This window comes from Burkholderia sp. THE68 (genome assembly GCF_009938265.1).
In the GTDB taxonomy this organism is placed as follows: Bacteria; Pseudomonadota; Gammaproteobacteria; order Burkholderiales; family Burkholderiaceae; genus Caballeronia.
The window spans coordinates 454,703-684,006 of sequence record NZ_AP022316.1 but is presented as its reverse complement, the minus strand read 5'-3'; the positions used below and the strand labels follow the sequence as shown (position 1 = coordinate 684,006).

General features: G+C 64.7%; 209 protein-coding genes and 1 pseudogene (2 of these 210 running past the window's edge). 103 read left to right on the top strand and 107 right to left on the bottom strand.

Going from position 1 to position 229,304, the window contains the following annotated elements:
* The 5 genes from BTHE68_RS16685 to BTHE68_RS16665 all read right to left on the bottom strand — a co-directional run.
* On the bottom strand, positions 1-681 hold the 5' portion of the coding sequence (locus BTHE68_RS16685; protein ID WP_162067421.1) for an anti-sigma factor family protein. 111 nt of this gene lie to the left of the window's left edge; only the first 681 of its 792 coding nucleotides appear in the window; the start codon lies at positions 679-681; the stop codon falls past the left edge of the window.
* A complete protein-coding gene (locus BTHE68_RS16680) occupies positions 678-1,202 on the bottom strand; it encodes an RNA polymerase sigma factor (RefSeq protein ID WP_162068229.1) in 525 nt (174 codons plus the stop codon). Before BTHE68_RS16680 ends, BTHE68_RS16685 begins: the two co-directional genes overlap by 4 nt.
* Positions 1,203-1,248: 46 nt before the next feature.
* The gene (locus BTHE68_RS16675) at positions 1,249-1,395 is read right to left on the bottom strand and encodes a hypothetical protein (RefSeq protein ID WP_162067420.1); all 147 of its coding nucleotides are present in this window, start codon (positions 1,393-1,395) and stop codon (positions 1,249-1,251) included.
* 96 nt (positions 1,396-1,491) lie between these two features.
* Positions 1,492-1,872 carry a COG4315 family predicted lipoprotein gene (locus BTHE68_RS16670; RefSeq protein WP_162067419.1) on the bottom strand — a complete coding sequence of 127 codons (381 nt, stop codon included), beginning with the start codon at positions 1,870-1,872 and terminating at the stop codon, positions 1,492-1,494.
* Between the two features lie 166 nt (positions 1,873-2,038).
* Positions 2,039-3,037, bottom strand: coding sequence for an AraC family transcriptional regulator (locus BTHE68_RS16665; RefSeq protein WP_174258057.1), 999 nt, complete (start codon positions 3,035-3,037; stop codon positions 2,039-2,041).
* Between the two features lie 219 nt (positions 3,038-3,256).
* Here BTHE68_RS16665 and BTHE68_RS16660 point away from each other — a divergent pair, with 219 nt between their 5' ends.
* Positions 3,257-4,309, top strand: coding sequence for an aldo/keto reductase (locus BTHE68_RS16660; protein ID WP_162068227.1), 1,053 nt, complete (start codon positions 3,257-3,259; stop codon positions 4,307-4,309).
* A 186-nt stretch (positions 4,310-4,495) separates the two neighbouring features.
* Complete coding sequence (locus tag BTHE68_RS16655) at positions 4,496-5,677, top strand: 4-hydroxybenzoate 3-monooxygenase (protein WP_162067418.1); 1,182 nt, start codon at positions 4,496-4,498, stop codon at positions 5,675-5,677.
* A gap of 48 nt (positions 5,678-5,725) precedes the next feature.
* On the opposite strand, the gene BTHE68_RS16650 is transcribed toward BTHE68_RS16655, so the two are convergent.
* Positions 5,726-7,939 carry an amylo-alpha-1,6-glucosidase gene (locus tag BTHE68_RS16650; protein WP_232078036.1) on the bottom strand — a complete coding sequence of 738 codons (2,214 nt, stop codon included), beginning with the start codon at positions 7,937-7,939 and terminating at the stop codon, positions 5,726-5,728.
* Positions 7,940-8,148: 209 nt separating this feature from the next.
* On the opposite strand from BTHE68_RS16650, the gene BTHE68_RS16645 reads away from it, so the two are divergent.
* Both BTHE68_RS16645 and BTHE68_RS16640 read left to right on the top strand, forming a co-directional pair.
* Positions 8,149-8,943, top strand: coding sequence for a sulfite exporter TauE/SafE family protein (locus BTHE68_RS16645; protein WP_162067416.1), 795 nt, complete (start codon positions 8,149-8,151; stop codon positions 8,941-8,943).
* A 255-nt stretch (positions 8,944-9,198) separates the two neighbouring features.
* Entirely contained in the window at positions 9,199-10,881 is a 1,683-nt protein-coding gene (locus BTHE68_RS16640; protein WP_162067415.1) for an acid phosphatase, read from the top strand.
* Positions 10,882-10,884: 3 nt separating this feature from the next.
* Here BTHE68_RS16640 and BTHE68_RS16635 read toward each other — a convergent pair whose 3' ends face one another.
* The gene (locus BTHE68_RS16635) at positions 10,885-11,277 is read right to left on the bottom strand and encodes a RidA family protein (RefSeq protein ID WP_162067414.1); all 393 of its coding nucleotides are present in this window, start codon (positions 11,275-11,277) and stop codon (positions 10,885-10,887) included.
* Positions 11,278-11,418: 141 nt separating this feature from the next.
* On the opposite strand from BTHE68_RS16635, the gene BTHE68_RS16630 reads away from it, so the two are divergent.
* Positions 11,419-12,315, top strand: coding sequence for an NAD-dependent epimerase/dehydratase family protein (locus tag BTHE68_RS16630; RefSeq protein WP_162067413.1), 897 nt, complete (start codon positions 11,419-11,421; stop codon positions 12,313-12,315).
* A gap of 56 nt (positions 12,316-12,371) precedes the next feature.
* Here the strand turns inward: BTHE68_RS16630 and BTHE68_RS16625 are convergent, their stop codons facing one another.
* The 3 genes from BTHE68_RS16625 to BTHE68_RS16615 form a co-directional block, all read right to left on the bottom strand.
* The gene (locus BTHE68_RS16625) at positions 12,372-13,481 is read right to left on the bottom strand and encodes a malate/lactate/ureidoglycolate dehydrogenase (protein WP_162067412.1); all 1,110 of its coding nucleotides are present in this window, start codon (positions 13,479-13,481) and stop codon (positions 12,372-12,374) included.
* Positions 13,482-13,652: 171 nt separating this feature from the next.
* Positions 13,653-15,122 (bottom strand): M20 family metallopeptidase, encoded by a 1,470-nt coding sequence (locus BTHE68_RS16620; RefSeq protein ID WP_162067411.1) that lies wholly within the window; start codon positions 15,120-15,122, stop codon positions 13,653-13,655.
* 98 nt (positions 15,123-15,220) lie between these two features.
* Positions 15,221-17,689 carry a penicillin acylase family protein gene (locus tag BTHE68_RS16615; protein ID WP_162067410.1) on the bottom strand — a complete coding sequence of 823 codons (2,469 nt, stop codon included), beginning with the start codon at positions 17,687-17,689 and terminating at the stop codon, positions 15,221-15,223.
* A 157-nt stretch (positions 17,690-17,846) separates the two neighbouring features.
* Here BTHE68_RS16615 and BTHE68_RS16610 point away from each other — a divergent pair, with 157 nt between their 5' ends.
* Complete coding sequence (locus BTHE68_RS16610) at positions 17,847-18,032, top strand: oxidoreductase-like domain-containing protein (protein WP_162067409.1); 186 nt, start codon at positions 17,847-17,849, stop codon at positions 18,030-18,032.
* Between the two features lie 82 nt (positions 18,033-18,114).
* Positions 18,115-18,624, top strand: a complete 510-nt coding sequence (locus tag BTHE68_RS16605; protein WP_162067408.1) for a DUF1993 domain-containing protein — start codon at positions 18,115-18,117, stop codon at positions 18,622-18,624.
* A gap of 75 nt (positions 18,625-18,699) precedes the next feature.
* Here the strand turns inward: BTHE68_RS16605 and BTHE68_RS16600 are convergent, their stop codons facing one another.
* Entirely contained in the window at positions 18,700-19,992 is a 1,293-nt protein-coding gene (locus BTHE68_RS16600) for a virulence factor family protein (RefSeq protein ID WP_162067407.1), read from the bottom strand.
* A complete protein-coding gene (gene mprF / locus BTHE68_RS16595) occupies positions 19,989-22,583 on the bottom strand; it encodes a bifunctional lysylphosphatidylglycerol flippase/synthetase MprF (RefSeq protein WP_162067406.1) in 2,595 nt (864 codons plus the stop codon). The genes BTHE68_RS16600 and mprF overlap by 4 nt, the downstream gene beginning before the upstream one ends.
* A gap of 393 nt (positions 22,584-22,976) precedes the next feature.
* Here mprF and BTHE68_RS16590 point away from each other — a divergent pair, with 393 nt between their 5' ends.
* Positions 22,977-23,333 carry a hypothetical protein gene (locus BTHE68_RS16590; protein ID WP_162067405.1) on the top strand — a complete coding sequence of 119 codons (357 nt, stop codon included), beginning with the start codon at positions 22,977-22,979 and terminating at the stop codon, positions 23,331-23,333.
* On the opposite strand, the gene BTHE68_RS16585 is transcribed toward BTHE68_RS16590, so the two are convergent.
* Together BTHE68_RS16585 and BTHE68_RS16580 are read right to left on the bottom strand one after the other, a co-directional pair.
* Positions 23,330-23,842 (bottom strand): hypothetical protein, encoded by a 513-nt coding sequence (locus tag BTHE68_RS16585; protein ID WP_232078011.1) that lies wholly within the window; start codon positions 23,840-23,842, stop codon positions 23,330-23,332. The genes BTHE68_RS16590 and BTHE68_RS16585 overlap by 4 nt on opposite strands.
* A 173-nt stretch (positions 23,843-24,015) precedes the next feature.
* Positions 24,016-24,711 carry a response regulator transcription factor gene (locus tag BTHE68_RS16580; RefSeq protein ID WP_061174737.1) on the bottom strand — a complete coding sequence of 232 codons (696 nt, stop codon included), beginning with the start codon at positions 24,709-24,711 and terminating at the stop codon, positions 24,016-24,018.
* 196 nt (positions 24,712-24,907) lie between these two features.
* On the opposite strand from BTHE68_RS16580, the gene BTHE68_RS16575 reads away from it, so the two are divergent.
* Positions 24,908-25,360, top strand: coding sequence for a response regulator (locus BTHE68_RS16575; RefSeq protein WP_061174736.1), 453 nt, complete (start codon positions 24,908-24,910; stop codon positions 25,358-25,360).
* Positions 25,361-25,477: 117 nt separating this feature from the next.
* Here the strand turns inward: BTHE68_RS16575 and BTHE68_RS16570 are convergent, their stop codons facing one another.
* The 8 genes from BTHE68_RS16570 to BTHE68_RS37245 form a co-directional block, all read right to left on the bottom strand.
* Positions 25,478-26,413: an aldose epimerase family protein gene (locus BTHE68_RS16570; protein WP_162067403.1), complete on the bottom strand. Its 936-nt coding sequence runs from the start codon at positions 26,411-26,413 to the stop codon at positions 25,478-25,480.
* 50 nt (positions 26,414-26,463) lie between these two features.
* Positions 26,464-27,372, bottom strand: a complete 909-nt coding sequence (locus tag BTHE68_RS16565; RefSeq protein ID WP_162067402.1) for an ABC transporter permease — start codon at positions 27,370-27,372, stop codon at positions 26,464-26,466.
* Complete coding sequence (locus BTHE68_RS16560; RefSeq protein ID WP_162067401.1) at positions 27,372-28,235, bottom strand: ABC transporter permease; 864 nt, start codon at positions 28,233-28,235, stop codon at positions 27,372-27,374. Before BTHE68_RS16560 ends, BTHE68_RS16565 begins: the two co-directional genes overlap by 1 nt.
* Positions 28,232-29,308, bottom strand: coding sequence for an ABC transporter ATP-binding protein (locus BTHE68_RS16555; RefSeq protein WP_162067400.1), 1,077 nt, complete (start codon positions 29,306-29,308; stop codon positions 28,232-28,234). The genes BTHE68_RS16560 and BTHE68_RS16555 overlap by 4 nt, the downstream gene beginning before the upstream one ends.
* A gap of 82 nt (positions 29,309-29,390) precedes the next feature.
* A complete protein-coding gene (locus BTHE68_RS16550; RefSeq protein WP_162067399.1) occupies positions 29,391-30,563 on the bottom strand; it encodes an ABC transporter substrate-binding protein in 1,173 nt (390 codons plus the stop codon).
* Between the two features lie 478 nt (positions 30,564-31,041).
* Positions 31,042-31,734 (bottom strand): FadR/GntR family transcriptional regulator, encoded by a 693-nt coding sequence (locus tag BTHE68_RS16545; RefSeq protein WP_162067398.1) that lies wholly within the window; start codon positions 31,732-31,734, stop codon positions 31,042-31,044.
* A gap of 155 nt (positions 31,735-31,889) precedes the next feature.
* Positions 31,890-32,048: a YadA C-terminal domain-containing protein gene (locus BTHE68_RS37250; RefSeq protein ID WP_162067397.1), complete on the bottom strand. Its 159-nt coding sequence runs from the start codon at positions 32,046-32,048 to the stop codon at positions 31,890-31,892.
* Positions 32,003-32,251, bottom strand: coding sequence for a hypothetical protein (locus BTHE68_RS37245; protein ID WP_353622657.1), 249 nt, complete (start codon positions 32,249-32,251; stop codon positions 32,003-32,005). Before BTHE68_RS37245 ends, BTHE68_RS37250 begins: the two co-directional genes overlap by 46 nt.
* Between BTHE68_RS37245 and BTHE68_RS36845 the strand changes: the two genes are divergently transcribed.
* Positions 32,138-32,686, top strand: coding sequence for a hypothetical protein (locus BTHE68_RS36845; protein ID WP_232078009.1), 549 nt, complete (start codon positions 32,138-32,140; stop codon positions 32,684-32,686). The genes BTHE68_RS37245 and BTHE68_RS36845 overlap by 114 nt on opposite strands.
* 452 nt (positions 32,687-33,138) lie before the next feature.
* On the opposite strand, the gene BTHE68_RS16530 is transcribed toward BTHE68_RS36845, so the two are convergent.
* The 3 genes from BTHE68_RS16530 to BTHE68_RS16520 form a co-directional block, all read right to left on the bottom strand.
* Positions 33,139-33,975, bottom strand: a complete 837-nt coding sequence (locus tag BTHE68_RS16530; RefSeq protein WP_162067396.1) for a 3-oxoadipate:acetyl-CoA acetyltransferase — start codon at positions 33,973-33,975, stop codon at positions 33,139-33,141.
* Positions 33,976-34,140: 165 nt separating this feature from the next.
* On the bottom strand, positions 34,141-34,422 hold the full coding sequence (locus BTHE68_RS16525) for a DUF3303 domain-containing protein (RefSeq protein WP_162067395.1): 282 nt from the start codon (positions 34,420-34,422) through the stop codon (positions 34,141-34,143).
* Between the two features lie 169 nt (positions 34,423-34,591).
* The gene (locus BTHE68_RS16520; protein WP_232078008.1) at positions 34,592-34,942 is read right to left on the bottom strand and encodes a hypothetical protein; all 351 of its coding nucleotides are present in this window, start codon (positions 34,940-34,942) and stop codon (positions 34,592-34,594) included.
* Positions 34,943-35,198: 256 nt separating this feature from the next.
* Between BTHE68_RS16520 and BTHE68_RS16515 the strand changes: the two genes are divergently transcribed.
* From BTHE68_RS16515 to BTHE68_RS16500, 4 genes are all read left to right on the top strand, one after another.
* Positions 35,199-35,501 carry an EF-hand domain-containing protein gene (locus tag BTHE68_RS16515; protein WP_162067393.1) on the top strand — a complete coding sequence of 101 codons (303 nt, stop codon included), beginning with the start codon at positions 35,199-35,201 and terminating at the stop codon, positions 35,499-35,501.
* A gap of 12 nt (positions 35,502-35,513) precedes the next feature.
* Complete coding sequence (locus BTHE68_RS16510; RefSeq protein WP_162067392.1) at positions 35,514-36,227, top strand: response regulator; 714 nt, start codon at positions 35,514-35,516, stop codon at positions 36,225-36,227.
* A complete protein-coding gene (locus BTHE68_RS16505) occupies positions 36,224-37,555 on the top strand; it encodes an ATP-binding protein (protein WP_162067391.1) in 1,332 nt (443 codons plus the stop codon). Before BTHE68_RS16510 ends, BTHE68_RS16505 begins: the two co-directional genes overlap by 4 nt.
* A gap of 82 nt (positions 37,556-37,637) precedes the next feature.
* On the top strand, positions 37,638-38,357 hold the full coding sequence (locus BTHE68_RS16500; protein ID WP_162067390.1) for a Crp/Fnr family transcriptional regulator: 720 nt from the start codon (positions 37,638-37,640) through the stop codon (positions 38,355-38,357).
* On the opposite strand, the gene BTHE68_RS16495 is transcribed toward BTHE68_RS16500, so the two are convergent.
* A complete protein-coding gene (locus BTHE68_RS16495; RefSeq protein ID WP_162067389.1) occupies positions 38,351-39,361 on the bottom strand; it encodes a zinc-dependent alcohol dehydrogenase family protein in 1,011 nt (336 codons plus the stop codon). The two genes, BTHE68_RS16500 and BTHE68_RS16495, sit on opposite strands and share 7 nt — an antisense overlap.
* A gap of 550 nt (positions 39,362-39,911) precedes the next feature.
* Here BTHE68_RS16495 and BTHE68_RS16490 point away from each other — a divergent pair.
* On the top strand, positions 39,912-40,286 hold the full coding sequence (locus BTHE68_RS16490) for a DUF3564 family protein (RefSeq protein WP_225936323.1): 375 nt from the start codon (positions 39,912-39,914) through the stop codon (positions 40,284-40,286).
* Between the two features lie 16 nt (positions 40,287-40,302).
* Here the strand turns inward: BTHE68_RS16490 and BTHE68_RS16485 are convergent, their stop codons facing one another.
* Positions 40,303-40,494, bottom strand: a complete 192-nt coding sequence (locus tag BTHE68_RS16485; RefSeq protein WP_061174955.1) for a DUF2964 family protein — start codon at positions 40,492-40,494, stop codon at positions 40,303-40,305.
* 190 nt (positions 40,495-40,684) lie between these two features.
* Here BTHE68_RS16485 and BTHE68_RS16480 point away from each other — a divergent pair, with 190 nt between their 5' ends.
* Together BTHE68_RS16480 and BTHE68_RS16475 are read left to right on the top strand one after the other, a co-directional pair.
* Positions 40,685-41,185, top strand: coding sequence for a phasin family protein (locus BTHE68_RS16480; protein WP_232078007.1), 501 nt, complete (start codon positions 40,685-40,687; stop codon positions 41,183-41,185).
* 74 nt (positions 41,186-41,259) lie between these two features.
* Positions 41,260-42,072, top strand: coding sequence for a class I SAM-dependent methyltransferase (locus tag BTHE68_RS16475; RefSeq protein ID WP_162067387.1), 813 nt, complete (start codon positions 41,260-41,262; stop codon positions 42,070-42,072).
* 6 nt (positions 42,073-42,078) lie between these two features.
* Here BTHE68_RS16475 and BTHE68_RS16470 read toward each other — a convergent pair whose 3' ends face one another.
* Positions 42,079-44,226, bottom strand: a complete 2,148-nt coding sequence (locus tag BTHE68_RS16470; protein ID WP_162067386.1) for a serine/threonine-protein kinase — start codon at positions 44,224-44,226, stop codon at positions 42,079-42,081.
* Positions 44,227-44,631: 405 nt separating this feature from the next.
* Between BTHE68_RS16470 and BTHE68_RS16465 the strand changes: the two genes are divergently transcribed.
* Positions 44,632-44,847 carry a hypothetical protein gene (locus tag BTHE68_RS16465; RefSeq protein ID WP_162067385.1) on the top strand — a complete coding sequence of 72 codons (216 nt, stop codon included), beginning with the start codon at positions 44,632-44,634 and terminating at the stop codon, positions 44,845-44,847.
* A gap of 11 nt (positions 44,848-44,858) precedes the next feature.
* Here BTHE68_RS16465 and BTHE68_RS16460 read toward each other — a convergent pair whose 3' ends face one another.
* Complete coding sequence (locus BTHE68_RS16460) at positions 44,859-49,229, bottom strand: Lhr family helicase (protein ID WP_162067384.1); 4,371 nt, start codon at positions 49,227-49,229, stop codon at positions 44,859-44,861.
* Positions 49,230-49,400: 171 nt separating this feature from the next.
* Between BTHE68_RS16460 and BTHE68_RS16455 the strand changes: the two genes are divergently transcribed.
* A complete protein-coding gene (locus BTHE68_RS16455) occupies positions 49,401-50,690 on the top strand; it encodes a glycosyltransferase family protein (RefSeq protein ID WP_162067383.1) in 1,290 nt (429 codons plus the stop codon).
* Positions 50,691-50,892: 202 nt separating this feature from the next.
* On the top strand, positions 50,893-53,256 hold the full coding sequence (locus tag BTHE68_RS16450) for a phosphoketolase family protein (protein ID WP_162068224.1): 2,364 nt from the start codon (positions 50,893-50,895) through the stop codon (positions 53,254-53,256).
* Between the two features lie 77 nt (positions 53,257-53,333).
* Here the strand turns inward: BTHE68_RS16450 and BTHE68_RS16445 are convergent, their stop codons facing one another.
* From BTHE68_RS16445 to amaB, 8 genes are all read right to left on the bottom strand, one after another.
* On the bottom strand, positions 53,334-54,671 hold the full coding sequence (locus BTHE68_RS16445) for an MFS transporter (protein WP_162067382.1): 1,338 nt from the start codon (positions 54,669-54,671) through the stop codon (positions 53,334-53,336).
* A gap of 33 nt (positions 54,672-54,704) precedes the next feature.
* On the bottom strand, positions 54,705-55,652 hold the full coding sequence (locus tag BTHE68_RS16440) for a hydroxymethylglutaryl-CoA lyase (protein ID WP_162067381.1): 948 nt from the start codon (positions 55,650-55,652) through the stop codon (positions 54,705-54,707).
* Positions 55,649-56,842: a CaiB/BaiF CoA transferase family protein gene (locus BTHE68_RS16435; protein WP_162067380.1), complete on the bottom strand. Its 1,194-nt coding sequence runs from the start codon at positions 56,840-56,842 to the stop codon at positions 55,649-55,651. Before BTHE68_RS16435 ends, BTHE68_RS16440 begins: the two co-directional genes overlap by 4 nt.
* A gap of 120 nt (positions 56,843-56,962) precedes the next feature.
* The gene (locus tag BTHE68_RS16430) at positions 56,963-57,880 is read right to left on the bottom strand and encodes a LysR family transcriptional regulator (protein ID WP_162067379.1); all 918 of its coding nucleotides are present in this window, start codon (positions 57,878-57,880) and stop codon (positions 56,963-56,965) included.
* Positions 57,881-57,897: 17 nt separating this feature from the next.
* Positions 57,898-58,284: a PaaI family thioesterase gene (locus tag BTHE68_RS16425; RefSeq protein ID WP_162067378.1), complete on the bottom strand. Its 387-nt coding sequence runs from the start codon at positions 58,282-58,284 to the stop codon at positions 57,898-57,900.
* A gap of 309 nt (positions 58,285-58,593) precedes the next feature.
* Positions 58,594-58,785: a hypothetical protein gene (locus BTHE68_RS16420; protein WP_061174709.1), complete on the bottom strand. Its 192-nt coding sequence runs from the start codon at positions 58,783-58,785 to the stop codon at positions 58,594-58,596.
* 259 nt (positions 58,786-59,044) lie between these two features.
* Entirely contained in the window at positions 59,045-60,217 is a 1,173-nt protein-coding gene (locus BTHE68_RS16415) for an NAD(P)/FAD-dependent oxidoreductase (protein WP_162067377.1), read from the bottom strand.
* Between the two features lie 7 nt (positions 60,218-60,224).
* Entirely contained in the window at positions 60,225-61,724 is a 1,500-nt protein-coding gene (amaB, locus tag BTHE68_RS16410; RefSeq protein WP_162067376.1) for an L-piperidine-6-carboxylate dehydrogenase, read from the bottom strand.
* A 246-nt stretch (positions 61,725-61,970) separates the two neighbouring features.
* Between amaB and BTHE68_RS16405 the strand changes: the two genes are divergently transcribed.
* Positions 61,971-62,579: a helix-turn-helix domain-containing protein gene (locus tag BTHE68_RS16405; RefSeq protein WP_162067375.1), complete on the top strand. Its 609-nt coding sequence runs from the start codon at positions 61,971-61,973 to the stop codon at positions 62,577-62,579.
* Positions 62,580-62,585: 6 nt separating this feature from the next.
* On the opposite strand, the gene BTHE68_RS16400 is transcribed toward BTHE68_RS16405, so the two are convergent.
* The 8 genes from BTHE68_RS16400 to BTHE68_RS16365 all read right to left on the bottom strand — a co-directional run bounded on the left by BTHE68_RS16400 (position 62,586) and on the right by BTHE68_RS16365 (position 70,543).
* Complete coding sequence (locus BTHE68_RS16400) at positions 62,586-64,049, bottom strand: cytochrome P450 (RefSeq protein ID WP_162067374.1); 1,464 nt, start codon at positions 64,047-64,049, stop codon at positions 62,586-62,588.
* An 83-nt stretch (positions 64,050-64,132) separates the two neighbouring features.
* Complete coding sequence (locus BTHE68_RS16395) at positions 64,133-64,417, bottom strand: type II toxin-antitoxin system RelE/ParE family toxin (protein WP_162067373.1); 285 nt, start codon at positions 64,415-64,417, stop codon at positions 64,133-64,135.
* Positions 64,414-64,611 (bottom strand): type II toxin-antitoxin system RelB family antitoxin, encoded by a 198-nt coding sequence (relB, locus tag BTHE68_RS16390; protein WP_162067372.1) that lies wholly within the window; start codon positions 64,609-64,611, stop codon positions 64,414-64,416. The genes BTHE68_RS16395 and relB overlap by 4 nt, the downstream gene beginning before the upstream one ends.
* Before the next feature lie 98 nt (positions 64,612-64,709).
* Complete coding sequence (locus BTHE68_RS16385) at positions 64,710-65,519, bottom strand: IclR family transcriptional regulator (RefSeq protein ID WP_162067371.1); 810 nt, start codon at positions 65,517-65,519, stop codon at positions 64,710-64,712.
* Between the two features lie 68 nt (positions 65,520-65,587).
* A complete protein-coding gene (locus tag BTHE68_RS16380; RefSeq protein WP_162067370.1) occupies positions 65,588-66,412 on the bottom strand; it encodes a sugar phosphate isomerase/epimerase family protein in 825 nt (274 codons plus the stop codon).
* A gap of 14 nt (positions 66,413-66,426) precedes the next feature.
* A complete protein-coding gene (locus tag BTHE68_RS16375; RefSeq protein ID WP_162067369.1) occupies positions 66,427-67,038 on the bottom strand; it encodes an NIPSNAP family protein in 612 nt (203 codons plus the stop codon).
* Complete coding sequence (locus tag BTHE68_RS16370; protein WP_162067368.1) at positions 67,035-68,774, bottom strand: FAD-dependent oxidoreductase; 1,740 nt, start codon at positions 68,772-68,774, stop codon at positions 67,035-67,037. Before BTHE68_RS16370 ends, BTHE68_RS16375 begins: the two co-directional genes overlap by 4 nt.
* Positions 68,771-70,543 carry an FAD-dependent oxidoreductase gene (locus BTHE68_RS16365; RefSeq protein ID WP_162067367.1) on the bottom strand — a complete coding sequence of 591 codons (1,773 nt, stop codon included), beginning with the start codon at positions 70,541-70,543 and terminating at the stop codon, positions 68,771-68,773. Before BTHE68_RS16365 ends, BTHE68_RS16370 begins: the two co-directional genes overlap by 4 nt.
* A gap of 153 nt (positions 70,544-70,696) precedes the next feature.
* Here BTHE68_RS16365 and BTHE68_RS16360 point away from each other — a divergent pair, with 153 nt between their 5' ends.
* The 4 genes from BTHE68_RS16360 to BTHE68_RS16345 all read left to right on the top strand — a co-directional run bounded on the left by BTHE68_RS16360 (position 70,697) and on the right by BTHE68_RS16345 (position 75,069).
* Positions 70,697-71,584, top strand: a complete 888-nt coding sequence (locus BTHE68_RS16360; RefSeq protein ID WP_162067366.1) for an NAD-dependent epimerase/dehydratase family protein — start codon at positions 70,697-70,699, stop codon at positions 71,582-71,584.
* Between the two features lie 41 nt (positions 71,585-71,625).
* A complete protein-coding gene (locus tag BTHE68_RS16355) occupies positions 71,626-73,344 on the top strand; it encodes a SulP family inorganic anion transporter (protein ID WP_162067365.1) in 1,719 nt (572 codons plus the stop codon).
* 163 nt (positions 73,345-73,507) lie between these two features.
* Positions 73,508-74,335, top strand: a complete 828-nt coding sequence (locus tag BTHE68_RS16350; RefSeq protein ID WP_162067364.1) for a shikimate dehydrogenase family protein — start codon at positions 73,508-73,510, stop codon at positions 74,333-74,335.
* A gap of 269 nt (positions 74,336-74,604) precedes the next feature.
* Positions 74,605-75,069: a hypothetical protein gene (locus tag BTHE68_RS16345; protein ID WP_162067363.1), complete on the top strand. Its 465-nt coding sequence runs from the start codon at positions 74,605-74,607 to the stop codon at positions 75,067-75,069.
* Here BTHE68_RS16345 and BTHE68_RS16340 read toward each other — a convergent pair.
* A complete protein-coding gene (locus tag BTHE68_RS16340; RefSeq protein WP_232078006.1) occupies positions 75,036-75,575 on the bottom strand; it encodes a hypothetical protein in 540 nt (179 codons plus the stop codon). The two genes, BTHE68_RS16345 and BTHE68_RS16340, sit on opposite strands and share 34 nt — an antisense overlap.
* A gap of 486 nt (positions 75,576-76,061) precedes the next feature.
* On the opposite strand from BTHE68_RS16340, the gene BTHE68_RS16335 reads away from it, so the two are divergent.
* Positions 76,062-76,346: a hypothetical protein gene (locus tag BTHE68_RS16335; RefSeq protein WP_162067362.1), complete on the top strand. Its 285-nt coding sequence runs from the start codon at positions 76,062-76,064 to the stop codon at positions 76,344-76,346.
* Here the strand turns inward: BTHE68_RS16335 and BTHE68_RS16330 are convergent.
* Positions 76,343-77,119 carry a class I SAM-dependent methyltransferase gene (locus tag BTHE68_RS16330; RefSeq protein WP_162067361.1) on the bottom strand — a complete coding sequence of 259 codons (777 nt, stop codon included), beginning with the start codon at positions 77,117-77,119 and terminating at the stop codon, positions 76,343-76,345. The two genes, BTHE68_RS16335 and BTHE68_RS16330, sit on opposite strands and share 4 nt — an antisense overlap.
* 471 nt (positions 77,120-77,590) lie before the next feature.
* Between BTHE68_RS16330 and BTHE68_RS16325 the strand changes: the two genes are divergently transcribed.
* Both BTHE68_RS16325 and BTHE68_RS16320 read left to right on the top strand, forming a co-directional pair.
* Positions 77,591-78,460: an alpha/beta fold hydrolase gene (locus BTHE68_RS16325; protein WP_162067360.1), complete on the top strand. Its 870-nt coding sequence runs from the start codon at positions 77,591-77,593 to the stop codon at positions 78,458-78,460.
* Between the two features lie 152 nt (positions 78,461-78,612).
* A complete protein-coding gene (locus BTHE68_RS16320) occupies positions 78,613-79,098 on the top strand; it encodes a hypothetical protein (protein WP_162067359.1) in 486 nt (161 codons plus the stop codon).
* Here BTHE68_RS16320 and BTHE68_RS16315 read toward each other — a convergent pair.
* Positions 79,092-80,441 carry an MFS transporter gene (locus BTHE68_RS16315; protein ID WP_162067358.1) on the bottom strand — a complete coding sequence of 450 codons (1,350 nt, stop codon included), beginning with the start codon at positions 80,439-80,441 and terminating at the stop codon, positions 79,092-79,094. The genes BTHE68_RS16320 and BTHE68_RS16315 overlap by 7 nt on opposite strands.
* Before the next feature lie 105 nt (positions 80,442-80,546).
* Positions 80,547-81,506, bottom strand: coding sequence for an MBL fold metallo-hydrolase (locus tag BTHE68_RS16310; protein WP_162067357.1), 960 nt, complete (start codon positions 81,504-81,506; stop codon positions 80,547-80,549).
* A gap of 122 nt (positions 81,507-81,628) precedes the next feature.
* Between BTHE68_RS16310 and BTHE68_RS16305 the strand changes: the two are divergent.
* Positions 81,629-83,250, top strand: a pseudogene (locus BTHE68_RS16305) (IclR family transcriptional regulator).
* On the opposite strand, the gene pdxY reads toward BTHE68_RS16305, so the two are convergent.
* Positions 83,247-84,128, bottom strand: coding sequence for a pyridoxal kinase PdxY (pdxY, locus tag BTHE68_RS16300; protein ID WP_162067356.1), 882 nt, complete (start codon positions 84,126-84,128; stop codon positions 83,247-83,249). The pseudogene BTHE68_RS16305 and the gene pdxY overlap by 4 nt on opposite strands.
* Before the next feature lie 476 nt (positions 84,129-84,604).
* Between pdxY and glgC the strand changes: the two genes are divergently transcribed.
* The 3 genes from glgC to BTHE68_RS16285 are packed head-to-tail and all read left to right on the top strand — an operon-like array spanning position 84,605 to position 88,824.
* Positions 84,605-85,876 (top strand): glucose-1-phosphate adenylyltransferase, encoded by a 1,272-nt coding sequence (glgC, locus tag BTHE68_RS16295; RefSeq protein WP_061174348.1) that lies wholly within the window; start codon positions 84,605-84,607, stop codon positions 85,874-85,876.
* A gap of 38 nt (positions 85,877-85,914) precedes the next feature.
* Positions 85,915-87,378: a glycogen synthase GlgA gene (gene glgA, locus BTHE68_RS16290; RefSeq protein WP_162067355.1), complete on the top strand. Its 1,464-nt coding sequence runs from the start codon at positions 85,915-85,917 to the stop codon at positions 87,376-87,378.
* A gap of 9 nt (positions 87,379-87,387) precedes the next feature.
* A complete protein-coding gene (locus BTHE68_RS16285) occupies positions 87,388-88,824 on the top strand; it encodes a dihydrolipoyl dehydrogenase (protein WP_162067354.1) in 1,437 nt (478 codons plus the stop codon).
* A 68-nt stretch (positions 88,825-88,892) separates the two neighbouring features.
* On the opposite strand, the gene BTHE68_RS16280 is transcribed toward BTHE68_RS16285, so the two are convergent.
* From BTHE68_RS16280 to BTHE68_RS16270, 3 genes are all read right to left on the bottom strand, one after another.
* Positions 88,893-89,249, bottom strand: coding sequence for a hypothetical protein (locus tag BTHE68_RS16280; protein WP_061174351.1), 357 nt, complete (start codon positions 89,247-89,249; stop codon positions 88,893-88,895).
* A gap of 266 nt (positions 89,250-89,515) precedes the next feature.
* Positions 89,516-90,412, bottom strand: coding sequence for a 3-hydroxyisobutyrate dehydrogenase (gene mmsB, locus BTHE68_RS16275; RefSeq protein WP_162067353.1), 897 nt, complete (start codon positions 90,410-90,412; stop codon positions 89,516-89,518).
* A gap of 16 nt (positions 90,413-90,428) precedes the next feature.
* Positions 90,429-91,961 carry a CoA-acylating methylmalonate-semialdehyde dehydrogenase gene (locus BTHE68_RS16270; RefSeq protein ID WP_162067352.1) on the bottom strand — a complete coding sequence of 511 codons (1,533 nt, stop codon included), beginning with the start codon at positions 91,959-91,961 and terminating at the stop codon, positions 90,429-90,431.
* A gap of 216 nt (positions 91,962-92,177) precedes the next feature.
* On the opposite strand from BTHE68_RS16270, the gene BTHE68_RS16265 reads away from it, so the two are divergent.
* The 6 genes from BTHE68_RS16265 to infA all read left to right on the top strand — a co-directional run bounded on the left by BTHE68_RS16265 (position 92,178) and on the right by infA (position 97,076).
* Positions 92,178-93,137, top strand: coding sequence for a LysR family transcriptional regulator (locus tag BTHE68_RS16265; RefSeq protein ID WP_162067351.1), 960 nt, complete (start codon positions 92,178-92,180; stop codon positions 93,135-93,137).
* Between the two features lie 286 nt (positions 93,138-93,423).
* Positions 93,424-94,374, top strand: coding sequence for a M23 family metallopeptidase (locus tag BTHE68_RS16260; RefSeq protein WP_162067350.1), 951 nt, complete (start codon positions 93,424-93,426; stop codon positions 94,372-94,374).
* Positions 94,361-94,726: a hypothetical protein gene (locus tag BTHE68_RS16255; RefSeq protein ID WP_162067349.1), complete on the top strand. Its 366-nt coding sequence runs from the start codon at positions 94,361-94,363 to the stop codon at positions 94,724-94,726. Before BTHE68_RS16260 ends, BTHE68_RS16255 begins: the two co-directional genes overlap by 14 nt.
* Before the next feature lie 46 nt (positions 94,727-94,772).
* Positions 94,773-95,210 (top strand): bactofilin family protein, encoded by a 438-nt coding sequence (locus BTHE68_RS16250; RefSeq protein WP_162067348.1) that lies wholly within the window; start codon positions 94,773-94,775, stop codon positions 95,208-95,210.
* Positions 95,211-95,377: 167 nt separating this feature from the next.
* Positions 95,378-96,355: a magnesium/cobalt transporter CorA gene (gene corA / locus BTHE68_RS16245; protein WP_162067347.1), complete on the top strand. Its 978-nt coding sequence runs from the start codon at positions 95,378-95,380 to the stop codon at positions 96,353-96,355.
* A gap of 454 nt (positions 96,356-96,809) precedes the next feature.
* A complete protein-coding gene (gene infA / locus BTHE68_RS16240) occupies positions 96,810-97,076 on the top strand; it encodes a translation initiation factor IF-1 (protein WP_061174359.1) in 267 nt (88 codons plus the stop codon).
* A 151-nt stretch (positions 97,077-97,227) separates the two neighbouring features.
* Here the strand turns inward: infA and BTHE68_RS16235 are convergent, their stop codons facing one another.
* Genes BTHE68_RS16235 through zwf form a run of 3 tightly spaced genes read right to left on the bottom strand, consistent with a single transcriptional unit; the run spans position 97,228 to position 100,523 of the window.
* Positions 97,228-98,112 carry an HAD family hydrolase gene (locus BTHE68_RS16235; RefSeq protein ID WP_162067346.1) on the bottom strand — a complete coding sequence of 295 codons (885 nt, stop codon included), beginning with the start codon at positions 98,110-98,112 and terminating at the stop codon, positions 97,228-97,230.
* Positions 98,112-98,933: an ROK family protein gene (locus BTHE68_RS16230; protein WP_502710590.1), complete on the bottom strand. Its 822-nt coding sequence runs from the start codon at positions 98,931-98,933 to the stop codon at positions 98,112-98,114. Before BTHE68_RS16230 ends, BTHE68_RS16235 begins: the two co-directional genes overlap by 1 nt.
* Before the next feature lie 24 nt (positions 98,934-98,957).
* Positions 98,958-100,523 (bottom strand): glucose-6-phosphate dehydrogenase, encoded by a 1,566-nt coding sequence (gene zwf / locus BTHE68_RS16225; protein WP_162067345.1) that lies wholly within the window; start codon positions 100,521-100,523, stop codon positions 98,958-98,960.
* A 207-nt stretch (positions 100,524-100,730) separates the two neighbouring features.
* On the opposite strand from zwf, the gene BTHE68_RS16220 reads away from it, so the two are divergent.
* The 6 genes from BTHE68_RS16220 to BTHE68_RS16195 all read left to right on the top strand — a co-directional run bounded on the left by BTHE68_RS16220 (position 100,731) and on the right by BTHE68_RS16195 (position 105,171).
* Positions 100,731-101,570, top strand: coding sequence for an arylamine N-acetyltransferase family protein (locus tag BTHE68_RS16220; RefSeq protein WP_162067344.1), 840 nt, complete (start codon positions 100,731-100,733; stop codon positions 101,568-101,570).
* 27 nt (positions 101,571-101,597) lie between these two features.
* Positions 101,598-103,301, top strand: coding sequence for a peptidoglycan D,D-transpeptidase FtsI family protein (locus tag BTHE68_RS16215; RefSeq protein WP_162067343.1), 1,704 nt, complete (start codon positions 101,598-101,600; stop codon positions 103,299-103,301).
* Positions 103,302-103,407: 106 nt separating this feature from the next.
* A complete protein-coding gene (locus BTHE68_RS16210; RefSeq protein WP_162067342.1) occupies positions 103,408-103,773 on the top strand; it encodes a hypothetical protein in 366 nt (121 codons plus the stop codon).
* A 22-nt stretch (positions 103,774-103,795) separates the two neighbouring features.
* Positions 103,796-104,095, top strand: a complete 300-nt coding sequence (locus BTHE68_RS16205; RefSeq protein ID WP_162067341.1) for a hypothetical protein — start codon at positions 103,796-103,798, stop codon at positions 104,093-104,095.
* A gap of 285 nt (positions 104,096-104,380) precedes the next feature.
* Entirely contained in the window at positions 104,381-104,689 is a 309-nt protein-coding gene (locus tag BTHE68_RS16200; protein WP_061174367.1) for a hypothetical protein, read from the top strand.
* Between the two features lie 149 nt (positions 104,690-104,838).
* The gene (locus tag BTHE68_RS16195) at positions 104,839-105,171 is read left to right on the top strand and encodes a beta-xylosidase (protein WP_162067340.1); all 333 of its coding nucleotides are present in this window, start codon (positions 104,839-104,841) and stop codon (positions 105,169-105,171) included.
* Positions 105,172-105,174: 3 nt separating this feature from the next.
* On the opposite strand, the gene BTHE68_RS16190 is transcribed toward BTHE68_RS16195, so the two are convergent.
* Together BTHE68_RS16190 and BTHE68_RS16185 are read right to left on the bottom strand one after the other, a co-directional pair.
* Complete coding sequence (locus tag BTHE68_RS16190; RefSeq protein ID WP_162067339.1) at positions 105,175-106,059, bottom strand: formate/nitrite transporter family protein; 885 nt, start codon at positions 106,057-106,059, stop codon at positions 105,175-105,177.
* A gap of 84 nt (positions 106,060-106,143) precedes the next feature.
* Positions 106,144-107,211: a HoxN/HupN/NixA family nickel/cobalt transporter gene (locus BTHE68_RS16185; RefSeq protein WP_162067338.1), complete on the bottom strand. Its 1,068-nt coding sequence runs from the start codon at positions 107,209-107,211 to the stop codon at positions 106,144-106,146.
* 174 nt (positions 107,212-107,385) lie between these two features.
* Between BTHE68_RS16185 and BTHE68_RS16180 the strand changes: the two genes are divergently transcribed.
* The 7 genes from BTHE68_RS16180 (at position 107,386) to BTHE68_RS16150 (ending at position 113,073) form a co-directional block, all read left to right on the top strand.
* Positions 107,386-108,396, top strand: coding sequence for a fatty acid desaturase (locus tag BTHE68_RS16180; RefSeq protein ID WP_162067337.1), 1,011 nt, complete (start codon positions 107,386-107,388; stop codon positions 108,394-108,396).
* 47 nt (positions 108,397-108,443) lie between these two features.
* Positions 108,444-109,256: a phosphate/phosphite/phosphonate ABC transporter substrate-binding protein gene (locus tag BTHE68_RS16175; RefSeq protein ID WP_162067336.1), complete on the top strand. Its 813-nt coding sequence runs from the start codon at positions 108,444-108,446 to the stop codon at positions 109,254-109,256.
* Between the two features lie 118 nt (positions 109,257-109,374).
* Positions 109,375-110,370, top strand: a complete 996-nt coding sequence (locus tag BTHE68_RS16170; RefSeq protein ID WP_162067335.1) for an LLM class flavin-dependent oxidoreductase — start codon at positions 109,375-109,377, stop codon at positions 110,368-110,370.
* A 197-nt stretch (positions 110,371-110,567) separates the two neighbouring features.
* A complete protein-coding gene (locus tag BTHE68_RS16165; protein WP_035969404.1) occupies positions 110,568-110,813 on the top strand; it encodes a hypothetical protein in 246 nt (81 codons plus the stop codon).
* A gap of 365 nt (positions 110,814-111,178) precedes the next feature.
* On the top strand, positions 111,179-111,511 hold the full coding sequence (locus BTHE68_RS16160; protein ID WP_061174374.1) for an H-NS family nucleoid-associated regulatory protein: 333 nt from the start codon (positions 111,179-111,181) through the stop codon (positions 111,509-111,511).
* A 516-nt stretch (positions 111,512-112,027) separates the two neighbouring features.
* Complete coding sequence (locus tag BTHE68_RS16155; RefSeq protein ID WP_174258056.1) at positions 112,028-112,432, top strand: helix-turn-helix domain-containing protein; 405 nt, start codon at positions 112,028-112,030, stop codon at positions 112,430-112,432.
* 35 nt (positions 112,433-112,467) lie between these two features.
* Positions 112,468-113,073, top strand: coding sequence for a copper-binding protein (locus BTHE68_RS16150; protein WP_162067334.1), 606 nt, complete (start codon positions 112,468-112,470; stop codon positions 113,071-113,073).
* 99 nt (positions 113,074-113,172) lie between these two features.
* On the opposite strand, the gene rhaS is transcribed toward BTHE68_RS16150, so the two are convergent.
* The 6 genes from rhaS to BTHE68_RS16120 form a co-directional block, all read right to left on the bottom strand.
* Complete coding sequence (rhaS, locus tag BTHE68_RS16145) at positions 113,173-114,186, bottom strand: rhamnose ABC transporter substrate-binding protein (RefSeq protein ID WP_162067333.1); 1,014 nt, start codon at positions 114,184-114,186, stop codon at positions 113,173-113,175.
* A gap of 88 nt (positions 114,187-114,274) precedes the next feature.
* Positions 114,275-115,279 carry an ABC transporter permease gene (locus BTHE68_RS16140; protein WP_162067332.1) on the bottom strand — a complete coding sequence of 335 codons (1,005 nt, stop codon included), beginning with the start codon at positions 115,277-115,279 and terminating at the stop codon, positions 114,275-114,277.
* The gene (locus BTHE68_RS16135; RefSeq protein WP_162068221.1) at positions 115,272-116,312 is read right to left on the bottom strand and encodes an ABC transporter permease; all 1,041 of its coding nucleotides are present in this window, start codon (positions 116,310-116,312) and stop codon (positions 115,272-115,274) included. Before BTHE68_RS16135 ends, BTHE68_RS16140 begins: the two co-directional genes overlap by 8 nt.
* Positions 116,312-117,823: a sugar ABC transporter ATP-binding protein gene (locus BTHE68_RS16130; protein WP_162067331.1), complete on the bottom strand. Its 1,512-nt coding sequence runs from the start codon at positions 117,821-117,823 to the stop codon at positions 116,312-116,314. Before BTHE68_RS16130 ends, BTHE68_RS16135 begins: the two co-directional genes overlap by 1 nt.
* Before the next feature lie 8 nt (positions 117,824-117,831).
* A complete protein-coding gene (locus BTHE68_RS16125) occupies positions 117,832-118,716 on the bottom strand; it encodes an amidohydrolase family protein (RefSeq protein WP_162067330.1) in 885 nt (294 codons plus the stop codon).
* Positions 118,717-118,746: 30 nt separating this feature from the next.
* Positions 118,747-119,070 carry an L-rhamnose mutarotase gene (locus BTHE68_RS16120; RefSeq protein ID WP_162067329.1) on the bottom strand — a complete coding sequence of 108 codons (324 nt, stop codon included), beginning with the start codon at positions 119,068-119,070 and terminating at the stop codon, positions 118,747-118,749.
* Positions 119,071-119,233: 163 nt separating this feature from the next.
* On the opposite strand from BTHE68_RS16120, the gene BTHE68_RS16115 reads away from it, so the two are divergent.
* The gene (locus BTHE68_RS16115; protein WP_162067328.1) at positions 119,234-120,202 is read left to right on the top strand and encodes a LysR family transcriptional regulator; all 969 of its coding nucleotides are present in this window, start codon (positions 119,234-119,236) and stop codon (positions 120,200-120,202) included.
* Position 120,203: 1 nt separating this feature from the next.
* On the opposite strand, the gene lra1 is transcribed toward BTHE68_RS16115, so the two are convergent.
* The 4 genes from lra1 to BTHE68_RS16095 all read right to left on the bottom strand — a co-directional run bounded on the left by lra1 (position 120,204) and on the right by BTHE68_RS16095 (position 124,417).
* A complete protein-coding gene (gene lra1 / locus BTHE68_RS16110) occupies positions 120,204-120,986 on the bottom strand; it encodes an L-rhamnose 1-dehydrogenase Lra1 (RefSeq protein ID WP_162067327.1) in 783 nt (260 codons plus the stop codon).
* 115 nt (positions 120,987-121,101) lie between these two features.
* Positions 121,102-122,280, bottom strand: coding sequence for an L-rhamnonate dehydratase (gene rhmD / locus BTHE68_RS16105; protein ID WP_162067326.1), 1,179 nt, complete (start codon positions 122,278-122,280; stop codon positions 121,102-121,104).
* A 30-nt stretch (positions 122,281-122,310) separates the two neighbouring features.
* Complete coding sequence (locus tag BTHE68_RS16100; RefSeq protein ID WP_162067325.1) at positions 122,311-123,633, bottom strand: MFS transporter; 1,323 nt, start codon at positions 123,631-123,633, stop codon at positions 122,311-122,313.
* 22 nt (positions 123,634-123,655) lie between these two features.
* Entirely contained in the window at positions 123,656-124,417 is a 762-nt protein-coding gene (locus BTHE68_RS16095; protein WP_162067324.1) for an SDR family NAD(P)-dependent oxidoreductase, read from the bottom strand.
* 219 nt (positions 124,418-124,636) lie between these two features.
* Between BTHE68_RS16095 and BTHE68_RS16090 the strand changes: the two genes are divergently transcribed.
* A complete protein-coding gene (locus BTHE68_RS16090; RefSeq protein ID WP_162067323.1) occupies positions 124,637-126,118 on the top strand; it encodes a Fic family protein in 1,482 nt (493 codons plus the stop codon).
* Between the two features lie 181 nt (positions 126,119-126,299).
* On the top strand, positions 126,300-126,476 hold the full coding sequence (locus BTHE68_RS16085) for a hypothetical protein (RefSeq protein WP_162067322.1): 177 nt from the start codon (positions 126,300-126,302) through the stop codon (positions 126,474-126,476).
* 34 nt (positions 126,477-126,510) lie between these two features.
* Here the strand turns inward: BTHE68_RS16085 and BTHE68_RS16080 are convergent, their stop codons facing one another.
* Complete coding sequence (locus BTHE68_RS16080) at positions 126,511-127,029, bottom strand: DUF6622 family protein (RefSeq protein ID WP_162067321.1); 519 nt, start codon at positions 127,027-127,029, stop codon at positions 126,511-126,513.
* A gap of 116 nt (positions 127,030-127,145) precedes the next feature.
* On the opposite strand from BTHE68_RS16080, the gene BTHE68_RS16075 reads away from it, so the two are divergent.
* On the top strand, positions 127,146-127,814 hold the full coding sequence (locus tag BTHE68_RS16075) for a TetR/AcrR family transcriptional regulator (protein WP_174258055.1): 669 nt from the start codon (positions 127,146-127,148) through the stop codon (positions 127,812-127,814).
* 195 nt (positions 127,815-128,009) lie between these two features.
* Complete coding sequence (locus BTHE68_RS16070) at positions 128,010-128,864, top strand: helix-turn-helix domain-containing protein (protein ID WP_162067319.1); 855 nt, start codon at positions 128,010-128,012, stop codon at positions 128,862-128,864.
* Between the two features lie 10 nt (positions 128,865-128,874).
* Here BTHE68_RS16070 and BTHE68_RS16065 read toward each other — a convergent pair whose 3' ends face one another.
* The 3 genes from BTHE68_RS16065 to BTHE68_RS16055 all read right to left on the bottom strand — a co-directional run bounded on the left by BTHE68_RS16065 (position 128,875) and on the right by BTHE68_RS16055 (position 133,107).
* Complete coding sequence (locus BTHE68_RS16065; protein WP_162067318.1) at positions 128,875-130,716, bottom strand: ATP-binding response regulator; 1,842 nt, start codon at positions 130,714-130,716, stop codon at positions 128,875-128,877.
* 3 nt (positions 130,717-130,719) lie between these two features.
* Positions 130,720-132,357 carry an ATP-binding domain-containing protein gene (locus BTHE68_RS16060; RefSeq protein ID WP_162067317.1) on the bottom strand — a complete coding sequence of 546 codons (1,638 nt, stop codon included), beginning with the start codon at positions 132,355-132,357 and terminating at the stop codon, positions 130,720-130,722.
* 78 nt (positions 132,358-132,435) lie between these two features.
* The gene (locus BTHE68_RS16055; protein ID WP_162067316.1) at positions 132,436-133,107 is read right to left on the bottom strand and encodes a glutathione S-transferase; all 672 of its coding nucleotides are present in this window, start codon (positions 133,105-133,107) and stop codon (positions 132,436-132,438) included.
* On the opposite strand from BTHE68_RS16055, the gene BTHE68_RS16050 reads away from it, so the two are divergent.
* Positions 133,090-133,479 carry a hypothetical protein gene (locus tag BTHE68_RS16050; RefSeq protein WP_162066890.1) on the top strand — a complete coding sequence of 130 codons (390 nt, stop codon included), beginning with the start codon at positions 133,090-133,092 and terminating at the stop codon, positions 133,477-133,479. The two genes, BTHE68_RS16055 and BTHE68_RS16050, sit on opposite strands and share 18 nt — an antisense overlap.
* A gap of 144 nt (positions 133,480-133,623) precedes the next feature.
* Here BTHE68_RS16050 and BTHE68_RS16045 read toward each other — a convergent pair whose 3' ends face one another.
* A complete protein-coding gene (locus tag BTHE68_RS16045; RefSeq protein WP_162067315.1) occupies positions 133,624-134,724 on the bottom strand; it encodes a class I SAM-dependent methyltransferase in 1,101 nt (366 codons plus the stop codon).
* A gap of 181 nt (positions 134,725-134,905) precedes the next feature.
* On the opposite strand from BTHE68_RS16045, the gene BTHE68_RS36620 reads away from it, so the two are divergent.
* The gene (locus BTHE68_RS36620) at positions 134,906-135,076 is read left to right on the top strand and encodes a hypothetical protein (protein WP_174258054.1); all 171 of its coding nucleotides are present in this window, start codon (positions 134,906-134,908) and stop codon (positions 135,074-135,076) included.
* A gap of 49 nt (positions 135,077-135,125) precedes the next feature.
* Here BTHE68_RS36620 and BTHE68_RS16040 read toward each other — a convergent pair whose 3' ends face one another.
* From BTHE68_RS16040 to BTHE68_RS16015, 6 genes are all read right to left on the bottom strand, one after another.
* Positions 135,126-135,536 carry a response regulator gene (locus BTHE68_RS16040; protein WP_225936321.1) on the bottom strand — a complete coding sequence of 137 codons (411 nt, stop codon included), beginning with the start codon at positions 135,534-135,536 and terminating at the stop codon, positions 135,126-135,128.
* A gap of 348 nt (positions 135,537-135,884) precedes the next feature.
* Positions 135,885-136,691 carry an AraC family transcriptional regulator gene (locus tag BTHE68_RS16035; RefSeq protein ID WP_162067314.1) on the bottom strand — a complete coding sequence of 269 codons (807 nt, stop codon included), beginning with the start codon at positions 136,689-136,691 and terminating at the stop codon, positions 135,885-135,887.
* Positions 136,692-136,753: 62 nt separating this feature from the next.
* Complete coding sequence (locus BTHE68_RS16030; RefSeq protein ID WP_162067313.1) at positions 136,754-138,025, bottom strand: NAD(P)/FAD-dependent oxidoreductase; 1,272 nt, start codon at positions 138,023-138,025, stop codon at positions 136,754-136,756.
* Positions 138,022-138,276: a 2Fe-2S iron-sulfur cluster-binding protein gene (locus BTHE68_RS16025; protein WP_162067312.1), complete on the bottom strand. Its 255-nt coding sequence runs from the start codon at positions 138,274-138,276 to the stop codon at positions 138,022-138,024. Before BTHE68_RS16025 ends, BTHE68_RS16030 begins: the two co-directional genes overlap by 4 nt.
* Positions 138,269-139,408, bottom strand: a complete 1,140-nt coding sequence (locus BTHE68_RS16020; RefSeq protein WP_162067311.1) for an NAD(P)/FAD-dependent oxidoreductase — start codon at positions 139,406-139,408, stop codon at positions 138,269-138,271. The genes BTHE68_RS16025 and BTHE68_RS16020 overlap by 8 nt, the downstream gene beginning before the upstream one ends.
* Positions 139,405-140,364 (bottom strand): 4-hydroxyproline epimerase, encoded by a 960-nt coding sequence (locus BTHE68_RS16015; protein ID WP_162068219.1) that lies wholly within the window; start codon positions 140,362-140,364, stop codon positions 139,405-139,407. Before BTHE68_RS16015 ends, BTHE68_RS16020 begins: the two co-directional genes overlap by 4 nt.
* Between BTHE68_RS16015 and BTHE68_RS16010 the strand changes: the two genes are divergently transcribed.
* A complete protein-coding gene (locus tag BTHE68_RS16010; protein ID WP_162066889.1) occupies positions 140,336-140,584 on the top strand; it encodes a hypothetical protein in 249 nt (82 codons plus the stop codon). The genes BTHE68_RS16015 and BTHE68_RS16010 overlap by 29 nt on opposite strands.
* Complete coding sequence (locus BTHE68_RS16005; RefSeq protein ID WP_162067310.1) at positions 140,581-141,486, top strand: dihydrodipicolinate synthase family protein; 906 nt, start codon at positions 140,581-140,583, stop codon at positions 141,484-141,486. Before BTHE68_RS16010 ends, BTHE68_RS16005 begins: the two co-directional genes overlap by 4 nt.
* A 57-nt stretch (positions 141,487-141,543) precedes the next feature.
* Here BTHE68_RS16005 and BTHE68_RS16000 read toward each other — a convergent pair whose 3' ends face one another.
* The gene (locus BTHE68_RS16000) at positions 141,544-142,287 is read right to left on the bottom strand and encodes a response regulator transcription factor (protein ID WP_162067309.1); all 744 of its coding nucleotides are present in this window, start codon (positions 142,285-142,287) and stop codon (positions 141,544-141,546) included.
* A gap of 495 nt (positions 142,288-142,782) precedes the next feature.
* On the opposite strand from BTHE68_RS16000, the gene BTHE68_RS15995 reads away from it, so the two are divergent.
* The 3 genes from BTHE68_RS15995 to BTHE68_RS15985 all read left to right on the top strand — a co-directional run bounded on the left by BTHE68_RS15995 (position 142,783) and on the right by BTHE68_RS15985 (position 145,881).
* Positions 142,783-144,075, top strand: coding sequence for an MFS transporter (locus tag BTHE68_RS15995; RefSeq protein WP_162067308.1), 1,293 nt, complete (start codon positions 142,783-142,785; stop codon positions 144,073-144,075).
* Positions 144,076-144,178: 103 nt separating this feature from the next.
* Positions 144,179-145,642 (top strand): MFS transporter, encoded by a 1,464-nt coding sequence (locus tag BTHE68_RS15990; RefSeq protein ID WP_162067307.1) that lies wholly within the window; start codon positions 144,179-144,181, stop codon positions 145,640-145,642.
* Between the two features lie 71 nt (positions 145,643-145,713).
* Positions 145,714-145,881, top strand: coding sequence for a hypothetical protein (locus BTHE68_RS15985; RefSeq protein ID WP_162067306.1), 168 nt, complete (start codon positions 145,714-145,716; stop codon positions 145,879-145,881).
* 86 nt (positions 145,882-145,967) lie between these two features.
* Here the strand turns inward: BTHE68_RS15985 and BTHE68_RS15980 are convergent, their stop codons facing one another.
* Positions 145,968-146,240, bottom strand: coding sequence for a hypothetical protein (locus BTHE68_RS15980; protein ID WP_162067305.1), 273 nt, complete (start codon positions 146,238-146,240; stop codon positions 145,968-145,970).
* A gap of 131 nt (positions 146,241-146,371) precedes the next feature.
* Entirely contained in the window at positions 146,372-147,190 is an 819-nt protein-coding gene (locus BTHE68_RS15975) for a helix-turn-helix domain-containing protein (RefSeq protein WP_162067304.1), read from the bottom strand.
* Positions 147,191-147,447: 257 nt separating this feature from the next.
* On the opposite strand from BTHE68_RS15975, the gene motA reads away from it, so the two are divergent.
* Together motA and motB are read left to right on the top strand one after the other, a co-directional pair.
* Positions 147,448-148,320, top strand: a complete 873-nt coding sequence (gene motA / locus BTHE68_RS15970) for a flagellar motor stator protein MotA (protein ID WP_061174405.1) — start codon at positions 147,448-147,450, stop codon at positions 148,318-148,320.
* Between the two features lie 18 nt (positions 148,321-148,338).
* Positions 148,339-149,319, top strand: coding sequence for a flagellar motor protein MotB (gene motB / locus BTHE68_RS15965; RefSeq protein WP_162067303.1), 981 nt, complete (start codon positions 148,339-148,341; stop codon positions 149,317-149,319).
* Positions 149,320-149,970: 651 nt separating this feature from the next.
* On the opposite strand, the gene BTHE68_RS15960 is transcribed toward motB, so the two are convergent.
* Positions 149,971-151,302 (bottom strand): Nramp family divalent metal transporter, encoded by a 1,332-nt coding sequence (locus BTHE68_RS15960; protein WP_162067302.1) that lies wholly within the window; start codon positions 151,300-151,302, stop codon positions 149,971-149,973.
* 267 nt (positions 151,303-151,569) lie between these two features.
* Between BTHE68_RS15960 and BTHE68_RS15955 the strand changes: the two genes are divergently transcribed.
* From BTHE68_RS15955 to BTHE68_RS15930, 6 genes are all read left to right on the top strand, one after another.
* Positions 151,570-151,836: a DUF4148 domain-containing protein gene (locus BTHE68_RS15955; protein ID WP_061174408.1), complete on the top strand. Its 267-nt coding sequence runs from the start codon at positions 151,570-151,572 to the stop codon at positions 151,834-151,836.
* 378 nt (positions 151,837-152,214) lie between these two features.
* Positions 152,215-155,400, top strand: a complete 3,186-nt coding sequence (locus BTHE68_RS15950) for an efflux RND transporter permease subunit (RefSeq protein ID WP_162067301.1) — start codon at positions 152,215-152,217, stop codon at positions 155,398-155,400.
* A gap of 21 nt (positions 155,401-155,421) precedes the next feature.
* Complete coding sequence (locus tag BTHE68_RS15945; protein ID WP_162067300.1) at positions 155,422-156,660, top strand: efflux RND transporter periplasmic adaptor subunit; 1,239 nt, start codon at positions 155,422-155,424, stop codon at positions 156,658-156,660.
* On the top strand, positions 156,657-158,165 hold the full coding sequence (locus tag BTHE68_RS15940) for an efflux transporter outer membrane subunit (protein ID WP_232078005.1): 1,509 nt from the start codon (positions 156,657-156,659) through the stop codon (positions 158,163-158,165). The genes BTHE68_RS15945 and BTHE68_RS15940 overlap by 4 nt, the downstream gene beginning before the upstream one ends.
* 30 nt (positions 158,166-158,195) lie before the next feature.
* Positions 158,196-158,909: a heavy metal response regulator transcription factor gene (locus BTHE68_RS15935; protein ID WP_061144901.1), complete on the top strand. Its 714-nt coding sequence runs from the start codon at positions 158,196-158,198 to the stop codon at positions 158,907-158,909.
* A complete protein-coding gene (locus BTHE68_RS15930; protein WP_162067299.1) occupies positions 158,906-160,396 on the top strand; it encodes a heavy metal sensor histidine kinase in 1,491 nt (496 codons plus the stop codon). The genes BTHE68_RS15935 and BTHE68_RS15930 overlap by 4 nt, the downstream gene beginning before the upstream one ends.
* A gap of 10 nt (positions 160,397-160,406) precedes the next feature.
* Here BTHE68_RS15930 and BTHE68_RS15925 read toward each other — a convergent pair whose 3' ends face one another.
* The 10 genes from BTHE68_RS15925 to BTHE68_RS15880 all read right to left on the bottom strand — a co-directional run bounded on the left by BTHE68_RS15925 (position 160,407) and on the right by BTHE68_RS15880 (position 171,984).
* On the bottom strand, positions 160,407-161,033 hold the full coding sequence (locus BTHE68_RS15925; protein WP_162067298.1) for a hypothetical protein: 627 nt from the start codon (positions 161,031-161,033) through the stop codon (positions 160,407-160,409).
* A 143-nt stretch (positions 161,034-161,176) separates the two neighbouring features.
* A complete protein-coding gene (locus BTHE68_RS15920; RefSeq protein ID WP_162067297.1) occupies positions 161,177-162,145 on the bottom strand; it encodes a hypothetical protein in 969 nt (322 codons plus the stop codon).
* Positions 162,146-162,291: 146 nt separating this feature from the next.
* Complete coding sequence (locus BTHE68_RS15915) at positions 162,292-162,639, bottom strand: hypothetical protein (protein WP_174258053.1); 348 nt, start codon at positions 162,637-162,639, stop codon at positions 162,292-162,294.
* 122 nt (positions 162,640-162,761) lie between these two features.
* A complete protein-coding gene (locus BTHE68_RS15910; protein WP_162067295.1) occupies positions 162,762-163,112 on the bottom strand; it encodes a hypothetical protein in 351 nt (116 codons plus the stop codon).
* Between the two features lie 174 nt (positions 163,113-163,286).
* Positions 163,287-163,433 carry a hypothetical protein gene (locus tag BTHE68_RS15905; protein WP_162067294.1) on the bottom strand — a complete coding sequence of 49 codons (147 nt, stop codon included), beginning with the start codon at positions 163,431-163,433 and terminating at the stop codon, positions 163,287-163,289.
* A gap of 294 nt (positions 163,434-163,727) precedes the next feature.
* Positions 163,728-166,457 (bottom strand): nitrate reductase, encoded by a 2,730-nt coding sequence (locus BTHE68_RS15900; protein WP_174258088.1) that lies wholly within the window; start codon positions 166,455-166,457, stop codon positions 163,728-163,730.
* A 28-nt stretch (positions 166,458-166,485) separates the two neighbouring features.
* Positions 166,486-167,745 (bottom strand): NAD(P)/FAD-dependent oxidoreductase, encoded by a 1,260-nt coding sequence (locus BTHE68_RS15895; protein WP_162067292.1) that lies wholly within the window; start codon positions 167,743-167,745, stop codon positions 166,486-166,488.
* On the bottom strand, positions 167,742-168,086 hold the full coding sequence (gene nirD, locus BTHE68_RS15890) for a nitrite reductase small subunit NirD (protein WP_061174417.1): 345 nt from the start codon (positions 168,084-168,086) through the stop codon (positions 167,742-167,744). The genes BTHE68_RS15895 and nirD overlap by 4 nt, the downstream gene beginning before the upstream one ends.
* Before the next feature lie 18 nt (positions 168,087-168,104).
* Positions 168,105-170,645, bottom strand: a complete 2,541-nt coding sequence (gene nirB, locus BTHE68_RS15885; RefSeq protein WP_162067291.1) for a nitrite reductase large subunit NirB — start codon at positions 170,643-170,645, stop codon at positions 168,105-168,107.
* A gap of 13 nt (positions 170,646-170,658) precedes the next feature.
* Positions 170,659-171,984 carry an MFS transporter gene (locus BTHE68_RS15880; protein WP_162067290.1) on the bottom strand — a complete coding sequence of 442 codons (1,326 nt, stop codon included), beginning with the start codon at positions 171,982-171,984 and terminating at the stop codon, positions 170,659-170,661.
* A gap of 642 nt (positions 171,985-172,626) precedes the next feature.
* Here BTHE68_RS15880 and cobA point away from each other — a divergent pair.
* From cobA to BTHE68_RS15835, 9 genes are all read left to right on the top strand, one after another.
* The gene (cobA, locus tag BTHE68_RS15875; protein WP_162067289.1) at positions 172,627-173,394 is read left to right on the top strand and encodes a uroporphyrinogen-III C-methyltransferase; all 768 of its coding nucleotides are present in this window, start codon (positions 172,627-172,629) and stop codon (positions 173,392-173,394) included.
* Between the two features lie 93 nt (positions 173,395-173,487).
* Positions 173,488-174,060, top strand: coding sequence for an ANTAR domain-containing response regulator (locus tag BTHE68_RS15870; RefSeq protein ID WP_162067288.1), 573 nt, complete (start codon positions 173,488-173,490; stop codon positions 174,058-174,060).
* A 13-nt stretch (positions 174,061-174,073) separates the two neighbouring features.
* Positions 174,074-175,204 carry a CmpA/NrtA family ABC transporter substrate-binding protein gene (locus tag BTHE68_RS15865; protein ID WP_162067287.1) on the top strand — a complete coding sequence of 377 codons (1,131 nt, stop codon included), beginning with the start codon at positions 174,074-174,076 and terminating at the stop codon, positions 175,202-175,204.
* A 45-nt stretch (positions 175,205-175,249) separates the two neighbouring features.
* Entirely contained in the window at positions 175,250-175,735 is a 486-nt protein-coding gene (locus BTHE68_RS15860) for an adenosine-specific kinase (RefSeq protein ID WP_162067286.1), read from the top strand.
* 296 nt (positions 175,736-176,031) lie between these two features.
* Complete coding sequence (locus BTHE68_RS15855; protein WP_162067285.1) at positions 176,032-176,634, top strand: DUF2760 domain-containing protein; 603 nt, start codon at positions 176,032-176,034, stop codon at positions 176,632-176,634.
* A complete protein-coding gene (locus BTHE68_RS15850) occupies positions 176,631-178,517 on the top strand; it encodes an Hsp70 family protein (RefSeq protein WP_174258052.1) in 1,887 nt (628 codons plus the stop codon). Before BTHE68_RS15855 ends, BTHE68_RS15850 begins: the two co-directional genes overlap by 4 nt.
* On the top strand, positions 178,518-181,304 hold the full coding sequence (locus BTHE68_RS15845; RefSeq protein ID WP_162067284.1) for an Hsp70 family protein: 2,787 nt from the start codon (positions 178,518-178,520) through the stop codon (positions 181,302-181,304).
* Between the two features lie 165 nt (positions 181,305-181,469).
* The gene (locus BTHE68_RS15840) at positions 181,470-181,628 is read left to right on the top strand and encodes a hypothetical protein (protein ID WP_157695757.1); all 159 of its coding nucleotides are present in this window, start codon (positions 181,470-181,472) and stop codon (positions 181,626-181,628) included.
* A 276-nt stretch (positions 181,629-181,904) separates the two neighbouring features.
* A complete protein-coding gene (locus BTHE68_RS15835) occupies positions 181,905-183,920 on the top strand; it encodes a hybrid sensor histidine kinase/response regulator (RefSeq protein WP_162067283.1) in 2,016 nt (671 codons plus the stop codon).
* A 43-nt stretch (positions 183,921-183,963) separates the two neighbouring features.
* On the opposite strand, the gene BTHE68_RS15830 is transcribed toward BTHE68_RS15835, so the two are convergent.
* Both BTHE68_RS15830 and BTHE68_RS15825 read right to left on the bottom strand, forming a co-directional pair.
* Positions 183,964-184,638, bottom strand: a complete 675-nt coding sequence (locus BTHE68_RS15830) for an alpha/beta hydrolase (protein WP_162067282.1) — start codon at positions 184,636-184,638, stop codon at positions 183,964-183,966.
* A gap of 18 nt (positions 184,639-184,656) precedes the next feature.
* Positions 184,657-185,046 (bottom strand): MAPEG family protein, encoded by a 390-nt coding sequence (locus BTHE68_RS15825; RefSeq protein WP_162067281.1) that lies wholly within the window; start codon positions 185,044-185,046, stop codon positions 184,657-184,659.
* Between the two features lie 80 nt (positions 185,047-185,126).
* On the opposite strand from BTHE68_RS15825, the gene BTHE68_RS15820 reads away from it, so the two are divergent.
* The gene (locus BTHE68_RS15820; protein ID WP_162067280.1) at positions 185,127-185,522 is read left to right on the top strand and encodes a PPC domain-containing DNA-binding protein; all 396 of its coding nucleotides are present in this window, start codon (positions 185,127-185,129) and stop codon (positions 185,520-185,522) included.
* Here the strand turns inward: BTHE68_RS15820 and BTHE68_RS15815 are convergent.
* From BTHE68_RS15815 to BTHE68_RS15805, 3 genes are all read right to left on the bottom strand, one after another.
* A complete protein-coding gene (locus BTHE68_RS15815; RefSeq protein ID WP_162067279.1) occupies positions 185,506-186,351 on the bottom strand; it encodes a metallophosphoesterase family protein in 846 nt (281 codons plus the stop codon). The genes BTHE68_RS15820 and BTHE68_RS15815 overlap by 17 nt on opposite strands.
* Positions 186,348-187,343 carry a diacylglycerol/lipid kinase family protein gene (locus BTHE68_RS15810; RefSeq protein WP_162067278.1) on the bottom strand — a complete coding sequence of 332 codons (996 nt, stop codon included), beginning with the start codon at positions 187,341-187,343 and terminating at the stop codon, positions 186,348-186,350. The genes BTHE68_RS15815 and BTHE68_RS15810 overlap by 4 nt, the downstream gene beginning before the upstream one ends.
* A 106-nt stretch (positions 187,344-187,449) precedes the next feature.
* Positions 187,450-187,890 carry a CBS domain-containing protein gene (locus tag BTHE68_RS15805; protein WP_162067277.1) on the bottom strand — a complete coding sequence of 147 codons (441 nt, stop codon included), beginning with the start codon at positions 187,888-187,890 and terminating at the stop codon, positions 187,450-187,452.
* A gap of 284 nt (positions 187,891-188,174) precedes the next feature.
* On the opposite strand from BTHE68_RS15805, the gene BTHE68_RS15800 reads away from it, so the two are divergent.
* Positions 188,175-189,134, top strand: coding sequence for a chemotaxis protein (locus tag BTHE68_RS15800; protein WP_061174648.1), 960 nt, complete (start codon positions 188,175-188,177; stop codon positions 189,132-189,134).
* Positions 189,135-189,242: 108 nt separating this feature from the next.
* Here BTHE68_RS15800 and BTHE68_RS15795 read toward each other — a convergent pair whose 3' ends face one another.
* The 3 genes from BTHE68_RS15795 to BTHE68_RS15785 form a co-directional block, all read right to left on the bottom strand.
* Positions 189,243-189,521 carry a hypothetical protein gene (locus BTHE68_RS15795; protein WP_162067276.1) on the bottom strand — a complete coding sequence of 93 codons (279 nt, stop codon included), beginning with the start codon at positions 189,519-189,521 and terminating at the stop codon, positions 189,243-189,245.
* 286 nt (positions 189,522-189,807) lie between these two features.
* Positions 189,808-190,239: a response regulator gene (locus tag BTHE68_RS15790; RefSeq protein ID WP_162067275.1), complete on the bottom strand. Its 432-nt coding sequence runs from the start codon at positions 190,237-190,239 to the stop codon at positions 189,808-189,810.
* Between the two features lie 64 nt (positions 190,240-190,303).
* A complete protein-coding gene (locus tag BTHE68_RS15785) occupies positions 190,304-190,660 on the bottom strand; it encodes a hypothetical protein (RefSeq protein ID WP_162067274.1) in 357 nt (118 codons plus the stop codon).
* Between the two features lie 258 nt (positions 190,661-190,918).
* Between BTHE68_RS15785 and BTHE68_RS15780 the strand changes: the two genes are divergently transcribed.
* Positions 190,919-191,941 carry a transporter gene (locus BTHE68_RS15780; RefSeq protein WP_162067273.1) on the top strand — a complete coding sequence of 341 codons (1,023 nt, stop codon included), beginning with the start codon at positions 190,919-190,921 and terminating at the stop codon, positions 191,939-191,941.
* Positions 191,942-191,963: 22 nt separating this feature from the next.
* Here the strand turns inward: BTHE68_RS15780 and BTHE68_RS15775 are convergent, their stop codons facing one another.
* A complete protein-coding gene (locus BTHE68_RS15775; protein WP_162067272.1) occupies positions 191,964-192,431 on the bottom strand; it encodes a nuclear transport factor 2 family protein in 468 nt (155 codons plus the stop codon).
* A 100-nt stretch (positions 192,432-192,531) separates the two neighbouring features.
* Here BTHE68_RS15775 and BTHE68_RS15770 point away from each other — a divergent pair, with 100 nt between their 5' ends.
* Entirely contained in the window at positions 192,532-193,116 is a 585-nt protein-coding gene (locus tag BTHE68_RS15770) for a TetR/AcrR family transcriptional regulator (protein ID WP_162067271.1), read from the top strand.
* A gap of 149 nt (positions 193,117-193,265) precedes the next feature.
* Here BTHE68_RS15770 and pdxR read toward each other — a convergent pair whose 3' ends face one another.
* Positions 193,266-194,762, bottom strand: coding sequence for a MocR-like pyridoxine biosynthesis transcription factor PdxR (gene pdxR, locus BTHE68_RS15765; RefSeq protein ID WP_162067270.1), 1,497 nt, complete (start codon positions 194,760-194,762; stop codon positions 193,266-193,268).
* Between the two features lie 183 nt (positions 194,763-194,945).
* Between pdxR and BTHE68_RS15760 the strand changes: the two genes are divergently transcribed.
* From BTHE68_RS15760 to BTHE68_RS15740, 5 genes are all read left to right on the top strand, one after another.
* Positions 194,946-196,046, top strand: coding sequence for an ABC transporter ATP-binding protein (locus tag BTHE68_RS15760; protein ID WP_162067269.1), 1,101 nt, complete (start codon positions 194,946-194,948; stop codon positions 196,044-196,046).
* 72 nt (positions 196,047-196,118) lie between these two features.
* On the top strand, positions 196,119-197,153 hold the full coding sequence (locus BTHE68_RS15755; protein WP_162067268.1) for an ABC transporter substrate-binding protein: 1,035 nt from the start codon (positions 196,119-196,121) through the stop codon (positions 197,151-197,153).
* A gap of 66 nt (positions 197,154-197,219) precedes the next feature.
* A complete protein-coding gene (locus BTHE68_RS15750) occupies positions 197,220-198,491 on the top strand; it encodes an ABC transporter permease (RefSeq protein ID WP_174258051.1) in 1,272 nt (423 codons plus the stop codon).
* A gap of 6 nt (positions 198,492-198,497) precedes the next feature.
* Positions 198,498-199,334 carry an ABC transporter permease gene (locus BTHE68_RS15745; protein WP_162067267.1) on the top strand — a complete coding sequence of 279 codons (837 nt, stop codon included), beginning with the start codon at positions 198,498-198,500 and terminating at the stop codon, positions 199,332-199,334.
* 432 nt (positions 199,335-199,766) lie between these two features.
* A complete protein-coding gene (locus BTHE68_RS15740; protein WP_225936319.1) occupies positions 199,767-200,234 on the top strand; it encodes a DUF3331 domain-containing protein in 468 nt (155 codons plus the stop codon).
* Between the two features lie 67 nt (positions 200,235-200,301).
* Here BTHE68_RS15740 and BTHE68_RS15735 read toward each other — a convergent pair whose 3' ends face one another.
* A complete protein-coding gene (locus BTHE68_RS15735) occupies positions 200,302-200,916 on the bottom strand; it encodes an NAD(P)-dependent oxidoreductase (RefSeq protein ID WP_162067266.1) in 615 nt (204 codons plus the stop codon).
* A gap of 442 nt (positions 200,917-201,358) precedes the next feature.
* Between BTHE68_RS15735 and BTHE68_RS15730 the strand changes: the two genes are divergently transcribed.
* The 11 genes from BTHE68_RS15730 (at position 201,359) to BTHE68_RS15680 (ending at position 219,115) form a co-directional block, all read left to right on the top strand.
* The gene (locus BTHE68_RS15730) at positions 201,359-201,556 is read left to right on the top strand and encodes a hypothetical protein (protein WP_162067265.1); all 198 of its coding nucleotides are present in this window, start codon (positions 201,359-201,361) and stop codon (positions 201,554-201,556) included.
* A gap of 557 nt (positions 201,557-202,113) precedes the next feature.
* Positions 202,114-202,569, top strand: coding sequence for a cellulose biosynthesis protein BcsD (gene bcsD, locus BTHE68_RS15725; RefSeq protein WP_162067264.1), 456 nt, complete (start codon positions 202,114-202,116; stop codon positions 202,567-202,569).
* Positions 202,570-202,690: 121 nt separating this feature from the next.
* Entirely contained in the window at positions 202,691-203,440 is a 750-nt protein-coding gene (bcsP, locus tag BTHE68_RS15720; RefSeq protein ID WP_162067263.1) for a cellulose biosynthesis protein BcsP, read from the top strand.
* The gene (gene bcsQ / locus BTHE68_RS15715; RefSeq protein ID WP_162067262.1) at positions 203,437-204,225 is read left to right on the top strand and encodes a cellulose biosynthesis protein BcsQ; all 789 of its coding nucleotides are present in this window, start codon (positions 203,437-203,439) and stop codon (positions 204,223-204,225) included. The genes bcsP and bcsQ overlap by 4 nt, the downstream gene beginning before the upstream one ends.
* Positions 204,222-206,435, top strand: coding sequence for a UDP-forming cellulose synthase catalytic subunit (bcsA, locus tag BTHE68_RS15710; protein WP_162067261.1), 2,214 nt, complete (start codon positions 204,222-204,224; stop codon positions 206,433-206,435). The genes bcsQ and bcsA overlap by 4 nt, the downstream gene beginning before the upstream one ends.
* Positions 206,435-208,939, top strand: a complete 2,505-nt coding sequence (gene bcsB / locus BTHE68_RS15705; RefSeq protein ID WP_162067260.1) for a cellulose biosynthesis cyclic di-GMP-binding regulatory protein BcsB — start codon at positions 206,435-206,437, stop codon at positions 208,937-208,939. Before bcsA ends, bcsB begins: the two co-directional genes overlap by 1 nt.
* A 1-nt stretch (position 208,940) precedes the next feature.
* The gene (bcsZ, locus tag BTHE68_RS15700; RefSeq protein WP_162067259.1) at positions 208,941-210,083 is read left to right on the top strand and encodes a cellulose synthase complex periplasmic endoglucanase BcsZ; all 1,143 of its coding nucleotides are present in this window, start codon (positions 208,941-208,943) and stop codon (positions 210,081-210,083) included.
* Positions 210,077-214,666, top strand: coding sequence for a cellulose synthase subunit BcsC-related outer membrane protein (locus BTHE68_RS15695; RefSeq protein ID WP_162067258.1), 4,590 nt, complete (start codon positions 210,077-210,079; stop codon positions 214,664-214,666). Before bcsZ ends, BTHE68_RS15695 begins: the two co-directional genes overlap by 7 nt.
* Before the next feature lie 74 nt (positions 214,667-214,740).
* Complete coding sequence (locus BTHE68_RS15690; RefSeq protein ID WP_162067257.1) at positions 214,741-215,694, top strand: LysR family transcriptional regulator; 954 nt, start codon at positions 214,741-214,743, stop codon at positions 215,692-215,694.
* A gap of 445 nt (positions 215,695-216,139) precedes the next feature.
* Positions 216,140-218,380 carry a TonB-dependent receptor gene (locus BTHE68_RS15685; protein ID WP_162067256.1) on the top strand — a complete coding sequence of 747 codons (2,241 nt, stop codon included), beginning with the start codon at positions 216,140-216,142 and terminating at the stop codon, positions 218,378-218,380.
* A gap of 51 nt (positions 218,381-218,431) precedes the next feature.
* Entirely contained in the window at positions 218,432-219,115 is a 684-nt protein-coding gene (locus tag BTHE68_RS15680) for a Fe2+-dependent dioxygenase (protein ID WP_162067255.1), read from the top strand.
* 1 nt (position 219,116) lies between these two features.
* Here BTHE68_RS15680 and BTHE68_RS15675 read toward each other — a convergent pair whose 3' ends face one another.
* Positions 219,117-220,076: a LysR family transcriptional regulator gene (locus BTHE68_RS15675; RefSeq protein ID WP_162067254.1), complete on the bottom strand. Its 960-nt coding sequence runs from the start codon at positions 220,074-220,076 to the stop codon at positions 219,117-219,119.
* A gap of 160 nt (positions 220,077-220,236) precedes the next feature.
* Here BTHE68_RS15675 and BTHE68_RS15670 point away from each other — a divergent pair, with 160 nt between their 5' ends.
* From BTHE68_RS15670 to BTHE68_RS15660, 3 genes are all read left to right on the top strand, one after another.
* Positions 220,237-222,351 carry an FUSC family protein gene (locus BTHE68_RS15670; RefSeq protein ID WP_174258050.1) on the top strand — a complete coding sequence of 705 codons (2,115 nt, stop codon included), beginning with the start codon at positions 220,237-220,239 and terminating at the stop codon, positions 222,349-222,351.
* Between the two features lie 141 nt (positions 222,352-222,492).
* Positions 222,493-223,989, top strand: a complete 1,497-nt coding sequence (gene scpC, locus BTHE68_RS15665) for a succinyl-CoA:acetate CoA-transferase ScpC (protein ID WP_162067252.1) — start codon at positions 222,493-222,495, stop codon at positions 223,987-223,989.
* A 123-nt stretch (positions 223,990-224,112) separates the two neighbouring features.
* Entirely contained in the window at positions 224,113-224,469 is a 357-nt protein-coding gene (locus tag BTHE68_RS15660) for a host attachment protein (protein ID WP_162067251.1), read from the top strand.
* A 51-nt stretch (positions 224,470-224,520) separates the two neighbouring features.
* Here BTHE68_RS15660 and BTHE68_RS15655 read toward each other — a convergent pair whose 3' ends face one another.
* Both BTHE68_RS15655 and BTHE68_RS15650 read right to left on the bottom strand, forming a co-directional pair.
* Positions 224,521-225,909, bottom strand: a complete 1,389-nt coding sequence (locus BTHE68_RS15655) for an FAD-binding oxidoreductase (RefSeq protein ID WP_162067250.1) — start codon at positions 225,907-225,909, stop codon at positions 224,521-224,523.
* A gap of 434 nt (positions 225,910-226,343) precedes the next feature.
* Positions 226,344-229,304 carry the 3' portion of an NAD-glutamate dehydrogenase gene (locus tag BTHE68_RS15650; RefSeq protein WP_162067249.1) on the bottom strand. It continues 1,905 nt past the right edge of the window, so only the last 2,961 of its 4,866 coding nucleotides appear in the window; the start codon falls outside the window, past its right edge; the stop codon is at positions 226,344-226,346.

Sequence of the window (229,304 nt, the reverse complement as noted above, 5' to 3'; positions counted from 1 at the left end):
CCAATAGAACGTCGTGCGCTGGCCGTCCTTGAGCGTTCGGATCTTGCTGTCGTTGCGTCTGATCGTGGCCGTCGTCATGTAAAGCGTGAGCCGTTCGCCGGCCGCGTTCTGATACATGAACTGCGCCGCGGGTCCCTCTTCATCCGGCAACAGACGCCCGCCGACGAGCTGAAAGCCGTACTCCGCCAGCGACGGAATCGTCACCGCGCGGTTCAGCCGCTTCGACAGCCAAGTCACGAGATGGTCCTGCTGCGACGCCGCCACTTCCACCGCATGCCGCTGCTCCGGCGCATACACCGCGTAGGCGATATCCGCGCGCTCGGCGAAGCGCGGCTTGTCGCCAAGCGCCGGCACGAGCATGTGCAGCAGGAATCCGCACGCAACACCCACGACCATAAAGCACGCCGCGATCAGATAACGCTCGCGGTTGCTCGGCCGCAGGCGTACGACCTGCGGCTCGCTCTGATCGGCGAACATCGCGCGCAACGCATTGTCCTGCGCGCGATACGCGGCGATGGTCGCCTCGCTGGCCGGATCGCTGGCGATGCGCTCGGCCACGGCGTCGCGCTCGTCGCCATGCAGTTCGTCGTCGATGAAAGCGGACAGCGCCTGCAGATCGCGATCGGGTTTGGGCGGCCCCATACGGTCGCCGCCTTCGGATGGACGGTCTTGATTGGTCATGAGCGGCTCACCACTTTCAGCGACGACGGCGACGACTTGCGGCCCGATTCCTCACCGAGCAGAACGCGCATATGCTCCCGCGCCCTCGACAGGCGCGACATCACGGTTCCGGTCGGCACGTTCAACACCACGGATGCCTCCTGATAACTCATTTCCTCGACGCACACGAGCAGCATCACCTCACGCTGCTCGACCGGCAGACAGTAAAGCGCGCGCTGCACGTCGCGCAGCACGAGGCCGTCGACTTCCCCGCGCGGCGCGGCCATCTGACGCCAGGGCGCGGTTTCGTCGTCGACGGCGATATCGCGGCGCCCGCGCAACTGGTCGATATACAAATTGCGCATGATCGTGAACAGCCACGCTCTCAGGTTCGTGCCCGCCTGGAACGACTTCGCGCGGTTGAGCGCACGCTCGGTCGCGTCCTGCACGAGATCGTCGGCCCACGCGCGATCGCCCGTCAGCGCGCGCGCATAGCGGCGCAACTGCGGCAGATGCGCGAGCAGATCGCTCTCGAAGCTCAAGGCCATGCCCTCGCTTGCCCGCACGAAGCGTCGGTGGCGCGCGCCATCAGTAGCTGCCTCCGCCGGCCGGCCCGCTCGGCGCACCCGATGAATTCGGTGCACTTTGCGTGCCACTCGCGCAACCGGTCGTGCCGAGGGCCAGCCCGAACGCCAGCGCGATCAGGAGCATCGTCACTCCGATCGATCGTTTCATGATCGTTACCTGTTTCATTGATTGACCGGCGCGCGCGCCGTTTTATTCCGCGCGCGCGCCGAACCGCGGGTTTTCCGTTCCCTTGCGCGTGAACGCTCAGGGCTTCACGACGTGCCAGACGTCGCGGAAATTGTCCCCGTTCTTGTCGCCGGCCTTGGTGTCCTTGGCGAAGCGATAAACGCGCTTGCCGTCGTAGGCCCATTGCTTGCCGCCATCGGCCGCTTCCATGGTCCATTTGCCGGACGGCTTGTCGGAGTCGCTCGCCATCGCGGCGGGCCAGGCCTGCGCGCAGCCGCCGGTGCAGGCGCTCGCACCGCCCTTCGTATCTTTGTCGAAGGTATAGAGCGTCATGCCGTTTTCATCGACGAACATGCCGTTCGCTTCTTTCGGCGCCGCAGCATAGGCGGACGAAGCGAGCGACGCGAAAGCGGTTGCGAGCGTTGCGGCAGCGGCGAACATCTGGATGCGCTTCTTCATTTCATCTTTCCTTTTTTGTAGAAGTATCCGTAGAACGTTCGGTAGCGCTGCACTATTCCGCGGACGATGAAATAAATCGATGCGGCAGCGCCGTCGCATCGCCAGTCGGCAATCCATTCAAGACCATTCGCGCGCTCGTGAATAGTGGTTCATCGAAATTTCTTCGTCAGACGCCGGCTGCGGCTGCGGTCGCATCGCGCCAGCGACGCGTGTCGCGCAGCGGCGGCGCGCCGAACAGGCGGCTGTACTCGCGACTGAATTGCGACGCGCTCTCATAACCCACGCGATGCGCGGCCGTGGCGGCATCGACGATATCGAGCATCATCAGGCGGCGCGCCTCCTGAAGCCGCAACTGCTTCTGATACTGCAGCGGACTCATCGCCGTGACGGCCTTGAAATGATGATGCAGCGACGACACGCTCATGTGCACGTCGCGCGCGATATCCTCCACGCGCAGCGGCTGATCGAAGTGCTGACGCAGCAACTGGATCGCTTTCGCGATGCGCTGTGTCTGGCTGTCCTGCAGCGCGATCTGCCGCAGCCGCGCGCCGGAGCCGTTCATCAGCAGGCGGTAGAGAATCTCGCGCTTCACGAGCGGCGCGAGGATCGGCACGTCCTCGGGCGCGTCGACGAGGCGCAGGAGGCGCAGCACGGCATCGAGCATCGAGTTGCCGAGGCGGTTCACGTACAGGCCGCGCGAGGCGTCGGCCTGGGTCGCGGGCGGCAGGTGTTCGTCCTGGATCAGCGAGGTGATTTCCTCGACGTCGAGCTCGAGCCGCATGCCGAGATACGGCTCCGACTCGCTCGCCACCGACACCTGCCCGCAAACGGGCAGATCGACCGACGACACCAGATAGTGCATCGGATCGTAGATATAGACCTCGTCGCCGACCATCAGGCGTTTGCTGCCCTGCGCGATCAGCGCAAGCGCGGGCGTCTGGATGCCGTGCTTCGGCCCGCCCGGATTCATGATGCGATGCAGGGCCAGTCCCGGCACCGGCGTTTCGACCGAGCCCTCGCAGCCGGCGGTGAAACGATCGAGCAGCGCGACGAGATCGAGACGCGCCTGATCGAGCGCGAGATCAGGCGTGGCGTCGTGGCGCATTTCCTTCGGCGAGTCGTGACTGTCTTTTGCGGCGAGACCGGGCGTGTCGTTCAAAGCCATGATTTCCGGACCATTTTCAAGATGAGATGGATTCGACAAGCTTACTCGCGCGGGCGCGAGATTGCTCGCGGCCGCCCCCAGCGTTTGCAGGAACAGGCAAGGATTGAACAGGATCAGGCTATGAGCCGGCCGCGCGCCGGGACGATACTGCATTGCCGGCGCTGATCAGCTCGTGCAGTTCGGGCGATGCCGCGCCTTTCCAGTCAATCGGGAGCAATGATGCGCTACAGGAAATTCGGCAATACCGGCCTTTTCGTCTCTGAACTGTGCCTGGGCACGATGACGTTCGGCGGCGGCACGGGCGGAATCTGGGACAACATCGGCCAGTTGCAGCAGGCCGATGCGGACAAGCTGATCGGCCGCTCGCTCGACGCGGGCATCAATTTCATCGACACCGCCGATGTCTACGCCGACGGTCAATCGGAAGTCATCACCGGGCAGGCGCTGAAGAATCTGAAGGTGCCGCGCGAGAACGTGGTCGTCGCGACGAAAATTCTCGGCGAGACCGGCACCAAGGGCGCGAATTCGCGCGGCGCGTCGCGCTATCACATCATCGACGGCGTGAAGGCGAGCCTCAAGCGCCTGCAACTCGATCACGTCGATCTGTACCAGATTCACGGCTTCGATCCGGCGACGCCGATCGAGGAAACGCTGCGCGCGCTCGACAATCTCGTGCAGCACGGGCATGTGCGCTATATCGGCGTGTCGAACTGGGCGGCGTGGCAGATCATGAAGGCGCTCGGCATTTCCGAGCGGCTCGGGCTCGCGCGCTTCGAGTCGCTGCAGGCGTACTACACGATCGCGGGCCGCGATCTGGAGCGCGAAATCGTGCCGCTGCTGCAAAGCGAGAGCGTGGGCCTGATGGTGTGGAGCCCGCTCGCGGGCGGCTTGCTGTCGGGCAAATTCACGCGCGATGGCGCAAAAGAGGAAGGCAGCCGCCGCACCAAGTTCGATTTTCCGCCCGTCAACGTCGAGCGCGCGTACGACTGCGTCGACGTGATGCGGCGCATGGCCGAGACCAAGGGCGTATCGGTGGCGCAGATCGCGCTTGCCTGGCTGCTGCATCAGAAGGTCGTGTCGAGCGTGATCATCGGGGCTAAGCGGATCGAGCAACTCGACGACAACATCGCCGCGACGAAAGTGCGCCTGAACGAAGACGAACTCGCCGCGCTCGATGAAGTGAGCCAGTTGCCCGCGGAATATCCCGGCTGGATGCTCACGCGCCAGGGGGAATACCGGCGAAATCAGTTGAAGGAAAAAGCAGGGGAATAAGGCCATGCGGCCCGGGCGAAGCGCCCGCGCCGTCTAGGGATTTACCCGTAAATCAGGCATTTTCAGGCCATTTTCGGCCCTTTATCTCAAAAACAGATAGACCTTATCCTTCGTATCGCGTTGCGGCATAAGGCCGCTCTGCCGACACTGTACGCACAACATCACCACTGCCTCACGGAGACAAACATGCGTACTCAGGTCGGCATCATCGGCGCGGGCCCCGCCGGGCTTCTGCTCTCTCATCTGCTTCATCTGCGCGGTATCGAATCCGTCGTGCTCGAAGCCCGCAGCCAGAACGACATCGAATCGACGATTCGCGCAGGCGTGCTCGAACAAGGCACGATGGACACGCTCAATCAGGCCGGAATCGGCGCGCGCATGCAGGCCGAAGGCGCGCTGCATCACGGCTTCGAGCTCGCGTTCGAAGGCCAGCGCCGGCGCATCGCGCTGACCGAACTGACCGGGCATTCGATCACGGTGTACGCGCAGCATGAAGTCATCAAGGATCTGGTCGCGGCGCGTCTCGCGGCAAACGGCGCGTTGAAGTTCAACGTGTCGAACGTGTCGCTGCACGACTTCCAGGAAGGCAGCGATCGCAAACCGCGCATCAAGTATCAGCACGAAGGCCGCGACGAAGAGCTGGAATGCGACTTCATCATCGGCTGTGACGGCTCGCAGGGCGTTGCGCGCCAGTCGATTCCCGAGGCGGTCAGGCAGGATTATCAGCGCATCTATCCGTTCGGCTGGTTCGGCATTCTGGTCGAAGCGCCGCCCTCCTCCGACGAACTCATCTACGCGCGTCACGACCGCGGCTTCGCGCTCATCAGCACGCGCTCGCCGGGCGTGCAGCGGATGTACTTCCAGTGCGACCCGAAAGATACGGTCGATGCCTGGTCCGACGACCGCATCTGGGCCGAATTGCACGCACGCGTCGATACCGCCGACGGCTGGCAGATCACCGAAGGCAAGATCTTCCAGAAGAACATCGTCGGCATGCGCAGCTTCGTGTCCACGCCGATGCAGTCGGGCAAGCTGTTCCTCGCGGGCGACGCCGCGCACATCGTGCCGCCGACCGGCGCGAAGGGCCTCAACCTCGCGGTGTCGGACGTGCGTGTGCTGAATGCCGCGCTCGTCGACTTCTACAAGGAAGGTGGCACGGAGCAACTCGCGCGCTATACCGCGACGGCGCTCAAGCGCGTCTGGCGCGCCGAGCATTTCTCGTGGTGGATGACGCGCATGCTGCACAAGCTCGACGACACGTCGCCCTTCGAGCAGCGACTGCAAGTGGCGGAACTGGAGCACGTGACGACGTCGCGTGCGGCCGCTACCGCGCTCGCCGAGAACTACGTCGGCAGCGTGGCGGTTTAAGCGCGTGGCACACGCACAGCGCCTTTGCGGCGCTGTGCGCCTGCCGCATCAAAGCACGGCGACCACCCGTACGTCCCCTTCCACCGACGGAACCACCTGCCCGCCGACGCGCCGGAAAGTGATCGTCGCGGTCTTGTCGCCGAGGCGCAGATCGCCGATTTCCAGCCAGTCGATGCCCTCCGGCAGCTCCGGCCGGTCGATGCGGACTTCATCGTTGACGGCATCGACGGTCACGCCGAGACACGCTTCCAGCACCATGAAAGGCGCGCCCGCCGCCCACGCCTGCGGCAGACACGCGACCGGATAGGCAATCGGCCGCTCGCCGCGCTGGCGCGTGAATCCGCAGAACAGCTCCGGCAGGCGCATATCGAAGGTGACCGCCGCTTCGAACAACGACTGCAACAGGCCGACGGCCGCGCCGCGATCGCCGTAACGCGCGAGACCGCGCGCGCACAGTGCCGTATCGTGCGGCCATACCGAGCCGTTGTGATACGACATCGGATTGAAGCGCGGCTGTCCTGCCGCCAGCGTGCGGACGCCCCAGCCCGTGTGAAAGAGCGTCGATTCGAGCTGACGCGCGACGGCTTCGCCGCGCTTGCGCTCGACGAGATCGAACGCGAGCAGATGCCCCGCATTCGACGACAGCACGCGGCACAGATCGCCCTTGCCGTCGAGCGCGATGCCGTAGAACTCCGCCTCCGGCATCCAGTACATCGCCTCGACGCGTTCGCGAATGTGACGCGCGCGCCGTTCGTACTCGTGCGCGTGCTCGTCTTCGCCGCGCTCGCGGGCGAGACGCGCCATCGTCGAAAACGCGGTCGACGCGTACGCCTGCACTTCGACGAGCGCGATCGGGCCGATCGGGAAGCGCCCGTCCGCGTGGAACACGGAGTCCTGGCTGTCCTTCCAGCCCTGATTCGCTAGACCATGCTCGGATGCGCGCTGATAGTCGAGCAGACCGTGCGGATTCTTGTCGCAATGACGCGCGACCCACTGCGCCGCGAGTTGCAGCGCGGGCCAGATTTCATCGAGCAGCGCGTGATCGCCGGTGCGCTCGGCGTAGGCGCCCGCCAGCACGATGAAGAGCGGCGTGCTGTCCACCCCGCCGTAATACAGCGCGAACGGCACCTCGCCGGTCGCGGCCATCTCGCTCTTGCGCGTCTCGTGCATGATCTTGCCGATTTCCGCATCGCGGAACGCCGAGTCCTCGCGCGCCTGATGTGCGGCTAGAAAGCGCAGCACGCCGCGCGCAAGCGTTGGATGCAGCCAGAGCATTTGCAGCGATGTGATGATCGCGTCGCGCCCGAACGCCGTCGAGAACCACGGGATGCCCGCATACGGATACGGCCCAGTTTCGAGATCGGTCGTGAGCAAACCGAGATCGGCAAGCGAACGGTCGATCCATTCGCTGAAGAGCGGATTGCTCGACCGCACGCGCGCGCTCGCCTTACGTCTGTCGCGCATGCGCCGATGCGCCTCGACGAGCGCCTCGCGGATTGCCGGACGACCCGATTCGGGCGCGCACTCGGCCGCTTCGGCTGCATTGCGCTTGCTTTCCTCGCTGGCGTCGCTCAGGGCGTGCGTGACCGCCGTCACCGACAGATACACGGAAATTGCAGTTTCCGACTGAATATGCAGCGCATAGTCGGCGCGCGTGGGCGAGAGGACATCCGGCGCGGGCGTGAACTGGATGCGCGCCGTGCGCTCCACTTCGTCCAGACCGACGTAGCGCAACACGACCTCGCCGTTTTCGACCACCGGGGGCCGCAAGGTGCCGCGTTTGCCGCGTTTGGCGCCGCGCACCTCGAACATATCGAGAAAATCCGCAGCGAAGGAAATGGAGAGCGGGACGGTGGACGGTTCGGTGCCGTAGTTCGTGAGCACGATGCTCTCGTGCAGCACATGCCCCGACAGCACGCGCTTGCGTTCGACGTGAATCACGCCCTCAGGCGTGCGCGCCCCGCCAATGGGCGGCAGGGGCCGATTCGTCAGGTGCGCGGTGAACACGGCGTTGTCGCTCGATACGCTGCCGGAGAGCAGCGACGGCGCGCGCCCGCCGAAGGTCAGCACGAGTTCCGAGAGCACGCGCGTATCGTTGACGAAGAGACCGTCGTCGCCGCCGCGAATGTCGCCGTTGGCATCGTAGACGGCGAAGGTGTTGCCGGACTTCAGCACGAATTGCCGTTCGCTCGGCATGTTGGAGCGCTCGGTCGGAATGAACGCCTCGTCCACGCTCGCGGGCGACGGCTGCGCCTGCTGCATCTGTTGTTGCTGTTGTTGCTGCGTCTGTCCTTGCGTCTTTTCCTGTGTGTCCATCTCGCCTTCCTGAAAGTAATCTGAAGGGTATTCGTGAATCACCCGTCACGCGTTCGAGGTGCCGACAGCGTTGCTCTGATGCAGCAACCGAGCGGCTTACCCGCTATCATCGACGGTTTTTCGACCCAACCACGCCTGACGGGTTCTCCGCGCGCATGTCATTTCCGCATATCGACTTACTTTATTCTGCCTCAGGGCTCGCGGTGGGCTTCCTGGTCGGCCTGACGGGCGTGGGCGGCGGTTCGCTGATGACGCCCTTGCTGGTGCTGTTGTTCGGCATCCATCCCGCGACCGCCGTGGGCACCGACCTGTTATACGCCGCCGCGACCAAGACTGCCGGCACGCTCGTGCACGGCATCAAGGGCTCGGTCGATTGGCGCATCACCGGCCGCCTCGCGGCGGGCAGCGTGCCAGCGGCGGCCGTCACGCTGTATTTCCTGCATACGCACGGCATCTCGGCGCCCGGCACCGCGCGGCTGATCCAGGTGATTCTCGGCACCGCGCTTCTCATTACAGCCGTTTCCCTGATCTTCCGGCCGCAACTCGCGCGTTTCGCTTACAAAAAGGGCCACGGCCGGCCTGAACACCCCGTACGCACGGCGGCCTGGACGGTACTCACCGGCGCGATTCTCGGCGTGCTCGTTTCGATCACCTCCGTGGGCGCGGGCGCGATCGGCGTGACCGTGTTGCTCCTGCTCTATCCGCGCCTCGCGACCGTGCGCATCGTGGGCTCGGACGTAGCTCACGCGGTGCCGCTCACGCTGATTGCCGGCGCGGGCCACTGGATGCTCGGCTCGGTCGACTGGTCGCTGCTCGCCTCGCTCCTCGTGGGCTCGATTCCGGGCATTGCCGTGGGCAGCATGCTGTCCTCGAAGGCGCCCGAAGCACTGCTGCGCCAGGTGCTCGCCGCCACGCTGGTTCTCGTCGGAGCAAAGCTGTTGTTCAGTTGATGTTAGTCACGCGGCATCGCGGATTCCAGTCGGCCGAAAGATATAAGCCGAATTACGCAACGTTTGGTTTTTTTGCCTATGCCGTTTGGCCGGGTTTCCCGCGGCCCGACGATGCGGCATCATTGCCGCTCAGTTGATCCGCCAGTCGCAGGGCGGTCAAGTCGGGGCGCCGCATGAGGGGCGTGTGATCTTTCGGCGTCGATAAAGCGGGCGCGCGCCATCGGGTGCGTGCCGCACGTCACGAGGAGTCAGGCGATGAACGAGAACGACCATCCGAAGCACGAACTTCCCTCCAGCAACGACACACCAGCGGACCCCTCGCGGCGGCGGCTGCTTGCGGCTGGCGTGGGTCTCGCGGGCCTGTCGCTCGGCGGGTGCAACCTGTTCGAACAAAAGCCGTCCACCCCGAAGACCGCCGCCGATCTCGAACTCGACCGCACGCTGGCGGCGAAGGTGCAGCAGATCGTCGTGATCTATGCGGAGAACCGCAGCTTCACCAATCTCTACGGCAACTATCCGGGCGTGCAGTATCCGCTCACGGCCGTGCCGGCGTCGCACTATACGCAGCTCGACCGCGACGGCGTGACGCCCATGCCGACGCTGCCGAAAATCTGGGGCGGGCTGGTGCCACAGGCGCAGGAAGTGGGCGGCAAGCGCTTTGCCATCAGCGAGCAGCAGATCGTCGATCTGCGCAACGCGCCGTTCCAGATCATGGACGCGCAAGGTGCGCCGCTGCCCAATTCCGTCATCACGCGTGATCTCGTGCATCGTTTCTATCAGAACCAGATGCAGATCAACGCCGGGCGCAACAATCAGTTCGCGGCGTGGGGCGACTCCGGCGGCCTCGTGATGGGTCACTACCAGAACTCGCCCGAAACGCTGAAGCTCTGGGGACTCGCGCAGCAATACACGCTCTGCGACAACTTCTTCATGTCGGCGTTCGGCGGTTCGTGGATGAACCATATCTTCCTGATCTCCGCGCAGGCGCCCTTCTATCCCGACGCGAAGAACGGTCCCGCGGCCAAGCTGCTCGCGGTCGTCGAAGGCGACGATCCCACCGGCTCGCGACTGAAGCTCGCGCCCGATTCACCCAAATCGGCGCTCGAAGGGCCGCCGAAGTTCGTCCGCGACGGCGCGCTCACCGCCGACGGCTACGCGGTCAATACCATGTTCCCGCCGTATCAGCCGAGCAATGTGCCGCCGCCGAAAGACGGCGATCCGCGTTACGCGGACCGTGCCAATGCGCTCGTGCTGCCACCGCAGAGCTACGCGACCATCGGCGACCGGCTGTCGGACAAGAACATCGACTGGGCCTGGTATAGCGGCGCGTGGCAATACGCGCTGGAGCACCGCGATACCGGCGCGGTGCCGGATTTTCAGTACCACCATCAGCCGTTCAACTACTTCGCGAACTATGCGCCGGGCACGGCGGCGCGCGCTCGGCATCTGCGGGACGCGGGTCTCGGCGACGATCCATCGACGAACAAGCTGCTCGCGGACATCGACGCGGGCCGTCTGCCGGCCGTCACGTTCTACAAGCCGCAGGGCAATCTCAACATGCACGCGGGTTACGCCGATGTCGCCTCGGGCGACCGGCATATCACGAACGTGATCGAGCACATCCGGCGCGGGCCGCAGTGGCAGAACACGGTCGTGATCGTGACCGTCGACGAAAACGGCGGCTGGTGGGACCACGTCGCTCCGCCGAAGGGCGACCGCTGGGGGCCGGGCTCGCGCATTCCCGCGCTCGTGATCTCGCCGTTCGCGAAAAAGGGCTATGTCGATCACACCGTGTACGACACCAACTCGATCCTGCGTTTCATCTCGCGCGTGCACGATCTGGCGCCGCTCGACGGCGTGGCGAACCGGGATCGCGCGTTCGCCGCGAACGGCCAGCCGCCGCTCGGCGATCTGACGAAATCGCTGGATCTGGCGTAGCGGCTACGCGCGCTCGACCCACGCGCGCGCGGCAATTTCGAGCAGATAGCCGTAGTGCAACGCGCCGACAGGTACGACGGCGCGCGCCGGCTTCCAGTCGCCGAAGTGGCGCGCGTAGATCTCGTTGAACGTCTTCCAGTGCTCCACGCCAACGAGATACACCGTCACTTCGATGCAATCCGTCAGGCGCGCGCCCGCCGCTTCGAGCACGGTGCGCAGATTGGCGAGCGTCTGTTCGGCCTGCGCTTCGAACGGCAGGTCGCCGGTATGCGTGCCGTCGGGGCGGATCGGCAACTGGCCGGACACGCAGACGAGATTGCCCGCGCGTGTCGCGTGGCTGTAGTGGCCGGCGGGAATCGGCAGGCCGGGTGCATTGATGGTTTCGATCGGTGGCATCGTCGGTTCGGGTTGGGTGCAGCTCAGTTGCGGATTGTTGATTCTGAGTCAAGTTTCATTTGAGACTATCACCGTTTTTGCGAAAGTCGAAGCGGCTCATACTGTGCCCATCGTAGTTTGAACATTCAATGGAGCACAAACATGAACATCTTCATTACGGGCGCGGGCGGTTTCATCGGCGGATCGATTGCGGCGGGACTCGCGCGCGACGGACATCGCGTGCGCGGGCTGATCCGGCGCGCGGAGCAGGCCGACGATCTGAAGCGCCTGAACATCGAACCGGTGATCGGCAGTCTGGACGACACGGCGCTGCTCGTCGCCGAAGCCCGCGCCGCCGACGCGGTCATCAACGCGGCGAGCAGCGATCATCGCGGCGCGGTCGAGGCGCTGATCGGCGCGCTGGAAGGGTCGAACAAGCCGTTTCTGCATACGAGCGGTTCGAGTATCGTCGGCGACGCGTCGGGCGGCGAGGCGTCGGACAACATCTACACCGAGGACGACCTGCCGGAGCCTACGCCCGACAAGGCGCCGCGCGTGGCGATCGACAATCTCGTGCTCGCGGCGGCCCGGCGCGGCGTGCGCTCGGCCGTGCTCTGCAACACGCTGATCTACGGCCACGGCGCGGTGCCGGACACGGCGAGCGTGCAGTTGCCGCGTCTGGAACGGCAGGCGAAGAAGAGCGGCATCGTGCGCCACGTGGGACGCGGTCTGAATATCTGGTCGAACGTGCATATCGACGATGTCGTCGCGATCTATCGACTCGCGCTGGAGAAATCCCCGGCGGGGACGTTCTATTTCGTCGAAAGCGGCGAGGCGCAATTTCGCGACATGACCGCCGCGATGGCGAAGGCGCTGAACCTGCGCGGGCCCGAGGACTGGCCGCTCGAAGACGCGATCGAGGAATGGGGCTATGAAATGGCCTCGTACGGGCTCGGCTCGAACAGCCGCGTGCGCAGCAAGCGCACGCGCGAGATGCTCGGCTGGCAGCCGAAGCGCACGTCCGTCGTCGAGTGGATCGAGAAGGATATGGTCGGCTGATCGCGATCGGCGCGGCAAACTGGCTTGACCAATTTGCCGCGCACGCCGTCGGCGAATTACTTCAGCGCGGCTGCGAACTGTTCGATTTGCGCTTCCGGCATGCCCGACGTCGCAGCCGAATCGCGAATCTGCTTCCAGGTCGTCGGATCGATGGCGATACCGTTCGCCGTGCGGTCCGCGCGACGCGCCTCTTCCGGCTCGCCCGGCGCGTAGATCGCATCGACGCCTTCCGCGCGCGGCGACGCCTTCATCCATTCGAGGAACGCTTCGGCTTCCGCTTGCGCGGCGGGTGCGTCGAACGCGTTCGGATCGAGAATCACCGAGGTCATGCAGTTGATGATCGCGCTCGACTGCTCGAGCGTGCTGTCGTGCGTCGTGTAGCCGCCCGACAGCGCCCCGCCGAAAATCTCGCACAGCGCGGCGAGCCCCGACCCCTTGTGCAGGCCGAACGCGGTGAGCGAGCCGAACGGCTCTTCGTGCATCACCTTCGGCTCGACGGTCGGCTTGCCTTCGTGATCGAGCAGCATGCCCGGCGCGACTTTCACGCCCTTGTTGTAGGCGACGCGCGTCTTGCCGTACGCGATGCCGGCCGTCGCGAAATCGAGCACGAGCGGGCTCTTGCCGTCGCGCGGATACGCGGCGCAGAACGGATTCGTGCCGAAACGCCGGTCGATGCCGCCGAACGGAGCGACGAGCGGATCGCCCGCCACGTTGACGAAGTGGAACGACACGAGCCCCGCCTTCGCGCACTGCTCCGCCCAATGGCCGATGCGCCCGATGTGATGCGCGTTGCGCAACCCGACCGCGCACACGCCGAGCTTCTTCGCGCGCTCGATGCCGTGTTCCATCGCCTCGAAGGCAACGACCTGCCCGAAGCCCTTGCGGCCATCGACGGTCAGCACGGCGCCCGCGTCGCGCACGATCTCGGCGTGCGTATTGAGCTTCAACTGGCCCTCGCCGAGCGAGGCGACATAGCGCGGGATCATGCCGACGCCATGTGAATCGTGGCCCGACAGATTCGACATCACGAGGTGATCCGCGACCAGTTCCGCTTCGCGCGGCGCGCTGCCGGCGGATTCGAAGATCGCGCGGACATAGGCGTGCAGCGTGTCGGCGGCAATGCGCTGTTCGGTGGCGGAAGTCATGGACGTGGGGGATGCATTCATTGCGGCACTCGTCTCCTTGGTTGATCGCTCGCGCGCGCGTCCTTTGTTGAAGCGCGCGCGGGCTTATCACTTTACAGACGATCAACTGGCCTTACCAGTTTGTTTTACAGAATCGCTGAAAAAAAGCCCGGACACGCCGGGCTTTCCATGCAGTCGATCGAGATGAAACCCTTAAGGCGCCGCCGCGATCACCTCCGCGACCGAGGCCGTCAGCTTCTTCGCGTATGGAATGTGCAGGAATTCGTTCGGGCCGTGCGCGTTCGACTTCGGACCGAGCACGCCGCACACCATGAACTGCGAGCGCGGGAAACCTTCCTTGAGCGTGTTCATCAGTGGAATCGTGCCGCCCTGCCCGATATACGCGACATTCGCGCCGAAGTGCCGCTTCGACGCCTCATTGAGCGACGTCGCGAGCCAGGGCGCGAGATCGGGCGCGTTCCAGCCGGTCGCCGCGCCCGCTTCGGGCTTGAATGTCACCTTGGCGTTGTACGGCGGGTCCATTTCGAGCAGGCGTTGCAGTTGCACGACCGCCTTGGCCGCGTCGACGAGCGGAGGCAGGCGCAGCGACAGCTTGAACGCGGTGCGCGGCGCGAGCACGTTGCCCGCATCCGCGAGCGGCGGCAGACCTGACGCGCCCGTGACCGTCAACGAAGGACGCCAGGTCGAATTGAGCAACGCTTCGCGCGGATCGGTGGTGGTCGGCAGAACGCTGCTGCCATCCGCACCGCAGGCCCACGGGAGCTTCTTCCAGACATCGTCACCGAGGATGCGCGCGGTCACCTCGGTTTCGCGGCGGCGCAGCATCGGAACCGGACAGTGAAAGCTTTCGGGCAGCAGATTGCCCGTGCCCGCATCTTCGAGACGCTCGAACAATTGCCGCATGATGCGGAACGTCGATGGCGCGATGCCGCCGTAGCCGCCCGAGTGAATGCCTTCGTCCAGCACCTGCACTTCCAGATCGCCGGCCACGAGACCGCGCAGCGAGGTCGTGAGCCAGAGCTGATCGTAGTTGCCCGCGCCGGAGTCGAGGCAGATCACGAGGCCGACGTCGCCGAGGCGGTCGCGCAAGGCGTCGATGTAAGGCAACAGATCGTAGCTGCCGGATTCCTCGCAGGTCTCGATGATGCCCACGCAGCGCGGCCGCTCGACGCCCTGCGCGTCCAGCGCCGCGAGCGCGGTGATGCTGGCGTAGGTGGCGTAGCCGTCATCGGCGCCGCCGCGGCCGTAGAGCTTGCCGTCCTCGAGTTTCGGCGTCCACGGACCGAGATCGCTGCGCCATCCTTCGAATTCCGGCTGCTTGTCCAGATGGCCATAAAGCACGACCGTTTCCGTGCTGCCGGAGCGCGTTGCAGGCGCTTCGAAAAAGATGACGGGCGTGCGCTCGGGCAAGCGCACGATCTCGACCTTGAGTCCCTTCACTGGCTGCGTCTTGACCCAATCGACCGCGTCCGTGACCACGCGTTCGATGAAGCCGTGGCGCGCCCAGTCGCTATCGAACATCGGGCTTTTCGCGGGCACTGCGATGTAATCGGTCAGTGCGGGCACGATCTCGTCGTTCCATTTGCGATCCACGAAACCCTGCAGCGCGGCCGGGTCGAGCCGGACTGCTTCGTCGTGTTGCGTGCTGTCGCCGATAGTCATGACCGTGTTTCCATTCGAGGCAAACTTCAATGATAGACGGGATTTACGCTCGACTCGACCAGTGGCGGGCCGCGCCCGTGCCTTTTGCGTGATTTTTTTCAGCGTCCCGGCGCGCCCGTTCCTTCGTCGGGCGCGCCCGAAACGACCACGCGCGTCACCGCCGGATCGGCAACGATCGCCTGTTCGGTGAACGGAAAGCGCGACCAGCGTTTCGCCGCGAACGCGCGCGTCGCGTCGCCCGAGTGCGGCGAAGCCGGGTCGTCGGATTCGGCGTGCGAAAGCATGGTGTCGGCTTCCACGCCGTTCTCGCCGAAGGTGACGACCTGCACGTAGCTGTCGCCCTGGCCGCTGATGTCCATCGGATAGCCCTTCGGATCGAGCGGACGCCGCGCGCAGACGATCGTGAAGTAGCCGGCCTCGTCGCAGCCGCCGTAGAGCGGCACGCGCGCGCCGTTGCGTTCGGTGTAGAGAATGTCGCCGCGTCGCGAATCGAGCGCGAAGCCGTTCAGTTTCAATGCGAGCGCCGCGCCGCCGAGCGCCTGGCGCAGATCCTGGAGCACGGCGGGATTGTCGACGTTGAAGCCGCCCGGCGTCGCGAGCGGCTTGTTCGGATCGAAACCCGCTTCGTACAGGCGTTCCGGCGCGATGCGCGTCGCGCGCGACCAGAACTCGTCCCACAGATTCGCGCCGCGTGCGTCGATGTCCGCCGTGCCGTTCCAGTTGCGCAGAACCTCGCAGGCTTCGTGCAGCGGGCCGACCGCTTCGTTCACCGTGCAGACCGCGTCCAGCAACGGCTTGCGAAAGAGGCGCTCGGACATCGAATGGGTCTCCAGCACGGCCGATTCGAGCGCCTCGCGCGTGATGCCGCCACGTTCGCGTTGCAGACGCGCGGCGAGCAGATGGCCGTAACGCGTGCGCAGCGACTGCTCGACGCGCGCCGCGCCCGCGATGCGCGGATACCCCGACAGTGGCGCGTTCGCGTTGGTGAGCCAGTAGCTGTCGTTGAAATTGCCGACGTAATCGCCGCGCACGGTGCTCGGCAACTGCTCGACGGACAGCGCGCCGGGCTGCACGCTAGTCGAATCGACGCGCCACGCGCACGCGCTCTTCGATCCGTCGAGGAACGGCACACCCGGCACGCGCCCCGCGAACGCGCGCCCGGCGGGCGTCGTGCACGATTCCGCGAGCGCGTCGGGCACGTTCGGGATCGGGCCGATGTCGGCGAACCAGACACGCTCGTCGCCGCGCCCGATCGCGAAGGTGTTCGCCCACGGCATCGCGGCGTAGCGCTTCTGGATCGCCATGAAATCGTTGAGCGAGCGCGCCTGATTCCACGCGAAAAAGTTCTGGAACGCGCGCGCGTTGTCGATGTTGACGTCGGCGAGCGCGTAGGCGCGCTGCGTGCTCCAGCCGAGGCCCTGTGCTATCGGCGAGAGATCGACGACCGGCCCGAAACGCGTGCGGTAAAGCGTGCGCGACACTGATTCGTAAGCGCCATCGGCGCGGCGCGAGCGCACCGTGAGCGCGACGGGCGTCATCGCCTCGCTGCGGCCATCGACGAGATAGCGCGTCGGATCGGCGGGATCGAGCGTCAACTGGAAGATGCCGAAACGGCGCGCGCTCGACACCGTATGCGTCCACGCGATGTTTTCGTTGAAGCCGAGCACGATCAGCGGCACGCCGAGAAACGACACGCCCGCGACGTTCACCTGACCCGGAATCGTCAGTTGCGCCTGATAGAACCGGTCGGGCCCGCGCCAGAACCAGTGCGGATTGCCGAACAGGATGCTGCGTTTGTCGCGCGTGACCGGCGCGCCGAAGGCCAGCGCGTTGCTGCCGATGCCCGGATGCTCGCCGATGGAAAAACGTAATGATTCAAGCGCGCCTGGCGATCCCGCCGACGCCGCGGGAGACGCGCTGTCGGCGCGTTTCGGCGGATGCGCGATTGCAATCGGCGTCAGAAAGCGGACCGAGCCGACCGCGAGATTCGCCGCGATGAGACGCAGATAAATATCGTCGGCGCCGATCTTGCCCACCCACGGCTTGCCCCGGCACGCCGCGTGCGCGTTCGGAAAGGCGCCCGCGTTCAGATCGGTGAGATAGCGGTTGTAGCCGTTCGCGAAACCGTCGATCAGATTGCGAAGCTCGGCCGGTTGTGCGGCGCGGTAACGGTCCACCGCCGCTTGTTCGCCCATGAGCCGAAAGAAGAAATCGGCGTCGATATTGCGTGGCTGGCCGAAGGTCGCGCTCGCCGGCGGCCGCGCCTCCGGACCGAAATAGGCCGAGCGCTCGCCGCGGTATGTGACGAAGGCATCGGCGAGCGTGCACAGGTTGTCCTGCGCCTGCGCATAACCGAAGCCGAAGCCGAGGCTGCCCCAGTCGGCCGCGCGGATATGCGGAATGCCGTCCTTCGTGCGGCGAATCTCGGCGCTCCAGGCGGTTTGCGCGCCCGCACTGGACTGAAAATCCTGGCCGGGTCCGCCCGACGCGTCCGGCTGCATGGCGCAGCCGCTCAACAACGCGCCCGCGAGCGCGGCGGAGATCGCAAGGCTGACGATCTGGTTCATCGCGTGAGTCCCTCGGTCCGATCGACGTGATGGCGGGCGGATGATTGCTCCGCGCAGTATCGCATTGCGCGCGGCGCGATCCGCCGCCAAAGTTTAGCCACTCGCGCGCGCGCCGCGAAGCCCACGCACGATGAACCGATTACGCCCTGCTCATCGCATGACCAACCGCCACGACCCCGCCGACGATCCGCTCCCGACGCCGCCCGAGCGTCCGTTGCCGGAGGATTGCTGCCAGAGCGGCTGCAATCCGTGCGTCTTCGATCTGTATGAGGAAGCGCTCGAACGGTATGAGGCGGCGTTGCGCGCGTGGGAAGCGCGGCGTGCGGCGCCGTCCGAACCGTGAGATTCAAGCAGGCTCACGCAGCGGGCGCTATGCTTGGGGCCCCTGTCGTCATCGAAAACAGAACCTCAAGGAGCACCAGCCCATGTCTCTCACGATGTATCGCGCATCGATTCCGGTTTTCATTCGCGGGCTCGAAGTCTGCGCGGACCTGCTCAAGAAAGGCGCCGCCTTCGCCGATGAAAAAGGCCTCGCCCACGACGATGTGCTCAACGCGCGCCTCGCGCCCGACATGTTGCCGCTCGTCGCGCAAATCCAGCGCGCAAGCGACACGGCGAAGCTGTCGGCGGCGCGTCTCGCGGACATCGAGGCGCCGCGCTTCGAGGACAACGAGGACAGTTTTGCGTCGCTGCACGCGCGCATCGAGAAGACGATCGCGTTTCTGAAGAGCATCGACAAGGCATCGCTCGCTGGCAGCGAAACGCGCACGGTCACGCTGAAGTTTCCGGATTTTTCGCCGTCGTTCTCGGGCGACGATTATCTGTTCGGCTTCGGGTTGCCGAACTTCTACTTCCACGTCGCCACGACGCACGACATCCTTCGCCATCTCGGCGCGCCGATCGGGAAACGGGATTATCTCGGACCGCTCAAATGAGTTCGGGGATTTCGATCAGATAAAAAAAGCGAGGCGCGAATCACGGGTTGATCCGCGCCTCGCCATATCAGCGGATCAACCCTGCCGCGCCGCGATCTGCTTGCGCCAGCCCGCGAGAATGCGCCGCGCGAGCGCATCGTAGTCGCCGCCGAAGTGATGATCGCCAGGGAGCTTCACCACTTCGATGCCCGTCTTCACAAGCTGCGGACACAACGTGTCCTCTTCCTTCTCGCCGTAGATGCATTGCACCATCGACGGCGGCAGCTTGTTCAGCTCGGGCCGCACGTTGAGCGCCTTCTCGCTCGCCGGCATGCCGAGCCAGCCCGTGACGCGGATCTGAAAATCCGCCGCCGGCGAAAAACCCATCAGCGAGATATACGAGACCTGCTCGCGCACCGCGTCCGGGAGACGGTTGTACGCGAACGGCATCACGTCCGCGCCGAACGAATAGCCGAGCAGCGCAACATGCTTCGTATGCCAGCGCGCGTTGTATGCGCGGATCACGCGCGCAAGATCGCTGGCCGTCTGCTGCGGCGTCTTTTCACTCCAGAAGTAGCGCAGCGAATCGATGCCGATCACCGACACGCCATCGCGTTGCAGCGCGAGCGCCATCGTTTTGTCGAGATCGCGCCAGCCGCCGTCGCCGGAGATGACGATCGCGAGCAGATCGGTCGGTTGCGCCGCGCGCAGTTCGATCAGCGGGAGGTCGGAGACATCGCTGTCGGCAACCGGCTCGGCCTTTTTCAGATGCGGCGAGGTCATCGCGACGAGGGCGTCGGTCTTCGAGCGCGTCGGCTGCAGCGCGCCGCGCTCCAGGAAGCCCGGCAAGCCCTTCGCGTGGATGATGGTCGGGTCCGGCGGGCACGGATTGAAACGCGCGTCGAGCTGGGCGTCCGCCGCGAGCGACACCGCGCCCGCGACGGTGTTGTCGGGCGCCTGACCGAGCGAGCGCTCCGCGAGGATCGCGCCCTGCCCCGTGCCGACGAGAATCGGCGAGAAATAATGGTTCGACTGAACGGTGCGTTCGAGCTGATGGCTCATGTTCTCCGCATCGCCGACGAGGTTGTGACAGGACGTCTCGGTCTTGTCGGCGGCCACACGCGCGGCGTAGCGCGGTGTGTCGACGCCGATGACCATCGCGCCTTTGGCGGCAAGCGCGTCGGCGGCTTGCTGGTCGGACGGGGTCCAGCCGCTTTTCTCAGAGAACAGCACGACGAAGCCGGTCATCTCGCCGGTTGGCTTCGTGAGCGTGACCTGGCCGTAACGGCCGCCGGAAATCGACTCCGCCGCGTGCGCAAAACCGGACAGAGCCACACCACAGACAACGGCCGCTACGAGCGCCGTCGCTTTCTTGCAAAGGAATTTCATGAACGCCAACCGCCCGCGAGGAGCGAAAGATCCGCCAAAGTGAAAAATACGCCGACCGAGCCGGACGCCGCCAGATAGCGCGGCTCCCAGCGCGGCTGGAACTTGCTCTTGAATCCGCGCAGCCCGCGGAAGTTGTAGAACCGCCCGCCGAAGCGCCACACGAGCCCCGCAAGCCGATGCCAGTGCGACGCGAGCGGCGTCGGCTCCATGCCCGACAACGGCGCGATGCCGAGCGACAACGACTTGAATCCCGCTTCCTTCAGATGCAGCGCGAGCTTGGTGAAGAGGTATTCCATCGCGTACGGCGACGCCGCGGCGACGTGGCGCATCACGCCGACGGTCGCTTCGGTGTTCATGTCGGTCGTCATGAAGGTGACGAACGCGACCGGCGCGCCCTGCTGGCGCACGAGCAGCACCGACTGCGCCGAGAGATAGTCCTCATTGAACGCGGCCACCGAGAAGCTCTTTTCGCGCGCGGAGCGGCTTTCGAGCCAGTCGTCGGAAATCGCGCGCAGCATCGGCAGGCTGGCGGCGATCTGTTGCGGCGCGATCACTTCCGTGTCGAAGCCATCGCGTTCGCCGCGCTTGAGCGCATAGCGCAAATGCGAGCGGTGCGAACCCTTCAGATCGAATTCCGACAGCGCGACGTGCGCTTCCTCGCCGAGTTTCATCAGCGTGAGGCCGGCGTCGAGATAGAGCGGCAGCGCGTCGGCGCGGACCTGATAGAACGCCGCGCGGCCATTGTGGGCGTGCGCCAGCTCGACGAACTTGCGGATCAGTTCCGCCCATTCGCGTCGCGGACCGACCGGATCGTGCAGCGCCGCCCACGTGCGGCCGTGCTTCGCGTACATCAGGAAGGCTTCGCGCGACTCGGAGAAGATGAAGCTCTTGTCGCCCATCATCGCGAGGCCGGCGTCGCTGCGTTCCTGCGCGCGGAAAATGCGCGCGGCATCGGCGAGATCCTGCGGTACCGGTTTCACGAAACGGCCAGCGGCCGGGCGCAACAGTTGCCACACCCCGAACGCCGACGCGAACACCGCCGCCGCGAGCGTCGCGCGCAGCGCACGCGGGGCGCGCTCGTCGAAGGCGAATTGCCACCAGAGATCGCGGCTGTACGGCACATCGCGGAAGGCGAAGAACATGATCCACACGGCGAGCGCCATCACGACGCCGATAGAAATCAGCCACGTCGCGGTGAAGCGCTCGGCGAAGAGCGACGAACGGCGGTTGAAGCGCTCCCGCGTCGCGACGAGCAGCACGACGAGGAAAGCCAGCACGCCCACTTCGACGAACGCGAGACCCTTCGCCAGCGACAGCGCGAGGTTCGTCACGGCAAGGATGAGCGCGAGCCACCAGGCCGCGTCCAGCCTGCGCATCAGGCCGCGCGCGACGAAAAGCAGCAGCACGCCGAGCACGGAGCCGAGCAGTTGGGAGCTTTCCAGCACCCACAGCGGGAGGATCGTCTGCAACAGCGCGATACGCATCTTGAACGCGGGCGTCGCGCCCGAGATCACGAGCATCGAGCCGGCGGCGAACGTGACGATCGACAGGAACACCGGCGCGAGCTGCGAGACGTTGCGCGGGCTGAGGAAACCGAAGCGGCCCTTGAGCGCGCGGCCTTCGAACGCCGCCATCACGCCCGCCGAGAGGATCAACGGCAGGCCGAAGTAGATCGCGCGATACGCGAGCAGCGCGGCCAGCACGTCCGGCGTGTGGGCGCTCCCGCCGAGCGCGAACACCATCGCCGCCTCGAACACGCCGACGCCGCCGGGCGTATGGCCGATCATGCCAAGCAACATGGCCGCGGAGAACACCGTCATGAAGTCGCCGAAACCCACTTGCGCGTTCGGCAGAAGCGCCCAGAGCGCGAGACCGGCGCCGAGGACGTCGACGACCGCGAGCGCGGCCTGCGCGACGAAGTCGCGGCGCGCCGGCACGGTGAACGCGAGCCACTTCCAGCGCGAGCGCAACGTGCGCGGCTCGCGGCCGCACACGATGACCATCGCCGCAAACACGGCGAGAAGCAAGCCGCCGCTCACGCGCAGCGCGGACGGCGAAAGATGCATCATGCCGGAGAGCGTGCCCGCGCCGAACAGCATGCCGGCGGCGGCCATGAACGCGAGGGAGAGCGCGAGCGTGACGCTCGTGAAAATCGTCAGCCGGCCGACCTGCGCCGGGGTCACATCGGCCGCGCCGTATACGCGGCAGCGCACGGCGCCGCCCGTCAGCGCGCCGAAGCCCGTCACGTTGCCGAGCGCCGAACCGACCGTCGCGCCGACCCACAGCAGAGAACGCGGCATCGTCACGCCGATATGACGCAGCCCGACCGCGTCGCGCCCGACCAGCGCCGCGAAGGAGAGCGCGGTCGCGAACAGCGCGGCGACCCAGGCCTGCGGCGTCATCACGCGCAGCGAGTGGATCACCGACTTGTAGTCGACCGAGCGGGAAAGGTGCTGGAAGACCACCAGCAGCAGCACGCAGATCACGATGGTGAGCGCGGGCGCGGCGAGCCGCTGAAGATCGAAGCCACCGGACGGGCGTCCGACGGGGGAAATGGCGCGAAGCCGGGCAAGCAACTTTGTGCGAGACATGCGTTCTATCAAACTGGCTCACGCTGCAAACCGGCCGCGAACGGTCGATGGCAACGCAACATCACGGTTATCGGGGACCCGCGCACCACACGCGGTCGGAGAGCGCCACTTCGGCTCCCGCCGCCCGCGCTCGCGCCATACAAACGGCTTCTAAGCGTGAAACGCCTATATAACGGCGCCGGTTGACCCGACTTGACTAATATTGGGAAAACTACGGATCGAAAGCTTGCAATCAGCTCTGGCGCGGCTTTCCGGGGCGCTCGTTCGGCACGAACGAACGGTCGCGTTCGCCTTACGGTTTGTCAGCGGAAGGGTTACGATCGACGATCTGTGGCGTCGACGAGGACACAGGGCGCAAGCTTAAGCGGATACTGCAAAAAAAGGATAGGAACCATGAGAAAAAACAACGCAATCTTGTTCGCTGCCATCGGCGCATGCCTTTTGAGCGCCTGCGCCGCGACGGACGACGCGCTGCTCAGGACCGTGCCCGTCGGGTCGGGCACGTCGCAGTTCAAGCCGTACGATTTCGTGCGGTGCGTGAAGGAAAAATGGACCCCGATCGCCGGGCGCGTGCGCGAATACTCGCCGAGTACCGATACGCAGGCCGTTTCCGTGCCGAGCGGCGGATATACGAGTCAATCGGTGGTTTTGGTGATCGCGCAGGCATCCGCGAGCGGGACGGGCTACACGATTTACGGCGATGTCGCGGTCGCGAACCGCTATGTCACCGCGACCCACGCCTGCGACTAGGAAGGCTTGCCGTTTTTCATGTCGGCGCCGGCCAGATGCGTCCCGATGACGCGCCCGATGAGATAGCCGTCCGACGCGCACGCATTCACGCGTTCCTTGCCGTCCCACTGGATCTTGTACTGATCGTCTTGGGAATGGACCGTGGATGCATCGAACTTGCGCTTCGGCTTGCCGCCATTGCGCACTTCTTCGCCGACGAGACGATTCCAGGTCAGCGCGTAACCGTAGCGCACGCCATCGGCGAAGGCGTCGCTGTCGCAGACTTGCGACGGCGGCGTCGTCTTGACCATCAGATGGTAGCCATTCGCGGTGCCGACCATGATGCGCCGCTCACCTTGCTGCGCGGGCGGCACGGGCGGTTTGGGCGCGGCCTGCGCCACCTGCGGGGCCGACGCGGCCGACGCCCCGGCGGCGGCATCCGTGCCGTTCTGCTGCGGAAGCGGCGCGCACGCGCCGAGAAGCAACGCCGCTGTCACCGTGAATGCCGTGCCGGCGCCTTGCATTTTCATGAACGTCATCCTGCGAATCACCTACGCTGACCCCATCTCGAATATAGTCCGGGCTATACCTTACCATCCCGCAGCGTATTCCTCGGAACGATAAGAAAAAGGTCGCGCGCACGCGACGACGCGGGCGCCCTTCCGGTTGCGCCCGCGTCGAAAAAAGAGAGTGGAACGGCTGCTCAGGACGCCGACGAGGTATTGCTCATCGGCATTTCGATCCCGCGCCGCGCCATTTCGACGATCAGGAACGTTCGGCGTGTGACGTGAAAGCGCGCCAGCAGATCGCTCGAATATTCCTTGGCGGTGTTTTCGCTGATATTCATCTTGCGCGCGATCGCCTTGTTCGAGAGTCCCTGCAACAAGTAACGCAGCGTTTCGGTGAGCCGTGGCGGCAGATCGAGCGATTCGACCGTCACGCCCGCGTGCGGCGAAACCGGCTTCGGGCTATGACCGCCCTTGCCCAGCACGGTGTTCGGCAGGTAGACGCGCCCGTTGAGGATCGTCTTCAGCGCCTCCCGAAACACGCCCGCGCCCTGCTCGCTGCCCTTGGAGATGAACCCGCACGCGCCGTTCTTGATGCAGTCGAGCACCGTATCGCGGTCGTCCTGCGCGGACAGCATGATCGTCTGGATCTCGCGTTCTTCCTCGCGGATCCAGTTGAGCAGGTCCATGCCGGTGGCCTGGCCGCGCAAGTGGTAGTCGAGAAACATCAGATCGTAGGTATTGGCGGAAAGCTTCGCTTTCGCCTGCTCGAATCCATCGGCTTCGTCGATTTCGAGCAAAGGCTCGTTCGCCAGGATGAGGCTTTTCATGGCGCTCCTGGTGAGCCCTTCGTCCTCTACTAGCAACACGGTTTTGAAATAGCCATTTTCCATTGCGACGCTCCGAGAACGGTTCCGATATTACGCGCGCCTTGCCCGACTACTACCCCCCTTTCGCAGGGATACATTCGGCAGTCTCCCAAAATCCTCCGTAGCCCCCTCCCGTGCCGGGTTCAGCGATAAGCACATTCGGTCGAAACTGGTCGCAGTCGAATCAACCACGTAACCCAATACGAGCACGGAGGATGAGATGTCAAGCCGTCTGGCCGACAACGAAAGCGAATTCGCCTTGTGGCGCATCAAGCGGGCACGCGCCGGGGACGCATCGCGCCGTGTGCTGATCGCGCACAAGGACAAGTCGATCGGCGATTCGCTCGCCGTGCAACTCCGGCTCAAAGGCTTGCAGGTCATCCATTCGCAGGAACTGAGATCCGTGCGCGCGCTGGTGCATAGCTGGCAGCCGCACGCGCTTTTACTCGATACGAGCCTCGACAACGAATCCGGCTACGTCTTTCTGCGCACGCTGCGCATGGACGCCGACGTCACCGGGCGGCTGCTCGTCGCGATGAGCAACGTCTGGCCCGCCGATCCGGTGCAGACGCTGAAGGAAGCCGGCTTCGACGCCCATTGCCGCCGGCCTTGCGCGACCTGGCGCATCGTCGATCTGGTCGAGTCGTTTTTTTCCATGCCGCTCACGCGCTGATACACGAACCGGGAGATGCCGCCATGAACACGGATACTTGCCTCGTCGGAGGTGTGTTGCCGGCGAACGCATCGCGGCTTCCCGCGGCCCGCGAACGCGCCTGCGTGGAAGCGCGCGTCAGGCGGCGTCGCCGTCGCGCGGGGCCGGGTTCGCGCCGGCTGCCATCGCGAGCGACACCTGTATTTCACTACCTGGCTCGATGACGGCGACACCCGTGCCGGCCAGCCCGCGTGCTGCGAGATTGAAGCCGTCGCTCACGTGCGAAACCGGCTCGACGCACAAATACGCCGCTCCGGCCGGACAATGCACGACGACGTGGCTCAGTGCGCCGTCGGCGTGCAGTTCGAGCGTGCGGCCGTCGGCGTAATGCAACGTCGCGCGGCGGTCCCAGCCGCTCAGATAGCGCGTGTAACCCTCCTCTTCCCGCACATGCCGATACACCGGCCGCTCGACAGTCGGCTCGATCGCGATTTCCGCTTCGTGACGCCAGTGCGTCGTCGTGTGCAATTCGGCTTCCTGCGCGCCGAAATAGGGATGAAAGCCGAGGCCGACCGGCATCGGGCGTGACGAGCGGTTCGCGACGCGCATCGACAGCCGCACGCCATCCGTGTTCGCCTCGATCAGTTGCACGGCCTCGAACGCCCATGGCCAGCCGTGCTCGCCCTCGCCGTGCAGATACCGCAGCACGACGCAATCCGCCTCCTGCAATTCGACGCTCCACGCCGCAAACTGGCCGAAGCCGTGCAGCGCGTGCGCCATGCCGGGAAACGTCGCGAGCTCGACGATCGCGCCGTCCGGTGCGGGAAAGCGCGCATCGCGCACGCGATTGGAAAACGGCACCAGCGGATAGCTGCCGCCCTTGGGCCACGCATCGCACGGCCAGCTCGACGCGCTCACGGGCGCGAGCCATTCGTGCCATCCGCGCTCGCCCTCGGTGGCAAAGCGCGTGATGCGCCCGCCCGCCGCCGGTGCGATCTCGACGAGATGCGGCCCGCTCGAAATGCTCAGGCGCGGCCCGGCGTCCAGTTCTACGACTTCACGAAATTTGGTCACGACACGACTTCGGTATGAAAAGCGCCCGCGCGCGGCCGCGCGGGCAAACGTCACTGCTTCTGTTCCTTCACGCGCGACACGAGCTGCGTCGGGCTGACGAACTGCAGCGCGATCAGCACCCAGATCATCGTGATGGCCATGTAGATCATCGCCATCGCGTCGATGGATTGCGGCGCGCGCACCCCTGTGGAGAACACCGCGTAGTACAGCGCGACGACGAGCGTCTGGGTCGTCGGCCCGGCGGTGAAGAACGTCAGCTCGAACATGCCGATGGTTCGCACCAGCACGAGCAGGCCCGCCGCGAGCATCCCCGGCACGAGCAGCGGCAGCAGCACGTAGCGGAAATAGCGGAACGTGTTCGCCCCAAAAATGCGTGCGGCCGATTCCAGATTCGGATCGATCTGCTCGATAAACGGCGTCATCACGAGAATGACGAACGGCAGCGCAGGCACCAGATTCGCGAGAATCACGCCGGTCAGCGTGCCCGCGAGGTGGAACTTGTACATGACCGTCGCCATCGGGATGCCGTAGGTCACGGGCGGCACCATCAGCGGCAGCAGGAACACGAGCATCGCGAAACGCTTGCCGGGAAACTGCACGCGGGCGAGCGCATACGCCGCCGGCACGCCGAGCACGATGGACAGCAGCACTACCGCGCCCACCACTTCGAGCGTCACGAGCAGCACGCTGGAGAGCTGGAAATCGCTCCACGCCTGCGCATACCAGTGCAGCGTGAAGCCTTGCGGCAAGAGCGTGCCGAACCAGCGCGTCGCCACCGAGTTCACGGCGACGGTCGCGATCAGCAGCAATACGTTGACGAGAAAGAAGCCCATCGTCGTCCAGACGAAAAACTTCCACAGTCTGTCGCGCAAGCTCGCTTGCTGTTTCATCTGTTTGCCGGTGCGTTGATTGAGCGTGCCGGCCTGCCAGCCGGACGCCGCGCGGTTATCGGTCGTCATTATCCCTTGCCTCCCGTCACCGGACCCGTGTAGAAGAAACGGCGCGCGCCGAGCATCCCGCCCACCACCAGCAACTGCACGAAGCCCATCACGATCGCAATGGTCGATGCAAGCGCGTAGTCGTAGCTCTCGAACGCGGCTTCCGATGCGGCGATCGAAATCACACGCGTCGGACCGGCCGGCGCGCCGAGCAGCACCGCCGACGGAAACACCGAGAACGCCTGCACGAACGATAGGCACGCGGTCATCGTGAGACCGGGCAACAGCAGCGGCAGATAAATCTGGCGGAACTGCTGCCACGGGCTCGCGCCGAGCGTCGCGGCGGCGCGCGCGAGCGTCGGATCGATGCCGGTGACGTACGACAGCGTCAGCAAGAATGCGAACGGAAAGCCCGACACGATCAGCGAAATCAGCACGCCCCAGTAGTTGTGCGTGAGGCGCACTTCATCGCCGTAGAGATGCAGCGCCTGCAATGCCTGCGGAAACCAGCCGTTCGGGCTGAAGTACGTGAGCATGCCGTCGGCGATCAGCACGGTGCCGAGCGTGACCGGCACGACGAGCAGCGTCGTCACGAACTTCTGCCACGGCGACGTGCGGCGCAGCGCGAACGCGACCGGCACCGACACGCCCACGTTGATGACGGTCGCGGGCACGGCGAGCTTCAGCGTGACGATGATCGTCGGCCACATCGACGAGTCGGTGAAGAACGTGATGTAGTTCGCCCAGATGCCGCCGCCGTTCATCGGATTGAACGACAGCATCAGCCCGTACGCGAACGGATAGATGAACAGCGCGAGAATGAAGATGAGCGCAGGAGCGACGAGCCAGCCCTTCGGATCGCGCTGCGCGGGAAGCGCGATCATTTGTCTTCTCCGTAGACCAGCGTCTTCGAAGGCGCGACGCGCAGCGTGATGCGCTCGCCCTCGCTGCATTCGCCCGCGATGCGCGCCCACAGTTTGCCGAACGCCGTGTTGACGATGATGAGCGAATCGCGGCCGCCGTACTCCACGACTTCGACATGCGCGTCGAACGCATTCTCCGCGCCGGGCGACGCGCGTTCCATGTCTTCCGGACGCAGCGCGACGCTGACATTCTTGCTGTCGAAGCCTTCCATCGGCGTGCCGACGAGGCGCACGCCATTGGCATTCACCGCGACGGCTTCACCCTGCGTACCTTCGAGGGTCGCCTGCACGACGTTGCGAAAGCCCATGAATCGCGCGACGTGCAGGTTCTTCGGCCGCGAATAGACTTCCTTCGGCGCCGCCACCTGTTGCACGACGCCCTCCCTCATCACGACGATGCGATCGGCCATTGACAGCGCTTCGTCCTGATCGTGCGTGACATAGATGGTCGCGCGCTCCAGCTTGCCGTGGATGCGGCGGATTTCGGCGCGCATCTCGATGCGCAGCTTGGTGTCGAGGTTCGAAAGCGGCTCGTCCATCAGAACGAGCGGCGGCTCGATGACGATCGCGCGCGCAATGGCGACACGCTGCTGCTGGCCGCCCGAAAGCTGGCCCGGAAGCTTGGCGTCGTGGCCGATCAACTGGACGAGTTGCAAGGCGGCCTTCGCGCGCTTCATCGCTTCGGCTTTCGGCGTGCCGCGCATCTTCAGACCGAAGCCGACGTTGTCCAGCACCGACATGTGCGGAAACAGCGCGTAGTTCTGAAAGACCATGCCGAAGCCGCGCTTTTCGGGCGGCAGCACGTCGATGCGCTTGTCGTCGAGCCAGATGCCGCCGCCCGTCAGGGGCTGCAATCCGGCGATGCAGTTCAGCGCGGTCGACTTGCCGCAGCCCGACGGCCCGAGCAGCGCGATGAACTCGCCGCGCTGAATATTCAGATCGAGTCCCTTCAACGCCGCGAGCTGCTGCCCTTCGGCGTTGGTGAAGCTGCGCGAGACCGAGTCGAGGCGCAACTGTTCAAAAGTGTGCTTCATGACGATTTCCTGCGCTTATCTTATGCAAGCGGCGACGTCCCTCGCAGGGAACGTCGCCGTCTGATGACAGAGATCTGTCGCCTTACTTGGTCTTGGCCGCGCCGATTTCGCGGTCCCACTTCTGGAACGCGGCGACCATCGCCTGTGCATTGAGCGGCAGCACGTGCGGACGATCGGCGAGCAGCTTCGCGTATTCGGGCCGGCCGAACTTCTGGATGACTTCCTGGCTCTTCGCGGGCGCCATCGAGAGCGGCACGTCCTTCACCGCAGGGCCCGGATAGAAGTAACCATCGTCATAGGTCAGCGCCTGCTGCGCCGGCTCGAGCATGAAGTTCATCAGCTTGTAGAGCACGTCGAGCTTTTCCTTCGGCACGCCCTTCGGAATCACCATGTAGTGCGCGTCGTTGACCCACGTCATGTTGTCGAACGCGGCGACCTTGAATTCCGCCGGCACGATGCCCAGCGCGCGCGGGTTGATGTCCCAGCCCGTCACCGTGACGGTCATGTCGCGCGTGCCCTCACCCAGTTCCTTCATCACGGCGGAGGTGCCGCCCGGGTAGTAAGGGATGCAGTCGTTGAGCTGCTTGAGGAACGCCCAGGTCTTGTCCCAGCCGTTGATCGGGTCCATCGGGTCCTTGTCGCCGAGCACGTACGGCAGGCCCATCAGGAACGTGCGGCCGGGGCCAGAGTTGGCCGGACGCGCGTAGATCAGCTTGTTCGGATGCGCCTTGCACCACGCGAGCAGTTGATCCGGCGTCTTAGGGACATCGGTGACCTTGGCCGGGTTGTATTCGAGCAGCGGACCCGCGGGCATGTACGTCACTTCGAGACCGTAGCCTTGCGCGATGTCCTGCATCTTGCGCGGGCCGGGCGCGTATTTGTCGAGCACGCCGGGGAAGGCCTTTGCGTTCTCGGGCAGCAGCTTTTCCCACAGGCCTTGCTGGATGCCGGCCGCGAGCGCATCGGTGCCGGTCACGACGAGGTCGATGTCCGAGCGGCCCGCCGCCTGCATCGCCTTGATCTTGCCCGGCAGTTGCGGCGCGGGCGCGTTCGTGAAGGTGATGCTGGAAACGAGATCGGGATACTTGGCCTTGAACGCCTCGAAGCCCTTTTGCGTCAGTTGCAGATTGCCTGCGACGTCGACGATGTTGATCGATACGGGATCGGCCGCGTGTGCCGCACTGATGCCGAATACCGCGCTGACAGCGACGCAAACCGCCGCCAGTTTCACTGACAGTCCTGCCTTGAAAGCCATTTTGTCTCCTCACTTCTCTCGCAACCACGGGTCGGGAAGAGGTCCGGTCGCATCGTCGATACTGTCGATTGTGTCGATCGCCGGCCTGTTTCTGCTGATTCTGATTCTCGCCTGTCTTTGTGCGCGTGCGCCCTCGTTGCGACTGGATGCTGAAAAATAGCTAACGAGGTTATAGGATGTCAAGCAAATTGGTCGCGGCGCATGCTGTTACCGAAGCCGTTCAAGGCACTTTTTCCTCTGGCGACAGCGCTTTGCAAGCTTGCCTCGGGAGATACCCCGAGGGTCTGTTACCTTGCGGTTTTACCTGGTTTTAACCAGTGTTTCCTATAGATTTCCCGCGAGTTTCCTTGACTGCTTGCGCAGCGCTTCATCGCATGGAAAAGCAAGTCTCCGCAAAGTTGTCAAACAACTTTGCGACGATTCGACAGTTTTGGCGTGCTTCCGTCGAGGTTGTGTGACAACTGTCGTACTGGTCGGTTTAGCTACCGAACATGCGGTCCACCGCGTTTTCCAGATGCGCTCGCATCGCCCGTCCGGCGCGGACGGGATCGTGTGCGCGGATAGCTTCGATCACATCGAGATGTTCGCGCTGTACGAGGCGTTGCCTTTCGAGCGTCTTCACGAACGACAGATTGCGCGACAGGTTCATGCTGAATGCGATCTGTTCCTCGATGAACGACAGCACCGTGATGAAGAACTGATTCTTCGACGCCCGCGCGATCGCGAGATGAAACGCGTAGTCATCTTTTGCGCCGATGCCCTGCTGCGATTCGACGACGCGTTCGAGGCGATGCCAGGCGTCCTGAATCGCGCGGATATCGTCGTCATCGGCCTTGATGGCGGCGAGTTCCGCTGCGCCGGATTCCGTCACGATGCGAAATTCGTAGCAACGGCGAATGTCCGACAGCGTTTCGAGCGGCGCGAAACGGCGCACGTCCGGATCGGGGCGGCGTCCGATGGTCGTTCCCGAACCGCGCCGCGTCACGATGATGCCGTCGGCGCGCAAGCGCGCGAGTGCCTCGCGCACGGTCGGACGTGAGGTCGCGAAGCGTTCGGCGAGCGCGTGTTCGGTAAGGAGTCGGTCGCCCTCCTTGAACTCGCCTTCCATGATGCTGTTGAGGATGTCGTTGTAGATCCGGTCAGCGAGTCCGGATGACTTACGCTCGTTCATGTTCGCGCGCGACGTGCTTGTCAGGGTAGAGAACGATTGTAAGGCAGATTTTTTGGAGGAGGATGAGCGGATCTAGTGAACGCGCGCCTAAAAAAATCGGTCGACGCCGTGATCGCGTCGACCGATTTCGATCGCCCAGATACTACGTCAGGCGCTTACCACTGATGACCCGCGCCGATGGTGAACCCGACATTACCGGAACTGCTGGTGTTGCCTGACGCCTTCACGACCCACCGCTCGTCCTGCGTAACGTGCGAGACACCGATGGCTACACCAAAGGCGCTTGCGTACCGCGCACCGGCGACGGACACCATGGTCTTCCCGGAGCGGTCGGCAACCCCGCAGCGGCCATTGCGGCCGCGATACCGCCGTAGGCCGTGCTCGCTACGTTGTTGATCTGGCCTTGCACGCCCGCGATGCGCGAATCGGTATAGCTTTGCGACTGCGCGGCCGACAGATTCGACTGACTAACATTAACTGCGTCGGTGTCCTGCGTGCCGTTGGCGACGTTGGTGATCTGACGCTCGTTGCCTGCCGAACCGACCGACACCGTATTCGCCCGATCCGCGATCGAATCGCGCCCAGCGCCACCGAGTGCGTCGACAGCGAATCAACAGTCGACGTCACGGTACTCAAGCCCGTCGAGGCAGCTGCCGACAGCGAATCAACGCTCGACGTCACCGTGCTCCAAAACGTCGAGGAGGACGTCGACAGCAAATCGATGCTCGACGTCACTCTGCTCAAACCCGTCGAGAGCGAGTTCACGCCCGAAGTCACGGTGCTCAGGCTTGTCGAAGTCGATGTCGACAGCGAACCGATCGCGGCATCAGTTTCGACGAACGCGCCCTCGACGGTATTGACCTGCACTCCGTTGATGGTACAGGTCGCGGGAGCGATGGTTCCATCTGAGTTCGGTGCTGCGCCTCCACCCAGAATCGCCGCCGTATCGTAAAGCCGCGAGCCATTGATTGCGTCCAGGCTACCGGAATTCACCAAATCCCGGAGCCATGTTCACGATCTTGTTCGTCGTGTTTATGGAAGTCGAGGTGCTTGCATCCATCCTGCCTGCTCGCAGCGAAACCTGACGATCACCAGGCGAATCTCCATATATCAATCCGATTGGCAATTAAATCGCATTGCTAACTATAAGAATTATTGCCAAGGACGCTCATCAATCCTTTGCCGCATGACGCTTCTTATCGGAGAGAACAGCGCGGGATTGATCAGCAATTATCTTATTTATGTTGCGCATCCAAACAACGAATGCCAAAAGTCATTAATTCGCTGCCGAGTGGCGAAACCGCGGATGCGGTCTCACAAGCGAAGCATCGCAATACAAACGAAAAAGCGCGCCGCGGTTTCCCATCGGCGCGCTCCACAACCACAACCCACAACCCACAACCCTCAAATCGACAACAACTTCCTCGCCTCCTGCGCCGTCGCGACCGGCCTTCCATACTCCGCACACAAAGCCGCCACCCGACTCACCAACTGCGCATTACTCTTCGCGAGCGTGTCTTTATCCCATCGCACATTGTCTTCAAGTCCCGTACGACAATGCCCGCCCAGTTGCAACGTCCAGTGATTCACCTCCAGCTGATGCCGTCCGATACCCGCCGCAGTCCAAGTCGCATCCGGCAGATGCTTCTTCAACTGCTCGACCTCGAACTCGAGAATCTCGCGTCGCGCCGGCAGCGCATTCTTCACGCCGAGCACGAACTGCACGTGCACGGGCGACTTCAGCAAGCCCTGGCCCACCAGATCGACGGTGCTGTAAAGCATCGCCAGATCGAAGATCTCGATCTCGGGCTTCACATTGTGATCGAGCATCATCTGCGCGAGCGAGCGCACGAAGTCGGGCGGATTCTCGTACACGATCGTCGGAAAATTGACCGATCCCGTCGCGAGCGACGCCATGTCGGGCTTCAGGTCGAGCATCGCGCCGCGCTGCTCGAACGAGCGCCCGCGCCCGCCCGTCGAGAACTGGATGATGATGTCCGGGCAATGCTTGCGGATGCCCTCCTGCAATTCCGCGAAGCGATGTCGATCCGAACTCGAGCGTTCATCTTCGTCGCGCACGTGCAGATGCACAAGCGTCGCGCCCGCTTCGTACGCCTCGTGCGTGCTCTCGATCTGCTCCGCGATCGTGATCGGCACAGCGGGATTGTCCTTCTTCTTCGGCACCGATCCGGTGATCGCAACAGCTATGACGCAGGGTTCTTTCGTAGGGGATTGGGTCACGCTTCGCTCCTTGACGGCGCCATCCGTCCGGAAACACTGTGAGGATCGGGAATGGCGCTCAAATTTGAACTAACTAGTACGTTTGTCATGATGAGACATTGTCCGGCCCGCTGCAAGCCACACAAACCCTAATCGTGTTGGTACGACGAATCGGCGCTTCTCCGGCTACTGGCGCTCCGCGTATTCAGCCAGCATTTTTCCGACCTGTTCGTCGGTGATCGCGGGCTTGATGTCGAACATGAACAAGTCGGCCCACTCGTGCGCCCAGCGCGCGAGCGGCTCGAGGCTGTCGCATTCGCACACGGCGATGCCCCAGATCGAGCCGATCGCATGCCAGCGGCCCAGCAGATGGATGCCGTCGGGCGGCGCGCCCCGGGTTTGCAGAAATCGCTCGGCCGCCTGCCGTTCGACATCGGGCTGCGCAGTCCAGTTGACGATGAATAGCATGGCTCGATCCTCCTGTTGGAACGCCATGAACCGGCGCGCGGCGCCGGGCTCGCCGCCGCAGCGGCACGCACGCGCGGCCGATACGGTTCATCCAGTATAGAAGGCGGCCGCGCATTGCATCGCTGCGTCATGCAGTACGCATTCGATGCGTCCGGAATGCACTATGCTCTCAACGCACCACGACGATGGGCGCCGCCAGCACCGGTTGCGCATAGGTCACCCTGACGGCCGGCGCGACCGCATATGGCGACACGACCACGGTCGGTCTCGGCATCGGAGGCGGTGGCACCATGACCGCCACGGGCGGCGCGACCGCCGCGACGACCACCGTGCGTACGGGCATGGAGTAATAGATCGGCGTCGGCGGCGGCGCGTAGTAGTACACGGGACGCGGCGGCGGCGCATAGACGACGGCAGGCGCCACGTAGGAAACCTGCACGCTCGTTCCAGCCGACGCGGTCTCCGTGCAGGTCAGGCTGATGGCGGCAACGGCGGAAACGCTTAACAAACGGAAGTTCATGATCGAGTCCTCATGCATCGCAAGACATTGAATTCGGCAGCGCGAACAAGCGGCAGCCGGCGATGAGAACGATAGCGAAGCGCCGCGTACAGCACGAGGCATAACTTGTGTCACGGAATGTCGGCGAATGCGCCGGGCATCGCGCATGAAATACGGCGACACGAATCGAAGCGTTGGCGAGATTGCGTTCGCCGCGCGGCTCAATAGAATGGCATCACCGTTCACGTTCAAATCGCATCCGAACCAGGAGACCGCCATGCGAAAGATCCTCGTCATCCTCGCCGCATGCGCGGCGTGCGCCACTTCGGGCGTGGCGTTCGCCCAGACCGCCACGCAGCCGATGGGCGCGAGCCCGCGCGTCGAACGCGCGCTCGGCCAGTTGCAGACCCGCTTCTCGGCCGCCAACACCACGCATGACGGCAAGCTCACCCGCGAGCAGGCATCCACCGGCATGCCGATGGTGGCGAAACACTTCGACGAAATCGACACGCACAAAAACGGCTACGTGACCCTGCCGCAGATCGAAGCCTTCATGCGCGAGCACGCCACGCAACGCTGATCCGGAGCATCCATGGAAACCCTGCCGAAGATCATCGTGCTCGACGACGAAGCCGAGCTGCGCAACATGCTGCAGCGCTTCCTGAGTTCTCAGGGTTTCGACGTGCGCGTCGTCGAGAACGGCAAGCGGCTCGACCGTTACCTGCAGCGCGAGCCGTACGACCTGCTCGTGCTCGACTGGATGATGGAGCCCGAGGACGGCCTTTCGGTTTGCAGGCGCCTGCGCGCCGAAGGCCAGACGCTGCCCATCCTGATGCTGACCGCGAAAGGCGATCCGGTCGACAAGGTGGTCGGTCTGGAAACCGGCGCCGACGACTACCTCGCCAAGCCCTTTCTGCCGCAGGAACTCGTCGCTCGCGTGCGCGCGCTGCTGCGCCGTCAGAAGATCGCGGCCGGGGACCCGACGCTCACTCAGCAGATCATCCGCTTCGGCGATTTCCGCCTCGATCTCGGCAAGCAGAAGCTCTATCGCAACGGCGAGCCGTTCGACATCCACTCCGCGCAGATGCAGTTGCTCAATGCGCTCGGCTCGTCGCCGAATCGCGCGGTGAGCCGCGACAATCTCATCGCCCGCACGCGCGGCCGCGAGCACGACGCGCTCGACCGCAGCATCGACGTGCAAGTGTTGCGCTTGCGCCAGATCATCGAGGAAGACCCGGGCAAGCCGCGCTTCATCAAAACCGTCTGGGGCGTCGGCTACATGCTGCTCGCCGAGCTGGAATCGTGACGCTCGTGCCGCGCTCGCTCTTCGCGCGCAACATCCTGCTGCTCGTCGCGCTGGTCGCGGTGAGTCAGGTGTGCGCGTTCGCCGTGCTGCTGCATTTCATCCAGACGCCGCGCATCGAGCGCGCGGCAGCCACGTTCGCGAGCTATATCGTCACGCTCGACACCCTTCTGAAGACGCCGCCGCCCGACGCCGCGCGTCTCGACCTTCGCGCGGAATTGCCAGCCGGCGCGCGCGACACCGCGCCCGCGTCGCGCCTGCGCTTCTATCAAACCTATCAGCGGCAGACCTTCGTCGAAAGCCTGCGGCGGCATCTTCCCGCGGACATGCTGGTGCGCTGGCAAGGCGTCGACAGCACCGACGACGGTCAGCAGCGATTGTGGATCCGCGTGCATCCGTCGGGCGAGCCGCGCTGGCTCGCGCTGCCCGTGCCGGAAGCCGCCCACGACGACGGCCTGACGACCGCGCTCCTGCTTTCGCTCGGACTCGGCGCGCTCGCGTTTGCGACGGCCTATCTGATCCAGCGGCATCTGAATCGCCCGCTCGCGCATCTCGCCGATGCCGCGCGGCAACTGTCGGCGGGCGGCGAACCCGGCGTCCTGCCGACCGACGGCCCGACCGAAATCGCGCAGGTCAGCGGCGCCTTCAACCGCATGACGGCCGCGCTGAAGGAAGCCGACGCCACGCGCGCGCTGATGCTCGCGGGCATCTCGCACGACATCCGCACGCCGATGACCAAGCTGCGCCTCGCCATGGCGATGTCGTCGGTGCCGTCGACGGACGCGGCCTTCGCGGCATCGGCGGAAGGGTATCTCGACACCATTGACACGATTCTTCAGCAGTTCATGGATTACGCGGGCAGCGGCGCGAAGGAGACGCCCGTCGTCGGCGATCTCAACGCGCTGATCGCGAACCTCGCCGCCGATTTCGCCGGGCTCGGACACGAGTTCGCGCTCGATCTCGCCGACATCGAGCCCTTTGCGTTTCGGCCGATCAGCATGATGCGTTTGCTGATGAACCTGATGCAGAACGCGGTGCTGTACGGCGTCGTCGGCCTGGAAGTCCGCACCTGGACCGACCGGCAGGCAAACGCGGCGTGCGTGGTGATCGCGGATCGCGGCAAGGGACTCGGCGATCAGGACCCGGAAGCGCTCAAGCAGCCGTTCAAACGCGGCGGCGGCGAAGGCCAGCCGAAGGGCACGGGGCTGGGACTCGCGATCGTCGAGCGCATCGCGCGGCTGCATGGCGGCACGCTGGCGTTGCGCGCGCGCGAAGGCGGCGGCGCGCAATGCTGTATCGTGCTGCCGCTTTCGGGCGACGCGACGCGCTAGCGGCATCGCGTCGAAGCGCACACGCGACGAATTTTCCTTTCCTCCATCCGTGAACCATACTGGTCTGTAGGAGGAAACCGTCATGGAACCGTCGATTGACCCGGGAGCATCGCTTAAACGGACAGCGCACGGCGTCGCGCCCAGTCTGCACGTGCGCCTCTCGGACGCCGACGCCATCCCGTTTCCGACCCGCACCGTCGAGCGCGGCGACGCGCTCTATTGCGCGGGTGAGCCGCTGCGCAGTCTCTACACGGTGCAAAGCGGCTGCTTCAAAACCGTCTCGACCTACCCCGGTTCGGACGACGACACCGCCCTGCACACGCAGGTCACCGGTTTTCACTTCGCGAACGAAACGCTCGGTCTCGACGGCGTGTGCACGGGCCGCCACGAAAGCGACGCCGTCGCACTCGAGCCGAGCATCGTGCGGATCATGCCCGTCGGCATACTGGAGCCGTTGTGCCGCGAATATGCGGCGATGCAGCACGCGCTTCTCGCGATCATGAGCGCGGAGATCGTGCGCGCGTCGCGTCTCGCGCTGATGCTCGGAACCATGCCCGCCCGCGAGCGCGTGGCCGCTTTCCTGCTCGATCTCTCGGAACGACTCGACGCGAGCGCGGCGCCTTCCGGCGAACACGCAGCGGAATTGTCGCTGCCGATGACGCGCGCGGATATCGGCAGCTATCTCGGGCTCGAACTGGAAACCGTGAGCCGCATGCTTTCGAAGTTGCAGCGTGAAGGCGCGATCGGGCTCAACGGGCGGCAGGTGCGTATCGTCGATCGGACGATGCTCGCGCATCACTGACGAACGTTCTGCGCGCATGCACGGATCGTCAGTACCGCCGCGCCCGTGAGCCTGCCTTCACGCAGATCGGCGAGCGCGCGATTCGCTTCGTCGAGCGGATACGGCGTCGTATGCAGATCCAGATGAAACTGCCCGGCGATACGCATGAACGCGCGTCCGTCCTCTCGCGTGAGATTCGCAACCGATACGACGCGCCGCTCGCCCCAAAGCAGATCATAGGGAAACGAAGGAATATCGCTCATGTGGATGCCGCCGCACACCACCACGCCGCCCTTCGCGACCGCCTTCAGCGCCGCGGGCACGAGCGCGCCCGCCGGCGCGAAGATGAGCGCGGCATCGAGTGCGTCGGGCGGCGTCTCGTCGCTGCCGCCGGCCCAGTGCGCCTTCAGTCCGAGCGCGAAACGCTGCGCGGCGATATCGCCGGGACGCGTGAACGCATAGACCGCGCGCCCCTGATGCCGCGCCACCTGCGCAACGATATGCGCCGCCGCGCCGAAGCCATAAATGCCGATGCGCTTCGCATCGCCCGCCATCGCGAGCGTGCGATAGCCGATGAGTCCCGCGCAGAGCAGCGGCGCCGCTTCCACGTCCGAATAACGCGGCGGCAGATGCAGGCAGTAGCGCGCATCCGCGACCACGCGCTCCGCGTAGCCGCCATCGATCGTGTAGCCCGTGAAGCCGGGCGTATCGCAGAGATTCTCACGGCCCGCCGCGCAGAAGCGGCAGTGTCCGCATGTATGCCCGAGCCAAGGCACGCCCACGCGATCGCCGGGCGCGAAGTCCGTCACGCCCGCGCCGAGCTGCGCGACGGTTCCGACGATCTCGTGCCCCGGAATCACCGGCCGTTTCGGATGCGCCAGCTCGCCGTCGACGACATGGAGATCGGTACGGCACACGCCGCACGAATGCACGTCGATGAGCAGTTCGCCCGCGCGCGGCAGCGGATCGGGCAAGTCGTGTGGCTGCAGCCGGGGCGTAGTGCCGTCGAAGACCATTGCGCGCATCGAGATGTCTCTCCGGTTCGATGTTGCAGTGCGGCGCGGACTGTCGGCGGGATCGCGCGCGTTGGCGACGTCGTGGGGCGGCGACGCCCGGGGTGGTGCACGTGTGCACGCGCGACGGGCGTGCGCGCTACGTGGCATCGCCCGATGATGCGCCGCATCCGTCGAACATGCGCCACCCGTCCGTGCGGCGATATGCCTCCGACGCTTGTCGCTGAACAGTCAGATTGTCGTACTAAACTTGAGTCATGCAATCACGAGGCAAACATGTATTGCGGATGCATTTCGGCATCGGTCTTGCTTATGTGATTCGAACGTCATCGCTGTTGCGTTGCGGCAAGTCTCACAACGCGTCGTCGATGGAACCCATTACATATGGTGCGATTAAACTTATCTGTCGCACACTGTTCGAATCTCTGATCGCGGTCTTCACGGGCCGCGCCGTAACGCCTTAACAATACGCGTGGCGAAAGCCGCCATTCATCGAGAACGCTCATGGCCGGTGCGAAAGTGCTGAGCGTCTCGTCCATCGAATCGTTTCATGGAGGATGACATGCGTATCACAGTCAAGCTGGATGGCTTCGAAGACGCTCAGTCGGCGGCCTACGCCATCCTGTGGCTCGACAAGGAAACCCGCCGCTGGTCGCGCGAGGGCCACCAGGCCGTCGAAGTGCCGGACTGGGGCGGCCTGCGCTCAGGATCGAACGGAACGATGATCTGCGGCCAGCACGTCGAAGATCCGATCTGCGTGCTGGAACGCCTCGATTTCGACGCGCCGGACGGCCCGTGCGAAGGTCTCGCGGGACGCGTGCTCTGGTATGCGGACGGGGCGGGTCTGAAGAGCACCGGACGCTGGCACGTGCAGTGCATTGACCGCGAACAGACCAAGGCGGAGCACAGCGTCTTCGCCGGAGAGACGGACAGTTGATCGCCCCGAGGAATCGTCAGGGCTCGTCGCTCGGCAGTGGTGTGAGCATCACGACGAACGACGCAGCCCCGATGAGAATCGCGAGCACGCCGTAGTACATCACCGCCGTCTCGTCGAAGAGCAGGCCGCGCAGCGCCGCATGAATGCCGCCCAGCGAGACGAACACGGCGCCCAAGGCCGCGACGATGCGCCCTTCACCCCTGATCATGATGCCCTCCCGCACGCGCGCCGATAGTGCGCCGCCATGATTCATGGTCGCCCGCGTGGCGGAGTCCGACTTGACCTGCATCAACCAGAACGAGCGCGCGTTCTGGTGTTTTCCCTTGCCCCATCTCCACGGCTTATATTGGTAGTATCAGGTGCCGGCCGCGCGTTGGCATGATTGCGCGCGACGGTACATGCTGCCCGGGCCATTCCTCGCCTTTTGCCCGCAAGAGTGGCTCTTATTCGACCGCAAGAACCCCTGGGGAGGCACGATGAATCAAAATTTCAGCGATCCGTTCAGCCAGTTCGCCGCCATGTTCCAGCAGTACCAGCTTCCGGGGTTCGACGTCACGTCCATCATGGAATCGCGGCGCAAGGATGTCGAAGCGCTCGCGGCGACCAATCGCGTCGCGTTCGGCGGCATGGAAGCGTTGCGCGACAAACAAGTCGAAATCCTGCGCCGGACCTTGAGCGACCTCGAATCCATCGCCAAACAATTCGCCACCACGTCCACTCAGCCTCCGTTCAACGCCAATGAAGTCGTGCAACGCGCGCTGCACAACGCTCTCACCGACATGCAGGACATCGCGCGCACGACCCAGCAAACTCAGGCCGAAGCCTATGCGCTCGTCAGCAAGCGCATGGAAGACGCCTTGAGAGAGCTGAAAGCTTCCATCGAGAAGCCCAAGACCTAGTCTCGCGCGTCTTTCGCGAGACCCGGCCTCCGGCTTTGGCCCAAGCCGCGCGAAGCGGCGAGCGGAGGTACGTCATGCAATTCGACGAATTCGCGGCGTTCGAGAAGAACGGCTGGGAGCATGCTGCCCAGTTCTACGAGGATTATTTCGGAAGGCTTACTGTCCAGTCGCATCCGGCGTTGCTGGATGCGCTCGGCATCGGTCCCGGCACGCGCATGCTCGATGTCGCGGCCGGGCCCGGCAATCTCGCCGCGGCGGCGATCGAGCGCGGCGCGACCGCGACGGCCGTCGATTTCTCCACGTCGATGATCGCGCATGCGCGCCAGCTCCATCCCGAGATCGAGTTTCAGATCGCGAGCGCCGATCGTTTGCCCTTCGACGCCGAAAGTTTCGATGCCGTCGGGATCAGTTTCGGCATGCTGCATTTTCCCGATCCGGAACGGGCGCTCGAAGAAGCGGCGCGCGTGCTGCGCCAGGGCGGACGCATCGCGTTCACCGCGTGGGCGCGGCCCGAGCGTGCGGTCGGCTTCGGCATGGTGCTCGACGCGATCCAGCTGCACGGCAAGCCCGATGTCGGTCTGCCGCCCTCGCCGCCCTTCTTCCGCTTCAGCGATCTGGAAGAATGCGTGCGCGTGCTGACGGAAGCGGGCTTCGCCGCCGCGCGCGCCGATGAAGTCGAGCAGATCTGGCATCTCGTATTGCCGGAAACGCCGCTCGACGGGCTGATGCATGGCGGCGTGCGGATGGCGGCGCTACTGCGCGCGCAATCGAGAAGCGCGCTCGCGTTGATCGAGCAGGAAGTGAAAACGCGCGTGAAGGCTTATTCGCAACATGGCGAGTTGCTCGTGCCGATGCCATGCGTGCTCGCCTGCGGCGTCAAGCCTTGAGCGCCCTTACTTCTTGCCCTGCGTGGTGATCTGGAAGATATCGACGGCCACGTGGTCGCGGCCGTATTTGCCCGCGAGCGCCGCAAGGCGCTTCTCGACGGCGCGCAGATATTCCGGCTTGGCCTCGCTGTCCGGACGCGGCGCATCGAAGAGCGGCGCGGGCGCGACCGTCAGCACGATCATCTCCGAGCCGAACGGCTTGCCGACGACCCAATCGCCCATCGTCCCGATGGTCGCCGTGTAGTTCGCCGGCGCCTGGTTGTCGCGCGAGCGCGCATTGGGCACGAGATGCACCACGCTGCCGTCGAGCATGTAGTAATCGACGTAGACGTACGACTCGAACGCGGGCGTCATCAGATCGACGATCAGCGGATCGCCGTCCGTGAGGTGCGTCGCGCGCGAACGCGTGTGCACCGATGCAGGCCTGCCCGACTGCCGGTTGGCCGTCCAGAACGGGCCGAACACCTTGAGCAGATCGCATTTGTCATCGGCGACCTGCTGCACGCCGAAGTTCGTCGTTTTCACGCCGGGCACGCGGCCGAGCGCATCCTTCAGCCGCGCGAGACCATATTTCTGCGATACGAAACCCTGCACGTCGACGGTCTGATCATGCACCGACGCGACGAGCGCCGAGCACGGCACGCTCGCGAGCACGGGCGTGACGGCGGCGGTCGTGAGTTCGGGAACAGGCGTGGCGGGCACCGCGGGCGTAACGGCCACCGTGGAAACGGGTGCCGCAGGGGCGCCGGGCGTATGCGGCGTGACCGCGCCCGTGGCGCTTCCTTCAGACGGCCGGGGCGGCGCCTCGCGCGCGGTTTCCTCGCCGCCTTTCGACTGGTCGTAGAAGTAGTAGCCGCCGCCCGCGATCAGTAGCGCCGCGATCACCGCTGCACCGATCGCGATCTTCGGCCCGGCGCTCTTCTTCGCCTTGCGGCCCGCCGGCGACGCGGCGTTCTCCTCGCTGATCTCGTCGAGAAATTGCGCGACGGCCGGCGTGCGCGCCTCGCGCTCGAACGCGAGCGCCGCCTTCAGCGCTTTCCACTGCTTGCTGCCGAGATGTTCCGGGCGCTGCGGCTTCATGCCCGCGGCTTTCGCCTGCAGTGCGGGCACGCGGTCGAACGGGTGTTTGCCCGTCAGCAGTTCATAAGTGATGCAGGCGAGCGCGTAGATGTCGTCGCGCGGATCGGGCTCGCGATGCTCCATCATCTCCGGGCTTGCGTAGGCGGGCGTCATCGCGCCGAGGCTGCCGGGATCGAACACGGTCGCCTCGGATTCTTCCTCGGGACGCTGAATCACGCGCGAAATGCCGAAATCGATCACCTTCACTTCCGACGTGTCGGTCAGAAACACGTTGGCGGGCTTGAAATCGCAGTGTACGAAGCCGCGCTCGTGCGCGTAGGCGAGCGCGTTGGCCATGCCCTTGAAGATCGGGAAGACTTCCGGGAACGGCATGCCCTTGAAATTCGGGTTCCGAAGCAATCGCGAGAGCGGCTGTCCGGACAAATATTCCATCGTCAGATAGACGACCTGACCGTCGCGATCGAAATCGTAGACAGTGACGATGTTCCGGTGCGCGAGCTGCTGCGCCTTGCGCGCCTCGCGCTGCAACGCGATCAGCGAGTTCGGATTGCCGCGGAACTGAAGATTGAGCACCTTGATGGCAACATACGGACGCCGGTCCGATGCTTCCAGCTTGCGCAGATCGAGCGCCTTGTACACGGTGCCCATGCCGCCGATGCCGAGACACTCTTCCAGCACGAAGCGGCTGTTGAGCGTGTCGCCGACGCCCTTCATCTTCTGATTGTGATCGACGATCACCTGCGTCGCCTGGCTGCCGGTGCCGCTGCTCGGATCGCGCGAAGCCGGCGGCGAGAAGCCCGGCGAGGTTTGCAGGCGCGTTTCGTCGAGGTTCACGGGGCCGGTGGCTGAATCGGCTTCGGAACGCATGCGCGCCCCATGCTCGATGCGGCGGCGCACGGCCGCATAGATGTCTGGCGGCAATGGTCGCGCCGCGTGCTCCTCTTCGAGGATCTCCATGAGTCGCTTGGCCGGAGTCTGCTCGGTCGCCAATGCGCCGTCCACTCCCGCAAAGAACTCGTCGCGCGACCCGCCGTCGCCCCTATATGTACGAATCGCTTGCGCAAAACTTGTCATCTGTGCGACGCGACGCGGCTCCAAATCGATCGACAACTCACTTGTCGTAACAAAACCCCGGTGCTCGTTCGATACTAGCCTCCGCATGAAGCTTTCGCAAATGGCGTTTTCGATCATGAGCGGTATCGCGCACATGTCGTTCGGAGACCGACACATCGATTCGATGTGTTGGCGAAACAACGGCGCAGTGATTCGCCGACGCGCGCTCGCGATCGGATAAAACCCAGACAAATCATCGCGTTACCGCGCTTCTTCAAATGCGCGCGGCGGCTGGCACGCGTTTCGCATTATCAGACGCGAACGTCCTTGCGGCAGAAGGCATGCGCCTTTTGCCGCCATTGGCGTTTTCCGACCGTTGCACGGGTCTATACTCAACCGCGACTCCCCACTCTGGAGGAAGCACTCATGGCCGTCATCAAGATCAGGGACCTCGCCGACAGCGTCGAACTCGACCGGCAGGCGATGCATACGATAATCGGCGGCGCGCGCGATGGCTTGCGTGCCAGGTTTCGCATCCGTCCGGCTTCGGCCCCGAACCGTGTCGTCGACTATCCCGGCGTGCCGGTGAAGGACGTGCCGGCCGCACCGACCGGACCGTTCACCACCAAAATCGTGAAATAACGCTCGCAGTTTCAATGGCGCGCCGGCACGCCGGCGCCCGTCATCCCGCCTGCCACCGAACTCCCGAGCGAACGCGCCGAGCGCTTGACGAGCGCGAGACGCACTCGCTCGCGCCCTTCCCCTTCGACATCGCCGAAATAACGCGTCTTGCCCGCGATCACCGCGCCAACCGCCACGCCATCGAGATACAGCACGCGATTGCCCGCGAGCGCCGGCACCTTTTCACCCGGCAGCAGCGTGCCGACGAGATTGAGCGGATCGACCGCCGAGAGCGCGACGAGCACGCCGTCCTTCGGCCGCTTGCGCATGTCGCGCAATAGCGGCACCGCGTCGGGCAGCGCGAACTGCTCGCCGGCCAGCCCGGCGACGAAGCGCCCGCCGCGAATCTCGCCGCGCGCTTCCAGCCGGTGATACACGCGCAGCAGGTCGCGCCACGGCGGCAGCCATTGCGCCTCGCGCTCCAGCAGACGCCAGAACACGACGCCATAGCGCCGCAGCAACGTCAGCGCGACATGCTCGATGTCGCTTTCCCCGCGCGCGTCGTCGTGCTTCGCGCGGCGCAGAAGCGCCCAGCGTCCCGCGTCGTCCATTCCTCCGATGAAGAGGCCGCCGCGCCGTGGACGGCGCGCGAAGGCGTTGCGTTTCGCCGCCGGCGCGAGCAGCGCGCGCAGGCCCGCGAAACTATCCGCATTGACGAGTCCGAGCGATACCAGCTCGCCGAGCGCATCTTCGAGTTCCGTGCGCAGCAGACGCGCATCGGCGAGGAGTTCGTCGAAGAACATCGCGCCGTGGGTGTTCAGCGCGTCGAAGACACGCTCGGCGCGCGATGAGAGACGTGGCGCTTCATCGGCGGACATCAGCGCGTTCCACGCATCGAGATGACGGCGCGGCAGCAGCACGATCGGCGTGCCGCGCACCGGACCGCCCGCCGCGCGTGAACGTCCCGCGGGGCGCGTCCATACGAGCTTGCCCGCGCGGCAGAGCTCGTCGAGCCAGCTCCCCGAATAGTCGGCGATGCGCGCCGGCAGAATCTCGTCTTCCCACGCGACGGCCGGCGCCTCGAAGCCTTCGAGCTGTTCGAGCACGGCGCCGAGCGCATCGCGGCCTTCGCCGTGCGCGTCGGGCGCGACGCGCTGCCATTCGAGCAGGAAGCGCATGAAATCCTGCCGCTCGACCGGTTCGATCTCGCGACGCAGCCGCCGCACCGTATAGCGATGAATCCGCGCGAGCAAATGCCGCTCGCACCATTGCTCGACCTGCGCGCCCGGCGTGAACCGTCCGCGCATCACATAGCCCTGCGTTTCGAGCCGCGTCAACGCGAGCGCGATCGCCGATGCCGGCAGCGCGAGCGGCCGCGCGATCTCCGGCACCGTCAGCGGCCCGAAGCCCGATAGCCGCGCGCGCACGACTTCGACGAGCGCGTCATCGGGCGCCCAGGCTTCGTCGAAGCCGGGCGGCGGGTGCAGCGGCGGATGCATCGGCGCGTGCTCGTAGACGGCGCGCGCGCAGGCGAGCCGCTCGACGGGCGTCCACAGCGCGTCGTGCTCCGCAATCTGCAACCGGGCTGCGCGGCCCGATTGCGCCAGGGCGTCGAGCCACGCCATCCATTGCGGGCTGCGCTGCGCTTCTGCTTCGGAGATGCAGGCGAGCGTCGTCAGCGCCTCGTGCATTTCATCGGCGCTCGTGACTTCGGGCCACGCTTCCTCGCGCACGCTCGCGATCGCTTCGAGATCGAGCGCGCCGAGATCGTCCGCCGATTGCGGATCGCTCCAGCGGCGCGCGAGCACGGCCTGCGTGCGGCGCTCTTCGAGCGGCGCATCGTCGAGGAATGCGTACGGCTTCGCCGACAGGATTTCGGCGGCGAGCGGCGACGGCGCGGGCAATTCGCGCGTGACGAGCCGCACCTCGCCCGCTTCGATGCGTCGCAGCAGTGCGAGCCAGCCGTCGCTGTCCATCGCGTCGTGCAGGCAATCGTCGATGGTCTGCTCGACGAGCGGATGCGCCGGCACGTCGCGCTCGCCCGCGAGATTCTCGGCGCATGCGACCTGATCCGGAAACACCGCCGCGAGCAGATCCTCGCTTTTCATGCGCTGCAGTTGCGGCGCGACCCTGCGCCCGCCCGTGTAGCGCGGCAGCGCGAGCGCATTGGTCGCGTTCCAGCGCCAGCGCACGCCGAACAACGGCGCGTCGAGCAAGGCCTGAATCAGCATATGTTCCGCCGTCGCCGATTTCAGATAACGCCACACCTCGTCGAGCGCGAAGCTGTGGCTGCCCGTCAGCGACAGCACGATCGCGTCCTCGGTGGCGGCCGCCTGCAACTCGAAATTGAACGTGCGGCAAAAGCGCTTGCGCAGCGCGAGACCCCACGCGCGGTTCACGCGACTGCCGAACGGCGCGTGGATGACGAGTTGCGTGCCGCCGGATTCGTCGAAGAAGCGCTCCATGACGAGCGTGTCCTGTGTCGGCAGCACCGTCAGCGCAGCGCGTGAACGCGCCAGATAATCGACGATCTGCCGCGCCGCCTCCACGCCGATGCCGCACGCCTGCGCGAGCCACGCGATGGTTTCGTCGACGCTGCCTTGCGCGAGCCGCGCGTCCATCTCGCCGCGCAGCCGCGCGATCGCGTGAGAAAGCTCATCGCTGCGGCCCGGCGCTTCGCCGAGCCAGAACGGGATATTCGGCGGCTGGCCGTTGGCGTTCTCGACGCGCACGCGCCCGCCTTCCACGCGCATGATCCGGTACGACGTATTGCCGAGCTGGAAGATATCGCCCGCGAGGCTCTCGACGGCGAAATCCTCGTTCACCGTTCCGATCTGCAAGCCCTGCGGTTCGAGGATCACGGCGAAGTCGGCGTTGTCGGGGATTGCGCCGCCCGAGGTCACCGCCGTCAGCTTGCCGCCGCGCCGGCCGCGCAGCGTGCGCGAGACGGCATCGCGATGCACATACGCGGCGCGCACGCCCTGACGTCCCGTGTAGCCTTCCGCGAGCGTGCGCAGCACGGCGTCGTAATGGGCGCGGTCGAGCGTCGCGTACGGAAATGCGCGCGTGACGCGCTCGAATAGTTCGTCCTCGCCCCACTCGCGGCACGCGACTTCGGCGGTGATCTGCTGCGCGAGCACGTCGAGCGGCGCGCGCGGGATCGTCAGTGCGTCGAGTTCGCCGCGCCGCACGCAGTCGAGCAGCGCCGCGCATTCGATCAGATCGTCGCGCGAGGTCGGAAAAAGCCGCCCTTTCGGCACGCCACCGACCTGATGCCCCGAGCGCCCGACGCGCTGCAAAAACCCGCCGATCGAGCCGGGCGAACCGATCTGGCAGACGAGATCGACATCGCCGATATCGATGCCCAGTTCCAGCGAAGCGGTGGCGATCAGCACCCGCAATTCGCCGCGCTTCAGGCGTTGCTCCGCCTCCAGCCGATGTTCGCGCGCGAGGCTGCCGTGATGCGCCGCGACCGCTTCCTTGCCGAGGCGCTCGGTCAGATGCCGCGCCGCGCGCTCGGCCATGCGCCGCGTGTTGACGAAGACGAGCGTCGTGCGATGCTGCGCGGACAGTTCGGCGAGCCGGTCGTAGACGCGCTCCCACATGTCGTTCGACATGATCGCTTCGAGCGGCATCGGCGGGATTTCGAGCGCGAGATCGCGCGCGCGGACATGGCCGACATCGACGATTTCGCACGATTCATGGTCGCCGACGAGAAACTTCGCGACGAGTTCGACAGGCTTTTGCGTCGCCGACAGTCCGACGCGCACCGGACGCCGCCCGCCCGCGTCCTCGCACAGCGCGTCGAGCCGCGCGAGCGACAGGCTCAGGTGCGAGCCGCGCTTGCTGCCCGCGACGGCGTGAATTTCGTCGACGATCACGGTGCGCGTGGTCGAAAGCATCGCGCGGCCCGAATCGGAGCAAAGCAGCACGTAGAGCGATTCCGGTGTCGTCACGAGAATGTGCGGCGGCCGCTTTTTGACCGCATTGCGTTCCTGCTGCGTCGTGTCGCCGGTACGCACGGCCGCGCGAATCTCGGGCGCGGCCACGCCGGCATCCCGCAGCGTCTGCGCGATGCCCGCGAGCGGCGCCTCCAGATTCACATGAATGTCGTTCGACAGCGCCTTCAGCGGCGACACATACACCACGCGCGTCTCGTCCGGCAGCGCCCCGCCGAGCGCGATGCCGTCGCGCACGAGTTCGTCAATGGCCGCGAGAAACGCGGTGAGCGTCTTGCCCGAGCCCGTCGGCGCGGCAACGAGTGTCGAGCGGCGCGCGTGGACGAGCGGCCACGCGCGCGCCTGCGCGGCGGTCGGCGCGGCAAAGCGTGCACGGAACCAGCCGGCGACAGCGGGATGGAAGCCCTGCAGGGCGTCAGTCGCGGAAGCGGATTTTCGGGTCATTCGACATTCTATGAGCGCTTGAGAAACAGCGTATTGCATGCGGTTTTAGGACAGTTCCCATCTGAACAATGCGTTGTTCCGGCGATGCTTGGAGGTTCGCCTGTCTGGACGTGCCTCCGCGCGTCGACGCGGCATCCGCCGAAGCGCAATTTCCATTCACCCGCAGATTTCATGATCGTCATCAGCCTTCTGTTCGACCGCGCGCCCGCCGCGCTCATCAACCATCGCCACTACGCGCGCGAGCACGCTTACCGGCACGTCGAGATCGACCTTTCGGATCTGTCCGGCAGCAGCAACGAAATCCGCTGGGTCTACAAGTACGAAACGCTCCTGCGCCAACTCGAACAGGCCCAATCCAATGAAATCGTGATGCTGCTGAGCGAGAACGCAGCCATTCTGCGGTCGATGCCCTTGCCCGACCTCATGGCTGGCCGCGACTGGCTCCTCGCTTGCAGCGATTCCGATTTGCCGCAAACCGACGTCCTCATGTTCCGCAACACGCAGACGGTCCGTGAGAAGGTCGCGGATCTCGTCAGCCGTTGCCGTTTCGGGGTCGTGCTGCCCGAACGCGAGGGGGAACTACTGCATGCTTTCGACGCATGCCCGCAACAGCATCGCATCGGCGATGTGTGCGTCGTCATTCCGGCCGCGACCAACCTCGAAAGCGTCTGGGCATCGTGGCAGGTGTTCTCCATCAGCATTCGCGACGAAAAACAGCATCGGCGGTTTCGTACGGCGCTCGTCGAGCACATCAACGAATGCCACGTGCGCCGCCTGCCCTATCTCACGCTGACCGACACCGGCGTGCGCGAAACTGAAACGCACAACGTCTACCAGCCGCACCGGCCGATCGCGATCGTCACGCTTTATACGCCGAACATCACGCGTTACGGACGTATCGCGGAGGCGAACTTGAGGCGCTACTGCGAGCGTCAGGGCTACACGCTTTACGTTCATCGCGACATTCCGGCGCGTCTGAACGACGGCAAGACCGCCGGCAACTGGTTCAAGGCCGCGCTGCTGCGCGAATATCTGCCGAATCATCAATGGGTGTTCTGGCTCGACGCAGATGTGCTCATCAACGACATGAACCAGCGGCTCGAACCATTCACGCACGGGCGCGAAACCGTCCTCGCGCGCGACATGGGAACGTGGGACTTCAACTCCGGCATCATGGGCTTTCAGTGCAATCAGCAAAACTATGACGCGTTTGCCCGCGTGATCGATGAGTGCGCGAAGCTGGAAGACAAGTCGAATGTCTACGCGAGCCGTGGCGATCAACACTACTTCATCCGCGCGTTCGAGGAACGGCCGGACCTGACAGTGTCGTCATTCATCGACATCAACACGCCGTGGATCTACCGCCGTCCGGACAGCTTCATGGTCCACTATGTCGGCATGTGGCAGGACAACCGCGCGCTGCTGATGGATTACGACCTCCGCCAAAGCGCGATGGAGTGACGCACCCGGCTCATTCATCGCAGGATCGCCGATAAGATATTCCGCTGCGCGTCGCGCGCGCGCCCTGCAACCAAAACGCCACAAACACCTCCGATCATTGACACACGCGCGGGATTCGATCCCGCGCACGACGCTCGACCAATCCTCTCACTCGAAGGAGAAGCAATTGAACGACGACGTCACCGCCACGACCGCCCCGCCGATGCCTCTCGACCCCGATCTGCTCGCCAGGATCGATGCGTACTGGCGTGCCTGCAACTATCTCTCGGTCGGCATGATCTACCTGCGCGCGAATCCGCTGCTGCGCGAGCCGCTCCAGCCCGGGCACATCAAGCGGCGTCTGCTCGGCCATTGGGGTTCGGACCCGGGCCAGTCGTTCGTGTGGGTGCATCTGAACCGCCTGATCCGGCGCGACGATCTCAACGTGCTGTTCGTTTCCGGTCCGGGCCACGGCGCGCCCGCGACGCTCGCCAACTCCTGGCTCGAAGGCCACTATTCGGAAATCTATCCCGACCGCAGCGCCGACGAGCGCGGCATGCTCAGGCTCTTTCGCGCGTTTTCGTCGCCGGGCGGCATCGGCTCGCATTGCACGCCGGAGACGCCGGGATCGATTCATGAAGGCGGCGAGCTCGGCTATAGCCTCTCGCATGCGTTCGGCGCGGCGTTCGACAATCCTGATCTGATCGTCGCGACGGTCGTCGGCGACGGCGAGGCGGAAACCGGCCCGCTCGCCACGTCGTGGCATTCGAACAAGTTCCTCAATCCCGCGACCGACGGCGCGGTGGTGCCGATCCTCCATCTGAACGGCTACAAGATCGCCAATCCGACGATCCTCGCGCGCATTCCGCACGACGAGCTCGAAGCGCTCTTCAAGGGCTACGGCTACGCGCCGCATTTCGTCGAAGGCGACGAGCCCGAAGCGATGCACCAGCGCATGGCCGCGACGCTCGAACGCTGCATCGCCGATATCCGCGCGATTCAGGCGAACGCGCGCGCGCATCCGGACAACGTGACGCGCCCGCGCTGGCCCATGATCGTCCTGCGCACGCCGAAAGGCTGGACCGGCCCGAAGGAAGTCGATGGTCACAAGGTCGAGGATTTCTGGCGTTCACATCAGGTGCCGATCGCCGATCCCGCCAGCAACCATCGCAACCTCGCGTTGCTGGAAAAGTGGCTGCGCAGCTACCAGCCCGAAGCCCTGTTCGATGAAGACGGCCGCCTGATCGAATCGTTGCGCGCGCTCGCGCCCGAGGGCACGCGGCGCATCAGCGCGAATCCGCACGCGAACGGCGGCCTGTTGCGGCAATCGCTCGACATGCCGGACATCCGCGATTACGCGTTCGAGTTCAAGCGCGTCGCGAACGTCTATCAATCGCCGACCGCCGTGCTCGCCATCTTCCTGCGCGAGGTGATCCGCCGCAACATGACGAGCTTCCGTCTCTTCGGCCCGGACGAGACCGCGAGCAACAAGCTCGATGGCGTGTACGAAGCGTCGGGCAAACGCTGGCTCGCGCAGACGCTGCCCGAAGACGCGGACGGCGGCGCGTTGTCCATCGATGGCCGCGTGATGGAGATGCTCTCCGAACACACGCTCGAAGGCTGGTTCGAAGGTTACGTGCTGACGGGCCGCCACGGCCTCTTCGCGACCTACGAAGCCTTCGTGCACGTGATCGACTCGATGTTCAACCAGCACGCGAAATGGCTCGAAAAGGCCAAGACCGAGCTGGACTGGCGCAAGCCGGTGCCGTCGATCAACCTGCTCATCACGTCGCTCGTGTGGCGGCAGGATCACAACGGCTTCACGCATCAGGACCCCGGTTTTCTCGATGTCGTCACGAACAAGAGTCCGGGCGTCGTACGCATCTATCTGCCGCCGGATGCGAACTGCCTGCTGAGCGTGGCGGACCATTGCCTGCGTTCGCGTGATTACGTCAACGTGATCGTCGCGGACAAGCAGCCGCATTTGCAGTATCTGAGCATGCGCGACGCCATCGTGCATTGCGCGAAGGGCATCGGCATCTGGGACTGGGCGTCGACCGATCAGGGCCAGGAGCCGGACGTCGTGATCGCGTGCGCGGGCGATATCGCCACGATGGAAGCGCTCGCCGCCGTCGAAATCCTCAAGGCGAACTGCGCCGATCTGAAGATCCGTTTCGTCAACGTGGTCGACCTGTTCAGGCTATTGCCGGACACCGAACATCCGCATGGGCTTTCGCATCGCGATTTCGATTCGATCTTCACGCGCGACAAGCCGGTGATCTTCAACTTCCATTCGTATGCGTCGCTCGTGCACAAGCTCACCTACAACCGCACGAATCACGCGAACATGCACGTGCACGGCTATCGCGAGCGCGGCAACATCAACACGCCGTTCGAACTCGCGATCATCAATGGCGTGGACCGCTATACGCTCGCGATCGACGTGATCGACCGGGTGCCGCGCATCGCGGGCAGCAGCGCGCATACGAAGGAATGGCTCAAGAATCAGATTATCGAGAGCGTGCGGTACGCGCATGAGGAAGGCATCGACCGCGACGAGATTCGTGAGTGGACGTGGAAGGGTTGAAGCGCGACGCATGATGTAAAAAGCGCACGGCGGAAGAAATTCCGCCGTGCGCTTTTACATTCGAAGCAGCCGTCGCGTCAGGCCTGATGCTCCGAATGATCGCGCTGCCTGAGCGATTGCGGCAACCCGAACAGCAATAACAGCGCACACAGCACGCTCATCGCGCCGATCGCATACAGCGCGGGCGTCGTGCTGCCCATCGTGTCGCGAATCCGGCCCACCATCACCGGACTGACGATGCCGCCCAATTGCCCCAGCGTGTTGATCAACGCGATGCCGCCCGCCGCGCCCGCGCCGGTCAAAAGCTTCGGCGGCAGCGCCCAGAACGCCGGGATCGATGCGATCACGCCCGCGCCCATCACGCCGAGCGCGGCGATGAGCAGCGTCGTCTGCTTGTCGAAGATGCCCGCCGCGAAGAAGCCGACCGCGGCCATCACGAGCAGCGTCGCGACGAACTTGCGACGCTCGCCCGATCGGTCCGACATGCGGCCGACCACCACCATGCAGATCGCGCCGCAGATGTACGGCACCGCCGTCAGCAGACCGATGATCGTCGGATTCTGCGTGCCCGCCGCGCGGATCAGATGCGGTGCCCAGAAGTTCAGCCCGTACGACGCGATCTGAATCAGGAAGTAGATCAGGCCGAGCATCAGAAAGCCGGGCGTCTTGATCGCGCCGAACAGCGAATGGCCCGTGTCCGTGTGCTGGCTTTGCGTCGAAATCTGGCTCTTCAGGTACGTCTTCTCCGCGCCCGTGAGCCACGTGGCGTCATCGATGCGGTCCTTCAGCACCTTCAGCACCAGCACGCCGAGCAGTATGCACGGCAGGCCGCCGAGCAGGAACAGCCAGTGCCAGCCTGCAATGCCGAACACGCCGTCCATATGGCCGAGCACGAGCCCGGAAAGCGGCGCGCCCACGAGTCCCGAGAACGCCGACGCGAGAAACAGCAGCGACGTGATGCGTCCGCGATAGCTCGCCGGAAACCACAGCGTCAGGTAGTACAGCACGCCCGGCGCGAAGCCCGCTTCCATCGCGCCGATGATGAAGCGCAGCCCGTAGAACTGCCATTCCGTCTGCACGAAGACCATCAGCGCGGTCGCGATGCCCCACGAAATCATGATGCGCGCGATCCAGCGGCGCGCGCCCACCTTGTACAGCAGCATGTTGCTCGGCACTTCGAAGATCACATAGCCGATCACGAAAAGGCTCGCGCCGAGGCCGTAGGCCGTGTCGGAAAAGCCGAGCGAGCTTTGTAGCTGAAATTTCGCGAAGCTGATGTTGATGCGGTCGAAGAACGCGAAGAGATAGCACAGCATGATGAGCGGCATCAGCCGCCACGCCACCTTGCGAATGATGTCCGCGGTGTTCTGGAAAGCCTGCGGCTTGTCTGCCGTGCCTACGCTTAGATCGCTCATGGTTGTCTCCAATAATTGTTCTGGTGTCGTGGTTCAGATGGCCCGCGCGTACTCGGGCACCGGATGCAGATCGCAATTGCGTCCCGCCTTCGCGACTTGTCCTGACACTTCATGCCCGACGAGCGCAGGCAACGTGCGCGACAGCGCGATCAGCTTCTGCAGATCGACGCCCGTCGGAATGCCCATCTCGTCGCACAGGTTCACGAGGTCTTCGGTGCAGATGTTTCCCGATGCACCCGGCGCGAACGGACAGCCGCCGAGACCGCCGAGCGCGGCGTCGAAACGGCGTGCGCCCGCGTCGTAGGCGGCGAGCACATTGGCGAGACCGAGGCCGCGCGTGTTGTGGAAATGCAGCGTCAGGTCAGCGGACGGCACGTATTCGAGCACGCGCGCGACGAGCCTCGCGACCTGACGCGGATTCGCCATGCCGGTCGTATCGGCGAGCGTGATGCCGGCGATGCCCATCTCGCGATAGGTCCGCGCGATCGACACCACACGATCCTCGTCGATGCGCCCTTCGAACGGACAGCCGAACGCCGTGGCGACGGTTGCGTTCAGCGAAACCCGATAGGGCGCGTCCTGAACGAGCCGCACGATATCGCCGAAACCGGCCAGCGACGACTCGCAGCTCATCCGCATGTTGGCGCGGTTGTGCGTCTGGCTCGCGGACATCACGAGGTTCAGTTCGTCGGCGCTGGCGGCGAGCGCGCGTTCGGCGCCCTTCACGTTCGGCACGAGCGCAACATAGATCACGCCCTGGCCGCGCCGGATGCCGTTGAACACCGCATCGCCGTCGCGCAGCGCGGGAATCGCCTTGGGCGATACGAACGAGCCCGCCTCGATGCGCGAGAATCCGCACGCCGAGAGGCCGTCGATCAGCGCGATCTTGTCTTCCGTCTCGACCCATTGCTTTTCGATCTGCAAGCCGTCGCGCGGCGCGACTTCCTGAACGATCAGCGCTTCGCTGTATGCGTCGCTCATTGCACGGCTCCTTCGGCACGCAGCCGTTGCACCTCATCGGCGCCAAAGCCGAGGGATTCCAGCACCGCTTGCGTGTGCTCGCCGAGCGCCGGACCTTGCCAGCGCACTTCGCCGGGCGTATCGGAGAGTTTCGGCACGATGCCCGGCATCTTTACCGAAGCGCCGCCCGGCAAATCCGCCCGCAGCAGCATGTCGCGCGCTTGATAGTGCGCATCGTCGACGATGTCCGCGACCGAGTAGATGCGCCCCGCCGGCACTTCCTCGCGCTCGAGAATCGCGAGCACGTCGTCCATCGCGTGATGCGAGGTCCACGCGGTGATCGCTTCGTCGAGCATCGCGCTCTGCTTCACGCGGCCGTCGTTGTGAGCGAGCGCGGGATCGTCGGCGAGATCGGCGCGGCCGATCAGGTTCATCAGGCGTTTGTAGATCGGGTCGCTATTGCCCGCGATCACGACGAAACCGCCGTCTTCCGTGCGATACGTGTTCGATGGCGCGATGCCCGGCAGCGCTCCGCCGCTGCGCTCGCGCACGTGACCGAGCAGGTCGTATTCGGGCACGAGGCTTTCCATCAGATTGAAGACGCTTTCGACGAGCGACACGTCGACCACCTGGCCATCGCCCTGTCCGGTCTTCACGCGCAGCACCGACATCAGCGCACCGATCACGCCATGCAGCGACGCCAGCGAATCGCCGAGACTCACGCCGACGCGCGCGGGCAGCCCTTCGGCGTCGCCGGTCGTGTAGCGGATGCCGCCCATCGCCTCGCCGATCGCGCCGAAGCCCGGACGGTCGCGGTACGGGCCGGTCTGACCGTAACCGGAGATGCGGACCATCGTGAGCTTCGGATTGATCGCGTGCAGCACGTCCCAGCCGAGGCCGAGCTTTTCGAGCGCGCCGGGGCGCATGTTTTCGATGACGATGTCGGCGTCCGCGGCGAGACGCTTGATGACATCCGCGCCTTCGGGGGACTTGAGGTTCACGCAGACCGACTTCTTGTTGCGCGATTGCAGATACCACCAGAGCGAGGTGCCCTCGTGGAGCTTGCGCCATTTGCGCAACGGGTCGCCGCCGTTGGGCGTTTCGATCTTGATGACTTCCGCGCCGAACTCGGCCAGCATGCGCGCGGCGAAAGGCGCGGCGATGAGGGTGCCGATTTCGATTACGCGAATGCCCTGGAGGGGTCCGCTCATGTTGCTTGTCTCCGTCTGAATATCGTGGAAACAAGCTTATTGGCGAACGCTGGGGTGCGTCCAACCGCATTTCGGCAAGGATCGTTCGTGAAACGCGAACGCTCGTCGCACTGCTGAAAGCTAGGTGCGCGCTTCGATGGTCCGCAGATGATCGAACAACAGCCGGCTCACGGGCGAAAGCGCGCCCGAATCGCGCACCACGATCACGAGACTGCGCGCGGCCCATTCCTCATCGAGCGGCACGGCGGCAAGGCCCAACTGACGCCCCATCGCCTCGAACACCTGCTGCGGCAGCACTCCGACCCCCATCCCCGCCTGCACCATCCGGCAAACGGCATCGAAGCCCGGCACATGGATGCGCAGCCGCAGCGCCCGCCCCGCCTGCCGCGCCGCGAGATGTGTACGCATGTTGATCGAACTCGCCGAATGCAGACCGATATGATCGAATTCGAGCGTGTCCGCGAACGCCACACTGTCGCGATGCGCGAGCGGATGATTCCCCGGCGTCACGATGCAAAGCCGGTCGTGCCGATAGTGCGCAGTTTCGAGACCGCGCGTATCGGCATCGCCGGAGCAGATGCCGAGATCGACGAGACTGTCGGCCACGCCCTCCACGATGCCGCCGCTCGGCCGCTCCTCCAGATCGATCTTGATCAGATCGTGCACGGAGAGAAACGCGCGCAGGTCTTCCGGCAGGAATTCGACGATCGCCGACAGGTTCGCCATCATTCGCACATAGCCGCGCACGCCGCTCGCATGCTCCGCCAGTTCGATGCCGATGTTCTCGACATCGCGCAACACGCGCCGCGCGTGATGCAGCAGCGTTTCGCCGGCCGGCGTCAAGGCCATGCCGCGCGCCTTGCGCTCGAACAGCACCGCGCCCACCGCCTGCTCCAGTTCGAGCAGCCGCTTGCTCGCCGCCGATACCGCGATCGCTTCGCGTTCCGCCGCGCGCGTCAGCGTGCCTTCCTCGAACACGGCGAGAAAGAGCTGCAGCGTCGTGAGATCGAGCCGTCTGAGAAGATTTCGCGTAGCCATCGTCGGGCGTGCCGCGCTCAGCGCGCGTACTTGAAGGTGCCCTGCGCGCTCGCGATCATCACGCGATCGTCGACCCACGCCTCGCCGCGCGCGAAGTACACGGAGCGTCCCTGCCGCTCCAGAAACCCTTTCGCGACGACCTTGTCGCCGATGCCGCGATCGAGATAATTCACGGTGAGCGAGAGCGTGAAGCCGTGCACGGGCGTCGCGCCCGTCGTGAAAAGGCCCGCGTAGCCGCAGGCCGCGTCCAGCAGCGTGGCGATCGCGCCGCCTTGCAGGATGCGCTGGCGGTTGAGGTGCCCCGCGTGGATGGGCATCAGGAATTCGGCATAGCCCGCGCGCCATTCCGTGAAGGTCGCGCCGAGCGCTTCGAGAAACGGATTGTCCAGATCCAGATTCGCCACCTTTGCTCCTGATTTGCCTGCGTCAGCGAGCGATTGTGCCATCGGCGGGCGCGCGCCGCCGAGACGAGCAAAGACTGCTAAGCGCGCCACGCATGAAAAAACCCGCGCAGGGCGGGCTTGTTCTGCCGAATGCCGATTAACAACGCATTTCCGTTTGATAACGCACACAACATTTACAATGCCGATTCAAATCAACCGGCATTACGCGTTTCATGAAGTCTCGTCATGAATCGCGTAATGCGTATCCTGGTACGCGTTTTAAGTGTGCCGCGACAAACCGTGTCACGCGCGCAACACTGTGTTAGTACGTCAGTTATATCCGCGAATTACACAGGAGTTTTTTTCCTCCTCGGTTTTTCCAAAACGCCCGCAAATCTCGGCGACATATTCCGGCGCGGCGGATACCTGGCTGGAACGGTGCGATACATGCACGCTCGTGTCCGGCGGGATTTCGCCGTCGTCGATCCAGGCGTAAAAGTGCGCGCTCGTACTGGCTTCCATGTTCGTCTCCTATCGGTTGAAGCGCGAAAAGCGTCTGATGGTTCCAGAATGCGCCTCTTAAGGGCGGCTGGCCCTAGTGGATTTCATTGATGGACGCAGCCCGATTGCATGACGATGATGATAAGAATGCCCGTTCGAAACGCAAACCGGACCGGTATCAATCCGCTCATCTGTTTAGTAGCCAAAAAAATGCCCGGTACGGAACCGGGCTGACTTAAATGATCGATTATGGACTTGCTTTATGCGAGTCTTCTAACAGTTATACGACATTCTTTTCGATGATCGGCCGCCCTTCCAATACGCGCGTCCAGTCGAGCGGCGATAAATCCAGCGTTTCGTAACGTCCACGCAAAATCAATTCGCTCACGCCGCGCCCCGTCGCCGGACCTTGTTGCAGGCCGTGACCGCTGAATCCATTCGCGAAAATGCAATTGTCGATGTCGGGATGACAGCCGATGATCGCGTTCTGGTCGAGCACGTTGTACTCGTAATAACCTGACCAGCAGCGCTCGACCCGCAGCGCCTCGAACGCCGACACGCGATGCGCGAGCGTCGGCCAGATCACGTCGTCGAAGAGCGCATGGTCGACTTCGTCGAGCGGCAGGTCGTCGGGATCGTGATCCGCCGATGGCGACGTGCCGCATAGATACGTGCGCCCCTCGGGCCGGAAATAGACGCCGCTCGGATCGATCAGCAACGGCGCGCGCTCGAGCTTCGCCGGCGACGACACGTTGAAGATGCTGCGCCGCCGCGCATACACCGGGATGTCGATGCCGAGCATCGCCGCGACGCTGCGCGACCATGCGCCCGCCGCGTTCACGACGACATCGCACGAATAGGTTTCGCCGTTGGCCGCGCGCACGGCCGTCGCGCGATGCGCATCGCGCTCGATGCCGACCACTTCCGTCGGCACATAGCGCGCTCCGAGCGACTGCGCCTTGCGGCGCAACGCCTGCACGAGACCGTAGCCATCGAACCAGCCTTCGCCGCTTTCGCCGAACGCGCCCGCTGCGAGGTCTTCCGTGTTGAGCCACGCAAAGCGCGCGCGCAGTTGAGCGGAATCGAGCAGGCTGATGTCCGCGCCGAGTTCGCGTTGCAGCGCGTGGTTGTCGCGCAGCGTGTCCGCGCCCGCCGCGGTTGCGAGGAACAGATAGCCGCCTTCATGCAGATCGATCGACGGCCGTTCGCCGTTCACTTCGAGCCGCTCGCCGATCGAACGAAGAAAGTCGATGCCGAACAGCGACATACGCACGGAAAGCGGCGTGGAGAACTGCTGCCGGATCGACGCCGCCGACAGCGCCGACGACGAGCGCGCATAAGTCGGATCGCGCTCGATCACCGTCACCTGCACTGTCGGATCCGACGCGCGCAGAAAATACGCGACCGAACTGCCGATCACCCCGCCACCGACGATGACAACGCTGGATGTCACGTCACCCTCAGCTCAGATTGAAGTCGATGCCCTGCGCCAGCGGCAATTCCGACGAATAGTTGATCGTGTTTGTCGCGCGGCGCATATAGGCCTTCCACGCATCCGAGCCCGATTCGCGGCCGCCGCCCGTTTCCTTCTCGCCGCCGAACGCGCCGCCGATTTCCGCCCCGCTCGGCCCGATATTCACGTTGGCGATGCCGCAGTCGCTGCCCGACGCGGACAGGAACCGCTCCGCTTCGCGCAGGTCGGTCGTGAACGCGCACGACGACAGGCCGTGCGCGCTGGCGTTGTTCGCGGCGATGGCTTCATCGAAATCGGCGTATCGCATCACGTAGAGGATCGGCGCGAAGGTCTCCTTCAGCACCACTTCCGTTTGCGACGGCATTTCGACCAGCGCCGGGCGCACGTAGTAGCCGTTTTCATGGCCCTTCACGGCAACGCGCTCGCCGCCGGACACCTTGCCGCCCTCGCCCTTCGCCTGCTCCAGCGCGTCCTGCATGCGCGCAAAGGCCTGCACGTCGATGAGCGGGCCCATCAGCACGCCCTGCTCCAGCGGATTGCCGACGGGCACTTTCGCGTAAAGATCTTTCAGGCGCGCGACGGTTTCGTCGTAGATGCTTTCGTGCACGAACAGACGCCGCAGCGACGTGCAGCGCTGCCCCGCCGTGCCGACCGCCGAGAACAGAATGCCGCGCAGCGCGAGATCGCGATTGGCCGTCTGCGAGACGATGCCCGCGTTGTTGCCGCCGAGTTCGAGAATCGAGCGGCCGAACCGCTGCGCGACCGCGACGCCGACCTTGCGGCCCATTTCCGTGCTGCCCGTCGCGCTGACGATATCGGAGCGCTTGTCGGCGACGAGCGCCGCGCCGACATCGCGCCCGCCGATGATCACCGACGCGAGGCCCGCCGGCGCGGAACCGAATTCATCGATGACGTCGCGCAGAATGCGATCGACCGCGAGCGCGGTGAGCGGCGTTTTCTCGGAAGGCTTCCACACCACCGCATTGCCGCAGACAAGCGCGAGTGCCGCGTTCCACGACCACACCGCGACCGGGAAATTGAACGCCGAGATGATCGTGCATACGCCGTACGGATGCCACGTTTCCGCCATGCGATGGCCCGGGCGTTCGGACGCGATCGTCAGACCATACAACTGACGCGAGAGGCCGACGGCGAAATCGCAGATATCGATCATTTCCTGCACTTCGCCGAGACCTTCCTGAAGAATCTTGCCTGCTTCGAGCGACACCAGGCGGCCGAGCGCCTCCTTCTTCTCGCGCAGCCGATTGCCGAGCAGACGCACGAGTTCGCCACGGCGCGGCGCGGGCACGTTGCGCCACGTGGCGAACGCGGTGCGCGCGGCGCCGAGCGCGGCGTCGACATCTTCGGTGGTGTTTTGCTTCACCCGGCCGATGACTTCGCCGGTGATCGGGGATGTGACGGCCATGTCGCCGTCGGACACGAGGCTCGCGATGCCGAGGTCGGTAAGAATCGATTGTGCGTTCACGGTGATGTCCTTCGAAACGGGTTCGTTCTACGGATCGAAGTTTCTTATAAGAAACTTTCGTAAGTCTGGAGACTATACGCGCAGCCGTCGCCGGCCACAACAGTGGACGATATCGGGGTTGTCACCAATGCGTTCGTCCTTTTCCGGCGGTAGATTCGCCTTGTTTTGAGCCTGTTTTGCGATGCCGGTCCTCGGTTCGCGCGATGTTATGATCGGAAACAAAAAAGCTTCCTCCGACACTTTCCTATGTCCAGTCTCAGCACGAAACAGCCGCCCGATCAGTCCGCCGCCGATCTCGGCCGCCGGGTGAAACGCGCGCGCCTCGCGCACGATCTGACACTCGAAACCGCGAGCCGCATGTGCGGCGTGTCGCGCTCGGCCTTGTCGAAGATCGAGAACGGGTTGATGTCGCCGACCTTCGACGTGCTGCAGAAAATCGTCCGCGGCTTGCAGATCGATCTGGCCGAGCTGTTCGGCACCGCGCCCGCGCCCAGCGCGAGCGGACGGCGCGCGCTCACGCGCCGCGACGAGGGTCAGCGGCACGCCTATCGCGGCTATCAGATGGAACTGCTCGCCACTGAACTCGCGCACAAGGCGATGCTGCCTTTTCGCATCCGCATCTCCGCGCACACGCTCGACGCGTTCGATGACTGGGGCCGCCACGAAGGCGAAGAATTTCTCTACGTGATCAGCGGCAGTGTGTGCCTTTATTCGGAACTCTACGCGCCGACCCATCTGAACGCCGGCGACAGCATCTACTTCGACAGCCGCACGGGTCACGCGGCCATCTCGACGAGCGTGGAAGACGCCGAAGTGCTGTGGATGGCGACGGGCGGCGACGTGCCGGCGGCCTGAACGCGGCTATCGCAAGGCCAGGCGCATCGGCATTTCGCTCGGCACGGCGGTGAACGTGCAGATTTCGTGGATATCGGCAGGGTTCGTCGCGAGTTGCGCGGTGAAGTTGGCCGTGAGCATCGACACGACGAGCCGCATTTCGACCGCCGCCAGATGCCGCCCCGGACACACGCGCGGACCCGCGCCGAATTGCAGATAGGCGCGCGGCTCGTGCGCGCCACGCTGCGCCGTGCCTTCGGGCAGCGCAGCCTGCGCTTGTCGATGCTCGTGCAGCCATCGATCCGGATCGTAGCGTTGCGGATCGGCGTAGTTGTTCGGGTCCATCATCGCGGGCCGGTTCAGCATGAACATCTTCGTGCCGGCGGGCAAACGCACGTTCTGAAGCCGTACTTCCTCGAGCGGCTCGAACGACAGATACGGCGCGACAGGATGCAGACGGCTCGCTTCGGTGCAGACCGCTTCGCACAGGTCCAGTTCGCGCATTGCGGCGTAGTTCGGGCACACGGCCGAAGCGCCGAGCACGCGCCGCGCATCGGCTGCGACGCGCGTCTGCAATGCGTCGTCGGTGCCGAGAAAGAGCAGCGCCCATGCGATGCTCGTCGCCGTCGTCTCCTCGCCCGCGACGAGCATCGTCAGTACGTTGGCTGCGACTTCGTCGTCGGTGATGCCGGAGCCGGGGGCATCGCGCAGGGCGAGCATCGCTTCGAGCAGGTTGCGCGGCGGCGTTTCGCAGGCTTCGATCGCGGCTTCCTCACGCATCCGTGCACGGGCGCGCGACATCAACTCGCGGATGTGACGATGCACATCGGTCATCGCCTCGTCGAACTTACGGTCGCGCGGAAACTTCACGTAATGCCAGTACGCGAACGGCGCGTTCACGCGCGTCATCAGCATCGGCAGAAGCATGGCCAGTTGCTCCTGGATCAGCACGCGCTCGTTTTCCAGCGTGTTCGGATCTTCGCCGAAGGCGAGCGCGCTCGTCACGTCGACGGTGAAGCGCTTCAGATCATCGGTCATGTCGACGACGCGCCCGTTGCGCGCCGCGCGTTCCCAGCGCATGCGCAGGCGTTCGGTGATCGCAGCGAGCGTCGGATAGAACGCCTTGATATGAGGAATCGAAAGCGCCTGCATCACGAGACGGCGCTGCGGCTCCCACGCGGGCCCTTCGATCGAGAAGAGTCCATTGCAACCGAATTCCTTCAGGATGTTTTCGATGGGCGCATAGCGGCGATAGCGATACGGCCGCTCGCGCATCACCGCGTGCGACAGCTCGATGTCGCCCCAGACCGTGACGGGCGTCGTCGCGAAGCGGAAAACGTAGGGCGTGCCGAGCTCGGCGGCCCAGCGTTCGAGCGTCAGATGGTGCGTGGCGGGCGGCAACTGATGCAGATTGCCGAGCAAAGGCAGACCGCGCGGCGACGGTAGGTCACCGACTTCGCGCAAAGCTGCGCCGACGGACGCTGCGTTCATGATCGGCCTCGTGAAGGCTTGATCTGTGAGAGTTACACGTCAAGCGTAGCAGCCCCCAGCGTGAGTGCAATCCGCCCCGTTGGTCACACGAACGGATAGCACTGTCGCGCATGCAGCACGTTGAGCACTTCGATGCGGTCCGTCTCGACCGCGTAGATGACAACATAATTGGGATGAACGACGATTTCGCGCGTTCCGGGAATACGACCGTGGCGGTAAAGATACGGGGCGATTGCGGCGGATTGCGGCGCTGCCTGAATCGCGTTCTTGATCGTGCGCGCGGCACTGGGACTGCGTTCAGCGATGTATCGGATGATCTCCAGAAAGTCGAGGCGCGCGGTTTGAGTCCAGACAACTTGCAGCGTCAAGCGGCCCTCGACTTGTGACGTTTCTCGGCATCCGTGATGATCGCTTCCGCCTCGGCCATCACCTGGTCATGCGGAACGCGCGGCCGCGTATCCGCCATCGAACGGCGTACTTTCTCGCGAAACCACTTGTCATAAGCTTCCGCTTCTTCGACAGTGGCGAACTCGGACACGATGGGATCGAGCGGTGTAGGCATGTCAATGTCTCGTTTCATGATGAAAACGATGATAACGCAGGCGTTTCCACCGCGTCATCTCGGCCATTCGGCCAACTCCGTGCAGCGCTAAACGGCCTTTACGTCGCTTCCGCCACCTTCACCACCGACCGCTTGAAATAAGGCGAACTCAACGTCGCCGCCCCCATATCCGACGCCGCTTCGAGCAGCGCCGGCGCAAGCGCCTCCAGCCGCGCCTCGGGCAAGCGGCTCGTCGGTCCGGCGAGACTCACCACGCCCACGACGACACCCGTCACCGGATGATGAATCGGCGCGGCCATCGACGTCATACCGGCCTCATAAGTCTCGCTCGCGATTCCGTAGCCACGCTTGCGCGCCGCCTGCAGATCCGCGAGAAACTGCTGGATCGTCTTCGGCGCCTTCGGGCCGCCCGCGCCGGGCTTGCCGAGACCGCCTTGCTTCGACACGAGTTCGAGCGCTTCCTCGTCCGTCAGCGACGACAACCACGCCTGCCCGCTCGCCGTGCAATGCAAAGGCGGCTGACTGCCCATGTCCGGGTCGTAGCGCAACCCCGATTTCGCGCCCTGCGCCTTGCCGACGAACGTAATGTGATCGTCCTCGACGACGCCGAGCCGCGCCAGCTCGCCCGACTGCGCCGCGAGCCGGTCGAGGACCGGCTGCGACACGTCGAGCACGCCGCCCGTCGACAAATAGATGAGCGCGAGCGACACGAGTTTCAGCGCGAGCATGTACTCGCCGTGATCCTCGTCCTGACGGACATAGCCCTCGTCGATCAGCATCGCGAGCAGGCGGTGCGTGCCGCTGCGCGGAATGTTGAGCGTGTCGGCGATGGCGGCGAGCTGCATGCGCCCGCCGTTTTTCGCCAGCAGCTCGATGATCGACAACGCGCGCTCAAGATTTCCTGCCATCTTTCACTCTCTGGAAGTTCCGATTCGGAATGAGAACACGATTCCACCTCGGAATTCAACTGCCTGCGTCAATGTTCGGCGTACGTCTCCCGAACGACCGCGAGCGTCGCCTCGCGCAGGCGCTTCGCGCGCGTCAGCGCGCTGGAAGTCCTGGTCCATTCGTTCATCGGCACTTCGATCGACAACGGCAGATCGTCCGGCAACGCGCGCAGAATGCCCGCGAGATCGAGCCCGCCCTCGCCCGGAATCATGCGTTCGGCGCGCGCCTGATAAAGCAGCGTATCGAGATCGGCGGGACGCGCGGCGGGCGCATCGCAGAACTGCACGTAGCCGAACCATTCGCGCGGCAACGCGCGCAGCGTGTCCGTCGACGAACCCGCGCGGTCGAAATGAATCGGATCGACGATCAGGCCCGTGTTCGCGCGCCCCGCCGCCGTCACGATGCGCGCGCCCTGCACGATGTCCTTCGCATCGGTCCACGGCATCGGTTCGAGCGACGGCGACAGGCCATACGGCTGCGCGAGATCGCAGAGCGCCGCGAGCCGCTCCGCGGTGCGCGATTCATCAGGATCGTTGCCCGCGACGAGCACATAGCGCGCGCCCAGTTCGGCGGCGGTTTCGAGCATCGGCTCGTAATCGGCCACGTTCGTGTCGGGCTTCAGGCGCAGGATTTCGGCATCGAGCACGCCGATGCCGGTGTCCTTCAGCGCTGCGAGCGTCTCGCGCTTCAGTGACGTCGCGCCGACGATCTCGTGGCGCACTTCCGTGTCGGTCGCGGGCAACAGCCTCAGGCCGACGAAATCGTAGCCCGCCTGCGCCGCGCACTCGACCATCTGCGGCGGGGTCAGTTCGAGGACCGTCAGCGCGGACAGGGACAGCTTGCGTCGTGACATCGATTGGTCTCCGGTTAGCGCAGCGGCGAGAACGGCGCGGGCATGTAGATGGTCGATTCCATCGTCGTCAGATGGGCCGGTCCGCCCTTCGGCGGCCAGATGCCGTCCTTCACGGCTTCCGCGCGAATGCGCGAGCGTTCGTCGACGCTCTGGTACGGCCAGATGTTGAGAAAGCGCGGCACGGTGCCGTCGAGCGCGTACATCGCGCCGATGAGCGGCGAGCGCTTCGTGCGCTCCGGCACGGCGTTCTGCCACGCGTCGATCGTATGTTGCAGGCTCGCGAGCTTCGTGCCGTACACGCGCATCTCGTAGATGCCGCCGTGCACGGCCGGTTCGATCGGCGGCAGGAACGGGAAAAGTGCGTAGCTGTTCACTTCGACATCGGTGATGAATTCGCCGCAGCCGAACGGATTGCCTTCCAGCAGCAGACGCCGGCGCTCGCCGATCAGCGCCGCTTCCGATTCGAAGCCGCGCAGCACCATCACGCGGCCGAGCGCGCCGATGTCCGAATACCAGCAGCCGAGCAGCTTCGAGCCGGCCGCGTCGCCGCTCGCCTTGATGTTCTCGAAGACCTGCGCGTTCGCGCCGATCTTCACCGTCAACGTGACTGTGTCGTACAGAGTCATTGCAGAGTCCTTGCCTGTTTGAAGTTGGAGAGATTCGTGATGCTGCTTTCGCGCGGCGGTTCAGCCAGTTCGAGGCCCGCGAGATAGCCGAAGGTCATCGCGGGGCCGAGCGTGATGCCGCCGGCGGGGTAATGTCCGCCCATCATGCTCGCGCCGTCGTTGCCGACCGCGAAGAGGCCGGGAATCGGCTCGCGCGATGCGTCGAGCACGCGGGCGCGCGCATCCGTCGACAAACCGGCGAACGTGCCGAGGCTGCCGGGCACGACCTTCACCGCGTGAAACGGACCGTCGGCGATCGGCGCGAGGCACGGATTCGGCCCGTGCGATGCATCGCCCTGCACGCGGTTGTAGGGCGTCGAGCCTTTGTGGAATTGCGGATCGAAGCCGTCTTTCGCATAGGTGTTGTATGCGGCGACGGTATCGGCGAGGCCGCGCGCATCGATGCCGCATTGCTGCGCCAGCGCTTCGAGCGTCGGCGCGGATTTCAGATAGCCGGAGCGTTCATAGGGACCGAGCGGAAACGGAAACGGCTTCGCGAAGCCGAGGCCGTAGCGCCGCTGAAACCGGTGATCACAGACGAGCCACGCGCACGCTTCCTCGCCCTTCGCCGTCGTGCCGATCAGCGCGGAGATGAAGTCGTAATACGACGACGCCTCGTTGGTGAAGCGCCGGCCCGCGCGCGTCACGGCGATCACGCCCGGCTTCGCGCGCTCGATCAGATGCGGAAACGCGACCGGCGCGCCGTCGCCCTTCGGCACGAGCGATACCGGCGCCCACGCGGCGGGCGCTTCGAGCGCGGCATCGAAATGCGCGCCGGCCGCTTCGCCGAGGCGAATGCCATCGCCGGTATTGCTTTTCGGCGCTGCCGACCAGTGCGGCGTGTAGGGAAAGGTTTCAGCCTGACGCGCCGCATCGTGCGGATAGCCGCCGCACGCGAGCACCACGCCGCGCCGCGCGCGCACCGCATGCATCACGCCGTCGATCTCGACGCGCGCGCCCGTCACGCGATCCGCCTCGCGCGTGAGCGACACCGCGCGCGCGCCGGTACGCAGATCGACGCCACGATCCGCCGCCGACTTGAGCAAACGCGCGACGAGCGCGTTGCCGTTCACGAGATGCATCGAGCGTCGATAACGCAGCAGATGCCACGCGAACGCGGCGAAGCGCTTCGTCACATGCCACGCCGATTTCGCGCTGCGCGTCGCGTTCAGAAAGTGCGCGAGGTCCTGTCCCGACGCGATCGCCATGCCCTTGACGGTCACTTCGGCCAGCGGCGGGCGCAATTTGCCGATGAGCGGACCGAGCGCGCGCCCGTCGAACGGCATCGCGCAAACGGAACGGCCGCCTGTCGCCGCGCCTTGCGTCGTGTGGAAATCGGGAACGCGGTTGCCGTCGATGAAGCGCATCGACGTATTGCGCTCGAAGAATTCGATCATGCGCGGACCCTGCTCGATGAGCGCATCGGCCTTCGCGGCGTCGAAGTGCGCGCCGAGTTCGCTCTTCAGATACGTGCGCGGCACGCTTTCCTCTTCGACGATGCCCGCGCGCGTCGCGAGCGGATTGCGCGGAATCCACATCCAGCCGCCCGACCACGCGGTCGTGCCGCCGAACACGTCTTCCTTCTCGCAGACGAGCACGGACAAGCCCTGCGTCGCGGCCGTCACGGCCGTCGACAGACCGCCCGCGCCGGAACCCAGCACGAGGACATCGCATTCGAGAATCGGTTCGTGCTTCATCGGGCGTGCTCGGGCGTATGAAGATCGACGGGCAGCGTGAACGCTTCGTGAGATGTCTGGCCACGCGCCACCGCATGGCGCGCTGCCAGATAGCCGAACGCGAGACCCGGACCCAGCGTGATGCCCGGACCCGGATAAACGCCGCCCATCACCGATTGCATGTCGTTGCCGCAGGCGTAGAGACCGGCGATCGGCTGATCGTCGCGATCGAGCACGCGTGCATCGGTGTCGGTGACGAGGCCGGTCGCCGCGCCGATATCGCCCGGATAGAGTCGCACCGCGTAAAACGGCGCCTGGCCGATCGGACCGAGGCACTTGTTCGGGCCGGTCCAGTTGGCGTCGCCGTTGGCATTCTGATAGTCGGTCGTGCCGCGCTGAAAATCCGCATCGACGCCAGTTTGCGCATAACGATTGATGCGCGCGACGCTATCGGCGAGACCGGTCTTGTCGATGCCGAGCCTGGCCGCCAGTTCGTCGAGCGTGCGGCCTTCGACGAGATAGCCATCGGCGAGGAACGGCGCGAGGCCACGGCCGCCCGGCCGCACCATGCCGAGGCCGTACTTGCGCAATCCTTCGGCATCCGTAACGAGATATGCGGGCACCGAAGGCGTCGATTCGTTCGCCCGCTGCATCGCGATGCCGAACAGGTGATATGAGGTGTTCTCGTTCAGAAAGCGCTTGCCCGTCTTATCGACGGTGATCATGCCCGGCTTGCCGCGATCCATGATGAAGTGCGGAAATACGGCAGTGGTGCCGTCGGCGCGCTTGCGCACCGAGACCGGCGCCCAGAATGCGTTCGACAGCGCGCCCTCGCCGAAGCGCGCGCCCACACCCAGCGCGAGATCCTGCGCGCTGCCGGTGTGGCCGGGCGCGCCGGGGCACCAGGCCGGATCGGCGCCGGGCAACATCGCCGCGCGACGCTGCGGATGCCGATTGAAGCCGCCGCTCGCGAGAATCACGCCGCCGTTCACGCCGATGCGCCGTCGCGTGTTGACGTGGCTGAGCGTCACGGCTTCGATTCCGTTCGCGCCACGATGCAGCGCTTCGACCTTCGTGCCCGTCAGAATCGTGACGCCGCGCTGCAGCAGCGAGTACAGCAACCGTCCGATCAGCGCGTTTCCCATCACGAGCCGGGTGCCGCGCGGCGAATTCATGCGGTCGCGCGCGTGACGCGCGAGCAGTTTCATCGCGTGAGCGAACGACCCGAACGACTTCGTCATGTTGAGCAGGTGCCCGACGTCGTCGCGGTCCACCATCATGCCGCCGAGCACGGTGAATTCGGGAAGCGGCGGACGGATCAGCGCGAATTCGCGGCCGAGCTTGCGGCCGTCGAACGGCAGCGGCTCCAGCGCGCGGCCACGCAACGTAGAGCCTTCGACTTCCGACAAATAATCCGGATGAAACGGCCGCGCGCGGTATTTCACATCGGAATTCGCTTCGATAAGCGCGACCGCTTTCGGACCCGCATCGAGGAACGCGCGGCGCATCGCGGCGCTGCTGCGCTCGCCGACCGCGCGATTCAGAAACCCTTCGGCGTTCGCGGCGGTATCGTCGCGATTGACGCTCGCCGCGTGCATCGATCCGGGAATCCATGTCGTGCCCGCCGAAAACGCCGTCGTGCCGCCGACGTATTCGGTGGCTTCGACCAGCAGCACGCGCGCGCCGTCGATCGCCGCGACGAGCGCCGCCGACATGCCCGCGCCGCCCGCGCCGACCACCACGACATCGAAAATTTCGTTCTGCCCTAGATTGTCCAGTGTCTCCACCATTCGTCCGCTCCGTGCCGCTTCGTTCCGTCTCGCTCCGCCGTTCCTCCGACGATTCGAAACCCGTGTTTGCTGTAGAACTCGCTTTGATATTGGAATAGTATTCCAGAAATGCAGCGTGGATCAACTATTTTCGAGACGAACGGAGGAAAGGACATGCGAGTGCTGGTGACAGGGGGAAGCGGTTTTCTGGCGGCGTGGGTGATGCGGCGTCTGCTCGCACGCGGCATGCAGATACGCGCGTTCGATGTGCGCGAGGACGTGCGGCTCCTGCGCGCGCTCGCGCCCGAGCATGCCGATAACGTGCAATGGCGCATCGGCGATATCGGAGAAGCGCACGATGTCGCGAGCGCGCTCGATGGCTGCGACGCCGTCATCCATCTCGCCGGGATTCTCACGCCCGCCTGCGCCGCCGATCCGGTGCGCGGCGCGCGCATCAACCTGATGGGCACGCTGAATGTGTTCGATGCGGCCATCGCGTGCGGTTTGCGCTCGGTGCTGTATGCGAGCAGCGCCGGCGTCTTCGGCCCCGACGATGGCGCGACGCCTCATCCCGTGACGCACTACGGCGCGTTCAAGCTGGCGTGCGAGGGGTCGGCGCGCGCGTACTGGCACGATCACGGGATCGCGAGCATCGGCTATCGGCCGCTCGTCGTGTATGGCGCGGGGCGCGAAACCGGTTCGAGCGCGGGGCCGAGCCTTGCATGCCGCGCGGCCGCGCGCGGCGAGCCGTATACGATTCCGTTCACCGGCGCGACCGGCCTCGTCTACGCCGATGACGTCGCCGCGGCCTACGAACTCGCGCTCGCACGCGATTTCGACGGCGCGCACGCGTTCACGCTCGCGGGCGACATCACGCCGATGCAAAGCGTCATCGACACGCTGAAGACGATCGCGCCCGACGCGCGCATCGACGCGGCGGGCGCGCCCTTGCCCATCGCGACATCCTTCCCCGACGATCCCGCGCTCGCCCGCATGCTTCCGGATCTGCCGAGGACGCCGCTCATCGACGGATTGCGGCAAACCGTGGCGTTCTATCGATAGATAGGGCACGATGCGCTTTGTCCAGGGACACGGCGCCACGCATGCAAGACTCGACTCGAAGCCCGTCGGCGAGCACACGATTTCTCAAAGGCATCCTGCCGATCAACCGGCGAGCGGCCCTGCGCGATGCGCTCGCCGGCATCTCGCTCGCGTCGATGGATATTCCGCAAGTGCTCGGCTATGCGCGCATCGCCGGCATGCCCGCGGTCACGGGGCTGTACACCGCGTTCCTGCCGCTCCTCGCGTTCGCGCTGTTCGGCGCGTCGCGGCATCTCGTCGTCGCCGCCGATTCCGCGACGGCGACCATCTTCGCGAGCAAGGTCTCGTCGATGGCCGCGATGGGCAGCCCCGAGTACGTCGCGCTCGCGGGCATGGTCGCGCTGCAGACCGCCGCGCTCCTGCTGCTCGCGCGCCTTTTCAAGCTCGGTTTTCTGGCCGATTTTCTGTCGCGCACGGTGCTGACGGGTTTTCTCGCGGGCGTCGGCGTGCAGGTGTCGATCGCGATGCTCGGCGATCTGTTCGGCATGACCGTGCCCTATCCGTCGTCGCGCAGCGTCGCCCAGTTCGTGTATGTGATCGGGCACGTGACGCGCGCGCATGGGCTGACGCTCGGGCTCGCGTTGCTCGTGATCGTCGCCATTCTGGCCTGCAAGCGCTTCGCGCCGCGCCTGCCGATGCCGCTCGTCGCTGTCATCGGCAGCATCGCCGCGAGCAAGGCTTTCGATTTCGCCGCGCACGGCATTTCGGTGCTGGGTCCAATCGATGGCGGTCTGCCGGCAATCCGCTTCCCCGATGTCACCTGGCAGCAGTGTCTCGATCTCATGCCGGTGGCGGCGTCGTGCTTCGTGATGATCATCGCGCAAAGCGCGGCGGCGGCGCGCGTGTTCGCGCAGCAGTATCACGAGGATGTGGACACCAACAGCGACATTCTCGGCCTCGCGGCGGCGAATGCGGCGTCTGCGGTAAGCGGCACGTTCGTCGTCAACGGCAGCCCGACGCAGACCGCGATGGCCGAACGCGCCGGTACGCGCAGCCAGTTCGGACAGCTCGTTTTCGCGGTGGTCGTCGCGATCGTGCTGTTGTTTCTGAGCGGCTATCTGCGCTATCTGCCGCATTGCGTGCTGGCGGCCATCGTGTTCACGATCGCGATCGGCCTCGTCAATGTGCAAAGCCTGAAGGACATTCGCGCCGAAAGCCCGGGCGAGTTCACGCTCGCGCTCGTCACGGCCGGCGCGGTCGTGCTGATGGGCGTGGAGCACGGCATTCTGCTCGCGGTCGCGCTGTCGCTGCTGCGGCACGTGCGCCACAGCTATCATCCGCACACGATGGTGCTCACGCCCGTCGCGCCCGGCAAACCCTGGCGCTTCATGCCGACGCAGCCAGGCGCGATGACCGCACCGGACCTGATCGTCTACCGCTTCGGCGCGGATCTGTTCTATGCGAACGACCATCTGTTCGTCGCGGAAGTGCAGCAACTCGTCGATACGGCTTCTGATGGACTGCGCCATGTCGTCGTCGATGCGGGCGCGATCACCGATCTGGATTACTCCGCCGCGCGTACGATCGGCGAGCTGATCGAGTCACTGCGCGGGCGCGGCGTCGCGGTGCTGTTCGGTCGCGTCAATCGTTTTCTGCGCAGCGATATGGACCGGCACGGGCTGACCCGCGTGCTCGGTGCGCAAAACGTGTTCGACACGCTCCACGAAGCGCTCGCGGCGGCGGGCGTGAATCCGGCCGCGCACGAATCTGAACCGTTGTGAGGCCTGGAGGCGCTCCTTGCTGACGCTTTTTTCGGTTTTGCTGTTGTGTACGCTAAATAAATCGACGGTTAGTTGCCTCTCAAGCGAAGAAGTAATTTTCTTGAATGCTATTCCATTTTCAATTAGCATTCATTAAATCGACATTCACGGAGGCAATCGAAGCATGGCGCAGGACACTTCCTTTTCCGCATCGCTGGATGCGGGCTTGAGCGGCGCAACCCGCGTGTACTTCATCGTCGGCGATCCGATCGCGCAGGTGCGCTCGCCAGCCGGCGTCACGGCGGCGCTGCGCGCGGCGGGCCGCGACGCGATCGTGATTCCGGCGCACGTCGCGCCCGGCAATCTGGATGCGTTCTTCGCGGGCATCGCGCCCCTGCAGAACTGCGACGGCGTCATCATCACCGTGCCGCACAAATTCAGCGCGACTGCGCACTGCAAGTCGCTGACCGACGAAGGCGCGTTTCTCGGCGCGGTCAACATGCTCAAGCGCAATGCCGACGGCACGTGGCACGGCGGCGCATCGGACGGCATCGGCATGGTCGCGGCGTTGCGCGACGCGGGCTGCGAGCCGAAGGGCAAGCGAGCACTGCTGATCGGCGCGGGCGGCGCGGGATCGGCGATCGGTCACGCGCTCGTCGATGCGGGCGTCGCGTCGCTCGCGATTGCCGACTTCGATGCCGCGCGCACCGGCGCCCTCGCCTCGCGTCTGGCTGCGCTCGGCCGCGGCACGGTGAGCGTCGCCGACGATGCGCCTGCGGAAAGCTACGACCTCATCGTGAATGCGTCGCCGGCGGGCATGCGTTCCGGCGATCCGTTGCCGATCGACGTCTCGCGCCTGCCCGCGACGACTTTCGTCGGCGACGTGGTGACCAAGCCGCCGCTCACGCCGTTCATCGAAGCGGCCCGCGCGCGCGGCTGTACGACGGTCACCGGCACGCAGATGTTCGGCCGCGTGTGCGACGCGATCGTCGCGTATCTGCTGAAGGACTGACGGCGCTGGGCCATATGTCGCGGAATGAATCAGACCAATCTGGTTCAATCCCGATGCGCATTCGTTCATGATTCCGGCCGCGCATTTGCATCCCTCGTGAAGCGCGCCGGACCGCAGGTTTCAAAGCGTATCGCCGACAAGCGCCGTCCTTTTCAGGGCGGCGTTTTTTCGCCACGGTGGCGACCGCGCCGGCGTGAGCGCGCTCGATGATCGTCGCGCTCGCTTAGAGGGCCCATGAAACGCGTGCAGGCGCACGCAAGAGGCCTGGAATGAAATCGGATCAAAAAACAATTCAACGCGCGGCGCGAGCAGGCGTCGCCGCCATCGCACTGGCCATGCTCGCGGCATGCGCGACCGGACCGGGCGCACCGGCGCCATTGCCGGCGGACGGCACGCTCGCGTCCGGGCGCATCGTCGGCAAGCAATATCTGACAACGGTGTCGACCCCGGCGGCGGCGTCTTCCGGACCGACGCTCGGCGTGGGCGGCGGCGGGATCGGCGGCAATGGCTGGAATGGCGGCGGCGCCGGCGTGGGCCTCGGCTTCGATCTGACGAGCCTGTTCCAGAAGAGTCCGGAGCAGATGACGAAGATCTACCGCTACAGCGTGCAGATGAAAGACGGCTCGAAGCGCGACATCGACAGTCCGCTCGATCTGAACGACGGCGCGTGCGTGACGACGATCGATTCGAGCCAGCCCGGTTATCCGCGACTGACGGGCTCGGACGCCTGCTGATCTTCCCGCGCGGCGCGTCCGACGAGCCACCCGGACAGCGCCGCGCCGACGCGGTCCACCACCGGCGCCCAGTCGCCCGGCGCGCGCTGGCGCACGAGCCGCACCGAGTCGTACCACGGCTGCGTTTCGTCCCAGAGCGGCGCGAGTGCATCGATGGGAATGCTGCGCTGTGAATCGCGACGATGCGTCGGGCTGCCCGCCCACACGAAGCCGACGCGCAGCACATTCCCGCCATCCGACGCCAGCTTGCGCCGCCACATGTCGACGCGCTCCGGCGCGGCGTCGGGATACGCGCAGCCCTCCACCTGCTGCGGCAACAGCCCGATCCACCGCGGCATGCTCATCATGCCCACGGTGTAATCGACCGTGCCGAAATCATGCCCTTCGAGCGCGACACAATCCGGCGCAAAACGCCGGATCAGCGGATACAGATCCGCGCGCACCGCCAGCCGCGCCTCGCCGCCGTTTCTCCGCACGCTTTCTGCGAACTGCGGAAAGTAGCGCACGAACTGGATATCGTCGCCGAGGCCAAGATATATGAAGTGTTCGCTGAGTTTATAGCAATAAGGCGCAGAGGAGACTCGAGCAACCGTGAAACCTGTCCGAAAAGCGAATCACTCCGGCGGAAATTAATTGTTGAGAATATCCGCTTATTTCGCATTCCGTATGACTTACCAAAACCCTTTGCTCAGATGAACCAAATTGAATCCGAGATTGCATAGGGCACAGGTCTTTGCCATACTAAATCCGCAACCTTGCTTATTCAGCGCCGCTCAACTGCCGAGCCCTCACGCGGATGCGCTCTCGCCGCCTGGTCGAGACGGCGATTTTTACGTTCGCCTGTCGTTTTGGGCTGAGCGTCCTATTTCCTGATTTTTTCCCAGAACATTAAGCTTCCACGATTAAATCAATATTACCAATACCGAAACGTCACATCATTAAATCAACATATATTAGTTTCATAATAAAAGATGCACTCGATTTCCCACAAAATGGCCATTCCAATTCGAACGCTGCACGCATTACTAGCGAAAGCGGCTCTGCTGCGGGGTCGGCATCGCCAGCTGCAGTCCGCCGAGGAATACCCGGCAAAGGTGTTGTGCACCGCTCGGGAGCGCAGCGAAGAAATCGTCACTGCCCCGAACAGGAAGCCAATGACCGCCGAGGAACTCAAACGGCTCAATGACTGGCTTGAACTGGATTTTTTGCCGCAATTTTCGACCATCGAGCCAGAAAGCGCCCGCGTTCCCGCGAGCGGCCACGATCGACGTGACTAAGACGGCTTGCGCATCACAAAATGAAGGTTGTGACGCGTGAAAGCGCGGTGCGCAGGCACGTTGTAGCGCTCGAAGGCGAGCCGAAGGAGCGCATCATCTGTCCGATCGGGAAAACGCGTGAGGATTACCTGCTCATACCCGTCAAGCACGATGTGTTCGTGGCAATCCCGGCCGATAGCAAGCTCGAAGTCGTGATACGAAACACCAAACCCCCAGCGCGCGAGTGTCTCGGCAACATCCGCGGGCGCGGCAGCCGAAATTGAGTTCCTGAAGTCCGCGCGCGGCGAAAACTGCGCGTAGTCGCGCTGGATCTCGAGCGGCAGAGCCGAATAGAAATGCATCTGGCTCGTGTGATCCTCAAGCACGTTGAAGCGATTCGGCGTGTCCGCCACGACCAGCAAGCCGCCAGGTGCGAGTGCCTGCCACGACGCCCGGAGTGCCTCAATGCGCTCCGCATACGTCATGTGCTCGAGCACCGCGCACAGGACAACGAGATCGACTCGACCGGCGAGCGCCTCTGCTTTCCCCTCCGTCAGCTTCTCATTGAAAAATTCTACGTTGTCGTATCCGAAGAATCCGAGTCGTTCCACAGCCGCAGCGCTTGCTTTCGAATCGATCTCGAAGCTGATGAGGCTCTTGACGCGGCTGGCGAACGCGAGCGTGGAGCAGCCCGTCCCGGATCCGATTTCGATCGCGGTCATCTCGCCCATGTCCGGCGCGACTTGCGCAAGCCAGGTGCAGATCCAGTATTCGAAATCGCGGAAGCGATGCACGACGTGAGCATCGACATCCCGCTCGAAGACTTCTTCGTTCGTGATATCGATCATCGGATTGTCCTTGTAGAACGTGCGAAGCAATACGTCCCTGAAGAATGGCCTGAAGTCCGGCGGAATCGGCAAAGGCGAGAGCGCGGGCGCATCGGAACGAGCCGGGGAGACGGGCGTAGCCAATGCACCGAATCTTTGCGCGTCCGCGATCAGCCTTGCGTGCTCCTGCTCGAGGCTCTGACAGCGCGCGAGTGCCTCTTCGAGTTCAACATCACCTGGACGATCGACCGGGTCCACGACAGGAACACGGTTGCCGCGGAGCGCCTGAAAGAGCTTCATCCTTTCACCTTATCGTTTGCCGGGAAAGTCGATCTTATCAGCGCCGTTCGGCAACCCCTCCTTACCTCCGACGTAATTGTCCCGCTCACATCCTCCTGCGACGATGCAGTCACACTGTTCATCGACAAGGAGACGGACATGCCCGTGAATCGACAACGCCCCAACGCAGAGATCGCCCGCCCGGGTTTCATCGCAACCACCGACGGCGTCGAGCTGTTTTATCGCGACTGGCAACCGGCAGGAGCAACCGGCAATGGCAACACCATCGTGTTCGTCCCCAGCTATTCGCTGCCGGGCGACATGTGGGCGTATCAAATGCTGCCGCTCACGCGCGCGGGCTTTCGTTGCATCGCGTACGACCGGCGCGGCCACGGCCGGTCGAGCGATCCGGGCGGCGGCTACGACTACGACACCCTCGCCGGCGATCTCGCCGCCCTCATCGACGCGCTCGATCTGTCCGACATCACGCTGGTCGGCTATTCGATGGGCGGCGCCGAAGCCGTGCGCTATCTGACGCGTCACGGCAGCACGCGCGTCGCGCGCCTCGTGCTGGTCGCGTCGACCTTGCCGATGCTCGCGAAGACGCCGGACAATCCCGATGGCATCGACCGCGTCTATGCCGACTCCTTTCAACAGGATTTGCTGACGGACTATCCGCAATGGCTCGCCGAGAATGCGCGGCCGTTTGCCGGGCCGGGTGCCTCGCAGGCGATGATCGACTGGATCCGGGAAATGGCCTTACGCACGTCGCATCAGGCGTTATTCGCATGCAACGAAACGGTGAACCATGGCGATTTCCGAAATGAATTGCGCGATATCGACGTGCCGACGCTCATCGTGCAAGGCGACCGCGATGTGTCCAATCCGCTGGAACTGACCTCGCAACGCACCGCGCGCCTGATTCCGAACGCCCGGCTGCTCGTCTACGAAGGCGCGCCGCACGGCATCTTTCTGAGCGATGCGACGCGGCTGACGGCGGATATCGGCGCGTTCGCGTCGGCGCGCTGAGTCGGAGCCGTCGAGGTTTGTCGGATTAGCGCTGACTCCTGACGCGTTTGAAAACACTCATATCAATACACTCTGGAAGAATCCGGGCACACAATAGCACTGCGAATCGACATCGACGCACCGCCCTCCCACGTCCACCGGAGCATACAGCGATGATCTTCCACGCCTCCATCCCCGCCAACGATCCGAAGCACGTCGCGCATGTGCTGGCCGAACTGTGGGACGGCTTCGCCGCGCCCTTCTCGCCGTTCCCCGACGCGTGGATGGCCGTCGCGGGCGACGATCGCGGCAGCATCATCGAGGTCTATCCGAGCGACCAGGTGATCACGCCGGGCGGCGGTCACGAAGACAGCGTGAGCTACGGCGCGGACACCTTCAAGCGCCCGCAGTACAGCGCGTTCCACATGGCCATCGCGACGAAGCTGAGCAGCGAGGAAGTCATCGCGATCGGCGAACGCGAGGGCTGGCGCGCGGTGCACTGCACGCGCGGCGCCAACTTCTTTCACGTGATCGAGTTCTGGATCGAAAACTCGACCATGCTCGAATTCCTCGCACCCGAAATGCAGGCCGAGTATCTCGCCTTCGCGACACCCGAAAACTTCAAGGCGATGGCGGCCGCCGCCGCCGTGCCTCAGTGAGCGCTTGCCGTTGACGAAGGATCGCCGCGCAGCCCGAGCATCAGCGCGGCGCCGCTCGCGAAGAGCAGCAACGAAAGCAGGTGTACGGCGAGATCCATGCTGCCCGTCGCGGTGCGAATCTGGCCGATCACCCAAGGACTCACGATGCCGCTCGTGATCCCGATACTGCTGATGAACGCGATGCCCGCCGCCGCCGTGTTGCCCGACAAGTGGCTCGCGGGCACGGCCCAGAAAATTGGCAGCGCGGCGAAAATCAGCGTCGCGGCAAGCGAGAGAATCGCGAGCATCAGCGGAAAGCTCGGGAAATGCAGCGTGAGCGCCGCGAGCGCGATTCCGCCGCCGAACGTGCAGCACGCGAAGTGCTTGCGCCGCTCGGCGACGCGATCCGAATGGCGCGCGATCAGAATCAGCCCGACCGCGCCGATCGCGTTCGGCACGACGGTATAGAGGCTGACGGACATCACGTCGGTGATGCCGAAGTCGCGGATCATCAGCGGCATCCAGAAGCTCAGCGTCAGCGATGCGCAAGTCAGCGAAAAATAGATGAACGCGAAGAGATAGACGCGCGGGTTGCGCAGTGCGTCGAGCAGGCCGCGGCGATCGTGCGAACTGGCGTTATCGCCCGTTTGCACGCACAGCGCGACGAGCCGGTCCTGCTCGGCTTGCGTGAGCCAGCGGGCGTCGCGCGGCGCATCGACTAGCAGGCGCAACGCGTTCAGGCCAAGCAGCACAGCCGGCGCGCCTTCGATCGCGAACATCCACTGCCAGCCGAACAGGCCCATGACACCCGCCATGTCGCGCATGATCCAGCCGGACACCAGTCCGCCGAACACGCCCGCCACGGCCACGCCCGCGAAGAACACCGACATCACCCCTGCGCGCCGTTGCGCCGGAAACCAGTAGGTCAGATACAGCACGATGCCGGGAAAGAACCCCGCCTCGAACACGCCGAGCAGAAAGCGCAACAGATAGAAATGCCCCGGCGTCGACACGAACATCATGCCCACCGACGCCGCGCCCCACAACAGCATGATGCGCGTGAACGTGCGGCGCGCGCCGAACTTCGCCAGCAGCAGATTGCTCGGCACCTCGAACAGCACGTAGCCGACATAGAACACGGCGGCGCCCAGACCGTACATGGCGTCGGAAAAGCCGAGATCGTGCTTCATCTGCAATTGCGCGAAGCCGATATTGATCCGGTCGAGAAACGACACCACGTAACACAGGAACAGAAACGGAATGATGCGCCACGCGACTTTGCGCAGCAGCGCATCGTCGGACAAGGCGTGCGCTTCCCCGGCGGCGCTCGGGCTGAGCGCCGCCGTGCTGATCGACTTCGACATGTCTCGCTCCAGATGGGCGTGAGAAGGCCGGCGTCTTGAGCGCGCCTTTTTGCCTGAAGATATGAAGGAGCGGCGCGTTTCAGCACGCGCCGCGAGGGATCAACGTCAGTCCTGCAATGCGGCCCACATTTCCTTGTCGCGCTCGGCCGTCCAGATGCGCGGATGGCTGATGCCGCTCGCCTCGTCGTAGGCGCGCGACACGTCGAACGGCAGGCAGTGCTCGTAGATGAAGACGTGGCCGAACTTCGGGTCCATCGACTTGCGCGTGAGGGCCATCGAGCCCTTCAGATCGAGCTTTTCGGCGACGGCGTCCTTGCCCGCCTGAAGCAGCGTCGTGACGAAGTCCTTCGTGTAGTCGAGACCCTTGTCCACTTCCTCAGGCGAAAGCAGCGCGGGGCCGCGGCCCGGCACGAGCTTGTCGGCCTTCAGCGCGCGCAGCGCTTCGAGCGTCGCGGGCCATTGCGCGAGTTGCGCATCGCCGCAGTAGCAGGCGGCGTCGTATTCGACGAGATCGCCCGAGAACAGCACCTTCTGCGACGGCAGCCACACGACCGTGTCGCCCTTCGTGTGACCCGCACCGAGGTGCGCGATCTTCACTTCGAGCTTGCCGAGAAAGAGCGTGATTTCCTCTTCGAAGACGAGCGTCGGCCACGTGAGGCCCGGCACCGTCTCGACGCCGGCGAACAGGCGCGGGAACCGTTCGATCTCCGATTTCATGTCCTGCTCGCCGCGCTCGACGATCATTTCATACGTGCCGCGGCTCGCGATGACCTGCTGCGCGCCTTCCGCGAAATACGCCGACGCGCCGAGCACGCGCACCGCGTGGTAATGCGACAGCACGACGTATTTGATCGGCTTGTCGGTGACGCTGCGGATTTTCGCGATGAGATCCTGCGCCATCGCGGGCGTGGCGGTCGTATCGACGATCAGCACGCCGTCGTCGCCGATGATCACGCCGGAGTTCGGGTCACCCTCCGCCGTGTACGCGTAGGCGTTCTCGGAGAGTTGCGTGAAGGTGATCTTCTTCTCTTCCAGATCGGCCTGCGATGCAAATGCCTTTGCCATGGTCGTGTCTCGCTTCCATTCTCGTGGGGATGGGTGGATGATCGGCTTGAGGCTGATTTTTGTCAATAGCAAGCTAGCTTGCTATTTGCAAAACACGGGTAAATACCGAATCGCTTCGTCCGATGATTCCTGCTCGGCTAACATTCACTTTTTTCGTTCGCGGAGTCCTCTTGGCTCGTCCCGTTCCTGCCACGCCAGAAGAGAAAAAGCAGCGCGGCATTCAGAGCGTCGAAGTCGGCGCGCGGCTGCTCGATGCGCTCGCCGCGCGCCGCGAGCCGCTCGCGTTGAGCGCGCTCGCCGATGCGGCCAGCCTGTCGACGGCGCAGGCGCATACCTATCTCGTGAGCCTCACGCGTCTCGGGCTCGTCAAGCGCGACGCGCTCACCGGCAATTACGAACCGGGTCCGCTTTCGCTCAGGCTCGGTCTATTGAATCTAGAACATCAGCCCGCGTATCGTGCGGCCGCGCCGCGTGTTTCGGCGCTGGCGCTCGCGACGGGCATGAGCGTCGCGGTCAGCGTCGCGGGGCCGCAGGGGCCGACCATCGTGCGCTACGAGCGCGGCGGGCATCCGCTGCATGTGAATCTGCACGTGGGCACGGTGATGTCGCTCTCCGCGACCTCGACGGGACGCGTGTTCCGCGCGTTCGACGATGCATCGCACGTCGCCGCGATGCTCGCGCATCAGCAGGAAGCCGACGCGCCCGGCATCGCCGCGCGCATCGACGAGATCCGTGCGCGCGGCATCGAACGCAGCGTCGATGCGCCGAGCCCCGGCGTCAGCAGCATGAGCGTGCCGGTCTTCGATGGCGCGCGGCGCATGCAGCTCGCGCTGACCGCCATCGGCCCGAGCGGCCTGTGCGCCGTCGACTGGGACGGCCCGCTCGCCCGGGCGTTGCAAGACGCCGCGCGCGATATCACCGGACTGCTTTTATGACGATGTTCGAGGAAGACGCCAAGCCGCAGCGCGGCATCAATGCGCTCGACGCGACCGGTGATCTGTTGCGCGCGCTGGTCGCGGCGGGCGAGCCGCTCACGCTGCGCGATCTCGCGGCCGCGGCCGGCATGCCGCCGGCGAAAGCGTTCGCGCATCTGGTGAGTCTCGTGAAGGTCGGGCTGCTCGCGCGCGACGACGCAGGCCTGTTCCACGCAGGCCCGCTGAGCCGCGAGCTCGGGCTCATCGCACTGCAACGCCTTTCGCCGATTCGCGACGCCGAAGCGGAAATCGTCGCGCTGGCTGCGAGCACGTCGATGACGGTCGCCGCGGCCGCGCTCGGACCACTCGGCCCGACCGTGATCCGGCTGGAGGAATCGGCGCGGCCGCAACACGTGAGCTTGCGCATCGGCACGGCGATGTCGCTCGTCAATACCGCCATCGGGCGTGTGTACGCCGCGTATCTTCCCGCCGACATGCTGGCGAGCCTGATGGCGCAGGACGGCATCCGTCTCGCGGGCGCGCAGCCGGACGCGGCAGCCGACACCGTGTTCCGCGCACGGCTCGATGAAATCAGGGCGCACGGTCTCGATACGGCGCTGGGCGCGCCGGTGCCCGGCATCCACACGCTAGCCGCGCCGGTGTTCGATCACACCGGCAGCGTGTGCCTCGTAATCGCGCTGATCGGTTCGGCGGGCGGCTTCGACAGCGCCGCCGATGGCCCGCTGGCCCGCGCGCTGCTCGCGGCGACGCGGCGTCTGTCCTGGCGTTTCGGCCTGATGGAGGCGGACGAGCAGACGGATGCGCCCTAGCCGCCCCTGACGATCTCCGTGCCGGTCACGCGGATCGCGGGGAAACGGTCGGTCGGCTTCGCGATCTCGTCCTGCGACGCGACGATTTCCAGCTCGTAGCGTCCGGCGTCATAAGTCGCCTTGACGACGGCATTGACCGCCGCGAGCGTATGCTCGAGAGCGTTGCGCATCGAGTCGCCCAACAGCGTGCGCGCGACGAACACGGCGCTCGTCAGGTCGCCGACGCCCACCGGCTGCCGCGCGAACGGATACAGCGGACGTTGCGCGAACCACGCCTCATTGGGCGACACGGCGAGCATGTTGAAGGTGTCGGCGCGGCTGTTGCGATCGAGCAGATGCTTCACGAGCACCGTGCGTGGGCCGCGCCCGATCACTTCGCGGCACGCATCGACGGCTTCCTCCACCGTTTCGATCGGGCGTCCGACAAGCTTTTCCAGTTCGACGTGATTGGGCATCAATGCGTCGGCGACTTCGGGCATCGTCGTGACGAGGAAATCCTCGATGCCGGACGCGACCGTGCAGCCGCCCGTCTGACCCATGACCGGATCGCAGAAAAACAGCGCGCGCGGGTTCACGGCCTTCACCATCTTCACGATCTCGACGACCGCGCGGCCCTGCTCGGGCGCACCGAGATAACCCGAAAGCACCGCATTGCAGCGCCCGAGCACACCGATCGCGCCGATGCCCTCGATCACGTTCTGCAACTCGTCGGCATCGAACGCGCTGCCGGTCCAGCGGCCGTACTGCGTGTGATTGGAGAACTGCACCGTGTTGAGCGGCCAGACATTGACGCCGAGACGCCGCATCGGAAAAACCGCTGCGCTGTTGCCCGCATGGCCGAACACCACATGCGACTGAATGCTCAGGACGTTGTTCATCTTCTGATTCCCGATTGATCGTGTCCGGTCAGGTGAAACGTTTGTCGCGCGCTTGTCGTGCGAGAAGGTCGTGCAGCGCAGCGCGACGGCCGCCCGGCGAAGAACGCCGGTGGACGCCGCGCGCGGGCGCGCTGGTGCTGCGCCTGCCTCGTATTGTGCCGTGCCTCGACGCACTGCGGCATGGCCCGTTCGATATAAATTGCGGGAACGCGCTGAATCGCACCGCGAGATCGACAGAAGTCCGAAAAGGTCGCGCGAGCGCAACACCCGCGATGCCATCACACCGTGTGCGCAGCACGCTCGTGCGCGATCGGCACGCGGCTTGCTCACGTTGTCATCCACAAAAAAACGGCCGACTTCAGCACACGGATTCGAATACGCGCCGGATAATGCTCCAGTCACGCATACATGGAAGGCATACGAGGACGAATACACGGCAAGACATCAATAGTCGCAGGTCAAATCAGGAGGCTGACATGGAGACGCTTAAGAATCGCACCGATTTGCAAAAGTCGACCCTCGCAATCGTTCTCGCCGGCGGGCGCGGCACCCGTCTCGGCCCGCTCACCGACAAGCGCGTGAAGCCCGCCGTCCACTTCGGCGGCAAGTACCGCATCATCGATTTCGCGCTGTCCAACTGCCTCAATTCCGGCATCCGCCGCATCGCCGTCGTCACGCAATACAAGGCGCACTCGCTCATCCGCCATCTGCAGCGCGGCTGGGGCTTCCTGCGCGGCGAGTTCAACGAGTTCATCGATATCTGGCCGGCGCAGCAGCGCGTCGATTCGAGCTGGTATCGCGGCACCGCCGACGCCGTGTATCAGAACCTCGACATCGTCCGCTCGATCGGCGCGGAGTTCGTCGTCGTGCTGGCGGGCGATCACATCTACAAGATGGACTACACGCGCATGGTGCTCGACCACGTCGAGAGCGGCGCGGACTGCACGGTCGGCTGCATCGAGGTGCCGCGCATGGATGCGGTGGCGTTCGGCGTCATGCACGTCGATGAAAACCGCCGCGTGACCGACTTCCTCGAAAAGCCCGCCGATCCGCCCGCGATGCCGGGCAAGCCGGACGTGGCGCTCGCGAGCATGGGCATCTACGTGTTCAGCGCGAAGTATCTCTACGAGATGCTGCAGGAGAACATCGAGACGTCGAACACGGATCACGACTTCGGCAAGGACATCATTCCGCGCGTCGTCACGACGGGCAAGGCCATCGCGCATCCGTTCGGCATGTCGTGCGTGACCTCGAGCAGCGATCCGGACGCGCCCGCGTACTGGCGCGACGTCGGCACCGTCGACGCGTACTGGTCCGCGAATCTCGATCTGGCCTCGACGATTCCGGAACTCGATCTCTACGACCGCAAATGGCCGATCTGGACGAATCAGGAGCAGTTGCCGCCCGGCAAGTTCGTGCGCGACCTGAACGGCCAGCAAGGTGCGATCACCAATCTGCTGGTCTGCGGCGGCTGCGTGATTTCGGGATCGCAGGTGTCGAAGTCGGTGTTTTCGTCGGCGGTGCGGGTGCACTCGTTCTGTAACATCAATGAGGCAGTCTTGTTGCCTCAGGTGACCGTCGGGCCGAGTTGCCGCCTGCAACGCGTCGTGATCGACCGGGGCTGCACGGTGCCCGAAGGGCTCGTGGTGGGCGAGGACCCGGACGACGACGCCGCGCGCTTCTTCCGCACGGAGTCAGGCGTGACGCTCATCACGCGCGACGCCCTGGCGCGTCTGTCCCAGCGTTAGACGCGCCGGCCCCACAAAACCAGTCGACGGGAGCGCCGATGACCGTATGCGTGCTGCATGCCGCAGCAGAAATGTTTCCGCTGTTGAAAACCGGCGGCCTCGCCGATGTAGTCGGCGCGCTGCCGCCCGCGCAATCGCAACTGGGCACGGACGCGCGCGTCGTGCTGCCGGGCTTTCCCGCCGTGCTGGCGGGGCTCACGGACCTCGAACCCGTCGCCGATCTGGGCGGCGCGTTCGGCGCGGGGACCGTGAGACTCGAACGCGGTGTGTTGCAGCCGCACGGCGTGGTGGTCTACGTGGTGCGCGCGGACGTGTTCTACGACCGTCCCGGCAATCCCTATCTCGATGCCGCGCATCGCCCCTATGCCGATAACGACCGCCGCTTCGCGCTGCTCGGGTGGGCCGCGGCGCGCATCGCCACGGGCGCCGATCCGGCGTGGAAGCCGCATATCGTGCACGCGCACGACTGGCACGCGGGACTCGCGCCCGCGTATCTGCGCGCGTTCGAGCGCGGCGGCGCGCCGCGCACCGCCAGTGTGATGACCGTGCATAACCTCGCGTATCAGGGCACCTTCGCGGCGTCGGAGTTCGGTGCGCTGCAATTGCCGGGCGACTTCTACGCGGTCGAAGGCGTGGAGTTCTACGGTCATGTGTCGTTCCTCAAGGCGGGCCTCTACTACGCCGACCGCATCACGACGGTGAGTCCGACCTACGCGCGCGAGATCCAGACGCAGGCGCACGGCGCGGGGCTGCATGGCCTGCTGCAGACTCGCACCCACGAAATCACCGGCATTCTGAACGGCGTCGATTATTCGATCTGGAGCCCGTCGGTCGATGAATCCATCCCCGCGACCTACACCGCGTCGAAAGTCGCGGGCAAGTCGAAGTGCAAGGCCGCGCTGCAGGAGCGCATGGGACTCGCGCGCGACGACGACGCCCTGCTCTTCGGCGTCGTCAGCCGGCTGACCGAACAGAAAGGGCTCGATCTGCTGCTGTCGGTCGTGCCCGATATCGTCCAGCGCGGCGGACAGCTCGTCGTGCTCGGCACCGGTGATCCGGCGCTCGAAACCGGCATGAAGAACGCGGCGGCGGCGCATCCGGGCGCGGTCGCGGTCGAACTCGGGTTTGACGAGACGCTGTCGCATTCGATCATCGCCGGCAGCGATATCGTGATGGTGCCGTCGCGCTTCGAGCCATGCGGGCTCACGCAGCTCTACGCGCTCGCGTATGGCGCACCGCCGCTCGTGCATCGCGTGGGCGGGCTCGCCGATACCGTCGTCGACAGCTCGCTCGAAAACCTCGCCGACGAACTCGCGACCGGCTTCGTGTTCGACACCTTCGACCGCGCGGGCATCGTCGGCGCGATCCGGCGCGCGTTCGCCCTGAAGGCGCGCCGGACCGACTGGAAGGCCGTCGTCAAACGCGCGATGAATCAGCGCTTCAGCTGGGAAGCCGCGGCCCTCAGATACGCGGAGGTGTATCAAGGGCTGACGGGCCGCTGAGGCGATCGAATGAACGAACTCAAGGTGGACGTTGCCGTGATCGGCGCGGGCACGGCCGGCATGGCCGCGTTTCGCGCGGCGCGGCTCGCGGGCGCGAATGCGGTGCTGATCGAGGGCGGCGAACTGGGCACGACCTGCGCGCGCGTCGGCTGCATGCCGTCGAAGTTGCTGCTCGCGGCAGCCAATGGCTTGCACGATGCCCACGCGCTCGGGCCGCGCGGCATCGAAGGCACGCATGCGCTCGAAGCGAATTACGCGCATGTGCTCGACTACGTGCGGCGCGAACGCGATCACTTCGTCAAGGGCGTGCTCGAAGAAGTCGAAGCGCTTCCCGCCGGCTTGATTCTGCGCGGACAGGCGCGCTTCGAAGCGCCGACGCGGCTCGTCGTCGGCGAGGATACGCGCATCGAAGCGAAGCGCGTCGTGATCGCGACGGGCGCGGCGCCGGCCGTGCCCGATCAACTGAAAGTGTTCGGCGACAGGCTCATCACGAGCGACGAACTGTTCGAGCTGCGCACGCTGCCCAGACGAATCGCCGTGTTCGGCGCGGGGCCGATCGCGCTGGAACTCGGACAAGCGCTCGCGCGCCTCGATGTCGAGATCTTCATGTTCGGCAAAGGCGGCCATGTCGCGTCGCTCACCGACAAACCCGTGCGCGATGCGCTCGCCGCCGCGCTGGCCGACGAGTTCTATTTCGATCCCGACGCGAAGTTCGACGAAATGTCGCTCGAAGACGGCCAGCCAACGCTGCGCTTCACGTCGCCGGATGGCAGGAAGCATGTCGAACGCGTCGATCTCGTGCTCGCCGCGACGGGCCGCGCGCCGAATCTGAAGCCGCTCGCGCTCGACAAGGCCGGCATCGAACTGAACGAAAAGGGTGTGCCGCTCTTCGACGAAACCACGATGCAATGCGGCCATAGCGCGGTTTTCATCGCCGGCGATTGCGACGGCACGCGGCCCTGGCTGCACGACGCCGCCGACGAAGGCAAGCTCGCCGGCGACAACGCCGCGCGCTTTCCCGACGTGCAGGCGGTCAAGCGCAAGGTGCCCTTCGCGATCGTGTTCAGCGAGCCGCAGGTGGTGATGGTCGGCGCGTCCTACGACGATCTCGACAAGCAGATGACGGTGACGGGCGAAGCATCATTCGAGAATCAGGGGCGCAGCCGCGTGATGCGGCAGAATCGCGGGCTGTTGCATGTCTATGCGGACGCGAAAACCGGCAAGCTGCGCGGTGCGCAAGGTTGCGGCCCGGCGATGGAGCATATCGGCCATCTGCTCGCCTGGGCGGTGCAACTCGAACTCACGCTGGACGAAACGCTCAAGCTGCCTTTCTATCATCCGGTGGTGGAAGAAGGCTTGCGCAGCGCATTGAAGGACGCGGACAGAAAATGCTACGAAGAACGGTCCGAGACGCCGCCGGCTCTGGCGAATGCGGCGGGTTGCTAGAAAAAAGAAAACGCCGGTTTCGCAACCGGCGTTTCATCTTTCGAATCAGATAAGCAAACCGTTACTGATCAGCTTCCGCTCAATCCATATTGCAGTGCAAGGTCGAAACCCAGCACCACCATCGAACAGAACAGACCCAGCGACAGATTCGCCAGCCGGTGGCCGACGTCCTTGTGCTTCGTCAGCACAGCGCCTGCGAGGAATGCGATTTCCACGATGATCTGCATGCAGAACACGGCGATCATCAATGCGAACTCATAACCCATCGCATTGAAGTTCATGAAGTTGAAGCCGTTCACCGCAACCCATGACCCCACTCGCCAGACTTCGTATGCCAATAGTAGCAACGGGAAGAAATAGCTGGCGATATAAGTCGGCACCGTGGCGTGCCGCAGTTCCATATTTAAGTGACGTGTTACTTGCATCGCGTACTCCTCATCTGATTGCCCGAAGACGACGGGCGTTCTACCAGCACGGTGGCGCAACCGGGAGCGTTCTTTTTTTGAACGGCAGACGGGCGTCGTGCTTTCAGAATAGGACAATTTTCGGGAAAGCGAATCATCGTATTCCCGATGATCACGCCCATTAAGGATTGCCGCGACGCGTTGTGCAGTGCAACTGAATAACGCAGTTATTACGGCCCTCAATTCGGCACGCGCGTGCGTGCCGAATGATTATGTCGTTGGATTCCTTATTGGCCGGATTGTTGCTTTGCGTACAGCTTGATAATGCCAGAAAAATCGAGTCCGCCGAGGCCCTGCTGACTCATCGACTGATACAACTGCTGTGCCAGCGCGCCCATGAAAACCGGCTGTTTCGCGCCGCGCGCGGCATCGACGGCGAGACCCAGATCCTTCAACATCAAGTCCGCGCCGAAGCCGCCCGAATAACCACGTGACGCAGGGGCGGTTTCGACAATACCCGGATAGGGATTACACGTATCCGAACTCCAGCAACGTCCAGTGGAGGTATTGACGATGCTCGCGAGTTTCGTCGGATCGATGCCGAGCGTTTCGCCGAGTTTCATCGCTTCGGCGACGCCGATCATGGAAATCCCCAATAACAGGTTATTGCAGATCTTCGCGATCTGGCCCGTGCCGGTTTCGCCGCATCGCACCATATTCTTGCCCATGCCGGACAGCACCGGGCGCAACGTTTCGAACAGCGCGTCGTCCGCGCCGACCATGAAGGTCAGCGTGCCCGCCTGCGCGCCGACGACGCCGCCCGAGACCGGCGCATCCGCGAACGGATTGCCCTGCTTTCCCGCCGCTTCGCCGATGAGCCTCGCCGTGGCGGGATCGATCGTGCTGCTGTCGACGAGCGGAACGCCCTTCGCGACGCCCGCGAGCACGCCGTCATCGTTCAGATAAACCGCCTTCACGTGTTGCGCCGCGGGCAGCATCGTGATGACGACTTCCGCGCCCTCCGCCGCCGCGCGCGGCGACGCGGCGAGCGTCGCGCCCGCCGCCTTCGCCGCGTCGAGCGCGGCGGGCACGAGATCGAACGCCGTGACCGCGTGCCCCGCCTTCAGCAGATTGGCGGCCATCGGACCGCCCATGTGACCCAGGCCGACAAAACCTATTTTCATCGCCGTCTCCTTGTTCTTATCTCAGCGAGATGGTCGTGTTCACGCCGTCATTCACGGTGGCGTCGTCGAACCAGCGCGCGGTGACTGTTTTCGTCTGCGTGTAGAACTGCACGACCTGCTTGCCGTACGGCCCGAGATCGCCGAGCTTCGAGCCGCGCGAACCCGTGAAGCTGAACGCGGGCACCGGCACCGGAATCGGAATGTTGATGCCCACCTGACCGATATCGATTTCGCTCTGGAACTTGCGCGCCGCCGCGCCGCTCTGCGTGAAGAGGCCGACGCCGTTGCCCATCGGATTGCGGTTGACGAGCGCGATGGCGTCGTCGAGCGTGTCGGCTTCGACCACGCACAGCACCGGGCCGAAGATCTCCGTTTTGTAGACCGACATGTCGGTATTCACGTTCGTGAAGATCGTCGGGCCGATGAAGTTGCCGCTTTCGTAGCCCTTTACGTCGATATCGCGGCCATCGAGCGCGAGCGTCGCGCCCTCTTCCACGCCCCGGCCGATCATGCCGAGAATCCGCTCCTTCGCCACTTTCGATACGACCGGGCCGACATCCGTATTCGGTTCGACGCCCGCGTTGACCTTGAGCGTCTTCGCGCGTTCGACGAGTTCCGGCACCCAGTCCTTCGACGCTCCCACGAACACCGCCACCGAGGTCGCCATGCAGCGCTGTCCCGCCGCGCCGAAACCCGCGCCCGCGAGCGCGTTGAGCGTCTGCTCCTTGTTCGCGTCGGGCAGCACGACGGCGTGATTCTTCGCGCCCATCATCGACTGCACGCGCTTGCCGTGCTGGCTCGCGAGGTTGTAGACATGCGTGCCGACGGCCGTCGAGCCGACGAACGAGATCGCCTTGATATCGGGATGCGTGCAGATCGCATCGACGACTTCCTTGCCGCCGTGCACGACGTTCAGCACGCCCGGCGGCACGCCCGCTTCGAGCGCGAGTTCCACGAGTTCCATGGTCGAAAGCGGGTCCTGCTCGGACGGCTTCAGCACGAAGGTGTTGCCGCAGACGATCGCCATCGGGAACATCCACAGCGGGATCATCGCGGGGAAGTTGAAGGGCGTGATTCCCGCGCAGACGCCGATCGGCTGACGCAGCGTGTAGGTATCGACGCCGCCCGCGACGTTTTCGGAGAATTCGCCTTGCTGCAAGGTGCTGATCGAGCACGCATGCTCGACGACTTCGAGGCCGCGAAAGATGTCTCCTTCGGCATCGGCGAGCGTCTTGCCCTGCTCGGCGGTCAGCGTCTGCGCGATGCGCTTCTGGTTCTGGCGCACCAGATCCTGAAACTTGAGCATCAGCCGCATGCGCGCGCCGAGCGGCGTCGTGCGCCAGGTCTGAAACGCCTTGTGCGCGGAGGCGACTGCGGCGTTCACTTCGTCCGCCGTCGCGAACGGCACGCGGCCGACCACTTCCTGCGTCGCGGGATTGACGATGTCGCGCCATTCGGTCGTCTTCGAATCGACGAACTGGCCGTCGATGAGCAGTTTGGCCGTACGGACGGACGCACTCTGCGCCGGATGTTCAGCAGCGATATTCACGAGTCACTCCTTGGGTGGAAAGTTGCAACGTCAAGATCGGGATGAAAGGCGAAGACGCGCAGACGGGACGCCGCTTCGGCGCCGTGGGGAAAGGGCATGTCGTCTCCGTTTATAGAAATCGGCCTGCATTGCTGCACGCTCGTTCCCTTGAGTATAGTTATGCAAAAGTCCATCATGGCACTATAAAAACACCCGATCGATATGCAAAAAAAGGCCATGCAAACCGGCAAGTTCGACCTCTCCCGGCTCAACTGGGACGATCTGCGCTTCTTCCTCGAAGTCGCCCGCACGCAGCGCGCGAGCGGCGCGGCCAAGCGCCTGGGCGTCGATTACACGACGGTCGCGCGGCGCGTGCGCGCGCTCGAGGACGCGCTCGGCACGCTTCTGTTCGACAAGTCGCGCAGCGGCGGATTCATTCTGACCGCCGAAGGCCAGCGGCTGCTCGGCTTCGTCGATTCGATCGAGACCACGGTGCAGTCCGCGACCGAACAGATCGCCAATACGGGACACGCGCTGTCCGGGCATGTGCGCGTCGGTTCGACGGAAGGTTTCGGCTGCTTCTTTCTCGCGCCGCAGCTCGCGCGCTTTCAGGACGCGCACCCGAACATTTCCATCGACCTGTTGCCGGTGCCGCATTTCGTGAGCCTCTCCAAGCGCGAGGCGGATATCGCGGTGACGCTCGAGCGGCCCGAGCAAGGCCAGTATGTCTATACGAAGCTGTGCGAATACCGGCTCAAGCTCTACGCGACCACCGAATATCTCGACGCGCACGAACCGATCCGCACGAGCGACGATCTGCGGCATCATCGCTTCGCGAGTTATATCGACGATCTCGCGTTCAGCTACGAACTGCTGTATCTCGAACGCGCGGTGCCGGGCGCGGTGTCGCGCTGGCGCAGCACGAGCGCGATCGCGCAATACTTCGCGGCGCTGCAGGGCCGCGCGCTCGCGATCCTGCCGTGCTTCATGACGTCGCCCGATCCGCGCTTCGTGGCGGTGTTGCCGGAAGAGATCGTCGTGACGCGCGCCTTTTATCTCTCCTGCCGCGAGGATCTGCGCAAGCTGAAGCGCATCACGGCTGTATGGGACTATCTGCGCGCGGCGGCCGAAGCGAACCGCGCCTTTCTGATGGGCGACGATACACATATGGCGTGGGTCGACGTAAAGTCATCCTGATTAACAGGCAATTTTTGACACTGACGATGACGCGAACGTGTTAAGCGCGAACGCGCATTCGCGCGACACAAAATTTGACCCGAATAATTCGTGGAATTTTGCTTCGATGTCCTCGTGAAACATCAAAAGCGCGCCAAGCATCCGGCATAATCGCCGGCCAGTTTCATTGCTTTGCCGTGGAGAGCGCGGCGCACTCCATCCCCGTGATTTTTCTTATTCTTTTTTCCGTCGGCCTGACACGCCGCCGCGCGCGCTGATGGCTTTCGTCATCTGGTCACGGCGGACCATGTCCCGCCAGCGCATCCGTTTCGTCGAAGCGCGCACCGCGCGTGCGATCGCCATCATCGGCGCCATCACCCTGCTGGTGGCGGCGCTCGCGCTCGGCATCGCGATCGGCACGATGTTCGCACGCAGCCATCTCGGCGAGGAACAGGCGCTGATTTCGCGCCGCTCGTACGAGATCGAAGAGCTCGGGCGTCTCCAGGCCGCGCTGATCGAGCTGACGCCGCGTGTCGAAGGGCTGTCCGCGCAGGTGAACGAGCTGCACAATTTCGACGACCGTCTGAAGGCCGCTCGCGGCACGGGGGGCACCCCGGGCGTGCACGACGTGCCGCCGCTGCCCGACACCGAGGAGCCGGCGGCGTCGCTCGACGGCGCGGGCGGTCCGGCACTGCCGCCCCGGCTATGCGATATCGAGCGTGCTGGCCACGGCACGCCTCGCCAGCGTCTGAAGGGCACGCAACGGATCATCGACTGCCTGAACGACGAAGTGTCCCAACTTCAGACGCAGACGCTTGCGCACTATGCCGCGTATATGGCGTTTCCCGGCCGCAATCCCGCGCCCGGCGCGCGCAGCGGCTCGCCCTACGGCAACCGTCTCGATCCGTTCACCGGGCATCTCAGCTTTCATCCCGGCCTCGATCTCGTCGCGCCGACCGGCACGCCGATTCTCGCCAGCGCGGGTGGACGCGTCATTCAGGCTGGCGAGCGCAACGGCTACGGCTTCGCGGTGGATGTTCGTCACAGCAACGGCATGGTGACGCGCTACGGGCATGCATCGCGCATCCTCGTGAAGGCCGGCGATTACGTGATGCCCGGACAGGAGATCGCGGAAGTCGGTTCGACCGGGCGCTCCACGGGCCCGCATCTGCATTTCGAAGTGATCGTCGACGGCGCGCAGATCAATCCATCGTCCTATCTCGCGCTCTTCAAGCGCAAGCCCAATGCGCAAAGTTGACTCGAAGCGGCTGTCGCTGCAACTCACTCGCCAGTCCTATTCGCTCACACCCAAGCGCGGCGCAAGCGTCTGGCTCGGTTTGATCGGCGCCGCATGCGCCGTCGCCGCGCTCGGCGCGGCGGGTTTCGCGCTCAAGCGCTCGCATGAGGATGTGCGCAAGTTCGACGCGCTCTGCGCGCCGCCCGCCTCGGAACAGACGCTGCGCGACCAGCTCGCGCACGCGCAACTCGCGCTCGAACAGGAAGCGGCGAGCCGCGCATCGCTCGAACAGCGCGTGGCGGACAGCACCGCCGAGATCCAGCGCCTGAAGACCGATCTCGCCTTCCTCACGAAACAGCACAAACCCGATTGAGCGCACGCTCTTCGCGCAACCCTCTACCGCATCGCAAGGACTCGACATGTTTTCATCGAAGAAAGGCACATCCAACGGCATCAAGATGGCCAAGCTCGCGACGCTCGTCGCGCATAACGTCCATATTTCGGGCGATCTCGAGTTCAGCGAGGGCCTGCGCATGGACGGACAGGTCACGGGCAATGTCTCCGGACGCCCCGGCGAAGAGACACTGCTCGTCGTCAGCGATCAGGGCGCGATTCGCGGTAATGTGAACGCGTACAACGTCATCATCAACGGCTGCGTGACCGGCGACGTCACCGTCTCGCATTTCGTCGAACTTCAGTCCAACGCGCGCGTGCTGGGCAACATCTACTACCAGCAGTTGCGCATGGATATCGGTGCGACGGTCGAAGGCAAGCTCACCCGGATCGATACGCAGTCCACGCATATCCCGACGCTGCCCGCGCCGCCCGAATACGGCGTCGATCTCGCCGCGAGCTGAGCATAAGCAGCGAGCAACGGGTGATCGACGCTCGTTGGCAACACCGCGCATGTCCAGCTAAGATTCGATAGATGGAGGCCACGCGCTCGCACCCCGAGCGAATCGCGACTTCGAGCGCCCATCGACGCGTGGCCGGTGACATCGAAATACATAACAAGGGCGCCCCCATGCTGGTCAATTGCGCGGCTTATCAGAACGGCCGAAAGCTCGCGGACGTGCATATCGACGAGATCAACGCGTATCGCGACATGCCCGACTCTTTCATTTGGGTTGCATTGAAGGAGCCTGGTCCCGGCGAACTCGCGCACATGACGCAGCAGTTCGGTCTGCACGAGCTGGCCGTCGAGGATGCGCAGCACGGTCATCAGCGGCCGAAGATCGAGGAATATGGCGATTCGCTGTTCGCGGTCTTTCACACCGTGGAGTTCGATGAAGAAGGCGAAGTGCTCGTCGGCGAGGTGAACGTGTTCGTCGGCCGAAACTATGTGCTCTCGGTGCGCAACCGCACGACACAAGGCTTTCAGGAAGTGCGCAAGCGCTGCGAGCGCGAACCGCATCTGCTCAAGCACGGGCCGGCGTTCGTGATGTATGCACTGCTCGATGCCGTCGTCGACCGATACTTTCCCGTGCTGGAGACCCTCGGCGCGGAAGTGGACGAAGTGGAAGAGCGCATCTTCGAGCAGAAGGGCTCGGTGGAGTCGCGCGAGATCATCGAGGATCTGTATTCGCTCAAGCGCCGCATGACGATTCTGCAACACCATACGGCGCCGCTGCTCGAAGCCGTCAGCAAACTGTATGGCGGACGCTCGCCCGGCGTGTGCTCGGGCATGCAGGAATACTTCCGCGACGTGTATGACCATTTGCTGCGGATCGTGAAGACCATCGAGGGACGGCGTGAAATGATCGTCACGGCGATTCAGGTGAATCTCGGCCTGATCGCGCTGGCGGAAAGCGAAGTGACCAAGCGCCTCGGCTCGTTCGCCGCCCTGTTCGCCGTGCCGACGATGATCGCCGGCATCTACGGGATGAACTTCAAATCGATTCCGGAGCTCGACTGGGTATATGGCTATCCGACCTGTCTAGCGGTGATGGTTGTCGTCGATCTGGTGCTTTACTGGCGCTTCAGGAAGGCGGGATGGCTGTAGCGCTGCCCGCATTTACGGAACCTTAGGGCGAAATTAGTTGTCTAATCAATCGATTTGCGCGAGAATAGCGCTTTGGCCTTGCAAAATCGGCCATCGACCGCACATGACGTTAGCACGCCAGGCGCGCTAACTTCCGCAGCTTCAACGCAGAACACGTTTCAACCCGCACGTCGGCTTTGCTGCTCGCCGATGTCGCCGTCCCGGACATGCCGGCCACGGCGCGCCGCAATTGCGGTTCGCCCTGTCTTTCCGGCCTATGCCGTCAAGCTCACAGTGAGCCTGAAAGAGAGACGCGGCGCGCTCGCATCACGTTCAGTCGTGCAGGGCGCGTCAGGCCACGCGTTACATCGCCTCTCGTGCCGCGCAGCGACGATGCCTTCGTGCAACGCTGCGCGGCTCCTCTTTGGTGCGAATGCGCGGCGGGACCTATTATCAATCACAACAGGAGCTCCATATGGCGAAAGAAGAACTGATCGAACTCGACGGTATCGTTGACGAAGTGCTTCCCGACAGCCGCTATCGCGTCACGCTGGACAACGGCGTCGTCGTGGGCGCGTACGCCTCGGGCCGCATGCGCAAGAATCACATCCGCATTCTCGCTGGCGATCGCGTCACGCTGGAACTGTCAGTGTATGACCTGACCAAAGGCCGTATCAATTTCCGTCACAAGGACGAGCGTGCAAGCGGTGGTGGCCCGCGCCCGCCGATGCGCCGCCGTTAAGCGCCGCGCAACACTCTGACGTCCTGACCGCAGCAACGAGCGTGAGCCCGATCCGCAGCACGCGCTTCTGAATTCACTCGCGGATCATCCTGCACTTCGACGCGGCCGCCTGGCCATCTGGCTGTGCCACGCGTCGATGTCCCCTCTCTCCTCAAGCCGCGCCGCGCGCCGCCAGCAGCGCGTTGATACCGATCGCGAAGCCGTCTTCGTCGTTGCTCTTCGAGACGAGGCTCGCGTGACGCTGCACGGTGTCCGATGCCTGTCCCATCGCGATCGACACGCCCGCGATCTCGAACATCGCCATGTCGTTGCCCATGTCGCCGAGCACGGCCACGCGTTCGAGCGGCACGTTCGCGATCCGCGCGAGTTCGCGCACCGCCGTGCCCTTGTTGGCTTCGAGACTCGTGACATCGAGATAATAGGTCTGCGAGCGCGCCGCGTGACCGCGCCCTTCCAGTTGCTTCTGCAAGCCGCTTTCGACGCGCGCGAGCAGCACCGTATCGGCCGTCGAGCCGACGATCTTGTCGACCGCAGCGAGATCGATGTCATCGAAGCGCGCGACGCGTACCCCCTCGTAGCCGACCGTGCGCGTCTCCAGGGGCACGTAGGTCGCGTCGGGATTGGTCAGATACCACGCATCGTCGATGAACACCCAAGCGTCCACCTTCGCGGCGGCGAGCGCTTCGAGCGACGTCTGCACGACATCGCGCGGCAGCTTGTGCGATGACAGCACTTCCCACGTGCCCGGCCGAACCAGACTGCCGCCGTTGTACGACGCGTAAGGCATATCGACCGAAAGCGCCTCGACGATATGCCGCATGCCCTTGCCCGGCCGGCTGCTCGCCACCGTGAAGCGCACGCCCGCCTCCTGAAGACGCCGCACGGCGTCCTTCGCGGGCTCGCCGAGCGCCTTGTCGGTGTAGAGCAGCGTGCCGTCGCAGTCGGTTACGACGAGTTCCACTTTGGCGAGCGCCTCGAAGGCCGCCGCGCCGTCGCCGGTCGCGCTGTGCAGGCCGTACTTGCCTTGCGCGTTCATCAGTTCGTCTCCTCACGGCGATTGAAGTGCGGCAACTGGCGCGTCTCGCGCACCGAGCGCGGATGCCACAGCCGCGCGCCGCCTTCGATGCCCGCCGCGTTCGACACGATCGCCACATTGTCCGGCAGCTTGAACTTGATGTGCGCCGCGTTGCCGCCGCCGATCCACAGACGGTCATAGTTCACGAGCGTCGCCAGAATGCCGATGATCTTTTCCACGCGACGGCTCCAGCGCTTCTTGCCCGCCTTTTCGCGCGCCGCGTTGCCGATGTATTCGTCGTAGGTCTTGTCCTTCGCGACCGGATGATGCGCGAGTTCGAGATGCGGCATCAGTTCGCCATCGCGAAAGAGCGCCGTGCCCGCGCCGGTGCCGAGCGTCAACACCATCTCGATGCCTCGCCCTTCGATCGCCGCGAGTCCTTGCATTTCCGCATCGTTGATCATGCGCGCGGGCATGCCGCCAAGACGCGCGGAGATCAGTTGCGCGAGCGGCACGCCGCGCCAGGCCGGCGTGCCGAGATTCGGCGCGGTCAGCACGACGTTGTCGCGCACGACGCCCGGAAAGCCGATGGAAATATGCGTCGGCGGTTCGGTGACGATCGGCGTCACCAGCTCGATCAGCGTTTCGACGACCACATCCGGCTTCGCCGGATGCGGCGTCGCCACGCGCACACGATCGCTCTTCATCTGGCCGTCCTCGGAAATGACGGCCGCTTTCAGCCCCGTCCCGCCGATATCGATCGCGAGAATGCGCTCGGCCTTGATCGCGAGTTTGTCCGCCGTGACGTGCGTTTTCTGCTTGGTTCTGGATTCTGTGCTCACGCTCGTTGTCCTTGTTGGATGAGTTCAGTCCTGCTTGCGCGTATCGGTCAGTGCGCGCCACTTGCGGCCGTCCTGCGCCAGCAGTTCATCGGCCTCTTCCGGTCCCGCGCTGCCCGCCGCATAGCCGTGGACGGCGAGCGGGCTGTCCGGATGCAGCACGCGATCCACCGCGGCCCACGCCGTCTCGATGCTGTCCGCGCGCTGAAACAGCGTTGCGTCGCCGAGCATGCAGTCGTACAGCAGCGTCTCATAGCCGACGTTCGCGCGCTCCGCGAAGAAGTCGGCGTAGTTGAAGGTCGAACGCACCTTGCCGATCTGCATCACCGGGCCGGGCACCTTCACGTTGAAGTCGAAACTTGTGCCGTGCGCGGGATCGATGCGCAGCGTGAACACGTTCGGCGTGAGCGCATCGACGGGCGTGTCGCGGAACAGCAGGAACGGCACGGCCTTCAGTTGCACCGAAATTTCCGTGCGCCGTTCGGTCAGGCGCTTGCCCGTGCGCAGATAGAACGGCACGCCCGCCCAGCGCCAGTTCTCGACGTACACGCGCGCCGCCGCGTAGGTTTCGGTGCGGCTGTCCTTCGCCACACCCTCTTCTTCCCGATAGCCCGGCCCCGCCGGTCCGGCTTCGTACTGGCCGAGCACGACATCGTTCGCCGTGAGCGGGCGGATCGCATCGAAGACTTCGGCCTTGCGGTCGCGCACGGATTCGGCATCGAACGAATTGGGCGGCTCCATCGCCACCATGCCGAGCAACTGGAACAGATGGTTCGGCAGCATGTCGCGAAACGCACCGGTCTGCTCGTAGAACTTGCCGCGCCCTTCCACGCCGATCGTCTCCGCCGCCGTGATCTGCACGTTGTCGATGTACTCGCGCCGCCAGACAGGTTCGAACATCGCATTGGCGAAGCGCACGGCGAGAATGCTCTGCACCGTGTCCTTGCCGAGAAAATGGTCGATCCGATACACCTGCGACTCGTCCGCGTACTTGAGAATGCAGCCGTTGAGTTCCCGCGCGGACGCGAGATCGGTCCCGAACGGCTTCTCGATGACGAGCCGCCGGAAATTGCCGTCCTTCTCTTCCAGCATGCCCGCCGCGCCGAGATGCTCGATGATCGGCTGGAAAAAGCGCGCGCCCACCGCGAGGTAGAACATGACGTTGCCGGATTTCGCCTTCGCGAGCCGCGCCTTGAGCCGCGCGAAGGTCTCGTCTTCCTCGAACTCGCCCGGAAAGTATTCCAGCCTGCCGACGACCCAGTTCCACGCATCTTCGTTCAGTTGCGACAAGTGGAAAGTCGCGGCCTTGTCCGCGGCGAACTTGCGCAGCGACTGCGTGAGCTCGTCGCGCCATTCGGAGGTTTCGCGCTCGCCGTGATTGACGCCGATGATTTCCATGCCGTCGTCGAGCAGCTTGTCGGCCGACAGGTTGTAGAGCGACGGCATCAGCAGCCGCTTGGTGAGATCGCCGCCCGCGCCGAAGATCACGAGTGTGCACGGCGGCGCGGGATGTCTGCCGGCGCACGTTGCGCTCGCCGGCTTCGCTTCATTCGATTGGTTCGTTTCGTTCGCTTCGTTCGCTTCTTTCGGCATGGCGTATCGCCCCTTGTCAGTTGCGCGTGAATCTGGAAAGACCTTCATCGATGCGGCACAGTTCGTTCGGACGATGCGTCACAGGCACTTGCATCGAAAAACGTATACGTTTTGTAATTTTTAACCTTTCGTGTCGTAAAATATGCGCGCTTGCGTCTGCGCTCGCGCACCCTGCGACATCGAACGAATCAAAGGCCGACACTCCGCATGAACGCACCCGACACTTCCATCGACCTTACCGCGTACTTCGAACGCATCGGCTTCGGCGGACCCGCGCGGCCCGCGCCGACGCTCGACACCTTGCGGGCGCTGCATCTGCTGCATCCCCAGGCGATTCCTTTCGAAAACCTCGACGTGCTGCTCGGCCAGCCAGTCAGGCTCGATCTGGCGTCGATCCAGCAAAAGCTCGTCGCGAACCGGCGCGGCGGCTATTGCTACGAACACAACCTGCTGTTTCGCAGCGTACTGCAGACGCTGGGTTTTCGCGTGCGCAGCTTCGCGGGCCGCGTCCTGTGGGGCCGCGACGCAGCGGCGGACATGCCGGCGCGCACGCACATGCTGCTGCTCGCTGATCTCGACGAAGGCACCTTCCTCACTGATGTCGGCTTCGGCGGCATGACGCTCTCGGCGCCGCTGCCGCTTCAGACGGGCATCGAGCAGATCACGCCGCACGGCGCGTTCCGTCTGGACGATGCCGGTAACGAGCCGCCCGCCTTCATCCTGCAGGCGCTCGTGAACGGCGCGTGGACGCCCGTCTATCGCTTCGACCTCGACGCGCAGTATGACGCCGACTACGAAATGGCGAACCATTTCGTGTCCACCTACCCGCAGTCGGTTTTCGTGCACAACCTGCTTGCCGCGCGTCTTGCGCCGGGCAAACGTTTCGGCCTGTTCAACCGGCGCTTTTCCGCGCACGACGAACACGCTGGCAGCGAGCATCGCGAACTGGAGAGCGTGGCCGAGTTGCGCCGCGTGCTCGAAAGCGAAATCGGCATTCGTCTGCCCGCTAGCGACGGTCTCGATGCCGCGCTCGCACGGCTGCCCTGACCCACCAAGCTTAATCACTCAACGACGATGTTCAAGAAGAAGACGCGCGGCGGCAGCGATTTCCAGACGCATCACCGCAGCACGGTGCTCGTGAACCGGCTGCCCGCATGGCGCTCGCGCCTCGTCGTCATCGGCGTGACGGCGGCCTTTCTGACGCTCGCCGGGCGCGCGCTGTGGGTGCAGGTGATCGACCATAAGTTCTACATCGGCGAAGGACAGAAGCGCTATCAGCGCACGCTGGCGCTTTCGGCGACGCGCGGACGCATCGTCGACCGCAACGGCGCGATGCTCGCCGTGAGCCTCGCCACCTACGAAGTGTGGGCGACGCCGAAGCTCTTCGACGGCGACCACGGCAACGAGATCGCCCGCCTGCTCGACATGCCGCCGAAAGACCTGCAGCGGCGCATCGACGGGAACCGCGCGTTCGTATTGCTCAAGCGTCAGGTGGAAGCGGAAACGGCCGAGCGCATCGCGCAGATCGGCCGCGCGGGCATCACGCTCGCGCCGGATACGAAGCGCTTTTATCCCGAAGGCGAATCGGCGGCGCACGTGGTCGGCTTCACCAATAACGAGGATCACGGGCAGGAAGGCGTCGAACTCGCCGCCGACGCGCGCCTGACGGGCGAAGCCGGCCAGCGCGAAGTGATCCGCGACCGGCTCGGACGCGTGATCTCGCAGATCGGCGAGCCGGCTCTGCCGCAGAACGGCGAGACCATTCAACTGACGATCGACCGGCGCATCCAGCAACTCGCGCATACGCAACTGAAGGCGGCGATCGTGAAGCACAAGGCACGCGCGGGCAGCGTCGTCGTGCTCGATGCGAAGAACGGCGAAGTGCTCGCGCTCGCGAACTATCCGAGCTTCGATCCGAACGATCGCGCGCGGCTCACCGGCGAGCAGTTGCGCAACCGCGCGCTCACCGATACCTTCGAACCCGGCTCGACGATCAAGCCGCTCGTCGCCGCGCTGTCGATCGACCTCGGCAAGGTCCGCCCGGACACGCGCATCGACACGGGGCCGGGCACCTTCAAGCTCGGCCCGAACGTGATTCACGACACCTCGAATCACGGCGTCATCACCGTGGCCGAAGCGGTGCAGATGTCCAGCAACGTCGCGCTGACGAAGCTCGCGCTGCAGCTTCCCGCGCAGACGATCTGGGACAAGTACCGCGAATACGGCATCGGCCGCGCGCCCGAATTGACCTTCCCGGGCGCCGCAACTGGCCGTCTGCGCTCGCCCGAGCGCTGGAAGCCGATCGAGCAGGCGACCATGGCCTACGGTTACGGCCTGTCGCTCTCGCTCGTGCAGATCGCGCAGATCTACACCGCCTATGCCGGCGACGGACGCTTTCACCCGGCCACGCTGATCCAGGGCGAAACGCGCCGCGACTCGCCGCAGGTGACCAAGCCCGCGACCGCGAAGGCCGTGCGCAGCATGCTCGAACTGGCGACGGGCGACCACGGCACGGGTCGCGCGGCGGCGGTCGAGGGCTATCGCGTGGGCGGCAAGACTGGCACGGCGCGCAAGCAGGTCGGGCGCTCATATGCGGCGAACAAATACCGCGCGTCCTTCGTCGGCATCGCGCCGATGAGCGATCCGCGCGTGATCGTCGCCGTCATGATCGACGAGCCGACGGGCGGCACCTACTACGGCGGGACGGTCGCCGGACCGGTGTTCTCGGGCATCGTCGGGGCGGCGCTGCCGCTGCTCGGCGTGCCGCCCGACGCATGATCGCGGGCAGACGGGCGCGGCCCTTGCTGCATCGAACCTGACCGGACCGTAAAGAGCCTGTGCTCTAATATCGTGTTCGGCACCAAGCGATCAAACGGGATAGACCATGAAAAAACTCGCCGCGGCGCTCGCGCTGCCAGTGCTCTTCGCCGCCTGCGCCCAGTTTCACAACGAAGATGCGGGACAGCCCGAAGTCGAAAAGTCGTCGACCGAGAACAAGGTGAACGGCATCGTGCAGTGCATCGCCGGCGAAGCGAAGAAGCACGACGCCAAGTATCAGCAGACCGCGATTCCGCAAGGCGTGATGCTCGAATTCGGCGATTCGAACGTGATCAAGGTCCGCTACGATAACGGCGAGACCACGTATCGCTTTTATCCGGGCCAGCGCCATCCGTCGAATCTGTGGATCGAGGGCGCGGGCAAGAAATGCGCGCCGGCCGATCCGACGAGCCAGGACGCCCCGCAGAAATAACCCACGCACATCGATAGCAATCATGCGCTCGACCAAAGCCATCAGCGCCGTCGAACGGCTCAAGACGCGCACCGGCAACGCCAGCTACGCGGCCATCTCGATGCCCGGCGGCTACTTCTATCTCGTCGAACGCTCGGCCGAAGGCGCGAAAAAGCTCTCCGAACCGATGCCGATGGACGATTTCGTCGCGTTCGTCAACGCGCGCGAGCCGGGCAAGCCGCGCAAGGTCAGCAAGCTCGATCTCGCGATGGAAGAGCAGATCGGCCGCAGCGGCAAACGCACATCGGGCACCTCCACAACGCCCGCCGGCGGCGACGAGTAACGCCACCTCTCTGACGCCGCACCGCCCTTGGCGCGGCGCAACATCGGAAACCCCACAGTCCCCTCACATGAATGTGCGATGACAGACGGAGCCAGCAGGCTCGCGTTGCGTACATTTTTGTTAACGATCGAGTCCGCTGAGACGGGCAACGATCGGTCATCCGAAGAAAAGAGCAAAGGCCACCCGCAACGGTACAAAAAAATGCGCGGGTGAACGGGGTGCCTGAACGGCGCGCATATCCGAAGTCGGGGATGGCGCGTCGCATGGCCGAGAGGAAGACCACAGATGAAAAAGAAGAATAGTGAGGCCAAGGGCAGCCTTTTGCCCTCGGCAATGGCTGATGTCGAGCTTCAGCATATCGAACGCGCGCTCGCGCAGCTTCGCACGATGCACAAACAATCGTCGGGCACGCTCAACGTCGAGTATTGGCGTGAGCGTCTCACCGCCGTGATGAAAGGCTATGCGCTCGTGCCCGCGCAGAAGCAGCGCATTGAAGCGCTGCGCATTGCGCTCGATACGGTCGACAGCGGTCCACGCGACGGCTCCGGCAGCCGCAGGAAGTCGACCAACAGGCTTTGGGCGAAAGCGGCCTGACGACCGCTTTCGCCACTCGCGCGTCAGCGCGATCCCTTCGTTCGCGCCCGCGTCTCGCATCGAGCCGGGCGCAACGTCAGTTGCACCTGCAAGTCATGCAGGCACCCTTCCTGCTCGAATGAAAGTCTTCGATCACGCCGGGAGCCGCCATGTCCATTCATCGTCACGAGCACGCGCGCATCTCGCGCCGGCCCTGGGGCGCGCTTGCGAATGCGCTCGTCGCCAGCCTCATCGCCACGTTCAGCACATACGGCGTCGCGCAGATCACCAACGACGGCGGCTCCGGGCGCAATGAAGGCCGTCAGTCGGATTCGACATCGCGCGCCGAGCCGTCCGGCGCCACGGTGCACGAATCGCACAAGCCGCAATCGAAGGACGCCGCGAAGGGCCGCGCCGCGACCGCAGGCAAAGGCCAGAAGGCCGACGGCAGCGGCGGCTTCGGCGATGGCCTCTACGGAACGGGCGCGGGCAGCAACAAGTGAGGTTCAGTCGTCGCGTTTATGCGGCAAGTCCATGATCTCCGGCGCGATCGCCGCATGATTGACGATCGCGACCAGCGACACGCCCCCGATCACGTTGCCAATGAACGTCGGCACGAGGAATACCAGGAAATAGTCCGAGAGGCTGGCGGCGTCGATCATCACCGCGTACGCCGCCTCGACCGATCCGGCGACCACATGTGTGAGCTCGCTCACGGCGACGGTGTAAGTCACGATCAGGATCGTCAGCAGACGCCCGGAGCGCGCGCTCGGCAGCAGCCACACCATCAGCGCGATGAGCCAGCCGGAGAACACCCCGCGCACGACAGTCACGCCAAACTCGGCGGACAGCGGCGTCATCGCGAGCTTCGCGAGCGACTCGCTCACTTCCGGCGAGAACACGCCGCGAATCTGCAACATGGCCGCGAAGATCGCCGTGCCGACCAGGTTGAAGAACAGCACGATCGCCCACAGACGCAGCGCCTTCAGCAAGGTCGCGACGTCGCGCCGTGTAAGCACGGGCAGCACCGCCGTCAGCGTGCTTTCGGTGAAAAGCTGCTGGCGGGCAAGAATCGCGAACACGAAGCCGACGGTGTAGCCGAGGCTCGATACCAGCCCGCGCCAGGCGGTGTCGGGCAGGGAGCTTTCGAGGATCCCCTGGACCAGGAACGAGAAGCCCATTGAGAGGCCCGCAGCGAGCGCGGACCACATCAGCGCGGCGAAGGTGCGCTCCATGGCGACTTCGCCCTCCTCCCGCACGATTTCATGAATCACGAGCGGATGCGGCGCGGAATGTTCGGCGGCCTGCTCCTGTTCGGCGCTATCGAGGTGCGGAGAGTCCGCTCCGGCGGAATTCCCCTTGTCGGGGGCCGCGGCGTGCGGCTCGTTCATGATCGTTCTCCCTGAACGCCGCTCGATTACGGAAGGTGGATGAGCGGCAGGCGCATCCATGAAGCAGGAAGAATGCCAGTAAGGCTAGCGAGCGATGGTGCCATCCGCAGCGTCATACCCTCGCCACTTGTAGATGAGCGCGGAAACGAGCCAGCAGGCGACGAAAATCGCGACGATCCCGTAGCCAAGCATGCCGAAGTGCTCGGAGAGCGACGCGGCTACATCCCACAGTCCGCCTTTCAGTTGCAGCCGGTCCGCGATCAGACCGAGCGCCTCGATGCCGCCGACCAGCACCGCGATCAGCACCGACACCAGCGTGACCGTGAGGTTGTAATACAGCTTGCGGATCGGCTTCATGAACGCCCAGCCGTACGCGCCCGTCATCAGCAAGCTGTCGGCGGTGTCGATGAGCGACATGCCCGCCGTGAACAGGACCGGGAACACGAGAATCGACCACACGGGCATGCCGCGCGCCGCTTCGGCCGCCGCGATGCCCATCAGGCCGATTTCGGTGGCCGTGTCGAAGCCGAGGCCGAACAGGAAGCCGAGCGGATACATGTGCCAGCTCCTGCCGATCAGCCTGAAAAGTGGCCGTGCGAGCCGCGCGAGCGGACCGCCGCCGACCGCGAGCATGTCGATGTCTTCGTCACGGCACGTCTCGCCGCGCCGCACGCGCCGGAATGCGCGCCACACGCCGCGCAGCACGAAGAGGTTCATCGCCGCGATGGCGAACAGAAAAAGCGACGACACCGACGTGCCGATGATCCCGCCGATTTCGCGAAATTCGGCGAAACGGCCCTGCACGGCCATCGCGGTCGCGGCGATCAGCGCGGTGGCCGCGACGACGATCGTCGAATGTCCGAGCGAAAAGAAAAAACCGACGAAAATCGGCCGCTTGCCTTCCTGCATCAGCTTGCGCGTGACGTTGTCGATGGCGGCGATGTGATCGGCATCGACGGCATGGCGCAGCCCGAGCGAATACGCGAGGAGAGATGTGCCGAGCAACAGCGGATAGTGCCGGAACGCGATCAGCGCCCAGAGCCAGGCGAGCACGTTGAAGGCGATCAGCCCGGCGATGAGATGCGCGGATTTGCGCGGCAGTGCGCGGCGCACCGGATGCGACGTGCAGGCGGGCTCGAGCGGTTCAGACATATGCGCGCAAGTGGGGTCGGAGGGACCAAGCATACCAAGCCGGCCCTCGTTGCCAATATTCGGCCGGTGCGCGAATGCTTATAGCGCCGAGCGCGAAATCGATAGCGGGATTCCTTGGTTGGGACGCGCGCGCAGCGCCGCTAGGATGGCCCTTCGTCTTTCACGAAGTCCGCCATGCCCCGCTATCTCGACGACGCGCAACGCCACGAACTCCAGAACGAACGCAACACATGGCGCTGGCGCTGCGAATGGCCGACCTGGGCGGTCATCGTCGCGGTCTACGGCGGCTGGTTCGGCGTCGCGTTGAACGCGCGCACGCTCGGCCTCGCTCCGACCATCGCGCTGCTCGCGATGCTGTCGTGCTGGTATATGTCGCTCCAGCACGAACTGATACACGGGCATCCGACGCGCTGGCCGCTCGTCAACATGCTCATCGGGCTCGCCCCGCTCGCAGTGTGGTTTCCTTACGCGGTGTATCGCGAGTCGCATCTGCGTCATCACGACGACGAACATCTGACCGAGCCTGGCCGCGATCCCGAAAGCTATTACGTGACGTCCGCACAGTGGGCGAACGCGGGCCCCGTATTGCGCGCCGCGCTCGCCGCACGCAATACGTTCGTCGGGCGCATGCTCATCGGTCCGTGGTTCTCGATCGCGGCGTCGTGGCGTGAGGCGGCGCAGGCCGTCGTCGAGCGGCGCTGGCGCATCGTCGCGAGCTGGGTCGTGCATCTTGGAACGCTCGTGCTGCTCGCAAGCTGGCTCGAAGCGAAATGCGGCATTCCGTGGCGCGCGTTCGTGTTCGGCGTCGGTTATGCGTCGCTCGCGCTGGCGTCGGTGCGCTCGTTTCAGGAGCATCGCGCGGCGGGACACGAGCGCGAACGCACGGTCGTCAACGAAGCTGCGTGGCCGTGGCGTCTGCTTTTTCTCAACAATAACTTTCACGCGGTGCATCACGATCTGCCCGGCGTGCCGTGGTTCGCGCTCGGACAGATCTACACGCGCCGGCGCGACGCCTATCGCGCGAGCAACGGCGGCTTCGTCGTGCGCGGCTATGGCGAATGGGCACGCCGTCACGCGTTCGCGCAGGCCGCCGAGCCGGTGCATCCGGCCGCGGCGGGCGAATCGTTCGCGCAGGCCGGCAGCCGCACCGCCCGCCGCGGCGATACCGCCAGTCTCGCGGGCTGACGCGGCGCGCTGTACGATTCTGCATCTTCATTCGCCATCTCTCCGCGATGCGCTGGCTCGCCGCCCTGCCGATGTACAACGTCACGCCCGCGCTCGCGGCCGACTGGCGCACGCTGCTCGCGCGCGTGAACGATCGTCTCGCGGACTGGCTGAAGGCGCGCGGCGATACGCTCGCGATCGTCGATCCGGGTGCGGATCTCACCGCGTTCTGGCTGCGTGACGACGTCCTGCTCACGCAGACCTGCGGCTATCCGCTCGTCCATGCGCTCGCGCAGCGCGTGCGCCTCGTCGCGGCGCCCGATTTCGACGTGCCCGGCTGCGACGGCGGCACGTATCGCAGCGTGATCGTCGCGGGTGAGCACGTCGCGGCGCAGTCGATCGAAGCTTGCCGCGGCCTGCGCGCCGCCTATAACGACGACGACTCCAACAGCGGCATGAACCTCTTGCGGCACGCGGTGGCCCCGTTCGCGCAAAGCGGACGGTTTTTCGGCTCGGTGACGAAAACCGGCGCGCATCTCGCGTCGCTGCGCGCGCTGGCCGAACAACGGGCCGACGTCGCCGCGATCGATTGCGTCACGTTCTCATTCGTGCAATCGCAGCTACCGGAACTCGCGGCGCGCGTGCGCGTGATCGGCATGACTGCGAGCGCGGGCGCGCTGCCGTTCATCGCGTCGACACGCGTGCCGCAGGACGCTGCCGATACAATTTTTCACGCACTCGCCGATGCGCTCCGTCAGGACGACGCGCTCGCCCGGCGGCTCCGGCTCAAAGGCGTCGTGCAGCGCACCCAGGCGGACTACGCGCCGATCCTCGACTACGAACGCGACGCCATCGCGCGGGGTTATCCGCAGCTTGCCTGAGCGAAATCACGCCAGCCCGATCCGGCAGATTTCCGGGAGTTTCGGCACAATCGGCTTTTTCAGCGCGTGAACCGCGACGCGCACGCAGCGCGAGCGGCCATGCTATCGGAACGCCGCAATGATCCCCTTCTCGCTACTCGACCTTTCTCCGGTTCCGCTCGGCTCGACGCCGGCCGCCGCTTTCGCCCATTCACTCGATCTCGCCCAGCACGCCGAGCGCTGGGGTTATCAGCGCTACTGGCTCGCCGAGCATCACAACATGACCGGAATCGCCAGTGCGGCGACGGCCGTCGTGATCGGCCATATCGCGGCGGGCACCAGCACGATCCGCGTCGGCTCGGGCGGCATCATGCTGCCGAATCACGCGCCGCTCGTGATCGCGGAGCAGTTCGGCACGCTCGCCTCGCTGTTCCCGGGCCGGATCGATCTCGGCCTCGGACGCGCGCCCGGCACCGATCAGACCACGGCGCGCGCGCTGCGCCGCGATCTGCACGGCAGCGCCGAATCCTTTCCCGACGATGTCGTCGAACTGCAACGTTATTTCGCCGATCCCGTCGAAGGCCAGCGCGTGCGCGCGGTGCCCGGCGCGGGCCTGCATGTGCCGATCTGGCTGCTCGGCTCGTCGCTCTTTTCCGCGCAGCTGGCGGCGGCGCTCGGGCTGCCGTTCGCGTTCGCGTCCCATTTCGCGCCGGATTATCTGCTGAGCGCGCTGGAGGTCTATCGCGCGCAGTTCCGCCCGTCGGCGACGCTGCAAAAGCCCTACGCGATGGTCGGCGTCAATGTCTTCGCCGCCGATACCGTCGATGAAGCGCGCTTTCTCTTCACGTCGCTGCAGCAGCAGTTCATCAATCTGCGTCGCGGCACGCCCGGCCAGTTGCCGCCGCCGGTCGAATCGATTCCGTGGAACGACGCCGAACGCGCGGGCGTCGAGCATTCGCTCGCATGCTCCGTCGTCGGCGCGCCAGCCGATGTCGAAGCCGGGCTGCGCTCGGTGATTGCCCAGACCCAGGCCGATGAACTCATCGTCACGGCGCAGATCTTCGATCACCGGGCGCGCCTGCGTTCGTTCGAGATCGCAAGCCAGGCCCGCGACGCGATCGGCGCTGGCGTCTGAAAGGCCTTGCGCTGGACGCGCGCACTTTTGACAGGCAATAATGAGATAACCGGAGGGCGGCGCAGGCCGCGTTGCTCTCCGCGTCCGCCTCATTCGCCAAGCTGACTCCCATGTAACGCGCCCGAATTTCGTGCACGCGGGTGAACGGCGCGGCGAAACAACAACAATGACGTCGCAAGACGGGAGGAAGAATGTCGATGCCGAGAAGCGCCGCCACTGGCGCCATGACGCTCCTGACGGAATACGACGAAGCCAGCGGACAGGAAGTGCGTTCGCTGCGCCTCGAACCCGCGGCGGATGGCAAAGCCGTACTGCTGATTGAAATCGACGAGCGCAAACCCGGCATTCACCGCGAAGTGCGTTATGAGATTACGCCGGCGGAACTGATTGCCGCCATTCGCGCGCACGGTGCGGAATTACCGGGAGAACAACATAGTCGTTAAAACGTTTTAACAGTTGCCATAAGCAGCATACAATAGAGACAGCGAGGTTCGGCCGCTATGCTGCATGGGCGGCCGTGGCCTGGTTCCCGGTTCGTGGCTCCCCGGCTTGACTTTCCGCACGCATCCGTTGCGCGCTTCCGTCACGGCGATGCCCGGCCGGGCGAACGTTCGCATTTGGGGCATAGCAGGCATTAAAAGACGAAGCGCCGGGCAGTTAATAGACGTGCGGTAAATACACTAATTGACGCGAGGCAGGCGCTGCGTCACGCTTCATAAAACACCTAAATTCAATTGATCGAACCGCTCCGGTCCGCGCGGGGTATCGGTTCGCCCTTTGAAAATCACAAAGCTGAATCAGGAAAGCCGTGGACGAAAGAAAGCGAGACAGCATCATTGCGTATTTGCGCAGCCGAATGGCTGAGTTCGGCATTACCGAGAGAGCGTTGGCCGAAGCATTGGCCGAAGCGCCGCCGGTGGTGGCACCACCGCCGTCCTTCACCAGGACCAACGGGGCTCATGGCGCGTCGAAGACCAAGCGGCCGATGCCGCAATTGCCGTTAGTGCCGCAATCGGCCGCCGGCGCAGCGCCGATATTCCGCAACGCCAGTGGCGACACGTGGGACGGTCTCGGCGACATGCCCGAGTGGCTCAAGCGCGCGGTGCACGCCGGACAGGACATCGAGTTCTATCGGGTCTGAGACGCCATTGCTGATTCGCCGGACCAGCCGGCGGATCGCCCGTGGCGCGCGAATACCTTGTCAAACATGCCACGCGCTTCGGCGCGTGGATGAGCGCGCGTGTCGAAACGGACGCGTGCGCCATTGCGCGCGGCGTATCGTATGGGCATCGCCGCCCGCTCCTTCGCTGCCATTCGGTAGCTTTCATAGTCAATTCATTGCGATTTATCAAGCTCAAAAAATTTCGCCGATGGTCGCCCATTGAGCCTGAAAACGTTTATTGATACTTCCCTGTAAGTCGGCTCGCACAGAAAGCCGCGCATCGACCAGACGTCAAGCCCGCCCGATCAAGTCCCGCCGTCTCCATTCGACAAGGGGGCATGCATGAACGCACACGGACGCCGCAACGTTGCACCCATTGCCCACGCACATCGGCCGGCACACGGACGAGGACCGCACACCGGCTCCGGTTCGCGCAGCCGCGTCTGACGCGCCGGGCAAATCGCACGCATTCCGAACGATCGAGCGGCGCACGCCATGCTTTCCCGCCCCGAGACACTGCCGAGCGTCGTGCGACGAATGACGGCTGGCCGCATGCTGCTGGAAGGCGTGCCGGTCGAAACGGTCGCCGAGCAGTTGCATCTGTCCGTGCAGACCGTGCGGCGCTACAAGGCGCTCGTCTCCGAGGGCGGTCTCGACGCGCTCGCGAAGATGGGCGTCGGCGGGCGCGCGTCGGTGCTTGATCGGGAGGCGCTCGACTGGATCGCCGCCGCGTTGCAGGGATCGGCGCGCGAGCACGGCTTCGAGAGCGACACATGGACCAATGCGCGCCTGCGCGAGGTGATCGAGCGGCGCTACGGCGTGCGTTACTCGCGCGTCTATATCTGGCAGATCGCGACCAATCTCGGGCTCGGTCATCTGCTTTCGAAGTCGCGTCGCTGAGGGCGCGGTCATCATCAATACAAAGGAGACAACCCATGATTCTTTCGACAACCAAGCGGGTGCATCGCTCGATCAGCCTCGTCGCGACGTGCGCGGCGCTTTCCCTCACTGCAATCGGCAGCGCGCGGGCTCAGGACGACGCGTCGGCGCCGATGGCGCGCGGCGCGGCGGCCATCGCGGAAATCCAGGCGCGTGTCGTTGGCATCGATCCGGTGACCAACAGCGTGTCGTTGCAGGGGCCGCAGGGGCGTGTCGCCGAAGTGGCGGTCAATCCGGAAATCGGCGATGTCAAGAAGCTGCAGCTCGGCGATATCGTCAACATCCAGTACCGCAGCGCGCTGCTCGTCCGGGCGACGAAAGTCAAATCGGATGGCATACGCCAGCGTATCGATACGGAGGCGGCGATCCCGGCGTCGGGCGGCGTGATGGCGCAGGCGCGCGTCGTCGAAGTGATCGGAACGATCGAGCGTGTCGATACGAAGAAGCGTCGCGTGACCTTGCGCGGTCCGAGCCGCACGGTGACGCTCGACGTGGCGCCGGATGTGTCGCTCGCGGGACTAAAGGCTGGCGATACGGTGCAGGCGCAGTTCGAGTCGGCGACGGCGGTGCAGGTGTTGAGGAGTGGGCAGGCGGTGAAGTGACGGTTGCACCGCCCATCGCGGCTTCGCGGCATCACCGCAGTGGCTGAAAAAGCGAAACGCCCCGAAGGGCGTTTCGTTCTTCTCTCAGGCTCCCACCACTCAAAAATTGAAGTTATCGATATTCGCCGCATCAAAAGTCGTCGGCGGCCCGAGAATCACTTCCCCGCTCTTGCCCACGGTCCGCTTGCCCAGTTTCCCCGCATCGAACGAATCGCCTTCCTTGCCCGTGATCGTACCCGACGCGAGATTGGCCGCTGCGAACGCCGCGAGATAACCCAACTGACCCGGATCCCACAACTGGAACGCCTTGACAGTACCGTTCTTCACGAACGCGCGCATCTGGTTCGGCGTGCCCAGACCCGTCACGACAACCTTGCCCTTCGCCGGCGAACTCGAGATATAACGCGCCGCCGCTGCGATGCCGACCGATGTCGGCGCAACGATGCCCTTCAGGTTCGGATACGCCTGCAACAGCCCCTGCGTCTCGACGAACGACTTCTGATCGTCGTCATTGCCGTAGGCGATCTTCACGAGCTTCATCTTCGAATACTCGGGCTTCTTGAGTTCCTCCTGCATCCACTTGATCCAGGTGTTCTGATTGGTCGCGTTGGGCGTCGCCGAGAGAATCGCGAACTCGCCCTCGCCGCCGATCAGCTTCGACAACAATTGAATCTGCCCGCGCCCGATCGCCTCGGAATCGGCCTGATTCACGAAGATCTGCCGGCCATCCGGCGCCGTGTCGGAATCGAAGGTCACGACCTTGATGCCCTGCGACATCGCCTTCTTCAGATACGGCACGACCGCGTTCGCATCGTTGGCCGCGATCACGATCGCGTTCTGCCGCTGCGTGATGAGCGTGTTGATATAACTCACCTGCGACGACGCGCCGGCGTCCGACGGCCCCACGACCTTGCCGTCGCCCTTCATCTCCTTGATGGCAGCCATGCCGCCGTCGTCGGCGATCACCTCGTAGGGGTTGTTGATCTGCTTCGGCAGAAAGGCGATCTTCAGGCCGCTCTTGATGTCGGCGGCGCTTGCGGAGAGCGCGACGGTGGCGGCGAGAAAGGCCGCCGCCAGCGCCGGGCCGCGCAGGAATCGAATGGGCTTGTTCATGTCGTAAAAGTCTCCTGTCATTGCGCATGAGTGCGCTGATTAATAGTGAATACCCGATAACGAATACCCGCAACGGACACCAACCGGATCAAAGCGCCTGCGCCATCAGACGCTTTTCGCGCGCCGCCCGCCAGCGCGCGACGAGATTCGGGATCAACACCGACGAGAGCAGCAGCGCACCCGTCACGATCGTGAGCGTTTCGCTCGATACGTCCGCGAGCGTCAGCGCATTGCGCAGCACGCCGATGATCACGAGCGACAGCAGCACGCCGATCATCGAGCCGCGCCCGCCGAAGATGCTCACGCCGCCGAACAGCACCGCCGCGATCACGGAAAGCTCGAAGCCCTCGCCGTTGTCGCCGCGCGCGCTCGTGAAGCGCAGCGTATAGACGATGCCCGCGAGCGCAGCCATCGCGCCCGACATCATGAAGAGCTTCAGCTTCGTCTTCGCGACGTCGATGCCGGAGAACTGCGCGGCCACCGGATTCGCGCCGATCGCAAAGAGGCTGCGCCCGAAAGGCGTCGTCTGCAACAGCACAGTGAAGATGATGGCGCCCGCGATGACCAGGACGAAGGGCATCGGCAGGAAGGTATTCGCGATCGTGTCGATGCCGAAGGCCGTGTACGACGCCGGAAAATCCGCGATGGCCTGATCGCCGAGCAGCACATACGCGAGACCGCGAAAGAGCGCGAGCGTGCCGATCGTCACCGCGAGCGACGGCAGACTGAAACGCACGATCACGAGGCCGTTGAGCAGGCCCGCGAGCGTGCCGAACAGAAGCACGAGGACGATCACGAGCGGCATCGGCAGGCCCATGTGCCACAGCACGCCCATCAGCGCGCTGGACGCGCCCAGCACCGACGCCACCGACAGATCGATCTCCGCCGCGACGATGACGAGCGTCATCGGCAGCGCGATCAGCGCGATCTCGGTGAAATCCGCGAGCATGTTCGAGATATTCGCCGCCGACAGAAAGAGCGGCGACAGCACGCGCCCCGCGACCAGCGAGACGACGAGCACGATCGCGAGCATCGCTTCCCATTGCAGGTGGCGGCGTTTGGTGGTGGCGAGTGCGGAATCGGGCTTAGCCATGATCGCGTTTCCTCATCATGCGGCGCGCGACGGAACGCGCCAGCAACGTATCGAGCGCGATCGCCGCAACGATCAGCGCGCCTTGAATCGCTTGCTGCCAGAACGGCGACACGCGCAACACCACGAGGGCGATGTTGATGACGCCGAGCACGAGCGCGCCGAGTGTCGCGCCCGCGATCGTGCCGACGCCGCCCGTGATCGCGACGCTGCCGACCACCGCCGCCGCGACCACCTGCAACTCGATGCCCTTCGCCGTGCTGGCATCGACGGTGCCGAAGCGCGCGAGCCACAGCACGCCCGCAAGCCCCGCGATCGCGCCCGAGAGCAGAAAGCCGATCATCACGCGACGGTCCACGCGGATGCCCGCGAGCCGCGCGGCTTCGGGATTCGAGCCGATCGCATAATGCTCGCGCCCGCCGCGATACTGCTTCAGATACACCGACAACGCGATCAGCACCACCAGCGCGATCAACACGAGATTCGGCACGCCGAGGAGCGAGCCCGTCGCGATGGAGGCAAACGCATCGGGCAGACTCGTTGCGTTGATCTGACCGCCGTGGACCCACGCGTAGTCCGCGCCGCGCACGATATAAAGCGTCGAAAGCGTGGCGACGAGCGAAGGCACGCGCCCGAACGTGACGAGCGCGCCGTTCACCGCGCCGATCGCGAGGCCAACGCCGATGCCCGCGAGCATCGCAACGAGCACCGGCATATGCGGAAACATCACGAAGAGACTGCCGACCGCATAGGCCGATACGCCGACCACCGACGCCACGGACAGATCGATATGCCGCATCAGCATCACGATCGTCATGCCCGCCGTCAGCAGACCGATGATCGATACATTGAGCAGCACGTCGCGCAGATTCTGCAGATTGAGGAAGTCGGGCTTGACCGCCGCCGTCGCGCCGATCAGCACGAGCAGCACGATGAAGAGCGTCAGCTCGCGGCTCTTCGCGATCGAGACCGCGAGGCTTTCGCGTTTCGTTTCGGCAGGCGGCATCGCGGGTAGCGTGGGAGAGTGTCGTGTCATCATGCTGCACGTCCTAGTGTTTGCGCGGACGCGCCCAGAGCTGCGCTCATCACACGTTCTTCGTTCGCATCGGCGCGGGCGATATCCGCGCTGATGCGGCCTTCGTGCATCACGAGCACGCGATCCGCCATGCCGAGCACTTCAGGCAGTTCGCTCGATATCATCAGCACCGCCATGCCCTCCTTCACGAGTTCCGCCAGCGTGCGATACACCTCCGCTTTCGCGCCCACGTCGATACCGCGCGTCGGCTCGTCGATGATGAGCACCTTCGGGTTCGTCGCGAGCCATTTGCCGAGCACGACCTTCTGCTGATTGCCGCCCGACAGCGTGCCGACGGGCGCATCGAGATCGCCGGCCTTGAGGCGCAGACGCTTGCCCCAGTCGGCTGCGAGCGCCGATTCGCTCTTCGCCGTGATGAGTCCGTGCCGCATCAAGCGTCCGAGCACCGTCAGCGACGCATTGCGCGCGATGCTCAACTCCAGCGCGAGCCCCTGCGCGCGACGATCTTCCGGCACGAGCGCGAGGCCCGCGCGCACGGCGGCCGCCGGATGTCCCAGCGCGAGCTTTTTGCCCGCGATCTTCACTTCACCGCCATCGACCGGATCGATACCGAAGATCGCGCGCGCTACCTCGCTTCTTCCCGCGCCGACCAGTCCGGCCAGCGCGACGATCTCGCCCGCCCGCACATCGAACGAGACGTTCCTGAACACGCCTTCGCGCGTGAGATTGCGCACCGAAAGACGCACGTCTCCAGGCGTTACGTCGGCTTTCGGATAGAACGTGTCGAGATCGCGGCCGACCATCCGGCTCACGATCGCATCGATGTTCATGTCCTGCGTGAGCGCGTCGTAGACTTTCATGCCGTCGCGCATGATCGTCATGCGCTGCGTCAGCGCGAACACTTCATCGAGACGATGCGTGATGAAAAGAATCGCGACATCGCGCTCGCGCAAGGCGCGCACGATCGCGAAGAGCCGTTCCACTTCGGGCAGCGAGAGCGCGGCGGTCGGCTCGTCCATGATCAGCACATTCGCATCGAGCGACAGCGCCTTCGCGATCTCGACGACCTGCTGATCCGCTATCGACAGGCCGCGCACGAGCCGTTGCGCGCGCAGATTCACGCCGAGCGACGACAGCAGCGCATCGACTTCGCGATGCATTTCGTCGTAGCGAATGCGGCCGAAGCGATCGCGCGGCTGCCGGCCCATATAGATGTTCTCCGCGATGGAAAGATCGGCGAAGAGCGTCGGCTCCTGATAGATCACGGCGATGCCCGCATCGCGCGCTTCGGCGGGATTCGCGAAGCGGCGCGCGACGCCATCCACGAGCAGCTCGCCCGCATCGGGCTGATAGACGCCCGCGAGCAGTTTCACGAGCGTCGACTTGCCCGCGCCGTTCTCGCCCAGCAACGCGTGCACTTCGCCGGGAAAGAGTTGCAGGCTGCCGTCGCCGAGCGCGCGCACGCGTCCGAACGATTTGCCTGCATGCCTCAGTTCGAGTCTTGGCGTCATGTTTCCCTCTAGATCCGATAGATGCGTTCGGCGTTGCGCACGAACAGCGCGTCCTTCTCGCTGTCGCTGGCATCGCCGACGATCTGCGCGTAGGCGTTCCAGATCGCCGTGTACGAACCGAACAGGCGATCCACGGGAAAGTTCGATGCGAACATCGCGCGGTCGCTGCCGAATGTATCGATGGTCTCGTGCACGTAAGGGCGCAGGCTCTCGACGGTCCACGCGTGATCGAACATGGCGAAGCCGCTCAGCTTCACCGCGACGTTCGGGCAGGCGGCCAGCATCCGAATGCCTTCACGCCACGCGCGATAGCCCTGCGTCGAATTGCGGTCCACGAACATCCCCGCGTGATTGACGATGAATTGCGTATCCGCATGCTCGCGCGCGAGTTGCGCGGCCTCTTCCATCTGCGATGGATACAGTTGCAGATCGAACGACATGCCGAAGCGCTTCAGTAAGCCGAAATGCCTGCGCCATTGCGGCTCGCGCATGAAATGACGGCCGACATAGTCGTAGAGCCTGTTCTCATGCACGTTGAGAATCTGGCGGATGCCGCGCGTATTGGCGAACGCCGCGTGCGCTTCGAGCACCTGTTCAGCGTTGTCCGCCGACAGGTCCGCGCCCGCGACGATGCCGTTCGGCATGCCGTCCTTGTCCGCGATCGATTGCAGCCAGCGCGTTTCCTCGACGGGATCGGCGGGATCGTGATTCGCATCGACATGCACGAGCTTCAGGACTTCGATGTCCTGTGCATCGCACAGCAGATCCGCGAGCAGATAGTCGTGCTTCAAGTCGCGCGCATCGCCGACGAACGACGTCTGCGGATTCGCGAGCCAGGGGTAATGATGCGTGGACAACTCCCACAGATGAATATGCGGATCGACGACCTGCATGTTGCTTTCCTCGCGAGAGAGGCGAACGTTTCAGGGAAGATGAAACACCGGCACGAGCGGCACCGCGACAGGCGCGCTGTCTCCACGCTCCGCGTGTGTCTCCATCAGTTCGGCCATGCTGTCCCACCACTTGCGCATGATGGGCAGCGTCGCGAGCGCATGGGTGGTATGCGTGTCCGTACGCTGCTGGATGGCGAACAGATGTCCGGTCGATTCGTCGAGAAAGATCCGGTAATCGCGGATGCCCGCCGCGTGCAGCGCGTCGGCCAGTTCCGGCCAGAGCTCGCGATGGCGCTTCTCGTATTCCTCGCGCATGCCCGGCTTCAGGGTCATGCGAAATGCCACTGTCTCCATGGCGGGCCGCCTTCTTTTGATTGGTGAATCCCTGTGTGCGGGAGTCGTTGTGCTGCGACTATAATTCGCCGACCGATAACACGACAATCCGATTGCAGGATTGGCCGATCGCAAAAACGTATCGCTGCGCCGTATCATCGCGCGGTTCAACGCGAACTGTCGAATGAATCAGAACGTGTCCCAAAGTGTGTCGCCCGGCATTTCAACCAGCGCGCTGGTCAATCGGCTGAAGTTCAAGCATCTGGCGCTGCTCGTCGCGCTCGATGACGCGCGCAATCTTCATCAGGCCGCCGAGACGATCAACGTCGCGCAGCCGAGCGCGAGCCGCATGCTCGCGGACATCGAGGAGGCATTCGGCTTTCTGCTGTTCGAGCGCAACGCGCGCGGCATGCAGCCGACGCCGCTCGGCACCGCCGCGCTGGCCTACGCGCGCCGCTCGCTCGCGGACCTGACGCGCTTCGCCGACGATCTCGACGCCAAGCGTCGCGGCGGGCACGGCCAGTTGACCGTGGGCGCGATCATGGGCGCCGCGCCCGACGTGCTCGCGATGGCCGTCACCGAACTGAAATCCGAGCGGCCGCTGCTGAACGTTCGCATCCTCGGCGAGACGAGCGATCAGGTCGTGCAGTTGCTGCATCGCCGCGAAGTCGATCTCGCGCTCGGGCGGCTGACCACGCCCCTGCAACACAACGATTTCGACTTCGAGCCGCTCGCGCGCGAAGCGATGCGGCTCGTCGTGCGCGCGGGGCATCCGCTCGCCGGAAAGACCGAACTCGCGCTGGACACGCTGGTTGGCTGGCCGTGGATTCTGCAGCCAATCGCGAGCCCCGCGCGCGGCCTGTTCGAAGACGAACTCGCGCGCGCAGGACTGACGACGCCGGCCGATATCGTCGAATGCGCGTCGATCTTCGCGACGCTGCAATTGCTGCAGAACAGCGAAGCCGTCGCGATGCTGCCGGAGTCGGTCGTGCGGGACTATCTGCGGGCGCAGTTGCTGATCGAACTGCCGATCGAAATCGGCAAGAGCCTGTCCGGTTTCGGGCTGTTGCGTCGAAAGTTCGAAACCTTGAGCGAACCGGCCGAATACTTCATCGCGTTGTTGCGCAAGTACTCGGCCGTGTCACCTCACTGAGTCACTGAAGATTGACGAACAGGCCGCCATCCACGAGCAAAGAAGCGCCCGTCACATAGCGCGCGCGGTCCGAGGCGAGAAAGACGACGCATTGCGCGACGTCATCGGGCGCGCCGAGACGCCCGAGCGGAATGCGCTTCTCCATATAGGCGCGCTTGTCCGTGTCCGAAAGGTCATCGGCGTTGAGATCGGTCGCGATGGTGCCCGGCATCACCGAGTTGCAGCGGATGCCATACGGTCCGAGCGCGATCGCGCACGATTGCATCAGCGAATGGACGCCCGCCTTGGTCGGCGTGTAGTGCGTCTGCATGCCGCCGCCGACGAGCGCGCTGATCGAACTCGTCGCGACGATCGCGCCGCCCGTGCCCTGCGCCTTCATCTGGTTCGCGGCGGCCTGCGTCACGTAGAACGCGCCATTCAGGTTCACCGCGACCGTGGTCTCGTAGACGGAGGCGGGCATGTCGAGAAACGCGTGGAACGGGCAGATGCCCGCATTGCTCGACAGCACGTCGACGTGGCCGAACGCATCCACCGTGCGCGCGATGAGTTCGATGCCCGTGTCGCGCTCGGCGACGTTGCCCTCGACGGCGATCGCGCGCCGCCCGAGCGCTTCGATCTCGTCGACGATCGATTCCACCGCCGATGCCTTGCCGTACGACTTGTCGTTGTCGCCCCAGTAGTTGATGGCGACATCCGCGCCTTCACGCGCGCTCGCGAGCGCGATCGCCCGGCCGATGCCACGCGATCCGCCCGTCACCACGACGACCTTGTTCTGCAAAAGCATGAATGTCTCCCCTTGTCGCATCGTTGAGGGTGACGGCGCATACCGTCATCCACGTTACATCGCCGCGCGAACGCCTTCCTTACTGTCACGCCAAACGGATGACGCTCGACGCGTATCAATGCGTGTAAGGCCGCGTCAGCGCGCACTCCGGATTCAGCCGCACGCCGAAGCCCGGCGTCTCCGGCACCTTCATGCGGCCGTTCACCGGCACGGGCTCGTCGAGCAGCAAGGGCGTGAACATCGGCACGACCTGATCGGCCTTGGGCGCCATCATCAGGAACTCGGCGAACGGCGAGTTGTGGCGCGTCACGACGAAGTGATAGCTGTACACCGACGAGCCATGCGGCACGACGAGCACGTTGTGCGCGTCCGCCAGCGCGGAAATCTTGATCAGCTCCGTGATGCCGCCGCACCAGCCGACATCCGGCTGCACGAGGTCCGCGCAGCCCATCTCGAACAGCATGCGAAAGCCCCAGCGCGTCGCTTCGTGCTCGCCGGTCGTGACCATCATCCCGTTCGGCACCGAGCGGCGCAGTTCGGCATAGCCCCAGTAGTCATCCGGCGGCAACGCTTCCTCGATCCACTTCAGGCCGTGTTCGCGCGCCGCGTTCGCGAGGCGCTTCGCGTAGTTGAGGTCGAGACTCATCCAGCAGTCGAACATCAGCCAGAAATCGTCGCCGACTTTCGCGCGCATGTCCGCGAGTTTCGCGATGTTCTTGTGCAGTCCTTCCTCGCCTTCCGCCGGGCCGTGCTGCAAGGGCATCTTGCCGCCGATGAAGCCCATCTGCTTCGCGAGATCGGGGCGCGCGCCCGTCGCGTAGAACTGCAGTTCGTCGCGAACCGGACCGCCCAGCAGATGAAACACCGGTTCCTTGCGCACTTTCGCGAGCAGGTCCCACAGCGCGAGATCGACGCCCGAAATCGCGTTGAGCACGATGCCCTTGCGCCCGTAATAGAGCGTTGCGTTGTACATCTGATCCCACATCTTTTCGATGTCGGTGACGCGCTGTCCTTCGAGAAAGCGCGCGAGATGCTTCTCGACGATGAACGCGCCGATCTCGCCGCCCGTCGTCACCGCGAAGCCCACGGTGCCGTCGCTCGCCTCGATCTCCACGACGAGCGAGCCGAGCACGTTCAGCCCGAACGACTGGCGGCTCTTGCGGTATTCGGGATAGCGCGCCATCGGCGTGGCGATGTGATCGTCGATCCAGTGATCGGCGCCCTGGTCGTGATAGTCGGCGCCGCCGCCGCGAACCGTGAAGGCGCGCACCTGGGCGATCGTGGGCATGGACATGATGTGGCTCCGTACGTGTGGTTTCGTTGTTCAGGACGCCTTGGCGGCGTCGGGAAGATGTCCGTGATCGGCGCGCCCCGGCACGCGCACCAGCGCGGCGATGACGAGCGCGGCAAGTACGCTCGCGCCCGCCAGCACCATGAGCCCGGCGCTCGTCGAATGGAACGCGGCTTCGGCGGCGGTGCGGGCCATCGGCGCGAAGAAACCGCCGAGTCCGCCGAGCGAATTGACGAGCGCGATGCCGGCTGCGGCGGCCGCGCCGGTCAGATAGCGCGTCGGGAAGGTCCAGAAGAGCGGCTGCGCGGCGATAAAGCCGCTCGCCGCGCAGCACAGCGCGATCAGTGAGACGACGGGCGAGCCCGCGACGCCCGACACTGCAATCGCCACACCCGACATCACGAGCAGCGCCACCGCGCAGACGCGATGCCTGCCGGTTCGATCGGCATAACGCGGCACGATCCACGTGACGATCACGGCGGCGATCCACGGCAGCGCCGTCACGAGCCCGACGCGCAAGCCCACCTTCGTTCCGAGCAGCGCGGAGACCTGTTGCGGCAGATAGAAGACGACGCCGTACACCGCCGCCTGAATCAGAAAGTACACGCAGCACAGCACCAGCACGCGCGGATCGACGAGCGCCGCGAGCACGCTGTGCGGACCGTGCGACGACGCGGCGCGCGCATCCTCGTCGAGGCGGCCGACGAGCAGCGCGCATTGTTCCTGCGTGAGCCAGCGCGCCTTCGCGGGGTCATCGTCGAGATACCAGAACGCCCACACGCCGACGATCGACGCAAGCAGTCCTTCGACGAGAAAGAGCCACTGCCAGCCCTTGAAGCCGAGCGCGCCGTGCAGGTCGAGAAGCAGGCCCGAAAGCGGCGCGCCGAAGATAAACGCGAGCGGCGCGCCGAAATAGAACACGCCGAGCGCGCGCGCCCGCGACGATTGCGGGAACCAGCGCGTCAGGTAATAGACGATGCCTGGAAAGAAACCCGCCTCCGCCACGCCGAGCAGAAAGCGCAGCACGTAGAACGTGGTCGAATCATGCGCGAAGGACATCGCTGCGGAGACGAGGCCCCACGTCACCATGATGCGGCACATCCACAGCTTCGCACCGACGCGATGCAGCAACAGATTGCTTGGCACTTCGAAGATTGCATAGCCGACGAAGAACACGCCCGCGCCGAAGGCGAATGCGGCGTTGGTCAGGCCGGTGTCCTGCTGCAACGCCTTCTGCGCGAAGCCGATATTCGCGCGATCCAGAAACGCGAGCACATACATGAGCAGCAGAAACGGCAGCAGGCGGCGCATCACGCGGGACGTGACGGCGCCTTCCGCTGTAGCGGAGTGATTCATCGCGATTCTCCCGAGAACGCAATCAGTACGTCGCGCGTCCGCCCGACAGATCGAACACCGCGCCGGTGCTGAACGCGCAGTCCTCGGACGAGAGCCACAGGATCAGCGACGCGGCCTCCTGCGGCATCAGGAAGCGGTTCATCGGAATTTTGGAGAGCATGTAGTCGATGTGTTGCTGCGACATCGAATCGAAGATTTCGGTCTTGGCGGCGGCGGGCGTGACGGCGTTCACGAGGATGTTCTTGCCCGCGAGTTCCTTGCCGAGCGATTTCGTGAGCCCGATCAATCCTGCTTTGGACGCGCTGTAGTGCGATGCGTTGGGATTGCCTTCCTTGCCCGCGATCGACGCGACATTGACGATGCGCCCGTAGCCCCCCTTCAACATGTGCGGCACGACAGCGCGACAGGTCAGATACGGCCCGATGAGATTGACGTCGATGACGCGGCGCCACACGTCGGGCGCGAGTTCCCAGGTCGTGCCGTTGCCGCCGGTGATGCCCGCATTGTTGACGAGCACGTCGATCCGCCCATGCGCGGTGAGGGTTTTTTTCGCGGCGGCGTCGACGGACGATTCATCGGTCAGTTCGACGAGGGCTTCGCTGACCTTGCGGTCCTTGTGCTTCGCCGAGAGTTCGGCGCTGGTTCGTGCGAGGCGTTCGCCGTCGACGTCCCACAGCGAGACATCGGCGCCCGATTTGAGCGCGCGCTCCGCCACCGCGAGGCCGATGCCGCGTGCGCCGCCGGTGACGATCACGACGCGGTCCGCCAGGTCGATACGGTTCATGGGTCTTGTCTCCTTTCGTTGTTCGTTGCCGTGGGTTTTGGGTGCCGTGAGAGGCACTATAGTCCCGCGCCAATAGCGCAACAATTCGAAAGGGCGATCGTTCGATAGCAAAAGCGGATCGAACAGATCAGTCGAACGGCCAAAGATCAGGATTTCTCGATAAATTCGTCAGAAACGAGCATAAAGTTATGATTTCTCGATAAACGTTAAGAAATCTCGATGACGCCCATCGGTTATGCCCGTCTCATCGCCATAGGGGAACTGCGCGTAACGCCGCCGGCGCGGCTCGCCTACGCGAGTTCGTCGGTGAACCGGCGGATCGACAGCGAGAGCCAGATTCTGTTTCCCAACAGCGTCGCTTTCGACGATACACCCGTCGGTCATCTCGAGTTCGCGCTCCGTCACGAAGGTGTCAACCTCGAAGTCATCGATGCCGCGTTCGAGCATATCGAGCCTGGCGAACTTATCGACCGGCTGCGCGCGACGCCGACCGGCGAGCAGATTCGCCGCGCGTGCTTTCTCTGGGAATGGCTGACCGGCAGGGAACTCGACGCCGGCGTGACCATCAAGGGCGGGTATGTCGATCTCTTTCCGGCCGAGCTTTATTACACAGCGCCGCAGCCGGTGCGCGCGCCGCGCTTTCGCGTGCGCAACAACGCGCTGGGCACGCCGTGGTTCTGTCCGATCGTCCATCGTGCTGCGATTCCCGATGATCCGCCTCTCTCCGGGTTGCTTCTCGAAGCGCAAAGTGCGCTCGACGCGATGCAGGACCCGGAGTTGTATAAACGCGCGCTGGCTTTTCTGTATTTGTCGGAGACGCGCGGCAGTTACGCGATCGAATCGGAGACGCCCAGTTCGGACAAGCAGGAACGCTTCGTTCAACTCCTGCGACGCGCCGGCGAACCGGCGAAAGTCGACGAAGAGTGGCTCGTGCAACTGCAGAACGTGATCGTGCGTGATGTCTACAGCCAGGAAGCGTCATATCGGAACAAACAGAACTGGCTCGAAGATGCCGCCGGCCGGGTCGACTTCTTTCCCGTGCCGACCAGCGACCTGCGGCGGGTGATGGCCGACTGGGAGCGCTTCGTCAACGACCAGAAGCATTGCCCCGACGTGCTGGTGAAGGCCGCGTGCGCCGCGTTCGGGTTCGTCTATCTGCACCCGTTTTTCGACGGCAACGGCCGTCTCCATCGTTTTCTGATTCAGCACGTGCTGGCGCGTTCGGGTTTGCTGGGCGCGGATACCGTCATCCCGGTCTCAGCGGTGATGGAGCGCAACATCCCGGCCTATCACGCAGTGCTGACGGCGTTTTCCCGCCCGGTGACGAGACTATGGAATTACCGGCGCGTCGATACGGAGCCGCTTGTGCTGAGCGCGCCGTCGAGCCGCGCCTATCGGTTCTTCAACGCCGACCGCGAAGTGGCGTTCCTCTACGCGATGATCAAGGAAGCGGTGCGGGAGGAGATTCCCCGCGAGATCGCATGGCTGCAAGGCTATCACGCGTTCGCGTTGCTGAATGACGAATTCGATTTGCCGCGCAAGGACCTCTCGGTGCTGATTCGCATGACGCAGTCGAACAAAGGCACGCTGTCCACGCATCGCAGGAAGCAGTATCAGCATGTTCCTCGAGCGGTGCTCGATCGCATCGAAGAAGTCGTGCGCGACGCGTTCGCGAGCCAGGCACGGACTTCAGGAAATTAGGTTTTTTCGAGGAGAAGGCGAAAATCACACCGAAAATTAAAATTTCTCGATGAGAGTTAAAGAATTTCGAGCCCGGGACTGCTCAGAACGTTGACTTGTCCGGCGTGGCTTGACGAGGTCGCACCACCGGCCGCCTGTTTTCGGGGAAATCTCCGCGAGCATCAACGAGTGAATCTTTGAAGTGTCTGTCCGCGATGAGCGCGAAGGCAAAAAGCGCAGCGACACCTATCGGGCAGAGAAAAAGAACAGCGACCAGCACGGCGACCTCCGATCAATGATGCAACGCAGTGTAGCGCGGGAAAACACGCCTATTGTCTTGAAAAAAGACAATACTCCGTTCAACAATCGCGAACTTTGATTCGGAATGCGCTGATGCAGAGGGCGCCGATCGATTACGAACGTTCCAGGAACGGTTCCGGCGCCGGCCGCAGCGCCAGCCAGTAGATCAGGAACCGTCCCGCGAAGATGCCCGCCACCGCGCCCGAAACGAGACCATTCAGCACGATGAAGGTCGAATCCACGCCGATATAAGGCGTCGTTGCCATCTCGAAGCCGATCCAGAATTTCATCGCGAAGGTCAACAGGATCAGTACGAGCGGCACCGCCGAGCCAGGCAACGTGATCGTGCGCCGCACGCGGTCCACCGTCATGCCGCTACGCTTCGCAAGCGTAACGCCGAGCCCCGCGCCCAGCACGCCGCCCGCCGCCCACATCAGCGCCGTATCCCAACCGGTCGCCGGGTCCGACAGAAGATGCAGCAATCCCCAGCCGACGAACACCGCCGGCACGATGCCCAGCTTCGACAGCGGCGCGGTGCTGCCCTTCATCGCCTTCATGCCGCGAGAGACCAGCACGGCAAGCAGAACCCAAACCCAGGCGGGTGCACCCAGCAAGATCTCTTGAAAGGACATGATCGTTCTCCTGTGACTGTTAATCTTTACGATGGAAAGATTTTGACTTTCACGCGTGCTTGGGTCAAGATAATTTTCCATTGTAAAGATTGATCGACCAACGGGTCTCCATTCCTATGCAGAACACCCCGCCCACCAGAAAACGCGGTCGTCCCGCGAAAGCACCCGAAGCCGCGCCGCATCCCTACCATCACGGCTCGCTGCCGGACGCGCTGCTGCATGCCGCCGAAACCGTGCTTCGCCGCGACGGATTGCGCGGTCTCACGCTGCGCGCGATCGCCCGCGAGGCAGGCGTGTCGCACACTGCGCCACAACATCATTTCGGCGACACCGCGGGCGTGCTTGCCGAGCTCGCGGCGAGCGGACATCGGCGACTGGCTCACGCGATGCAAAAACGCGCAGCCGCCGCCAGCGCCGGGACGGATCGCGGCCGCGCGATCGCGCACGGCTACATCGACTTCGCGGTCGCCAATCCCGACCTCTTCCGGCTGATGTCCCGCAACGAACTGCTCGACACCGAAAGGCCGTCGCTCGTGGAAGCGCGGCGCATGTCCGCCGCCGGCCTCGCAGATGTGTTCGATGCCGTGCCCGAGATCGCGCCTGGCAGCAACAGCGCGTTCGGCGCGATGAGTTCGGAGCAGACCATCGCGATGGCATCGGCGTGGGCGCACGTGCACGGGCTCGCGTCGCTTCTGATCGACAACCGGCTCAACGGGCTCGCCGCCGTGCCGGGCACGTTCCGCACGCCGCGCGATCTGGTCGACGCCGTGATCGACACGATGTGAAACCAAGTGCGCGCAAGCGAACGGCGGTTTCGCCACTTTTGTCCGTAAGATCAAGATGTTGAGCGCGTTCCAGCGATCCATTTTGAGTGCAAGGACGCGCGCCATTTACAATGTCGGATCGACTGCGCACGGCTTGCCCGGCCCACGCCGAACCATGCCTTCCGCAGTCCCACCCTTACGCATCCGACTGGCAGTATGGTCACTGAAACGTCTTCTTCGGAATCGCTCGCCGTCGCGGAGCGCGTGCGCGAGCTGATGGGCCGTCACGGCATCGGCAAGCGGCAGCAGACCGCCGAGTTGTGCCGCATTCTCGACCTGAGTTTTTCGCAGGGCCATCGCAAGCTGCGCGGCAACAGTCCGTGGACGATCGCGCAGATCCGCCGCGTCGCCGATGCCTTCGACGAGCCCGCGCTCAAGCTTTTCGATTCGATCAACACGCGCCCCGACGTCACCGAAGGCACCGCGCACGACGCCGTGCTCAAGCTCGGTTCGCTCGAGATTCCGTGCATGGCGTGGGTCGGCAACGCGCTCGAGGCGGGCAGCCGGCCGGATTTCATCGCGCAGAAGCTGAACAACCGCTGGATCGTCACGAAGCATGAAGGCGTCCTGTTGCAGGAGGCCTGCGACGTCCACAAGATCGAAATCCAGCCGCGCCGCCCGGATACCGACAAGCCGATCATCGCCGTAGTCGACGACGATCACGCGTCCGCCGACAATCTGCATGACTATCTCGAAGCCACCGGCTTCACGGCGATGGCCTTCTACGGTCTCGACGCCTTCCTCGAAGCGCTGCAGGCTCAAGTGTTCGACGCCGTCGTGATGGACTGGCTGTTCGGCGTCCATACGTCGGCGGACGCGATCCGCGCGGTGCGCGAGTCGGACAATCCGGACGCGCCGGTATTCGTGCTCACCGGCGAACTGACTACAGGCAAGGCGAGCGAGTCGGAAATCAGCCAGGTCATCCGCGACTACAACGTGACGTGTTTCGAGAAGCCCGCGCGGCTGGGCATACTCGTCGCGGATCTTTCCAAGCGGCTGATGCGCAGCTGAACGGCAAGGCCTACGTGACTCGCCGGCGTACCGTCACCGCGCGGTGCACGGCGCCCTTCAGCACCTCGTAACGCACCGGCTTCAGCAGGTAATCGAAGAACAGCACGGCCGCGGCCGGGTCCACGAGTTCGGGCGCGTAGGCGCTCACCGCGATGATCGGCACGCTCGCGCCCGGCGCACTGCGCGCACGATATTCGTTCGCGAACGAGTAGCCGTCCTTGCCGGGCATGTGCAGGTCGGCGAGGATCACGTGGGCGTCATTGGCGCGCAGCCACGCAAGCGCGCTGTCGACATCCGGCAGCGCCACGGCCGAATAGCCCAGATGCGTGAGCATTTCGGTGAGCGAATCGCGGATCGCCTCGTGATCGTCGATGACGAGCACGCGCGATTTGCGCAGTTCGGGCGCATCGGCTTCCTGCTCGCCGCGCTCGGGCATATGCTCGGCCGACGCCGCCGGCAAACTCACGCGAAACGCGGCGCCCTGTCCCACTTCGCTCGATACTTCGATCTTCCCGTCGAGCAGATCGACGAGCCCGCGCACGACCGCGAGGCCCATTCCCGCGCCGTCGAAGCGCCGCGTGCTGGACGAGTCGAGCTGCGTGAATTCCTGAAAAATCAGCGGCAACTGCTCGCGGGGGATACCCGGGCCCGTGTCGATCACCGAAATGTCGAGACGCTTCTCCGTGCGCGCGAAATGCACGTCGATGGAACCGGCGTCGGTGTACTTGATGGCGTTGGTCACGAGATTCGTCACGATCTGCCGAACGCGATGCGGATCGGACTCGATCGGCCCGCGTTCGCCCGCGTAGTCGCCGCGCAACGCCAGCCCCTTCGCGCTCGCGGCGGGCGTGTTCGCATCGATGATGGATTCGAGCAGGTCCACCGGATCGAATACGGACATGCGCAATTCGAGCTTGCCCGCGCCCAGACGCGCGTAGTCGGTCAGATCGCGCATCTGCGCTTCGAGATGGCGCGCGCCCGCTTCCAGCCGCTGCATGATCTTGCGGTCGGCATCGCCGCGCGCGTTCAACCCGAGCAACTCGACCGACGAGACGATCGCGTGCAGCGGCGTGCGCAGTTCGTGGCTGATCATGCCGAGGAAGGTGTCTTTCGCGACGCCGGCCTCGCGTGCCGTGCGCGTCGCCTGATGCTCGGCCACGAGTGCCGCGCGCTGCTGCTCGATGAGACGCGTGCGCCGGTATCCATTCAGCAGCAGCAACGCCGTGGCGGCCGCGGACAGCACCCCGAGCAGAATCCCGCCGTAGATCAGATAACGGCGCTTCGCCTCGAAGTCGCGCACGATCGCCTCGCGCTCGGCGACATCCATGAGCCGGCGTCCGCTCGCCAGTTCTGCCACGACCGGTGCGTTCTGGCGCAGCACGCCGATCACGCGCAAGGTGTGCTGACGCTCCGTCTCGAGCCCGTCGACATTCGCCTCGATGGAATCCAGCGCGGTCTGCAATTGCCGCAGGATTTCGCGCTGCCGGTTCAGCAGGGCTTCGTGGCCGTCCGCCTGTCCCGTCGACTCCGACACCTGCGTGAGCCGCGCGCGCAGCAGTCGATAGCTCGCGCGCACGGCTTCGGCATCCTCGTCGATGCCGTTGCGGTACAGCAGCACGTGATTCTCGAAGCGCTCATAGGCGATCTGCAACTGCGCGGCGTCCCAGTAGACGTCGTAGGGCACGACGAGCCTGTGCGTCTCGCGCGCGAGCAGGCCCGAGTACAGCATGTAGCCGACCGCGCCGATCGGCGGCGCGACCGCGAGCGCGATCAGCGCCGCATACCAGAGGCGGCGAAACCAGGGGCGCGCGGCGTGCGCGCGCAAGGAGGGCTCGGTGCTGATGACGGCCATCGGTCACTGGAGCGCTTCGATGGCCCGGGCCGCACGCGCCGACGCGACCACGATCAGCTTCATCGTCGCCCGCGTCGCGCCGACGAAGACCTTGCGCGCCGCCTGTTCGTCGAGCGCGTCGAAATCGACTTCGGTGAGAATCACGCACGGCGCGGATTGCCCCTTGAAGCGGTAGATCGATTCGAGCAGCACATCGCCCTCGCGATACTCCGGGTTGCCGAACAGATCGTACGTGCCGGTGAAGGCGCGCAGCCGGTGCGGGCCGAGCTGGTCGACCGCCGTCAGCGCCGAGCCCTCGCGGCCCCGGAACGACAGCACCGCGATGTCCTGTTTGCGAAAACCCAGCGACAGCGCGTTCGTGATGGCGCGCTTGGTCGCCTCGATGATTTCCTCGGGATGACCGTCCTCGTAGGTCGAGATGCTGACATCCGAGCCGTCGAACGGGCTGCCCGCGTCGAGCCGCACTTCGGGCCCGACGATCTTGCGGACGAAGCCGAGCAGATCGCGCGGGCTGCGATAGTTGGTGCTTTCGCGCAGGATGGTCCAGCCCGGCAGCGGCACGGATTCACGCAGATAGAGGTTCTGCATCGGATCTTCGAGCCACCACCACGCGCCGTCGGAATTGAGCAGGCGTTCGAGCGCATCGACCCACGCCGCCTGAAAATCCTGACCTTCGTCGACGATCAGCACATCGGTCTTCCAGTGCTCGGGCACGGGCACCGCCGCGAAGCGCTCTTCCAGCGTCGCGAACACATTCGGCTGACTGAAGTCGGGCGGGCTTCCCGCATCGCGCGCAACCGCCGCGCTCAGCTGATGATAGTTCGCGATCTTCGCCTCTTTCGGCGCGATCACGCGGATGTGGTCGGCGAGCGGCCGGTTGAAGCACACGTAGAGCACGCTCTTGCCCTGCGCCAGCGCATCGCGCATCACGCGCACCGCGAGCTGCGTCTTGCCCGCGCCCGCGGTCGCGATCACGCGTAGACGGAACGGCTCGAATTCGAGCCTGCGCGCCCACGTCGCGAGCCCGCCCGACAGACGCGTGACGAGCGTGTTGGCCGCGCCGACGAGCGCGTTGGTATCGGGCGTGAGCGAGAGTTCATCGGCGAGAAAGTGATGAATGCGCGCCGCCGCTTCGAAGCGCGGCTCGTCGGGCGGCAGGATGTCGAGCACGGCGCGCGCGAGTTGCGACTTGCGGCTCGCATCGACGATACGCGCAGGCGCGACACCCGCGATGGCGGCGTTCTTCACCGTGTAGTCGGGGCAATACAGCAGTTCCTCGATCCGGTACGTGCCCGCGCCGAATGCGGCGGTGAAGCGCCGATGCAGGTTCTCCAGCGTGCGCGCGAGCTGAATCGCGACGTTGCGCTCCTTCTGCAGATAGACCTTCACGAGTCCCGCGCTCGTTTCGCGCAGGAAGCCCGCCTTCATCTCGATCATCAGCACGCGGCCCGATGGCGCGACCACCACGAAATCCGCTTCGCCGAATACGGAAAAGCCTTCGTTGATGCGCGTCCAGTGCACGCCGTGATAGACCGTGTAGTCTTCAGGGAGCTTTTCGAGGAGCGCCAGCGTTTCGAGTTCGCGCGCAGCGGCGCCGGTCGCTTCGAGGTTCTTCCAGTCGTCGGGAACGATTCGGGCCATGCGTCGCCTGTGGGCTGAGTGTTTGCGTGCGAGTCATTGTACGCAACACGCCGGGCGCGCTGGCAGTCGGCCGAATGGCTAGCTGGCGAAGTCGTAGCGGCCGCCGCGTTCCAGTGCGCGCTGGTAGGCAGGCCTCGCGTGAATACGTTCGAGAAACGCCCGGATATGCGGCAGCGACTTGGCCCCCGCCCGCTGGCTCCCGGTCTCGAGCGGAAAGCTCATCTGCACATCGGCGGCGCTGAACGTATCTCCCACAAACCAGTTCGATTTCGCAAGCTCGGCGTCGATATATCCGAGATGCAGCCGCAATTGCGGATCGATGAAGCTGCTCTGCATCGTCTGCGCGATGCGCCGGGCAATCGGCCTGGCGAAGAACGGCATCTTCGCACTCTCCAGCCGCCGCGCGACGAGCTTGAGCAGAAGCGGCGGCATCGCCGAGCCTTCCGCATAGTGCATCCAGTAGTTGTAGCGCACGCGTTCCGGCGACACGCCCGGCGGCGGTGAGAAACGCCCTTCGCCGTAGCGATCCACGAGATATTCGATGACCGCACCCGACTCCGCGAGCGTGAGATCGCCATCGGTGACGACCGGTGATTTGCCGAGCGGATGCACCGCGCGCAATTCGGGCGGCGCGAGCATCGTGCGCGGGTCGCGCTGATAGCGTTTCAGTTCGTATTCGACGCCGAGTTCTTCCAGCATCCAGAGCACCCGCTGAGAGCGGGAATTGTTGAGGTGGTGGACGGTCAGCATAAGTTTGGCGATCTTGGACCGGAGGCCTTGTCTGGCGGGAGTTTAGCGCGCCGGGCGAGCATTGGGGCGGCGAGATTGCAGGCGGGTATCCGACGACTGATCGGCGAGAAAAGCAGATGTCACGACCAAACGCTATACTCCGGCCCTTACAAAAAATTACGGGGCAGACCAGCGTTGGAACACACGGGGAACATCAACATTCAAGAAGCGAACCGACAGGAGTTCGCAGAAGAGCGGCAAGCAGAAAAATCGAGCACCGCCACGCAAGCAGACGAGAAAATCGTCGTCGGACCAGGCGGAAAGCCAATGACCGCAGGCGAGTTCAAACGGCTCAATGATTGGCTGGAACTGGATTTCTTGCCGCCGCTCTAGCCATCCGATCGATCAGGCACCTACGAGTCATTTGTCGGCAAGTGTGAGCCGTACGAGGCAACCCGTCTGATTCAACATCTTTGGCCTGATAGTTCGGGCCGGAATGGCCTGTCCGGCTCGAGCGTCGCACGCCCGATGCAACAACTAACCCGGCTTGCGCATCACAAAATGAAGGTTGTGGCGCGTAAACGCGCGGTGCGCCGGTACCTTGTAGCGTTCGAACGCAAGCCGAAGCAGCGCATCGTCGGTTCGATCATAGAACCGCGCGAGAATCGCCTCCTCATACCCGTCGAGCACGATATGGTCGTGGCAATCTTGCCCGATCGCCAGTTCGAAATCGTGATACGACACGCCGAACCCCCAGCGCGCGAGCCGTTCGCTGAGGTCCGCGGGCGCGGTCTTCGCGATTGAATCCCTGAAGTCCGCACGCGGCGAGAACTGCGCGTAGTCGCGCTGGATTTCGAGCGGAAGCGCCGAATAGAAATGCATCAGACTGGTGTGATCCTCCAGCACGTTGAAGCGGTTCGGCGTGTCCGCCACGACGAGCAGGCCGCCGGGCGCGAGCGCCTTCCACGACGCACGCAAAGCCTCGATGCGCTCCGCATAAGTCATGTGTTCGAGCACAGCGCACAGCACGGCGAGATCGACTTTTCCAACCAGCGCCCCGGCTTTCTCCTCCGTCAGCTTCTCATCGACGAATTCGACATTGTCGTATCCGAAGAAGCGCAGTCTTTCCGCTGCCGCCGCGCTCGCGTTGAGATCGATCTCGAAACTGATGAGGCGCTTGACCCGGCTCGCAAACGCAAGCGTCGAGCTGCCGGTCCCGGACCCGATTTCGATCGCCGTCATTTCCCCCATGTCCGGGGCGATCTGCGCGAGCCACGTGCAGATCCAGTACTCGAAATCGCGGAAGCGATGGAAGACATGAGCGTCCAGGTCTCGCTCGAAGTATTCGTCCTGCGTGACGTTGGCCCGATAGAACGTGCGAAGCAGTACGTCCTTGAAGAACGGCCTGAAGTCGTCCGGGATCGGCACAGGAGAAAACGCGGGGAGATTGGACCGCGCGGGTGATACGGGGGTGGCCAGCGCGCGGAATTGTTGCGCGTCGGCGATCAGCCGCGCATTTTCTTCTTCGAGAAACCGACACCGCGCGAGCGCCGCGTCGAGTTCGACAGTGTTTTGATGGTCGACCAGTATTTCGGCGACGGGAACTGGCTTGCTGCGCAGCGCATGAAAAAGCTTCATCCCTTCCACCTTCTCGTTTCCGCGAATGGACGAATCTTATCAGTGCGGCGCGTCGCTGAGGCGCCACGGTACACCGCTTGCATCATGTGAACTTATCCGTGCGCGCGCGTCGAAAGGATAAGGCCCTTTCATGAAGGCCGCACAATGATTAACAAACACTTAACGAAATAAGGAGAATCCGATGACGCTGATCATCTACCTCGTCGGCTGGCTGATTCTGATCGGCGGCGTGTCGTGGGCGCTGGTTGCGATGCATGTCTCGCAGCACACGATCATGATCGTCGCCGTCATCATGCTGGGCATCGCCGTCATCACGGGCGCCACGCGGGCGCGCAATCGCGACAGGTCGTAAAGGTTCGGGGCCGCCTGTCATCGGCGGCCCCGGAACGCCTCGGGTCAGCTCACATCACCACTCGCGTGCCGACCGCATCCTGGATCAGCGTGACGAGTTCGTCGGGATGCACAGGCTTCACCATGAAATGCTGAAAGCCCTCGCCGATACTGCGCAATCGATACTCTTCGCTGCCATGTCCCGTCAGCGCGATCGCCACGGAAGGCGGCAGGTTGCCGCGTATTTCGTGATCCCGCAAACGTTGAATGAGATAGAAACCGTCCATCTCGGGTAAATCCAGATCGCAGATCACCGCATCGGGAAGATGCTCGATCGCCGCCTGCGCGCCGTCTTCGGCGTCGGCCAGGGCGAACACTTGAGCACCCTCTTCTTCCAGCAACATCTGCAGCGATGCCCTGCTTTCCGGATCGTCTTCGATGAGCACGATCCGCATGTGCCCCAGTCTTGCTACTTCGTCCATGATGTTCTTTTCTGCTGCCAAAAACGGAATTCACGCGCTGGTTTCGATCTCTCGCCGCCGCGCGCACGGTTGCGCGCATTGATTGACATTAAAACGCGGCGCGAATTCCGAACGCACCGTTATTTACGCCGCGCGTGCGCCGGTGCGGAACGCCTCGCGGTTCTGACCGCGCCTTTGTGCAGTGTTGCCCCGGGCGCAGCGTGCCTTATCGAGCAAAAACCGGACCGAGACGGTTTCATAACCGTGAATGCCATATTGCGCGGGCGCTTGCGCCGATCCGCGCCGCCCCCGTCCGATCCCGCGCGCACGACCGTGTAATTCCTGGATCAGCCGTACCCTGTTTTCCCGTCAGACGTTTGTATCGCGGGCGGAATCGGGGCGCGAGGCAGTCGAGGTTCCCGCCTGCAGCAGCGCGCGGTACTCGCTCGGAGTGAGGCCGACCGTCGCCTTGAACTGGCGCGTGAAGGCGCTGTGATCGGTGTAGCCGCACAGCGCGGCGACGTCGGTGACTTTCTCGCGCGAGACGAGCAGCGCGGTGGCGGCGTCGAGCCGCGTCTTGAGCAGCACCTGACGCGGCGTCAGATGAAAGACCTTGTGGAAGTAGCGCTCCAGTTGCGCGATCGACATGTTCGCCATCTGCGCAAGCTGCCGCATGTTGAGCGGCTGCACGTAGTTTTCCTGGATGTGCTGCACCACCGCCGCAAGCCGGCTGTAGGCCGGATGCGTCCCTTCGGCGGCTTGCAGATCGCGCGAGATGCCCGCGAGCCCGACGATATGCCCCTGCGTGTCATGCAGCGGCTGCTTGCACGTCATGCACCAGCCGGGTTCGCGTCCTGGATAGAGATGCAGTTCGAGCTGATCGATGAGCTGATGCCCCTGCGCGATGATCGCCTGATCCTGCGCCGTGTAGATGCGCCCGAAGCGGCGCGGAAACACGTCCTCGGCGGTCTTGCCGATGAGCGCAGACTTGTCGTCCTTGTGGCCGCAGCGGCGCGCGAGCGTGCGATTGACCATCGCGTAGCGCGCGTCGCGGTCCTTGACGAAGAACACGATATCCGGCATCGCGTCGAACACGGGCGCGAGCAGCGCGAAATGCGCGAGCATGTCGGAGAGCGTCGACGCTGGAGGATGGACGATCGGCGTCGTGTTAGTCATGCGTGGAGATGTCGGTTGCGCTCGAATGAATCGATCGCTCGATTATAGAAGCGCTGGCCTCGCTATGGACGGAACGTGTCGGCGCGGTCGCGCACACCGATCAAGGTGTCGATGCGTACCGGCGCGAACGGCGGACGCGCCGCCGCGCGCGGCCATCCGAAATACACCGACGCCGCCTCGCCGCAAATACGCCCCTGACACGGTCCCATGCCGCAACGCGTCTGCAGCTTGGCGTCGCGCCAGTTGGCATGCGCGGCGACGTCGCCGATCGACACGTCCTCGCAACGGCACAGCAAGGTCTCGGGCGATGGCATCGCGCGCGCCGCGTTGCCGAGCGCGAACGCCTGCGCCACGCGCCGCGCGAAGGCGCGCCAGCGAGCGCGTTCGCGCACGAGACGCGCATCGGCTGCAATGCCGAGCGCCGACTGCGCCGCGCACGCGCCTTCGACGCTCGCCAGTTCCATCCCGCCGATGCCCGTGCATTCGCCCGCCGCAAAAACATCTTCCTGCGACGTGCGCTGCGCCTCGTCGACGCGGATCGCGCCGTCGCGCTCGTCCAGCGCGCAGCCGAGCGCGAGCGCCAGCGTCGCGTTCGGCACGAGGCCATAGCCGCACGCGATGCGATCCGCTTCGAACGTTTCGTCGCGGCCGCGCGTGCGAATCGTCACCGCCTCCACGCGCGTGCTTCCGTGCGCCTTCACGACGACACCGCCCGTGCGATAACGCGTCGTGCCGAGCGCGACGGCCTGCGCCAGCTTGCCCGGCGTCAACGCAAGCGACGCCACGAAGCGCGCGACCCGCGCGAGCGGCGCCTGTTCGACCACCGCGACGACATGCGCGCCGTGACGCCGCGCGGTATCCGCGACGGCAAGCAACAGCGGCCCGCTGCCCGCCACGACGATGCGTTCGCCACGCACCGGCAGTCCGCCCTTGACGAGCGCCTGCAAGCCGCCCGCGCCCGTCACGCCGGGCAGGGTCCAGCCATCGAAAGGAAGAAGCCGCTCGCGCGCGCCGGTCGCGAGAATGAGTTTCGAGTATGCGAGCACGAGCGGCGCGCCATCGCGTTCGAGCAGGAGCCGTTTGCCGGCAGGCGCGGCGGCGACCTTCGTTGCGCTCATGACGACGAGGTTCGGATGCACGCGCGTTTCGTCGAACCATTGGCGAAGCTGCGCGGCGGGCGGGAGCGTCGGACCTTGCCGCCAGATCTGACCGCCGGGGCGCGGATTGTCGTCGATGAGCGCGACGCGCGCGCCGGCCTGCGCCACGATCCGCGCCGCCCGCAAGCCCGCCGGCCCCGCGCCGACGATCGCGATATCGACCTGTTCGGCGTTCATCGCATCGTCTCGATCGAAAGGCCGTCGCGGCATGGCGTCTGACAGCCGAGGACATGCGCGCGGCCATCGACCGTCACGCGGCATTCCTGACACACGCCCATGCCGCACCACGCGGCGCGCGGCTCGCCGGTGACGGAGCGCCGTGTGCCGCCGACGCCGCGCATTGCGATTGCGATCGCTGCCGCGACGGTCGTGAACGCAGGCACGGCGAGCGGCTCGCCATCGACGGTCACGGTGACGAGATCAGCCATCGGCGTGCTCCGTGGCGAATCGTTGCGGAGAGAAGGCGTGAGCATCGGGCAGATCGAACAGAACCGGCTCGCCGAGCATCTGCGCGGCGATCAGCTTCGCGGTGCCGAGCGAGGTCGTCACGCCGAGTCCCTCGTGACCCGTCGCGAGCCACAGACGATCGCCCGGATGACGCGCCGGGCCGATCAGCGGCAAGCCATCGGCCGTGGCGGCGCGAAAACCGGTCCACGCGCGCACGGCGTTGAGTGCGCCGATGCCCGGCAGATAACGCGTCGCGCGCGCGAGCATCGCCGCGAGCACGTCGATTTCGACGGCCGGATCGACGGTGCCGAACTGGCGCGATGAGCCGATCAGCAGTTGCCCCGTCGGACGCGGCTGCGCGTTGAACGCCACCGACGTGCCGCGCGCGTGATGCGCGCTCTTGATATAGCCGAGCTCCAGCACTTGATGATGAAGTGTGCCCGAATAGCGATCGGTGATCAGCAGATGCCCTTTCTTCGCTTCGAGCCGCACGCCCGCGATCAGATCGGCGGCCGCCAGCCCGTTCGCGACGACCACATGCGCGGCCGTGCGCCGCTCGCCGTTCGCGAGCATGACGCTCGCGTGCGTGTCGTCCGCATCGACGGCGCGGACCGCGCAATCAGTCGATACGCGAATGCGTCCCGAGCACGTCAGGAGCCATTGCGCGGCGGCGGGTGCGTAGACGATGGCGTCGTCATCGATCAGAAGGCCGCCTTGCATCGCGTGGCTCACCGCCGGTTCCGCTTCGCGCAGCGCGGCGCGGTCGAGCAGTTGCGCGCGCACGCCTGCCGTCGCGAACGCGTCGCGCATCGTGCGGGCGGCATCGAGTTCCTCTTCGTCTTCCGCGATCCAGAGCGTGCCGCAGCGCGAAAACGCATCGCGCTCGCGCAGTTCGGCGCCGAGCGCGAGCCACGCTTCACGCGATGCCCGCGCCAGCGCGAATTCCGCCGGCGAATCGTTCATCACGACGATGTGGCCCATGCCCGCCGCCGTCGCACCGCCGCCGATGCCGCGCGCGTCCAGCACCTCGACGTTCAGGCCATGCCCGGCGAATTCCGCCGCACACGCCGCGCCGACGATCCCCGCGCCGACGACGATCACATCCGCCGTCATGCGCGCGCGCCGGCTTCGATGCCTCGCATGAACGGATCGCGTTCGTCGAACACGAGCCGGCCTTCGCCCATGATGTGCGCGTAGCCCGTGATGGTCGGCACGAGCATGTTGCCGTCGAGCGCGTAGCTGCCTTCGAACACGCTGCCGATGATGCTTTCCTGACGCCATACCGCGCCCACTTCGAGCGCGCCGTCCGTCGCGAGACACGCGAGCTTGGCGCTGGTGCCGGTGCCGCACGGCGAGCGATCGTAGGCGCTGCCCGGGCACAACACGAAATTGCGGCTGTCGACACCCGCGACGGGCGAATCGGCGAACAGCTCGATATGGTCGATGTATGCGCCGTCCGCGCCGGTGATGCGCTGTGCGTGCAGGGCATCGCGGATCGCCTCGGTGAACGCCGTCAGTTCGGCGATGCGCGCGGGCGTCAGTTCACGTCCGTGATCCGCGACGAGAAAGAACCAGTTGCCGCCCCACGCGACGTCGCCGGTGAGCGGGCCGTGTCCGGGCACCTCGACCGTCACCGCGCGCCGGTGCCGATACGCCGGCACGTTGCGCACGCTGACACTGCCGTTCGCGTTGAGCGTGGCATCGACGGGGCCGACCGGGGTATCGATGCGATGGCTTCCCGGCGCGATCCTGCCCGCATGCGCGAGCGACGCGACGAGTCCGATCGTGCCGTGCCCGCACATGCCGAGATAGCCGACGTTGTTGAAGAAGATGACGCCGGCCGCGGCGGCTGGATCGTCGGGCTCGCACAGCAGCGCGCCGACCATCACGTCCGAGCCGCGCGGCTCCGTGACGATCGCGCGGCGCCAATCGTCGAAACGCGTGCGGAACGCGTCGAGACGTTGCGCGAGCGTGCCATTGCCCAGATCGGGGCCGCCCGCGATCACGAGGCGCGTCGGTTCGCCGCCCGTATGCGAGTCGATGATGTCGATGGTTTTCATGCCGCCTATCCTAGAAATGCGCGCGGCGGGCGTCTTGAAGCGGCTGAATCGTTTTGATGACGATATCGGCATAATCCGGCATGGTCTCGGTGCGTCCCGCGACGCGCTGCTTTCGTGGCAAAACGGCTATGCCGAAATCGGCATGCGGCGCGCGCGAAATGCGCAAGACGCCCGATTTTTCGGTGCTTACACTGCCTACCGTTCAATCAATTTCGGAGCGCAGCCGTGACGCATATCTGGGAAGGCGTGATGCCCGCCGTGACTACCAAGTTCAACGCCGATTTCAGCATAGACCGGGCTTGGACCGCGAAGAACATCGACGCACAGATCGAAGCCGGCGTCGATGGCATCATCGTGTGCGGATCGCTCGGCGAAGCCTCGACGCTGTCGCTCGACGAAAAGCTCGACGTGCTCGATATCGCCGTGGACGCCTCGCGCGGCCGTGTGCCGGTGCTGCTGACGATCGCGGAAAACAGCACGCTCGACGGCTGCCGCCAGGCCGAGCGCGCCGCGCGCCACGGCGCGGCGGGCTATATGGTGCTGCCGGGCTTGCGGTATCTGTCGGACCGGCGCGAGACGCTTAATCACTTCCGCATGGTCGCCGACGCGAGCCCGCTGCCGCTGATGGTCTACAACAACCCGCTCGCGTATGGCGTCGATGTCACGCCGAAGATGTTCGCCGAGCTTGCCGAAGACAAAAAATTCGCGGCGATCAAGGAATCGAGCGGCGACGTGCGTCGCATCACCGATCTCATCAACGAAACGGGCGACCGCTACGCGCTTTTCTGCGGCGTCGACAACCTGGCGATGGAAGCGATTCTGATGGGCGCGCACGGCTGGGTCGCGGGGCTCGTGTGCGCGTTCCCGCGCGAGACGGTGGCCATCTACAAGCTGATTCGCGCGGGCCGGGTCGAGGAAGCGCGCGCGATCTACCGATGGTTCGCGCCGCTGCTCGCGCTGGATGTGTCGCACAAACTCGTGCAGAACATCAAGCTGGCCGAGGCGATCGTCGGTCTGGGCACGGAGCCGGTGCGCCCGCCGCGCCTGCCGCTCGCCGGCGACGAGCGCAACGAAGTCGAAACGCTGATTCGCCGCAGCATCGAGACGCGTCCGGCGCTGCCAGCGGTCTAAGCAAAGCACAAACAAAAATGCCGTCCTCGCGACGGCATTTTTTCTTCGATAACGGCTTCAGGCCGCGATCTGCGCAGGCGCAGGATCGGCGAGGCCGTCGCCGGTGTCTTCCGCGCCATCATAGAGATGCAGCAGGCGGTAGCCGCTCTTGTACACCGGCTGCAAGCGGAAGTTGTTGACCGGCTCGATTTCCAGCGCGAGACGCAGACGCGACACGTGGCTGTCGATGGTGCGCGTGGTTTCGCGGAATTCGCGGCCCCAGACCATCGCGAAAATGTGATCGCGCGACAGCACGCGGCCGATGTTCGAGAAGAACAGTTGCGCGAGGCGGAATTGCGTGCCGCTCAGTTGCACCGGCTTGCCGCGCACGGTGACGGTTTGCTGGCGGGCGTCGAAGCGATACGGACCGACTTCGAGACACGCGCTGGACGTCGCCGGAAACGCGCGGCGCAAGAGCGCTTCGACGCGCGCGCCGAACTCGCCCGGTCGGATCGGATAGACGACGTAATCGTCCGCGCCGGCGGTGAGTGCGCAGACCACGTTATGCTCGGCGCCGTCCGGCGTCGCGAACATGACCGGCACGCGCTCGCCGAAGCTCGAACGCACGGATTTCAGCAGGTCGAGGCCGCACAGGCCCGAGGAATTCCAGTCGAGAATCAGCAGATCGACCGTCGAGCGGGACAGCGCTTTCGACAGCACGAGGCCATCGCCAAAGGTCACGCAGGTGTGGCCGAGCCGTTTGACGACGTCGCTGATGAGATTTCGATAACTTGGGTCGGTTTGCAAAACGGCGACGCGCATGGTGTCTTACCTGATGAGTCCAAGGGACATGGGGCGGATGCCGTACTTCCGGCGCCCGCCGGGCGTCTCGTCGCGGGATGAGACGGGGATATTCAAGCTGCGAATTCTGGGCAGCCAGGCGACCCTTTCCCATCGGACTCATCCGAATTGTCAACGCATGTGACGACGCACCCCGCCGACACGGCCGCGTCTCATGCGCGCAACCATCTCAAAAATAGAACGGCTTTTCTCTTTTGCGCCGACTTTCGTCCTGTAACATGCCGCGTCTGGCTCAAAAGTTCCCGCTTCCGCCGTTTTACCGAGACGTCGCGTAGCAAGCTGCGCCGCGACTGTCCGTCGCATCCCGCAGCGCGGACGACGGGCGGCGGCGCTCCAATCCGCGCCCGCCGCGACCTTCGATTCGCGTCCACCCGGCGCGTCTGTCGCTCCCGCAGGGCGAAGCCTCGTTCTACCGCGCGTCACGCGTGGTTTCTCCACTCACGGGTTCTCTTTTCGATGCAGGCAACACCTCTGTCCGACGCCCCGCGCGCGGCCGGCCGTGCGCTCACGCGCGGCGATTACAAGACGCTCACGCTCGCCGCGCTCGGCGGCGCGCTCGAGTTCTACGACTTCATCATTTTTGTGTTCTTCGCGCCGGTCATCGGCCAATTGTTCTTTCCGCCGTCGATTCCTGACTGGCTCCGTCAATTGCAGACTTTCGGCATCTTTGCGGCGGGCTACCTCGCGCGTCCGCTCGGCGGGATCATCATGGCGCACTTCGGCGACCTGCTCGGCCGCAAGCGCATGTTCACGCTATCCGTGCTGCTGATGTCCGTGCCGACGCTCCTGATGGGCCTCTTGCCCACCTACGCGTCGATCGGCCTGATGGCGCCCGTGTTGCTGCTGCTGTTCCGCGTGATGCAAGGCGCGGCGGTCGGCGGCGAAGTGCCGGGCGCGTGGGTGTTCGTGTCGGAGCACGTGCCGGAGCGTCATGTCGGCTATGCGTGCGGCACGCTGACGGCCGGCCTGACGGCGGGCATTCTGCTCGGCTCGCTGATCGCGACCGCGATCAACAAGACGTTCGCGCCGGCCGAAGTCGCCGATTTCGCGTGGCGCCTGCCGTTCCTGCTCGGCGGCCTGTTCGGGCTGTGCTCGGTCTATCTGCGCCGCTGGTTGCACGAAACGCCGGTCTTCGCCGAACTGCAGAAGCGCAAGTCGCTCGCGGCGGAGATTCCGCTCAAGGCGGTGCTGCGCGACCACCGCCGCGCCGTCATAATTTCGATGCTGCTCACGTGGATGCTCTCGGCGGCGATCGTCGTCGTGATCCTGATGACGCCGACGCTCCTGCAGAAGCAGTTCCACATCGCGCCGGCGACGGTGCTGGTCGCGAACTGCGCGGCGACGCTGTGCCTCACGATCGGCTGCGTGCTGTCGGGCGCGATCGCGGGCCGGATCGGCGCGGGCAAGACGATTTTCATCGGCGGCGTGGCGCTCGCCGTGTCGTACTGGCTGATGTTCCGGCAAGTCTCGCTCGATGTCTCCGTGCTGTTGCCGTGGTACGCGCTGGCGGGCTTTTTCGTCGGCGTGATCGGCGCGATTCCCTTCGTGATGGTGAAAGCCTTCCCGCCTGCCGTGCGCTTCTCGGGCATCTCGTTCTCGTACAACGTCGCGTATGCGGTGTTCGGCGGACTCACGCCGATCGTCGTCTCGCTGATGATGAAGTCGAGCCCGATGGCGCCTGCGATCTACGTCGGCGCGCTGTGCGCGATCGGCGCGCTGACGACGCTGTTCATCAGGGAAAATCGCTGATTTTCTTGTTCGATGACGGCGCGTCGCTTCACCGGCGCGCCGTTTTCATTCGGCTTTCACGTTTCAGTCCACGCCGAAACATCGAGCGCGCGACGCGCCTACGATGAACGGCATGAACTCGAACCTTTCCTCATCCGAAACGCGTCTGTCCGTGCGGCAGATGCTCGTCGTGACGGCGACCAGCGTCGGTTTCGTCGTCTCTCAACTCGATGTCTCGATCGTCAATGTCGCGCTCGCGAGCATCGGCCACGATCTGCACGCGAACGTCGCGAGCCTGCAATGGACCATCGACAGCTACGCGCTCGCCTTCGCGGCGCTGATGCTGTCGGCGGGCTCGCTCGGCGACCGCTTCGGCGCGCGCCGCATGTTTCTCGGCGGCCTCGCGCTGTTCGCGCTGGCGTCGCTGGCCTGCGCGTTTTCGCGCGATGCGCCGCAACTGATCGCCGCGCGCGCCCTGCAAGGCGTCGGCGCCGCCGCGATGCTGCCGAACTCGCTCGCGCTCCTGAATGCCGCGTGCGGCCACGACCGGCGCCTGCGCGCGCGTGCGGTCGGCCTGTGGACGGCGGCGGGCGCGGTGTCGATCGCGGCGGGGCCGATCGTCGGCGGCGTGCTGATCGCGGCGTTCGGCTGGCGCAGCATCTTCTGGGTGAATCTGCCGATCTGCGCGGCGGGCATCGTCGCGACGCTCGTGTGGGTCGGCAAGCCGCGCGCGAACCGAGCGCCGCCGTCGCGCGGCATCGACCTGCCCGGCCAGGCGCTCGCGATCGTCGCGCTGGCGGCCCTGGTCGGTGCGGTGATCGAACTGCGTCCGCTCGGACCGACGCATCCACTCGTCTTCGGCGGCCTCGCTCTGGCGCTGGCGGCGGGCGGCGCGTTCATCGCGATCGAGCGCAAAAGCCCCGCGCCGATGCTGCCGCTCACCCTCTTCTCCGAGCGCACGTTCAGCGCGGCGGTCGTCTTCGGTATCGGCGTGAATCTCACCTACTATGGAATGGTCTTCGTTCTGAGCCTGTATTTGCAGCGCGTGCTCGGCCACACGCCCCTGCAAACCGGCCTCGCGTTTCTGCCGCTCACGGGCGGCTTCCTGATCTCGAATCTGGCAAGCGGTCCCGTCGTCGCGCGCTTCGGCTCGCGTGGCCCGATGATTTTTGGCGCGCTGCTCGACGCCGCCGGTTTCGCCGCGCTTGCCTTCGTCGATGCGAGCACGCCCACCGCCGCGCTGCTCGTGCCGTTCCTGCTGATTCCATCGGGCATGGGCCTCGCGGTCCCGGCGATGACGACCGCGTTGCTCGGCACCGTCGATCCGCAGCGCGCGGGCACGGCCTCGGCGGTGCTCAACACCGCGCGGCAGGCGGCGGGCGCGATCGGCGTCGCCGCGTTCGGCGCGCTCGCGGCTCACGGCGACGGCGCGGCAAGCGCGGATCACATCGTCGACGCGGTGCGCTGGTCGGCGGGCGTATCGGTCGCGCTGTTGCTGTGCGCGGCACTGATCGCGCGTCAGGTGAGCAATCCACCAGGCGCAAGTCCGGACGCGGCGCGATGCCGGACAAAGCCGAATGAAGGTTGAACGGCAGCGGGAACGGCCGTTGCGAGTCTCAGGCGAAGCGCCCTGCCCATCGAACCGTTGAGGAGAACACCATGTCGACGATGCCCCGCTCCCCCGAGGAGCCGCTCGAACCGGACCCGGACAAGCTGCTCGACCCGGACGCCGCGCCCAACCCCGACGACCCGGACATGCCCGACGGCCCGGATTCCGCGACGCCGATGGTGCCCGCCGATCCGAAGAATGGCGAGCCACGCATGTAAGTCATCGAGCGACGCACAAAGCAATGCCCGCGCGACCGTCCTGGCCGCGCGGGCATTTTTCGTGGTAAGTCCGGCGCAGCGTCCGTCTACAGGCTCGTCGTCTGCACCGTGCCGGTTTCCAGCGCGCGCTCGATCAGCGCTTCCTGCTGCGCCTTGCGCACGGCATCGGCGACGAGCGTACTGGGCGCTTCCACTTCCGCCTTGATCGCGGCGATGATGCCGTCGGCCTCGACGATCACCAGCGACTCCGCCGAATCCGCGCGGCTGATGATGACGCGCGCCGGTCCACCGCCTTCCGCGATGCTCGCGCAGAACTGCATCTTTTGCCCGCCTATCACTTGCTCGAATGTTTGAATCATCGCTGTCTTCCGCGTTGGTTGGACAAAAGCTGACACAGGCCACGCACGCTTTCGCGCGCGGCCCGCTGTCTGATTGATTCACGCGCGTGCGCCAGGTTCAATTCTGTAAGCATGTGGGCAGCGACGCAAGCTCAACGTCTCGCATCCTCGAGTTCGCGAAGGATGGCGGCAGTGGCGTCGTCGGCGGGAAAAAATGCTTCGATCGCGAGTTCGGACAACGTGATATCGACCGGTGTGCCGAAAACCGTCGTCGTGCTGAAGAACGACAGCACGCCGTGTTGCGTGCGCATGCGCAGAGGCACGACGACCGGATCGGTTTCCCCGCGCGACGCGTGCCCGGCATGCGCAGGCGCGGGATACGCGTCGAGTTCCGCGAGCAGCGCGACGAGCGTCGCATCGCCCGACACCTCGATCTGCCGACGCAGCCGCGCGAGCAGATGCGCGCGCCACTCGTGCCAGTTATCGATGGCGTTCGCGAGCCCTCGCGGATGCATCGACAGGCGCAGCACGTTCACTGGCGGCGCGAGCAGTTCCGCATCCGCCGATGCGACGAGCGGCGCGAAAGCCGCGTTGGCCGCGATCATGGTCCAGTGACGACCGACCGCGAGCGCGGGAAACGGCTCGTGGCCCTTCAACACCAGATCGACCGCGCGGCGCGCCGCCGCGAGTTGCGGATCAGCAAGCCCACGCTCGCGATACAGCGGCGCATAACCCGCCGCGACGAGCAGCGTATTGCGCTCGCGCAGCGGCACATCGAGCTGCTCGGCGAGGCGCATCAGCATCTCGCGGCTCGGCAGCGAGCGGCCCGATTCGACGAAGCTCAGATGGCGGGTGGAGACATCCGCCACGCCCGCGAGATCGAGCTGGCTCATGCGTCTGCGCTGGCGCCAGTCGCGCAGCAGCGTGCCGACGGTGGTTTGAGCGATGGTATGCGCAAGAGTCGAGTTCATGCGAGCGATGTTATCGAAGCGCACGCGCACAATCCATTACCTGCGACGTAAGCGCTCCAGGACCGTTCCGCCCACGACGAACGACCGTAAGATTTACTGCGCAAACATTTGCGCAGAAAAAGTTGCGCGCGTCACCCTAATGTCCGGGCATTAAAAGCCGATAAGCCACACAACAAGCGAACAATGCGTCGCGAGCCGTGCGCGCCTCAATCCCGAGCACGCACGGCCCGCGACGCCCGGACATTGGCGGAGAAATCATGTTTGTCATCATCGGATGGGTCCTGGTCATCGGCTCGGTGATCGGAAGCTTCATCGGCGTCGGCGGCCACCTTGCCGCGCTCGTGCAGCCGTTCGAGCTGCTGTGTATTTTCGGCGCGGCGATCGGCGCGTTCGTCGTATCGAACCCGACCGCGACGCTGAAGAAAACGCTGCAATCGGTCCCGAAGGCCTTCAAGGGCGGCGGCTATACGAAGGAAAAGTATGTCGCGTTGATCGCGCTGCTCTATGAACTGCTGCAGAAGGCGCGCAAGGAAGGAATGATGGCGCTCGAAGCCGATGTCGACGCGCCCGAATCCAGCCCGCTCTTTCAGAAGTACGAGCACGTGATGGCCGATCATCATCTGCTCGATTTCATCGTCGACTATCTGCGCATGATGTCGGCGGGCAATGTCAACGCGCTCGAAATGCAGGATCTGATGGACGAAGAGCTGGAGACGCATCATGCCGAAAGCTCGGTCGCCGCGAACGCGATCCAGAAGATGGCCGATGGCCTGCCGGCGTTCGGTATCGTCGCGGCGGTGATGGGCGTGGTGCACACGATGGGCTCGGTCGGCGCCGCGCCCGCGGTGCTCGGCGAGATGATCGCGGGCGCGCTGGTCGGCACGTTCCTCGGCATTTTGCTGGCGTATGGCTTTATCGGCCCGCTCGCCGACCTGCTCAACGCGAAGGGCGTCGCCGAAGCGAAACCGTTCCAGTGCGTGAAGTCCGTGCTGCTTGCATCGATGAACGGCTATGCGCCGACGGTGGCCGTCGAGTTCGGCCGCAAGGTGCTCTTCACCGCCGATCGTCCGAGCTTCAAGGAACTCGACGACGCGGTGCGCGCGACCAAGATGCCGAAGGCGGCTTCGTAACTTCACGACATAGACATCATGGCTGAGAAACCATCACGCGATCCGCTGCAGTCGGTGCTTGCGCCTACCGTCGTCGTGAAGCGCAAGAAGAAGGCGCACGGGCACGGTCATCACGGCGGCGCATGGAAGATCGCCTACGCCGACTTCGTCACCGCGATGATGGCGTTCTTTCTGCTGATGTGGCTGCTCGGATCGACGTCGAAGTACGACAAGGAAGGCATCGAGCAGTACTTCAACACGCCGCTCTCCGCGTTGTTCGGCAACGATGGCGGTGCGTCGGCGCATACCAGTGTCATCACGGGCGGCGGCAAGGATTTGTCGAGCACGCGTCCGGGCGAAGGCAACAAGACTCAGACGCAACCGGTACCGCAATCGATCGCGCGCGCGGCGGTGGCGATGGATGACTTGCAGAAGTTGCAGCAACTCAAGCAGAAGCTGATGGCGTTGATCGAACAGATGCCGGCATTGCGCGCGTTCAAGGATCAGATTCGTATTGCGATCACCAGCGAGGGATTGCGCATCGAGATCGTCGATTCACTCAAGCGGCCGATGTTCGCTTCGGGTAGCTCGAAGCTCGAAGGCTATGTGACGACGATTCTGACCAACATCGGCGCATCGTTGAACGATGTCGACAATCGCGTGTCGATTGCGGGGCATACGGATGCTGTGCCCTATTCAGGCAATCAGGCCGGGTATTCGAACTGGGAACTGTCGAGTGAGCGCGCGAATGCGGCGCGGCGGGCGCTGGTTGCCGGGGGCATGAAGGAAAGCAAGGTGCTGCAGGTGCGGGGGCTTTCTGATGTGCTGCCGCTCAATAAGGATGTCGTCGATGAGCCGACCAATCGGCGTATCAGTATTCTCGTGCTCAATAAGGCCGCCGAGCAGGCGTTCTTTCGTGATGGCGGGCGCACGACGGTGGATCAGACGCAGCCTGTCGATGGTGCTATTCCTGCGGCCGTGGCGGCCAGGTCTAATGTGCCGGTTGCTGTCGTGAAGTAGGGGGTTTTGTTTGTCGCCGGATCCCAACAACGTGTCGGTCTATTAGCGTTGCCCCTGTGCGGGGCGGCACCTACTTTCTTTGCTGCTGCAAAGAAAGTAGGCAAAGAAAGCAGCTTTCCCCATCCAAAGCACTTCATGCCGGCCGCGGCACAGGCGATCAGTCTTGGCACAGCAGTAGCGAGTGCCCTCGTAGGCCACATCGGGCTTGGACCGCGCACGGTCTGCCGCTTCGCACCACACGCGTGGCTGGTTCAGCACCAAATAGATCCGTCCCGCTTCGCGGCCGATGGGTACATCGGGTCTGCGTGCGCTTCTGCGTATCCTTTTTCTCGTCTGTTTCGCTTGCATACCCAACGGCAGCGCGCAGCGCTGTGCCGGAACTGTTTCGTGCTGAACCAGCGCGCTCAAACGACTAGCTTGTCAGACCGTGCGCGGTCCAAGCCCGAGATAGCCTTTGAGGGCACTCGCTACTGAGCCCACGAACAACGAGAATAGTGGCCAAATTGCGTGTGACCGCGGGCGTATCGAGCTGCTTTCTTTGGTTACTTTCTTTGCAGCAGCAAAGAAAGTGACTGCCGCCCCGCACAGGGGCAACGCCAATAGACCGACACGAATACAGGATCCAGCGACAACACCCGAGCGCCACGGCATTCACCCAAGCCATTCAGCAACCGTCTGCACCACCAGCCAGACATTCGCCGCACTGATCACCGCAAAGAGCGCCCAAACGACGATTCGCATAAACAGCGTGTTAGCAAACACCCCCATCAACCCACGATCATTCGTCATCCGAATCAGTGGATAAAGCGCAAACGGCAGTTGCAGACTCAGAACCACCTGACTCGCCACGAGCAACTTACCAACCGCCCCATTCCCCAACACATACACCCCGATCAACGCCGGCACGAGTGCGAGCCCCCGCGTAATGAACCGCCGCTGATAACACGGAATCTTCAACCGCAGAAAGCCTTCCATGATCACCTGCCCCGCAATGGTCCCGGTGAACGTCGAGCTTTGGCCTGACGCAAACAACGTCACCGCGAAAAGCACCGCCGCCAGTCCCGTCCCGACGATCGGCGCAAGCAGCTTATAGGCATCCTCGATCTCGGTGACTTGCGTATGCCCCGTCGCATGAAACGCGGACGCAGCAAGAATCAGAATCGCCGCGTTGATCAACAGCGCCAGAACGAGCGAAACGATCGTATCGATCCGCGAAAGACTGATCGCCGACGCAAGGCTCTTCGCATCACGATTCACGACCCGCGTCTGCACGATCGACGAATGCAGATACAGGTTATGCGGCATCACGGTCGCGCCGAGAATCCCGATCGCGAGATAGAGCGGCTCCCGATCGCTCAATGCGTGAATCGAAGGCACGAGCCCCGCCGCAACCGAAGGCCAATGCGGCTTCACGAGCACGAGTTCGACGATATACCCCACACCGATCGTCGCGATGAGCCCGAGCATGATCGCTTCGAGATCGCGGAAATTCTTGCCCTTCAGGCCAAGCACGATCAGCGTATCGAACGCGGTGAGCACCACGCCCCAGATCAGCGACACCCCGAACAGCAAATGAAACGCAAGCGCGCCGCCCAATACTTCCGCAAGATCGCACGCGATGATCGATAACTCCGCGAGCATCCATTGCACATTCGCGACCGGTTTCGCATAACGCTCACGCGATAACTGCGCGAGATCCTTCCCCGTGACGATGCCGAGTCGCATCGACAGACATTGCAGCACCATCGCCGCAAGGCTCGACAGCACGACGACAAAGAGCAGGCCATAGCCATATCGCGATCCGGCTTCGATATCCGTCGCCCAGTTGCCCGGGTCCATATAACCAATGGAGATGAGCAAGCCGGGGCCGGCAAACTGCAGAAGCTTCTTCCAGAGCGGCGCGCCTGGCGCGATGGCGACCGAGCCCTTGACTTCGGACGGGCAGAACGGCGCGGTGGCAGTGGTCGGCAGTTTGAACGGCAATTTATCGGTTCCTGATTTTGAAAGGCTTACAAACCGTCTCACGCGGGCGAGTCTATCACCGGCTGTCCGCGATGACAGATGCCCGTCGACGAGCTTTCACAGCTGATTCAGCAGACGCTCCAATCTGACCATAACGCCATCTGATCGCCAGCATCTCGTCACGGTCCGACGAATAGAATCCAGTGGTGGCTGTGGTAAGCGTGCCGACGCTGCACATCGCGCAACCCGCACGCCGCGTTCATCCTTCACTCGCTTGAGGAGTACGCCATGAAACTAGTCACACGCATCGCCGTCATCGCACTCGCCGCCGCACCGCTGGCCGCGTTTGCACAATCCGAAGGCCTCACGCGCGCCCAGGTCAAAGCGGACCTCCAGCGCGTCGAACAAGCCGGCTATAACCCGTCCGAGCGCGATGCGTTCTATCCGGACAACATCCAGGCTGCAGAAGCGAAGGTGCAATCATCGACCGCCTATGGATCGTCGTCCGATGGCTCGTCCGCTTCCGGTCAACCGGCCACGCAGAACGCCCAATAACCGGTCCTTCGCTTCATCGAGATACGCGCGGCTACCGCCGGCTGCGAACGATCCCGCGCCGTCTCGCTCACCCTCTCCTCATTTCGCGCCAGCGCGTCCGTCGCAAGTACCCGACGCACAGAGTTACTCGCACTGAAGCCGCGCTATTCCCGGTTTCAGTGACACAAGCACGCGGTCCTGACCACGTGCTTTCGCAAGCTTGCTTTCAAATCGCCTAATCTGACAGACGCGCCATATTCAAGCCATATTGTCGTTGGTACCCGGCCACTACCATAGCGACACTGATGGCGAATCGCCCGCCTCGTTCCGTCATTGCGTCTCGCGCGCCGCACCCGCTTCTCTTGCAGCGCCCTTCCCAAGCATCTTCCGAACGACTCAATGTGGATAGTCAACGTTGCGCTTAAGCGGCCTTATACGTTCATCGTGATGGCCATCATGATTCTGCTGGCGACGCCTTTCGTCCTCTTGACGACGCCAGTGGACGTGCTTCCCGAAATCGATATTCCCGTCGTCAGCATCATCTGGAATTACACGGGACTGTCCGCGCAGGACATGGCCAATCGCATCACGTCGGTCAACGAGCGCAGCCTCACGACGACCGTGAACAACATCGAGCACATCGAGTCGCAGTCTCTGCCCGGCATCGCGATCATCAAGCTCTTTCTGCAACCGACGGCGAACATCCAGACCGCCATCGCGCAAACCGTCGCTGTCGAGCAGGCGCAGTTGAAGCAGATGCCGCCGGGCGCGACGCCGCCGCTCGTCATCAGCTATTCGGCGTCGAGCATTCCGGTGATCCAGCTCGGCCTGTCGAGCCCGAAGCAATCCGAACAGGATCTGAACGACACCGCCCTCAACTTCCTGCGTCCGCAACTCGTGACGATTCCCGGCGCGGCGGTGCCCTACCCGTATGGCGGCAAGACGCGCCTCATCTCGGTCGATCTAGATACGCGCGCGCTGCTCGCCAAGGGCCTCACGCCGACCGATGTCGTGCAGGCCGTCAACGCGCAGAACCTGATCCTGCCGACCGGCACCGCCAAGATCGGCCCGAAGGAATACACGATCAACATGAACGGTTCGCCCGCGACGGTCGCGGGTCTGAACGACATCCCGGTACGCACGATCAACGGCGCGACCACTTACCTGCGCGAAGTGGCGCACGTGCGCGACGGCTTCTCGCCACAGACCAACATCGTGCGACAGGACGGTCATCGCGGCGTGCTGATATCCGTGCTGAAAAACGGTAACTCCTCGACGCTTTCCATCGTCAACACGTTGCAGGATATCTTGCCGCAGGCGCGCGCCTCGCTGCCGCCGGACCTGAAGATCAGCGCGCTCTTCGATCAGTCCGTGTTCGTGAAGGCCGCCGTGCAGGGCGTGGTGCGCGAAGCGCTGATCGCCGCCGCGCTCACCGCCGCGATGATCCTGCTCTTTCTCGGCAACTGGCGCAGCACCTGCATCATTGCAATATCGATTCCGCTCTCGATTCTGTCGTCGCTGATCGTGCTGCATGCGCTCGGGCAGACCATCAACATCATGACGCTGGGCGGGCTCGCGCTGGCGGTCGGCATTCTCGTCGACGACGCGACGGTGACGATCGAAAACATCGAGCGCCATCTGCACATGGGCACGAATCTGCACGATGCGATTCTGGAAGGCGCGGGCGAAATCGCGGTGCCCGCACTCGTTTCGACGCTATGCATCTGCATCGTCTTCGTGCCGATGTTCTTTCTCACCGGCGTCGCCAAGTTCCTGTTCGTGCCGCTCGCGGAAGCCGTCGTGTTCGCGATGATCGCGTCGTACGTTCTTTCTCGCACGCTCGTTCCCACGCTCGCGATGCTCTTGATGGGCCACGCGCACGCGCCCAACGCGAAGTCGAAGCCGAATGTTTTCATGCGGCTGCATCGCCGTTTCGATCGTGGTTTCGAACGCATGCGCGGCGCGTATATCGTCATTCTTTCGACGCTGCTCGTGAGAAGGCGTCTGTTCGCGTCGCTCTTTCTCGGCTTCTGTGTGCTCTCGACCGCGCTCGTGTTCGTGCTCGGCGAAGACTTCTTTCCGAGCGTCGATGCGGGCGATATTCGCCTGCACATGCGTGCGCCGACCGGCACGCGCATCGAGGAAACCGCGCGTCTGGCTGATCAAGTCGAAAAGGTGGTGCGCCAGATCGTGCCGCAAGACGAGCTCGCGACCATACTCGATAACCTCGGCCTTCCTTATAGCGGCATCAACCTTTCGTACAGCAACGCAGGCACGATCGGCACGCTCGATGGCGAGATACAGGTCGCGCTGAAACCCGATCACGCACCGACGCAGACCTACATCGATGAATTGCGCGCGCTGCTGCCGCACCGCTTTCCCGGCGTCGAGTTCTTCTTTCAGCCCGCGGACATCGTCACGCAGATCCTGAACTTCGGCCTGCCCGCCGCCATCGACGTGCAGATTCAAGGACAGAACGCGCAGGCGAACTTCGAAGTCGCGAGCAAGCTGATGAAGCAGATCCGCATGATTCCCGGCAATGTCGATACGCACATCCAGCAAAAACTCGACGAGCCCGCCATCGACTTGCAGATGGATCGCACGCGCCTGCAGCAACTCAATCTTTCAGCGAGCAATGTCGCGCAGAACGTGCTGGTATCGCTGTCCGGCAGCTCGCAAACCGCGCCGGGATTCTGGTTCAATCCGCGCAACGGCGTCGAATACAACCTCGCGGTGCAGACGCCGCAATACCAGGTCTCGTCGATCGACGAACTGCTGCGCACGCCGGTCTCCGCATCGCTCAACGGCCCCACGCAACTGCTCGGCAATCTCGTGCGCATCTCGCCGCAGACGCAGTTCGCGGTGGTCACGCACTACAACATCCGGCCGGTGATCGATCTCTTCGTGAGCGTCGAAGGGCGCGATCTCGGCGGCGTCGCCCGGCAGGTGAATCATCTCGTCGATGACGCGCGCCGCGCGCTTCCGCGCGGCAGCCAGATCATCGTGCGCGGCCAGGTCGAAACGATGCGTACGTCGTTCTTCGGCCTCGGCCTGGGTGTCGCGATGGCCATCGTGCTCGTGTATCTGCTGATCGTCGTGAACTTCCAGTCGTGGATCGATCCGCTCATCATCGTGAGCGCATTGCCCGCCGCGCTCGCGGGCATCGTCTGGATGCTCTTTCTCACCGGCACGCACCTGAGCGTGCCCGCGCTCACCGGCGCGATCATGACGATGGGCGTCGCGACCGCGAACAGCATCCTGATGGTCTCGTTCGCGCGGCAACGCCTGAACGCCGGCATGCCGCCGCTCACCGCCGCGCTCGAAGCGGGCGCGAGCCGCATCCGGCCCGTGTTGATGACCGCGTTCGCGATGATCATCGGCATGATTCCGATGGCGCTCGGCCTCGGCGAAGGCGCGGAACAGAACGCGCCGCTCGGCCGCGCGGTCATCGGCGGGCTTTTGTTCGCCACGGTTTCCACGCTCTTTTTCGTGCCGCTCGTCTTCGCGGGCATTCATGCGCGCCTCGTGCGCCGCGCTGCGCGCAAGGGTCGGGCGCAGCGCGAAGACGCCAGCGGCCAACACTGACATCACAGCACGTCCACGAACATGACCGAAAAGAACCACGCATCGCTTGCGATTCCCGCTCGCGACCCGAACGAAGGGCCCGCGCTGCCGCCACGCAACGTCGAATGGAGGCGTGCGAAAATCGCGCTCGTCATCGTGCTCGCGCTGCTCGCGATCGGCGCGGCGCGCACCGTCGTCACCGACATGCTGCATAGCCGCTCGATCGCAACCCGCACGCAGCAGAACGCGCAGCAGTACGTGAATGTCGTCATGCCGACGCACACCGACGGCGGCGGCGAAACGACCTTGCCGGGGACGCTGCGCGGCTTCGTCGAATCGCCGATCTATGCGCGCGCAACGGGCTATCTGCTGCACTGGTACGTGGATATCGGCGCGCGCGTGAAGCAGGGCCAGTTGCTCGCCGATCTCGACACGCCCGAGATCGATCAGGAACTCGCGCAAGCCGTCGCGCAGCGCGATCAGACCGCATCCAGCCTCGGTCTCGCGAAGAGTTCGCTCGAACGCTGGCAGCAATTGCGTCAACGCGATGCCGTGTCTCAACAGGAACTCGACGAACGTCAGAGCACCTTCAATCAGGATGTTGCGAATCTCGCCGCCGCCGACGCCAACGTGAAGCGCCTGCGTCAGCTCGAATCGTTCAAGCGCATCGTCGCGCCGTTCGCGGGCGTCGTCACGCAGCGCAACGTCGATGTGGGCGATCTCATCGATGCAGGCAGCGGCACGAGCCGCGCGCTGTTCGCGCTCGCGCAATCCGATCCGTTGCGCGTGTTCGTGCAGTTGCCGCAGGCGTATGCGCAAAACGTGACGGTCGGACAGGACGTGACCGTCACGCAAGCGGAACTGCCGGGCCAGCAATTTCACGGCAAGATCACGCATGTTTCCGGCGCCATCGACGTGCCCACGCGCTCGCTGCAGGTCGAAGTGACGCTGCCGAATCCCGATGGACGTCTGCGTCCCGGCGCGTATGTGCAGGTCGCGCTGCCCGCGAACGCGCATGCGCGCATGCTGGTGCCCGGCAATACGCTGCTGTTTCGCGCCGAAGGCCCGCGTGTGGCTGTGGTCGATGCGAACGGCCACGTGCATCTGAACAAGATCGTGATCGCGCAGGATCTCGGCCAGTCGCTCGAAATCGAAAGCGGCATCGAACCGAACGACAGGATCATCATCAACCCGAGCGATTCGGTCGCGGACGGCGATCATGTTGTGATCGCGCCGCAAGGGCCGCAACAGCCCGCGTCGGGCAGCAAGGCGGCATCATGAAAGCCGCGCTTTGCATCACGCTCGTCTCGATGCTCGCGGCATGCACCGTCGGGCCGGACTATCGCCGGCCCGTCGCCGAAACGCCGCCAACCTGGAAGACCGATTCGTACTGGCGCGTCGGCGAGCCGTCGCATGCGCCGCTCGCGCTCGACTGGTGGCAAGGCTTCGGCGACACCACGCTCAACGGCCTCGAATCGCAGGCGCTCGCGCAGAACCAGACGCTTGCCGCCGCGAGCGCGCATTACGCGCAGGCGCGCGCGACGCTCGCTCAAACGTCCTCGCTCGCGCTGCCCGAAGTCGATCTCGGCGCGAACGCATCGCGCTCGCGCGTCTCGAAGAATCGCCCCGTCACCAACTATGCGACGCCGAACAACTCGACCGTCCAGAACGATCTGAAGCTCGCGCCGACCGTCAATTACGACGTCGATCTGTTCGGCCGCATTCGACGCGAAGTGGAAGGCGCGCGCGCATCGGCCGACGAATCGCGCGACGATCTCGCCAATGCGCGGCTCGTGCTCACGACCGATCTTGCGAGCGACTACTTCTCGATGCGCGAGCTCGACGCGGAAATCGACGTGCTGAACCGCTCCGTCGTTCTGCAGAACAAAGCGCTCGATTACGTAAAGGCGCAACACGATCTGGGCGCGGTCTCCGGCCTCGACGTATTGCAGCAACAGGCGCTGCTCGACCAGACGCGCGTGCAGGCGCAGTTGCTGCTGAATCAGCGCGCGCAGTTCGAGCATGCGATCGCCGCGCTGGTCGGCACGCCCGCGCCGCAGTTCGCCATCGCGCCGGCGCTCGACGAACGCCCGCTGCCGCCGATCCCGCTCGGCATACCGAGCGACGTGCTGCAACGCAGGCCCGATGTTTCATCGGCCGAGCGCGCGATGGCCGCGGCCAATGCGCAGATCGGCGTCGCGAAGGCGGCGTTCTTCCCGAGCCTCACGTTGAACGGCACGATCGGCTGGGAGAGCACGGCGCTCTCCAGTCTGATTTCCGCGCCGAGCCTGTTGTGGACCATCGGCACGATGGCGAGCCAGGTCGTGTTCGATGGAGGACGGCGCGCGGCCGCTGTCGATTTCGCGAGCGAAGGTTATACCGCGGCCGTCGCGAACTATCGGCAGACGGTGCTCGGCGCGTTTCAGCAGGTTCAGGACGGCATCGTCGGATTGTCGGTGCTCGATGGCGCGGCGAAACAGTCGCACGCAGCCGTCGACGATGCGCAACACCTGCTGTCGCTCGCGAACGATCGCTATTCGGGCGGCCTCGTCGCGTATCTCGACGTGATCACCGCGCAGCAGCAACTGCTGACGAGCGAGCGTCAGGACGTGCAGATTCGCGGCCAGCAGCGCACTGTTTCCGTCGCGCTCGTGAAAGCATTGGGCGGCGGCTGGGACGCGCATGACGCGGCGCACGATGGCGAAGAAGTTGCGGATGCGGCGCAGACAAAACATCAGCAGGATCACCGCGAGACTCGTATAGTGAGCGGTGAGACAATGCGTTAAACACACACTGAACGCGCACAGGTGCCAGGCATGAAAGTCCTGATAGTCGAAGACGAACACAAGGTGGTGGATTACCTGCGCTCGGGGTTGACCGAGCAAGGCTGGGTCGTCGATGTCGCGATGGACGGCGAGGAAGGCACGCATCTCGCCATCGAATACGACTACGACGTGATCGTGCTCGACGTGATGCTGCCACGACGCGACGGCTTCGCGGTATTGAAGGCGCTGCGCATGCAGAAGTCGACACCCGTCATCATGCTCACCGCGCGCGATCACATCAACGATCGCGTGCGCGGTCTGCGCGAAGGCGCGGACGATTACCTGACGAAGCCTTTCTCTTTCCTCGAACTCGTCGAGCGTCTGCATGCGCTCGCGCGCCGCACGCGCGCGCAGGAATCGACGCTCATTTCGGTCGGCGATCTGTACGTCGATCTGATCGGCCGCCGCGCGACGCGCGACGGCGTGCGGCTCGACCTCACCGCGAAAGAGTTCCAGTTGCTCTCCGTGCTCGCGCGCCGTCACGGCGACATACTGTCGAAGACCGCGATCACCGAGCTCGTCTGGGAAGTCGATTTCGAAAGTCACACGAATGTCGTGGAAACGGCCATCAAGCGCCTGCGCGCGAAGCTCGACGGACCGTTCCGCACGAAACTGCTGCACACCGTGCGCGGCATGGGCTACGTGCTCGAAGTGCGCGAGGCCCGCGACACGCGCGAAACCAGGGAAGACGCGAGACCATCATGAACACGCCGTGGGCTGCATCGGTGCCGCACGAGTCATCCGAACCGCGGACGCAGCGCTCCATCGCGCGGCGTCTCGCCGTGATGTTCGCGCTCGTCGCGCTGTTCGTGTTCTCGCTGGTCGGCTCGGGACTGTTTCTCGTGCTGCGCGTGCAACTGGAGCAGCACTTGCGCGATTCTCTCGACAATCGCGCGGAAGTGGCGCGCCTCATCGTCACGCACGCATCGAATCCGGACAGATGGAAGATCGCGAAAGAGAAGCTCGCGGACATCACGCCGCGCGACGGCTCCACGCGCTTCGCGGTATCCAGCAACGATCCGCGCTTTGAATATGGCTCGCCGCCCCTGGGTAGCGTCACCAAGCGCCTGACGGGCGGCTACGCGCAGGTCCGCCCCGACGACCGCGCCTACGACATGCTGATGACCACGCTGACGATCCCGCCGAACGCGGACCGTCCGCCCTTGCAACTGTTCGTCGCGATCGACTGCTCGCCGAACGTCCACACGATGCGCGCCTTCGGTCTTGCGCTCGCGGCCTTCATGGCGCTCTCGACCATCGCGGTGCTGGTGCTGAGTTACTCGGTCGCGCGCCTCGGGCTCGCGCCGCTCACGCGTCTCACGCGCGATGCATCGAAACTGAGCCCGACCAACCGTTCGCAACGCCTGAACACCCGCGCCTTGCCGATGGAACTCGACGAACTCGCGAAGTCCTTCAACGGCGCGCTCGAACGGCTCGATCACGCATACGGACGGCTCGAATCCTTCAACGCCGATGTCGCCCACGAATTGCGCACACCGGTCACGATACTCATCGGTCAGACGGAAGTGGCCTTGACGCGCGATCGCTCGATCGACGAATTGCGTCACACGCTGCAATCGAATCTCGAAGAGTTCGAGCGCGTGCGCGCGATCATCAACGACATGCTGTTTCTCGCGCGCGCCGATCAAGGCGAACGCGCGACGGGCCTCGTCGAAGTGTCGCTCGCGGCCGAAGTCAATCGCACGCTCGAGTTTCTGGAAATTCCGCTGGAAGAGGCGCACGTCAGCGCGGTCGCGAGCGGCGATGCACGCGCTTACGTCAACACGTCGCTGTTCGGGCGCGCGATCTCCAATCTCGTGATGAACGCGATCCAGCACTGCACGCCCGGCGCGAAGATATCCGTGTCGATCACGCGCGAGCATGGACGCGTGCGCGTTGCGGTGGCGAACCCGGGCGAGCCGATCCAGCCGCAAGTGATGCAGCATCTGTTCGACCGCTTCTATCGCGCGGAAAGCTCGCGCACCAATAGCCGCGAGAATCACGGCCTCGGGCTCGCCATCGTCAAGGCGGTGGCGGAGATGCATCGCGGCACGGTGTCCGCGACGAGTCAGAACGGCATCAACACGTTCTCGTTCTCGGTTGCGCGTTTCGGCAGCGAGGGCCGGCCAGCGGAGGACGTGGCCCTGGCCGCGCCGCCGGTCGTCGAACCCAGCAAATCTGCTGCGACGTAAAACGCGTGCGTCACTGACAGAAGTACTCGTCCGATGCCGCCATCGGCGCGTCAGCCGTCGCCGGCTTGAAATGACTGTACTTGCGATATGTCTTGCCGCTCACCGTCACGGCCTCGGCGGCTTCCGTCTCGCCCGAGCCCGATGCGATCGCGCTGCTGTGCGCTTCGACATTGCCGTTGCTCCAGCTGCTCGCGCGCGCAAAGGTTCCGCCCTTCGACGTGTCGGTCCTGCTCTGCTCCGAGATCGCGTTCGTCACGGGATTGCCGAAGCCCTTCGTATCGATCGACGATTTCGGCGGCTCGTAGCCCCACTTCGACGTGAGCGTGCTCATGTCGATTTCCTGTGGTTTCCAGCCGATGATCTTCGCGCCGATCGCAAGCGGCGTCAGTTCCACAGCGACGATCTGCGTGCCGCGCCGCGCCACGAGCAGACACTTGCCGCCCGAACTTTGCAACGCGACATAACCGCTCGACGGCAACAGGGCAAGCGCCTGCGCATCGGGCATCGCCTGCACGCCGACCGGATTCGCGGCCCACACAACACCGGCGCTCACGTCGGCGTGAGCAACGAGCGGCGTCATCGCAACCATTGCACTCGCCGCGAGCGCGATGGCCGCCGTTTTCATCTGACTCTTCATCGCATGCCTCAGCGGGAAAACGAGGGTTGACTCTCCGGGACCAGTCTTTCCGAGCCAACCCTTGAAAGGGAGAGACGGCCCGATCGCTCAGGCGCGTCTCTGCTGCTCCATGGCGATACGCTGCCGCTGGATCTGCTGCCTCCTCACTTCACCAGCGAGACTTCGATCGTTTCGCCGATGGGCGTGCTCGCCACCTCGACGCCATGCGCGCTTTCGCTCTGATCGTACACGCGGGACGCGACCGGCGTCGGCTGCGCGACCTGCTTCGCGGGCGCCGGTTTCGCCTGGGCGGGCTCCGCGGCCTTCAGATTGACTTCCGGATTGTTCGCCGCCGTCACCGGCAGGCCGAGGCGCGCGCGCACCAGCGGATCGCGATACTTCTCGTCATCCGACAGCACCGCGTCCGCGCCCGACTTCGCAAGCGGCGTGGTCGTGCCCGGGCACAGATGGCCCGTCGCTTCGACCGCGCGGCGATTCGCTTCGCTCTGGCAGAGCAGCGCGAGCGCGACATCGGTCAGGCCCATCGCGCGGAATTCGCGCGCATCGAGACGGCGCACGCAAGCCTGGTCGACGAGCGTCGTGCCGCCGGTCGCGCCGAAGCCCGTGATCGACAGGCCGAAGCTCGCCGAGCCCATGCAGGTGTCGGAGAGCGTCGTCGTCAGCGCGGGCGCTGCGATCGACGGCGTCGTGCGTACGGAGTACGAGCTCTGGTTGTAGTCGACCGTGGTGCGCGTGTCGAAGGCGCTCGTGCCCGGACCGGTCGATGCCTTGCCGGTCGCGTCGGTGCCGCTCGCGTCGTTGCCCGAATTCGTGAGCGACGGCATCGACAGCGAGATGTTGACGTTCGACGAGCCGCCCTGCGCCGTCGACCGGCCGCCGCTGGCCGTCGCGACGCCGAGACCGCCCACCGACGAGGAATTGGAACTGGTGTTGGCCGTCGAGTTAGCCGACGTGCCGATGTTGTTCAGGCTCGAACCGCCGCCCTGACCGATGCCCGTGGACGTCGAACCCGAAACCGAGCCCGACGAGGAATTGGCGGTGGTGTCAGCATGGGCAAATTGCGCGGCGCAAAACAGCACGGCGCATGCCAATTGCAAAGTGGTCTTGTTCATTATGGTTCTCCGGAATTAAAGGGGAACGCCACAGCGCATGACGGTCCCGGACGACCTGGATTCTTTTTATTTGGTTCGGCAAAGGCGGTGTCCCGCAAGCATACGGCTCGTCATGACGCCGCCTCTGCCTTGACTGACAGACTGGCTTAGCGCCAGCCGCCGCCCAGCTTGCTCCATGCGTTGGCCGCTGCGTCCGCGCCCGAGGTGCCGCCCGCTTGCGCGTTGCCGCGACCGAAGCCGTTCACGTTCGACGTGTTGGTGTGGCTCGTCGTCGCGTTGGTGGCGTTGCCCGTCACGCCGAACAGGTTGCCCGCGACCGATTGCGCGTTGCCGTTCGCCGTGCCGTAGTTGGTGGCGCTGAAGTGGCCGAAGCCCGAGACGGAAGCCGACGTCGTGCCGCCCGAGGTCGAGGACGAGCTGGAGTTCGTGGTCGTGGCCATCGCGGCGACGGAGACGAACGAGAGCAGTGCGGCAGCGATCAGAGTGCGTTTCATGATTTGCATTCCTTATCGAAAAAGTAAGATTGGATTTCGTTTTTTGTTCTTCGAACTGCGGTCACACGGTTGCGGGAAAGCGAACCCCGTTGCGGCGAAGTCCGCCGTCCGTCGCCGTGTGCTTAGCGCCAGCCGCCGCCGAGCTTGCTCCAGGCATTCGCAGCGGCGTCGGCGCCCGACACGCCCGTGGCCGTCGAACCGCCGAAGCCCTTGCCGCCGACCGACGACGTGTTGATGTGGCCGGTCGTCGCGTTGGTCGTGTTGCCGGTCGAGCCGAAGCCCTGACCTGCCGTCGACGAAGCGTGGCCGTTGGCGATGCCGGCGTTGGTCGCCGTGAACGAGCCGAAGCCGTGCACGGCTGCAGCGGTGGTGCCGCCCGACGTCGAGCTCGAGCTGGAGTTCGTGCCCGTTGCAAAAGCAGCGGCGGAAACGAGCGAGAGAGCGGCGGCAGCTGCGATCAGTTTGCGTTGCATGGTGAAGTCTCCAAGTGTTGGCGCACATGAGTTTCCAGCTACATCGGCGCCGGCATGTAGCGGGTACGGCAAATAATTAGTTAGTATTCCTGCCTCAATCGCTTGTCCGAAATTCGTTTCGGTAAACCAGCGAGCGTTTGAAACAGGAAGCGCCAGGGGCGCGGGTCGGTTCGATCAGGAAACGTCGCGCACGTCGATCGGGCGAAACCGTCGTTCGTGCATTGATTCGATGCTGGCGTGTGACGGGCGAGAGGTTCCCGTCGAGCGGATCGCGGCGCGCTGGCCTTCCACCCTGTCGATTTGTTTTGCGTTCTTCTTCATCGCAATCCCCGTATGACTTCTTGCTTTTTGCTTTCAGGCTGATTACTGCTTGCCTTGTTTTGATGTGACTTTACGGAAGATGGATCGCGTCATGCGTGGGAGACCGAACACTACATTTCACGTGGTAATAATTCGCGGAAAAGTTTGGTTGGGCAGCGCTCATATGATCGGGCGATACGCCGGAAACGACCTGTTCACACGGGTTTGCGGGGATTTGTGTTGACGTCGTCAGGTCGCCGGAAACGAAAAAGCGGGCGACAAGCGCCCGCTTTCGTGCGTCAGACCACGCAGCGATCAAACCGTACTCAACCGCACCAACTCCGTCTCGACGATAAGCTTCTTCAACTCCGGCACGCACGATCCGCAGTTGCCGCCCGCCTTCAGACACGAGGTGATTTCCGCAGCGGTTTTCAGCCCCTTGTCGCGAATGGCATCGCAGATCGTATTGCGCCCGACACCGAAACACGAACACACGGTCGGCCCGGTGTCCTCGCCCTTGCCCATCGGCTGGCCGAGCAGGAGACTCGCGCGATCCTCGTCGTCGAGCCGGTCCTTTTCGAAGAGCGTCGCGAGCCACGCGCGCGCCGGCAAGTCCGGACGCTCGGAGATGAACACGCAACTCTCGATGCGATCGTCGACCACATGCGCCGCGCGATACACGCCCGCGCTCTTGTCCTCGTATTCGATCCAGTCCGCGTGATGATCGTCGATGTGAAAGAGCGCGCGCGCCCAGTCGTGATGATCGCCGTGCGCGGCATCGAAGCGATTGCGGCCCGCCATCTCATAGCGCACGAATCGCGCGCCATGCACGCGCGTCCAGTGCGTGACGCGCTCCAGATCGGGCACGCTGCGCGAAAGCGAAAAGCCGTGCCACGTCACGTGAAATTTCTCGATCGAAACGGGTGTGTGCTTGAATTCCGGCTCGCCCGACACCGGATCGACGACAGGATTCACCACCGCGCCCACGCGCGCATCGGAGGCCACCTGATCGTTCCAGTGAATCGGCACGAACACGCTGCCGCGCGGCATGCCGCCGCCGTGCTGCACGCGCGCGATCATCGAGCCCCAGCGGCTCGCCACGCGCGCGAGTTCCCCTTCACGCACGCCGCATGCAAGCGCGTCCTGCGGATGCATGTCGATGAACGATTCGCTGATATGCCCCGCGAGTTTCGCTGACCGGCCCGTGCGCGTCATCGTGTGCCATTGATCGCGTACGCGCCCCGTGTTGAGCACGAGCGGATAGTCCTCGTCGGGTGCGTTGACCGGCGCACGCGATGCCGTCGCGATAAAGCGCGCGCGGCCATCCGCATGACTGAAGCGGCGCGCTTCGAAGAGCCTCGCGACGCCGGTTTGCGCCGCCGCGGGCAACGGCCACTGCACGGGTTTCAGCGCGTCGTATTGCGCGCGGCTCATGCCGGACAGGCCGCTGATATCGAACGTGCGATACACGCCCGCTGCTGCGTCGTTGCGATACGCCGAGAGTCGCGCGTGTTCGTCGAAGATCGCGTGCGGCCCCGCGAAATCGAAGCCATCGAAACCCATCCACCGCGCGACATCGCAGATGATGCGCCAGTCCGCGCGCGCTTTGCCCGGCGCAGGAATGAACGCGCGCTGGCGCGAGATGCGCCGCTCCGAGTTCGTCACCGTGCCGTCCTTCTCGCCCCAGCCGAGCGCGGGCAACAGCACATCGGCGGACGCGTTGGTATCGGTGCGCTCGATGATGTCGGAACTCACCACGAGTTCGCACTTGTCGAGCGCACGCTTGACGCGATCGCCATCGGGCATGCTCACGACCGGATTCGTGCCCATGATCCAGACGGCCCTCACGCGGCCGGCTTCGATCGCATCGAACAATTCGACGGCCTTCAGACCCGCGCGTTCGGCGATCGCGGGCGAACGCCAGAACGTCTGCACGATCTCGCCATGCAACGGATCGCCGAACTCCAGATGCGCGGCAAGCGTATTCGCGAGACCGCCGACTTCGCGGCCGCCCATCGCGTTCGGCTGACCCGTGAACGAGAACGGCCCCATGCCCGGCTTGCCGATGCGCCCCGTCAGCAGATGACAGTTGATGATGCTGTTGACCTTGTCCGTGCCCGCGCTCGACTGGTTCACGCCTTGCGAGTACACCGTCACTACGCGCTCGGTGCGCGCGAACAGGCGATAGAACGTCATCAGATCATGCTGATCGAGCTTGCAGTCCTTCGCGGTCTGCGCGAGATCAGAGGGCCCCGCGGCGGCGAGCGCGGCATCGAAACCGTTGGTGTGCGCATCGACGAACGGCGCATCCGTAGCGCCGTGTTCCGCGAGAAACGCGAGCAGGCCGTTGAACAGCCGCACGTCGCTGCCGGGCTTGAGCGGCAGATGCAGGTCCGCCATCTCGCACGTCGCGGTATGACGCGGATCGATCACGACGATCTTCGCCTCCGGCCGCGTCTCTTTCATCTTCACGATGCGCTGAAAGAGAATCGGATGACACCATGCCGTGTTCGAACCGACCAGCACGATGAGGTCTGCGAGTTCGAGGTCTTCGTAGTTCATCGGCACGAGATCTTCGCCGAATGCACGCTTGTGCCCCGCCACCGACGACGACATGCAAAGACGCGAGTTCGTATCGATGTTCGCGCTGCCGATGTAGCCCTTCATCAGCTTGTTCGCGACGTAGTAGTCCTCGGTGAGCAACTGGCCCGATACATAGAACGCGACCGCATCCGGGCCGTGTTGCGCGATGATGCGCGAGAAGCCGGTCGCGACCGTGCCGAGCGCGTCGTTCCATGACACGTCGGTCAGCGACCCCGTCTGTCTGTCGCGCAGCTTCGGATTGAGCAGGCGGCCTTCGAGGCCCACCGTGTCGCCGAGCGCCGAGCCTTTCACACACAGACGACCGAAGTTCGATGGATGCGCTTCATCGCCGGCGACCGTCACTTCGGTCGCGCTCTTCGGGGTGGCCTGCACGCCGCAGCCGACGCCGCAATATGGGCACGTCGTTTTGACGGACGCGGTTTGTATCGGGATGATGGGCATGCTCACGTTCGGTTTCCTTGGCCTTGTCTCAGGCTTCACACAACGTCTTGCCAAATAGAAGCTTGCCGCGCAGATGCGCCACATCCGTGCGGCTCTGAATCAGATCGAAATACCAGCCGCCGTCTTTCACATCGCCATACAGCACTGCGCCGATCAGGCGTCCCGCCTGCAGCACGAGCCGCTTGTAGACACCCCGGCGCGGATCGCGCAACACCAGATCCTCGCTGCCTCCGCCGCCGATGAAATCACCCGCCGAATACAGATCGACGCCCGTCACTTTCAGCTTGGTCGCGGTCGCGCGCTGCACGTAGAGCCGATGTCCAGCTCCCGCGAGATGCGCGCCCGCCACGCGCGCCTGATCCCAGATCGGCGCGACGAGGCCGAAAGTCGCCGAGCGATGCTGCACGCATTCACCGACCGCATAGACGCGCGGATCGAAGCTCTGCAGCGTGTCATCCACGACGATGGCGCGCTCGCAATGCAGACCCGAAGCCTGCGCCAGCGCGATATTCGGCCGCACGCCCGCCGTCATCACGACGAGGTCCGCATCGATCTGCGTGCCATCCGCGAAACGCACGGCGCGCACGCGGTCCTCGCCGATGATCGCGGTGGTCTGCGCGGCCATCGCGAAACGCAGACCCTTCGATTCCAGCGAACGCTTGAGCAACGCCGACGCGCTCGCATCGAGTTGACGGTCCATCAGGCTGTCGGTGGCATGCACGACCGTCACCGACATGCCTTGTCGCTGCAAGCCATTCGCCGCTTCGAGCCCGAGCAGCCCACCGCCGATGATCACCGCGTGGCGATGATCGCGCGCGGCGTCGAGCATCGCTTCGACATCCTGTATATCGCGAAATGCGATCACCCCAGGCAGATCGCAGCCGGGCACCGGGATGATGAAAGGCTTCGATCCCGTCGCGATCAACAGGCGGTCGTAACGCGCCTCGATGCCCTTTTCCGAGCGCACCACACGCCGCACGCGATCGATTTCGACGACGGCATCGCCCGCATGCAGCGTGATGCCGTTCGCGTCGTACCACTCGCGCGTGTTGAGAATGATGTCATCGACGCTCTTCTCGCCCGCCAGCACCGGTGACAGCAAAATGCGGTTGTAGTTGCCGTAGGGTTCGGCGCCGAACACCGTGATGTCGTACAGCTCGGGCGCGATCTTCAGCAGCTCCTCGACCGTGCGTATGCCCGCCATGCCATTGCCGATGACGACGAGCCGCTGGCGCGGCGCGGCTGCCCTCAGCGATGCGATGCCCGCAACCGCATATTCGGTCTTCATGCGGCGACCCACACCTTGCCGCCCGCGACCTTCACGCGATACGCGCTCACCGAAAGCTCCGGCGTTTCGAGGCATTCGCCGGTGCGCAGATCGAAATGCTGTTTATAGATCGGCGACGCCACGACCACGCGCTCACCGAGACTCCCGACGATCCCGCGCGACAGCACCGCCGCCTGCGAATGCGGATCGTAGTTGTCGATCGCATACACGGTCTCGTCTTCGCCCGCGAGATGAAACACCGCGACTTGCGTGCCCTTCACGAGCGCGCAGACGCCCGTATCCGGCACGATATCGTCGAGTTCACACACGGCGGTCCAGTCCTGTTCGATGCGGTCGTTCATGATCTTTTTCTCCAGGGTTCAGACGGTTTCGACTATGACGGGAATGTCAGCGAGCTTCGACTTGCGTTCTTCGACCGTCGCGGGACGGATCTGACCGCGCTCCTCGACGAAGGTCACGTTCGCATCGCCCGCATCGCTGTTGACGAAGTGACGGAAGCGCTTGCGCGTGTGCGGATCGGTGACGGCCTTCTTCCATTCGTCTTCGTAGGTATCGACGACGAGCTGCATTTCCGCTTCGAGTTCGAAGGCGATATCGAGCTTGTCGTTGATGACCACGTCGATCAGATAATCGAGGCCGCCTTCGAGGTTGTCGCGCCACACGCTCGTGCGTTGCAGGCGATCGGCCGTGCGCACATAGAACATCAGAAAGCGGTCGATATAGCGCACCAGCGTGTCGTGATCGAGATCGGATGCGATGAGTTCGGCGTGTCGCGGCTTCATGCCGCCGTTGCCGCACACGTAGAGGTTCCAGCCCTTCTCCGTCGCGATCACGCCGACGTCCTTGCCTTGCGCTTCGGCGCATTCACGCGTGCAGCCCGATACGCCGAACTTGATCTTGTGCGGCGTGCGCAGGCCCTTGTAACGGTTCTCCAGTTCGATCGCGAGACCGACCGAATCGCCGACGCCATAGCGGCACCACGTAGAACCGACGCACGATTTGACCGTGCGCAGCGCCTTGCCATACGCATGACCCGATTCGAAGCCCGCCGCGATGAGCTCTTCCCAGATGAACGGCAATTGCTCGACGCGCGCGCCGAACATGTCGACACGCTGGCCGCCGGTGATCTTCGTATAGAGGCCGTACTTCTTCGCGACCTGACCGACCGCGATCAAACCATCGGGCGTGACTTCGCCGCCCGGCATGCGCGGCACGACGCTATACGTGCCGTCGCGCTGAATGTTCGCGAGGTAGTAATCGTTCGAGTCCTGCAGGCTCGCGTGCTCCTTCTTCAACACGAACTCGTTCCAGCACGAAGCGAGAATGCTCGCGACCGCGGGCTTGCAGATATCGCAGCCGCGTCCCTTGCCATGCTTCGCGAGCAGCGTCCCGAACGTGCGATGCCCTTCCACACGCGCGATGTGATACAACTCCTGACGCGAATACGGGAAGTGCTCGCACAGATGATTGTTGACCGCGAGACCTTGCCGCTTCATCTCCGACTTCATTACCTGCGTGACGAGCGGCACGCAGCCGCCACACGACGCGCCCGCCTTGCACGACAACTTGATCGCGCCGATGCTCGTCGCGCCCGCGCACACGGCCGCGCAGATTTCCGCCTTGCTCACGTTGTTGCATGAGCAGATCTGCGCGCCATCGGGCAGGGCCTCGACGCCGAGCGCGGGTTTGGCCTTGCCATCGCTAGAAGGCAGGATCAGAAACTCGGGCGCTTCGGGCAACTCGATCTTGTTGAGCATCATCTGCAGGAGCGTGCCGTATTCGGTCGCATCGCCGACCATGACGCTGCCCAGCAGAAACTTGCCGCAATCGGACACGACGATCTTCTTGTAGACCTGCTTGCGCTCGTCGCTGTACTGATACGTGCGGCTGCCCGGCGTCTTGCCGTGCGCGTCGCCGATACTCGCGACATCGACGCCCATCAGCTTGAGCTTCGTGCTCATGTCGGCGCCCGCGAACGCGGCTTCCTCGCCGATGATCTGCTTCGCGACGATGCGCGCCATGTCGTAACCCGGCGCGACGAGACCGAACAACTGGCCCTTCCACAACGCGCATTCGCCGATCGCGAAGATATCGGCATCGCTCGTGCGGCAGGTGTCGTCGATCACGATGCCGCCGCGCGCGCCGATCTCGAGCCCCGCAGCACGCGCGATGTCGTCGCGCGGACGGATGCCCGCGGAGAACACGATCATGTCGGTGTCGAGATGCGTGTCATCGGCGAAATTCATGCGGTTGACCGTGCCTTCGCCCTCGACGATCGCAAGCGTGTTCTTGCCCGTGTGCACCGTGACGCCGAGTTCCTCGATCTTGCCGCGCAGCACGCGCCCGCCGCCGTCATCGACCTGCACGGCCATCAGGCGAGGCGCGAACTCCACCACATGCGTTTCGAGGCCGAGATCGCGCAGCGCCTTCGCCGCTTCGAGACCGAGCAGACCGCCGCCGACCACCGTGCCCGTCTTCGCTCGCGCGCCGAACGACTGCATCGCTTCGAGATCTTCGATCGTGCGGTACACGAAGCAGCCGTCGCGATCCCGGCCCTCGACCGGCGGCACGAACGGGTATGAACCGGTCGCGAGCACGAGCCTGTCGTACGCGAGCACATCGCCGTTCGATGCGCTCACCGTGCGCGCCGTGCGATCGATCGCCACCGCGCGCGCGTTCAGCTTCAGCGCATAGCCCGAACGCTCGAAGAATCCCGCTTCGACGAGCGAAAGATCATTCGCGCTCTTGCCGCTGAAGAATTCGGTCAGATGCACGCGGTCGTATGCGGCGCGCGGTTCTTCGCACAGCACCGTCACTTCGAGCGTTGAATGGCCACGCTCGGCGAGACATTCGAGGAACTTGTGGCCGACCATGCCGTGGCCGATGACGACGATTTTCATGTCAGGGACCTTTTTAGTTTGCAACGACGTTGTTGGCTGCGAGCGCGCTTTCGCGCAGCGCGGCTTCGCGTGCCTTGTGTTCGGGCGAGAAGCGCACCGCGAGCGCGCACAGCGCCGTGCCCGCGACGACCACGCCGAGCATCGAGAGCGTCGCCTGCGCGTTGCCGAGACCCTTCATCAGGAAACCCGCCGCGACCGCGCCGACGTTGCCGCCCGCGCCGATCACACCGGCGACGCCGCCGAGCGCCTTGCGGTCGATGAACGGCACGAGCGCGTAGGTCGCGCCGCACGCCATGTGCGTGAAGAGACCGAAGACGAGCATCGAAACGATGGCGAGCACGACGCTCGGCGCATGCGCGAACGCATAGAGGCCGATGCCTTCGCCCGCGATCAGCGCGAACAGCAGCGTCGCGCGGACATCGAGGCCCTTCTTCGCGGCGGCTTTGTCGGAGAGCCAGCCGCCGAGCGCGCGGGCGAACAGCGCGAGCAGGCCGAAGCTGCCCGCCGCCATGCCCGCCTGACCGAGCGTGAGACTGAAGTGATCGACGTAATAGATCGCCGCCATGTTGTGGATGAACACTTCCACGCCGAAGCACGCGCCATACGTCACGAACAGCATCCACACGCGATAGTTCGAGCACGCGGTCACGAAGCTCTGCCAGCCGCCCTTCTTGCCGCCGTCGATCGCGATGCCGGCGCGGCGCAGCGTCGCGAAGTCGCCTTGCGGGCAGTCCTGCGTGTAGCGCCAGTAGAAGAAGGCCATCACCGGCATCGCGAGGCCCGGCACGATCAGCGCGACGCGCCATGCCGATGCCTCGCCTGCGCCGAGCGCGATCGCCGCCGCGACCAGCAGCGGAATGATCGCCTGCGCCGCGCCCGCGCCCGCATTGCCCCAGCCGGCCGTCGTCGCATTCGCGGTGCCGACGACGTTCGGCGCGAACATCACCGAGGTGTGGTACTGCGTGATGACGAAGCTCGCGCCGATCGCGCCGATCGCGAGGCGGCACCACAGGAAGCTGTCGTAGCCCGTCGACAGCGCCGCGCCGAGCACCGGCACGGCGCCCGCGAGCAGCAGCGCGCTATACACCTTGCGCGGGCCGAAGCGATCGCACATCGGACCGACGACCAGACGCACGAGAATCGTCACGGCCACGGCGGCGATGTTGATGTTGGCGACCTGATCCGCCGTGAGTCCGTATTCGCGCTTGATGAGCGGCATCAGCGGCGCGCAGGCGAACCACGCGAAGAAGCACACGAAGAACGCCATCCACGTGAGATGGAAGGCGCGCATCGGCGCGCTGCGCATGCTGAAGAGATCGATCCGGGTGGCTTTGTCCATCGTCTTTCCGCCAAAAAGAAAGGCGTCCCGCGCATTCGACCGGTTGGCCGAATGCGGGGGACGCCGTTGTCCGATGCCCGCATGGCTGCAACCTGCCGGGCGCTGTATTCAGGACGGATCGCCGTTGATCCGATGGCAAGCCATAAGGCAAGGGCTATGCCATGCGTGATGGTTCGGCCGGAAAAGGCATGCTGGCAAAGGCTCGACGGAATGCGTGCAACGCGCGCGCACAGTCATGCGGCGGCGCGTTTCGATGCAGACGGGCACAGGGATGGTGCGACGCAGCACTGATGCCGTGCGAGCGTGCATCGACATTCAATGCGGGCCGGATGATTTATTTTTGTACCATCCGGTTAGCCAGTGCGTTCACTCGAAGGAAGCACATGCGCGCCGAAGCGGTGCCGCGTGTGCGCCCCGCGCACAACGACAGTGCGATGAATCGCGTCGCAGCCTCGTTCCATCGCAATGGCCCGCTTATTGCATTGATGCAAGCGCTGCGGGCAACGGCGTTCACGGCACATCCATTCAGAAGAGCAAGGACAAAGGCGTCCCCATCGTGCAACGACACGAGCGGACGCTATCGGCGTTTGCCGCGCCGATGCGCCTCACATACGCAAGTACGCACGGACTCAGGAAGCAACGATGAGCACCATCAAAGGCAAAGTCACCCTGTTGAGCGCTGGTCCCGGCGATCTGGATCTGCTGACCCTGCGCGCCGCGAAGGCGCTCGCCGCCGCCGACATCCTGCTCGTCGACGATCTCGCCAACGCCGGGATCGTCACGCTTGCGCCGCATGCGCGCGTGATCCGCGTCGGCAAGCGCGGCGGCTGCAAGTCGACGCCGCAGGCGTTCATTCAGCGCCTCATGCAGCGTTATGCGAAGAAGGGACTGCACGTCGTGCGCGTGAAGGGCGGCGATGCGCTGCTGTTCGGCCGCGCGGGCGAAGAGATCGCCGCATTGCGTGAAGCGCATATTACGGTCGACATCATCAATGGCGTGTCGTCGGGATTCGCGGCGGCGGCCGGACTCGGCATCTCGCTCACGCATCGCGATCATTGCCAGGGCGTGACCTTCGTCACCGCGCACATGCAGGATCACAGTCAGCCGGATTGGGCCGCGCTCGCCGCCACGGGAACCACGCTCGCGATCTATATGGGCATGAGCCGCATCGCGAGTCTCACGGCGGCGCTGCTCGAAGCGTTGCCCGCGAGCACGCCCGCGGCCGTCGTGCAGAACGCGGGATCGTCGCAGGAAAAGCGCCTCGTCACGACGCTCGACAGGCTCGCCGAAGAAGCTATCGCGGCGGGTCTCGGCAGTCCGGCGGTGATTCTCATCGGCGGCGCGATCGGCGAAGCGGCCGAGTTCACGGCGCGCGCAGCAAGCGCCGAAGGTCTGGCCCATGCCGCGTGAAGCAGGTTCTCAAACGGCAGGCGGCGCGCTAAAGTCGTTAAAGTCGTATCCGCCGCTTGTGCCGTTCTTCGCATGACCTCTTCCGCTGCCCGCATGCTGCGCGTTCTCCTCGTTACCGACACCGACAAGCCCATCGGCGATTTGCGCGAGCAACTCGCGCGCATGGGCTATGAAATGCTCGCTGAAGTGGCCGCGCCTTCGGCGTTGCACGCGGCGGTCGAGAGCCAGAAACCCGATGTCGTCATCATCGATACCGAATCGCCCTCGCGCGATACGCTCGAACAACTCGCCGTGATGAACAAGGCCGCGCCGCGTCCCGTGCTGATGTTCAGCAACGACGCCGACCAGCAGTTCATTCGCGCGGCGGTGGGCGCGGGCGTGACCGCGTATTCCGTCGAAGGGCTCGCGCCGGCGCGTCTCGCGCCGATCATCGACGTCGCGCTCGCGCGTTTCGCGCATGAAGCGCAGTTGCGTCAGCGTCTCGCGAAAGTCGAGGATGAGCTGGAGCAGCGCAAGGTCATCGACCGCGCGAAACGCCTGTTGATGGACAAGCGCGGCATGTCCGAAAACGAAGCCTATGCTGCGCTTCGCAAGCGCGCGATGGATCAGGGCGTGAAGGTCGCGGAGATCGCGCGTCAACTGCTCGCGCTGTCCGATCTGTTCTAGCGCCACGATACTCATGAACTCCCCAGACACGACTCTTCCCGCACCCGAGCGCACGCATCTGCGGCTCGGCTTCGTCGCCCTGTCCGATGCCGCGCCGCTCGCCGTCGCCGCGCTGCGCAATCTCGGCGCACGCCACGGCATCACTATCGAATTGTGTCGACAGCCGTCGTGGGCGGCCGTGCGCGACAAGCTGCTGTCCGGCGAAATCGACGCCGCGCACGCGCTCTATGGGCTCGTGTATGGCGTGCAACTCGGCATCGGCGGGCCGCAGGCGGATATGGGCGTGCTGATGGTGCTGAACCGCAACGGCCAGGCGATCACGCTGTCGCGTCCGCTCGCCGATGCGGTCGAACGAGGCGTGAGCGTGAAGGAGGCGCTGCGTTCGCTCGGGCGGCCGCCTGTCATCGCGCAGACCTTTCCGACCGGCACGCACGCGATGTGGCTGTACTACTGGCTCGCGGCGCATGGCGTGCATCCGTTGCGCGACGTGCAGAGCATCGTGATTCCGCCGCCGCGCATGGCCGATGCGCTCGTCGAAGGCGCGCTCGACGGCTTCTGCGCGGGCGAGCCGTGGCACGCGGTGGCTGAAGCGCGCGGTGCGGGCAGGACGGTCGCCTATACGAGCGAGATCTGGCCGGATCATCCGGAGAAGGTGCTCGCGTGCCGGCGCGATTTCGCGGCGCTCTATCCGAACACGGCGCGCGCGCTCGTGCAGACGATGCTCGACGCGTGCGCATGGCTCGATGCGAGCGCGCATCGTGCGGAAATCGCGGAGGCATTGGCCGCGCCGGAACTGCTCGGCGTGCCGCGCGGGCTGATCGAGCCGCGCCTCGTCGCAGCGAACGGCGGCGATGCGCGTGCATTGCCGGTGCGCTTCTTCGATGGCGGCGCGGTCAACTATCCGCGCGTGTCGGACGGGCTGTGGTTCATCACGCAGTATCGGCGCTGGGGCATGCTCGATGCCGATATCGACGATGCGGCGATTGCGGCGAGCGTCAACCAGACCGCGCTTTATCGCGAGGCGGCGCGGGCGGCGGGCGTCGCGCTGCCGGACGAACGGGCCGCCGCGACTTTCTGCGACGGCCGCGTGTGGGATGGCGCCGATGGGGCGAGGTATCTCGCGGGGTTCGACATGCGCGCGTAGAAAAGCGCCTACCATGAAATCTCCAGGGCGCACCGGAGATCCACCATGGAACTGCTCGCCATCGCCATCGACAAGCCCGAGGACACCAACTTCATCCTCGGCCAGTCGCATTTCATCAAGACGGTCGAGGATCTGCACGAGGCGCTCGTCGGCGCGGTGCCGGGCATCCGCTTCGGGCTCGCGTTCTGCGAGGCGTCGGGCAAGCGGCTCGTGCGCACCTCGGGCACGGAGGACGGGCTCGTCGAGCTGGCCGCGCGCAATGCGCAGAACATCGGCGCGGGGCACAGCTTCATCATCGTGCTCGGCGATGGCTTCTTTCCCGTGAACGTGCTCAATACCGTCAAGGCCGTGCCGGAGGTCTGCCGCATCTTCTGCGCGACCGCCAATCCGACCCAGGTGCTCGTCGCGCAGACGGATCAGGGGCGCGGGATCGTCGGCGTGGTGGATGGCCTGCCGCCGCTCGGCGTCGAAACGGCCGAGGACGTGAAGTGGCGCCACGACCTGCTGCGCAAGATCGGCTACAAGGCCTGAATCACGCCCGAAGGCCCGCCGCGCCTTGACTTGATGGCGCAAATCGCGAGAATGAGGCCCGCCCGCCGCGCGCCCCGGCCGCGCTTTTTTCCGGCCAGGGCGCGACATCATGGAAAATATCGGGATGCGGTATAAAGGCCGCTAGCGTCCTTTTGATCTTTCATGCCTTTCGGCGCGCCCGAGATCCGCATGAACAGACGAATCCCGGCATCACACCCGCCGACACGGCACCGAACACCGGCCACCCGCGCCGCCCGAGGATGGGGTCGTCCTCGCGCGGCCTACAGGAGCATCACATGACCGACATGAATCCAGGCTTTTTCGGCAGGATAGGCATTGCCTTCGGCGCCTTCTTCGGCATTCTGGGCAATGCAGCGTTCGCGGGCCGCGTGCAGCGCCTGCGCGAAGCGCCCGAAGCGCCCGATTTCGCGACGGAAGCGCCCAGGCCCGCCGCCGCACCCGTTCAACCGGTTCAGCCCGTTCAGCCCGTTCAGCCCGCGCCGTCCGTGCTGAAGGAAGCCAGTCCCATCGCCGCGCTGCAACTGCTCGGCCTTCTGCAGCGCGATGCGCGTTTCATCGATTTCGTCGAAGAGGACATCGCCAAATACAGTGATGCCGATATCGGCGCGGCCGCGCGTCTCGTGCACGACGGCTGTCGCGCCGTGCTGCGCGAGCATTTCTCCATCAAGCCGGTGCGCACGGAAGCCGAAGGCAGCCGCATCACGCTGCAGGAAGGCTTCGACGCCGCTGCGGTGCGCCTGACGGGCAATGTCGTCGGCAAGCCGCCTTTCAACGGCAGCATCAGCCATCGCGGCTGGAAGGTCGAGGACACGCGCCTGCCGAAGCTCGCGCCGTCCCATGATGCGAGCATCGTCGCGCCGGCGGAGGTGGAACTGTGAGCGACATCAACAGCAACGAAAACCGCGCGCGCTATTCGATCGGGGTCGATCTCGGCACGACGCATTGCGCGCTCTCCTACGTCGACATGAGCGCGAGCGACGGCGAAAAGACCGTGCAAGGCGTGCTGCCGGTCGCGCAACTGACCGCGCCCGGCGCCGCCGAAGAGCGCGAACTGCTGCCTTCGTTTCTCTATCTGCCGCACGAAAACGAACTCGCGCCCGGCGATCTCACGCTGCCGTGGACGCAGGAGCGCAAATTTATCGTCGGTGAACTGGCGAGAAGCCGCGGCGCGGGCACGCCGATCCGCCTCGTGTCCAGCGCGAAAAGCTGGCTGTGTCATCCGGGCGTCGATCGCCGCGCGGCGATCCTGCCCTCCGATGCGCCCGAGGAAGTCGAGCGCGTGTCGCCGCTGGAAAGCTCGGTGCGCTATCTGACGCACTTGCGCGAGGCGTGGAATCACGCGCATCCGGATGCGCCGTTCGATCAGCAGGACGTCACCGTGACGATTCCCGCTTCCTTCGATCCCGCCGCCCGCGAACTCACCGCCGAAGCCGCCGCGGCCGCCGGCTACACGCGCATGACGCTGCTCGAAGAGCCGCAAGCCGCGCTCTATAGCTGGATCCAGAAGTCGAGCGGCGGCTGGCGCAAGCAGGTCAAGGTGAGCGATGTGATTCTCGTCGTCGATGTCGGCGGCGGTACCACCGACCTGTCGCTGATCGCGGTCGTCGAACGCGAGGGGAATCTGGAACTGCATCGCGTGGCGGTCGGCGAGCATATCCTGCTCGGCGGCGACAACATGGACCTAGCGCTTGCGCATACCGTCGCGCGCAAGCTCGCGGCACAAGGCACGCAGCCCGATCCGTGGCAGTTGCGCGCGCTGACCTACGCGTGCCGCGCGGCGAAGGAAACGCTGCTCTCGGATCCCTCGGTCGATACCGTGCCGCTCGTCGTGCCGAGCCGCGGCTCGAAGCTGATCGGCGGGTCGCTGCGCACCGAACTCACGCGCGCCGAACTCACTCAGATCCTGCTCGAAGGCTTTTTCCCGCAAGTCGATGCAGCGGCGCGGCCGGTTTCGCGCGCGCGCGTCGGTCTCACGCAACTCGGCCTGCCCTATGCGCAGGACGCCGCCGTCACGCGCCATCTCGCCGCGTTCCTCGGCCGTCAGGTCAATGCGCTCGCGGAGGTCGAAGGCCTTCAGCATCAGGCGCCGCAAGGCGCGACGCTGCTGCATCCGACCGTCGTGCTCTTCAATGGCGGCGTGTTCAAGTCGCCGCTGCTGGTCGAACGCGTGATGTCGACGCTGAACGCCTGGCTCGCCGCCGAGAGCGCGCCCGCCGCGCGCCTGCTCGAAGGCGCGGACCTCGATCTGGCCGTTGCGCGCGGCGCGGCCTATTACGGCTATGTGCGCCACGGCAAGGGCGTGCGGATCCGTGGCGGCACAGCGCGCGCGTACTACGTCGCGGTCGAATCGGCGATGCCCGCCGTGCCCGGACTGGAGCCGCCGGTGCAGGCGCTGTGCGTCGCGCCGTTCGGCATGGAGGAAGGCACCGACGCCGCATTGCCCGCGCAGGAATTCGGGCTGGTCGTCGGCGAGCCGGTGCATTTCCGCTTCTTCGGTTCGTCGGTGCGTCGTCAGGATCAGGTCGGCACCCTGCTCGATTACTGGCAGCCGGACGAATTGCAGGAGCTCGAAGAAATCGAGGCTTCACTGCCGCCCGAAGGCCGCACGCCCGGCGAAGTCGTGCCCGTCAAGCTGCATGCGCGCGTGACGGAAGCGGGCACGCTCGAACTGGAGGCGATTCCGCGCGGCTCGTCCGAGCGCTGGAAAGTGGAGTTCGACGTGCGCGGCGGTGTCAGCGCGGATCAGGGCATGGGCCTGTAAGTGTCCACGCGCAAGCACAAGGCGGTGGGCGCGCGGTACAGCGTCGGCATCGATCTGGGGACGAGCAATACCGTCGTCGCGTATGCGGAGGCCGGCTCGAACGATATCCGCGTGTTCGAGATCGAGCAGCTGGCCGGCGCGGGCGAAGTCGCAGCGCTTGCGCTGTTGCCGTCGCTGCGCTACCACTTCGCGCCGGGCGAACTCAAGTCCGACGATCTGCAACTGCCGTGGGGCGAGATGGAAGCGCCCGCCGTCATCGGTGCCTTCGCGCGCAAGCTCGGCGCGCAGGTGCCCGGTCGGCTCGTGTCGAGCGCGAAAAGCTGGCTGTCGCATGCGGCGGTGGATCGCCTCGCGCCGATTCTCCCGTGGGGCGCGGGCGACGACGTCGAAAAAATCTCGCCCGTGATCGCCAGCGCGAGCTATCTGGCGCACGTGCACGCGGCGTGGAACGAGCGCTTTCCGGACGCGCCGCTCGACGCGCAGGACGTGGTGCTGACCGTGCCCGCCTCGTTCGATGAAGGCGCACGCGCGCTCACGCTCGAAGCCGCGCGCATGGCGGGACTCGAAAAACTGCGGCTGCTGGAGGAACCGCAGGCCGTGTTCTACGACTGGCTGTTTCATCATCGCGAGACGCTCGCCGGCGAACTCGCGTCGACGCGGCTCGTGCTGATCGTCGACGTCGGCGGTGGCACGACCGACCTCACGCTCATCCAGGTCGCGATGCACAACGGCGAGCCGGCGCTCACGCGTATCGGCGTGGGCAACCATCTGATGCTCGGCGGCGACAACATGGACCTCGCGCTCGCGCATCTCGTCGAGAAGCGCCTCGCAGGCGACGATGCGCGGCTGTCGGCCGCGCGGCTCTCGCAACTCGTCGAGCGCTGCCGCGCCGCGAAGGAACTGCTGCTCGGCGAGAACGCGCCCGAGTCCACGTCGATCACGCTGCTCGGCGCGGGCGCGAAGCTCATCGGCGGCGCGCGCTCGACCGACGTCACGCGTGACGAGATCGGACAGATCATCGTCGAAGGCTTTTTTCCGAAGGTGCCGGTGGGCGATCGGCCTGGTCGCTCGCGTGGGGGCATCGTGGAATTCGGGCTGCCGTATGCGAGCGACGCGGCCATCACGCGCCATATCGCGGCCTTTCTCGGCCAGCACGCGGGCGAGGCGCGCAAAGCGCTCGACACGTCCGCCGACACCCTCGCCATTCCGGACACCCTGCTGCTGAACGGCGGCGTGTTCCGCGCCGATCCGCTCGCGCGGCGCATCGCCGATACGCTTTCCGGCTGGCGCGGCGCGCCTGTCAACGTGCTCGCGAACGGCAATCCCGATGTCGCGGTCGCGCGCGGCGCGGTCGCCTATGCGCTCGCGCGCGCGGGCCATGCGCCGAAGATCGGCGGCGGTTCCGCGCGCAGCTTTTTCCTGCTGCTCGACGACGAAGCCAGCGCGACGCGCGGCGTGTGCGTGCTGCCGCGCGGCACCGAGGAAGGTCAGGCCATCCATCTCGCCGAGCGCACCTTCGCGCTCACGCTCGGCGCGCCGGTGCGCTTTCATTTGGCGTCGTCGGTGGCGGAGACGGCGTACCAGGCGGGAGAACTCGCGGACCTCGCGGCTGGATCGGGCGATTTCGTGCGCCTGCCGCCGATCGCGACGGTCGTCGATCCACACGCCGCGCATCACGGCCGGGCGCGCGAAACGCCCGTGCACCTGACGACCTCGCTCACCGAAGTCGGCACGCTGGAGATGCACTGCATCGCCGTCGCCGATCCCGCGAAGCGCTGGCTGCTCGAATTCCAGCTTCGTCAGGAAGCGCCCGAGGCCGACGACGCCGCGAGCGAAGCTCATCCGGCGCTGCCGAAAGCCATCGAACTGATCGACCGTACCTTCGGCTCGCGCGCGCAGGATGTCGGCCCGAAGGAAGTCAAACGCCTGCGCGCGCAACTCGAACAGACGCTCGGCGCGCGCGACACCTGGGACATCGCGCTGCTGCGCGAGCTGTTCGGCGCGCTGTTCGAGCGCGCGAAGAAGCGCCGCCGCAGCGCCGATCACGAGCGCCTGTGGCTCAATCTCGCGGGCTATTGCATGCGGCCGGGCTTCGGCCATCCGCTCGACGAATGGCGTGCCGAGCAGTTGTGGACGCTGTTCGATCAGGGCATCCAGTACAGCAACGAGAGCCAGATCTGGTCGGAATGGTGGACGCTCTGGCGGCGTGCTGCGGGCGGGCTTCCCGAAGCGGCGCAGTTGCGGCTTCTCGATGACATGGCTTTCGTGCTCCAGCCGCCCGGCACGAGCCGCTATCGCCGTGCGGCGGGCGCGGCGCGCGCGGGTTACGAGGACATGGTGCGGCTCGCGGCATCGCTCGAGCATGTGCCGGTCGAACGCAAAGTCGAGGTCGGCGAGTGGTTGCTCACGCGCCTGAAGAAACCTTCGGAGAACGTGCAGAGCTGGTGGGCGCTCGGCCGCATCGGCGCGCGCGCGCCGTTCTACGGCAGCGCGCACGGCGTCGTGCCGCCGGAGGTCGCCGTCGCCTGGCTCGATGCGATCCTCGCGCTCGACTGGAAGAAGATCGATCCGGCCGCGTTCGCCGCCGTGCAGATCGCGCGCATGACCGGCGACCGTTCCCGCGACCTGCCCGACGAGGCGCGCGCCGCCGTCGTGCAGCGCCTCGAGGCGATGGGCGCGGCGCACGCGTGGACCGCGATGGTCCGCGAGACCGTCGAGCTGGATCGCGCGGACGTCGGCCGCGTGTTCGGCGAAACGCTGCCGGCCGGGCTGAAGCTGATCCGTTGATCGCCGGGCGCGCCGCGTGCACGTCGCATCGCATCGAAATGCTTCGTCCTCAGAAGTTTTTTGGCCGATGCGTTGCGCGCAAGTCCCGCCGGCGCTTGAATACCGGCTGAGCGCATCCTATGGTTATCAGTGTGTCGATATGGACACACACTGAAGGAGGTCAGCATGCCATCCCCACGCAAGGCTCAGGCGAGCCAACCCGCTGAAACCGAAATGTCGAGCCGCAAGAAAACGGCCGGCACCAAGGCGTCGCCCGCGAAGGCTACCGGCGCGAAGGAAATGCAGGTCACGAAGCGCACCACCAAGGCCAAACCGAAAAGCTGAGCAACCCGAAAAGCCGCCCTCGTCATCGTGCGGGGGGCATTCGATATGGCTGTCCTTCGAATCGGCGAGCGAAAACCAGACGCTCGCCGTTCGGCGCCCGGCACCGGCCCGGCCCAGTTCTCCTCCGCCTCCCTTCCGCCTCTTCGCATCCCGTCCGAACCCATCAAAAACACGCAATAATTTCCGGGTATAACGGCTGATTGCTAAAAAAAGGCGTATTTGTATGACCGCATTGGCCTAAAGTAGTTAACCCCGATTCCGTGAGCGAGCATGAAGATGGCCGTCCCCCAGCGCGCCGCCGGCGCGCGCAATCCAGGCATTCTCTTCGCTGCGGCCCGCGAGGCCGGCATGAGCCTGGTGCGCAATCTCTCGATTCCGGCGCCGTTCTCCGATCCCGCGCTCGAGGCGCAGTTTCTCGACGACCACAGCCAGCGCTTCTGCGCGTTTCGGCGTGCGTCGACGCTGCTCGCGCTCGCCATCTGGACGTGCTTTCTCTGGTGGGACTTCAGCTTCGCGCGTGGCAATCAGGCGCTCGCCGCGCGCCTGCCCGACATCCTCGCGCTGCGCTTTGCGGGCATCGCGCTGTTGTTCTTCGTCGGCGTGCTGGTGCTGCGGCCGTCGTTCCGCTCGCACGCAACTGCCCAGCGCATCATTCTCACGGGCATCTACGGGCTGCTGTGCCTGATCCTCACGATGGTCGCGATCACGCCCGCGCCCTATAACTACACGCAGCATTTCATCGGACTTTGTCTCGCGCTGTTCTTCCAGTTCAGCTTCTTCTATCTGCGCTCGCGCGTCGCGCTGACCGCCGGCATCATCACAATGGCGTCGATCGTCCTGCTGCAGATCACCCTGCATCTGCTCAATCCCGAGGACTTCTTCGCCGGGCTGTTCTATATGTTCAACGTCGTGGTCGTGGGGCACGGCGTCTGCACGCACGCCGAGCGCGTGTCGCGCGAGCGTTACAGCTCGGAGCGCGCGCTTGCGTCGCTCAACGACGAATTGCGCGCCGCGAACGTCTCGCTCGGCCGCAAGAATCGCGAGCTCGAAGTCTCGAAGAAGGATCAGGAAAACAAGACTCACGCGCTGCTCGCGCTGCGCGAACAGCAGATGATCGCCGCGCAGACCGCGAGCCGCGAGAAATCCAACTTCCTCGCCGCCGCGACACACGACCTGCGCCAGCCGATGCACGCGCTCAACCTGTTCCTGCAGGCCGCCGCCGAGGCCATCCGCAACGGCGAGTTCGATCAGGCCGAGCGCCTCATCAACGAATGCGGGCGTTCGTCCGTGATCCTCGCGCGGCTTCTGAACGCGGTGCTCGATCTGTCGCGGCTGGAGTCGGGGCGCGTCGTGCCGCGCTATCACGTGTTCGACGTGCGGCAGATCGTCGAGGAAGCCGCCGAGCAGTTGCGGCCGTTCGCGATGAGCCGTGGCGTCGAATTGCGCCTGCGGCTGCCGAAGGAAGATGTCGTCTGCGTGCGCAGCGATTCGCACTGGCTCGGGCGCGCAGTGGCCAATCTCGTGTCGAACGGCATCAAGTACGCCGACCAGAACAAATCCTCGAAGCCGACGGTGATCGTCGGCGTGGTGCGCTCCGCGACGCGCGCGCGCATCGACGTGCTGGATAACGGCATCGGCATTCCGGCCGATTATTTCGACGCGATCTTCCAGCCGTTCTTTCAGGTCGACAATCCCGAGCAGGATCGCGACAAGGGACTGGGGCTGGGGCTGTCGATCGTCAACGCCGTGATCTCGATGCTGGATCAGCACCGCATCGAGCTGAAATCGACCGAGGGCCGCGGCTCGCGCTTTTCGCTCGAAATGCCGTTGTGTGGGCCATCGCCCGACAAGCCGTCGGCGCGCGCGCCGGCGCGCTCGGAAGCGGCGGATATGGCGCAGCTCAAGGGGCGTTATGTGTTGCTCGTCGAGGACGATGGCCTCGTGCGCGCGTCGACCGAAGCGCTGTTGTCGCAATGGGGCGTGCTTTACGATTCGGCGGCGAGCTTCGAGGAATTTCAGTCGATTCTCGGCGATATCGAGCGTTTTCCGGATCTGATCATCACGGACTTCCGGCTGCGCGACGCGAAGACCGCGCGTGAGGTCGCGATGCTCGGCGCGGCGAGGCTCGGACGGCCGTGCCCTTGTCTCGTCGTGACGGGCGAGCCGGCGGCGAGCATCGTGCCGCTCGCGTGTGAGCAGGATGTGCTTTCCAAGCCGGTCAGCCCGGCGGAGTTGCGGCGCGGGATGCTGGCGTTGATTGATGGTCGCGCTTGCGAAACCGTTGGCGTTTGAGAGTCGTTTTGCCGGATCCCGTGATCGAGATCCGGCGGAAAGCCTAAGAAACCAACCGCGCCCCCAGCCAAGCCCGCAATGCCTCAACCTCCTCCATACACACCGAATGCGGCATCGGATACGCATGCCACTGCACCTCACACCCCTGCGCGCGCGCGAACTCGCAAGCCTGCTCGCCAAGACTCACATTGAGCACATCGTCAGAACTGCCATGCGCGGCAAAGATCGAAATCGAGCGATTTGCGTCTGAGAGCGATTCATCGATCAGCCCCTCCGACGGAATGTAGCCCGACAGCACGATCAACCCGGCGAGCTTCTCAGGATGCGTAAGGCCCGCGTGATACGTCATCGCCCCGCCCTGCGAAAATCCCGCAATGAAAATGCGCTCGCTCGGAATACCCCGCGCGTTCTGCTCCGCGATCAACCCGCGCACGCGTTCCACCGATTGCACGATGCCCGCCTCGTCCACGCGCCGGTTGATGCCCTCGAACGACAAAATGTCGTACCACGCGCGCATCACATAGCCGCCGTTGGCGGTGACGGCGATCTCGGGCGCGTTCGGAAACACGAAACGGATGGCGGGCGCATCGGCGATACGCAGTTCAGGCACGAGCGGCACGAAGTCGTTCGCATCGGCGCCGAGGCCGTGCATCAGGATTACGGCGAATTCGGGATTCGGCCCGGTGTCGACCTCGATGGTCGAAGCTTGATCGGTCATTGCCCTTCACTCCTCTCGTCAGATGATGGGAACGAGAATCTGCACGATGCCGACGACCGACATCAGCCACACCAGCGAGCGCACGAACGGCACGCCCGCCGCATAAAGCGGTACATAGACGACGCGCGCAACGAAATAAGTAAGCGCACCCGAATGCGTGAGCGCGTTCTCGCGCCCCGCCACATGCACGATCAGCACTGCGATGGCGAAGATCGGCAGCGTCTCGAACAGATTGGCCTGCGCGCGCATCAGACGGCCGGACAGCTTTCCCGGCGGCGGCGTGGGGCCGTCGCGCGGTCCGGCGTTGTACTTCAGGCCGACCTCCCGATTGCGCACTACTGCGGGGAGCAACACTTGCACCAGCGCCAGCACGAGCGTCCAGGCCAGCATCGTCAGTTCGAAACTCATGGCATCTCCGGAAGATGAACCCGCCCAACGGATCGCGCCCATCATGCCATCATGGCCTCCGAGCGTGTAGTCTTCCACTCATGCATGCGATCACCCTCCGCCTCTCACCCGGCGATGACCTGCGCGCCGCGCTCGACCACGCGTTTCTCGCGCGTGGACTGTCGGCGGCTTTCGTGCTTCAGGGCATCGGCAGCCTGAGCGTCGCCCGGTTGCGCTACGCGGGTCGCGACGACGCAGCCGAACTGCGCGGCGACCTCGAAATCCTCACGCTCGCCGGCACGCTCTCCGCGCAAGGTCCGCACCTGCACATGAGCGTCTCCGATGCCGATGGCCGCGTCTTCGGCGGCCACGTCACGCCAGGCTGCATCGTGCGTACGACCGTCGAGCTCGTGGTCGCGAATCTGCCTGGCGAACGTTACACGCGTGAGCACGATGCCGGAACGGGCTTCGCCGAACTCGTCATTCGGGAAGCGTGACGGCGACCGCGGGCTTCGCGCCGTCGAGCGCGAGTTCGTGGCGCGCGATCTGCTCGAATGCCTCGCTCGTCTCCGAATAGTCCCAGCGCTCGACCGTCGTTTGCCGCGCGCCGCCGCCGCTGCCGTCGTGGCGGATCACGTTCACCGAATTGTCGATGGTGCCGCGCGTGCGCCACGACAGCGCCGTGCCCGCCTGCACCGCCCACATGCGGCGGCCAAGACCCGCGAAGGTATCGTGCAGCGGCAGCACGTACGGCAGATGAATATGCCCGCCGAGAATCAGGTCTGCGCCCGCGCGCGCCCAGCGCTGCACCGCGCGCTCGCGTCCGTGCAGCAGGTTCTGCTCGTCCTGCGCGCGCGTGACGGCCACCGGCTGATGCGTCACCACGACGCGCAACTGCGCCGCGCTCGCCGCCTCCAGGCGCGCGGCGACGCGTCGGATCTGCTGCATCGACACTTCACCGTCCTTGTGCCGGTACGCGCGTGTCGTGTTCACGCCGAGCACGAGCAATTCCGCCGATTCGAACGAAGGCTCTAGATCGGCGCCGAAGGCGCGCTGATGATTCGCATACGGATAGCAGAGCCGCGCGAGCGGATTGAAGAGCGGAATGTCGTGATTACCGGGCACGACGAGGGTCGGCGTCGCGCCGAGCGCATCGACGAACGCACGCGCCGCCGCGAACTGCCGCCTGCGCGCGCGCTGCGTGATGTCGCCCGACAGCACGACGAGATCGGGTGTGAGCGCCGCGGCGAGACGCAACAACGCCGCGACCACCTGCGGTCGTTCGGTGCCGAAATGCGTATCGGAAATCTGCAACAGCAAGGTCATGAGCGATTCGCTTCGGCCACCTTCGGTTCGGGCTTGAGCAGGATAAGCGGCTTGTTGGATACGCGGAATTCCAGCGGCATTCGCAGCTTCGCGATCTCGCCATCCGTCGCGATCTTGATCGATCTGCGCTTTTTCGACGGATGCATCACCGTGATGCGCTCGAACGTGAAACTCACGACGTGATCCGAATCCGACAGCCGTCCCGCCGCGCCATGCAGCGAGAGCCACAGATGCATGAGCCGTCCCACCGGCCGCGGCGCTATCGCGACGAGCAAACCCTGTTCCAGCGCCTGCGCTTCGTCCGGCATGCCGATCTGCTCCATCTGCAGCCGGTTGTTGCCGACGAAAAGCGTCGACGAGCGGATTTCCGTCGTGCTGCCGTCGTGATCGATATGCAAGCGCAAATGGCGATGCGGCTTCAACAGCGTCAAGAGCGCCGACCATAGCGCGACGAGCCGGCTGCGGCCGAATTGCCGCTTGTAGATTTCGCGGTCTTCGAGCAGCCGGGGATAAAGCCCGAGGCTCGCATTGACGAGAAACATGCGGCCGTTGACGAATCCCGCCTGCACCGGATAGACGCGCGCGTCGAGCAAAAGTCTGGTCGATTGTTCGAGGTCGGCGGGAATGCCGTGGTCGCGGCTGAAGTAGTTGAACGTGCCGCGCGGCAGCACCGCGAACGGGCAGCCGGCATCGTACGCCGCATGCGCGACGGTGCAGAGCGTGCCGTCGCCGCCCGCACCGACGAGCACGCCGTCCTGCGCGCACGCGGCCGCGGCGGTTTCCCGCGCGACGCTCGCCAGGCGGCGCGGATCGTCGACGACGCGCAATTCGAAGCGCCGGCCCGCCGCGCCGAGTTCGCGTTCGAGCACCTCGCGTGTCGCGTCGGCCTGCTGGCGGCCCGAGCCCGCGTTCATCACGATGAAGAACGGCGCGTCGGCGGCGAGGCTTTCTCCGATTTCGGCGGATGCGGCGGATAGGACTGTCGGCGTCATCGGCGCTCCTCGATTGCTCGCGTGCGGATACACGTCGAGCGTGGCCCGCGCGCGTGCGCAGGCCTGCCGATTATAACGAAAGCCTTACAGTTCGGACCGCCGGTCCTTACGTGTGTTCGCCGCGAATGTAGTATTCGAGCTGCTGAATGGTGAACTGCTGCTCTGAGATGATGTTCTTCACCAGATCGCCGATGGAAATCATGCCGACGAGCTTGCCGTTGTCGATCACCGGCAAGTGGCGCATGCGCTTGTCGGTCATGAGCGCCATGCAGTCGTCGGTGCTTTGATCCGGGCGCACGTAGCGCACGTGCGAGGTCATGATGTCGCGCACGGGCGTCTGCTTCGACGCGCGGTCCATCAGGACGACTTTGCGCGCGTAGTCGCGCTCGGTCATGATGCCCACGATCTCGTCGCCTTCGGTGACGATCACCGCGCCGATATGCTTGTCGGCCATCAGCTTGATTGCATCGAAGACCGACGTCGTTGCGGCCACCGTAAAGACCGTCTGGTCGGGTTTCGAATTCAGAACCTGTGCGACTGTTGCCATCGAGCGCCTCCGTTGTATGCGGGGAACGTTGTTGCGCCTGGGCGACGGGTTGAACTTGCGCCTTCTGCCAGCCTAAAGCCTTGCGCCCGATGCCTTCATAGGCATTAACCCGACCATTCGAAAAAGTATAGATCAACGGCGTCGCGCGCACGTGCGGCGCGCCGCGCCTTTTGCACATCGTCAAACGCGCGTGCTTCTTTGCGCGTGCCTTCAGTTTCGTCGATTAATGCCGCTAATCAGGCATCCGGCGGAAAGTCACCGCCATGGCTCAGAGGGAGAACGAGGTGAGCAGTTCACAACAGGATATCGAGCAGCGCGTGCGGCTCGCCGGCAGCAACATGTTCGAGTTGCTTCTGTTCAGGCTCGGCGAGGCGCCGAACTCGGAACAGCGGGAGCTTTACGGCATCAACGTGTTCAAGGTGCGCGAAATTCTCGCGATGCCGACGATCACCGCGGTGGCCGGTTCGAGCGAGGAGATTCTCGGCGTCGCGGATATTCGCGGACAGATCATTCCGGTGATCGATCTCGCGCGCATCACCGGCTGCCGGCCGAAGAACGGGCCCAAGATCCTGCTCGTCACGGAATTCGCCCGCACGACGCAGGGCTTCGCGGTCGAGGAAGTCGACGACATCGTGCGGCTCGAATGGAATCAGGTGCTGTCGGCGGAATCGCATTCGGGCGGCACGACCGTGACGAGCTTCGCGCGCCTGGACGGCAACGTCGACGGCTCGCGGCTCGCGCAGGTGCTCGATGTCGAGCGCATCGTGCGCGACGTGCTGCCGTCGCGGGAAGCGGACATCACCGAGGCGAATACCGGGCGGCTCAATCTCAAGCCGGGCGCGCGCGTGCTCGCGGCGGACGATTCGGGCGTCGCGCGGGCGCTCATCGAACAGAGCCTCACGGCGATGGGCGTGCCTTTCGTGATGACCAAGACCGGTCAGGAAGCGTGGGACGTGCTGGAAGCGGCGCTGCACAAGGCGCAGAAGGATGGCACCGAGGTCGCGGATCATATCGCGCTCGTGCTGACCGATCTGGAAATGCCGGAAATGGATGGCTTCACGCTCACCCGCCGCATCAAGGCCGAAACCGGGCTGATGCATATTCCGGTGGTGATTCACTCGTCGCTGTCGGGGTCGGCGAACGAGCAGCACGTTCGCAAGGTCGGCGCGAACGCGTATGTATCGAAGTTCGAGGCGTCGGAACTCGCCAACGTGATGCGCGGCGCGCTGGCGCACGCGGCCTGAAAACGGCCGGCGCCCGGCCGACGCAGACCTTTTGAGTCTGGGTCGCCGGGCGCCTGAACGATGCTTCAGCCGACTAGCCCGGCGCATAAGCAGGGCCTGCCGGTTCGATCAGTGACCGAAGAAGACCGATTGCGGGTTGTTGCCCGATTGCGCCGTACGGTTGCCCGATTGAGCCAGCGTGTCACGCGAGCCGCCGAAAGCGGTCGAATTCACGCCGTTGGCGTTTTCCTGAGCGGCGATCGCTTGTGCGCTCGGGCCTTGTTGCGATGCCGGCGCGCCGACGGCCGGACGGTAGAACGGAGCCGGACCGTAGCCGCTAGCGAAAGCGGGCGCGGCGATGGTGGCGGATGCGGCGATCAGGAGAGTAGCGAGAAGATTGCGTTTCATGGTGTGCTCCAAAGACGGTTGACGTTCATTCAGAAAGCGCCGCAGCGGTCTTGCGAGAAACTGTCTGCTACGTCGATGAAGCGCAGTGTATACCCCTACTATCGCTTTTTTATCTCCATAAATTTCAATTCACTTTTCGCTCAGCGCCAACAATCGCGCGCTGCACGAGTGTGCATTTTTCTTCCGAAGCATTGGTGGATAAGGGATTGCGCGCGCCGCCGGGCAGGCGCGCCTTTTGGTCCGTTTAGCGGGGGCGGAACAATTATTTAGCGAACGAGCGTTCGCATCAATGAACCAGACGTTCGATCAGACGAACGATCGCGCCCGGCGGATTGCCCTTCTGACAATATCCGTCGAAGCCGGAGGGGACACCCTCGGAACGTACGGTTTCCTCGCCCAGCGCGGTAAACGCGATGATCACCGCGTCGCGCGTGCGGGCGATGCGGCGCAGCACCCGCGCGGTTGCGTAGCCGTCGTGCTCCGGCATCGTGATATCGAGGATGACGACATGCGGCACCCAGCCATCGACCGCATGCAGCGCATCGACGCCGGACAGCGCGAAGCGCGTGTCGAAACCATCCGATGCGAGCGCGGCCGACAGGGCTTCGGCGCTGAAGACGTTGTCGTCGACGACGAGGATCCGCCACTGGTCGCGGTGCGCGTAGACGCTACGGTTGCTCCACAGCGCGCACTGATGGGAATGCAGGGATAAAGACATGAGCATTGGCCGGAAACACACGCCTGCATTGCAGCATGTTTCGCGCCCGATGCTCGCCGCCGGATCAGGCGTCGCTGCCCTTTTCGCCGTCTTTCTTGCCCTTGCGACGCTTGCCCGCGCCGCCTTCGGTCTCGCGCAGGCGCGCATTCGCTTCGACGAGCGACGCCGCGTCGTGCTGGCGCAACGCGAGATCGAGTTCACCGAGTGCGCCGAACAGCGCCGCCTGCTCCGCTTCGTCGAGCGGCACGGCGCCGCCCGTGGAGACGCGCCGCGCCTCCTTGTCGAGGCGTTTCGAAAGCTTCGCCGCGAAGCGCGTATCGATCACGCCCTCGCGCGCGAGTCCCGCGATCAACGACGCGAGCCGCATGAGCCCGCTCGCCGTGCTTTGCGTCGCCCCGTCCAGATCATCATGGTCTTCCACTGCTTTTCCCCAGGTTGGCACGCGGCGCCGCCTTGGCAGCGGGCTCGATGCGGGCGCCGCGTGTGCGCCCGTCTTGCGTGGCGTGATGATACGCCGACAATATGACGGTCATATTCGCAGGCTCGCGAAACACGCGAGGCCATCGTTTCGTTCCCGCTGACGCGCTACCATCGCGATTCGGGGCGCGACCGATGGCACACTAGCGCGTGGCGGCGCGAACGCCCGAAGCGTCCCATCAGAATGCAACCGACTTTTCGCATGAATCCCGCTACCCTGCAAAGACCGCCCTACGGCTCCGATTTCTCCGGCCTCGTCTGCGGCTTTCGATTTCACGTCGATCACCCCGGCGAGCCGATCGATGCCGAAGCCGCGAGTCAATGGCTCGCGCGCGACGACACGACGAAGGAATTCGTCTGGCTGCACTTCGATCTCGCGAACAGCGCGTGCGAGCGCTGGATGCGTACCCGCCTGGGCCTGCCCGATGCATTCTTCGACACGCTCAACGAAGGTTCGCCCTCGACGCGCATCGAGCATCAGGAAGGCGCGCTCTTCGCCGTCATCAACGACGTGATGTTCAATTTCGAGTTGACGCCCTCCGAGATCGCGACGCTGTGGGTCTATACGCATCAGAAGCTGATCGTCACGGCGCGCCTGAAGCCGTTGCGTTCCGTCGATACGCTGCGCGAGTCGGTGAGGCGCGGCGAAATCTTCCGCTCGCCCGCGGAACTGCTGGCGCATCTGCTGCGCGATCAGGCGGATCTGCTCGTGCATATCGTGCGGCGCACGAGCGTCGAGGTCGACGGCATCGAGGATCGTTTTCTTTCGATGCGCGGCGCCTCGACCCGCACCGATCTCGGCGGCCTGCGGCGCGTGCTGGTGCGACTGCAACGGCTGCTCGCGCCCGAGCCCGGCTCCGTGTTCCGCCTGCTCGCGCGGCCGCCGCGCTGGCTGCATTCGCAGGATGTGCAGGACCTGCGCGACGCGACCGAAGAGTTCTCGCTCGTGCTCAACGATCTCGCCGGCCTCGTCGAACGCATCAAGCTGCTGCAGGAAGAAGTCGCGACGCGCATGGGCGAGCAAAGCAACCGCACGCTCTTCACGCTGACGCTCGTGACCGTGCTCGCGCTGCCGATCAATATCGTCGCGGGTTTCTTCGGCATGAACGTGGGCGGCATTCCGCTTGCAGAGAACCATCATGGTTTCTGGCTGCTGGTGGCGATCGTCGCCACCTTCACCGCGCTCGCCGGATGGTGGGCCTTCCGGCGCCGCCGCGACATGTAGCGCGCCGCGCCGCCGCCGATACTCAGAAGCCCAGGTCGCTCAGGCTCGGATGATCATCGGGCCGGCGGCCGAGCGGCCAGTGATATTTGCGATCGGCTTCCTTGATCGGCAGATCGTTGATCGATGCATGGCGATGCGTCATCAAGCCTGCCTCGTTGAATTCCCAGTTCTCGTTGCCGAAGCTGCGATACCAGTTGTTGGCGTCGTCATGCCATTCGTAGGCAAAGCGCACGGCGATGCGATTTTCCTTGTAAGCCCACAACTCCTTGATCAACCGATAGTCGAGTTCGCGCGCCCATTTGCGCCTCAGAAACGCGACCACTTCCTCGCGTCCGTTCGCAAACTCCGCGCGATTGCGCCAGCGCGTGTCCACGGTATAGGCGAGCGACACACGCTCGGGATCGCGCGTGTTCCACCCGTCTTCGGCGAGACGGACTTTTAGTTTGGCGGATTCTTCATCGAACGGCGGAAACGGCGGTTTGGATTCCATGGCGAGTCCTCTTCTTCAGCGATGAGATGTATTGGGTAGACAGATCTGTCTACCCGATGCACTCTAGCGCAGGTAGACGAACCTGTCTACAATCGATTGCATGAATACCTCAGCTTTCCCCGCCGATGTCGCCGAGCTCGCGCCGGACGAACGCATCCTGCATACCGCGCACGATCTCTTCTACCGCGACGGCATTCGCGCAACGGGCATCGATCGCGTGATCGCCGAATCGGGCGTCGCGAAGAAAACCTTCTATCGATACTTTCCGAGCAAGGACGATCTGATCGTTGCGTTTCTGGACTTTCGTCACGACAACTGGATGGCATGGTTCCATGATGCGCTCGCGCGTCACGGCGGCACGCTGAACGCGCTCGTGCCCGCGCTGGCGGAATGGTTCGGCAACGAAAGCTATCGCGGTTGCGCGTTCATCAATTCGGTCGTGGAAGTCGGCGCGACGCTGCCGCAGGCGGTCGATATCTCGCGGCGGCACAAGCGCGACATGACCGCGGCGATCCGCGCGCTCATGCCGGCATCGCGCACGGCCAAGGCCGACGCGCAGGCGCTCGCGCTGGCCGTGGACGGCGCGATCGTCGCCGCGCAGTTCGCAGACACGCCGGCGGATGCGTTGAAGGCGCTCGCGCGCGTGGTGCGGGCGGTCAAGCGCGGCGCGGCCGAACAACGATAGAAGCACACAAGAAAACACCGGCGCGAGGCCGGTGCGAAGGGTTGAGTCGGGGATTTGACACAACCCGAGAGAACTTCAAGAGTGCGATAGAAATGCCCGTAAGGGAAATCAAGTATTTCAATCAATGCGATTGAATTCAGAGGCAGGCTTCATGCGTGCGCGACCTGCATGGGCATGAGCGCGCGCTCGATGACATCGGCGAGCTTCGCGAAATTGGGCGCGATATCGTCGTTCGGCACGCACGCGTAGCCGAGCATCAAGCCGCGCAGCGCGGTTTCGCGATCCATGAAGTAATTGACCAGCGGCCGCGTCACGACGCCGGCTGCGAGCGCGGCGGACGCGACCGCGCGATCATCGACGAAACGCGGCAACTCCAGTACGAAATGCAGCCCGGCTTCGTCGCCGCGCACCGCGAGGGTGTCGCCGAAGCGTGCGCGAATGGCGTTGATCAGCAATTCCCGGCGCTCGCCGTAGAGTCCGCGCATGCGCCGCACGTGTGTCGTGAGATGCCCGTCGAGGATGAACTCGGTCAGCACGGCCTGCTGCATCAGCTGCCCTTCCCGATACAACTCCGCCACGCCCGTCCTGAACGTCTCCACGAGCGGCTCGGGCACGACCATGTAACCCATCCGCAAGCCCGGATACAGCATCTTGCCGAGACTGCCCACGTAGATCACCTGTCCGGCGTCGTCGAGCCCCTGCAGCGATGACAGCGGCCGACTGCCGTAGCGAAACTCGCTGTCGTAATCGTCCTCGATGATCCACACCTTGTGCTGGCGCGCGAACTCCAGCAGCGCGCGACGCCGCGCGAGGCTCATCACCATGCCGAGCGGATATTGATGCGACGGCGTCACGAGCGCGATGCGCGGCGGGTCGGCCATGTCGCGCGCGTTCGGGTTGAGCCCTTCTTCGTCGACGGGAATCGGCACGAGCGTCAGCCCCGACGATTGCAGCACGCTGCGCACGCCCCAGTAGCACGGGTCCTCGACCCACGCGCGGTCGCCGAAATCGGTGAGCAGCCGCACGGCGAGATCGACCGACTGATGGATGCCCGTCGTGATGATGATCTGGTCCGGCTGGCACTTCACCGAGCGCGCGACGCGCAGGTAGTCCGACAGCGCGCGCCGCAGCGGCCGATACCCGCCGCCGGGCGCATACGTGAGCAGATCGGGGCTCGCGCGCTTCCAGAGACGCGCCTGCAGCCGGCTCCATGTGCGCGCCGGAAATTCGGCGACGTCCGGCACGCCGGGCATGAACGCGCCCCACTGCTTCGGCGACACGCCCGCCTGCGCGATCAGACGCTCGCCGCGCCGCGAGATCGTGCATTGCGGCTGCGTTTCTTCGACCTTCGCTTTCTTGACGCCAACGCCGTCACGCGGCGCGGTATCGGCGACATAGGTGCCGCTGCCGGTCGTCGAGGTCACGTAGCCTTCGGCCGTGAGCTGGTCGTACACATGCAGCACGGTATTGCGCGCGATGCCGAGATCGGTCGCGAGCGTGCGCGAGCTCGGCAGCTTGGTGCCCGGCGCGAGCTGGCTCGTCAGGATGGCCTCCTGCATGCCTTCCAGCATTTGCCGATACACCGGTTCGGCGGCCGTGCGATCGAGGCGCGCGCTCAGCCAGTCGGCGAGGATGATGGTATCCATGATTGTTTCCCGCGCTAGGAGCCACTCTCTTCCAACAGCCCGAAGTGGTTCCATTTTGAATATTGAAATGGCTCCCCATTGTAGAACCGTAACGGGCTATAGTTATCCCAAGCAGTGGAAAAAATTTCCGGGCGTCGGCCAAGACGCGCGGCAGTACAGGATTTTCCGAAGGAGACACGGAAGATGAAATCCGATCAGGTGATCGTCAGCTTTCGCGGCGTTCGAAAGACCTATGACGGCGAAACGCTCGTCGTCAAATCGCTCGATCTCGATATTTATCAGGGCGAGTTCCTCACCCTGCTCGGGCCGTCCGGTTCCGGCAAGACGACCTGCCTCATGATGCTCGCCGGCTTCGAGTTCCCGACCGGCGGTGAAATCTGGCTCGACGGCAAGCTGCTCAACAAGGTGCCGCCGCACAAGCGCGACATCGGCATGGTGTTTCAGAACTACGCGCTGTTTCCGCATCTGTCGGTACAGCAGAACGTCGAATATCCGCTGACGGTGCGCAAGATGTCCGCCGAAGAACGCGCGCATCGGGTGAACAACGCGCTCAAGATGGTGCGCATGGAAAGCTTCGCGAAGCGCTATCCGGCGCAGCTTTCCGGCGGCCAGCAGCAGCGTATCGCGCTGGCGCGCGCGCTCGTGTTCGAGCCCAAGCTCGTGCTGATGGACGAGCCGCTCGGCGCGCTGGACAAGCAGTTGCGCGAGCACATGCAGATCGAGCTCAAGGCGCTGCACGAGAAGCTCGGCGTCACTTTCGTCTACGTCACGCACGATCAGGGCGAGGCGCTCACCATGTCCGACCGCGTCGCCGTGTTCGACAAGGGCATCGTGCAGCAGCTCGACACCGTCGATCATCTGTACGAAGCGCCGTGCAACGAGTTCGTCGCGAACTTCATCGGCGACAGCAACCGGCTGCGCGGCACCGTCGAACAGATTCAGGGCGACTTCTGCGAGATCCGTCTCGCCGACGGCACGCGCGTGTCCGGGCTCAATGTCGCAAACGCGAAACCGGGTGCATCGGCGATCGCGTGCATCCGGCCCGAGCGCATGAAGCTCACGTCGGGCAACGGCCACACGAATGGCAACGGCATCAACGCGCTCGCGGGCGAAGCGAAGAGCCTCATCTATTTCGGCGATCACGTGCGGATGCGCTGCGGCGTGCGCGAGCAGGACGAATGCTTCGTCAAGGTGCCGCTCGGCACGGCGGCGCTCGACGGCTTCACGCCCGGCGCGCCCATCGCGCTCGAATTCGCGCCCGAGCATCTGCGCGTGTTCGCCTGAATTCAGACGAAGCGTCTCGCTTCCGACTCCCGTAGCTCCACTGATAAAACCAAGCAGACAGAGGAAACCATCATGAAGAAGTTCGCACTGTGTTCCATGGCGGCGGCGCTCGCATGCGCGTCGGCGGTGTCAGGCGCGGCGGAAATCACCGTCGTCAACTTCGGCGGCGCGAACGGCGACGCGCAAAAGGTCGCGTTCAACCAGCCGTTCGAACAGTCGTCGAAGAACAAGGTCACCGCCGTCGAGTACAACGGCGAACAGGCCAAGGTCAAGGCGATGGTCGAAGCGAAGCACGTGAACTGGGACGTGGTCGAAGTGGAGTCGGGCGATCTCGGGCGCGGCTGCGACGAAGGTCTGTACGAAAAGCTCGACTGGTCGAAGATCGGCAAGAAGTCGGATCTCGTGCCCGAATCGCCGCAGACCTGCGGCGTCGGCTTCTTCGTGTGGTCGACGGCGCTCGCCTACAACGCCGACAAACTCAAGACCGGGCCGGCGAGCTGGGCGGACTTCTGGGACACGAAGAAATTCCCCGGCAAGCGCGGCATGCGCAAGGGCGCGCGCTACAACCTCGAATTCGCTCTGATGGCCGACGGCGTGGCGCCGAAGGACGTCTACAAGGTGCTCGGCACGAAGGCCGGCGCGGACCGCGCGTTCAAGAAGCTCGACGAACTCAAGCCGTCGATTCAGTGGTGGGAGGCCGGCGCTCAACCGCCGCAGTTCCTCGTCGCGGGCGACGTCGTGATGTCCACCGCGTACAACGGCCGGATCGATGCGGCGCGCAAGGAAGGCAAGAACCTGAAGGTCGTGTGGAACGGCAGCATCTACGACCTCGACTACTGGGCGATTCCGAAGGGCTCGCCGAACAAGGACGTCGCGCAACAGTTCATCGCGTATTCGGTGTCGCAGAAACCGCAGGAAACCTATGCGAAGAACATCGCGTACGGCCCGGTGAACAAGGCCGCGATCTCCGCGCTCGACGCCAAGATCAAGGCCGACATGCCGAACTCGCCGGAAAACGCGAAGAACGCGGTGTTGCAGGACATGGCGTTCTGGACCGATCACGGCGACGAGCTGGAGCAGCGTTTCACCGCGTGGGCGTCGAAGTAAACGCGTCATAGGCAGCAAGACGGTCGCGCTTTCCGAAAGCGCGACCGCAAAGAAGGAGACACAAGCGTGAACACCATGACGATCCCCGCGGACGATTCGCGCGAATCGAGCGCGCGCCTGAAGCGCGAACTGAAGATCGCCGACGCGAAGAAGCGCGCCATGGCGCTCGCGCTCATCGCGCCGCTCGCCATTTTCCTGTTTCTGATTTTCGTGGTGCCGATCGGCGCGCTGCTCACGCGCGCGATCGAAAATCCCGAAGTGGCGAACGCGCTGCCGCACACCGGCGCCGCGCTCGCGAAATGGGACCGCAAGGCGCCGCCATCGGACGAAGCCTATGCCGCGCTCGCGCAGGACCTGACCACGATCTCGGAAGGCGAATCGATGGGCGCGCTCGCCCGGCGCCTGAACACCGAAATTCCGGGCTATCGCTCGCTGGTCGCGAAAACCGCCCGCGCGATGCCTTTGACCGGCGACGACGGCAAGCCGCTGCCCGCCGCGCAAATCAAGTCGAAGTTTCTGGACATCGACGAACGCTGGAACGATCCCGCCTACTGGCAGGCGATCGCCAAGAACGCAGGCCGCTATTCACCGTTCTACCTGCTCGCATCGCTCGATCACAAGCAAGACGGCTTCGGCAATATCGTCCACGCCGATCCGGACCAGTCGATCTATCTGAACGTCTTTGGCCGAACGTTCGTGATCGGCGTCGGCGTGACTTTGTTCGCCCTGCTGCTTGGCTATCCCCTCGCCTACTGGATTTCAACGCTGCCCGAGCGCCGCGCGAATCTCGTGATGGTGCTCGTGCTGATTCCGTTCTGGACGTCGATCCTCGTGCGCGTCGCCGCCTGGATCGTGCTGTTGCAGAGCGAAGGGCTCGTGAACACGGCGCTGATCGGCAGCGGATTGATCGGCTCGCCGCTGGCGTTGCTGTTCAATCGCGTCGGCGTTTATATCTCGATGACGCACATCCTGCTGCCTTTCATGATCCTGCCGCTCTATAGCGTGATGAAATCCGTCCCGCCGACGTATCAGCGCGCGGCGGTGTCGCTCGGCAGCCATCCGTTCGCGGCGTTCTGGCGCGTGTATGTGCCGCAGACGTATCCGGGCATCGGCGCGGGCGTGCTGCTCGTGTTCATCCTCGCGATCGGCTACTACATCACGCCGGCGCTGCTCGGCGGGCCGAACGACCAGATGGTCAGCTATTACATCGCCTACTTCACCAACGTGACGATCAACTGGGGCATGGCGTGCGCGCTCGGCGCGCTGCTGCTCGCCGCGACGCTGCTGCTTTATGTCGTCTACGGACGCTTCACGCGCTCGAATGTGAGCCTGGGGTAAAGAAAGATGAAACTCGCCAAACCGATGTTCGCGCCGCATACCTCCGCCATCGAACGCATCTGGTATTTCGCGTTGCGTATCATTTGCGTGCTGACGCTGCTGTATCTGATTCTGCCGGTGCTCGCGATCGTGCCGCTATCGTTCTCGTCGAGCACGTTCCTGGTCTATCCGATTCCCGGCTGGTCGATGCGCTGGTATCACAACCTCGTCATGTCGCAGGAATGGCGCATGGCTGCAAAAAACAGCTTCATCGTCGCGCCTTCCGCGACGGTCGTCGCGACGATTCTCGGGACGCTCGCGGCGGTCGGGCTGACCAAGGCGAACTTCATGGGCAAGAGCGTGCTGATGGCCGTGCTCATCTCGCCGATGATCGTGCCGGTGATCGTCGTCGGCGTCGGCATGTATCTGTTTTTTGCGCCGCTCGGCATCGCGAATACGTATTTCGGGCTGATTCTGGCGCACGCGGCGCTCGGCGTGCCGTTCGTCGTGACGACTGTCGGCGCGACGTTGCAGAACTTCAACTACAACCTCGTGCGGGCGAGTCAGTCGCTCGGCGCGAGCCCGCTCAGGACGTTTTTCCGCGTGACGCTGCCGGTCATCGCGCCGGGCGTGATATCGGGCGCGTTGTTCGCCTTCGCTACCTCGTTCGATGAAGTCGTGGTGACGCTCTTTCTCGCCGGCGCCGATCAGACGACGTTGCCGCGCCAGATGTTTACCGGCATCCGCGAGAACATCAGCCCGACCATCGCGGCACTGGCGACGATTCTCATCGTGTTCTCGACGAGTCTGCTGCTGGCGCTGGAATGGCTGCGCGGGCGTGCTGCGGCGCGGGCGGTTGCTTAGAACGCGCGACCGTTAGCGAATCGCGAACAATGCACGCACAGCGTGCGCGTCGACTATCGCGCGGTGATCTCGCCGTCGACCGGTCTTCGGTGGCAACCAAGGACTGACCGAAGGGCAATGCAGGCAAGGCTTCGACTGGGTCCACGCCTCGCGCGAAGGGCCATCGCAGTCGCTTTGGCCATACAAAAAGCGCGAATCGCGAACAAAACCCCTCGCAGATGCGGGCGATTGCGCCTGGTCGGCCATCCGCGCCGGTCCGAGCATGACCTTACGAATCGCTTGAGCGCACGCCAGTAAAGGCACGACGCCGGCCCTCGACATCGGCTGCCCGATTATTCGTGACAACGGGATAGTGTATTCACTGATGCAGTATTTATCGGATTGTGCTTAATGACGTACGTTCTAGGTCGAGTCAAAGCCTGGAACAATGCCATGACAGCTTTTTCGAAAAGAGCGGACCCGTGGTCACAGACGGTTCACCTGCTCGAGGCGATGCCGAAGGATATCGCCCGCACTGCCCCATCTCAGAAAACGGCGCGCGCCGAAAGCGCGTTCCTCGAGCGCCTGACGCGCGACTGGAATCGCACGCATACGCATCGTCCCGATGACCGGCTGCCTTTTCCGCAGGCCATCGTGCGCGTGATCGAGCGTCCGAGCAGCGCGACGGCGCTCGTGTACTGGTCGGATCCTGGAACGTGTCACTACGGCTATCAGGGATGGCGCGCGACCACGGCCAACGCCGAGGGCGTGTGCTCGCTCTCGGGTATGCCGATTCATCGCGGGGATCAGGTCTATCGGCCGTCGCAGCGCGATCCGAAGCCACAGAACGCCGCCGCGATGATCCTCGCCGCCGCCATGCCGCAGAACAGCGAGGAAGTGGAAGTCGATTTCCACGGCTGACGCCAGCGGCAAAAGAAAACGGCAAGACCGGCATCGCTCGACGATGCCAGTCATGCCGCGCGCGCCTTCAATATCCGACGGTGATGCGCTGTCTGATATGGGCGCCCTTCTGGAACTCGTCGAGGAAGGCGATCGCGTAGTCCTCGAATGAAATCCAGCTGCGGCCGTTGTTGTCGACGAGCAGTTCGTCGACACCGAGCCGGAATTTCTTCGTGCGCGCGCCCGGAACGAACTCGGCTGAAGGCGAGATGAATGTCCAGTCGACGTCGCGTTCCCGTCGCAATGCATCCAGGAAGGCCGCGCCCGCGGTGGCTTCCGGTTTGTACGCGGACGGAAAGTTCGGCAGGTCCAGCACGCGCTGACCGGGCGCCGCATACAGGCTGCCCGCGCCGCCCACGACCAGCAGGCGCCGCACGCCGGCCCGCTTGACCGGCTCCAGAATCGCGCTTGCGGATACCGTGGCGAAGTGCGTCGCGCTGAACACCGCGTCGTGTCCCGCGATGGCCGCCGAGAGCGCGTCCGAATCCAGCACATCGACGTTCTGCGCGTCGACGCCGTCCCGCTTCTCGAGCGCGGACGTGTCGCGCGCGATGGCAGTGACCGTGTGTCCACGCCGCAACGCTTCCTCCAGCAAACGGCTGCCGACATTGCCCGTCGCGCCGACGATCGCGATTTTGCTCATTGCCGCTTTCTCCTTTCTTATTGGGGCGTCCGCACCGGCATCGTGCAACCGGTCGCTTCATGATAAAGGGAAACAAACGATGTCACAGTCGCCGCTTTCGATAGAATTTGTTTCCGCCAACGACGGAATTGGAGAATCCATTCGCGCAGCGTGATCATTAAAAGCCTACGTAGCATGCTTATGGTCATGCAATTTCCGGGCCGATTCCAGCCCTCTGGCGCAATATCGACACACCATCGTCATAATCCAATTGCGCATTCCGAACGGCACGCTGCCGTTACACTAGAGGCCCCGCACTCTCTCGAAATGCGCGACCGCGGCGATTACCGGCGCGCCGCGCGCAGCAGTTTCGGAGCGAGTTTTCAAATCGAAGTCGCCAAAATGTCATGACATTGGTTTATATTGCAGTTCCTCGCCGCTCCATTACCGGAAGGAGTTAATCGTGAAGAATCCGCAATTGCAGGGTGCCATCGAAGGACGCGACAATCCGGCAGGCGAAACCGCCTATGAAGCTATTCCGGTCCGCGCACTCCCAAAGGAGTCCGCCGACGAACCCGGCTACTCCGATTCGCTGGACATCCCGCTCAATTACGGCATCGTGATGGACGCAGTTCGGGACGCGGTACGCGCAAACCCCTGAGCGTTCAGAATTTCATGCGAAGCGCCCCACTCGGGGCGCTTTTTTTCGTCTGGCTTCATGTTGACCTGAAGCAGTCGCTTGCCAAGAAAATCAACCAGATCGCGCTCATCGCTGCCTGTACGCCGGTTAAGTTAGACGAATCATCGACTTAGCGGGCCTTCGGCACGATTCTGCAGCATACGTCAATCCGTACGAATCAGAACGCACGCCGCTCGATCGACTGTATTAACGAGATGGTACACTTCGCCTCCGCTTGGGGCGGCGGGTCGCGCGCGGCGATCGAACCACGCGCCTGGGTGTCGATATTTCGTCCATGCCGATGGGTCCCGAATGCCTGAATTGGGCTCTCTGCCACGTCCTTTTCGCCCAATCCCACAAAACAATCCGCTGCTAGTCTTTCTACTGGCGAAAAAAATGACATTGAAGTAAGTTCAGACGTGTAATAGCGCCTGGACAAACGTCTGGATCAATGCTCGCGGGGTAAAGGGATTCCTGGCGAGGCCGTAAACAAGACCGATCAACCTCATGCTGTGGCTTGCGCCCTGCTGAATGAAAACATGGCCGCTATTTTCGATTACCTGTTGGACAGTCAGATTTCCAGGCAATGGCGTGGCCTTCTGGCCGCGCTCGCGGACGAGTTCGAAGCGCAGATCGGGCGCAACGAACTGCGTCAGTTGATGCATCGCGTAGGCAGCCGCTTCGCCGACGCCCGGCCCTTGCCGGCCTGCGACTCCACCGCGGCGCTCGCCGACGCCCTCAATGCGCTCTGGCGCGACACAGACTGGGGCTTCGTCGAACTTTCCGATGAACGCGACTACTTGAGGATCGTGCATTTCTGCGCGCCGCTGCCCGCTTTCGGCGAACGCGCGCTTGCCTGGACGCCCGCGTTTCTCGAAGGTGCGTATCAGCAGTGGCTCGCCGCGCTCGGCGCGCAAGGGCTCGCGATCCGCCAGGCGAGCGAGTTCGGCGACGACGCCGGCATCGAATTCAGGCTCGCGCGCGTCGCGGCCTGAAGCAGCTTCAGCGTCATCCGACCGCCGCCCCGAAGCGGCGGCATCGACCGCCCCGACGGGCGGATCAAAACATGCAGCACCGGCCAGGCAGTAAGAATAGGCACGACGAGGAAGCGACATCATGAATACTTCGCGCGACATCGAGAAGCTGTTCGATCATTTCGGCGGCAATGCAGGCGACTACCAGGAAATCGGACGGGAGAACGAGGCCAAGACGGCCCGCACTCGCTGGCCGCTGCTTGCCACGCTCGACTTCGCGCAGCCGGCGATTCCCGAGATCGCGCCGCGCCGCGACGCACAGTCGAGCACGGCGCGCACGCGTCCGAGTGAACCGTCGGTCGAACCGGCCGACAAGCCGACGCCGATCCATCGCGGCAAGCAGCAGCTTTTCACGCGGCCGCATCGCCGCACGATTCCGCCCGTCACGCCGCCGGCGGCCGAATCGCTGAGCGCCTTGCGCTTTTCGGTGCTGGGCGAATCGGCGTCGAAGGAGACCGGAACGATTCCGGATTCGGCCACCGCTTCGGCGGTCGACGTGCCGCCGGTTCAGCCGCCCGCAGCGAAAGACGCCGGCACGAGCCACGCGGAAACGCCGCGCCTGGCGGCCACGGCCGGATCGGGCTTCCTCGCGCGCCGCGCGCCCGCCCATGTGCCGCCGGCGGCGCCCGCGCCGCGTGCGCCCGAGCCGGTGCCCGCCGAGCCACACTCGATCCTCGGCAAGCTCTTCAGGCCGCAGCAACAACACGCCCCGAGCGCGCCCACGGATTCGCTCGGCGCCATGTTCGAACGCCTGCGCCACGCCAACGAACCCACGAACACGCAAGCAAGCGCTGGCCTCGACGCGCGCGCGAGCCGCCTCCCACGCTCATGAAAGTCATCACGGTAGTTTCCGCGAAGGGCGGCGTCGGCAAGACGACGCTCGCCGCCAATCTCGCCTCGGTGCTTGCCGCGCGCAACCGTCGCGTGATCGTGCTCGATCTCGATCCGCAGAACGCGCTGCGCCTGCACTTCGGCATTCCGCTCGACAGCATCGACGGCATATCGCGCGCGACGCTCGCGGGCGATCCCTGGCAGACCGTGATGTTCGACGGCGTCGATGGCGTCACCGTGCTGCCCTACGGCGCCGTGATCGAGGACGACCGCCGCCGCTTCGAGGCACTCGTCGACAGCGATCCCGCCTGGCTCGCGCATGCGCTCGAATCGCTCGCGCTCGACCCCAACGACATCGTGATCGTCGATACGCCACCGGGTTCTTCCGTCTACACGCGCACCGCGCTCACGGCGGCGAATTTCGCGCTGAATGTGGTGCTGGCGGATGCCGCATCATATGCTGCGATTCCCGGCATGGAGCGCATGATCGACGCCTACGCCGCGCCGCGCCAGAACTTCGCGGGCCAGGGCTACGTCGTGAATCAGGTCGATCAATCGCGCCAGCTGAGCAAGGACGTGCTGAAGGTGCTGCGCAACATGCTCGGCACGAAGCTGTTTCCGGGGGTGATCCATCAGGATGAAGGCGTCTCCGAATCGCTCGCGTGCGACACGACGCTCATCCACTACGACCCGCTTTCGCAAGCCGCCGCCGATCTGCGCGCGTGCGGCGAGTGGCTTCTCTCCGCGGTCGATGCGATGGCCGCCTCGTCGAGGAAACTCGCATGAGCGCCGACAAGCCGTCGCCGGAAACGGAAGTGAGCGTCGCGACCTCGCGACTCGAACGTTTCGTCGATGCGCGCCTCTGGGGCAGCCGGATCATGGTGGTCCTGCTGACGATCTTCGCCGCCTTCGCGCTGTATTTCGTCGTGACGGTGCCGCTCGCGTTCGGCCAGCAGCTCGCGTTCGCGACCATCTGCTTCATCTGCGCGCTGGGATTCCGGCGTCTGCAAGGCCAGTACGCGACGCTCGTCATGATCATGCTGTCGGTGGTCGCGTCGGGCCGCTACATGTTCTGGCGTCTCACCGAAACGACCTACTGGGAACGTCCGCTCGACGCCGCCTGGGGTCTTCTGCTCGTCGCGGCCGAAGTCTACGCGGCGCTGGTGCTGCTGCTCGGCTACTTCCAGACCGCGTGGCCGCTCAAGCGCAAGCCGTTGCCGCTGCCCGCCGACCGCAGCCAGTGGCCGACCGTCGACGTATTCATTCCGACGTACAACGAGCCGCTCTCGGTCGTGAAGCCGACGATCTACGCGGCGCTCGCGCTCGACTATCCGACCGACAAGCTCACGATTCACCTGCTCGACGACGGCCGCCGCCCCGAATTCAAGGCGTTCTGCGAGGAAGTCGGCGTCAACTGGACGATCCGCTCGCACAACCGCCACGCGAAGGCGGGCAACCTCAACGAGGCGATGAAGATCACGAGCGGCGAATACATCGCGATCTTCGACTGCGACCACATACCGACACGCTCCTTCCTGCAGATCTGCCTCGGCTGGTTCCTGCGCGACAAGCTGCTGTCCTTGCTGCAGACGCCGCACCACTTCTTCTCGCCCGACCCGTTCGAGCGCAACCTCGGCACGTTCCGCAAGGTGCCGAACGAGGGCGAACTCTTCTACGGTCTCGTGCAGGACGGCAACGACCTCTGGAACGCGACCTTCTTCTGCGGCTCGTGCGCGGTGCTGCGCCGCTCGATGGTCGAGGAGATCGGCGGCATTGCGATCGAAACCGTGACGGAAGACGCCCACACGGCGCTCAAGCTGCATCGGCTGGGCTATACCACCGCGTATCTCGCGATTCCGCAGGCCGCGGGCCTCGCGACCGAGAGTCTTTCGGCGCATATCGGGCAACGCATCCGCTGGGCGCGCGGCATGACGCAGATTTTCCGCGTCGACAATCCGCTCACCGGCAAGGGTCTGAAGATCGGCCAGCGGCTCTGCTATCTCAACGGCATGCTGCACTTTTTCTATGGCGTGCCGCGTCTGGTGTTTCTCACGGCTCCGCTGTCGTATCTGTTCTTCGGCGCGCACGTGATCGAGGCGGCGGCGAGCAGCATCGCGATCTTCGCGCTGCCGCACATGATGCACGCGAGCATCACCAACTCGCGCATGCAGCGCAGCTTCCGCCATTCGTTCTGGGCCGAAGTGTATGAGTCGGTGCTGGCGTCGTACATCACCGCGCCGACGCTGCTCGCGGTCATCAACCCGAAGCTCGGCAAGTTCAACGTGACGGCCAAGGGCGGCCAGATCGCGAAGGATTACTTCGACTGGTACATCTCGCGCCCGTATCTGTTCCTGCTGCTGCTGAACCTGCTCGGCTTCATCGCGGGCATCGTGCATATCGTCATGTACTGGCATGTCCGCAGCGAGGTGAACACGACCATCCTCAACCTTTGCTGGACGGTCTACAACATGCTGATTCTCGGCGCGTCGGTGGCGGCGGCGAGCGAGCGCAAGCAGGTGCGCGCGACGCATCGCGTGACGATGAAGATGCCCGTGATGCTCAAGTTCTCGACCGGCCGCACCCTCGCGTGCGAGACCATCGACTATTCGGAAGGCGGCGTCGGCGTCGCGCTGCCGAGCAAGATCGAAGTGCCGATGCACGAACGCGTGACCGTGTCGCTGTTTCGCGGCGACGAGGAATACGCGTTCCCGGCGACGGTCGGCTATACCGAGCCGGGGCGCGTCGGCCTGCGTTTCTCGCAGCTCACGCGCGAGCAGGAATACGACTTCGTGAAGACCACTTTCGCGCGCGCGGACGCCTGGACCGGCTGGTCGGAGGGACGCCGCCCGGATACGCCGCTGCGCGGCCTGTCGCACGTGCTGCTGGTGGGCACGCGCGGCATCGCAGGTTTGTTCGAGCATTTGTACAGCGACCTTCGTACCTGGATGAACAAGCGCCCAGTCGATGTGAAGAAGCTGAAAACCAAAGACCAATAATGGGCACGGGTATGTCGAAGTTGCGCGTTGAAAACGAAACGGGCGAGCGCGCGCCGCGTTTTTGCGAAAGACCTCTGGGCCGAGCGCTGGCCGTTTTCATGGCCTTGCAAACCGCCCTGGCCGCGCCGGTCGCGTCGGCGGCGGCCGCAGTGAACGCAGCGAACGCCGCATCGGCAAGCGTCGCGGCGGCGCCGCAGCAGGCGACCGGCGTCGGCGCCGTGCCCGCACCGAGTCCGGCGGCTGTCTTCAACCCCGCCACGCTCCCGCAACCCGCGCTCGCGATGCCGGTGCCCGCGTTCTCCGGCAAGCCGGACAAGCCGCTCACCTCGCGCATTCCGACTACCGCCGATCCCGGCACGCTGGTGCCCGGCGGACGCCGCCAGACGCTGACCTTCGCCGATTACGGCGCGCTCGATCCGCTGCAACTGCGTGGCACGGACGGTCAGAACGGCATCGCGTTCTCGGTGCGCGGCGACGAAGTCGTGACCGGCGCGATCCTGCATCTGATCTACAGCTATTCGCCGTCGCTGCTGCCGTCGATCTCGCAGCTCAAAGTGCTCATCAATGGCGAAGTGGCCGCGACGCTGCCGGTGCCGCGCGATCAGGCCGGCGTGCTGGTCGCGCGCGACGTCGCGATCGATCCGCGCTTCATCACCGAGTTCAATCACCTCAACGTTCAACTGATCGGCCACTACACGCAGCAGTGCGAGGACCCGTCGAACTCGACGCTGTGGGCGACCGTCAGCAACGCGAGCTCGCTCGATCTCACGTATGCGTCGATCACGAACAAGCCCGATCTCGCCGCGCTGCCGCAGCCGTTCTTCGACCGCCGCGACGTGCGCCGCCTCGAACTGCCCTTCGTGTTCGCGGGCAAGCCGAGCCTCGGCGAACTGGAATCGGCCGGCATGGTGGCGTCGTACTTCGGCTCGCTCGCGGGCTATCGCGGCGCGATCTTCCCGGCGCAGACCGATAACGTGCCGCTGTCGGGCAATGCCGTCGTGTTCGCCGTCGGCGATGCGAAGATCGCGGGCGTCGACATTCCGCCGGTGAACGGCCCGACCATCGCGCTCGTCGAACGCGACGCCAGCGCGCGCGGCCGCCTCCTGCTCGTGCTCGGCCGCGACGACGCCGAACTGAAGACCGCCGCGAAGGCGCTCGGCGTCGGCCAGAACACGCTCTCCGGCACCAGCGCGACGATCACGCAGTTCACCGACCTGCAACCGCGCCGCCCCTACGATGCGCCGAACTGGCTGCCGACGGATCGTCCGGTGCGCTTCGGCGAACTCGCGGAGGCACGCGACCTGACCGCCCACGGCTACGACGCCGACGCCGTGCGCGTGAACCTGCGCGTGCCGCCCGACCTCTTCATGTGGCAGACGAAGGGCGTGCCCGTCGATCTCGGCTATCGCTACACGGTGCGTCCCGCGCCCGACCGCTCGTCGCTCAATATCAGCGTGAACGACGGCTTCGTGCAGTCGCTGCGCATTCCGGCCGTGTCGACCTCGACCTTCGATCTCGGCAGTTACTTCAGCCGCGTGCTGCCGGACAAGACCGTCGCCGCGCGCCGCGAGATCTATCTGCCGCCGCTGCTCATCACGCCGCGCGCTCAACTGCGCCTGCACTTCTACTACGACATCCCGAAGACCGGCGAATGCCAGGGCCGCGTGCTGGATAACGTCGTCGGCGCGGTCGATCCGAATTCGACCATCGATCTTTCCGGCTTCCCGCATTACATGGCGCTGCCCGATCTGGCCGCGTTCGCCAACGGCGGCTTCCCGTTCACGCGCATGGCCGATCTCTCGCAGACGGCGGTGGTGCTGCCGACCGAGCCGAATTCCGCCGACTACAGCCTGTATCTGCTGGAAATGGGCCGCATGGGCGCATCGACGGGCTATCCGGTGACGGGCGTCACCGTGACGAGCGCGAACGATGTCGACCGCTTCGCCGACAAAGACTTGCTGATTCTCGGCTCGCCGGGCCGCCAGCCGCTCCTGCAACGCTGGGCGAAGCAGATGCCCTTCTCCGGCGACGCCGACGCGCGCACCTTCCAGCTTTCCGATGTCGCGTTCAAGCTGGTCGACTGGTGGCATGGCGAACAAGGCCCGGAACGCTCGCCGGCGCGCGCGGACCTCTCGCTCGTCAGCTCGAACGGCGACGCGCTCCTGACCGGCTTCGAATCGCCGTTGAAGAGCGGGCGCAGCGCGGTGGCGCTCATCAGCGCGGCGGGCCAGTCCGACGCCGATCTCTCCGCCGCCCTGCTCGACAACGACCTGCTGCCGTCCATCCAGGGCGCGATGGCCGTGATCCACGGCCGCACGGTGACGGTCACCTCGAACGGCGAGGCGTATTACGTCGGCCATCTGTCGCCGATGCATTACATGCGCTGGGCGCTGTCGTCGCATCCGATTCTGCTGGTGCTCGGCGGCCTGTTCGCCGCGCTCATCATCGCCGCCCTGTTCTACCGTACGCTGCGCGCGATCGCCGCACGGCGCCTGAGGGATTGATATGCGGCTATCCACGCCCCACGTTTTTGCCGGTGCAATGATCGCCGCTTCGGCGGCCAGCGCCGCCGCTGCGCCGCAATGCGACTGGCCCGCTTACCGCATCTTCGTGGAACGCGCCGTGCAGGCCGATGGCCGTGTGATCGACCGCTCGACCGAGGCGCAGCAGACGACCTCCGAAGGCCAGTCCTACGGCATGTTCTTCGCGCTCGTCGCGAACGACCGCGCGACGTTCGACCGTCTGCTGCACTGGACGCGCGTGAATCTGTCGGCGTATCAGTTCGATGCCAGCACGCTGCGCCTGCCCGCGTGGCAATGGGGCAAAAAGCAGGACGGCTCGTTCGGCGTGATGGACCCGAACCCGGCTTCCGACGCCGATCTGTGGATCGCCTACGATCTGTTCCAGGCCGGCCGGCTGTGGAAGGAACCGATGTACACGAAGCTCGCCTACGCGCTCGCGACGCAGATCGCGAAGCAGGAAATCGTCGATCTGCCGGGCCTCGGCGCGATGCTCCTGCCCGGTCCGCAAGGTTTTCGCAGCGGCGACGTGACGCGGCTGAACCCGAGCTATCTGCCGCTGCCGCTGTTGCGCGGCCTCGCGCACGAAATGCCCGACGGTCCGTGGACGCCGCTCGCGCAGAACGCCGCGAAGATGATCAAGGTCACGTCGCCGCGCGGCTATGCGCCGGACTGGGCCGCGTACCAGAACGGCCAGTTCGTCGTCGATCCGAAGAGCGGCGATGTCGGCAGCTATGATGCGATCCGCGTCTATCTGTGGGCCGGCATGGCGTCGAGCGCCGATCCGCTTGCGCGCCCATGGCTCGACGCGCTCGGCGGCATGCGCCAGAGCGTCGCGCAGACGGGTTTTCCGCCGGAGAAGGTCTCGACCATCAGCGGCGCGACGAGCGGCGAAGGCCCGCTTTCCTACTGGGGGGCGCTCGCGCCCTACTTCAAGGCGCTGAACGACGAGCGCGGACTGGGACTCGCGCGCACGCATCTCGAAGCGCTCGTCGCGCCGCCGGGCGCGGGGCGTGAGCCGGTCTACTACGACCGCGTGCTCGGCCTGTTCGGCGGCGGTTTCGTCGACGGACGCTATCGCTTCGACGAGAACGGGCGGCTCGTGCCGAACTGGAGAAGCGCATGCTGATCCGGACCAGACAACGCGTGATCGCGGCGCTGCTTTGCGCTACGCCCGTGCTGGGGTTCGCGCAGGCCGCCACCGATCCGCTCTCGGTGCTCATCGATCAGGGCAAATACTGGCAGGCGCACCGGCGCGGCGACCTCGCGGAGCAGGCGTGGCAGAAAGTGCTGCGCATCAATCCGAAGCAGCCCGACGCGCTGTTCGGCATGGGCATGGTGCTCGCCGACCGCAAGGACGGCAGCGGCGCGCAGCAGTATCTGGCGCAATTGCGTCAGGTCGCGCCGAACTATCCGAACATCGACGAACTCGGCCGGCGTCTGGGCGAATCCAGCTCGCGCGACCAGACCGTGAACGACGCGCGACGTCTCGCGCAAAGCGGACAGAGCGCCTCGGCGGTGCAGGAATACCGTCGCGCGATCGACGGCAAGCCCGCGACGCCGCAGCTTCAGCTCGAGTACTACCAGGCGCTCGCGGCGACGCCGCAAGGCTGGGACGAAGCGCGCCGCGGACTCGAACAGCTCGCGCGCGAGAACCCCGACGAGCCGCGCTATCAGCTCGCCTACGCGCAGCATCTGACCTATCGCGATTCGACGCGGCGCGACGGCATCGCACGGCTCGCGAAGCTCGCGAACGACAGCGCCGTCGGCGCCGACGCGAAGAAAAGCTGGCGGCAGGCGCTCTTGTGGCTCGGCGCGCGTGCATCGGATGCGCCGCTCTATCAGGCGTATCTGCAGGTGTCGCCGGACGACGCCGCCGTGAAGGCGCGCTTCGATTCGATGGTGCAGCAGGACCGAACCGCGCGTGACCGCTCGCAGGCCGACGCCGCCGTCGATGCGCGCGGGCGCACCGTCGCGGAAGGCTTCACCGCGCTCGATCGCGGCGATCTCACGACCGCGCGCGCACGCTTCTCTTCCGTGCTCGCGAGCAATCCGAACGACGCCGACGCGCTCGGCGGCATGGGCGTCGCCGCGCTGAAGCAGGAACGCTTTTCGGAAGCGCGCACCTATCTCGAACGCGCATCGCGGGCCGGCAATGCGGCGCGCTGGAAAGACGCACTCACGAGCGCGACGTACTGGACCTATACGAGCGACGCCATCGGCGCGCGCAGCAACGGGCAGATCGCGCAGGCGAAGGCGCTGTTCGAACGCGCGATCGCCGTCGATCCATCCGATGTCACCGCGCAGGTTCTGCTCGGCGAAATGCTGCTCGCGAACGGCGATCCGCGCGGCGCGGAGCAGGCGTATCGCATGGCGCTGCGTCGTCAGGCCGACAATCCCGATGCGATCCGCGGGCTGGTCGGCGCGCTGGCCGCGCAAGGCCGCGGCGACGAGGCGCTCGAATTCGCGAATCGCCTGAACACGGAGCAGCAGGCGAAGGCCGGCGGCATCAACAAGCTGCGCGGCGAGGCGCAGGCCGCGCAGGCGCGCGCCGCCGAAGCGCGCGGCGATCTCGGCGCGGCGCGCAGTCTCTTCGAAGACGCGTTGCTCAATAATCCCGACGATCCGTGGCTGCGGCTCGACCTCGCGCGCATCTACGTGCGTCAGGGCGCGGTCGGCAACGCGCGCAGCATGATGGACGGCCTGCTCGCCACCCATCCCGACATGACCGACGCGCTCTACGCGAGCGCGCTGCTGTCGGCGGAAACGCAGGACTGGTCGACGGGCCTCGCGCAACTCGACCGCATTCCCGCTGCGCAACGCACGCCGGCGATGACCGCGTTGCAGCATCGTCTGTGGGTGCAACAGCAAGCCGAACTCGCGACGCGCACGGCCGCCGCGGGCCAGCGCCAGCAGGCCTTCGCGATTCTGCGCCGCGCCGAACCGGTCGCGGCGGGCAATGCGGAACTGATGGGCGCGGTGGCTTCGGCGTATGTCAAGGCGGGCGATCCGGCGCGGGCGCTGTCCCTCGTGCGCGGCGCGATGGCCAATGCGCCGAACGACACCGGCTTGTTGCTGCAATACGCGGGCATTCTGTCGGCCACGCAGCAGGACGCCGAACTCGGTTCCGTGATGCGCCGCCTCCAGTCGATGCCGCTCACCACGCAACAGCGCACCGACTTCAACAATCTGAACATCGGCATCGTGGTTGCGCGCGCGGATGTCGTGCGCAGGCAGGGCAATCTTGCGGGCGCCTACGACGTGATTTCACCGTGGCTCGCCGCGATGCCCGACAACGCCGACCTGCAAGCGGCGCTCGGCCGCATGTACACCTCGGCGGGCGATGACCGCAACGCGCTCGTGTGCTACCAGAACGCGCTGTCGCGCCGTCCCGACGATATCGGCCTGCAGACGGCGGCGATGTCGGCGGCGAGCGGCGTGCGCGATTTCAAGCTCGCCGAAACCTACGCGAATCAGGCCTATGAAGCGGCGCCGAACGATCCGGGCGTGCTCGCCGCGATCGGCCGGATGTATCGCGCGCAAGGCAAGCTCGATCTCGCCGCGCAGTTCCTGCAGCGCTCGCTCCTCGCGGCCAATACGCCAGCGCCGGCCGCCTCCGCGAGCGCGCGCGGCAATGTCCCGCCGGGCTGGGAAACCGCGATGAGCCGCATCGGCTCGAATCCGCTGCCCGGCACCAATCCGTTCGAAGGCAAGACGGCCGTCGATACGGCGTCGAATCCGGCGCTCGCATCCGGCGCGTCTTATCGTCAGGTCCTTCCTCAGAGTTACTCGCAGCCCGTGCCGAACTATCTGCCGCCTCCCCAGCCCGCGCCCTATACGACGCCTTATGTGGCGCCGTCCGCGCCCGCGACGATGCCCAATGTCGCGCCGCGTCCGGTTTCGAACGGCGGTTACGGCCCCGATACCTACGGCTCCGGGCAATCGGGCGCGCCTTTGCAGGCTTATCCGGGACAGGATGCGGCGGCGTCGGGGGCGTATCCGCCGCCGCAGGCTTATCAGCAGCAGCCTGTTTATCAGCCGTATCCGCAGCAGCAGCCGTATCCGCAGCAGGCTTACCAGCAACAGGCATATCCGCAACAGCCGTATCCGCAGCAGCAAGACCCGTACGCCGCGCCCTGGCCGATGTCGCCCGGCGCGCGCGATGCGCAGTCGAATGCGTACGCGCCGCCGCCGGCCGCCAGCACGCAGAAGAAGAAGCAGACGACATCGCGCAAGACCACGGCGACGCGGCCCGCCGATCCCTATGCGTATGGCGCGCCGCCGCCGCAGCAGCAACAGTACGCGCAGGCGCCGTACGGCCAGCAGCAGCCGTATTACGCGCCGCAGCCGCAACAGTACGCACCGCAGCCATACGCACAGCAGCAGTACATTCCGCAGCCGCCCGCGGGCTACGCGCAACCGTATTACCCGTCGCAGGCGCAACCGGCACAGCGCGCCGCCGCCGCCGCGACGATGAGCGCGGGCGGCGTGCCCGTCCCGGTCGCGAATTCGCAGACGGCGGGCGTCGCGGAAGAACTCGCGCAGATCAACCGCGAGCAGGCGAGCACGATCTCGGGCGGCCTCATCTTCCGCAGCCGCGACGGCGAGGATGGCCTGTCGAACCTGACCGACATCGAAGCGCCCATCGAAGGCCGCATCAAGGCGGGCAACGGCCACGTGATCGTGCGCGCGACGCCCGTCACGCTCGATGCCGGCACGGCCGCCAGCACGCAGAACACGCTCGCGCGCTTCGGCTCGGGCCTCGGCGCGGTAGCCAATCCGCCGACCAACAACTACGGCTCGCAGACGGCGACGGGCGTCGGCTTGTCGGTGGGCTACGAGAATCGCAACTTCAAGGGCGATATCGGCACGACGCCGCTCGGCTTCCGCGAAACCAACGTGGTCGGCGGCCTGCAGTATCAGAACGCGATCACCGACAAGGTTTCGTACTCGCTCGCCGTCGCGAGGCGCGCCGTGACCGACAGCCTGTTGTCCTACGCCGGCGCGCGCGATCAGGGCGCGGGCCTCGAATGGGGCGGCGTGACATCGACGGGCGCGCGCGCCGACTTCGGCTGGGACGACAGCACGAGCGGCGTCTACGTGAACGCGGCGTACCAGTTCCTCGACGGCAAGAATGTCGCGACCAACAACGCGGTGAAGGGTGGCGGCGGCATCTATACGCGCATCATCAAGGATGCGGACCAGACGCTGACGGTCGGCGCGAACACCACGCTGATGCACTACGACAAGAACCTGTCGTACTTCAACTTCGGGCAAGGCGGTTACTTCAGCCCGCAGCAGTACGTGATCCTCAACTTCCCGGTCGAATACGCGGGGCGTTCGGGGCTCTTCACCTACGACCTGAAGGGGTCGATCGGCGTGCAGCACTATCGTCAGGACGAGTCGAACTATTTCCCAACGAATGCGAGCTATCAGGCGAGAGCCGCCAGTTCCGGCGCGGCGCCGGACGCGGGCGCGGTTTATCCCGGCCAGAGCAAGACGGGCGTGTCGTACTCGGTCAGCGCGACGGGCGAATACCAGCTCGCGCCGCAACTCGCTTTTGGTGCGACGGCATCGTTTGGCAACGCGTATCAGTATCGCGAGTGGCTCGCAGCAGTGTATGTGCGCTATAGCTTCACGCGGCAGAGCGGTGCGCAGCCGGTGTTCCCGCCGCAGGCGTTTAGTTCGCCGTATCTGTCGCTGTCGAATTGATGAGCTTGCGCGTGCGGTTCGCTTGCGGCTAGGCTAAGCGCCACGGCCGCAAGCGGGCACACAGGCAAAGGCGAATGAAAACCCAGAGCGCGCTCGTCGCGAACAACGACCAATTCCTGCGCGATCTGCAGTTGTTCTGCATCGTCGCGCGACGCTCGAGCTTCATCGCCGCCGCCACCGAAACCGGCATCTCCCCGGCGCACGTCAGCAAGCGCATCGCAATGCTGGAAGCGAGCCTCGGCGTGAAGCTCTTCACGCGCACGACGCGCCGCGTCTCCATCACGAGCGACGGCGAAGCGGCGTACCAATGGGCGCAAAAGATTCTCGACGACGTGCAAGGCATGGCCGACGCCTTCGCCGCCCTCGACGATCCGCGCGGCGTACTGCGCATCGGCACGAGTCTGCGGCTCGGGCGCGAGCATGTTTCGCCCGCGCTCGTGCTGTTGCGTCGCCGCCATCCTGGACTCGACATCTGGCTCGAACTGCTCGATCGCCGTGTCGATCTCGTCGGCGAGAACTTCGATATCGACATTCGCGTCGGCGAGGTCCAGGAACCGCATCTGATCGCGCACAAGATCGTCGAAAGCTTTCGGGTGCTCGCCGCCGCGCCCGCCTATCTCGAACGGCGCGGCATGCCGAAAACGCTCGCCGAACTCGCGCAGCACGATTGCCTGCTGTTTCGCGGCCGCGATCAGCGCTTTGGCGTCTGGCGGCTCGCCGGTCCCAACGGCGAGGAAAGCGTGAAAGTGACCGGGCCGATCGCATCGAACCACAGCGACATCGTGCGGCAATGGGCCGAGGCAGGCTTCGGCATCGTGATGGGCTCGATCTGGGACGTCGCGTCGAGCCTCCAGAACGGCACGCTCGTGCCGGTGCTGCCCGCGTACCGGCAACGCGCCGACGTCTGGGCGGTGACTTCCGCGCGCTCGTCGCACTCGGCGAAGATTCGCGTATGCGTCGACTTTCTCAGGCAGCAGCTGACAAGCGGGCCGTACGCGCTCGTGACCTCGGGCGTCGCGGAGTTTTGACCAGCGCGCGACCCACCCTTCGGGCAAAAAAGTAATCCGCCACTTTTTGTCCGTAATCCCTCCCGATTCAATTCATCCGCAGACCGCCCCGGCCTAAAAGCCTTGCCCGGTCGGCGTTAGCGGCCGTTTCCGCGTCGCAAAAACGCGTATCCGTCACACATTTTTTCGTTGCATTGGCGTCACGAAATCCGGAAAAAAGACCCGCCTTCGACCACAGTTATTTCCAAATGTTTCTGAGACGTGTAATGATACTGATTCGCATTTAAGACGATCGCAGCGATAGGCGTGTTCAATCGCCCTCGCCGCGAACCTCTGGGCGCCTTCAGGACGCCGCCGCCGGGTTCCCGACGGCATCGCCCGCTCTTCTTTGATCGCAGGTCGATCGCGTCGGCAGACGAAAACCCGCTTCGCTGCCGATCTAACTAACAAGCATCGGGGAAACGACATGGTCAGAAAGACGCCGCTTGCTGCGGCATTGGTTACTTTTGCCGCGGTGCCTATGGCCGCGCCGCTCTACGCTCAAACCGCACCGCAAAACTCACCTCCCGCACAACAGGTCGCGCAGCAAGCGACTCCCGCCGACGGCGCTCCCGCCGCCACCGCACCCGAAACCGCCGCCCTGCCCGCCGTCAAAGTGACGGGCCAGGCCGACGCGCCCGACTTCCAGCCGGACGTATCGAGTGTCGGCGCCAAGGTGCCGACCGCCCTGCGCGACATTCCGCAGGCTGTCGTCGTGGTGCCGAAGGCGGTACTGAATTCGCAGGCGGTAAGCTCGTTCTCCGACGCGCTGCGCAACGTGCCCGGCGTCACGCTCGGCGCGGCCGAAGGCGGCCAGATCGGCAACAACATCAACTTGCGCGGTTTCTCGGCGCGCACCGACATCTACCTCGACGGTTTTCGCGATCGCGGCCAGTACTATCGCGACACGTTCAATCTGGAGTCGATCGACGTGCTGTACGGCCCGTCGTCGCTGTACTTCGGACGGGGCTCGACGGGGGGCGTCATCAATCAGGTCAGCAAGCAGCCGAACATGAAACCGCGCGCCGATGTCTCGCTGCAGGCCGGCACGCACGACCGCTATCGATCGACGGTCGACATCAACCAGCCGATGACGGATACCTCCGCGTTCCGCGTCAACGCGTTCGGCCAGTCGCTCGGTTCGACGCGCGACGAGATGATCAACAAGGACTACGGCATCGCGCCTGAAGTGAAGTTCGGCATCGGCACGCCGACGCAGGTGACATTGTCCGCGCTGATCCAGCACAACCGCGATCAGCCCGATTACGGCATTCCGCCGTTGAACGGCCATCCCGCGCCCGTCGATACGAAGACGTTCTACGGCTTCACCGATGACCGCACGATTCAGGATGTGCAGACCGTGAGCGCGCGCATCGAGCATCGCTTCGACGACATGTTCACGCTGCGCAACCAGACGCAGTTCAGCCACTACAGCACCGAGGCGCGCGCGACCAACGCGGCCGCCGTGCTGACGGGGCCGCTCGGAACATCGCCGGCGCTTTCGAACGGCAACTACACGACGCTGCCGCTGTCGTCGCTCTTCGTGCGTCTGCAGGGCAAGGACCGCAACATCAACGATCACTCGGTCTACAACACGACCGACGTCCAGGGCAAGTTCGCCACCGGCTTCCTGAAGCACGACATGCTCGCCGGTGTCGATCTGAGCCACGAAACGTACAGCAACCAGAGCTTCACCGCGACCACGCCGGGCCTGCCGTCGAATACGCTCGCGATCGTGCCGCTGGTCGATCCGGCGTACGTGCCGCGTCCGGCGAACTATCGCGAAGTGGCGACCAATCTCGCAGAATCGAGCGCGAACGGCCTCGGCGTCTATTTGAACGACACGATCTCGATCGGCGAGCACTGGAAGTGGATCGGCGGCGTGCGCTGGGATCGCTATGAAGCGGCGATCAACAACTCGATCAACGCACCGGGCTACGCGACGCAGACGAATTACTTCACGAGCGTGCGTACCGGCGTCGTGTGGCAGCCGGCGGACTGGCAGTCGTACTACGTCTCGTACGGCACGTCGTTCGATCCGTCGCTCGAAGCGCTCACGCTCACCAACGGCCAGCAGAACCTGCCGCCCGAGCACAACAAGTCCTATGAAATCGGCTCGAAGTGGGACCTGCTGAACGGCGGTCTTTCGATCACGCAGTCGCTCTTCAACATCGAGAAGACCAACGCGCGGACGCTGGCTTCGGACGGCAGCTACTCGCTCGACGGCAACGTCCGCGTGCGCGGCTACCAGTTGGGCGTGGCGGGCCACATCACCAAGCAGTGGCAGATGTTCGGCGGCTACACCTACATGGACGGCACGATTCTGCAGGCCTTCGACGGCACGCAAGGCAACACGCCCGCCAACACGCCGAAGCACATGCTCACGCTGTGGACCACCTACGACTTCACGCCGGTATGGCAGGTCGGCGGCGGGCCGTCGTATGTGTCGTCGCGCTATGCGGCGAACAACAATCTGGTCGAAGTGGGCGGCTATGTGCGCTGGGACGTGATGGCCGCGTATCATCAGAAGCGCTACGATATCCAGTTCAACGTGCAGAACCTGTTCGACAAGAAGTACTACGACGCCCTGATTCCGTCCGATGGCGGACGCGCGGTGCCGGGTCTTGGCCGTACGTTCATCGCAACGTTGAATTACCGCTTCCGTTGATGTGAATGCGCGCGCCGTGTGAAACGCGGCGCGCGTTCGAAGGCAATAACAATGATCCTCTCGATACCGAATGTGCTGAACGTGGAAGACGCCGCCGCGATGCGCGCGCGACTCGACACCAGCGAATCATGGGTCGATGGCCGCGCGACCGCGGGCTATCAGGGCGCACCGGTCAAGCGCAACATGCAGATCGCGGAAGGCTCGCCGATCGCGCTCGAACTGGGCGATGCGATCGTCGGCGCGCTGGAGCGGCATCCGCTGTTCATCAGCGCGGTGCTGCCCAACCGCGTGTATCCGCCGCTTTTCAATCGCTATGAAGGCGGCATGCATTTCGGCAGTCATGTCGATGGCGCGATCCGTATCGTGCCCGGACATGGCGCGCGCGTGCGTACCGATGTATCGGTGACGCTCTTTCTCACGCCGCCCGATGAGTACGACGGCGGCGAGCTGATCATCGAAGATACGTATGGCGTGCAGGAAGTGAAGCTGCCCGCGGGACATGCGATCGTCTATCCCGCGACCAGTCTGCATCAGGTGCGGCCCGTCACGCGTGGCGCGCGCGTGTCGAGCTTCTTCTGGGCGCAAAGCCTCGTGCGCGACGATGCGCAACGCGCGCTGCTGTTCGATCTCGACAACTCCATTCAACGCCTGAATGCGACCAACGGCGACGAAGCCGCGAAGCGCTCACTCGTCGGCTGCTATCACAACCTGTTGCGCATGTGGAGCGATACGTAAGTCAGGCCGCGCGCAGCACGTTCGCGCGCGCCTGCCCCACTTCCGCGAGCAATGCTTCGTCGCGCGCGATGACATCGGGCAGATGCGCGCGCAGGAATTCCACCCACGTGCGCGTCTTCGCATCGACGAACTTGCGCGACGCATAGAGCGCATAGAGATTCGTGCGCTGCAACGTGTGATGCGGCAACACGCGCACGAGCGAGCCGTTGCGCAATCCTTCGATCGCCGCATAGAGCGGCAACATGCCGATGCCCATGCCTTCGCGAATCGCCACGGCCAGCGATTCCGCGATGTTCACCTGCACCGTTCCATTGATCTGCAAGGTCTCGCGGCCCTCCGGACCTTCGAGCGTCCATTCGCGCGCGGAAAACGCGGGCGTCTGCAAGGTCAGGCAATCGTGTTGTGCGAGATCGGCGGGCGTTTCAGGCGCGGCGCGCGTGCGCAGATAATCAGGCGATGCACACAGAATACTGAAGGTCGCGCCGAGCTTGTGCGAGATGATTTCCGAATCCGACAACGCGCCCGCCGACACCACGGCCACGTCGCTGCTGCCTTCGAAAAGATCGGGCATGCGCTGCGACAGCGTGAGTTCGACCTTCACTTCGGGATAGAGCGCGCGATATCGGGCGATGGCCGGCAGGATGTAATGCTGTCCGACGCTCGCGAAGCTGAACATGCGCAAGGTGCCCGACGGATGTTCGTGCGCGCAGCTCGCTTCTTCTTCCGCGCCGTCGATGTCGGCGAGAATCTGCCGCACGCGCTTCAGATAGCGTTCGCCCGCCGAGGTGAGCGCGAGACGCCGCGTCGAGCGGTTCATCAGGCGCGTACGCAAATGGGCTTCGAGTTCGGAGACGGCGCGCGACATCGCGCCGGTGGTCGAATTCATCGACTGGGCCGCAGCCGTGAAGCTGCCGGCCTCGATCACGCGAGTGAAGACCCGCATGTTCTGTAGGGTATCCATCAAACCGTAACAATCACTTCGGAAGCGACATTGTCCGCTTTTCCGCGCGATCGATTGTTGTTGAATCCGGAAAGAATGTTCCCGGATTCCCACATTAATCCGCCAGGACGCTTTGCCTACAATCGGCGCCTTCATGAGCAGGGGTATACCGGCGGATAGCATGTCGTTCCTGGAAGCACGCTTGTCGACGCGCGACTGGCTCGCCACCGATGGCCACGTCTGGTTGCATCTCGCGAAGACGCTGCTCGCCGCGTTCCTCGCGATGGGCATCGCGATGCGTTTCGAACTGCCGCAACCGCGCGTCGCGATGACGACCACCTTCGTGCTGATGCAGCCCTTTTCCGGCATGGTGCTCGCCAAGAGCGTGTATCGATTCGCGGGTACCGCGCTCGGCATGCTGGCCGCGCTCGTGCTGGGCGCCGTGTTCGTCCAGCAGACCGAACTCTACGCGCTCGCGCTGACGCTATGGGTCGCCGCGTGCACCGCGCTCGCGGTGCGTTATCGCCAGTTCCGCTGGTACGGCTTCGTGCTCGCGGGTTACACGGCTGCGTTGATCGGCATTCCCGCCGTCACCGATCCGAACAGCCTGCTGATCGCGACGCTCACGCGCGGCGCGGAGGTCATGCTCGGCATCGTGTGTTCGAGCGTGGTCAGCGCGCTCGTGTTTCCGCGTCACGCGAGCGCGACACTCGTGCATTCGCTGGACGCGCGTCAGACGCGCTTCGCCGCCTTCGCCGCCGACGTGTTGCGCGCCCGTCTTTCGCGCATCGCGCGTGAACGCCGGTTCGCCGATTTCGTCGATGAGATCGTCGGCTTCGAAGCGACACGCGGTTTCGCGGCGTATGAGTCGCCCGCGATGCGCCGCGGCAATGGCCAGCTCGCGCAACTTAACAGCGCGTTCATGGATGCATGTGCGCGCCTGCACGCGCTCGATCAGTCGATGAAACGTCTGCGTGCAAACGACAGCACGCGATGCGCGCACGACGCGCTCAGGCCGTTCCTCGAAGAAGTCGCGCGCATTTTCGAACACGCGTCGCTGAACGAGCCTCTCGAACGCTACAAGGCGACACTGCCCAAACGCCTGCGCGACGCGCAACGCAAGCTCCCGAACAGCGATCACGCGACACAGCTCGACTTCACGACGTCGGCGGAGCTTCTGCATCGCTTCATCGTCGATACGATTCGCTATGTGTCGATCGCGCATGGAGGCGCATCGAGCGAACGCGCGTCTTCGCGATATGAAGCGAAGACCAACCGCTTCGTCCTCGCGGCGACCTTCATGCGGACTGGCATCGTCATCGCTGCGACCGCGTGGTTCTGGATCGTCACGGCGTGGCCGAGCGGCGGCTATGCGGTGATCGGCGCGACGCTCGCTTGCGGGTTGTCGTCGGCATCGGCGCGGCCTTCGACCTTCATCGCGCAGATGGGCGCCGGCGCGGCGCTCGCCATCGTCGCGGGCTACGTCTTTCTGTGTCACGTCTACCCCGCGATCGATGGCTTCGCGCTCCTGTGCGCGATGCTCGCCGCGCCGCTCGCGGCCGGCGCGTTGCTCGCGATGCGTCCCGCCAGCGCGGGATATGGCATCGGCTTTTGCGTGTTTTTCTGCCTGCTCGCCGCGCCCGACAACCGCATCGTCTACGATCCCGCACTGCTGCTCAACAACGGCCTCGCGGTGCTCGTGGCGATGCTCGGCGCGGCCATCGCGTGCGCCGTCGTCGTGCCGCCGCGCACCTCATGGCTCGTCGGCAGAACGCTCGCGGAACTGCGCGCTCAGGCCGCGCTCGCGTGCGAAGGCAAACTCGCGGGACTCGGCGAGCGCTTTCATTCGGGCACGCACGATCTGATGTTCCAGCTGCGCGGCCTGCTCACGCGGCGTTCGCGCGAACACCGGCGTGCGCTGTCTTGGATGCTCGTCACGCTCGAAGTCGGACAGGCGATGATCGATCTTCGTCACGCAGCGCGCGTGTTGCACGCGCAGTGCATGCCCGATGCATTGCGCATCGCCTGGAGCACGTCGCTCGCGCGCGTATTGCGCGATATCGCCGCGCTGTTTCGCACGCCGGACAGCACGACGCTGCGCCGCGCGATCGGCTCGGTGGTCGCGTCGATCCTGATCGCGGAGAGCATGCTCGATCTCGCGCGCGCCGACCGCGAAGCGCGCCACGACATGCAGCGCTTGCTCGCGAGCCTGCACTTCATTCGCACCGCGCTCGTCGATCCCGATGCGCCTTTCGTTCCTCTACATGCAAATGTGCCTTCCTGGCGCAGCGATTAATTCGCGGCATCGAGCGTCCTATAGTGGAGTCGATTCATCGCCGGCGCGCTCTTTTGTTGCAACTTCATGGCGGGTCCAAAGGGCAGTGCGCGCTACCTATAATCGCCTTCGCTTTAACGAAGCCTTAGAAGATCGACGTCGATGTACGAAGACCGTATTCGCTGTGCCGCCTTGCGCGGAAAAATCACCTCGGCCGCCGACGCGGCGCAACTCGTTCGCGACGGCATGATCGTCGGCGCGAGCGGCTTCACGCGCGCAGGCGACGCGAAGGCCGTGCCACGCGAAATCGCGCGTCGCGCTCGTGACGAAAACGAACCATTGCGCATCACGCTCATGACGGGCGCATCGCTCGGACATGACACCGATCGCCTTCTGACCGAAGCGGGCGCCATCGCGCGCCGCCTGCCTTTTCAGGTCGATGCGACCTTGCGCCGCGCGATCAATCGCGGCGACGTGATGTTCGTCGACCAGCACTTGTCCGAGACCGTGGAATTGCTGCGCGCGAATCGTCTCGGCAAGCTCGATCTCGCGATCATCGAAGCGGCCGCCATCACGGAAACGGGCGGCATCGTGCCGACGACATCGGTGGGCAACTCCGCAAGCTTCGCGATACTCGCGCAACGCGTGATCGTCGAGATCAATCTGGCGCAGCCGGCCTCGCTGGAAGGCCTGCACGATATCTGGATTCCCGAGCGCCGCCCCGCGCGCGAGCCGCTGCCGATCGTGCGTCCGCATGACAGGATCGGCGTCGCGGCCATCGATATTCCCATCGAGAAGATCGCCGCGATCGTCATCACGGATACGCCCGACAGCGCGTCCACCGTGCTGCCCGCCGACGAGGACACCGCGCTGATCGCCGGCCATCTGATCGAGTTCTTTCAGCACGAAGTGTCGCGCGGACGCTTGCCCAGGCAGTTGCCGCCGCTTCAGGCGGGCATCGGCACGATCGCCAATGCCGTGCTGTCGGGGTTTGCGTCGTCGCCATTCGAAGCGCTGACGATCTATTCCGAAGTGCTGCAGGACTCCACCTTCGATCTGCTCGATTCCGGCAAGGCCACCTTCGCATCGGGCGCGTCGATCACGCTGTCGGCGCAGCGGCACGCGAAAGTGTTCAGGGAGATCGACCGCTATCGCGACAGGCTCGTGTTGCGTCCGCAGGAAGTCAGCAACCATCCCGAAGTGATCCGCCGTCTCGGGCTCATCGCGATCAACACGGCGCTCGAAGCCGACATCTACGGCAATGTGAATTCGACGCATGTCGGCGGCACGCACATGATGAACGGCATCGGCGGTTCCGGCGATTTCGCGCGCAATGCGGCCTATGCGATCTTCGCGACGAAATCCGTCGCGAAGGACGGACGCATTTCGAGCATCGTACCGATGGTGCCCCATTGCGATCACAACGAGCACGATGTCGATATCGTCGTGACCGAGCGCGGGCTCGCCAATCTCACCGGACTCGCGCCCCGCGAGCGCGCGATGAGCGTGATTCAAAACTGCGCGCACCCGCTTTATCGCGATCTGCTGCGCGACTATTACCGCGATGCAGCAGCGCTCGGCGGACACACGCCGCATCGTCTCGATCAGGCATTTTCGTTCCACGCGCGCTTCGCGGCGAGCGGATCGATGCTGCCCTGAAGCGGCGTCGCGCGCATTATGCTGCGCCGCGAAAGCGAATGCCGCGCGACAACGAAGCCGTTACCTGAAGATTAGGCGCACAATGGCGGGAGCCCGCTTGGGCTGGCGAACAGGAGGAGCACCATGAACGCCATCACCTGGGTTCTTGCCGCCGACGGCAGCCGCGCCCGGATCTTCGAAACGCAAGGATTGAAGGTGGAGTTGCGGCAGGTCGAGGACCTCAGGAATCCCGCGCCGCGCACGGCGGAATCGGCCGAGACGGATCGCGAGAAGTTCGCGCGAACGGTCGCCGAGTTTCTCGAAGAATGTCGCCTGCATCACCGATTTGATCGCTTGCGCCTCGCGGTCGAACCGAAATTTCTGGGCCTGCTGCGCGATCATCTGAGCAGCGAAACGCGCAAGCTCGCCTATGAGGAAATCAACAACGACGTGTCGAACATGGACACGCGAGATATCCGCCGTCATCTCGACCGGCCTTGATCCTCGCTTGCAGCGCGCCGTTTCCCGTCACGCGAAACGGCGCGCCGCGCGTCACGCCGCGGGCGTGATGTTCTGATTACTGCGGAACAGGTTGTCCGGATCGTAGCGCCGCTTCACTTCGGCGAGCCGCTCGTAGTTCGGTCCATATGCCGCCTTCACGCGATCGCCCTCTTCTCCCGTCATGAAGTTCACGTAGACGCTGCCGATCGCATGCGGCGTCATTGCGGCGAACATGTCGCGCGCCCAGTTCGTGCACTTCTCGTCGTCGGCGGCATCGCTCCAGCGGCCGTGAATGTTGATCGTGTAGATCGAATCACGGTTCGCGTAGGCCGTCGCATCGACGCTCACGCGGTTCGTCTGCCCGCCCATCGCGCCGATGAAGACCTCGCATTGATTCGACGGAAGCGACTTCACGGCATTCGTCAGGATATCGAATGTTTCGTCATTCAGCTTCGAGAAATTGTGCGACTTCCAGTAGTTGCGCTCGCCAGGCGTGAGCAGCGGATCGAACGCCTTCTGCCATGCGGTGAAAGGCATCGGCCCGAGATGTTCGCCGTAGGGCGTGCCGAAACTGCGTATCGGCGCGAGCGCGCGTTCGCCATTCTCGACCGGCCCGACATAGCAGCTTGCAAGCACCACGACCGGCTTGCCATGCGCGTCTTCGGGCAGGAACGGCAGCGGCGGCGCGAGCCGCAACACGGCCCACACGGTCAATTCGTCGGGGCTTTGCGCGACGAACTCGCGATACTTCGGCAGCACGTCATCCGCCTGTTCGAGCGGATAGACGACGAGACCGCCGTAGATCTGGGGACCGACTTCATGCAACTGATATTCGAATAGCGTGACGACGCCGAAATTGCCGCCGCCGCCGCGCAACGCCCAGAAAAGCTCGGGCTCGCTGTCGGCGCTTACGCGTCGCCATTTGCCGTCTGCCGTGACGATCTCGGCGGCGACGAGATTGTCGACGGTCACGCCGAACTTTCGGCTGATCCAGCCGAAGCCGCCGCCGAGCGTGAGACCGGCGACGCCTGTCGTCGAATTGATGCCGAGTGGTGTCGCGAGGCCGAAGGCCTGCGCTTCGTGATCGAAGTCGGAGAGCAACGCGCCGGGCTCGACATAGGCGCGCTTCGCCTGCGGATCGATCCGCACGGATTTCAGCGCGGAGAGATCGATCATCAATGCGTCGTCGCTGACCGCGCTGCCCGCGATGTTGTGCGATCCGCCGCGAATCGAGACCAGCACGCCGTTGTTGCGCGCGAACGAGAGCGCGGCGATCACGTCCGCCGCGCCCGCGCAACGCACGATGAGCGCGGGGCGCCTGTCGATGGTGGCGTTCCAGACCTTGCGGGCTTCGTCGTAGTCGGTGTCCGACGGTGAGATGATCCTGCCTCTCACCGACGCCTTGAGGGTGTCGATCGCTTCGCCTGAGATGTTCGTCATTGTGATACCTCGCTGCTATATGACGCGCTGCGACGTGCCCGACCCTGCCAGCTGGTACGGCGAAAGCGCAAGGAACCCGCTGTCGGATCACGCAGGGCATGTCGATCGGATGCACACCGGGGAGACCGCGATAACGGGGAATAATTGCGACGATCGGACGCTTCGGTCCGCTTGTTGATTAAATGCCGGGACTTACGCGATGTAAAGTGCGCGGCCAGTTAAATCGTGCATGCGATCTAGCATGTATCGGACAAAGTTGCCGGTCTTGCCGATTAGCGAATGCAGTGCTTCATGGGTTTGTGTGTATTCCTTATTTAATGGTTTTTTTAAGGAAACCACGGTTTAGCAGCAAAAAAAAGCGCGCCGATGAACTGGCGCGCTGCACCCGCTTAGCATCGCCGCAAACGCGCGATGTCTGACTGAATCTTCTCGTCTCAAGCCCGCTCCAGCACCGCCATTTCCCTTACCACCACCAGCAGCATCGACAGACTCGCGCCCCCGCTCGCGCGCAGCTCCGCCAGCAGCCGCGTATATCGCTCGAGCGCCGCCTCACGCTTCACGCGCCAGCTTTCGACGATCACATCCGGCGTATCGATGCCGCGCGATTGCTCCAGTGCGCTCACCGTGAGCGCGCGCTTGAGCCGCGCTAGCTCTTCCATCGCCGCCGCGCGCGCGAGCAGGTCCCAGTGCGTGGCGATCGGCAGCGCCATCGCCCGTTCGGCAATGCCGCGATAGTCGAGCAGCGTGCCGATGCCGAAGTACACGCTCGCGACGAGCTCCAGATTGCGCTCCGAGCACGCGGCCACTTCCGCGCTGTCGAGCACCGCCGTCGCGATCTCGCCGCTCGCGACGCGCGCCGCGAGACTGCTTTCGACACCCGCGTCCTCCAGATCGCGCCGCCGCGCATACCAGGCGTCGAGTTGCGTCGCGGGCAACAGCGCGGGCAATTGCGGCGCGAGCCGTTGCGCGGCCTCGCGGCAACGCGCGAGCACGCCCTTCGCCTCGTTTGCGCCTGCGCCGTTGTGGTTCAGATGGCGCAGGAACCACAGCGACGTCTCGTCGAGCAAACGCACGACATCGACGAACATGCGCGCCTGCACTTCATCCGCGACGATATTGTCGAGGCCGTCGATGCTGCGCCACAGATCGTCGAGATCGAAGACATCGCGTGCCATCAGCGCCGCGCGCACGATATCGCTCGGGCGCGCATCGGTCTCTTCCATCAGCCGATGCACGAACGTGCAGCCCACGCGATTCACGAGCGCATTGGTCAGGTGCGTCGCGAGGATTTCGCGCTTCAGCGGATGGTGCTGCATCGTCGCGCTATAGCGTTGCTGCAAAGGCTTCGGGAAGTAATCGGGCAACATGTCGGCGACGAGCGCGTCTTCGGGCACATCGGATTCGAGCAGTTCGTCGTAGAGCCACATCTTGCCGTACGCGAGCAACACCGCGCGCTCCGGCGACGTGAGCCCCGACTTCGCCGCCGCGCGCTCGGTGATCTCGTCGTCGGACGGCAGGAATTCGATCCGGCGCTTCAGACGTCCCGCGCGCTCCAGAAAGCGCATCATGCGCGCTTCGGCATCTAGCGTCTCGGCTTCATGGCGCTTCGCGATCGACAAAGCCTGCGTCTGCGCGTAGTTGTCCTTCAGCACGAGCAGGCCGACTTCATCGGTCATCTCCGCGAGCAGCGCGTTGCGTTGCTTCTCGGTCATCTCGCCATCGGCGACGACGAGGCCGAGCAGGATCTTGATGTTGACCTCGTGATCCGAGCAATCGACGCCCGCGGAGTTATCGATCGCATCCGTGTTCATGCGCCCGCCGTGCTGTGCGAACTCGATGCGCCCCAGTTGCGTGAAGCCGAGATTGCCGCCTTCCGCGACCACCTTCGCGCGCAGCTCCGCGCCGTTCACGCGCACGGCGTCGTTCGTGCGATCGCCGACCTGCAGATGCGTCTCCGCGCTCGACTTCACGTACGTGCCCACGCCGCCGTTGTAGAGCAGATCCGCTTCGGCGAGCAGGATCGCGCGCATGAGTTCGTTCGGCGCGAGCACCGATGCGCTGATGCCGAGCGCGGTCTGCACTTGCGGCGAGATCGGAATCGACTTCGCCGTGCGCGGATAGACGCCGCCGCCCGTGGAGATCAGCGCGGTATCGTAATCGGCCCAACTGGAGCGCGGCAGCGCGAAGAGACGCGCGCGCTCCTCGAAGCTCCTTGCGGCATCGGGCGTCGGATCGAGAAATATGTGTCGATGATCGAACGCCGCGAGCAATCTGATGTGCCGCGACAGCAGCATGCCGTTGCCGAACACGTCGCCGGACATGTCGCCGACGCCGACCACGGTGAAGTCGGTCGTTTGCGTATCGAAGTTCATCTCGCGGAAATGACGCTTCACCGATTCCCACGCACCGCGCGCGGTGATGCCCATCTTCTTGTGGTCATAGCCGACCGAGCCGCCGGATGCGAATGCATCGTCGAGCCAGAAGCCGTATTCGTGCGCGATCGCGTTCGCGTAGTCGGAGAATGTTGCCGTGCCCTTGTCCGCCGCGACGACGAGATACGGGTCGTCGGGATCATGGCGCACGACGTCGGGCGGCGGCACGATGCCGTCGGGCGTGCGGTTGTCGGTCACATCGAGCAGGCCGCGCAGGAACATCTGATAGCACGCGACGCCTTCGTTGAGAAACGCCTCGCGGTCCGTCACCGGCGGCGGATTCTTCACGACGAAGCCGCCCTTCGATCCCACCGGCACGATCACCGTGTTCTTCACCATCTGCGCCTTCATGAGGCCGAGCACTTCGGTGCGGAAATCCTCGCGCCTGTCCGACCAGCGCAGCCCGCCACGCGCGACGCGTCCGCCGCGCAAGTGCACGCCTTCCACGCGCGGCGCATAGACCCAGATCTCGAACATCGGCTTGGGCTCGGGCAGGCCCGGCACTTTCGACGGATCGAGCTTGAACGATACATACGGACGCGGCTGGCCGTTCGCATCGCGATGGAAATGGTTCGTGCGCACCGTCGCGGTGATGACGCCGAGGAACTGACGCAGGATGCGGTCTTCGTCGAGATTCGGCACTTTGTCCAGCGCCGCTTCGATATCGGCGAGCACGCGTTCCGCGGCCTTGTCGCGTTCTTCCATCGCGCCGCCGCGCGCCGGATCGAAACGCACCATGAAGAGTTGCAGCAGCCTCCTCGCGATCAGCGGATTGCCGATCAGCGCGCGCTCGATATACGCATCGCTGAAGGTCGAGCCGACCTGCCGCAGATACTTCGCATACGCGCGCATGATCGTCACGTCGCGCGCGCCGAATTCCGCGCGCAGCACGAGGCGATTGTAGTCGTCGTTCTCGATCTCGCCCGACCACACGCTTGCGAACGCGTTTTCGAAAAGCGGCTT

Coding starts and splice junctions, on each gene's coding strand:
- BTHE68_RS16675 (WP_162067420.1), bottom strand. CDS start 1,395: ATGAAACGATCGATCGGAGTGACGATGCTCCTGATCGCGCTGGCGTTC.
- BTHE68_RS16670 (WP_162067419.1), bottom strand. CDS start 1,872: ATGAAGAAGCGCATCCAGATGTTCGCCGCTGCCGCAACGCTCGCAACC.
- BTHE68_RS16665 (WP_174258057.1), bottom strand. CDS start 3,037: ATGGCTTTGAACGACACGCCCGGTCTCGCCGCAAAAGACAGTCACGAC.
- BTHE68_RS16660 (WP_162068227.1), top strand. CDS start 3,257: ATGCGCTACAGGAAATTCGGCAATACCGGCCTTTTCGTCTCTGAACTG.
- BTHE68_RS16655 (WP_162067418.1), top strand. CDS start 4,496: ATGCGTACTCAGGTCGGCATCATCGGCGCGGGCCCCGCCGGGCTTCTG.
- BTHE68_RS16650 (WP_232078036.1), bottom strand. CDS start 7,939: ATGCAGCAGGCGCAGCCGTCGCCCGCGAGCGTGGACGAGGCGTTCATT.
- BTHE68_RS16645 (WP_162067416.1), top strand. CDS start 8,149: ATGTCATTTCCGCATATCGACTTACTTTATTCTGCCTCAGGGCTCGCG.
- BTHE68_RS16640 (WP_162067415.1), top strand. CDS start 9,199: ATGAACGAGAACGACCATCCGAAGCACGAACTTCCCTCCAGCAACGAC.
- BTHE68_RS16635 (WP_162067414.1), bottom strand. CDS start 11,277: ATGCCACCGATCGAAACCATCAATGCACCCGGCCTGCCGATTCCCGCC.
- BTHE68_RS16630 (WP_162067413.1), top strand. CDS start 11,419: ATGAACATCTTCATTACGGGCGCGGGCGGTTTCATCGGCGGATCGATT.
- BTHE68_RS16625 (WP_162067412.1), bottom strand. CDS start 13,481: ATGAATGCATCCCCCACGTCCATGACTTCCGCCACCGAACAGCGCATT.
- BTHE68_RS16620 (WP_162067411.1), bottom strand. CDS start 15,122: ATGACTATCGGCGACAGCACGCAACACGACGAAGCAGTCCGGCTCGAC.
- BTHE68_RS16615 (WP_162067410.1), bottom strand. CDS start 17,689: ATGAACCAGATCGTCAGCCTTGCGATCTCCGCCGCGCTCGCGGGCGCG.
- BTHE68_RS16610 (WP_162067409.1), top strand. CDS start 17,847: ATGACCAACCGCCACGACCCCGCCGACGATCCGCTCCCGACGCCGCCC.
- BTHE68_RS16605 (WP_162067408.1), top strand. CDS start 18,115: ATGTCTCTCACGATGTATCGCGCATCGATTCCGGTTTTCATTCGCGGG.
- BTHE68_RS16600 (WP_162067407.1), bottom strand. CDS start 19,992: ATGAAATTCCTTTGCAAGAAAGCGACGGCGCTCGTAGCGGCCGTTGTC.
- mprF (WP_162067406.1), bottom strand. CDS start 22,583: ATGTCTCGCACAAAGTTGCTTGCCCGGCTTCGCGCCATTTCCCCCGTC.
- BTHE68_RS16590 (WP_162067405.1), top strand. CDS start 22,977: ATGAGAAAAAACAACGCAATCTTGTTCGCTGCCATCGGCGCATGCCTT.
- BTHE68_RS16585 (WP_232078011.1), bottom strand. CDS start 23,842: ATGAAAATGCAAGGCGCCGGCACGGCATTCACGGTGACAGCGGCGTTG.
- BTHE68_RS16580 (WP_061174737.1), bottom strand. CDS start 24,711: ATGGAAAATGGCTATTTCAAAACCGTGTTGCTAGTAGAGGACGAAGGG.
- BTHE68_RS16575 (WP_061174736.1), top strand. CDS start 24,908: ATGTCAAGCCGTCTGGCCGACAACGAAAGCGAATTCGCCTTGTGGCGC.
- BTHE68_RS16565 (WP_162067402.1), bottom strand. CDS start 27,372: ATGACGACCGATAACCGCGCGGCGTCCGGCTGGCAGGCCGGCACGCTC.
- BTHE68_RS16560 (WP_162067401.1), bottom strand. CDS start 28,235: ATGATCGCGCTTCCCGCGCAGCGCGATCCGAAGGGCTGGCTCGTCGCT.
- BTHE68_RS16555 (WP_162067400.1), bottom strand. CDS start 29,308: ATGAAGCACACTTTTGAACAGTTGCGCCTCGACTCGGTCTCGCGCAGC.
- BTHE68_RS16550 (WP_162067399.1), bottom strand. CDS start 30,563: ATGGCTTTCAAGGCAGGACTGTCAGTGAAACTGGCGGCGGTTTGCGTC.
- BTHE68_RS16545 (WP_162067398.1), bottom strand. CDS start 31,734: ATGAACGAGCGTAAGTCATCCGGACTCGCTGACCGGATCTACAACGAC.
- BTHE68_RS37250 (WP_162067397.1), bottom strand. CDS start 32,048: ATGGTGTCCGTCGCCGGTGCGCGGTACGCAAGCGCCTTTGGTGTAGCC.
- BTHE68_RS16525 (WP_162067395.1), bottom strand. CDS start 34,422: ATGCTATTCATCGTCAACTGGACTGCGCAGCCCGATGTCGAACGGCAG.
- BTHE68_RS16520 (WP_232078008.1), bottom strand. CDS start 34,942: ATGAACTTCCGTTTGTTAAGCGTTTCCGCCGTTGCCGCCATCAGCCTG.
- BTHE68_RS16515 (WP_162067393.1), top strand. CDS start 35,199: ATGCGAAAGATCCTCGTCATCCTCGCCGCATGCGCGGCGTGCGCCACT.
- BTHE68_RS16510 (WP_162067392.1), top strand. CDS start 35,514: ATGGAAACCCTGCCGAAGATCATCGTGCTCGACGACGAAGCCGAGCTG.
- BTHE68_RS16500 (WP_162067390.1), top strand. CDS start 37,638: ATGGAACCGTCGATTGACCCGGGAGCATCGCTTAAACGGACAGCGCAC.
- BTHE68_RS16495 (WP_162067389.1), bottom strand. CDS start 39,361: ATGCGCGCAATGGTCTTCGACGGCACTACGCCCCGGCTGCAGCCACAC.
- BTHE68_RS16490 (WP_225936323.1), top strand. CDS start 39,912: ATGCGTATCACAGTCAAGCTGGATGGCTTCGAAGACGCTCAGTCGGCG.
- BTHE68_RS16485 (WP_061174955.1), bottom strand. CDS start 40,494: ATGATCAGGGGTGAAGGGCGCATCGTCGCGGCCTTGGGCGCCGTGTTC.
- BTHE68_RS16480 (WP_232078007.1), top strand. CDS start 40,685: ATGCTGCCCGGGCCATTCCTCGCCTTTTGCCCGCAAGAGTGGCTCTTA.
- BTHE68_RS16475 (WP_162067387.1), top strand. CDS start 41,260: ATGCAATTCGACGAATTCGCGGCGTTCGAGAAGAACGGCTGGGAGCAT.
- BTHE68_RS16470 (WP_162067386.1), bottom strand. CDS start 44,226: ATGACAAGTTTTGCGCAAGCGATTCGTACATATAGGGGCGACGGCGGG.
- BTHE68_RS16465 (WP_162067385.1), top strand. CDS start 44,632: ATGGCCGTCATCAAGATCAGGGACCTCGCCGACAGCGTCGAACTCGAC.
- BTHE68_RS16460 (WP_162067384.1), bottom strand. CDS start 49,229: ATGACCCGAAAATCCGCTTCCGCGACTGACGCCCTGCAGGGCTTCCAT.
- BTHE68_RS16455 (WP_162067383.1), top strand. CDS start 49,401: ATGATCGTCATCAGCCTTCTGTTCGACCGCGCGCCCGCCGCGCTCATC.
- BTHE68_RS16450 (WP_162068224.1), top strand. CDS start 50,893: ATGCCTCTCGACCCCGATCTGCTCGCCAGGATCGATGCGTACTGGCGT.
- BTHE68_RS16445 (WP_162067382.1), bottom strand. CDS start 54,671: ATGAGCGATCTAAGCGTAGGCACGGCAGACAAGCCGCAGGCTTTCCAG.
- BTHE68_RS16440 (WP_162067381.1), bottom strand. CDS start 55,652: ATGAGCGACGCATACAGCGAAGCGCTGATCGTTCAGGAAGTCGCGCCG.
- BTHE68_RS16435 (WP_162067380.1), bottom strand. CDS start 56,842: ATGAGCGGACCCCTCCAGGGCATTCGCGTAATCGAAATCGGCACCCTC.
- BTHE68_RS16430 (WP_162067379.1), bottom strand. CDS start 57,880: ATGGCTACGCGAAATCTTCTCAGACGGCTCGATCTCACGACGCTGCAG.
- BTHE68_RS16420 (WP_061174709.1), bottom strand. CDS start 58,785: ATGGAAGCCAGTACGAGCGCGCACTTTTACGCCTGGATCGACGACGGC.
- BTHE68_RS16405 (WP_162067375.1), top strand. CDS start 61,971: ATGTCCAGTCTCAGCACGAAACAGCCGCCCGATCAGTCCGCCGCCGAT.
- BTHE68_RS16400 (WP_162067374.1), bottom strand. CDS start 64,049: ATGAACGCAGCGTCCGTCGGCGCAGCTTTGCGCGAAGTCGGTGACCTA.
- relB (WP_162067372.1), bottom strand. CDS start 64,611: ATGCCTACACCGCTCGATCCCATCGTGTCCGAGTTCGCCACTGTCGAA.
- BTHE68_RS16385 (WP_162067371.1), bottom strand. CDS start 65,519: ATGGCAGGAAATCTTGAGCGCGCGTTGTCGATCATCGAGCTGCTGGCG.
- BTHE68_RS16380 (WP_162067370.1), bottom strand. CDS start 66,412: ATGTCACGACGCAAGCTGTCCCTGTCCGCGCTGACGGTCCTCGAACTG.
- BTHE68_RS16375 (WP_162067369.1), bottom strand. CDS start 67,038: ATGACTCTGTACGACACAGTCACGTTGACGGTGAAGATCGGCGCGAAC.
- BTHE68_RS16370 (WP_162067368.1), bottom strand. CDS start 68,774: ATGAAGCACGAACCGATTCTCGAATGCGATGTCCTCGTGCTGGGTTCC.
- BTHE68_RS16365 (WP_162067367.1), bottom strand. CDS start 70,543: ATGGTGGAGACACTGGACAATCTAGGGCAGAACGAAATTTTCGATGTC.
- BTHE68_RS16360 (WP_162067366.1), top strand. CDS start 70,697: ATGCGAGTGCTGGTGACAGGGGGAAGCGGTTTTCTGGCGGCGTGGGTG.
- BTHE68_RS16355 (WP_162067365.1), top strand. CDS start 71,626: ATGCAAGACTCGACTCGAAGCCCGTCGGCGAGCACACGATTTCTCAAA.
- BTHE68_RS16350 (WP_162067364.1), top strand. CDS start 73,508: ATGGCGCAGGACACTTCCTTTTCCGCATCGCTGGATGCGGGCTTGAGC.
- BTHE68_RS16345 (WP_162067363.1), top strand. CDS start 74,605: ATGAAATCGGATCAAAAAACAATTCAACGCGCGGCGCGAGCAGGCGTC.
- BTHE68_RS16335 (WP_162067362.1), top strand. CDS start 76,062: ATGGCCATTCCAATTCGAACGCTGCACGCATTACTAGCGAAAGCGGCT.
- BTHE68_RS16325 (WP_162067360.1), top strand. CDS start 77,591: ATGCCCGTGAATCGACAACGCCCCAACGCAGAGATCGCCCGCCCGGGT.
- BTHE68_RS16320 (WP_162067359.1), top strand. CDS start 78,613: ATGATCTTCCACGCCTCCATCCCCGCCAACGATCCGAAGCACGTCGCG.
- BTHE68_RS16315 (WP_162067358.1), bottom strand. CDS start 80,441: ATGTCGAAGTCGATCAGCACGGCGGCGCTCAGCCCGAGCGCCGCCGGG.
- BTHE68_RS16310 (WP_162067357.1), bottom strand. CDS start 81,506: ATGGCAAAGGCATTTGCATCGCAGGCCGATCTGGAAGAGAAGAAGATC.
- pdxY (WP_162067356.1), bottom strand. CDS start 84,128: ATGAACAACGTCCTGAGCATTCAGTCGCATGTGGTGTTCGGCCATGCG.
- glgC (WP_061174348.1), top strand. CDS start 84,605: ATGGAGACGCTTAAGAATCGCACCGATTTGCAAAAGTCGACCCTCGCA.
- glgA (WP_162067355.1), top strand. CDS start 85,915: ATGACCGTATGCGTGCTGCATGCCGCAGCAGAAATGTTTCCGCTGTTG.
- BTHE68_RS16285 (WP_162067354.1), top strand. CDS start 87,388: ATGAACGAACTCAAGGTGGACGTTGCCGTGATCGGCGCGGGCACGGCC.
- BTHE68_RS16280 (WP_061174351.1), bottom strand. CDS start 89,249: ATGCAAGTAACACGTCACTTAAATATGGAACTGCGGCACGCCACGGTG.
- mmsB (WP_162067353.1), bottom strand. CDS start 90,412: ATGAAAATAGGTTTTGTCGGCCTGGGTCACATGGGCGGTCCGATGGCC.
- BTHE68_RS16265 (WP_162067351.1), top strand. CDS start 92,178: ATGCAAACCGGCAAGTTCGACCTCTCCCGGCTCAACTGGGACGATCTG.
- BTHE68_RS16260 (WP_162067350.1), top strand. CDS start 93,424: ATGTCCCGCCAGCGCATCCGTTTCGTCGAAGCGCGCACCGCGCGTGCG.
- BTHE68_RS16255 (WP_162067349.1), top strand. CDS start 94,361: ATGCGCAAAGTTGACTCGAAGCGGCTGTCGCTGCAACTCACTCGCCAG.
- BTHE68_RS16250 (WP_162067348.1), top strand. CDS start 94,773: ATGTTTTCATCGAAGAAAGGCACATCCAACGGCATCAAGATGGCCAAG.
- corA (WP_162067347.1), top strand. CDS start 95,378: ATGCTGGTCAATTGCGCGGCTTATCAGAACGGCCGAAAGCTCGCGGAC.
- infA (WP_061174359.1), top strand. CDS start 96,810: ATGGCGAAAGAAGAACTGATCGAACTCGACGGTATCGTTGACGAAGTG.
- BTHE68_RS16235 (WP_162067346.1), bottom strand. CDS start 98,112: ATGAACGCGCAAGGCAAGTACGGCCTGCACAGCGCGACCGGCGACGGC.
- zwf (WP_162067345.1), bottom strand. CDS start 100,523: ATGCCGAAAGAAGCGAACGAAGCGAACGAAACGAACCAATCGAATGAA.
- BTHE68_RS16220 (WP_162067344.1), top strand. CDS start 100,731: ATGAACGCACCCGACACTTCCATCGACCTTACCGCGTACTTCGAACGC.
- BTHE68_RS16215 (WP_162067343.1), top strand. CDS start 101,598: ATGTTCAAGAAGAAGACGCGCGGCGGCAGCGATTTCCAGACGCATCAC.
- BTHE68_RS16210 (WP_162067342.1), top strand. CDS start 103,408: ATGAAAAAACTCGCCGCGGCGCTCGCGCTGCCAGTGCTCTTCGCCGCC.
- BTHE68_RS16205 (WP_162067341.1), top strand. CDS start 103,796: ATGCGCTCGACCAAAGCCATCAGCGCCGTCGAACGGCTCAAGACGCGC.
- BTHE68_RS16200 (WP_061174367.1), top strand. CDS start 104,381: ATGAAAAAGAAGAATAGTGAGGCCAAGGGCAGCCTTTTGCCCTCGGCA.
- BTHE68_RS16195 (WP_162067340.1), top strand. CDS start 104,839: ATGTCCATTCATCGTCACGAGCACGCGCGCATCTCGCGCCGGCCCTGG.
- BTHE68_RS16190 (WP_162067339.1), bottom strand. CDS start 106,059: ATGAACGAGCCGCACGCCGCGGCCCCCGACAAGGGGAATTCCGCCGGA.
- BTHE68_RS16185 (WP_162067338.1), bottom strand. CDS start 107,211: ATGTCTGAACCGCTCGAGCCCGCCTGCACGTCGCATCCGGTGCGCCGC.
- BTHE68_RS16180 (WP_162067337.1), top strand. CDS start 107,386: ATGCCCCGCTATCTCGACGACGCGCAACGCCACGAACTCCAGAACGAA.
- BTHE68_RS16175 (WP_162067336.1), top strand. CDS start 108,444: ATGCGCTGGCTCGCCGCCCTGCCGATGTACAACGTCACGCCCGCGCTC.
- BTHE68_RS16170 (WP_162067335.1), top strand. CDS start 109,375: ATGATCCCCTTCTCGCTACTCGACCTTTCTCCGGTTCCGCTCGGCTCG.
- BTHE68_RS16165 (WP_035969404.1), top strand. CDS start 110,568: ATGCCGAGAAGCGCCGCCACTGGCGCCATGACGCTCCTGACGGAATAC.
- BTHE68_RS16155 (WP_174258056.1), top strand. CDS start 112,028: ATGCTTTCCCGCCCCGAGACACTGCCGAGCGTCGTGCGACGAATGACG.
- BTHE68_RS16150 (WP_162067334.1), top strand. CDS start 112,468: ATGATTCTTTCGACAACCAAGCGGGTGCATCGCTCGATCAGCCTCGTC.
- rhaS (WP_162067333.1), bottom strand. CDS start 114,186: ATGAACAAGCCCATTCGATTCCTGCGCGGCCCGGCGCTGGCGGCGGCC.
- BTHE68_RS16140 (WP_162067332.1), bottom strand. CDS start 115,279: ATGGCTAAGCCCGATTCCGCACTCGCCACCACCAAACGCCGCCACCTG.
- BTHE68_RS16135 (WP_162068221.1), bottom strand. CDS start 116,312: ATGACACGACACTCTCCCACGCTACCCGCGATGCCGCCTGCCGAAACG.
- BTHE68_RS16130 (WP_162067331.1), bottom strand. CDS start 117,823: ATGACGCCAAGACTCGAACTGAGGCATGCAGGCAAATCGTTCGGACGC.
- BTHE68_RS16125 (WP_162067330.1), bottom strand. CDS start 118,716: ATGCAGGTCGTCGATCCGCATATTCATCTGTGGGAGTTGTCCACGCAT.
- BTHE68_RS16120 (WP_162067329.1), bottom strand. CDS start 119,070: ATGGAGACAGTGGCATTTCGCATGACCCTGAAGCCGGGCATGCGCGAG.
- BTHE68_RS16115 (WP_162067328.1), top strand. CDS start 119,234: ATGAATCAGAACGTGTCCCAAAGTGTGTCGCCCGGCATTTCAACCAGC.
- lra1 (WP_162067327.1), bottom strand. CDS start 120,986: ATGCTTTTGCAGAACAAGGTCGTCGTGGTGACGGGCGGATCGCGTGGC.
- rhmD (WP_162067326.1), bottom strand. CDS start 122,280: ATGTCCATGCCCACGATCGCCCAGGTGCGCGCCTTCACGGTTCGCGGC.
- BTHE68_RS16100 (WP_162067325.1), bottom strand. CDS start 123,633: ATGAATCACTCCGCTACAGCGGAAGGCGCCGTCACGTCCCGCGTGATG.
- BTHE68_RS16095 (WP_162067324.1), bottom strand. CDS start 124,417: ATGAACCGTATCGACCTGGCGGACCGCGTCGTGATCGTCACCGGCGGC.
- BTHE68_RS16090 (WP_162067323.1), top strand. CDS start 124,637: ATGACGCCCATCGGTTATGCCCGTCTCATCGCCATAGGGGAACTGCGC.
- BTHE68_RS16080 (WP_162067321.1), bottom strand. CDS start 127,029: ATGTCCTTTCAAGAGATCTTGCTGGGTGCACCCGCCTGGGTTTGGGTT.
- BTHE68_RS16075 (WP_174258055.1), top strand. CDS start 127,146: ATGCAGAACACCCCGCCCACCAGAAAACGCGGTCGTCCCGCGAAAGCA.
- BTHE68_RS16070 (WP_162067319.1), top strand. CDS start 128,010: ATGGTCACTGAAACGTCTTCTTCGGAATCGCTCGCCGTCGCGGAGCGC.
- BTHE68_RS16065 (WP_162067318.1), bottom strand. CDS start 130,716: ATGGCCGTCATCAGCACCGAGCCCTCCTTGCGCGCGCACGCCGCGCGC.
- BTHE68_RS16060 (WP_162067317.1), bottom strand. CDS start 132,357: ATGGCCCGAATCGTTCCCGACGACTGGAAGAACCTCGAAGCGACCGGC.
- BTHE68_RS16055 (WP_162067316.1), bottom strand. CDS start 133,107: ATGCTGACCGTCCACCACCTCAACAATTCCCGCTCTCAGCGGGTGCTC.
- BTHE68_RS16045 (WP_162067315.1), bottom strand. CDS start 134,724: ATGAAGCTTTTTCATGCGCTGCGCAGCAAGCCAGTTCCCGTCGCCGAA.
- BTHE68_RS36620 (WP_174258054.1), top strand. CDS start 134,906: ATGACGCTGATCATCTACCTCGTCGGCTGGCTGATTCTGATCGGCGGC.
- BTHE68_RS16040 (WP_225936321.1), bottom strand. CDS start 135,536: ATGGACGAAGTAGCAAGACTGGGGCACATGCGGATCGTGCTCATCGAA.
- BTHE68_RS16035 (WP_162067314.1), bottom strand. CDS start 136,691: ATGACTAACACGACGCCGATCGTCCATCCTCCAGCGTCGACGCTCTCC.
- BTHE68_RS16030 (WP_162067313.1), bottom strand. CDS start 138,025: ATGAACGCCGAACAGGTCGATATCGCGATCGTCGGCGCGGGGCCGGCG.
- BTHE68_RS16025 (WP_162067312.1), bottom strand. CDS start 138,276: ATGGCTGATCTCGTCACCGTGACCGTCGATGGCGAGCCGCTCGCCGTG.
- BTHE68_RS16020 (WP_162067311.1), bottom strand. CDS start 139,408: ATGACGGCGGATGTGATCGTCGTCGGCGCGGGGATCGTCGGCGCGGCG.
- BTHE68_RS16010 (WP_162066889.1), top strand. CDS start 140,336: ATGATGTCGATGGTTTTCATGCCGCCTATCCTAGAAATGCGCGCGGCG.
- BTHE68_RS16000 (WP_162067309.1), bottom strand. CDS start 142,287: ATGCGCGTCGCCGTTTTGCAAACCGACCCAAGTTATCGAAATCTCATC.
- BTHE68_RS15995 (WP_162067308.1), top strand. CDS start 142,783: ATGCAGGCAACACCTCTGTCCGACGCCCCGCGCGCGGCCGGCCGTGCG.
- BTHE68_RS15990 (WP_162067307.1), top strand. CDS start 144,179: ATGAACGGCATGAACTCGAACCTTTCCTCATCCGAAACGCGTCTGTCC.
- BTHE68_RS15985 (WP_162067306.1), top strand. CDS start 145,714: ATGTCGACGATGCCCCGCTCCCCCGAGGAGCCGCTCGAACCGGACCCG.
- BTHE68_RS15980 (WP_162067305.1), bottom strand. CDS start 146,240: ATGATTCAAACATTCGAGCAAGTGATAGGCGGGCAAAAGATGCAGTTC.
- BTHE68_RS15975 (WP_162067304.1), bottom strand. CDS start 147,190: ATGAACTCGACTCTTGCGCATACCATCGCTCAAACCACCGTCGGCACG.
- motA (WP_061174405.1), top strand. CDS start 147,448: ATGTTTGTCATCATCGGATGGGTCCTGGTCATCGGCTCGGTGATCGGA.
- motB (WP_162067303.1), top strand. CDS start 148,339: ATGGCTGAGAAACCATCACGCGATCCGCTGCAGTCGGTGCTTGCGCCT.
- BTHE68_RS15955 (WP_061174408.1), top strand. CDS start 151,570: ATGAAACTAGTCACACGCATCGCCGTCATCGCACTCGCCGCCGCACCG.
- BTHE68_RS15950 (WP_162067301.1), top strand. CDS start 152,215: ATGTGGATAGTCAACGTTGCGCTTAAGCGGCCTTATACGTTCATCGTG.
- BTHE68_RS15945 (WP_162067300.1), top strand. CDS start 155,422: ATGACCGAAAAGAACCACGCATCGCTTGCGATTCCCGCTCGCGACCCG.
- BTHE68_RS15940 (WP_232078005.1), top strand. CDS start 156,657: ATGAAAGCCGCGCTTTGCATCACGCTCGTCTCGATGCTCGCGGCATGC.
- BTHE68_RS15935 (WP_061144901.1), top strand. CDS start 158,196: ATGAAAGTCCTGATAGTCGAAGACGAACACAAGGTGGTGGATTACCTG.
- BTHE68_RS15930 (WP_162067299.1), top strand. CDS start 158,906: ATGAACACGCCGTGGGCTGCATCGGTGCCGCACGAGTCATCCGAACCG.
- BTHE68_RS15925 (WP_162067298.1), bottom strand. CDS start 161,033: ATGAAGAGTCAGATGAAAACGGCGGCCATCGCGCTCGCGGCGAGTGCA.
- BTHE68_RS15920 (WP_162067297.1), bottom strand. CDS start 162,145: ATGAACAAGACCACTTTGCAATTGGCATGCGCCGTGCTGTTTTGCGCC.
- BTHE68_RS15915 (WP_174258053.1), bottom strand. CDS start 162,639: ATGAAACGCACTCTGATCGCTGCCGCACTGCTCTCGTTCGTCTCCGTC.
- BTHE68_RS15910 (WP_162067295.1), bottom strand. CDS start 163,112: ATGCAACGCAAACTGATCGCAGCTGCCGCCGCTCTCTCGCTCGTTTCC.
- BTHE68_RS15905 (WP_162067294.1), bottom strand. CDS start 163,433: ATGAAGAAGAACGCAAAACAAATCGACAGGGTGGAAGGCCAGCGCGCC.
- BTHE68_RS15900 (WP_174258088.1), bottom strand. CDS start 166,457: ATGCCCATCATCCCGATACAAACCGCGTCCGTCAAAACGACGTGCCCA.
- BTHE68_RS15895 (WP_162067292.1), bottom strand. CDS start 167,745: ATGAAGACCGAATATGCGGTTGCGGGCATCGCATCGCTGAGGGCAGCC.
- nirD (WP_061174417.1), bottom strand. CDS start 168,086: ATGAACGACCGCATCGAACAGGACTGGACCGCCGTGTGTGAACTCGAC.
- nirB (WP_162067291.1), bottom strand. CDS start 170,645: ATGAAAATCGTCGTCATCGGCCACGGCATGGTCGGCCACAAGTTCCTC.
- BTHE68_RS15880 (WP_162067290.1), bottom strand. CDS start 171,984: ATGGACAAAGCCACCCGGATCGATCTCTTCAGCATGCGCAGCGCGCCG.
- cobA (WP_162067289.1), top strand. CDS start 172,627: ATGAGCACCATCAAAGGCAAAGTCACCCTGTTGAGCGCTGGTCCCGGC.
- BTHE68_RS15870 (WP_162067288.1), top strand. CDS start 173,488: ATGCTGCGCGTTCTCCTCGTTACCGACACCGACAAGCCCATCGGCGAT.
- BTHE68_RS15865 (WP_162067287.1), top strand. CDS start 174,074: ATGAACTCCCCAGACACGACTCTTCCCGCACCCGAGCGCACGCATCTG.
- BTHE68_RS15860 (WP_162067286.1), top strand. CDS start 175,250: ATGGAACTGCTCGCCATCGCCATCGACAAGCCCGAGGACACCAACTTC.
- BTHE68_RS15855 (WP_162067285.1), top strand. CDS start 176,032: ATGACCGACATGAATCCAGGCTTTTTCGGCAGGATAGGCATTGCCTTC.
- BTHE68_RS15840 (WP_157695757.1), top strand. CDS start 181,470: ATGCCATCCCCACGCAAGGCTCAGGCGAGCCAACCCGCTGAAACCGAA.
- BTHE68_RS15835 (WP_162067283.1), top strand. CDS start 181,905: ATGGCCGTCCCCCAGCGCGCCGCCGGCGCGCGCAATCCAGGCATTCTC.
- BTHE68_RS15830 (WP_162067282.1), bottom strand. CDS start 184,638: ATGACCGATCAAGCTTCGACCATCGAGGTCGACACCGGGCCGAATCCC.
- BTHE68_RS15825 (WP_162067281.1), bottom strand. CDS start 185,046: ATGAGTTTCGAACTGACGATGCTGGCCTGGACGCTCGTGCTGGCGCTG.
- BTHE68_RS15820 (WP_162067280.1), top strand. CDS start 185,127: ATGCATGCGATCACCCTCCGCCTCTCACCCGGCGATGACCTGCGCGCC.
- BTHE68_RS15815 (WP_162067279.1), bottom strand. CDS start 186,351: ATGACCTTGCTGTTGCAGATTTCCGATACGCATTTCGGCACCGAACGA.
- BTHE68_RS15810 (WP_162067278.1), bottom strand. CDS start 187,343: ATGACGCCGACAGTCCTATCCGCCGCATCCGCCGAAATCGGAGAAAGC.
- BTHE68_RS15805 (WP_162067277.1), bottom strand. CDS start 187,890: ATGGCAACAGTCGCACAGGTTCTGAATTCGAAACCCGACCAGACGGTC.
- BTHE68_RS15795 (WP_162067276.1), bottom strand. CDS start 189,521: ATGAAACGCAATCTTCTCGCTACTCTCCTGATCGCCGCATCCGCCACC.
- BTHE68_RS15790 (WP_162067275.1), bottom strand. CDS start 190,239: ATGTCTTTATCCCTGCATTCCCATCAGTGCGCGCTGTGGAGCAACCGT.
- BTHE68_RS15780 (WP_162067273.1), top strand. CDS start 190,919: ATGAATCCCGCTACCCTGCAAAGACCGCCCTACGGCTCCGATTTCTCC.
- BTHE68_RS15775 (WP_162067272.1), bottom strand. CDS start 192,431: ATGGAATCCAAACCGCCGTTTCCGCCGTTCGATGAAGAATCCGCCAAA.
- BTHE68_RS15770 (WP_162067271.1), top strand. CDS start 192,532: ATGAATACCTCAGCTTTCCCCGCCGATGTCGCCGAGCTCGCGCCGGAC.
- pdxR (WP_162067270.1), bottom strand. CDS start 194,762: ATGGATACCATCATCCTCGCCGACTGGCTGAGCGCGCGCCTCGATCGC.
- BTHE68_RS15760 (WP_162067269.1), top strand. CDS start 194,946: ATGAAATCCGATCAGGTGATCGTCAGCTTTCGCGGCGTTCGAAAGACC.
- BTHE68_RS15755 (WP_162067268.1), top strand. CDS start 196,119: ATGAAGAAGTTCGCACTGTGTTCCATGGCGGCGGCGCTCGCATGCGCG.
- BTHE68_RS15745 (WP_162067267.1), top strand. CDS start 198,498: ATGAAACTCGCCAAACCGATGTTCGCGCCGCATACCTCCGCCATCGAA.
- BTHE68_RS15740 (WP_225936319.1), top strand. CDS start 199,767: ATGACAGCTTTTTCGAAAAGAGCGGACCCGTGGTCACAGACGGTTCAC.
- BTHE68_RS15735 (WP_162067266.1), bottom strand. CDS start 200,916: ATGAGCAAAATCGCGATCGTCGGCGCGACGGGCAATGTCGGCAGCCGT.
- bcsD (WP_162067264.1), top strand. CDS start 202,114: ATGGCCGCTATTTTCGATTACCTGTTGGACAGTCAGATTTCCAGGCAA.
- bcsP (WP_162067263.1), top strand. CDS start 202,691: ATGAATACTTCGCGCGACATCGAGAAGCTGTTCGATCATTTCGGCGGC.
- bcsQ (WP_162067262.1), top strand. CDS start 203,437: ATGAAAGTCATCACGGTAGTTTCCGCGAAGGGCGGCGTCGGCAAGACG.
- bcsA (WP_162067261.1), top strand. CDS start 204,222: ATGAGCGCCGACAAGCCGTCGCCGGAAACGGAAGTGAGCGTCGCGACC.
- bcsB (WP_162067260.1), top strand. CDS start 206,435: ATGGGCACGGGTATGTCGAAGTTGCGCGTTGAAAACGAAACGGGCGAG.
- bcsZ (WP_162067259.1), top strand. CDS start 208,941: ATGCGGCTATCCACGCCCCACGTTTTTGCCGGTGCAATGATCGCCGCT.
- BTHE68_RS15695 (WP_162067258.1), top strand. CDS start 210,077: ATGCTGATCCGGACCAGACAACGCGTGATCGCGGCGCTGCTTTGCGCT.
- BTHE68_RS15690 (WP_162067257.1), top strand. CDS start 214,741: ATGAAAACCCAGAGCGCGCTCGTCGCGAACAACGACCAATTCCTGCGC.
- BTHE68_RS15685 (WP_162067256.1), top strand. CDS start 216,140: ATGGTCAGAAAGACGCCGCTTGCTGCGGCATTGGTTACTTTTGCCGCG.
- BTHE68_RS15680 (WP_162067255.1), top strand. CDS start 218,432: ATGATCCTCTCGATACCGAATGTGCTGAACGTGGAAGACGCCGCCGCG.
- BTHE68_RS15675 (WP_162067254.1), bottom strand. CDS start 220,076: ATGGATACCCTACAGAACATGCGGGTCTTCACTCGCGTGATCGAGGCC.
- BTHE68_RS15670 (WP_174258050.1), top strand. CDS start 220,237: ATGTCGTTCCTGGAAGCACGCTTGTCGACGCGCGACTGGCTCGCCACC.
- scpC (WP_162067252.1), top strand. CDS start 222,493: ATGTACGAAGACCGTATTCGCTGTGCCGCCTTGCGCGGAAAAATCACC.
- BTHE68_RS15660 (WP_162067251.1), top strand. CDS start 224,113: ATGAACGCCATCACCTGGGTTCTTGCCGCCGACGGCAGCCGCGCCCGG.
- BTHE68_RS15655 (WP_162067250.1), bottom strand. CDS start 225,909: ATGACGAACATCTCAGGCGAAGCGATCGACACCCTCAAGGCGTCGGTG.